General features: G+C 68.0%; 201 protein-coding genes, 1 tRNA gene, 3 rRNA genes and 2 pseudogenes (2 of these 207 only partly in view). 131 read left to right on the forward strand and 76 right to left on the reverse strand.

What is annotated here, in order from left to right; genetic code table 11:
- Positions 1–673, reverse strand: the start of a protein-coding gene (locus tag ACQ5DX_RS06035) for an FtsX-like permease family protein (RefSeq protein WP_430331763.1). Its footprint begins 1,838 nt before the window's first position; the window shows 673 of its 2,511 coding nt (coding positions 1–673); the start codon lies at positions 671–673; the stop codon falls past the left edge of the window.
- A gap of 2 nt (positions 674–675) precedes the next feature.
- Complete coding sequence (locus tag ACQ5DX_RS06040; RefSeq protein ID WP_430331764.1) at positions 676–1,446, reverse strand: ABC transporter ATP-binding protein; 771 nt, start codon at positions 1,444–1,446, stop codon at positions 676–678.
- A 109-nt stretch (positions 1,447–1,555) separates the two neighbouring features.
- Here ACQ5DX_RS06040 and ACQ5DX_RS06045 point away from each other — a divergent pair, with 109 nt between their 5' ends.
- Positions 1,556–2,806, forward strand: a complete 1,251-nt coding sequence (locus tag ACQ5DX_RS06045) for a sensor histidine kinase (RefSeq protein ID WP_430331765.1) — start codon at positions 1,556–1,558, stop codon at positions 2,804–2,806.
- On the forward strand, positions 2,794–3,438 hold the full coding sequence (locus ACQ5DX_RS06050; protein ID WP_430331766.1) for a response regulator: 645 nt from the start codon (positions 2,794–2,796) through the stop codon (positions 3,436–3,438). The genes ACQ5DX_RS06045 and ACQ5DX_RS06050 overlap by 13 nt, the downstream gene beginning before the upstream one ends.
- 6 nt (positions 3,439–3,444) lie before the next feature.
- On the opposite strand, the gene ACQ5DX_RS06055 is transcribed toward ACQ5DX_RS06050, so the two are convergent.
- The 3 genes from ACQ5DX_RS06055 to ACQ5DX_RS06065 are packed head-to-tail and all read right to left on the reverse strand — an operon-like array spanning position 3,445 to position 8,464.
- On the reverse strand, positions 3,445–3,729 hold the full coding sequence (locus ACQ5DX_RS06055) for a hypothetical protein (RefSeq protein WP_430331767.1): 285 nt from the start codon (positions 3,727–3,729) through the stop codon (positions 3,445–3,447).
- Positions 3,726–8,003, reverse strand: a complete 4,278-nt coding sequence (locus tag ACQ5DX_RS06060; RefSeq protein WP_430331768.1) for a cation-translocating P-type ATPase — start codon at positions 8,001–8,003, stop codon at positions 3,726–3,728. Before ACQ5DX_RS06060 ends, ACQ5DX_RS06055 begins: the two co-directional genes overlap by 4 nt.
- Positions 8,000–8,464, reverse strand: coding sequence for a hypothetical protein (locus tag ACQ5DX_RS06065; protein WP_430331769.1), 465 nt, complete (start codon positions 8,462–8,464; stop codon positions 8,000–8,002). The genes ACQ5DX_RS06060 and ACQ5DX_RS06065 overlap by 4 nt, the downstream gene beginning before the upstream one ends.
- A gap of 378 nt (positions 8,465–8,842) precedes the next feature.
- Between ACQ5DX_RS06065 and ACQ5DX_RS06070 the strand changes: the two genes are divergently transcribed.
- The 11 genes from ACQ5DX_RS06070 to ACQ5DX_RS06120 all read left to right on the forward strand — a co-directional run bounded on the left by ACQ5DX_RS06070 (position 8,843) and on the right by ACQ5DX_RS06120 (position 18,195).
- The gene (locus ACQ5DX_RS06070; RefSeq protein ID WP_430331770.1) at positions 8,843–9,889 is read left to right on the forward strand and encodes an NrtA/SsuA/CpmA family ABC transporter substrate-binding protein; all 1,047 of its coding nucleotides are present in this window, start codon (positions 8,843–8,845) and stop codon (positions 9,887–9,889) included.
- A gap of 2 nt (positions 9,890–9,891) precedes the next feature.
- Entirely contained in the window at positions 9,892–10,746 is an 855-nt protein-coding gene (locus tag ACQ5DX_RS06075) for an ABC transporter permease (RefSeq protein ID WP_430331771.1), read from the forward strand.
- Positions 10,743–11,558, forward strand: coding sequence for an ABC transporter ATP-binding protein (locus ACQ5DX_RS06080; RefSeq protein ID WP_430331772.1), 816 nt, complete (start codon positions 10,743–10,745; stop codon positions 11,556–11,558). Before ACQ5DX_RS06075 ends, ACQ5DX_RS06080 begins: the two co-directional genes overlap by 4 nt.
- Positions 11,555–12,595, forward strand: a complete 1,041-nt coding sequence (locus tag ACQ5DX_RS06085; RefSeq protein ID WP_430331773.1) for an ABC transporter substrate-binding protein — start codon at positions 11,555–11,557, stop codon at positions 12,593–12,595. The genes ACQ5DX_RS06080 and ACQ5DX_RS06085 overlap by 4 nt, the downstream gene beginning before the upstream one ends.
- Positions 12,592–13,638: an LLM class flavin-dependent oxidoreductase gene (locus ACQ5DX_RS06090; RefSeq protein WP_430331774.1), complete on the forward strand. Its 1,047-nt coding sequence runs from the start codon at positions 12,592–12,594 to the stop codon at positions 13,636–13,638. The genes ACQ5DX_RS06085 and ACQ5DX_RS06090 overlap by 4 nt, the downstream gene beginning before the upstream one ends.
- A complete protein-coding gene (locus tag ACQ5DX_RS06095) occupies positions 13,635–14,792 on the forward strand; it encodes an LLM class flavin-dependent oxidoreductase (protein ID WP_430331775.1) in 1,158 nt (385 codons plus the stop codon). Before ACQ5DX_RS06090 ends, ACQ5DX_RS06095 begins: the two co-directional genes overlap by 4 nt.
- An 11-nt stretch (positions 14,793–14,803) precedes the next feature.
- Positions 14,804–15,511, forward strand: a complete 708-nt coding sequence (locus ACQ5DX_RS06100; RefSeq protein ID WP_430331776.1) for a class II aldolase/adducin family protein — start codon at positions 14,804–14,806, stop codon at positions 15,509–15,511.
- A gap of 25 nt (positions 15,512–15,536) precedes the next feature.
- Positions 15,537–16,481, forward strand: coding sequence for an ABC transporter substrate-binding protein (locus ACQ5DX_RS06105; RefSeq protein WP_430331777.1), 945 nt, complete (start codon positions 15,537–15,539; stop codon positions 16,479–16,481).
- Positions 16,482–16,576: 95 nt separating this feature from the next.
- Positions 16,577–17,446, forward strand: coding sequence for a spermidine synthase (locus ACQ5DX_RS06110; protein ID WP_430331778.1), 870 nt, complete (start codon positions 16,577–16,579; stop codon positions 17,444–17,446).
- A gap of 45 nt (positions 17,447–17,491) precedes the next feature.
- Positions 17,492–17,707, forward strand: coding sequence for a helix-turn-helix transcriptional regulator (locus tag ACQ5DX_RS06115; RefSeq protein WP_430331779.1), 216 nt, complete (start codon positions 17,492–17,494; stop codon positions 17,705–17,707).
- A 2-nt stretch (positions 17,708–17,709) separates the two neighbouring features.
- Positions 17,710–18,195 (forward strand): DUF2029 domain-containing protein, encoded by a 486-nt coding sequence (locus ACQ5DX_RS06120; protein WP_430331780.1) that lies wholly within the window; start codon positions 17,710–17,712, stop codon positions 18,193–18,195.
- Here ACQ5DX_RS06120 and ACQ5DX_RS06125 read toward each other — a convergent pair.
- The gene (locus ACQ5DX_RS06125; RefSeq protein ID WP_430331781.1) at positions 18,192–18,587 is read right to left on the reverse strand and encodes an SdpI family protein; all 396 of its coding nucleotides are present in this window, start codon (positions 18,585–18,587) and stop codon (positions 18,192–18,194) included. The genes ACQ5DX_RS06120 and ACQ5DX_RS06125 overlap by 4 nt on opposite strands.
- Before the next feature lie 157 nt (positions 18,588–18,744).
- Here ACQ5DX_RS06125 and ACQ5DX_RS06130 point away from each other — a divergent pair, with 157 nt between their 5' ends.
- Together ACQ5DX_RS06130 and ACQ5DX_RS06135 are read left to right on the forward strand one after the other, a co-directional pair.
- On the forward strand, positions 18,745–19,671 hold the full coding sequence (locus tag ACQ5DX_RS06130) for an SPFH domain-containing protein (RefSeq protein WP_430331782.1): 927 nt from the start codon (positions 18,745–18,747) through the stop codon (positions 19,669–19,671).
- A gap of 11 nt (positions 19,672–19,682) precedes the next feature.
- On the forward strand, positions 19,683–19,898 hold the full coding sequence (locus ACQ5DX_RS06135) for a hypothetical protein (protein WP_430331783.1): 216 nt from the start codon (positions 19,683–19,685) through the stop codon (positions 19,896–19,898).
- Positions 19,899–19,945: 47 nt separating this feature from the next.
- Here ACQ5DX_RS06135 and ACQ5DX_RS06140 read toward each other — a convergent pair whose 3' ends face one another.
- Both ACQ5DX_RS06140 and ACQ5DX_RS06145 read right to left on the reverse strand, forming a co-directional pair.
- On the reverse strand, positions 19,946–20,944 hold the full coding sequence (locus ACQ5DX_RS06140) for an MBL fold metallo-hydrolase (protein ID WP_430331784.1): 999 nt from the start codon (positions 20,942–20,944) through the stop codon (positions 19,946–19,948).
- A gap of 108 nt (positions 20,945–21,052) precedes the next feature.
- Positions 21,053–21,331 (reverse strand): GNAT family N-acetyltransferase, encoded by a 279-nt coding sequence (locus tag ACQ5DX_RS06145; RefSeq protein WP_430331785.1) that lies wholly within the window; start codon positions 21,329–21,331, stop codon positions 21,053–21,055.
- 198 nt (positions 21,332–21,529) lie between these two features.
- Between ACQ5DX_RS06145 and ACQ5DX_RS06150 the strand changes: the two genes are divergently transcribed.
- From ACQ5DX_RS06150 to ACQ5DX_RS06160, 3 genes are read left to right on the forward strand one after another with little or no spacing between them, the layout of a single operon-like run.
- A complete protein-coding gene (locus tag ACQ5DX_RS06150; RefSeq protein ID WP_430331786.1) occupies positions 21,530–21,979 on the forward strand; it encodes a DUF6325 family protein in 450 nt (149 codons plus the stop codon).
- 34 nt (positions 21,980–22,013) lie between these two features.
- Positions 22,014–22,301, forward strand: coding sequence for an SHOCT domain-containing protein (locus tag ACQ5DX_RS06155; RefSeq protein WP_430331787.1), 288 nt, complete (start codon positions 22,014–22,016; stop codon positions 22,299–22,301).
- 25 nt (positions 22,302–22,326) lie between these two features.
- Positions 22,327–22,704, forward strand: coding sequence for an SHOCT domain-containing protein (locus tag ACQ5DX_RS06160; protein ID WP_430331788.1), 378 nt, complete (start codon positions 22,327–22,329; stop codon positions 22,702–22,704).
- Between the two features lie 65 nt (positions 22,705–22,769).
- Here the strand turns inward: ACQ5DX_RS06160 and ACQ5DX_RS06165 are convergent, their stop codons facing one another.
- From ACQ5DX_RS06165 to ACQ5DX_RS06180, 4 genes are all read right to left on the reverse strand, one after another.
- Positions 22,770–24,224, reverse strand: a complete 1,455-nt coding sequence (locus ACQ5DX_RS06165; RefSeq protein WP_430331789.1) for a hypothetical protein — start codon at positions 24,222–24,224, stop codon at positions 22,770–22,772.
- A 16-nt stretch (positions 24,225–24,240) separates the two neighbouring features.
- Entirely contained in the window at positions 24,241–24,648 is a 408-nt protein-coding gene (locus ACQ5DX_RS06170; protein ID WP_430331790.1) for a DUF7144 family membrane protein, read from the reverse strand.
- A gap of 143 nt (positions 24,649–24,791) precedes the next feature.
- On the reverse strand, positions 24,792–26,207 hold the full coding sequence (locus ACQ5DX_RS06175) for a T3SS (YopN, CesT) and YbjN peptide-binding chaperone 1 (protein WP_430331791.1): 1,416 nt from the start codon (positions 26,205–26,207) through the stop codon (positions 24,792–24,794).
- 121 nt (positions 26,208–26,328) lie between these two features.
- Positions 26,329–27,027 (reverse strand): NUDIX hydrolase, encoded by a 699-nt coding sequence (locus ACQ5DX_RS06180; protein ID WP_430331792.1) that lies wholly within the window; start codon positions 27,025–27,027, stop codon positions 26,329–26,331.
- Between the two features lie 62 nt (positions 27,028–27,089).
- Here ACQ5DX_RS06180 and ACQ5DX_RS06185 point away from each other — a divergent pair, with 62 nt between their 5' ends.
- From ACQ5DX_RS06185 to ACQ5DX_RS06205, 5 genes are all read left to right on the forward strand, one after another.
- Positions 27,090–28,076 carry an ADP-ribosylglycohydrolase family protein gene (locus ACQ5DX_RS06185; RefSeq protein WP_430331793.1) on the forward strand — a complete coding sequence of 329 codons (987 nt, stop codon included), beginning with the start codon at positions 27,090–27,092 and terminating at the stop codon, positions 28,074–28,076.
- Positions 28,073–28,582 (forward strand): O-acetyl-ADP-ribose deacetylase, encoded by a 510-nt coding sequence (locus ACQ5DX_RS06190; protein WP_430331794.1) that lies wholly within the window; start codon positions 28,073–28,075, stop codon positions 28,580–28,582. Before ACQ5DX_RS06185 ends, ACQ5DX_RS06190 begins: the two co-directional genes overlap by 4 nt.
- 147 nt (positions 28,583–28,729) lie before the next feature.
- On the forward strand, positions 28,730–29,491 hold the full coding sequence (locus ACQ5DX_RS06195) for a (Fe-S)-binding protein (RefSeq protein WP_430331795.1): 762 nt from the start codon (positions 28,730–28,732) through the stop codon (positions 29,489–29,491).
- Entirely contained in the window at positions 29,488–31,002 is a 1,515-nt protein-coding gene (locus ACQ5DX_RS06200) for a lactate utilization protein B (RefSeq protein WP_430331796.1), read from the forward strand. The genes ACQ5DX_RS06195 and ACQ5DX_RS06200 overlap by 4 nt, the downstream gene beginning before the upstream one ends.
- Positions 30,999–31,622, forward strand: coding sequence for a LutC/YkgG family protein (locus ACQ5DX_RS06205; protein ID WP_430331797.1), 624 nt, complete (start codon positions 30,999–31,001; stop codon positions 31,620–31,622). The genes ACQ5DX_RS06200 and ACQ5DX_RS06205 overlap by 4 nt, the downstream gene beginning before the upstream one ends.
- A gap of 34 nt (positions 31,623–31,656) precedes the next feature.
- Here ACQ5DX_RS06205 and ACQ5DX_RS06210 read toward each other — a convergent pair whose 3' ends face one another.
- Entirely contained in the window at positions 31,657–32,037 is a 381-nt protein-coding gene (locus ACQ5DX_RS06210; protein WP_430331798.1) for a nuclear transport factor 2 family protein, read from the reverse strand.
- A 200-nt stretch (positions 32,038–32,237) separates the two neighbouring features.
- On the opposite strand from ACQ5DX_RS06210, the gene ACQ5DX_RS06215 reads away from it, so the two are divergent.
- The 5 genes from ACQ5DX_RS06215 (at position 32,238) to recD (ending at position 42,485) form a co-directional block, all read left to right on the forward strand.
- Entirely contained in the window at positions 32,238–32,981 is a 744-nt protein-coding gene (locus ACQ5DX_RS06215; protein ID WP_430331799.1) for an SDR family NAD(P)-dependent oxidoreductase, read from the forward strand.
- A 51-nt stretch (positions 32,982–33,032) separates the two neighbouring features.
- Positions 33,033–33,899: an ABC transporter substrate-binding protein gene (locus tag ACQ5DX_RS06220; protein WP_430331800.1), complete on the forward strand. Its 867-nt coding sequence runs from the start codon at positions 33,033–33,035 to the stop codon at positions 33,897–33,899.
- Positions 33,900–34,018: 119 nt separating this feature from the next.
- Complete coding sequence (gene recC, locus ACQ5DX_RS06225) at positions 34,019–37,297, forward strand: exodeoxyribonuclease V subunit gamma (RefSeq protein ID WP_430331801.1); 3,279 nt, start codon at positions 34,019–34,021, stop codon at positions 37,295–37,297.
- 8 nt (positions 37,298–37,305) lie between these two features.
- Positions 37,306–40,623: a UvrD-helicase domain-containing protein gene (locus ACQ5DX_RS06230; RefSeq protein ID WP_430335560.1), complete on the forward strand. Its 3,318-nt coding sequence runs from the start codon at positions 37,306–37,308 to the stop codon at positions 40,621–40,623.
- Positions 40,620–42,485 carry an exodeoxyribonuclease V subunit alpha gene (gene recD, locus ACQ5DX_RS06235; RefSeq protein ID WP_430331802.1) on the forward strand — a complete coding sequence of 622 codons (1,866 nt, stop codon included), beginning with the start codon at positions 40,620–40,622 and terminating at the stop codon, positions 42,483–42,485. The genes ACQ5DX_RS06230 and recD overlap by 4 nt, the downstream gene beginning before the upstream one ends.
- A 49-nt stretch (positions 42,486–42,534) precedes the next feature.
- Here recD and ACQ5DX_RS06240 read toward each other — a convergent pair whose 3' ends face one another.
- Positions 42,535–43,194 (reverse strand): TetR/AcrR family transcriptional regulator, encoded by a 660-nt coding sequence (locus ACQ5DX_RS06240; RefSeq protein ID WP_430331803.1) that lies wholly within the window; start codon positions 43,192–43,194, stop codon positions 42,535–42,537.
- 123 nt (positions 43,195–43,317) lie between these two features.
- On the opposite strand from ACQ5DX_RS06240, the gene ACQ5DX_RS06245 reads away from it, so the two are divergent.
- Together ACQ5DX_RS06245 and ACQ5DX_RS06250 are read left to right on the forward strand one after the other, a co-directional pair.
- Positions 43,318–45,780 (forward strand): beta-glucosidase, encoded by a 2,463-nt coding sequence (locus tag ACQ5DX_RS06245; protein WP_430331804.1) that lies wholly within the window; start codon positions 43,318–43,320, stop codon positions 45,778–45,780.
- A 46-nt stretch (positions 45,781–45,826) separates the two neighbouring features.
- Positions 45,827–46,648, forward strand: a complete 822-nt coding sequence (locus tag ACQ5DX_RS06250; protein ID WP_430331805.1) for an alpha/beta fold hydrolase — start codon at positions 45,827–45,829, stop codon at positions 46,646–46,648.
- A gap of 7 nt (positions 46,649–46,655) precedes the next feature.
- On the opposite strand, the gene ACQ5DX_RS06255 is transcribed toward ACQ5DX_RS06250, so the two are convergent.
- Positions 46,656–47,348: an SIMPL domain-containing protein gene (locus ACQ5DX_RS06255; protein WP_430331806.1), complete on the reverse strand. Its 693-nt coding sequence runs from the start codon at positions 47,346–47,348 to the stop codon at positions 46,656–46,658.
- Positions 47,349–47,383: 35 nt separating this feature from the next.
- Positions 47,384–48,148 (reverse strand): hypothetical protein, encoded by a 765-nt coding sequence (locus ACQ5DX_RS06260; protein ID WP_430331807.1) that lies wholly within the window; start codon positions 48,146–48,148, stop codon positions 47,384–47,386.
- Between the two features lie 142 nt (positions 48,149–48,290).
- On the opposite strand from ACQ5DX_RS06260, the gene ACQ5DX_RS06265 reads away from it, so the two are divergent.
- A complete protein-coding gene (locus ACQ5DX_RS06265; RefSeq protein ID WP_430331808.1) occupies positions 48,291–48,758 on the forward strand; it encodes an NfeD family protein in 468 nt (155 codons plus the stop codon).
- Positions 48,752–49,615 (forward strand): slipin family protein, encoded by an 864-nt coding sequence (locus tag ACQ5DX_RS06270; protein WP_430331809.1) that lies wholly within the window; start codon positions 48,752–48,754, stop codon positions 49,613–49,615. Before ACQ5DX_RS06265 ends, ACQ5DX_RS06270 begins: the two co-directional genes overlap by 7 nt.
- Positions 49,616–49,649: 34 nt before the next feature.
- Here ACQ5DX_RS06270 and ACQ5DX_RS06275 read toward each other — a convergent pair whose 3' ends face one another.
- Positions 49,650–50,234 carry a T3SS (YopN, CesT) and YbjN peptide-binding chaperone 1 gene (locus tag ACQ5DX_RS06275; RefSeq protein ID WP_430331810.1) on the reverse strand — a complete coding sequence of 195 codons (585 nt, stop codon included), beginning with the start codon at positions 50,232–50,234 and terminating at the stop codon, positions 49,650–49,652.
- 662 nt (positions 50,235–50,896) lie between these two features.
- Between ACQ5DX_RS06275 and ACQ5DX_RS06280 the strand changes: the two genes are divergently transcribed.
- The 14 genes from ACQ5DX_RS06280 to ACQ5DX_RS06345 all read left to right on the forward strand — a co-directional run bounded on the left by ACQ5DX_RS06280 (position 50,897) and on the right by ACQ5DX_RS06345 (position 77,597).
- Complete coding sequence (locus ACQ5DX_RS06280) at positions 50,897–53,947, forward strand: vWA domain-containing protein (protein WP_430331811.1); 3,051 nt, start codon at positions 50,897–50,899, stop codon at positions 53,945–53,947.
- 51 nt (positions 53,948–53,998) lie between these two features.
- Positions 53,999–57,574: a tubulin-like doman-containing protein gene (locus tag ACQ5DX_RS06285; protein WP_430331812.1), complete on the forward strand. Its 3,576-nt coding sequence runs from the start codon at positions 53,999–54,001 to the stop codon at positions 57,572–57,574.
- Between the two features lies 1 nt (position 57,575).
- Positions 57,576–60,347: a magnesium transporter gene (locus ACQ5DX_RS06290; RefSeq protein WP_430331813.1), complete on the forward strand. Its 2,772-nt coding sequence runs from the start codon at positions 57,576–57,578 to the stop codon at positions 60,345–60,347.
- Between the two features lie 14 nt (positions 60,348–60,361).
- A complete protein-coding gene (locus ACQ5DX_RS06295; protein ID WP_430331814.1) occupies positions 60,362–62,332 on the forward strand; it encodes a hypothetical protein in 1,971 nt (656 codons plus the stop codon).
- Complete coding sequence (locus ACQ5DX_RS06300) at positions 62,329–64,911, forward strand: hypothetical protein (RefSeq protein WP_430331815.1); 2,583 nt, start codon at positions 62,329–62,331, stop codon at positions 64,909–64,911. The genes ACQ5DX_RS06295 and ACQ5DX_RS06300 overlap by 4 nt, the downstream gene beginning before the upstream one ends.
- Positions 64,912–64,966: 55 nt before the next feature.
- Positions 64,967–66,001, forward strand: a complete 1,035-nt coding sequence (locus ACQ5DX_RS06305) for a hypothetical protein (protein ID WP_430331816.1) — start codon at positions 64,967–64,969, stop codon at positions 65,999–66,001.
- Positions 65,998–67,161, forward strand: a complete 1,164-nt coding sequence (locus tag ACQ5DX_RS06310; protein WP_430331817.1) for a TRAFAC clade GTPase domain-containing protein — start codon at positions 65,998–66,000, stop codon at positions 67,159–67,161. Before ACQ5DX_RS06305 ends, ACQ5DX_RS06310 begins: the two co-directional genes overlap by 4 nt.
- A 1,595-nt stretch (positions 67,162–68,756) precedes the next feature.
- Positions 68,757–69,857 carry a DNA cytosine methyltransferase gene (locus ACQ5DX_RS06315; RefSeq protein ID WP_430331818.1) on the forward strand — a complete coding sequence of 367 codons (1,101 nt, stop codon included), beginning with the start codon at positions 68,757–68,759 and terminating at the stop codon, positions 69,855–69,857.
- 118 nt (positions 69,858–69,975) lie between these two features.
- Positions 69,976–72,615: a Z1 domain-containing protein gene (locus ACQ5DX_RS06320; RefSeq protein ID WP_430331819.1), complete on the forward strand. Its 2,640-nt coding sequence runs from the start codon at positions 69,976–69,978 to the stop codon at positions 72,613–72,615.
- The gene (locus ACQ5DX_RS06325; RefSeq protein ID WP_430331820.1) at positions 72,612–73,601 is read left to right on the forward strand and encodes a PD-(D/E)XK motif protein; all 990 of its coding nucleotides are present in this window, start codon (positions 72,612–72,614) and stop codon (positions 73,599–73,601) included. The genes ACQ5DX_RS06320 and ACQ5DX_RS06325 overlap by 4 nt, the downstream gene beginning before the upstream one ends.
- Before the next feature lie 257 nt (positions 73,602–73,858).
- The gene (locus tag ACQ5DX_RS06330; RefSeq protein WP_430331821.1) at positions 73,859–75,469 is read left to right on the forward strand and encodes a hypothetical protein; all 1,611 of its coding nucleotides are present in this window, start codon (positions 73,859–73,861) and stop codon (positions 75,467–75,469) included.
- Positions 75,466–76,359, forward strand: a complete 894-nt coding sequence (locus ACQ5DX_RS06335; RefSeq protein WP_430331822.1) for a hypothetical protein — start codon at positions 75,466–75,468, stop codon at positions 76,357–76,359. The genes ACQ5DX_RS06330 and ACQ5DX_RS06335 overlap by 4 nt, the downstream gene beginning before the upstream one ends.
- Positions 76,356–77,150 carry a DUF6339 family protein gene (locus ACQ5DX_RS06340; protein WP_430331823.1) on the forward strand — a complete coding sequence of 265 codons (795 nt, stop codon included), beginning with the start codon at positions 76,356–76,358 and terminating at the stop codon, positions 77,148–77,150. Before ACQ5DX_RS06335 ends, ACQ5DX_RS06340 begins: the two co-directional genes overlap by 4 nt.
- A gap of 231 nt (positions 77,151–77,381) precedes the next feature.
- On the forward strand, positions 77,382–77,597 hold the full coding sequence (locus tag ACQ5DX_RS06345) for a hypothetical protein (RefSeq protein WP_430331824.1): 216 nt from the start codon (positions 77,382–77,384) through the stop codon (positions 77,595–77,597).
- Positions 77,598–78,152: 555 nt separating this feature from the next.
- Here the strand turns inward: ACQ5DX_RS06345 and ACQ5DX_RS06350 are convergent.
- Complete coding sequence (locus tag ACQ5DX_RS06350; protein WP_430331825.1) at positions 78,153–79,469, reverse strand: hypothetical protein; 1,317 nt, start codon at positions 79,467–79,469, stop codon at positions 78,153–78,155.
- 739 nt (positions 79,470–80,208) lie between these two features.
- Complete coding sequence (locus tag ACQ5DX_RS06355) at positions 80,209–80,562, reverse strand: hypothetical protein (RefSeq protein ID WP_430331826.1); 354 nt, start codon at positions 80,560–80,562, stop codon at positions 80,209–80,211.
- Positions 80,563–81,422: 860 nt separating this feature from the next.
- Here ACQ5DX_RS06355 and ACQ5DX_RS06360 point away from each other — a divergent pair.
- The 3 genes from ACQ5DX_RS06360 to ACQ5DX_RS06370 all read left to right on the forward strand — a co-directional run bounded on the left by ACQ5DX_RS06360 (position 81,423) and on the right by ACQ5DX_RS06370 (position 83,695).
- Positions 81,423–82,217 carry a hypothetical protein gene (locus tag ACQ5DX_RS06360; protein WP_430331827.1) on the forward strand — a complete coding sequence of 265 codons (795 nt, stop codon included), beginning with the start codon at positions 81,423–81,425 and terminating at the stop codon, positions 82,215–82,217.
- Between the two features lie 530 nt (positions 82,218–82,747).
- On the forward strand, positions 82,748–83,197 hold the full coding sequence (locus tag ACQ5DX_RS06365) for a hypothetical protein (protein ID WP_430331828.1): 450 nt from the start codon (positions 82,748–82,750) through the stop codon (positions 83,195–83,197).
- A 3-nt stretch (positions 83,198–83,200) separates the two neighbouring features.
- Positions 83,201–83,695: an AAA family ATPase gene (locus ACQ5DX_RS06370; RefSeq protein WP_430331829.1), complete on the forward strand. Its 495-nt coding sequence runs from the start codon at positions 83,201–83,203 to the stop codon at positions 83,693–83,695.
- A 9-nt stretch (positions 83,696–83,704) separates the two neighbouring features.
- Here ACQ5DX_RS06370 and ACQ5DX_RS06375 read toward each other — a convergent pair.
- The 5 genes and pseudogenes from ACQ5DX_RS06375 to ACQ5DX_RS06395 all read right to left on the reverse strand — a co-directional run.
- Positions 83,705–84,036: pseudogene (locus ACQ5DX_RS06375) on the reverse strand (FAD-linked oxidase C-terminal domain-containing protein); the annotation flags it as partial.
- A gap of 187 nt (positions 84,037–84,223) precedes the next feature.
- Entirely contained in the window at positions 84,224–85,348 is a 1,125-nt protein-coding gene (locus ACQ5DX_RS06380; protein ID WP_430331830.1) for a DUF4236 domain-containing protein, read from the reverse strand.
- 196 nt (positions 85,349–85,544) lie between these two features.
- A complete protein-coding gene (locus ACQ5DX_RS06385) occupies positions 85,545–85,937 on the reverse strand; it encodes a hypothetical protein (protein ID WP_430331831.1) in 393 nt (130 codons plus the stop codon).
- Positions 85,934–86,407, reverse strand: coding sequence for a hypothetical protein (locus ACQ5DX_RS06390; RefSeq protein ID WP_430331832.1), 474 nt, complete (start codon positions 86,405–86,407; stop codon positions 85,934–85,936). Before ACQ5DX_RS06390 ends, ACQ5DX_RS06385 begins: the two co-directional genes overlap by 4 nt.
- 250 nt (positions 86,408–86,657) lie before the next feature.
- Positions 86,658–87,107: a type VII secretion target gene (locus tag ACQ5DX_RS06395; protein ID WP_430331833.1), complete on the reverse strand. Its 450-nt coding sequence runs from the start codon at positions 87,105–87,107 to the stop codon at positions 86,658–86,660.
- Here ACQ5DX_RS06395 and ACQ5DX_RS06400 point away from each other — a divergent pair.
- Positions 87,094–87,678 (forward strand): hypothetical protein, encoded by a 585-nt coding sequence (locus ACQ5DX_RS06400; RefSeq protein WP_430331834.1) that lies wholly within the window; start codon positions 87,094–87,096, stop codon positions 87,676–87,678. The genes ACQ5DX_RS06395 and ACQ5DX_RS06400 overlap by 14 nt on opposite strands.
- 38 nt (positions 87,679–87,716) lie before the next feature.
- Here the strand turns inward: ACQ5DX_RS06400 and ACQ5DX_RS06405 are convergent, their stop codons facing one another.
- On the reverse strand, positions 87,717–89,096 hold the full coding sequence (locus ACQ5DX_RS06405) for an FAD-binding oxidoreductase (RefSeq protein ID WP_430331835.1): 1,380 nt from the start codon (positions 89,094–89,096) through the stop codon (positions 87,717–87,719).
- 92 nt (positions 89,097–89,188) lie between these two features.
- Here ACQ5DX_RS06405 and ACQ5DX_RS06410 point away from each other — a divergent pair, with 92 nt between their 5' ends.
- Positions 89,189–89,812 carry a maleylpyruvate isomerase N-terminal domain-containing protein gene (locus ACQ5DX_RS06410; protein ID WP_430331836.1) on the forward strand — a complete coding sequence of 208 codons (624 nt, stop codon included), beginning with the start codon at positions 89,189–89,191 and terminating at the stop codon, positions 89,810–89,812.
- A 32-nt stretch (positions 89,813–89,844) separates the two neighbouring features.
- Here the strand turns inward: ACQ5DX_RS06410 and ACQ5DX_RS06415 are convergent, their stop codons facing one another.
- Entirely contained in the window at positions 89,845–91,725 is a 1,881-nt protein-coding gene (locus ACQ5DX_RS06415) for a DNA/RNA helicase domain-containing protein (protein ID WP_430331837.1), read from the reverse strand.
- 274 nt (positions 91,726–91,999) lie between these two features.
- Between ACQ5DX_RS06415 and ACQ5DX_RS06420 the strand changes: the two genes are divergently transcribed.
- The 4 genes from ACQ5DX_RS06420 (at position 92,000) to ACQ5DX_RS06435 (ending at position 95,408) form a co-directional block, all read left to right on the forward strand.
- Entirely contained in the window at positions 92,000–92,740 is a 741-nt protein-coding gene (locus ACQ5DX_RS06420; protein ID WP_430331838.1) for a DUF429 domain-containing protein, read from the forward strand.
- A gap of 116 nt (positions 92,741–92,856) precedes the next feature.
- A complete protein-coding gene (locus ACQ5DX_RS06425) occupies positions 92,857–93,381 on the forward strand; it encodes a DUF3558 domain-containing protein (protein WP_430331839.1) in 525 nt (174 codons plus the stop codon).
- Between the two features lie 20 nt (positions 93,382–93,401).
- Positions 93,402–93,797 (forward strand): hypothetical protein, encoded by a 396-nt coding sequence (locus ACQ5DX_RS06430; RefSeq protein WP_430331840.1) that lies wholly within the window; start codon positions 93,402–93,404, stop codon positions 93,795–93,797.
- 93 nt (positions 93,798–93,890) lie between these two features.
- A complete protein-coding gene (locus ACQ5DX_RS06435; protein ID WP_430331841.1) occupies positions 93,891–95,408 on the forward strand; it encodes a hypothetical protein in 1,518 nt (505 codons plus the stop codon).
- Between the two features lie 7 nt (positions 95,409–95,415).
- On the opposite strand, the gene ACQ5DX_RS06440 is transcribed toward ACQ5DX_RS06435, so the two are convergent.
- Genes ACQ5DX_RS06440 through ACQ5DX_RS06450 form a run of 3 tightly spaced genes read right to left on the reverse strand, consistent with a single transcriptional unit; the run spans position 95,416 to position 100,642 of the window.
- Entirely contained in the window at positions 95,416–96,855 is a 1,440-nt protein-coding gene (locus ACQ5DX_RS06440; RefSeq protein ID WP_430331842.1) for an HAD-IB family hydrolase, read from the reverse strand.
- Positions 96,852–99,155: a glycerol-3-phosphate 1-O-acyltransferase gene (locus ACQ5DX_RS06445; RefSeq protein ID WP_430331843.1), complete on the reverse strand. Its 2,304-nt coding sequence runs from the start codon at positions 99,153–99,155 to the stop codon at positions 96,852–96,854. The genes ACQ5DX_RS06440 and ACQ5DX_RS06445 overlap by 4 nt, the downstream gene beginning before the upstream one ends.
- Positions 99,152–100,642 carry a wax ester/triacylglycerol synthase domain-containing protein gene (locus ACQ5DX_RS06450; protein ID WP_430331844.1) on the reverse strand — a complete coding sequence of 497 codons (1,491 nt, stop codon included), beginning with the start codon at positions 100,640–100,642 and terminating at the stop codon, positions 99,152–99,154. Before ACQ5DX_RS06450 ends, ACQ5DX_RS06445 begins: the two co-directional genes overlap by 4 nt.
- Before the next feature lie 176 nt (positions 100,643–100,818).
- On the opposite strand from ACQ5DX_RS06450, the gene ACQ5DX_RS06455 reads away from it, so the two are divergent.
- From ACQ5DX_RS06455 to ACQ5DX_RS06465, 3 genes are all read left to right on the forward strand, one after another.
- On the forward strand, positions 100,819–101,130 hold the full coding sequence (locus ACQ5DX_RS06455; RefSeq protein WP_430331845.1) for an FmdB family zinc ribbon protein: 312 nt from the start codon (positions 100,819–100,821) through the stop codon (positions 101,128–101,130).
- Between the two features lie 36 nt (positions 101,131–101,166).
- The gene (gene fmdA / locus ACQ5DX_RS06460) at positions 101,167–102,420 is read left to right on the forward strand and encodes a formamidase (protein ID WP_430331846.1); all 1,254 of its coding nucleotides are present in this window, start codon (positions 101,167–101,169) and stop codon (positions 102,418–102,420) included.
- Positions 102,421–102,798: 378 nt separating this feature from the next.
- Positions 102,799–103,164: a hypothetical protein gene (locus ACQ5DX_RS06465; protein WP_430331847.1), complete on the forward strand. Its 366-nt coding sequence runs from the start codon at positions 102,799–102,801 to the stop codon at positions 103,162–103,164.
- Here the strand turns inward: ACQ5DX_RS06465 and ACQ5DX_RS06470 are convergent.
- From ACQ5DX_RS06470 to ACQ5DX_RS06480, 3 genes are read right to left on the reverse strand one after another with little or no spacing between them, the layout of a single operon-like run.
- A complete protein-coding gene (locus tag ACQ5DX_RS06470) occupies positions 103,122–103,793 on the reverse strand; it encodes a Type 1 glutamine amidotransferase-like domain-containing protein (RefSeq protein WP_430331848.1) in 672 nt (223 codons plus the stop codon). The genes ACQ5DX_RS06465 and ACQ5DX_RS06470 overlap by 43 nt on opposite strands.
- Positions 103,794–103,799: 6 nt before the next feature.
- A complete protein-coding gene (locus ACQ5DX_RS06475; RefSeq protein WP_430331849.1) occupies positions 103,800–104,621 on the reverse strand; it encodes a maleylpyruvate isomerase family mycothiol-dependent enzyme in 822 nt (273 codons plus the stop codon).
- On the reverse strand, positions 104,618–105,316 hold the full coding sequence (locus tag ACQ5DX_RS06480) for a DsbA family protein (RefSeq protein ID WP_430335561.1): 699 nt from the start codon (positions 105,314–105,316) through the stop codon (positions 104,618–104,620). The genes ACQ5DX_RS06475 and ACQ5DX_RS06480 overlap by 4 nt, the downstream gene beginning before the upstream one ends.
- Positions 105,317–105,510: 194 nt before the next feature.
- Between ACQ5DX_RS06480 and ACQ5DX_RS06485 the strand changes: the two genes are divergently transcribed.
- Positions 105,511–107,049: an AMP-binding protein gene (locus ACQ5DX_RS06485; protein ID WP_430331850.1), complete on the forward strand. Its 1,539-nt coding sequence runs from the start codon at positions 105,511–105,513 to the stop codon at positions 107,047–107,049.
- 3 nt (positions 107,050–107,052) lie between these two features.
- On the opposite strand, the gene ACQ5DX_RS06490 is transcribed toward ACQ5DX_RS06485, so the two are convergent.
- Positions 107,053–107,427 (reverse strand): DUF488 domain-containing protein, encoded by a 375-nt coding sequence (locus ACQ5DX_RS06490; protein WP_430331851.1) that lies wholly within the window; start codon positions 107,425–107,427, stop codon positions 107,053–107,055.
- Between the two features lie 296 nt (positions 107,428–107,723).
- On the opposite strand from ACQ5DX_RS06490, the gene ACQ5DX_RS06495 reads away from it, so the two are divergent.
- From ACQ5DX_RS06495 to ACQ5DX_RS06505, 3 genes are read left to right on the forward strand one after another with little or no spacing between them, the layout of a single operon-like run.
- A complete protein-coding gene (locus ACQ5DX_RS06495) occupies positions 107,724–108,812 on the forward strand; it encodes a Re/Si-specific NAD(P)(+) transhydrogenase subunit alpha (protein ID WP_430335562.1) in 1,089 nt (362 codons plus the stop codon).
- Positions 108,812–109,144 (forward strand): NAD(P) transhydrogenase subunit alpha, encoded by a 333-nt coding sequence (locus tag ACQ5DX_RS06500; protein ID WP_430331852.1) that lies wholly within the window; start codon positions 108,812–108,814, stop codon positions 109,142–109,144. Before ACQ5DX_RS06495 ends, ACQ5DX_RS06500 begins: the two co-directional genes overlap by 1 nt.
- Positions 109,144–110,568 carry an NAD(P)(+) transhydrogenase (Re/Si-specific) subunit beta gene (locus tag ACQ5DX_RS06505; protein ID WP_430331853.1) on the forward strand — a complete coding sequence of 475 codons (1,425 nt, stop codon included), beginning with the start codon at positions 109,144–109,146 and terminating at the stop codon, positions 110,566–110,568. The genes ACQ5DX_RS06500 and ACQ5DX_RS06505 overlap by 1 nt, the downstream gene beginning before the upstream one ends.
- A gap of 85 nt (positions 110,569–110,653) precedes the next feature.
- Here ACQ5DX_RS06505 and ACQ5DX_RS06510 read toward each other — a convergent pair whose 3' ends face one another.
- The 4 genes from ACQ5DX_RS06510 to pdhA (ACQ5DX_RS06525) form a co-directional block, all read right to left on the reverse strand.
- Positions 110,654–111,772 carry an MFS transporter gene (locus ACQ5DX_RS06510; RefSeq protein ID WP_430335563.1) on the reverse strand — a complete coding sequence of 373 codons (1,119 nt, stop codon included), beginning with the start codon at positions 111,770–111,772 and terminating at the stop codon, positions 110,654–110,656.
- Between the two features lie 176 nt (positions 111,773–111,948).
- Positions 111,949–113,181, reverse strand: coding sequence for a dihydrolipoamide acetyltransferase family protein (locus ACQ5DX_RS06515; RefSeq protein WP_430331854.1), 1,233 nt, complete (start codon positions 113,179–113,181; stop codon positions 111,949–111,951).
- A complete protein-coding gene (locus tag ACQ5DX_RS06520) occupies positions 113,178–114,176 on the reverse strand; it encodes an alpha-ketoacid dehydrogenase subunit beta (protein WP_430331855.1) in 999 nt (332 codons plus the stop codon). Before ACQ5DX_RS06520 ends, ACQ5DX_RS06515 begins: the two co-directional genes overlap by 4 nt.
- Positions 114,173–115,270 (reverse strand): pyruvate dehydrogenase (acetyl-transferring) E1 component subunit alpha, encoded by a 1,098-nt coding sequence (gene pdhA, locus ACQ5DX_RS06525; protein WP_430331856.1) that lies wholly within the window; start codon positions 115,268–115,270, stop codon positions 114,173–114,175. The genes ACQ5DX_RS06520 and pdhA (ACQ5DX_RS06525) overlap by 4 nt, the downstream gene beginning before the upstream one ends.
- A 167-nt stretch (positions 115,271–115,437) precedes the next feature.
- Between pdhA (ACQ5DX_RS06525) and ACQ5DX_RS06530 the strand changes: the two genes are divergently transcribed.
- Positions 115,438–115,908, forward strand: a complete 471-nt coding sequence (locus ACQ5DX_RS06530) for an Lrp/AsnC family transcriptional regulator (RefSeq protein ID WP_430331857.1) — start codon at positions 115,438–115,440, stop codon at positions 115,906–115,908.
- A gap of 141 nt (positions 115,909–116,049) precedes the next feature.
- Entirely contained in the window at positions 116,050–117,078 is a 1,029-nt protein-coding gene (locus tag ACQ5DX_RS06535) for a phosphotransferase family protein (protein ID WP_430331858.1), read from the forward strand.
- A 10-nt stretch (positions 117,079–117,088) separates the two neighbouring features.
- On the opposite strand, the gene ACQ5DX_RS06540 is transcribed toward ACQ5DX_RS06535, so the two are convergent.
- The 5 genes from ACQ5DX_RS06540 to ACQ5DX_RS06560 all read right to left on the reverse strand — a co-directional run bounded on the left by ACQ5DX_RS06540 (position 117,089) and on the right by ACQ5DX_RS06560 (position 120,513).
- Entirely contained in the window at positions 117,089–117,547 is a 459-nt protein-coding gene (locus ACQ5DX_RS06540) for an acyl-CoA thioesterase (RefSeq protein WP_430331859.1), read from the reverse strand.
- Positions 117,548–117,576: 29 nt separating this feature from the next.
- Complete coding sequence (locus tag ACQ5DX_RS06545; protein WP_430331860.1) at positions 117,577–118,059, reverse strand: DUF6328 family protein; 483 nt, start codon at positions 118,057–118,059, stop codon at positions 117,577–117,579.
- Positions 118,060–118,890, reverse strand: a complete 831-nt coding sequence (locus tag ACQ5DX_RS06550; protein ID WP_430331861.1) for a shikimate 5-dehydrogenase — start codon at positions 118,888–118,890, stop codon at positions 118,060–118,062. It lies immediately after the preceding gene.
- A gap of 125 nt (positions 118,891–119,015) precedes the next feature.
- A complete protein-coding gene (locus ACQ5DX_RS06555; protein ID WP_430331862.1) occupies positions 119,016–120,062 on the reverse strand; it encodes an ABC transporter substrate-binding protein in 1,047 nt (348 codons plus the stop codon).
- A gap of 64 nt (positions 120,063–120,126) precedes the next feature.
- On the reverse strand, positions 120,127–120,513 hold the full coding sequence (locus ACQ5DX_RS06560) for a carboxymuconolactone decarboxylase family protein (protein WP_430331863.1): 387 nt from the start codon (positions 120,511–120,513) through the stop codon (positions 120,127–120,129).
- 208 nt (positions 120,514–120,721) lie between these two features.
- On the opposite strand from ACQ5DX_RS06560, the gene ACQ5DX_RS06565 reads away from it, so the two are divergent.
- From ACQ5DX_RS06565 to ACQ5DX_RS06590, 6 genes and pseudogenes are all read left to right on the forward strand, one after another.
- Positions 120,722–121,813 (forward strand): AraC family transcriptional regulator, encoded by a 1,092-nt coding sequence (locus ACQ5DX_RS06565; protein ID WP_430335564.1) that lies wholly within the window; start codon positions 120,722–120,724, stop codon positions 121,811–121,813.
- 218 nt (positions 121,814–122,031) lie between these two features.
- The gene (locus ACQ5DX_RS06570) at positions 122,032–123,087 is read left to right on the forward strand and encodes a 3-keto-5-aminohexanoate cleavage protein (protein ID WP_430331864.1); all 1,056 of its coding nucleotides are present in this window, start codon (positions 122,032–122,034) and stop codon (positions 123,085–123,087) included.
- Positions 123,088–123,173: 86 nt separating this feature from the next.
- Positions 123,174–124,199 carry an ABC transporter substrate-binding protein gene (locus ACQ5DX_RS06575; protein WP_430331865.1) on the forward strand — a complete coding sequence of 342 codons (1,026 nt, stop codon included), beginning with the start codon at positions 123,174–123,176 and terminating at the stop codon, positions 124,197–124,199.
- Positions 124,196–125,110 carry an ABC transporter permease gene (locus ACQ5DX_RS06580; protein ID WP_430331866.1) on the forward strand — a complete coding sequence of 305 codons (915 nt, stop codon included), beginning with the start codon at positions 124,196–124,198 and terminating at the stop codon, positions 125,108–125,110. Before ACQ5DX_RS06575 ends, ACQ5DX_RS06580 begins: the two co-directional genes overlap by 4 nt.
- 14 nt (positions 125,111–125,124) lie before the next feature.
- Positions 125,125–125,919, forward strand: a complete 795-nt coding sequence (locus tag ACQ5DX_RS06585) for an ABC transporter ATP-binding protein (RefSeq protein ID WP_430331867.1) — start codon at positions 125,125–125,127, stop codon at positions 125,917–125,919.
- Positions 125,920–126,013: 94 nt separating this feature from the next.
- Positions 126,014–126,729, forward strand: a pseudogene (locus ACQ5DX_RS06590) (DUF2199 domain-containing protein).
- 550 nt (positions 126,730–127,279) lie between these two features.
- On the opposite strand, the gene ACQ5DX_RS06595 reads toward ACQ5DX_RS06590, so the two are convergent.
- The 5 genes from ACQ5DX_RS06595 to ACQ5DX_RS06615 are packed head-to-tail and all read right to left on the reverse strand — an operon-like array spanning position 127,280 to position 130,422.
- Entirely contained in the window at positions 127,280–127,504 is a 225-nt protein-coding gene (locus ACQ5DX_RS06595) for a hypothetical protein (protein WP_430331868.1), read from the reverse strand.
- On the reverse strand, positions 127,504–128,148 hold the full coding sequence (locus ACQ5DX_RS06600) for an NAD(P)-dependent oxidoreductase (protein ID WP_430331869.1): 645 nt from the start codon (positions 128,146–128,148) through the stop codon (positions 127,504–127,506). The genes ACQ5DX_RS06595 and ACQ5DX_RS06600 overlap by 1 nt, the downstream gene beginning before the upstream one ends.
- Positions 128,145–128,966, reverse strand: a complete 822-nt coding sequence (locus ACQ5DX_RS06605; protein WP_430331870.1) for an SGNH/GDSL hydrolase family protein — start codon at positions 128,964–128,966, stop codon at positions 128,145–128,147. Before ACQ5DX_RS06605 ends, ACQ5DX_RS06600 begins: the two co-directional genes overlap by 4 nt.
- Complete coding sequence (locus ACQ5DX_RS06610) at positions 128,963–129,667, reverse strand: hypothetical protein (protein WP_430331871.1); 705 nt, start codon at positions 129,665–129,667, stop codon at positions 128,963–128,965. Before ACQ5DX_RS06610 ends, ACQ5DX_RS06605 begins: the two co-directional genes overlap by 4 nt.
- On the reverse strand, positions 129,664–130,422 hold the full coding sequence (locus tag ACQ5DX_RS06615) for an SDR family NAD(P)-dependent oxidoreductase (protein ID WP_430331872.1): 759 nt from the start codon (positions 130,420–130,422) through the stop codon (positions 129,664–129,666). Before ACQ5DX_RS06615 ends, ACQ5DX_RS06610 begins: the two co-directional genes overlap by 4 nt.
- A gap of 46 nt (positions 130,423–130,468) precedes the next feature.
- Here ACQ5DX_RS06615 and ACQ5DX_RS06620 point away from each other — a divergent pair, with 46 nt between their 5' ends.
- Entirely contained in the window at positions 130,469–130,948 is a 480-nt protein-coding gene (locus ACQ5DX_RS06620) for a MarR family winged helix-turn-helix transcriptional regulator (protein ID WP_430331873.1), read from the forward strand.
- 46 nt (positions 130,949–130,994) lie between these two features.
- Here the strand turns inward: ACQ5DX_RS06620 and ACQ5DX_RS06625 are convergent, their stop codons facing one another.
- The gene (locus tag ACQ5DX_RS06625; RefSeq protein ID WP_430331874.1) at positions 130,995–131,312 is read right to left on the reverse strand and encodes a hypothetical protein; all 318 of its coding nucleotides are present in this window, start codon (positions 131,310–131,312) and stop codon (positions 130,995–130,997) included.
- 91 nt (positions 131,313–131,403) lie between these two features.
- On the opposite strand from ACQ5DX_RS06625, the gene ACQ5DX_RS06630 reads away from it, so the two are divergent.
- The 3 genes from ACQ5DX_RS06630 to ACQ5DX_RS06640 all read left to right on the forward strand — a co-directional run bounded on the left by ACQ5DX_RS06630 (position 131,404) and on the right by ACQ5DX_RS06640 (position 135,627).
- Complete coding sequence (locus ACQ5DX_RS06630; protein ID WP_430331875.1) at positions 131,404–134,217, forward strand: DEAD/DEAH box helicase; 2,814 nt, start codon at positions 131,404–131,406, stop codon at positions 134,215–134,217.
- Positions 134,214–135,017, forward strand: a complete 804-nt coding sequence (locus tag ACQ5DX_RS06635) for an SWIM zinc finger family protein (protein WP_430331876.1) — start codon at positions 134,214–134,216, stop codon at positions 135,015–135,017. The genes ACQ5DX_RS06630 and ACQ5DX_RS06635 overlap by 4 nt, the downstream gene beginning before the upstream one ends.
- Before the next feature lie 112 nt (positions 135,018–135,129).
- Entirely contained in the window at positions 135,130–135,627 is a 498-nt protein-coding gene (locus ACQ5DX_RS06640; protein WP_430331877.1) for an SRPBCC family protein, read from the forward strand.
- Positions 135,628–135,632: 5 nt separating this feature from the next.
- Here the strand turns inward: ACQ5DX_RS06640 and ACQ5DX_RS06645 are convergent, their stop codons facing one another.
- Both ACQ5DX_RS06645 and ACQ5DX_RS06650 read right to left on the reverse strand, forming a co-directional pair.
- Complete coding sequence (locus tag ACQ5DX_RS06645) at positions 135,633–135,962, reverse strand: DUF1330 domain-containing protein (protein WP_430331878.1); 330 nt, start codon at positions 135,960–135,962, stop codon at positions 135,633–135,635.
- A 31-nt stretch (positions 135,963–135,993) separates the two neighbouring features.
- Entirely contained in the window at positions 135,994–136,359 is a 366-nt protein-coding gene (locus ACQ5DX_RS06650; RefSeq protein WP_430331879.1) for a nuclear transport factor 2 family protein, read from the reverse strand.
- Positions 136,360–136,486: 127 nt separating this feature from the next.
- Here ACQ5DX_RS06650 and ACQ5DX_RS06655 point away from each other — a divergent pair, with 127 nt between their 5' ends.
- On the forward strand, positions 136,487–137,278 hold the full coding sequence (locus ACQ5DX_RS06655; RefSeq protein WP_430331880.1) for a helix-turn-helix domain-containing protein: 792 nt from the start codon (positions 136,487–136,489) through the stop codon (positions 137,276–137,278).
- 27 nt (positions 137,279–137,305) lie between these two features.
- On the opposite strand, the gene ACQ5DX_RS06660 is transcribed toward ACQ5DX_RS06655, so the two are convergent.
- Genes ACQ5DX_RS06660 through pdhA (ACQ5DX_RS06670) form a run of 3 tightly spaced genes read right to left on the reverse strand, consistent with a single transcriptional unit; the run spans position 137,306 to position 140,733 of the window.
- Positions 137,306–138,613, reverse strand: coding sequence for a dihydrolipoamide acetyltransferase family protein (locus ACQ5DX_RS06660; RefSeq protein ID WP_430331881.1), 1,308 nt, complete (start codon positions 138,611–138,613; stop codon positions 137,306–137,308).
- A gap of 12 nt (positions 138,614–138,625) precedes the next feature.
- Positions 138,626–139,618 carry an alpha-ketoacid dehydrogenase subunit beta gene (locus ACQ5DX_RS06665; protein WP_430331882.1) on the reverse strand — a complete coding sequence of 331 codons (993 nt, stop codon included), beginning with the start codon at positions 139,616–139,618 and terminating at the stop codon, positions 138,626–138,628.
- On the reverse strand, positions 139,615–140,733 hold the full coding sequence (pdhA, locus tag ACQ5DX_RS06670; protein WP_430331883.1) for a pyruvate dehydrogenase (acetyl-transferring) E1 component subunit alpha: 1,119 nt from the start codon (positions 140,731–140,733) through the stop codon (positions 139,615–139,617). Before pdhA (ACQ5DX_RS06670) ends, ACQ5DX_RS06665 begins: the two co-directional genes overlap by 4 nt.
- Before the next feature lie 156 nt (positions 140,734–140,889).
- Here pdhA (ACQ5DX_RS06670) and ACQ5DX_RS06675 point away from each other — a divergent pair, with 156 nt between their 5' ends.
- Entirely contained in the window at positions 140,890–141,516 is a 627-nt protein-coding gene (locus ACQ5DX_RS06675; protein ID WP_430331884.1) for a TetR/AcrR family transcriptional regulator, read from the forward strand.
- Between the two features lie 59 nt (positions 141,517–141,575).
- On the opposite strand, the gene ACQ5DX_RS06680 is transcribed toward ACQ5DX_RS06675, so the two are convergent.
- Positions 141,576–142,346, reverse strand: a complete 771-nt coding sequence (locus ACQ5DX_RS06680; RefSeq protein ID WP_430331885.1) for an IclR family transcriptional regulator — start codon at positions 142,344–142,346, stop codon at positions 141,576–141,578.
- A gap of 205 nt (positions 142,347–142,551) precedes the next feature.
- Entirely contained in the window at positions 142,552–143,343 is a 792-nt protein-coding gene (locus ACQ5DX_RS06685) for an SDR family NAD(P)-dependent oxidoreductase (RefSeq protein ID WP_430331886.1), read from the reverse strand.
- A gap of 654 nt (positions 143,344–143,997) precedes the next feature.
- On the opposite strand from ACQ5DX_RS06685, the gene ACQ5DX_RS06690 reads away from it, so the two are divergent.
- The 4 genes from ACQ5DX_RS06690 to ACQ5DX_RS06705 all read left to right on the forward strand — a co-directional run bounded on the left by ACQ5DX_RS06690 (position 143,998) and on the right by ACQ5DX_RS06705 (position 149,105).
- Complete coding sequence (locus ACQ5DX_RS06690; protein WP_430331887.1) at positions 143,998–145,473, forward strand: MFS transporter; 1,476 nt, start codon at positions 143,998–144,000, stop codon at positions 145,471–145,473.
- A 161-nt stretch (positions 145,474–145,634) separates the two neighbouring features.
- Complete coding sequence (locus ACQ5DX_RS06695; RefSeq protein WP_430331888.1) at positions 145,635–146,963, forward strand: alpha/beta fold hydrolase; 1,329 nt, start codon at positions 145,635–145,637, stop codon at positions 146,961–146,963.
- Between the two features lie 373 nt (positions 146,964–147,336).
- Positions 147,337–147,861, forward strand: coding sequence for a WxL domain-containing protein (locus tag ACQ5DX_RS06700; RefSeq protein WP_430331889.1), 525 nt, complete (start codon positions 147,337–147,339; stop codon positions 147,859–147,861).
- A 209-nt stretch (positions 147,862–148,070) separates the two neighbouring features.
- A complete protein-coding gene (locus ACQ5DX_RS06705) occupies positions 148,071–149,105 on the forward strand; it encodes a peptidase (protein WP_430331890.1) in 1,035 nt (344 codons plus the stop codon).
- Between the two features lie 38 nt (positions 149,106–149,143).
- Here the strand turns inward: ACQ5DX_RS06705 and ACQ5DX_RS06710 are convergent, their stop codons facing one another.
- Positions 149,144–150,820 carry a sulfatase-like hydrolase/transferase gene (locus ACQ5DX_RS06710; RefSeq protein ID WP_430331891.1) on the reverse strand — a complete coding sequence of 559 codons (1,677 nt, stop codon included), beginning with the start codon at positions 150,818–150,820 and terminating at the stop codon, positions 149,144–149,146.
- A gap of 214 nt (positions 150,821–151,034) precedes the next feature.
- Here ACQ5DX_RS06710 and ACQ5DX_RS06715 point away from each other — a divergent pair, with 214 nt between their 5' ends.
- From ACQ5DX_RS06715 to ACQ5DX_RS06740, 6 genes are read left to right on the forward strand one after another with little or no spacing between them, the layout of a single operon-like run.
- Positions 151,035–152,540, forward strand: a complete 1,506-nt coding sequence (locus tag ACQ5DX_RS06715; RefSeq protein WP_430331892.1) for a CoA-acylating methylmalonate-semialdehyde dehydrogenase — start codon at positions 151,035–151,037, stop codon at positions 152,538–152,540.
- 4 nt (positions 152,541–152,544) lie between these two features.
- Complete coding sequence (locus ACQ5DX_RS06720) at positions 152,545–153,690, forward strand: acyl-CoA dehydrogenase family protein (protein ID WP_430331893.1); 1,146 nt, start codon at positions 152,545–152,547, stop codon at positions 153,688–153,690.
- 48 nt (positions 153,691–153,738) lie between these two features.
- Positions 153,739–154,887, forward strand: coding sequence for an isobutyryl-CoA dehydrogenase (locus ACQ5DX_RS06725; protein WP_430331894.1), 1,149 nt, complete (start codon positions 153,739–153,741; stop codon positions 154,885–154,887).
- Between the two features lie 32 nt (positions 154,888–154,919).
- Entirely contained in the window at positions 154,920–155,981 is a 1,062-nt protein-coding gene (locus ACQ5DX_RS06730) for an enoyl-CoA hydratase/isomerase family protein (RefSeq protein WP_430331895.1), read from the forward strand.
- Between the two features lie 17 nt (positions 155,982–155,998).
- Positions 155,999–156,910, forward strand: coding sequence for a 3-hydroxyisobutyrate dehydrogenase (gene mmsB / locus ACQ5DX_RS06735; protein WP_430331896.1), 912 nt, complete (start codon positions 155,999–156,001; stop codon positions 156,908–156,910).
- A complete protein-coding gene (locus ACQ5DX_RS06740; protein ID WP_430331897.1) occupies positions 156,907–157,683 on the forward strand; it encodes an enoyl-CoA hydratase in 777 nt (258 codons plus the stop codon). Before mmsB ends, ACQ5DX_RS06740 begins: the two co-directional genes overlap by 4 nt.
- Before the next feature lie 66 nt (positions 157,684–157,749).
- Here ACQ5DX_RS06740 and ACQ5DX_RS06745 read toward each other — a convergent pair whose 3' ends face one another.
- Complete coding sequence (locus ACQ5DX_RS06745) at positions 157,750–158,286, reverse strand: MarR family winged helix-turn-helix transcriptional regulator (protein ID WP_430331898.1); 537 nt, start codon at positions 158,284–158,286, stop codon at positions 157,750–157,752.
- A gap of 132 nt (positions 158,287–158,418) precedes the next feature.
- Here ACQ5DX_RS06745 and ACQ5DX_RS06750 point away from each other — a divergent pair, with 132 nt between their 5' ends.
- Positions 158,419–159,642, forward strand: a complete 1,224-nt coding sequence (locus tag ACQ5DX_RS06750; RefSeq protein ID WP_430331899.1) for an MFS transporter — start codon at positions 158,419–158,421, stop codon at positions 159,640–159,642.
- A 6-nt stretch (positions 159,643–159,648) separates the two neighbouring features.
- Here the strand turns inward: ACQ5DX_RS06750 and ACQ5DX_RS06755 are convergent, their stop codons facing one another.
- Positions 159,649–160,890 carry a multidrug effflux MFS transporter gene (locus ACQ5DX_RS06755; RefSeq protein ID WP_430331900.1) on the reverse strand — a complete coding sequence of 414 codons (1,242 nt, stop codon included), beginning with the start codon at positions 160,888–160,890 and terminating at the stop codon, positions 159,649–159,651.
- A gap of 468 nt (positions 160,891–161,358) precedes the next feature.
- Between ACQ5DX_RS06755 and ACQ5DX_RS06760 the strand changes: the two genes are divergently transcribed.
- From ACQ5DX_RS06760 to ACQ5DX_RS06780, 5 genes are all read left to right on the forward strand, one after another.
- Positions 161,359–162,366, forward strand: coding sequence for a 3-oxoacyl-ACP synthase III family protein (locus tag ACQ5DX_RS06760; RefSeq protein WP_430331901.1), 1,008 nt, complete (start codon positions 161,359–161,361; stop codon positions 162,364–162,366).
- Between the two features lies 1 nt (position 162,367).
- The gene (locus ACQ5DX_RS06765) at positions 162,368–163,117 is read left to right on the forward strand and encodes an SDR family oxidoreductase (RefSeq protein WP_430331902.1); all 750 of its coding nucleotides are present in this window, start codon (positions 162,368–162,370) and stop codon (positions 163,115–163,117) included.
- Entirely contained in the window at positions 163,117–164,178 is a 1,062-nt protein-coding gene (locus tag ACQ5DX_RS06770) for a phosphotransferase family protein (RefSeq protein ID WP_430331903.1), read from the forward strand. Before ACQ5DX_RS06765 ends, ACQ5DX_RS06770 begins: the two co-directional genes overlap by 1 nt.
- Positions 164,171–165,334, forward strand: coding sequence for a CaiB/BaiF CoA transferase family protein (locus ACQ5DX_RS06775; protein WP_430331904.1), 1,164 nt, complete (start codon positions 164,171–164,173; stop codon positions 165,332–165,334). The genes ACQ5DX_RS06770 and ACQ5DX_RS06775 overlap by 8 nt, the downstream gene beginning before the upstream one ends.
- 139 nt (positions 165,335–165,473) lie before the next feature.
- A complete protein-coding gene (locus ACQ5DX_RS06780) occupies positions 165,474–165,596 on the forward strand; it encodes a hypothetical protein (RefSeq protein ID WP_430331905.1) in 123 nt (40 codons plus the stop codon).
- Between the two features lie 67 nt (positions 165,597–165,663).
- On the opposite strand, the gene ACQ5DX_RS06785 is transcribed toward ACQ5DX_RS06780, so the two are convergent.
- The 4 genes from ACQ5DX_RS06785 to ACQ5DX_RS06800 all read right to left on the reverse strand — a co-directional run bounded on the left by ACQ5DX_RS06785 (position 165,664) and on the right by ACQ5DX_RS06800 (position 170,318).
- Positions 165,664–167,064: an alpha/beta hydrolase domain-containing protein gene (locus ACQ5DX_RS06785; RefSeq protein WP_430331906.1), complete on the reverse strand. Its 1,401-nt coding sequence runs from the start codon at positions 167,062–167,064 to the stop codon at positions 165,664–165,666.
- Between the two features lie 117 nt (positions 167,065–167,181).
- Entirely contained in the window at positions 167,182–168,345 is a 1,164-nt protein-coding gene (locus tag ACQ5DX_RS06790; RefSeq protein ID WP_430331907.1) for a sulfotransferase family protein, read from the reverse strand.
- Positions 168,346–168,366: 21 nt separating this feature from the next.
- The gene (locus ACQ5DX_RS06795) at positions 168,367–169,149 is read right to left on the reverse strand and encodes an SDR family oxidoreductase (protein ID WP_430331908.1); all 783 of its coding nucleotides are present in this window, start codon (positions 169,147–169,149) and stop codon (positions 168,367–168,369) included.
- Between the two features lie 2 nt (positions 169,150–169,151).
- Entirely contained in the window at positions 169,152–170,318 is a 1,167-nt protein-coding gene (locus ACQ5DX_RS06800) for a hypothetical protein (RefSeq protein ID WP_430331909.1), read from the reverse strand.
- A 92-nt stretch (positions 170,319–170,410) separates the two neighbouring features.
- Between ACQ5DX_RS06800 and ACQ5DX_RS06805 the strand changes: the two genes are divergently transcribed.
- The 5 genes from ACQ5DX_RS06805 (at position 170,411) to ACQ5DX_RS06825 (ending at position 175,615) form a co-directional block, all read left to right on the forward strand.
- Positions 170,411–171,340 carry an IclR family transcriptional regulator gene (locus ACQ5DX_RS06805; RefSeq protein WP_430331910.1) on the forward strand — a complete coding sequence of 310 codons (930 nt, stop codon included), beginning with the start codon at positions 170,411–170,413 and terminating at the stop codon, positions 171,338–171,340.
- 104 nt (positions 171,341–171,444) lie between these two features.
- Entirely contained in the window at positions 171,445–172,362 is a 918-nt protein-coding gene (cysD, locus tag ACQ5DX_RS06810) for a sulfate adenylyltransferase subunit CysD (RefSeq protein WP_430335565.1), read from the forward strand.
- Entirely contained in the window at positions 172,362–174,215 is a 1,854-nt protein-coding gene (gene cysC / locus ACQ5DX_RS06815; protein WP_430331911.1) for an adenylyl-sulfate kinase, read from the forward strand. The genes cysD and cysC overlap by 1 nt, the downstream gene beginning before the upstream one ends.
- Entirely contained in the window at positions 174,212–175,330 is a 1,119-nt protein-coding gene (locus ACQ5DX_RS06820; protein WP_430331912.1) for a 3'(2'),5'-bisphosphate nucleotidase CysQ, read from the forward strand. The genes cysC and ACQ5DX_RS06820 overlap by 4 nt, the downstream gene beginning before the upstream one ends.
- Positions 175,331–175,360: 30 nt before the next feature.
- Positions 175,361–175,615 (forward strand): helix-hairpin-helix domain-containing protein, encoded by a 255-nt coding sequence (locus ACQ5DX_RS06825; protein WP_430331913.1) that lies wholly within the window; start codon positions 175,361–175,363, stop codon positions 175,613–175,615.
- A 20-nt stretch (positions 175,616–175,635) separates the two neighbouring features.
- Here the strand turns inward: ACQ5DX_RS06825 and ACQ5DX_RS06830 are convergent, their stop codons facing one another.
- The 3 genes from ACQ5DX_RS06830 to ACQ5DX_RS06840 form a co-directional block, all read right to left on the reverse strand.
- The gene (locus tag ACQ5DX_RS06830; protein WP_430331914.1) at positions 175,636–176,109 is read right to left on the reverse strand and encodes an SRPBCC family protein; all 474 of its coding nucleotides are present in this window, start codon (positions 176,107–176,109) and stop codon (positions 175,636–175,638) included.
- Positions 176,106–176,459, reverse strand: coding sequence for an ArsR/SmtB family transcription factor (locus tag ACQ5DX_RS06835; RefSeq protein WP_430331915.1), 354 nt, complete (start codon positions 176,457–176,459; stop codon positions 176,106–176,108). Before ACQ5DX_RS06835 ends, ACQ5DX_RS06830 begins: the two co-directional genes overlap by 4 nt.
- Positions 176,460–176,525: 66 nt before the next feature.
- Positions 176,526–179,819, reverse strand: coding sequence for an arabinosyltransferase domain-containing protein (locus ACQ5DX_RS06840; RefSeq protein ID WP_430335566.1), 3,294 nt, complete (start codon positions 179,817–179,819; stop codon positions 176,526–176,528).
- 102 nt (positions 179,820–179,921) lie between these two features.
- Between ACQ5DX_RS06840 and ACQ5DX_RS06845 the strand changes: the two genes are divergently transcribed.
- Complete coding sequence (locus tag ACQ5DX_RS06845) at positions 179,922–180,959, forward strand: TIGR03617 family F420-dependent LLM class oxidoreductase (protein ID WP_430331916.1); 1,038 nt, start codon at positions 179,922–179,924, stop codon at positions 180,957–180,959.
- A gap of 22 nt (positions 180,960–180,981) precedes the next feature.
- Positions 180,982–182,241: a hypothetical protein gene (locus ACQ5DX_RS06850; RefSeq protein ID WP_430331917.1), complete on the forward strand. Its 1,260-nt coding sequence runs from the start codon at positions 180,982–180,984 to the stop codon at positions 182,239–182,241.
- Between the two features lie 62 nt (positions 182,242–182,303).
- On the opposite strand, the gene ACQ5DX_RS06855 is transcribed toward ACQ5DX_RS06850, so the two are convergent.
- From ACQ5DX_RS06855 to ACQ5DX_RS06865, 3 genes are all read right to left on the reverse strand, one after another.
- Positions 182,304–182,376, reverse strand: a tRNA-Arg gene (locus tag ACQ5DX_RS06855).
- Between the two features lie 171 nt (positions 182,377–182,547).
- Positions 182,548–183,273, reverse strand: coding sequence for a DUF305 domain-containing protein (locus ACQ5DX_RS06860; protein WP_430331918.1), 726 nt, complete (start codon positions 183,271–183,273; stop codon positions 182,548–182,550).
- Between the two features lie 9 nt (positions 183,274–183,282).
- Positions 183,283–184,215: a DUF3105 domain-containing protein gene (locus ACQ5DX_RS06865; protein ID WP_430331919.1), complete on the reverse strand. Its 933-nt coding sequence runs from the start codon at positions 184,213–184,215 to the stop codon at positions 183,283–183,285.
- A gap of 167 nt (positions 184,216–184,382) precedes the next feature.
- Between ACQ5DX_RS06865 and argS the strand changes: the two genes are divergently transcribed.
- From argS to ACQ5DX_RS06970, 21 genes are all read left to right on the forward strand, one after another.
- Positions 184,383–186,035 (forward strand): arginine--tRNA ligase, encoded by a 1,653-nt coding sequence (argS, locus tag ACQ5DX_RS06870; RefSeq protein ID WP_430331920.1) that lies wholly within the window; start codon positions 184,383–184,385, stop codon positions 186,033–186,035.
- Positions 186,032–187,453, forward strand: coding sequence for a diaminopimelate decarboxylase (gene lysA / locus ACQ5DX_RS06875; protein WP_430331921.1), 1,422 nt, complete (start codon positions 186,032–186,034; stop codon positions 187,451–187,453). The genes argS and lysA overlap by 4 nt, the downstream gene beginning before the upstream one ends.
- Entirely contained in the window at positions 187,450–188,763 is a 1,314-nt protein-coding gene (locus ACQ5DX_RS06880) for a homoserine dehydrogenase (protein ID WP_430331922.1), read from the forward strand. Before lysA ends, ACQ5DX_RS06880 begins: the two co-directional genes overlap by 4 nt.
- Positions 188,760–189,863: a threonine synthase gene (thrC, locus tag ACQ5DX_RS06885; protein WP_430331923.1), complete on the forward strand. Its 1,104-nt coding sequence runs from the start codon at positions 188,760–188,762 to the stop codon at positions 189,861–189,863. Before ACQ5DX_RS06880 ends, thrC begins: the two co-directional genes overlap by 4 nt.
- Positions 189,864–189,898: 35 nt before the next feature.
- Positions 189,899–190,831: a homoserine kinase gene (thrB, locus tag ACQ5DX_RS06890; protein WP_430331924.1), complete on the forward strand. Its 933-nt coding sequence runs from the start codon at positions 189,899–189,901 to the stop codon at positions 190,829–190,831.
- Positions 190,832–191,156: 325 nt separating this feature from the next.
- Complete coding sequence (gene rho / locus ACQ5DX_RS06895; protein ID WP_430331925.1) at positions 191,157–193,217, forward strand: transcription termination factor Rho; 2,061 nt, start codon at positions 191,157–191,159, stop codon at positions 193,215–193,217.
- Positions 193,218–193,377: 160 nt separating this feature from the next.
- Entirely contained in the window at positions 193,378–193,611 is a 234-nt protein-coding gene (gene rpmE / locus ACQ5DX_RS06900; RefSeq protein WP_430331926.1) for a 50S ribosomal protein L31, read from the forward strand.
- A gap of 147 nt (positions 193,612–193,758) precedes the next feature.
- Positions 193,759–194,838, forward strand: a complete 1,080-nt coding sequence (prfA, locus tag ACQ5DX_RS06905) for a peptide chain release factor 1 (protein WP_430331927.1) — start codon at positions 193,759–193,761, stop codon at positions 194,836–194,838.
- Positions 194,839–194,958: 120 nt separating this feature from the next.
- Positions 194,959–195,852 (forward strand): peptide chain release factor N(5)-glutamine methyltransferase, encoded by an 894-nt coding sequence (gene prmC, locus ACQ5DX_RS06910; protein WP_430331928.1) that lies wholly within the window; start codon positions 194,959–194,961, stop codon positions 195,850–195,852.
- A 33-nt stretch (positions 195,853–195,885) separates the two neighbouring features.
- Complete coding sequence (locus tag ACQ5DX_RS06915) at positions 195,886–196,548, forward strand: L-threonylcarbamoyladenylate synthase (protein ID WP_430331929.1); 663 nt, start codon at positions 195,886–195,888, stop codon at positions 196,546–196,548.
- 64 nt (positions 196,549–196,612) lie between these two features.
- Positions 196,613–197,791, forward strand: coding sequence for a glycosyltransferase family 4 protein (locus ACQ5DX_RS06920; RefSeq protein WP_430331930.1), 1,179 nt, complete (start codon positions 196,613–196,615; stop codon positions 197,789–197,791).
- 51 nt (positions 197,792–197,842) lie between these two features.
- Positions 197,843–198,307, forward strand: a complete 465-nt coding sequence (locus ACQ5DX_RS06925; protein ID WP_430335567.1) for a hypothetical protein — start codon at positions 197,843–197,845, stop codon at positions 198,305–198,307.
- Between the two features lie 390 nt (positions 198,308–198,697).
- Positions 198,698–199,477, forward strand: coding sequence for a F0F1 ATP synthase subunit A (gene atpB, locus ACQ5DX_RS06930; RefSeq protein WP_430331931.1), 780 nt, complete (start codon positions 198,698–198,700; stop codon positions 199,475–199,477).
- Positions 199,478–199,547: 70 nt separating this feature from the next.
- On the forward strand, positions 199,548–199,799 hold the full coding sequence (locus ACQ5DX_RS06935; protein ID WP_430331932.1) for an ATP synthase F0 subunit C: 252 nt from the start codon (positions 199,548–199,550) through the stop codon (positions 199,797–199,799).
- Between the two features lie 9 nt (positions 199,800–199,808).
- Positions 199,809–200,369, forward strand: a complete 561-nt coding sequence (locus tag ACQ5DX_RS06940; RefSeq protein ID WP_430331933.1) for a F0F1 ATP synthase subunit B — start codon at positions 199,809–199,811, stop codon at positions 200,367–200,369.
- 5 nt (positions 200,370–200,374) lie between these two features.
- The gene (locus ACQ5DX_RS06945) at positions 200,375–201,199 is read left to right on the forward strand and encodes a F0F1 ATP synthase subunit delta (RefSeq protein ID WP_430331934.1); all 825 of its coding nucleotides are present in this window, start codon (positions 200,375–200,377) and stop codon (positions 201,197–201,199) included.
- Positions 201,200–201,260: 61 nt separating this feature from the next.
- The gene (atpA, locus tag ACQ5DX_RS06950) at positions 201,261–202,904 is read left to right on the forward strand and encodes a F0F1 ATP synthase subunit alpha (protein WP_430331935.1); all 1,644 of its coding nucleotides are present in this window, start codon (positions 201,261–201,263) and stop codon (positions 202,902–202,904) included.
- Between the two features lie 48 nt (positions 202,905–202,952).
- Entirely contained in the window at positions 202,953–203,933 is a 981-nt protein-coding gene (locus tag ACQ5DX_RS06955; protein ID WP_430331936.1) for a F0F1 ATP synthase subunit gamma, read from the forward strand.
- 3 nt (positions 203,934–203,936) lie between these two features.
- Entirely contained in the window at positions 203,937–205,385 is a 1,449-nt protein-coding gene (gene atpD, locus ACQ5DX_RS06960; protein WP_430331937.1) for a F0F1 ATP synthase subunit beta, read from the forward strand.
- A gap of 6 nt (positions 205,386–205,391) precedes the next feature.
- Positions 205,392–205,760: a F0F1 ATP synthase subunit epsilon gene (locus ACQ5DX_RS06965; RefSeq protein WP_430331938.1), complete on the forward strand. Its 369-nt coding sequence runs from the start codon at positions 205,392–205,394 to the stop codon at positions 205,758–205,760.
- 48 nt (positions 205,761–205,808) lie between these two features.
- Positions 205,809–206,231 (forward strand): DUF2550 domain-containing protein, encoded by a 423-nt coding sequence (locus tag ACQ5DX_RS06970; protein WP_430335568.1) that lies wholly within the window; start codon positions 205,809–205,811, stop codon positions 206,229–206,231.
- Between the two features lie 81 nt (positions 206,232–206,312).
- Here ACQ5DX_RS06970 and ACQ5DX_RS06975 read toward each other — a convergent pair whose 3' ends face one another.
- Positions 206,313–206,891: a cob(I)yrinic acid a,c-diamide adenosyltransferase gene (locus tag ACQ5DX_RS06975; RefSeq protein ID WP_430331939.1), complete on the reverse strand. Its 579-nt coding sequence runs from the start codon at positions 206,889–206,891 to the stop codon at positions 206,313–206,315.
- 55 nt (positions 206,892–206,946) lie between these two features.
- Here ACQ5DX_RS06975 and murA point away from each other — a divergent pair, with 55 nt between their 5' ends.
- The 4 genes from murA (at position 206,947) to rrf (ending at position 213,983) form a co-directional block, all read left to right on the forward strand.
- A complete protein-coding gene (gene murA / locus ACQ5DX_RS06980) occupies positions 206,947–208,203 on the forward strand; it encodes a UDP-N-acetylglucosamine 1-carboxyvinyltransferase (protein WP_430331940.1) in 1,257 nt (418 codons plus the stop codon).
- A gap of 558 nt (positions 208,204–208,761) precedes the next feature.
- Positions 208,762–210,280: ribosomal RNA gene (locus ACQ5DX_RS06985) — 16S ribosomal RNA — on the forward strand.
- Between the two features lie 325 nt (positions 210,281–210,605).
- Positions 210,606–213,735 (forward strand): 23S ribosomal RNA (locus ACQ5DX_RS06990).
- Between the two features lie 131 nt (positions 213,736–213,866).
- Positions 213,867–213,983 (forward strand): 5S ribosomal RNA (gene rrf, locus ACQ5DX_RS06995).
- Together the 16S, 23S and 5S rRNA genes form the textbook arrangement of a ribosomal RNA operon.
- A 225-nt stretch (positions 213,984–214,208) precedes the next feature.
- Here the strand turns inward: rrf and ACQ5DX_RS07000 are convergent.
- The gene (locus tag ACQ5DX_RS07000; RefSeq protein WP_430331941.1) at positions 214,209–215,771 is read right to left on the reverse strand and encodes an adenylate/guanylate cyclase domain-containing protein; all 1,563 of its coding nucleotides are present in this window, start codon (positions 215,769–215,771) and stop codon (positions 214,209–214,211) included.
- A 43-nt stretch (positions 215,772–215,814) separates the two neighbouring features.
- Between ACQ5DX_RS07000 and nucS the strand changes: the two genes are divergently transcribed.
- Positions 215,815–216,504 carry an endonuclease NucS gene (gene nucS / locus ACQ5DX_RS07005; RefSeq protein WP_430331942.1) on the forward strand — a complete coding sequence of 230 codons (690 nt, stop codon included), beginning with the start codon at positions 215,815–215,817 and terminating at the stop codon, positions 216,502–216,504.
- Between the two features lie 53 nt (positions 216,505–216,557).
- Positions 216,558–216,878 carry an ATP/GTP-binding protein gene (locus tag ACQ5DX_RS07010; RefSeq protein ID WP_430331943.1) on the forward strand — a complete coding sequence of 107 codons (321 nt, stop codon included), beginning with the start codon at positions 216,558–216,560 and terminating at the stop codon, positions 216,876–216,878.
- Here ACQ5DX_RS07010 and ACQ5DX_RS07015 read toward each other — a convergent pair.
- Both ACQ5DX_RS07015 and mce read right to left on the reverse strand, forming a co-directional pair.
- Entirely contained in the window at positions 216,875–217,804 is a 930-nt protein-coding gene (locus ACQ5DX_RS07015; protein WP_430331944.1) for a hypothetical protein, read from the reverse strand. The two genes, ACQ5DX_RS07010 and ACQ5DX_RS07015, sit on opposite strands and share 4 nt — an antisense overlap.
- Positions 217,805–217,902: 98 nt before the next feature.
- Positions 217,903–218,382 (reverse strand): methylmalonyl-CoA epimerase, encoded by a 480-nt coding sequence (gene mce, locus ACQ5DX_RS07020; RefSeq protein ID WP_430331945.1) that lies wholly within the window; start codon positions 218,380–218,382, stop codon positions 217,903–217,905.
- A gap of 91 nt (positions 218,383–218,473) precedes the next feature.
- On the opposite strand from mce, the gene ACQ5DX_RS07025 reads away from it, so the two are divergent.
- From ACQ5DX_RS07025 to ACQ5DX_RS07035, 3 genes are all read left to right on the forward strand, one after another.
- The gene (locus tag ACQ5DX_RS07025; protein WP_430331946.1) at positions 218,474–219,667 is read left to right on the forward strand and encodes an acetyl-CoA C-acetyltransferase; all 1,194 of its coding nucleotides are present in this window, start codon (positions 218,474–218,476) and stop codon (positions 219,665–219,667) included.
- 109 nt (positions 219,668–219,776) lie between these two features.
- Positions 219,777–220,148 carry a DUF3817 domain-containing protein gene (locus tag ACQ5DX_RS07030; RefSeq protein WP_430331947.1) on the forward strand — a complete coding sequence of 124 codons (372 nt, stop codon included), beginning with the start codon at positions 219,777–219,779 and terminating at the stop codon, positions 220,146–220,148.
- Between the two features lie 107 nt (positions 220,149–220,255).
- On the forward strand, positions 220,256–221,164 hold the full coding sequence (locus ACQ5DX_RS07035) for a tetratricopeptide repeat protein (protein WP_430331948.1): 909 nt from the start codon (positions 220,256–220,258) through the stop codon (positions 221,162–221,164).
- Positions 221,165–221,196: 32 nt separating this feature from the next.
- On the opposite strand, the gene ACQ5DX_RS07040 is transcribed toward ACQ5DX_RS07035, so the two are convergent.
- From ACQ5DX_RS07040 to ACQ5DX_RS07050, 3 genes are read right to left on the reverse strand one after another with little or no spacing between them, the layout of a single operon-like run.
- Entirely contained in the window at positions 221,197–222,651 is a 1,455-nt protein-coding gene (locus ACQ5DX_RS07040; RefSeq protein WP_430331949.1) for a neutral zinc metallopeptidase, read from the reverse strand.
- 28 nt (positions 222,652–222,679) lie between these two features.
- Positions 222,680–224,902, reverse strand: coding sequence for a 1,4-alpha-glucan branching protein GlgB (gene glgB, locus ACQ5DX_RS07045; protein WP_430331950.1), 2,223 nt, complete (start codon positions 224,900–224,902; stop codon positions 222,680–222,682).
- A complete protein-coding gene (locus ACQ5DX_RS07050; protein WP_430331951.1) occupies positions 224,872–226,881 on the reverse strand; it encodes a maltotransferase domain-containing protein in 2,010 nt (669 codons plus the stop codon). Before ACQ5DX_RS07050 ends, glgB begins: the two co-directional genes overlap by 31 nt.
- A gap of 215 nt (positions 226,882–227,096) precedes the next feature.
- Here ACQ5DX_RS07050 and glgP point away from each other — a divergent pair, with 215 nt between their 5' ends.
- Together glgP and ACQ5DX_RS07060 are read left to right on the forward strand one after the other, a co-directional pair.
- Positions 227,097–229,697 carry an alpha-glucan family phosphorylase gene (glgP, locus tag ACQ5DX_RS07055; RefSeq protein WP_430331952.1) on the forward strand — a complete coding sequence of 867 codons (2,601 nt, stop codon included), beginning with the start codon at positions 227,097–227,099 and terminating at the stop codon, positions 229,695–229,697.
- A gap of 120 nt (positions 229,698–229,817) precedes the next feature.
- Positions 229,818–230,468 (forward strand): double zinc ribbon domain-containing protein, encoded by a 651-nt coding sequence (locus ACQ5DX_RS07060; RefSeq protein ID WP_430331953.1) that lies wholly within the window; start codon positions 229,818–229,820, stop codon positions 230,466–230,468.
- Between the two features lie 16 nt (positions 230,469–230,484).
- On the opposite strand, the gene ACQ5DX_RS07065 is transcribed toward ACQ5DX_RS07060, so the two are convergent.
- Positions 230,485–230,686, reverse strand: partial view of an ABC transporter permease gene (locus ACQ5DX_RS07065; protein WP_430331954.1) — the 3' portion only. It continues 1,448 nt past the right edge of the window; the window shows 202 of its 1,650 coding nt (coding positions 1,449–1,650); its start codon lies off the right edge, out of view — the gene reads right to left on this strand; it ends in the stop codon at positions 230,485–230,487.

Genomic DNA, 230,686 nt, shown 5'->3' on the forward strand with positions numbered 1-230,686 from the left:
GGGCCCGGTCGGCCAGCGTCGGCGCGTCGGATCCGGTGTCGGCGAGCAACCCCACCGTCGCCACCTGATCGCCGTGCGGCCACAACTCGCGGGCGCGAGCATCGGACAGGAATATCGCGGCCGGACGATCGGTCGGTTCGTCCGTGGGCGCGGCGGCCACGCCCACGACCGTGTAGTCGTCGCCGATACCGCCGTGCCGCAACATGATCCGGTCGCCGAGGGATTCGGCGCCCGTCACGACCACCTCGTCGGGGGCGGACGGCGCGCGGCCTGCGCTGAGTTCGTACGGTGCAAGCACGGCCGATGCCCACCCGTGCCCGTCCAGCAGTCGACCGTCGTCCGTGGTCAACGGCACGCTGATGTCACCCACCGCCGCTCGGACCCCCGGCACCGCGGACAGTTCGTCCACGGCCGACGACGGCAACAGCGCGCGTTCGAGGTAGGGCTGGTCGATGTCCTCGCGGACGTCGAGAGTCTGCGGAGCACCGACGACGACGTCGGCCCCGGCATAGCGGTGCGGGCTGACGCCGCCGCGGATCCCGGATTCGAACAGCACTCCGAGTGCGCACGTGAGCAGCGCGGCGCAGAACACCGCCACGAACACCGCGGCGAACCCGCCGCGTCGCTGCCGGATGTTGGCGCGCGCGAGCGTGCGCAGACGAGACCGGCGCATGCTCACCACTCCCCGAGGTGGGTCATGTGGTCGGCGACCGCGGCGGCGGTGGGGGAGTCCATCCGGCCGACGAGCCGTCCGTCCGCGAGGAAAAGCACCCGGTCGGCGTGGGCCGCCGCCACCGGATCGTGGGTGACCATGACGATCGTCTGCCCCAGCTCGGTGGTGGTGCGGCGCAACAGGTCGAGCACCTGCCGGCCGGTGCGGCTGTCGAGCGCGCCGGTGGGTTCGTCGGCGAACACCGCGTGGGGTTGCGTGATCAGCGCCCGCGCGATCGCGACCCGCTGCTGCTGGCCGCCGGACATCTCCGCCGGGCGGCGGTCGCGCTTGTCGCCGAGCCCGACGGCGTCGAGGACCTGATCGAGGTGGGCCCGGTCGGCGGCACGGCCGGCGAGCAGAAGCGGCAGTGTCACGTTCTGCTCCACCGTCAGCGCCGCCATGAGGTTGTACGCCTGGAAGACGAACCCGATGTGGTCGCGCCGGAACACCGTGCGGGCCTTCGGCTTCAACGCGCTGATCTCGGTGTCGCCGAGCCACACGGACCCGCGCGAAGGCTGGTCCAGGCCGGCGGCGCAGTGTAGGAACGTGCTCTTGCCGGAGCCCGACGGACCCATGATCGCGGTGAAACTGCCGGGCGCGAGGGCGAGGCTGACGTCGTCGAGGGCGGTGACCCGGGCCCGTCCGGAACCGTAGGTCTTGCTGACGTCGGCGAGCCGGACCGCGGCGCGTGGAGGGCTCTCGAGGAGCGGGGGCGTGGGGGCGAAGGAGGACATGGAAAGAACGCTATGGAGCGCGGACGGTATGGAACATCCCATGAGGTACCCGATCGATGGTGTAGCCAGCTGTACCGACACGGGTGCGACGGTGCGGCATGCTGGAGCGATGGATTGGAACCAACGGCTCGCGGTGCGGTGGCGTGCTGTCCGCTTCCTGGCGGTCGAGGCGGCGGCCGCGGTCGTGTCTCTGGCGCTGCTGGTGGCGGGGCTCGTCGTGGGCGCGCTGCTCATCCTGATCGTGGGGTGGCTGGCCCTGCCCGCGTACCTGCGGGCGCTGCGGTGGTGGGCGGGGCGGGAGCGAGGCCGCGCGGGCCGGTTCAGCGGTGTCGAGATCGCCCAGCGGTATCCGCCCATCCCGGAGCACGCCGGCTTCGACGACCTGCGCGGGCTGCTGCGCGCCCCGTCCACCCGACGGGACTTCGCGTGGGTGGCGATCCACTCGATCACGGCTCTCACTGCGGGCCTGCTGGCGGTAGGACTGCCGATGGCGGCGCTCAACTCGCTCGCGATCCCGTTCTACTGGTGGGCATTGCCGGCGGACGAACCGGTGAGCAGCATCTACCCTGTCACGTCGTGGTGGGGTGCCGCACCGATGCCGCTCGTCGCGGTCGGTTACGTCGCACTGGGGTGGTGGCTGATTCCGGTGATGGCGCGCGGCGTGGCGGCCCTCGCGTCACGACTTCTCGCCCCGCCTCGGGAAACCGAACTGTCCGAACGGGTCTCGGCGTTGACGGCGAGCCGCGCCGCAGCCCTCGATGCGCACGCGGCCGAGCTGCGCCGCATCGAGCGCGATCTGCACGACGGTGCCCAGAACCGACTGGTGGCGGTCGTGATGATGCTGGGGCTGGCCGAGCGCTCACTGCGGGTCGCGCCCGAACAGGCGCTGCCGCAACTGCTTCGGGCCCAGGACGCGGCGTCGGATGCGCTGTCCGAGCTGCGGACGCTCGTCCACGACATCTACCCGCCCGTGCTCGACGAACTCGGTCTCGGGGGCGCGGTCTCGGCGCTCGCCGGCCGCAGCGCGGTGCCGTGTGTGCTCGACGTCGACCGGCTGCGCCGCGCGCCGGCGGCGGTCGAGGCCGCGGCGTACTTCGTCGTCGCCGAGGCGTTGACCAACGTGGCCAAGCACAGTGGCGCGGCGCGGGTGCAGGTGACCATCGCGACGCGCGACGACGAGCGCGGGGCGACCATGGTGATCGACGTGGCGGACGACGGAGCGGGCAGGGCCGTCGAGTCGGCGGGCAGCGGATTGGCGGGGATCCGGCGTCGCGTGGCAGCGTTCGAGGGGACGATGACCATCGACAGCCCGCTGGGCGGGCCGACACGACTCGAGGTGCAACTGCCGTGCGGATTCTGATCGCCGAGGACGACGCCCTGCTGCGGGAGGGGCTCGTGCTGCTGCTGGGCAGCGTGGGGATCGAGGTGACCGCGGCGGTCGACGACGCCGAGAAGTTCCTGGAGTCGTTCGAGGCGGACCCACCGGACGGCGCCGTCCTGGACGTGCGGATGCCGCCGACCTTCACCAACGAGGGCCTCAAGGCGGCGATCGAGGCCCGTCGGCGACGTCCCGGCTTTCCCGTTCTGGTGCTGTCGGCGTACGTCGAGGACCGGTACGCGGGGGAGTTGCTCTCCGGCGGCGCCGGTGGGGTCGGCTACCTGCTCAAGGAACGGGTGGGCAGGGTCGAGGAGTTCGTGGACGCGCTGCGTCGGGTGGTCGACGGTGGCACGGTCATGGATCCCGAGGTGATCTCCCAGTTGATGAGCCGCCGCCGCGCCGACGACCCGATCCGGACGCTGACCCCGCGCGAATCGGAGGTGCTGGGGCTGATGGCCGAGGGGCTCGGCAACGCCGACATCGCCCGCAAGCTGGTGGTCAGCGACACCGCGGTGAGCAAGCACATCGGCAACATCTTCGCCAAGCTCGGGTTGTCGGCGTCCGACAGCGGGCACCGGCGCGTGCTGGCGGTGCTCGCGCACCTGCGTTCCTGACCGGGATCACACGCTCTCGAGGGCCTCGCCGACCTGGTGCAGCGCGCGATGGCGCTGATCCGCGGCCAGCGCGTGCCCGGCGGCGATGGCGAGGGCGACGGGCCAGTCGATCACCTCGAAAGCCGCGAGCAGCCCGAGCGCGGCGTAGTAGGCCAGCTGGTCGGGGCGGGGAACGGCGACGTCCCCCACGAGCGGCAGCCGGATCGCGAAGCGTGAGCCTTCGGTGATCCGTTCGAGCGCGGCCCGGTGCGATTGCCACGAGGCGCGGCTGTCCAGGGTTGCTTCCGTCATAGTTCGCCTTGCCCATCCGCACTGTTCACCTGATGTACACCTACGGGCGTCATCGTTAACACCGTGATCTTTTCGTTACCTGTGCTCTCCGCGTTCGCGTCGGCCGTCCGACCGTCGGGGCCGGACCCGTTGACCGGTGCTGTCACGGCCGTCCTGACACCGCCGTTGCGGCACACGTACGCGATGCTGCTGCGGGCCGGTGTCCTCGTCGTCGACTGAGCGGTCAGTGCGCGACGGTCCGACCACCACGTGAGGACGCGAGGCGCGATCGCAGCTACGGCCGTCGCACCCGCCGCAGACCCGATGGCCTGCGTCCAGGCGAGGGGGCCGAGCGGCGTACATCCGAGGAATTGGCTCAGCCCGGGCACACTGATCACACCCGCCAGCGCGGCCATGGATCCGGCCGCCGTCGCGACCACGAGCGGGCTCCGGGAGTCGATGAGGGTCTGACCCAGCTGGGATCCGACCAATGCGACCAGGCCCACCGTCGACGCCCGCCGCGGGCGCCCGGTGACCGACGCCATGCCCCACGCTGCGCTGGCCCCGACAGCGGTCGTGGCGCCGCGGACCGCGACTGTCCGCCACAGCGCCGCGCGGTCCGGCCCACGACCTTCGTACGCGTGCTCCCGGTTGGGCGGACTCACGGCGAGTGCCGCCGCGGGTAGCGCGTCGGTGAACAGGTTCACCAGCAACAATTGGCGGGCGTTGAGCGGTGCCCGGCCGCCGATCGCGGTGCCGATCAGTGCGAACGCGACCTCACCCGCGTTGCCGCCCAAAAGCACTGCGACCGCCGACTGCACCCGCTGCCACAGTTGCCGCCCCTCGTCGATCGCGTCGAGGATCGCGTCGACGTGGCCTCCGATCAGGAGGATATCGGCCGCGCTGCGCGCCGGATGGCTGCCGTGGGAGGTGACGCCGATGCCGATGCTCGCCGCCCGGATGGCGGCGGCGTCGTTGGCGCCGTCGCCGACCATCGCGCACACATGCCCGGTGCGCTCGAGGGTCTGCACGATCTGGACCTTCTGCTCCGGTGACATACGGGCGAACACGCGCCGCTCGCGGACCGCGGCCTCCTGGTGCCGATGTGACAGCGCTTCCCATTCGCTTCCACTCATCACGTCGTCGGTGTCCACGTCCAGTCCGAGGTCGCGCGCGACGGCCGCCGCGGTGACGGGATGGTCGCCGGTGATCAACCGCACCGAGACGCCACGATCCTCGAGTTCGGGCAGCAGCTTCGCGGCCTCGGGACGGGTGGTGTCCGACAGGCCGAGCAGCCCGATCGGCTCGAGCCCGTGGCCGCACAGCGTTTCGACCGCGTCCGGATCCTGTGCCGCCGCCTCGGCCTCGGCGCGGGTCACCGTGCGGCGGGCGACTGCGATCACCCGCAGCCCGTTCTCGGCCATCGACTGCACGTCGTCGACGATCGATTCGAGCCGGTTCGGCGCGGACTCGGTACAGGCGGCGAGCACCACCTCGGGAGCGCCCTTCACGACCAGTTCCGTGCCTTCGAGTGCTGCCGCGTACGGGCGCCCCGCGCGGAAGGGCAGCAGCACGTCCGAGGCCTTTGTGCCGTCGGGTCTGTCCGCGGCCTCGACGACGGCGCGGTCGGTCGCGTGGGCGGCGGCGCGACCGTCCGATGTCACGGACGTGCATGCCGCGGCATTGACGACCCGGTCGCGGTCGTACCGACCGATCGTGTGCACCTCGGAAACGCGCAAGCGGTCCTCGCTGAGGGTGCCGGTCTTGTCGAAGCAGGCGACGTCCACGCGGCCGAGGGCCTCGACGGATCGTGGGGCGCGCACGAGTACCGATGCGTGCGTCAGGCGCCGGGCGGCCGCCTGCTGGGCCAGCGTCGCGACGAGGGGCAGGCCTTCCGGAACCGCGGCGACCGCAACGGCGACGCCGCTCGTGACGGCCGAACGGAGGCCGCCACCGCGAAGCATCGACGTGAGGGTGACCAGTCCACCGCCCCCGATGCTCACCGGCAGCACCTGGTCGGTGAGGGCGCGCAGTTGCGCCTGCAGGCCGATCTTCCCGACCGGCACCGGGGTCAGTGCGGCGGCCCGTCCGGTCTCGGTATCGTCGCCCACCGCGGTGACCAGGGCGGTGGCGGTACCGGTCAGGACCGTGGTGCCGGCGTAGAGCATGCAGCTGCGCTCGGCGATGGGGACGCCCGGGGTCGCTTCGGTCTGCTTGTCGACCGGCAGGGACTCGCCGGTGAGCGAGGACTCGTCCACTTCGACACCGTCGGCTCGAACGAGCCGACCATCGGCGGGCGCCACCTCGCCGCAGCGGACCTCGATCACGTCCCCCGGCCGCAGGAGCCGAGCGTCGATCGACCGGTACTCGCCACCGGTTTCCGCGGGAGTCAACCGGGCCGGCGCATCCTGGACGGCGAGCAGCCGGGTGAGGAGGCGTTCGGCGTGCAGTCGCTGTGCAGCCGAGAGCGCGGCGTTCCCGACCAGCACCGTTCCGACGAGGATCGCGTCGACCGGGGAGCCGAGCACGGCGCTGGCCGCGGAGCCGATCGCGAGGATCGGGGTCAGGGGGTCGGACAGCTCGGTGCGCAGCGATGCACCGAAGTCCCACAGCCCGGTGATCGGACGTCGAACCCGCCCGACGGTGGCGCGTACACGCCCGGATTCGGGTTCCTCACGGGAACGAAGGTCGGGCGGTGGACCGAGCATCAGTCGGACGCGGCCGATCGACATGGCGTGCCAGTCGTGCTGCGGGCTCGGGTGCGGCGGATCGGCGCGGAGCACGTTGCCCCCGAGTCGGTGCCCCGTCCACAGTGCCGCGCCGGATCCCACGCTGATCGGACCGGGGCCTCGGCCGTGGGTTCCGGGAATCATCAGCAGTGCGCCCAGGAGCGAGGCACCGGACGCTATCTCGATGCCCCGTCGGCTCGCGTTGCGGGCGGCGGGAAGCGCGCGCACGATGCGCCACGCGGCGGCCAGATCCGGCACGGCGAGGTCGCAGTTCGGCAGCGCGGTGTGCGGTGCGCGTGGCGTCAGGCACACGCTCACATCGGCCGCGGCGACGGCGTTCGGACAGTCCATCGCGAGTATCGCTACCGTCTCGCCCGCCTCCCTCAGGTCCGCGACGACACTCGTCAGATCGGCATCCACGGTGTCGCCGGGCATACGGAGGTCGTCGAAAGCGGAGCGCAATGTCCCCAGCGCGTCGTCGTCGACCGAGTGGACCGTGACACCGGCCTGTCGTGCCTGCTCCAGCACGGCGCCGGCGAGGGGATCTCGCACCGGGGAGATCAGGACCGCCGCATCGGGGTCGTCCTCGGCCTCCATGGAGACCGTGAACCGCGCCAGGGAGTGCCACCCCGCCTTCAGCTCACCGGCGTCGATGGCGGTTCGTGCCGCCTCCCACACCGCGCCGCGGCGATCCTCACCGACACCCCGGATCCGGCTGACGCGCAAGTCCGCGGTCAGGAGAGCTCGGGGGTCGATCACGAGCGACGTGACGCTGTCGAGACGCCGCAGGACGTCGGGACCCCGGGACAGGACGTCGTGTTCGTCGGCCAGGCCGCGGCCGAGCGCGCTGGCGAACGACTCCCGCGCGATGCGGGCCGCCTTGGGTGCGGCGACGAGCGCGGCCGTACCGGCCGTCCGGGCGCTGCCGGTGGCGACACCCACCGCGGCGGCACCGCCGATCTGGACCCACGCTGCGCGGCGGATGTGGCGTTCGACGGGCCCCTCCGAGGCGAGGGGCGGTGCGTCGTCCGCGGGCGGACGGTGAGGGCTGCGTTGCCACGCGCGTCGGTTCGCGAGTACTTCGCCGACGACCGAGGAGCGCAAGAGCGCCTCGATGGCGAGCGGCGGCGGAGCCTGCACCAGCGTGAAGCTCGCCGCGGTCAGGCTCGACAGAACCAGGTCCGTGGGGGCGCGTCCGATGCTCGATTCGAGGACGCGGCGCAGTGCAGGCTGGTAGTCCACGAGGGTCACCGGCGCGGCGACCGCCAATGGGAGGCGGGGTACCCGCAGCAGGCGGCCGGTTGCCGCGAGGCCGAAGCCGATCGAGTGTGCGGCCAGCGCCGCAACCCGCGCCGAGAGCATCGCGTCGCCCCAGCTCGGTGGTAGCTGCGGAGATTCTGCGGTGTGCGTCCGGGTGGCCAACCGGCCCGAAGTGGTGACCAGCCCCGTCAGCACCCCCGCGGCAGAGGCGGTACCGACGGTGACGGAGGTCACCGCGGCATGCGCGGACCGGCCGGGCAGGTGACGGACCTGCCCGACTATGGCCCCGACCCCCGCAATCCTCACCGAGCGGTACGCCCCTGCGGATCGGATGTCGTGTTCTTCCCGGCGGTGCCCTTCTTGGCCGGAGGTTGCTTCCCCGTGCTCGCGCCCGGGGTCCGCTTCCTCGTGGCCGCGTCGGCGGTGTCCTTGCCCGGACCCCCGTCCGTGGTGGCGTTCGCCCCGGCCTTCATCGCCGGCGCGCGGTCGGGTTGCGCGCCGCGCTCGTGGAGTTGTCTCAGCACGAGCGCGGCGCCCCCGACAGTGAGGATCACCGGCCATTCGACGAGTCCGACGGCGCCGGCGGCCGCCATCGTCAGAACTGCGGCCGATGTGGAGTGGCTTCCGCGCTCGATGCCCTGACGGGTTCCGTGCGCGACTCCGCTGACTGCTCCCCGGAAGCCCCCGACCACGCTGCCGACCGCTGCGCCACCCAGCGCTCCGATCGACGATGTGGTGACCTCGGCGATGCCGGAAACGGTCCGCACAGCACCGTCGGCGAACGACATTCGGCCGTTGCCGGATCTGTGACCGTTGTGCGAGGTGTTCCCTGCCTGTTCCATCGAATGCCCATCGCTCGGAATTCGCGGGTCGGATCGGCGGTGGATCTGCTCCGCCTCACCGGATCGGGTTGCCACTCTGAGCCGAGTCTAAACCCGACCACTTGTGATGTGAACCTTTCCGCGGAACCGCCGACACGAAATCCCTTCTGTGTCAAGAGTTGTGTTCACAAAAACGACAAGGGGTGGATTCTCGACCGTCCGGTCCTAATGTTGTCTTCCGTCGAGCCGCGCACCTCCGATTCGATCGATGTCGTTGTGACGCAGCCACTTTTGTTCACATCCCATTCCTGCAAGGAGACCCCGATGTCCCGTCTTCGCCGACTGCCCCGAGCCGTTCTCGCGCTCGCGCTCGTTCCCGTGGCAGGCCTGGCGGTCGCGTGCGGTGGTGGCGCCACTGCGGATGCCGGCGCCGACGCGACCGGCACCGGGACGTTCACGCTCAAGGTCTTCGACCCGGGCAATTCGGGGGCGATCGCGGTGGGCAAGCGTGAGGGCGACTACGACCGAGCTCTTGCACCCCTCGGCGCGAAAATCGAATGGGTCAAGACCACACCGGGATTCAGTTCGAACCTCAAGCTGTTCAACACCGGCGAACTCGACATTCAGACCGGTGCGTACAGCCCGGTGGTCGGCGCGCTGTCCAAGGACGTCGGAGTGCGGATCTTCGCGACGTCGGACCCGTACAACAAGGATCAGAGCGGCATCATCGCCACGCCCGGCTCGGGGATCTCCACGCTCGAGGACCTGAAGGGCAAGCGGGTCGCGGTGAACCCGGCCGCCAAGGGTGAGTACATCGTCCTGAAGGCGCTCACCGAGGCGAACATCCCGATCGACTCGGTCGAACGGGTCCCGCTGCAGCAGACCGATGCCGCATCGGCGTTCTCGACCGGCCAGGTCGACGCGTGGGCCTCGTTCCTGGCGCCGTATCAGGAGGCGAAGGTCAAGGGTGCCAAGGAGATCGTGACCGAGGGCGACATCAAATCGGTCGACAACACGATCATCGCCGGCCGCACCGTGGTGCTGCAGGAGCACCCGGAGGTGGTGCAGAAGTTCCTCGAGGTCACCCAGGACCTCACCCGCCGCCAGCGGCAGGATCCGGCCGCGTTCGAGAACGTCTTCGAGCAGGCCGGGCCGCGCGCCCTGAGCGGCCAGCGGCTCGCCGACGCCGTCGCCCTCGGCGGCCAGGTCACCGACTTCCGGTACCCGACCGCGGCCGACGAAGCCGACCTGCAGTCCGTGGTCGACCTGTTCTACCGAAACGGTGTGATCCCGCGGCAGATCACCGCCGCTGATCTGACGTTCGACCTGCAGGCTGCCCGGGCCGATGCGGCCGCGAAGCCGGGGGCGTGACCGTGACCGCGACTTTGCGTGACGCTCACCGGAGCGGCACGCCGGAGCGTCTGGACCTCGAGGAACCCGCGTACCGCCGACAGCGCAGCCGGCCCGCGTGGCTGTCGCTGCCGCTGCGCCTGCTGGTGCCGGTGGCGCTGCTCGCGGGCTGGTGGATCGGATCGGCCACCGGCCTGATCTCCGAGGCCGTGCTGGCCTCGCCCACCAAGGTGTGGGACGCGTTCGCCGAGCTGTACTCGACCGGCCAACTCGTCGACTTCTCGCTCGCGTCGCTGCAGCGGGCCGCGATCGGTGTCTTCTTCGGCACCGTCGTCGGGCTGGTGCTCGGCGTGCTGTCGGGACTGTCGAGGCTCGGTGAGGAGCTCATCGACTCGACGATGCAGATCAACCGGGCGGTCCCGTTCCTGGCGCTGGTGCCGCTGTTCATCGCGTGGTTCGGGATCGACGAGACGTTCAAGGTCGTGCTCATCGCCGTCGCAACCGTGGCCCCGATGTACGCGTACACGTATCTCGGTGTCCGCAACGTCGATCGGAAGATGGTCGAGGCGGCGCGCGGTTTCGGGCTCACCGGCTGGCGGCTGGTCGCCGAGGCGATCCTGCCCGCCGCGTTGCCGGGCGTGCTGATGGGACTGCGAATCTGCTTGTCTCTCAGTATTACCGGACTCATCGCCGCCGAGCAGGTCGGTACCCGCGAGGGCATCGGCTATCTGGTGACACTGGCGCAGGAGTACAACCGCACCGACTACATGGTGCTGTGCGTGGTGCTGTACGCCGTGCTCGGCCTCGTGTTCGACGCCGTCGTGCGCCTCATCGAGCGGTTCGCGATGCCGTGGCGACGTCTGGCGGTGGTCCGATGAGCGCCGCGCAGGCCCCGCTGCCATCGTTGGCGCAGCGGGAGCGCACGGCGATCACGGCCGCGGCGCGTCGCGTCGGCGAGCCGGTCGCGGTCCGGTTGCGCGGCGTCCGGAAGAGCTTCGGCGACAAGACGATTCTCGGTGGCGTCGACCTCACGATCCACCGTGGCGAGTTCGTCGTACTGCTCGGCCCGAGCGGCACCGGCAAGACCACGCTGCTCCGGCTGCTCACCGGGCTCGAGCGGCCCGACGCGGGCGAGATCCAGGTCCCGCACCAGCGAACCGTCGTCTACCAGGAGCCGCGCCTGATCCCGTCCAAGCGGGTGCTCGGCAACGTCGTCGTCGGGCAGCGCAGGAACGCGTCGGTGCGCGCCGCCGGCGCCAAGGCGCTCGACGAGGTGGGCCTGGCCGGCAAGCAGCGGGACTGGCCCGCGACGCTGTCGGGCGGCGAGGCGCAGCGCGTGGCCCTGGCCCGCGCACTGGTCCGCGAGCCACAGCTGCTGCTGCTCGACGAGCCGTTCGCTGCGCTGGACGCGCTCACCCGCCTGCAGATGCAGGACCTGGTCGGCGACCTCGTGGCCCGGCATCGACCCGCCGTCCTGCTCGTCACCCACGACGTCGACGAGGCCGTCCGGCTCGCCGACCGGGTGCTGATCCTCAACGAAGGGTCGTTCGCGGTCGATGTCGACATCGACCTGGCGCGTCCCCGCGACCGCAACGATCCCGAGGCGCTGCGCTACCGCGCGGCGTTCCTCGCAGAACTCGGTGTCGGCAGATCCGCCGACACCCACCGCACCGAAAGGAGTACCCCGTGACCGCCACGACATCACCACTCGACACCCTTTGGTACACGCGGTGCCCCGTCCCCACCGCGAGTGGACTCGCGAATTCGCTGGGCTGGCTGTCCGAGACCGCCGACGACGCCGGACTCCGGTTCGGGATCCTCCAGGACGCGGACGTCGAGTTGGCCGGGCGTCACTTCGATCACGGGCTGTCGGGCCTGATCCGCGAGGGCGGCAACGTCCCTGCGCTCGCGGCCCGCGCCGAGGGTGCCCCGACCCGGCTCATCGGGTTGACGTGGATCGACGAGTCGCAGGCGATCCTCGTCGGGCCCGCCGCGGCGATCGAATCGCCGACCGAACTGGCCGGCCTGCGGATCGGCATCCCGGCCTGGGCGGACGACCGTGCCCGGAGCTTCCCTCGCGCGATGGCGCTGCACGGCTTCGCGTCGGCGCTGCGGCTGGGTGGGCTCACGTTCGCCGATGTCGTGACTATCGAGGTGCCCGTCGAGTCGAACCCGCTGGTGCGCAGCGCATCCCGGGATCGCAGCACCACGTGGGGAGTGGAGGCGCTGCTGCGCGGCGACGTCGACGCGATCTACGTCAAGGGCGCCCGGGCGCAGGAGGCAGCCCGCGAGCACGGCCTGCAGGTCGCGGTCGATCTCGACGCCACCGAATCGAAGCGGTTGCGCGTCAACAACGGCACTCCGCGTCCGATCACCGTGCACGCCGACCTGCTCGACTCCCGACCCGAACTCGTCGCGGCTTTCCTGGCGCAGACGCTGCGGGCTGCGGACTGGGCCGCGGGCAACCTCGAAAAGGTCCGTGCGGTCCTCGCCCGCGAGACCTATTCGGGCGCATCCGGTGTCGCTGCCGCGTACGGCGACACCTTCCATCGCGGCCTGCACCCGACGCTCTCGGTGGAGCGGCTCGAGCTGCTCGACATCCAGAAGCAGTTCCTCTACACGCACGGCTTCCTGGCCGCCGAATTCGACCTGGCCTCGTGGGTGGCGCCGGAACCGCTGCAGCAGGCACGCGAGCTGCTCGCGTCCGAGCGAAAGGTGGCATCGTGACCGAGTTCCTCTGGGAGCTGCCGGTACGCGGCGACGGACGGCACGTCGGTGCGGTCTCGGGCCGCCGCGGCGGCTTCGCCTTCCTCGACCAGGCGATCCTCGCCGCCGAGCTGTCCGGGCTCGACGGCATCGCGATCCCGTACGACCCTGACGGAGACGACTCGTGGGTGGTGGCCGGCTCCGCTCTGCGGCAGACCCGGCACGCCCGCGTCACCGTCGAATTCCACCCCGCCTTCGGCACCCCGGTGTACGCGGCCAAGTTGTCGGCGACGCTGCAGCGGCTCTCCGCGGGACGCCTGGACTGGCGGGTGCGGGTCGACACGGACACAGCTGCCGCCGGCGCCGTCGGCGACCGGGTCGTCGGCGCCGATCGCTACCGCCGGGCCGCGGAGTTCCTGACCGTCGCCCGCGGGGTGTGGAACGAGCGGCAGGTGCTGCCCGGTCGATTCGGCGGCACCGGTTTCGAATTCGCCGGCGAGTTCTACGACGTGATCGACGGCGGCTTCCGCGGGATCCTGTCCGGGCTGCCGTTCCCCACGGTGTACCTGTCGGGAACGTCACCCGAGGCCATCGCGTTGTCGGCCGAGCACGCCGACGTGCACCTGCTCGACGACCGACCGCACGGTGTCTCGGGGACGGTTGACGAACTCCGCACCGCGGCCGCCGGTTTCGGGCGCAACGTCCGCGTCGGGCTCGAGCTGCCGATCGTCGCGCGCGAGGACGAGGACGAGGCGTGGGCACGCGTGCTGCGGCAGTGGCGGGAGGTGCACCCGAACGCCACCGCGGCGGACGTCCGCGCGCTCGCCCTCGACGACGCGCGCTGGGCCGGCTTCGATCGCATCGGCTACCGGCAGCAGATCGGGCTCGTCGGCAGCTACGAACAAGTGGCGCAGGCGCTGTCGCGGTATCGCGAGCAGGGTGTCGACACCTTTGTCCTCACCGGGCACCCGCACCTCGAGGAGCTGCACCGTGCCGGTGAGCACCTGCTGCACCTCGTCGACCCCACCGGCCGAACGCTCGCTGGACAGGAGATCCCCACATGAGCACCGACTTCTACTGGCGCATCGGCATGGAGGGCGATCACGCCTCGCTGCGCACCCCGCGTCGCTACAACCGCGGTCACGCCGGCGGGCACGGCCCGGGCAACATCGCGCCCGCGATCCGCGGCGGCGAACTCGACGGCTACAGCTACATCGACCACATGACCGCGGTCGTGAAGGCGTCGGAGTCCGCCGGATTCGTGGGCGGGTTGCTGCCGTCCTTCCCGATCACCGAGGACCCGTGGGCGGCGGCGTCGGCGCTCGCCCGCGAGAGCGACACCTACCGGTTCATGGTGGCGTTCCAGCCCGGATTCCTGCATCCGGTCCAGGCGGCCCGGATGTCGGCGAGCCTGCAGCGGGCGACCGGCGGGCGACTCGTCTACAACATCATCAGCGGCGGCGGGGGAGCGCCGCAGCTGTGGTGGGGCGACAAGGTCGCGCACGACGACCGTTACGCGCGCACCACCGAATTCCTCGACGTGCTGCGCGGGGTGTGGGACGGTGCGCCGTTCGACTACGACGGGCGATTCTTCCGCACCGACGGTGCCGCGTTGCCGCCGCTGCTGGCCGGCCAGCCGTTCCCGGAGGTGTTCTTCTCCGGCTCGTCCGGCGCCGCCGTCGCCGCGGCGGGACGTCACGCGGACTACTACCTGTCGTGGCTCGAGCCGTTCGCGGACCTGCGGGCCAAGTTCGACGGTGTCCGTCAGCATTCCGCGAAGCTGGGGCGCACGCCGAAGTTCGCCGTCCGCATCGACATCGTGGCCCGGCACACCGAGGAGGCCGCGTGGGCGGAGATCGAGAAGGGCTGGGCGTTCGTCGACCGCGACGCCGCCAACCGGGCCGCACAGGGTGACTCCGTCGGCGCCGCCCGTATCGCCGGCTGGGTACCCGAGACCATCACCGGTTACCGCGATCTCGAGGTCCAGCCCAACGTGTGGTGCGGCTTCAGCCTCATCCGCGGCGGACCCGCGTTCGGGCTCGTCGGCAGCTACGAGCAGGTTGCCGAGCGGCTCGACCAGTTGATCGAACTCGGCGTGGACGCCTTCATCCTCGCCGGCAACCCCCACCTCGAAGAGGCCTACCGCGTGGGCGAGGAGGTGCTGCCGCTGCTGCGCCGCACCACACCCACCCAGGTCCGCAGTCTTTCCGTTCGATAGGAGCATTCCCCATGACCAGCACCGAGATTCGTATCACCCCTCAGGTCGAGGCGTTCGTCGACGACGCCCGCCGCGCCGCCGACACCGCCTTCCGCGTGTTCCGCGAGACCGGCACCGTCTCGGCCAACGGCACCGTCAACTTCGTCGAGCGGGTTCCCGGCGAGGAACTCGCGGTCGCCCTCAACGAGCCCGGTCCGTGGGCCGACGATCGGAGCGCGAAGCCGATTCTCGCGACGTTCGACGGCGAGGTGCTCGCGGGCGACGGGTCCGCCGGCTTCGTCACCGGCTACGCCAAGGTGTTCCGCACGCACCCGGAGATCACGTCGATCGTGCACGTGCACACCCCGTGGTTGGGCGGCTGGGCGCAGACCCACCGCACGCTGCGCATCAAGTACGCGGCCTCGCAGCGCTTGACGCTCTCGCGCGACATTCCGCCGCACATCGACCGCAGCCAGGCTCCCGGTGATTTCATCCTCGACCGGCTCGTCGACGATCCGGATCTGGTCGCGATCTTCGAGGCCAACGGCGGCGTCAACGTCATCGGCCGGGCCGGCCTGCTCGAGCTGGCCAAGTTCGTCGTGCTGCTCGAGGAGGGTGCGCAGTACCAGGCGCTCGGTGAACTAGTCGGCGGCACAGTCGACTTCGACAAGACCAACCTCGTCGCACAGTGGGGCCGAAGCGGCCTGCTCGACGAGGCCCGCCGCCGCGGACTCGTGTGAGTCCCGGGCAGTCAGGAGGACTCCCATGACAATTCGTGTCGGGTACTTCCCGAACAACAACTCCCTGTTCGCGCTGCGCCACAACGGTCTGCTCGAACTTCGCCTGCCCGACGTCGAGTGGGTCGACCTGCGGGAGCTGCCCGCGACCCCGCGCGTCGATCCTCGTCGCGGTCTGCCGACTCTGCATTCGGACTGGCTGTTCGAGGACGGCGGCTACGACTTCATCGGCACCGGTTTCACCCCGCCGATCACCGCGCTCGGTCAGGGCCGCGACCTGGCGTACGTCGGCATCTCGGGTCCCCGCGTCGAGAACGGGCGGCTCGTCGTCCTCCCGGAATCCGGGATCCGGACGGTCGCCGACCTGCGCGGCAAGCGGGTCGGTGTCGCGCACGGCTCGTGGCAGACCACGCTCGCGCTCCTCGCGTTGGACCGCGACGGGCTCAGCTGGTCGGACATCGTGCCGGTGGATGTCGACGTCGACCGGGGCGGCTCCGCGCTGCTCGCCGGCGAGATCGACGCCTGGGTCGGCGCGTACCCGGGCCTGGCCGAGGTGGAGGCGACCGCGAAGGTCCGGACGATCGTCGACACCGACGGTCTGTTCAGCCATCCGTCGCTGTGGTTCGTGCGCCGCGAGTTCGCCGAGAACCACCGCGCGGAACTCGCGGCGATCGTCGCGGCACTGCAGGAGTCCGACGCCTGGATCGTGGCCAACCCCCGCGAGGCCGCCCGCTTCTTCGGCGAGGACGCCGAAAGAAACGGCGGCACTGCCGATCTCGACCGCTGGGAGGAGGCGCTGCGCGGTCGGCCGTTCGGGATCGGTCCCGTGACCGACGAGTTCCTGGACGAGCAACAGCGCGCGGCCGACCTGCTGCACGCCAACGGTCTGCTGCCCCGGGTCGTCACCGTGCGGGATGCGGTGCTGCCGTGGATCGGGGAGATCGTGGAGGAGACTCGACGAGCGGCCGTCTGACGACGAAATCCGGCGGCCGTCTCGTTGCCGCCGACCGCTACCCTTGGGCGTGTGCGCCGCGGATGCGGTGCAGGTGAGTAACAGGGATGGCGTCGATGGGTAGGCAGCGGGGCGGCCGCAGGGCAGAGGGCCGCAGTCCTCGCGGTGACGGAGGCCCCGTCGCGGGCACCTACGAGATCGACACCGGGACGTGCGAACTCGAGGAGGATCCGTTCGACCAGCAGAGCTGGATCGTGCGGATCAACGGCGAGCCCAGCTCACACATCGACCTCGGTGACCCGCAGGCGCTGGCGTTCGACTACATGCGATGGATCTCGGAACTGGTCCGTTCCCAATGGGATTCGTCGTCGAAACTGCGGATTCTCCACCTCGGTGGTGGTGCCTGCACGCTGGCGCGGGCCTTCGCCTCGATGTACCCGGAGGCGCGGCAGGTGGTCGTCGAACTCGACGGCCGCCTGGCCGTGCTGGTGCGGGAGTGGTTCGACCTGCCCCGCGCTCCGCTCGTGCGGGTCAGGGTGGGGGAGGCCCGTGCGGTCACCGAGACCCTCACCGAGAACAGTCGTGACCTGATCATCCGTGACGTGTTCGCGGGCAACAGCACCCCGCGGCCGCTGACCACGCTCGAGTTCACCGAGCACGCGCGACGGGTCCTGTCTCCGGGCGGGATCTACGTCGTCAACTGCGGTGGCACCCCGGACCTGCGCGGTGCCCGCGCGGAGGCCGCGACGATCGGTGCGGTCTTCGAGCACACCGCGATCATCGCGGACCCGGCGATGCTCAAGGGCAAGCGCGACGGCAACATCGTCATCGCCGGTAGTGACGTGCCGATCGGGACGTCGTCGGCGCTCGCGAGCCGGCTCCTCGGCGGTGGCACCCAGGCGCACGTGTGGCAGGACCAGCAGGTGCGCCGGTTCGCGGAGTCGACGACGGTGCTGCGCGACGACGTGTCCTCCACCGCCGAATGACAAGGATCCTTGACTTTTGATGTCAAGGATCCTTTACTTCTTCTCGTGTCCGACAACCCGCGAGAGAACCGTGTGCGTGAGCACCGCAAGGCGGCTGGGATCACCCAGGCCGAACTCGCGCGGGCTGGTGGCGTGAGCCGGCAGAGCATCGTGTCGGTCGAGGGCGGTGACTACGCGCCGAGCGTCTACCTGGCACTGCGACTGGCTGCAGCGCTGGGGACCACGGTCGAGACGTTGTTCCCGTTGAACGAGGAGGGGTGACCGTGAGTGTCTTCATGAATGCCATGCGCGTCGTCGGGGATCTCGACGACGAGTTCTACCGGGACGAGCGTCAGCGCGACGTGTGGAACGAGGCCGCGGCCGTCGGCTTCCAGCTGTTCGTTTGGGCCGGTCTGCTTGCCGGCGCGGTCCTGCCATGGGCGGCGGGCATCGCGGGGGCGTACGCGGCCCTCGGTGTCCTCGTGGTGGTGCTGGTGATTTCCAGCGCGACAATCGGATTCGCACGTCAGCGCGACGTCGATCTCCATGCGACGGTGACCTACGCGAAGCCGCGGTCGGCAGTGGCGCTGGTTCTCTACGCCCTGGGGGCCGTGGGTATCGTCGCCCGGCTGGTCACGCCGACGAGCGACGGTCCGGCATCCATGTGGTCGGGGATCGCGGTCGGCGCCGTGGTCGGGGTCGCGGTTGCTGCGATCGCGATCCGGGGCAAGCGTCGCCGTCGCGCCCGGTTCGAAGCGGAGGACGACTAGCGTTCGCCCGGTTCCGGTTCCGGGTCCGGTTCGGGTTCGGGTTCGGTGGCGCGGGCCGCCCGTACCCCGATCCAGGCGCCGGTGAGCGCGAACCCCAGCAGGCAGGCGGCGCCGACGCCGACGAGCGTGGTGAGCATCGATTCCGGCATCGGGGCCAGTGCGCCGAGTCCGGCGACGATCGACAGCCATCCGGCGATTTCGGTCAGTGGCCGGCTTGCGCGATGTGCGGCCGTCCAGGTCGCGTCGCTCGCCATCGTGGTGGGGGTGCGAACGCCCACGTACGGGTTCCGGCGTAGGCGCCCACTCGCCGCTGCGCGGGCCGTCCAGACGATCAGTGCTCCCACGATCGTGAACGTCAGGCACAGGGCAACCCGCAGTCCGATCGAGTCCATGCCCCCACGCTAGGCCATGAACGCCCCGAATCGGTCGATCCCGGCACCGGGTGAGTCGGCCGCGACGCCGGCTCCCGGTTGTGCAAAAACTGATATCACTTTAATATCCCTTTCGGCGGCTCGCGCTGGACCGAGTCGCGCCGACCAGGAGGGCACGATGACATCGGTAACCGAATTCGCACCCGATGACGCGATCGAATCGACGGGCGTCGAGGAGCGCCCCGGCTGGTCCGCGAACGGCTGGCCGGTCGCGATCGCCGGGCTGGTGGCGATCCTCGTCGGCGCCGCACTGATCGCTTCGGGAATCCTGGTGGGGTCGGGCCCGAACGTCCCGCTCATCGTCGTCGGGGGCGTCGTCGCGGTGGTCGCCCTCGCGTCGCTGGTGGGGCTCGTACTCGTCGAGCCCGGCCAGGCCCGGGTCCTGCAGTTGCTGCAGGGGTCCTACGCGGGCACGTTGCGGCAGGACGGCCTGCGCTGGATCAACCCTTTGAACACCCGACGGGCGATCTCCACCCGAATCCGCAACCACGACACCGGCAAGGCGAAGGTCAACGACGCCGACGGCAATCCGATCGAGATCTCCGCGGTGATCGTGTGGCAGGTGCGCGACACCGCACGCGCCATGTTCGACGTCGACGACTTCGAGGAGTTCGTCGCCGTGCAGACCGAGGCGGCGGTGCGGCACATCGCCGGCAGCTACCCCTACGACGGCGACAGTGCGTCGATCTCGTTGCGGCAGAACGCCGACGAGATCACGTCACGGCTCTCGGCGGAAGTCGGCGAGCGGGTCCGGTCGGCGGGTGTGCAGGTCATCGAGTCGCGCATCAACCAGCTCGCCTACGCCCCGGAGATCGCGCAGGCGATGCTGCGCCGACAGCAGGCCGGCGCCGTCATCGCCGCGCGCGAGCAGATCGTGCACGGCGCGGTCGGCATGGTCGCGTCGGCGTTGGATCGGCTCGAGCGCGAGCACACCGTCGAACTCGACGAGGAGCGCAAGGCGGCGATGGTCTCGAATCTGTTGGTGGTGTTGTGTGGCGATCAGAGCGCGCAACCGATCGTCAACACCGGCACCCTCTACCAGTAAGCTGCCGCGTCATGGTCGAACGCAAGAAGGTGCTGTTGCGCCTCGACCCCGCGGTGCACGACGCGCTCGCGCGCTGGGCTGCGGACGATCTACGCAGCACCAACGCGCAGATCGAGTTCCTGCTGAGACGCGCGCTCGACGAGGCGGGACGGGCCCCGTCGAACGCGGCCCGGATGCGGGGGCCGGGGCGTCCGCGCAAGGACGAGGGCAACGAAGTACACGAATAGCGGAGGGGCCCGGCGGTGTAACCGCCGGGCCCCTCCGTGATCCTGGACTAGCTGCGGGCGAACCGCGCCGGTTCGCTGCCGGGCACCTCGGCGACCTGGCCGCGGGCGACCAGGTGCCGCAGATGGGCGGCGGCCTCGGACAGCGCCATGCCCTTCGCCATCGGGTGGAACTTCTCCCACGGCCGGTACCACTTCATCCGCTCGGCCACCTGCCACACGGTGATCTCGTCGTCGGCGAATGCCTCGTAGAGGTGGTCGAGCCGTTCCTCGTGGTGATCGATCAGCTCGCCGGCGCGTCCCGCCACGTCGACGATCGGGATGCCGTGTGCGCCGAGTCCGCGGGTGATGTCCATCTTCTGCACCCGGCGCAGCGAGTCCATGAACTCGGCGAGGGCGTCGCGCTCCTCGAGTGGGTACACGAAGTTGCCGACGTGCGGCGTGGTCTTCTGCAGCACGTGGTCGCCGGTGAACATCACGTCGGCGTCCTCGAGGTAGAAGCACACGTGCCCCGGGGTGTGGCCCGGCGTGTACACCGCCCGCAGATCGCGCCCGCTGAGCGCGATCAGTTCGTCGTCGACGAGAATCCGGTCCGGCGCCGACTCCGGACCCACGGGCGCGTCGCCCTCAGCGGCCTTCTCGAAGGCTTCCCGGTCGGCGAGCGGCGCGCCCGCGCGCTCGAGGTTGGACAACTGATAGTCCATCCATTCCTGATCCCGGCCGGACGACATCTTCTCGAACATGTCGTGGTCGGCCTCGTGCATCGCGATCCACGCGCCCGACGCCTCCCGCACGCGCCCGCACAGGCCCGTGTGGTCGGGGTGGAAGTGCGTGAGCACGACGCCCTCGATCTCGGACACCGAGTGGCCGATCGACTCGAGGCCGGCGGTCAGGCCGTCCCAACCCTCGTCACCGTCCCATCCGGCGTCGACGAGGATCAGACCGCCGGGCGACTCCATCGCGTACACGAGGGTGCTGCCCAGCGGATTGTGGGACATGGGGACCGTGATCTGGAAAATGCCATCACCGATGGCCGAAGCGCCACTCATTTCGAAACCTCGTTGGCTAGATGAAGAACCCGTTCTACCTATGACGTCATAGTTACCCGGCGGCGCGAGTACGCGCGTGGACGGGTCCCACTAAACGGAATTGGGCGGCTATGCGACCAGGTCACCGTACTCGGGATGGTCTGCGACGTACTTCGCCACGTAGGAGCACGACGGCACGATCTTGAACCCCTGGTCGCGGGTGGTGTCGAGGGCTACCTTGACCACCTGCCCGGCCAGACCCTGGCCGCGAAAGTCCGGGTTGGTGACGGTGTGCCCGAAGTCCCGCACGCCGTTCGCCTCGACGTAGTCGGCGTAGCCGGCGAGGGCGTCGTCGACGTAGATCTCGAACCGATTCTCGTCCGCGTTGTGCTCGACCCTGTTTGCCATGACCGGACTCCTTTCTTTTGCTTACGATCGCACGTTACCTGGGTACAGCGACGCGGCAGGGACGGAATATTCCCTCAGACGGCCCACACCGGTGCGATACTGAGGCCCCTACGACGAACGGCTGCGGAGCTCACCGGATCCGGTTCGAAAGGGCCACTTCGGCTTAGGCTCCGCTGCCTCGGAGAGAAGAGGTCGCGCGTGAACGACACGGAACTCGACGAACTCGGCCCCATCGACTACCTCGTGGTGGAGTTTCCGGCAGACCGGAAACCTGACGGTTCGGCGCTGCCACACTTGAGAGATCTCGTCGAGCGGGGGATCATCCGCGTGCTCGACCTGGTATTCGTTTCCAAGGACGCCGACGGTGCGCTCGCCGGGATCGCGATCGAGGATCTCGGCTTCGAGGGCAGCATCGACGTGACACTGTTCGCGGAGGCGGCGTCGGGCCTGCTCGACCGCTCTGATCTCGAGGAGGCCGCCGCCGTCCTCGAACCGGGCTGCTCCGGTGCAGTTCTGGTCTACGAGAACTGTTGGGCCGCACCGTTTGCTGCGGCACTGCGGCGCGAGGGCGCCCAGCTCGTGGCCTCGGGGAGGATTCCCGTCCAAGGTGTGCTGTCGGCGCTCGACGCGCTCGACGCCGCCAGCTGACAGACACGCCAACCGACAGACAAAGGAGGACAACATGCCAGGACTACTCCGGGGTGTGGCCCGGACCGCGGTGGTTGCGGGAACCGCGACCGCCGTCTCCAACCGAGTATCGCGTCGCCAGGGGCAGCGCTGGGCGGAGCAGGAGCCGGCCCAGCAGTACGAGGCTCCGCCGCCGCCGCGACCCGCGCCGGCCCCTGCCGCGCCGACCGCCGCTCCCGAGGACCGCATCGAGGCCCTGAAACAACTCGGCGAACTCAAGGCCCAGGGCGTCCTGACCGAGGCGGAGTTCGCGGCGGAGAAGGCCAGAATCCTGGCCTCGTGACGGTGGCGACGAACGGAGCCGAGTGATGGACAGTTTCTGGGAGTTCTTCTGGGTGGTCCTTGCCTGCTTCGCATTCGGTGCCTACCTGATCGTGCTCCTCGCGATCTTCGCCGACTTGTTCAGGGACCACGAGACGCGCGGATGGGCGAAGGCCGCCTGGGTTCTTTTCCTCTTCGTGGTGCCGTTCTTCTCCGCTCTGATCTACCTGATCGTCAAGGGCGAAGGCATGGCGCATCGATCGCGGGCCGCATCCGAACGGATCGCGGAGCGTCAGGACGAGTACGTCCAGCGGGTCGTGGGCAAATCACGGGCCGAACAGATCGCCGATGCCGAGAGGCTGCGGAGCGCCGGGGTGATCAGCGACGAGGATTTCCAGGCGCGCAAGGCCAAGGCCCTCTCATGAGGATCCAGGCCTGACCTACCCGGCATGAGCCGGACCGTGAACGATTCACGGTCCGGCTCATGCGTTTACGGCGACGACGACTCGGACTCGGTGGCCGTGTCGGCCTCGGCTCCCTCGTTCTTACCGGCTTCGGATCCCTCGTCCGTGTCGGTGTCGGGCGGTCCGCTTATCCGCGTCGGCCGGATCAGTAGTTCCAGTACGACCAGTGCGAGCACGCCGATGAGTGCGATCCAGAACACGACCAGTCCGGTCGGGTAGTGCCAGAAGACCAGCAGCAGCGCCGCCACTCCGATGATCAGGCATCGCAGCGGAACTCGTGCCCGGGCAGCCCACATCTCCACGGCGGTCGGTGTCCGGCCGGCCAACGGACGTCGCGCGAAGTCGAGACCTCGACCGAATCCGCCGCGCAGCGTGTTCGCCGACGACGAGCCGCCGACCAGATAGGCGCCGACCGCGACCACGATCCCGAACACCGCGACGGCGCGCAGCGTCGTCCGCAGCGGTACCAGGACGGCGTCGATCACGGCCGTTGCCGCATCGGGCGACAGGACGTCGGGCGGCATCTCGTTCAGGTAGATCGCGCGTCCGACAAGGACTCCGATCGCCAGGACGAGCATTCCCAACGCGATCGACAGCCCGGCCAAGGACAGGGTATGCAGGCGCCGCCCGCGGGGAGCGACCGCGACGGCCGCGGCCGCACACGCGATGGTCAACCACGGCAATACGGCCGAGATCTTGTCGAGTGCGTTGACAGCGCGCTGTGCCTTCACCAGGTCGGGCGATTGGAACAGCACGAATTGTTTGTCGACACTGGGGATCTTCTCGGCGAACGTGAAGCCACGATCGGTCAGCTCCGTTTTGACGTTGTCGATGATCGTCCCGAGCGAGATGCTGACGGTGCCGCTCTGGTCGACCTCGACGGAGCTCACCCCGTAGTTGCCCGTCACCACCGCCACGAGAGCGTCGTGCGCTCTGCGGTTCGCCTGAATCCACAGGTCCTCGAATTGTTGAGACTCGACGAACGTGTTGACGGTGTCGTGGATGAAGCTCTTTGCCTGCCCGGCGATCACGGGCCCCAGGCCCGCCAGGATCTGGTTGACGCGGGGAGCGTTCTCGGCCAGGTTCGAGGCATTCGTCAGTGCTGTCAGCGCCTCGGTCGTGAGTGCCTCGATGTCGACCCGGTCGAAGATCTCGTTGGTGATCTGGTCCGAGATCTCGGCTTGCATCGCCGGATCCTCGCCCAGCGGCGCAACGGTGCTGACGTATCGATCGGTGTCGAGGATCTGGCTGCGGGTGAACCGTGACGTCACGGATACGATCGACAGCGCCGCAACGAGCACGAGCAAAATTGTGACACCGATCCACCGCATCGTGTGTCGCGGAGCGCGTGCGACCGCCGCGGGGGCGCCACCGGTGGCTTCCACGACCTGTGTGCGTAGCGCCGTAACCTCGTTGCGTAACCGGAGCAGTTCGGCGCGTTCATCTTGGTCCAGCGGCTTGTCATCGGTGCCGTTGTCCATTGTGTTCCCGTACAGGTCACACCTCCTTGGGATTCCAGGTGGTTACCGCCCAGATCACGACGGTGTTCAACGCGACGATCAAGATCGCCCACAGTGGGTAATACGGCAACCAGAGGAAGTTGACGATGATCGACACGGCACAGATCACCACCGCTCCGACCCGAGCCCAGGTTGCGCCGGTGAACAATGTGGCTCCGACGAGCACGACGATGACACCGAGGACGAGGTGGATCCATCCCCACGCGGTGATGTCGAACTTGTACGCGTACTGGAGGCCGACGACGAACACGTCATCCTTGGCCACCGCGGAGATACCTTGCAGGAACTCGAGCACGCCAACGGTGACGAGGAGGACGGCGGCGCCCATCGAGGTCCCCTTGGCAACGCTCTGTTGAACGATCGATTCTCCCGATTGCTCGGACATGGCCCGTCCTTCCCTCGAGGTCCGAAACGGCATGGCGAGGTTCATTGTCCCCCGGCAGGGCTGATCGGGGACCGTGTTCGGGGTAACGGATTTCGGACGAACTTCGTCAGCGCGGCACGGGATCCGGGCCTACACCGATGCCCTCATTCGGTACCCCGCACGGTGTGGTCCGGGGGTTCGATCGGGTTCGCGTCGAACAAGGTCTGCTCGGTGGGATCGCCGAACAGTTCCATCTGGTGGGGCTTCGTGGTCGGCGGCATTCCTCGCGAGTGGTCCGGAAGCGCGATCTCCCGCAGCGCCGACCGCAGGGATTCGTGCGTCTGCGACCACGCCCGGGCCTCGACGTCGCATACCTCGGCCTCGATCGAATCATTCTCGGCACGAGCGGTTTCCGCGGACTCGCGCCAGCTGATCTCCTGCTCCTTGGTGATCCTCAGGAAGTCGATGACCGCGTCGCGGTCCTGGCCGCAGATCGCCGCGACTTCCTGTGCGCTCAGCGCCCCCGACCCGTTCGGGTCGAGGTGGAGCAGGGTCATCAACGCGGGAGGCAGATCGCTCGCGGCTTCCTCGACGCACGCGGCGCCCGGATCCGGCGCGTCGTGCTCGCCCGGCGCCATGCTGTCGGCAAACCGCGAGCCGTCGAATCGGGTTGCGAAGTGGTTGTCGATCGTGGGCACGAACCTGCCGATCCGGTCGAGCGCGTCGACGAGATGGCGCGGAACGAACGGATTGCCGGAGACATCGATCGACGCGTTGAGTCGGTCCTCGTCGAGGCTGAAGCGGATTCCGGGCCACTGTCCGGTCAGGTGGCAGATGTTCTCGGCGGCGCGGGTGCGCCCGGCAACCGCGTAGAGCAGCGGCACCCAGACTCGCACCAGCGGCCTGTCGGGATGAGCGATCACGAACACCGGCTGGTCGTCCAGCTTCAGGATGACGTCCCCGTCCTCGTCGCGCTCAGGCGGAAAGCCGAGAGCCTGTTCGACTGTGCGGGCGACGAGGTCTCGGAGTTCTGCCGGATCGTGGGGAACGATGGCCGCCCCGTCGTCGAGAGGGATGGGCTCGGGCGCCGGATCGGTGTCGGGCGCGTCGGCCCCGATCAGATCGGTTCCCTCGAGGGTGCCGATCATCTCGGCGCGCAGGAAGCTCGGGTGCGGGACGTTCCAGATCTGCCGCAGAGTGGTGACGGTCATCGCCGCGATCTGGTCGGCCCAGCGCTGCTCCTTGTCGACGAAGAAGGCGGGCGACCCGTCGTCGGGTTCCTCGTTCGGCAGGTGTGTCGGGTGCCCCCACCCCAGTGCGCACAGTCGATCCTCGTCCTCCGGTGCGAGGGTGTACAGCGGCGCGAGATACGCGTTGGACGACACCTCGGCGCGCACGAACTCGTTGTCCCACACCAGGAACTGGATCCACGGCGAGAATCCGTCCACGGTGGTCTCCTCGATCCAGTCGAGGATCAGGATGTCGTCGTTCCGCATCGCGGAGAGATGGTCGGCGAGGTTGTGCTGGAAGACGATCCACGACCGGTCCATCGCCTCGTCGAAGCTGGTGATCTCGAACATGTGCCCCCCTGTCTGCCGGGCCCGAGTGCCACACGAGTGCTGCGTTGTCGCTCGTCCCGTGTCGAGTTCAACGTAGCGCGGCGGACCGACAAGTCCGGCGCGGCAGGCCGATCGGTTTCCGTCAATCCGCGAGGAGCCCGGCGGCGCCGGCCGGCAACTCGGCGTCGCCGTTGCGCCGGAACAGCTCGGCCGGGCGTCCGGCGCCGCTGCTCGACATCCGTCCGGTCGGCTCGACGGCGTCGATCACGAGTCGCCGGAACGAATCCTTCGGCAGCGAGCGGTCGAACACCGTCTCGTACAGGCGGCGCAGTTCGAGCACCGTGAACTCGTCGGGGAGGAGGCCTGACGGGTCGATCCGGCGGGCGTAACGAGCGCGGAGATCGTCGACGGCGCGCGACACCATGTCGGCATGGTCGAAGGCCAGCGGCGCGCTCACGCTACGCCCGTCGATGCGGACCAGTTCGGCGTCGCGCGGCAGCCTGTCGCGGGGCAGTGTCGCGCCGTGCGCCATCGACAGCACCCACCCACGGTCGTCGCGGTCCGGGGCGTCGAGCATCGCGAGTTGGTGGAAATCGGCGCCGACCAGCCCGGCCTTGGTGCTCAGGGCCCGCTCGGCGGCGTCCGCCAGGCGCTCGCCGGGCCGCAGAAAGGACCCGGGCAGCGCGAGCCCGCCGCGCGGACGGCCGACCACCAGGACGTGGAGCCGACCCGTCTGCACCGTGAGGACCGCGACGTCGACGGCCACCGACGGCCGCGGGTAGTCGGTGAGTGCCTTGCCGTCGATGTCGCGCCACTCGGTGTTCGCTGCGTGCCCAGTCACCCTTGCAGATTAGCGCAACAGTGATCTAATCTTTGGCGCGGAATCGATCTAAAGGGGGTCCGATGAGGTTGACCGACGACGGCACCGACCGCGCCGCGGGCGTGCTGGTGGCGAGCGCCGCCGGCGACGCGTTGGGGGCCGGGTACGAGTTCACGACGCCGGCACCCGGTGCGGTGATCGACATGATCGGCGGCGGCATCGGTGCGTTCGCGCCGGGCGAGTGGACCGACGACACGTCGATGGCCGTCGCGATTGCCGAGATCGCCGCGACCGGCGTCGACATCTCGGCCGGCTCGGGTCTGGATGCCGTTGCGGCACAGTTCGTCCGGTGGTACGACTCGGGTCCCGCCGACATCGGGAACCAGACGTCGGCGGTCCTGTCGAGGCGGCCCGCGTCGGCCGGGGAGATGCGGGAGATTGCGTGGTCGCTGCCGGGGCGCAAGGGCGGGAACGGATCGTTGATGCGCACGGCCCCGGTCGCGCTGGCCTACCTCGACGACGCAGAGGGGTGCGTGCGGGCGGCCCGGTCGATCGGCCTGCTCACCCACCACGACGACCGCGCCGTCGAGGCGTGCGAGATGTGGACCTACGCGATCCGGCACGCCGTCCTGCACGGCACGTTCGACGGGGTCCGCGCGTACCTGGAGGGCGCGCCGGTGGGAGTGCGCGGCTACTGGGGGCCGCTGCTCGACACCGCCGAACGCGGCACGCCGGACGATTTCCCGAACAACGGCTGGGTGGTAGACGCGCTGCTCACCGCCTGGTGGGCAATCACCACCACAATGGATACAGGTACCGCGTCGGACCTCGGGCACCTGCGACGCGCGCTGGAGCAGGCGGTGCGCGCCGGCCACGACACCGACACCACCGCGGCCATCGCGGGCGGGCTGCTGGGGGCGCGCTGGGGCGCATCCGCCGTCCCGGACCGCTGGCGTCGGCTGCTGCACGGCTGGCCCGGCTACCGGGCGGACGACCTGGTGCGGCTGGCCATCCGTACGGTGCGCGGAGGCCGTGACGTCATGGCCACCACACCGGAGGAGGAGGCATGACCGTGATCGACATCGTCCAGGGCGACATCACCATGCAGCGGGTGGACGCCGTCGTCAACGCCGCGAACTCGTCACTGCTCGGCGGCGGAGGGGTGGACGGCGCGATCCACCGCCGCGGCGGTCCGGCGATCCTCGCGGCCTGCCGCACGCTGCGCGCGACGACGCTGCCCGACGGCTTGCCCGAGGGAGCGGCCGTCGCGACGACCGCGGGGGAGCTGCCCGCGAACTGGGTGATCCACACCGTCGGGCCGCGCTACTCGAGCCACGAGGACCGCAGCGACGTGCTGCAGTCCTGCTACCGGCGCAGCCTCGCGGTGGCCGACGACCTCGGCGCCGCGACGGTCGCGTTCCCGCTCATCTCGGCGGGCGCGTTCGGCTGGCCCACCGCGGACGCCGTGCAGCAGGCCGTCGACACCGTCCGGTCCACCCGGACGAACGTCGGGATCGTCACACTCGTCGCGTTCGATCCGGTGGTCGCCGACCTGATGCGCCGTGCGCTCGGCTGACCGCCACAGCTGAAGGGAACCTTCATGCGTTCGCAGCGCGCGGCGGGTCCCTTCAGCTGACGGGCCGGAGCCGACTTCCGCAGTACTGGGGCGCCGCCGTCGGATCGGCGATAGCGTGAGCGCTACAGACCGACTGCGGGAGGTCCCATGCGAATTGCCCTGTTCGCGACGTGTATCGGCGACACACTCTTTCCCGAGGCATCGAAGTCGACCGCGATCCTGCTGACCCGCCTCGGGCACGAGGTCGTGTTCCCGCCGGGCCAGACGTGCTGCGGTCAGATGCACGTGAACACCGGCTACCAGCCCGACGCCCTGCCGCTCGTGGAGAACTATGTCGAGAGCTTCGGCGACGCCTCGATCGACGTCGTCGTCGCGCCGTCGGGATCGTGCGTCGGCGCGGTTCGCCATCAACACGAGATCGTGGCCGGCCGGTACGGGACCACAGCGCTGTGCGAGCGCGTCGAGACGGTGCAGGCCAAGACGTACGAGCTGTCGGAGTTGCTCGTCGACGTGCTCGGCGTGACCGATGTCGGCGCCTACTTTCCGCACCGGGTCACCTACCATCCGACGTGCCATTCGCTGCGGATGCTGCGCGTCGGCGACAAGCCGCTGCAGTTGCTGCGCGCGGTGCGCGAGATCGACCTGGTCGATCTGCCCGCGGCCGACTCGTGTTGCGGATTCGGCGGCACGTTCGCGATCAAGAATGCGGAGACATCCACCGCGATGTTGGCGGACAAGGTGCGCAACATCGGCGATACCGGGGCCGAATTCTGTTGTGCGAGCGACTCGTCGTGCCTGATGCACATCGGTGGCGGCATGTCCCGGCTGCGGGCGGGTACCCGGACGATCCACCTCGCCGAGATCCTCGCGTCGGTCGAATCCCGCGTTCCCACCGGGGCGTCGACGTGACCGCCGTCGGCCTGGGGATTCCGGAGTTCCCGCCGCGGGCACCCGACGACATCGGCTTCCTCCGCGGCGACGAGACGTTCCCCCGCGCGGCCCACCACGAGCTCGCGAATCCGCAGCTGCGCCGCAACATCGGCAAGGCCACCCACGCGATTCGTGCCAAGCGACTCGCGGTCACCGGCGAATTGCCGGACTGGGAGGCCCTCCGCGCCGCCGGTTCGGCGATCAAGGCCGACGCGTTGAATCGGCTGCCGGAACTGCTCGAACAGTTCGAGGCCGCGGTGATCGCGCGCGGCGGCGTGGTGCACTGGGCGGCGGACGCGATCGAGGCGAATGCGATCGTGACCGAGCTGGTGCAGGAGACCGGCTCGGACGAGGTCATCAAGGTCAAATCCATGGCCACACAGGAGATCGGACTCAACGAGCACCTTGAGCAGCACGGCATCCACGCCTACGAGACCGACCTGGCGGAGCTGATCGTGCAACTGGGGCACGATCGGCCGTCGCACATCCTGGTGCCGGCGATCCACCGCAACCGTGCGGAGATCCGGGAGATCTTCCTGCGCGAGATGGACGGCGTGGACCCGGATCTCGACGACGACCCCCAGCACCTTGCGGCGGCGTCCCGAAAATTCCTGCGGCACAAGTTCATGACCGTCCCGGTGGCGATCTCCGGCACCAACTTCGGCATCGCCGACACCGGCACGGTGGGCGTCGTGGAGTCGGAGGGCAACGGGCGGATGTGCATCACGCTGCCGCAGACCCTCATCACCGTGATGGGGATCGAGAAGATCATCCCGAAGTACGCCGATCTCGAGGTGTTTCTGCAGTTGCTGCCGCGCTCGTCCACCGGCGAGCGCATGAATCCGTACACCTCGATGTGGACGGGCGTCACCCCGGGCGACGGGCCGCAGAACTTCCACGTGGTGCTGCTCGACAACGGCCGCACCGCCGCGCTGGCCGACGCGATCGGACGGCAGGCGCTCAAGTGCATCCGCTGCTCGGCGTGCCTGAACGTGTGTCCCGTCTACGAGCACACCGGCGGGCACGCCTACGGGTCCACGTATCCGGGGCCGATCGGCGCGGTGCTCACCCCGCAACTCACCGGCATGGAGGGCGCCGACGACCCCAATTCGACACTGCCGTTCGCGTCGAGTCTGTGCGGCGCGTGCTTCGATGCCTGCCCCGTCGAGATCGACATCCCCTCGCTGCTGATCGAACTGCGGCACCAGAAGGTGGAGCACAGCGGCTTCGGCGCCGAGGCCGCGGCGATGCGGGCGGCGTCGGTCGCGATGTCGTCGGCGAAGCGGTTCACGTTGGCGCAGAAGGCCGCCGGGCTCGGTCGGCTGATGGCTGGGAAGAAGGGCGCCATCTCGACGCTGCCGCCGCCGCTGAACGGGTGGACGTCGGCGCGCGACATCCCCGCGCCGCCGAAGCAGACGTTCCGGCAGTGGTGGAATTCGCCGGAGGGGCGAGCGGCGATCGACGCGGCCCGGAAGGAGGCCGGGCGGTGAGTTCACGCGACGAGGTCCTGCGGCGGATCCGGGGCGCCCAGACCCTGGCCCCGCCGGCGCCGGTCGAGGTGCCGCGCGAGTACCGCGTCGGACGGACGATGCCCGACGCCGAGCGGATCGGCCTGCTCGTCGATCGGCTCGAGGACTACGACGCCCACGTGTACCGTTGCGCCGCAGCCGAACTGCCGGTCACCCTCGCGCGGGTGCTCGACGGCGTCGGGGCGAGGCGGGTCGGAGTTCCTGCAGGACTCGACGATTCGTGGCTGACCCGATTCGACGGCGAGGTCGTGGTCGACGCGGCCGACATCCCCGCACCCGATCTGGGGGATCTGGACGCCGTGGTGACCGCGTCCACGGTGACGTGCGCCGAGACCGGCACGATCTTCCTCGACGGCAGCCCCGACCAGGGCCGACGGGCGCTGACGCTGGTCCCGGACCTGCACGTGTGCGTCGTCCCCGTCGACAGCGTCGAGGTGGGGGTGCCCGAGGCCATGGCCCGCCTCGTGCCGGAGCGGCCCACCACGATGATCAGCGGGCCGTCGGCGACCGTCGACATCGAGTTGGAGCGCGTCCAGGGCGTCCACGGGCCGCGGCACGTGCATGTGGTGATCGTGGGCTGACTGTCACAACGTCCGCCAGTGCCGTCGATACCTTTCATTCCATTCGTTCGACCCATTGGGCCCGAGACGGCCCCGGCTCGAACGCTTCGCCGAAGTACTGCGTCTCGCGGACTACCTCGCCACCCTCGAATTCCATAACGCTGACCACGTAGAACGGTTGCTCGTCATACGTCAGGACGAGTTCGCTGATCCAAAGATCGCCGCCACCGATCATGCGTCGCACGGTGAAGCGTTTCGTGCTCGGCTGGGCGACGCGCGCCGCCTCGATGTCGGCTCGACCGCGGATGCGCTCGCCGGATTGCGGATACTCGAGAACTGCATCAGCCCGGTAGATTTGGTGTTCCGCCACAAAGTCATTGGCGTCGGAGGCTGCCCAGTGGCGCCGCAAAGCAGCCCGAATATCGTCATCACCCATGGTCATCTTCCCTCCCGGTGGATGCAACGCTCCGCCATTGGGGGCGGGACGCCCGACGTAGGGTTCGACCCAGCATATTCCAATGTGCCGCCACCTACGGCGCGCCCGGCATTGCAAGCATCGAGGGGAAGAGGTGACAATCGAAGTCATCAGAGACACCGAGTTCGTGATGTCGCCCGGCCCAGACGGAGGGACAACTGATGAGTCGTGTTGCAGTGATCACTGGAGCCAGTCGGGGAATCGGTGCAGCGTCAGCACTGGTCCTCGCGGAGCAGGGGTTTCGGGTGGTCGTCAACTATCGATCCAGCGCCGAGCAGGCAGATGAGGTGGTCCAGGCCGCGACCGTGGCCGGCGGTGAGGCGGTGGCGATTCGCGCCGATGTCACCGCGTCCGACGATGTCGCCGCAATGGTCCAGGAAACCGAAGGGCGGTGGGGCCGGGTCGACGTGCTCGTGCACAACGCATTGATCCCATTCGATGTCACCTCGTTCGCCGATCTGAGCTGGGAACAGCTCGGCGGCAAGCTGGACCGCGAGCTGCGTGCCGCATTCCTTGTCACCAAAGCTGTTGTGCCGGGGATGCTCTCCCGCGGGTACGGCCGGCTGGTGTATCTCAGCACGGGGTTGTCCCGCCGGCCCCGCCCAGGCATGATTACGCTGGGTACGGCCAAGGCGGCACTGGATCAGTTCGTCCGGTTCGTCGCACTCGAGATGGCGCCGCATGGGATCACCGCCAACCTCGTCGCGCCCGCCACGGTGGCCGAAACCGAGGCGAACGAGCTGTTGATGGCCCGAGAGGTGGATCAACTCGGCGCAACCAACCCCATGGGGCGCCTGGTGCGCCCCAACGAGGTGGCCAAGACGGTGGCCTTCTTGGCGAGTGAGGATTCCGGTTTCACCACCGGCCACTATTTGCCGGTCAACGGCGGGCTTGCCATGGATTGAAACAGGCCCCGCCGCTGGGGAAGTCGGCGGATCAGGAGAGGGGTTGTGGCGATGCGGAGCATCGACCTGGCCTATGCGGGGCGTGGTGTCCACGAGGAACTGGTCGCCTATGTTGCCGACCAGGAGGGCTACTACGAGGACGCGGGTGTCCACGTCGCCATCCGCGACGGGGTCAGCTGGGCAACCGAGCGTCTGCGCCGCGGTGCCCAGATCGGTCTGGGCAGGACCCTGTTGTCGCGGCTGACCGACGGCATCGGTTGGACGGTGCTCAGCGTCAACACCCATCGTCCGCTGTTCTGGTTCCTCGGCAGCGCCGAGGTGACATCCATGGCTGATCTTCGTGGGCGCCGATTGGCGGTCCACGCCGCCCACACGGCCCCCGGCTGTTTCGCTCGGATCGTCCTGCGCAAGCACGGCCTGGACCCCGACCGCGATCTCGAGTGTCTGGTGAGGCATCCGGGCGACTACCAGATGGACCTGCGACGCCTTCGGGACGGCACGATCGACGCCGCCTACGTAGGTAGCACGCTCTCACCTGAACAGGTCGCCGAGGAAGAAGGGCTCCACCTGCTGGCGTGGGTCGGCGATCACTTCCAGATCCCCACCGTGGGCATCTCCGTGGACCCGGTGCACGTCCCGCTGGACAGCCCCGCGCTGCAGGCCCTGGTGCGTGCCAATCAACGGGCGCTGCGGACTCTCGACGAACATCCCGCCCTGGCGGTCGACTACATCGCTTCGTTTCTGGACCGGCTGACGCGTGAGGAGGCGCAGCAGTTCTACGAGCGCTACATCGCCCCGTACTTCACACCGGACGGCCATGCGGACCTCGACATCGCGCAGCAGGCGATCGACGCGGTTGCGGCCGAACTCGGCGTCGCGGCAGTTGCTGCCGACGCCGTTTACGGGCTGTCCGTGTGAACGTCGGCACTTGGCCTCGACAGCTCGAGTCGAGAACCGGATCTCGGTGCCACGTCGGACTGATGTGATACTCCTAGGCCGATGCAAGCACAGTCGACGACACCGGTAGGGGGTGTGCTTTGCTGACGCTGCACCGCGCCGAGAGCGCCGGCACGCTCGCGTCTGCGCTCGCTGAGGTGCTGGTCAGGCCCCTCGTGGATCCATTTCAGCGCGAGGTGATCGCGGTCCCGGCGAAGGGCGTCGAACGGTGGCTGACCCAACGCCTGTCACACATCCTGGGGGCGGGTGACGTCGGCCACTGTGACGGTGTCGCCGCCAACATCGACTTCCCGTCCCCGACCCGACTGATCGACCAGGCCCTCGCGGTTGCCACCGGATACAACGTCGACGACGATCCGTGGCACCAGTCGCGGGTGCTGTGGACCCTGCTGCAAGTCATCGACGACTGTGTGTCCGAGCCGTGGTGCGCGGTGCTGGCCCGGCACCTCGGCTGCGGCGCTGACGGACGTGGCGCCGACGACCACCGCGCCGGCCGCCGCTACGGCACGGCCGCGCACCTGGCCGAACTGTTCCGCTCGTACGGCTCGCAGCGGCCGGCGATGCTCGCCGACTGGGCCGGCGGCCGCGACACCGACGGCACCGCACCGCTCGACGACGACCTGCTGTGGCAGGCGCAGTTGTGGCGCCGGCTGCGGGAACGGATCGGCACACCCAGCCCGGCCGAGCGACTCGCGGACGCCTGCGCGCGCCTGCGCACCGAACCTGCGGTGCTCGACCTGCCGGAACGGCTGTCGCTGTTCGGCCCCACCCGGCTGGGCACGGACCAGATCGAGGTCCTCTCGGCGATCGGTGCCAATCGGGATGTGCACCTGTGGATTCCGCACCCGAGCATCGAGATGTGGGGAGCGCTCGCGGATACCGTGCCGCCGCGACGCCGCGCCGACGACACGCGTGCGCTCGACGTCGCGCATCCGCTGCTCGCCAGCCTCGCGCGGGACGTGCGCGAGTTGCAGTCGCGGCTCGGCGCCGTCGACAAGGTCGACGTGCACCATCCGGGGCCGGCGCGGCCGACGACACTGCTGGGGCGCCTGCAGTCGGACGTCGCCGCCGACCGGGTCCCGACCGCATGGACGGCCGACGACACCGTGGAGATCCACGCCTGCCACGGCCCGGCCCGCCAGGTGGAGGCCCTCCGTGAGCGGCTGCTGCGCCTGTTCCAGGACGATCCCGCACTCGAACCCCGCGACGTGGTCGTGATGTGCCCCGACGTCGAGACCTACGCGCCGCTGGTGCGCGCCGCATTCGGTCAGGGCGTCCAGGGCCCGCTCAGCCACCCCGGACACCGGCTGCGGGTGCGGCTCGCGGATCGTGCTCTGCACCAGACCAATCCGGTCCTCGGGGTGGTGTCGACGCTGCTCGACCTCGCCGACTCCCGCGTCACCGTCAGCCAGGTCCTCGACCTCGCGGCCACCGGGCCGGTGCGGCGCCGGTTCCGGTTCGACGACGACGCCCTCGAACGGGTCCGCGAATGGACCACCTCGGCCGGGGCGCGGTGGGGGATCGGGCGCCGGGAGCGCGGTGCGTTCGGCCTCGGCGACTACGAACAGAACACGCTCAAGGCCGCCCTCGACCGCGTCCTGCTGGGCGCGGCCGCCGACGACGCCGACGGTGAATGGCTCTCGCTCGCACTGCCTCTCGACCACGTCGAGAGCAACGACATCGACCTGACGGGGCGTGTCGCCGAGTACGTCGACCGGCTCGACGTGTCGCTGCGCGGACTGACCGGACCGCAGCCCGCCGAGCAGTGGTCGGCGGCGCTGTCCCGCGCCCTCGACCTGCTGGTCGACGTCGCCGAGGCCGATGCCTGGCAGCTCGGTCAGGCTCGCCGCGAGTTGGCCGCCGCCGTCGAGCACGCCGGCGACTCCCTGCTGCGTCTGGCCGACGTCCGCGCCATGCTCCGGTCACGCCTCGCCGGGCGGCCCACCCGCGCCAACTTCCGCACCGGTGAACTCACCGTCTGCACGATGGTGCCGATGCGGTCGGTCCCGCACCGTGTGGTGGTGCTCCTCGGGCTCGACGACGACGTGTTCCCGCGCGGCACCAACATCGACGGCGACGACGTCCTCGCCCGCGATCCGCTGCTCGGGGACCGCGATCCGCGCAGCGAGGACCGGCAGCTGCTGCTCGACGCGATCATGTCCGCGACCGAACGGCTGCTGCTGTTCTACACCGGTGCCGACCCGGTGAACGGCACCCCGCGCCCGCCGGCGGTGCCGCTCAGCGAACTCCGCGACGTGCTCGAGACGATGACGGGCAGCAACCCCGTCGTCCGACATCCGTTGCAGCCCTTCGATGCCCGCAACTTCGATCCGCATGCCCCGCGGAGCTTCGATCGCGCGGCGCTGGCCGGTGCCCGGGCCGCGCAGCAGTCGTCGGCGCCCGAGCCGGGATTCCTGGTCGAGTCGCTCCCGCCGGCGCCGGCGGGCGACGTCGATCTAGCCGACCTGATCGCCTTCCTCGAGCACCCCATCCAGGGGTTCCTGCGGCAACGCCTCGGGTTCCGGGTGCCCGAGATGGACGAGGACGTCGCCGACGCGCTCGACCTCGAACTCGACCCGCTCGCGCGGTGGGGGATCGGTGACCGCATGCTCGCCGCCCGCCTCGCCGGCACCGACCCCGCCGCGTTCCGTGCCGCCGAATGGCGCCGCGGCACCCTGCCACCCGCGCGGCTGGGCGAGACCGCGCTCGCCGACATCGAGTGGACCGTCGAATCGCTCGTGCGCGCCGCCGCACCGGTGCACGAGGGGCGCTCCGAGGCCATCGACATCGACGTCGACCTCGGCGAGGGACGACGGCTCGTCGGCACCGTCGACGGGGTGCACGGTGACGTCGTCGCACGCACCACGTTCTCGCGACTCGCCGCGAAGCATCGGATCGGCGCCTGGGTGCGCCTGCTCGCGGTCGCGGCCACCCGGCGATTCGAGAACCCGACCGCCGTCACCACCGGACGCGGCCGTGGACGCTCCCCGGTCGCACGGTCGACGCTGGCCGCGCCGGAGAATGCGCCCGAGATCCTGCGCCGGCTGGTCGACATGCGCGATCGAGGTCTCCAGCGCCCGCTCCCGGTTGCGCCCGGCGCCTCGGCCGCCTACGCGGACCAGCGGTTCCGTGGTCGATCCATCGAACTGGCGTTGGTAGCCGCCGACCGCGAGTGGGGCGGCGACTTCGGCGACGGCACCGACCGCCACGTCCAGTACGTGCACGGGGCCGGGGCGAGTCTGTCGGTCCTCACCGCCGAGCAGGCACCCCCGGGCGCCTACGAACCCACCACCTTCGGCACCGAGGCCGCCGTGCTGTGGGGTCCGCTGCTGGCCGCCGAGACGCTGGGGGAGCCGTGACGACCGGGATGACCACGCACACCGACACCGGCTTCGACCTGTTCGCGCCGCTCCCGACGGGCACGACGGTCCTCGAGGCGAGCGCGGGCACCGGCAAGACCTATGCGATCGTCGGGTTGGCGGCGCGCTTCGTCGCGGAGCAGGGCATCGACCTGTCCCAGCTGCTGCTGGTGACGTTCAGCCGCGCCGCGACGAAGGAACTCCGGGAGCGCACCCGGGAGCGATTCGCCTCGGCCGCAGCCGGATTGGCGGATCCGTCCGCCGCGCGGGAGAGTGCCGATCCATTGGTCGCGCACCTGGCCGACGTCCCCGATACCGAGGTCGCCGAGCGGCGACGGCGCCTGCTGCAGGCGCTGTCGGACTTCGACGCCGGCACCATCGTTACCACGCACAGCTTCTGCCAGCGCATGCTCGACGGGCTCGGTATCGCCGGCGAGCGAGACCCCGACGCGGTCCTCGTGGAGGAGGCGGACGAGCTGGTCGAGGACGTCATCGCCGACCTGTACGTCCGGCAGTTCGGGCGCAACGACACCCGCACCCTCCGTCCCGCCGAGGCGCGCGCCGCCGCCCGGGCCGCGATCTTCGATCCCCAGGCGGTGCTCGCCCCGGAGGAGGCCGACGGCACGCGTGCCGGTGACGCCGTCGCCTTCGCGAGCGCGGTGCGGGAGGAGACCCGGCGCCGCAAGCGGCTGGCCGGGATCCGCGACTTCGACGACCTGCCCGCCCTGCTGCACGGCGTCCTCACCGATCCGGAACACGGCGCGGCGGCCAGCCGGCGGGTGCGCGAGCGCTACCGCGTGGTGCTGGTCGACGAGTTCCAGGACACCGACCCCCAGCAGTGGGGCATCCTGCGCGCCGCGTTCCACGGGCACTCGACGCTGGTGCTCGTCGGCGACCCCAAGCAGGCCATCTACGCGTTCCGCGGCGCCGAGGTGCTCAGCTACCTCGACGCCGTCGCTGCCGCGGACCGGCGCCGCGAGCTCACCTGCAACTGGCGCAGCGACGCGGATCTGGTTGCGGCACTGCACTACCTGCACGGGGGCGCCGCGCTGGGGCACCGCGACATCGTCGTCCATGCCGTCGACGCCGCCAAGCCCGGATCGCGGTTGCACGGAGCGCCGCCGCTGCGGGTGCGCTACCTGCCGCGGGCCGGGGCGGGGCGGCTCAACAACTCCGGCTTCCCTGTCGTCGGACGGGTCCGGGAACGCGTCGCCGACGACGTGGCCGCCGACATCGTCCGGCTGCTCGAGAGCGGCGCGACGCTCGAACTGAACGGCACCCGCCGCCCGGTCGAGCCCGGCGACATCGCCATTCTCGCGGGCACCAACGCGCAGATCACGCTGGCCCGCGAGGCACTCGACCACGCCGGTGTCCCGTCGGTGCTGGCCGGCGGCAGCAGCGTGTTCGAGACGCCCGCCGCGCAGCACTGGCTGCGGGTGCTGCAGGCGCTCGAGCAGCCGCACCGGCCCGACCGGGTGCGGCTGGCCGCGCTCACCCCGCTGTTCGGCTGGACCGCGGAGGAGATCGACTCCCGCAGCGACCAACTGGTCGCCGCGGTGGGCGGGCGGTTGCGGGAGCTGTCGGCGCTGTTCGCGCAGTCCGGATTCGCGGCGCTGTTCGAGCGGCTCGCCGCCGACACCGGTCTCGAGGCCCGCCTGCTCGCCATCACGTCCGGCGAGCGCAGCCTCACCGACCTGCGGCACATCGCGCAGCTGCTCGGCGCCGTCGCGGTGGACGAGTCCCTCGGGCTCACCGCGCTCACCGGCTGGCTCACCGACCGCATCAAGGACCCCAAATCCGGTGGCGGCGACCGCAGCCGACGCCTCGACAGCGACGCCGCCGCCGTCCAGCTGGCCACCGTGCACGCCAGCAAGGGCCTTGAATACCCGATCGTCTACGTGCCGTTCGCGTGGAGCACCGGCCGCTACTCCGACCCCAACCGGCTGCTGCTGCACGACGAGCACGGCCGCCGCATCCTCGACATCGGCGGCGAGGGCAGCCCCGGCTACGGCGACCGCCGACGCCGCCGCGACGCCGAGGCCGCGGGCGAGGACCTGCGGCTGCTGTACGTCGCGCTCACCCGCGCCCAGTGCCAGCTGGTGCTGTGGTGGGCGCCCGCCTACGGCACCAGCGAGGGCCCGCTGCACCGGATCCTGTTCGGGCGCGACCCCGGCGAGGGCGAGGTGCCGCAGAAGGTGGGCGTCCCGGAGGACCCCGCTGTCGCGCAGCACCTCACGCGCTGGGCCGACACCGCGCCGGTGTCGATCGCGGTCGAGGCCGTCGGCGCCGACCCGATCCCGCGGCTGTCGTGGACGCCGCCGCAGGAGCAGACCGGCGCGCTCGCCGCGGCCGTGTTCGACCGGGAGCTCGACGCCGGGTGGCGGCGCACGTCGTACACGGCGCTCACCGCGTCGGCGCACGAGCATCCCGGGGTGACCAGCGAGGCCGAGGAACCCGAGACCGACGACGAGCCCGAGGAACCGTCGCTCGTCACGGCCGCCGCAGGGTCCTCTCCCGGGATCCCGTCGACGATGAACGACATGCCGTACGGCGCGGTGTTCGGCACTCTGGTCCACGAGATCCTCGAGCACGTCGACACCGCCGCCGACGACCTCGAGACCGAACTGGTGCGGCACTGCCGCGAGGCGGTCGCCGCGCGGATGTCGCAGGTCGATCCGGTCGCGCTGGCCGGCGCGCTGCTCCCGGTGCTGCGGACCCCGCTCGCCGGCGGCGGCACGCTCGCCGACATCATGCCGCGGGACCGGCTGCCGGAGTTGGACTTCGAGCTGCCGCTCGGTGGGGGTGACGATCCGGTCGCGCTCGCGGCGACACTGCACCGGATCGCCGACTCGTTGCGCCGGCACCTGCCCGCCGACGACGTCCTCGCGTCGTACGCGGACCGGATCGACATGCTCGAGCCGACCCCGCTGCGCGGCTACCTCACCGGCAGCATCGACGCGGTGCTGCGCCTTCCCGGGGTCGATGGCCCGCGCTTCGTGATCGTCGACTACAAGACCAACCGGATCGTCCCCGGCGAGGTCACCACCGCCGACTTCACCCGCGACGCCATGGCGGGCGAGATGATGCGCTCGCACTATCCGCTGCAGGCGCTGCTGTATGCCGTTGCGCTGCACCGGTATCTGCGTTGGCGTCTGCCGGGCTACGATCCGGCGACGCATCTCGGTGGGGTGCAGTACCTGTTCGTGCGCGGCATGGTGGGGCCCGAGACCCCGGACGGCGCGGGGGTGTTCGACTGGTATCCGCCGGCCGCGCTGGTGGTGGAGCTGTCGGATCTGCTGGCAGCATCGAGCGGGGTGATCGCATGACGGAGGCGCGCGTCGCGCAGCGCGGCAAGGGTGTGCTGCGCGAGTTCAACGAGACCGGGGTGCTCGAGGCCGCCGACGTGCACGTCGCGCTGCGGCTCGCGGCACTCGGCGGCGAGACCCGCGAGCCGGTGCACCTCGCGACGGCGCTTGCGGTGCGGGCGGTCCGGTCGGGGTCGGTGTGCCTGGACCTGAGCCGGATGCGGGATGTGACGGTCGACGCGCTGCCCGACGGCACGCCGGTGGACGTGTCCGGACTGCCGTGGCCGGACGACGCCCTGGTCGCCGAGGGGTTGCGGTCGAGCCCGCTCGTGGTCGGCGGCGACGCCGGTCCGTTGCGGCCCTTGCGGCTCGTCGAAGATCCGAACGGCGACCTGCTGTATCTGGACCGGTACTACCGGCAGGAGCAGACGGTGCGCCGGATCCTCGACGAACGCGCGCACGGGCATCCCGCCGTCGACGAGGACCTGCTGCGCGCCGGGCTGGACGAGTTGTTCCGCGACCAGCGGCATCCGACGCGGCCGTCGGACGTCCCGGATCGGCAGCGCATCGCCGCCGCGGTGGCGGCCACGCACTGGACGTCGGTGATCGCCGGCGGCCCGGGCACCGGCAAGACCCACACCGTCGCGCGGGTCCTCGCGCTGCTCGACCGGCAACAGCCGGGGCTCCGCATCGGCCTGGCCGCCCCGACCGGCAAGGCCGCCGCGCGCCTCGAGGAGTCGGTGAACGAGCAGGTCGAGGCGGTCGGCCTGCGGTCCCAGTTGTCGGCGATGACGGTGCACCGGGTGCTCGGCTGGCAGCGCGGGACCAGCCGGTTCCGCTTCAACGAGACCAACCACCTGCCGTACGACGTGATCGTGGTCGACGAGACGTCGATGGTGTCGCTGACCATGATGTGCCGGCTGCTCGAGGCCGTGCGCCCCGAGGCGCGGCTGGTGCTCGTCGGCGACCCCGATCAGCTGACGTCGGTGGACGCCGGCGCGGTGCTCGCCGACCTCGTCGCCCGGCCGGTGACCGGTGTCGAGAACCCGGTGCTGGCGCGGGTGATCGGCGCGGACATGGCGGCGTCGGACGATCCGGCCGAGGCGGCGCTGAGCCCGACCGAGCGGGACCGGTTGCGGGGCGGTGTGATTCGGCTCAGCCGCGGCCGAAGATTCGGCGGCGCGATCGCGCAGTTGGCGGTCGCGGTGCGCGACGGTAAAGAGGAGCGGGTGCTCGAGATTCTCCGCAGCGGCGCCGAGGACGTCGAGTTCGTCGAGCCCGACGATCTGGGTGCGCTGCGCGGGGATGTGGTGTCGACGTCGGCGGAGGTGACGGCGGCGGCGCTCGCCGGTGACGCGGGCGGTGCGCTGCGGGCGTCGGAGCAGCATCGGCTGCTGTGCGCGCACCGCGAGGGCCCGTTCGGGGCGGGGTGGTGGGCCCGCAACGCGATGCAGTGGATCGGCGAGGCGACGGGGTCGCGGTTGGACCCGGACCGCTGGTACGCGGGGCAGCCGCTGATGGTGACCGCGAACGACCACGAGACGCGGATCTACAACGGCGACACCGGAGTTGTCGTGGCCGACGGTGACGACGGGCTGGTCGCCGCGTTCGCCCGCGGCAAGGATCCGTATCTGCTGCACCTGAGCCACCTGGCGTCGGTGCAGACGGTGTACGCCATGACGATTCACCGCAGCCAGGGCAGCCAGTACGACGTGGTCTCGGTGATCCTGCCGGGGGAGGAGTCGTCGCTGCTCACCCGCGAGCTGCTCTACACCGCCATCACCCGGGCGCGGAAGCGCGTGCGGATCGTCGGCACCGAGGACGCCGTGCGTGAGGGCGTCCGGCGGCAGGTGCTGCGCGCGAGCGGGCTGCGGCGGGGATGACGACTCGGCGGCGGGGTCGCTGATCGGACTCGGCCGCGGGGCCGGGTCGCTAGGCCGTCGGACGCGCCCGGATGGCGTCCAGCATCTCGCGTAGATACACCCCGAACACCGCCGCCATGTCGACCGCCGCGTCGTCCACCAGCCACTGCTGCTGGAGGCCGTCCATCATGGCGACCAGCCGGAACGCGTGCGCCTCGGGGTCGACGTCGGACCGGAACTCGCCGGCCGAGATCCCGCCGCGGATGCCGTCCGCGATGTACTGCCGAACGCGCCGGTAGCGGCTTCGGGCCCAGTCGTGGGCGGGGTGATCCGCGGTGACGGATTCGGCGCTGAGAACGGTGAACAGCTGGACCAGCTCGGGGAGTCGCTGATTGCGCTCGACCAGGTCGCCGAGGGTCTCGATGGCCGCGAGGCCGGTCAGCGGCCGGCCGGCGGTATCGGTGAACAGCTCGAGGTCCATCTCGTCGCGCAGATCCAGCGTGGCGGCCAGCAGCTCCTCCTTGGTGTGGAAGTGGTGCAGCAGGCCCGCCTGGGAGAGCTCGGCCCGCTCGGCGATCCGCGCGAGCGAAGCGCCGCGGTACCCGTTCTCGGCGAACTCCTCCATCGCGATGTGCAGGATCCGGGTCCGTCGCGCACGGCCGACGGCGTAACTCCCGACCCGCCGACGCGTTCGGACAGGGGCGTTTGTGCCCTTCTCACCGGTGCTCACGTGCTCACTGTAGGGGAGTCGGAAGGTAACGTGGAGATAACAAACCTAGTACCGACTCGGTATTTAGGGTTAGCCTCGACCGAGGCGGCCCGATCCGGGTGCAGACACGAAGGAGTGCTGGTTGTGAAGAGCCCCCGAGGGAATGCGGTTGTGGTGGACGAGCGGAAGTTGGGAAGCCTCCTCGCGGAACTGACGCTCGAGGAGAAGGTTGGTCTGCTGACCGGCGCGGACTTCTGGTCGCTCGACGCGATCGAGAAGATCGGTCTGCGGAAGATCCTGCTCTCGGACGGTCCCAACGGCGTCCGCGGCACGACCTGGGACGAACGCGACACCAGTCTCCTGTTCCCGAACCCGTCGGCGCTGTCCGCCACCTGGGATCCGGAGCAGGTGGAGCGGGCGGGAGCGCTGATGGGCGCCCAGGCCCGGGACAAGGGGATCGCATGGTTCCTGGCCCCGAACATCAACATCCATCGCTCGCCGCTCGGCGGGCGGCACTTCGAGTGCTATTCGGAGGACCCGCTGCTCACGGCCTCGATCGTCGAGGGTTTCGTCGCGGGTGTTCAGGGCAACGGCGTCGCCGTGACGATCAAGCACTACATCGGAAACGAGTCCGAGACCGACCGGATGACCTACGACGCGCGGATCTCGGAGAAGGCGCTGCGCGAGGTGTACCTGGTGCCGTTCGAGGCCGGGGTCCGCGCGGGCGCCTGGTCGGTGATGGCGTCCTACAACTCGGTCAACGGCACCAGCCTGACCGACAACCGGCGGCTGCTCACCGAGATCCTCAAGGACGAGCTGGGCTTCGACGGCGCGGTGGTGTCGGACTGGTTCGCCACGCGCTCCACCGCCGCGTCCGCGAACGCGGGCCTCGACGTCGCAATGCCCGGTCCGTACAGCCCGTGGAACGAGGCGCTCGTCGCCGCGGCCCGCGCCGGCGAGGTCGCCGAGAGCGTCATCGACGACAAGGTGCTGAGGGTGCTCCGGCTCGCCGCCCGCACCGGGTACCTCGACGGCTTCGACGGGCCCGCGCCGGCGACGACCCCGGCCGACGCGTGTGAGCAGATGCGCGACATCGCGGCGCGCGCCATGGTCGTATTGCGCAACGACGACGACGTCCTGCCGCTGGATCCGGCGTCGCTGAACCGCGTCGCGGTCCTCGGCCCGAATGCGGCGCTGCTGACCGCGCAGGGTGGCGGATCCGCGCACGTCAATCCCGCACACGTGATCAGCCCGCTGGCCGGGCTGCGCGAGGCTTTCGGAGACTCCGTCGAGATCGAGCATCAGGAGGGGGTGTCGACGCAGCGCCTCCTTCCCCCGATTGCGCCGGACATCGCCCGCGACCCCGAGACCGGCGAGCCGGGCTTCCGCGTCGACTTCGTCGCGGCGGACGGCGCCGTTCTCGGCAGCGAGCGGCGTCATGCGTCCCGTCTGGTGTTCATGGGCAACCTCCCAGCGGGCACCGCCGAGGTGCGGCTCCGGACCGACCTGACCGTCGACCAGGCCGGGGCGCACCAGTTCTCGGTGTCGGGCGCCGGGGACTACTCCCTGCAGATCGGCGCGGCCAAGCCGCAGGAGATCTCGCTGTCCAACGTCGACAACGACCTGGTCGCGAACCTGGTCAAGCCGCCGGAGCACCGCGTCTCGGCGGAGCTCGGCGCCGGGACGGTCGGTGTGGAGTTGCGCACGGTCGTACCGGAATTCCCGATGGTGATGTTCGGCCTGAACCACGAGGCGCCGCGCGCGGGCGCGGACGACGCGTTCGCCGCCGCCGTCGAGGCCGCGAGGAACGCCGACGTGGTGCTGGTCTTCGTCGGCACCACGGACGAGGTGGAGAGCGAGGGCTTCGACCGCGCCGACCTGCTGCTTCCGGGCCGGCAGGACGAGCTGGTGTCGGCGGTGGCCGCGGTGAATCCGCGGACGGTGGTGATCGTCAACGCGGGCGCGCCGGTCGAGATGCCGTGGCGCGACGAGGTGGCGGCGGTGCTGTGGGCGTGGCTGCCGGGCCAGGAGGGTGGCTACGCGATCGCCGACGCGCTGACCGGTGTGGTCGAGCCCGGAGGTCGGCTGCCCACGACCTTCCCCGCGGTCGGTGCCGACGCGCCGGTGTTGTCGACGCAGCCCGTCGACGGCGTCATCGACTACGCCGAGGGCTCGACGTTCGGGTACCGCGCGTACGAGCAGTCGTCGATCCGCCCGGCCTATCCGTTCGGGCACGGTCTCGGCTACACCACCTGGGCCTACGAGGACATCGCCGCCGCGGAGACCGATTCGGGGGCGGTGACGGTCGAGGTGACCGTCCGCAACGACGGCCCGCGCGTCGGGCGTGAGGTCGTCCAGCTCTACCTCGGCGGCGAGGGCACCGACGCGAACGACCCGCTGCGGCTCGTCGGATTCGCGTCGGTGGTCGCCGGCGCGGGTGAAACGGTGACCGCCCGGATCACCGTGGACCGCCAGACGCTCGCTCGCTGGGACGAGTCGTCGGCGGTGTGGCGTGTGGCCGGTGGGTCCCGGACGCTGGTCGCGGCGCGCTCGGTCGCCGACCGTCGGCTGACGACCCAGATCGAACTGAAGGACTCGGCGGCGTGAGTCGGCCGCACCCCATTCCTGTGAACCTCGACGAGGAGAGCGCAACATGACCGTCAATCTGTCCCGCCTCGAGATCTCGCGCGGCGAGCTGTCCTACTTCGAGGCGACGCCCGACGCCGAGGTCAAGGGCACCGTCGTCATGGTCCCGGGCTTCACCGGCTCGCGGGAGGACTTCCTCCCGATGGCGCCGTTCGTGACCGCCGCCGGCTACCGCCTGATCTCCTACTCGCAGCTCGGTCAGTACGACTCGGACGGTCCGGACGGCCGGGATGCCGTCGGCGAGTACACGATTGCCAAGTTCGCCCTCGACCTCGCCGAGGTGCTCGACAAGGTTGCGCCCGGCGAGAAGGTCCACCTCGTCGGCCACAGCTTCGGCGGACTCGTCACCCGCGCCGCCGTACTGAACGACCCGTCGCGCTTCCTCGACTACGTGATCCTCGACTCGCCGCCGAGCGGTCAGACCGTGGGCACGGCCGTGGACATCACCCAGATCCCGGAGCTGTTGTGGGCGGGTGGCAACGAGGCGCTGTGGACGGCGATGTTCGGAACCCTCGAGGAGATGTTCCCGGCGCCGGTCAAGGAGTTCCTGCGTAACCGCATCATGGTCACCAAGACCGCGAACATCGCCGGCATCGCCCTCACCATGGGCGCCGAGCCGGACCGCGTCGACGAGCTGGCCGCAACCGGCGTGCCGATCCTGGTCGCCGCGGGCGCGGACGACTTCGTGCCGGTGGACGTCCAGATCGAGGTCGCGGCGCGCCTCGGCGTGAAGTTCGAGATCATCGAGGGTGCCGCGCACACGCCGAACGAGGAGAAGCCCGAGGAGCTCACGAAGGTCCTCGTCGACTTCTGGGGCGAGGTGGTCTGACGGTCGGTCAGCTCGCCTCGAAGCGCGCCTCGACGTCCGCCTGGAGCCGAATACGCTCCGGTGTCAGCTCGATCACCGGGCGGTCGGCGTCGGAACCGACTGGGGCAGAGGCGGATGCGGCCAACATCCGTACCGCGGGCGCACCTGCGTCGGGCCCGGTGCCCGGGTTGAGCATGCCCGGATCGGCCAGCGCGACCGTGTCGATGCGGGTGCAGCCCAGGCTCTTCGTGTAGCCGCGTGCCTTCCCCAGCGCATCGCGGACCGCGAGGTCGCGCACCAGTGCAAGCGCCTTCCTGTGCGCCTTGCGGGTCAGCTTCCACTCGAGGTGCGCGATGTTGACCCCCTCGATCCCGGCCGCCTCGTCGACGAACGCCGCGACCGCGTCGAGGTCGCGGAACGTCACCGATCCGGTGGCCGTCGACCGGTAGTTCCACGGCAGCTTCTTGCCCTGCGGGTGGAACGGGCGGTAGCGGGAGTGCTGGACCTGGTCCAGTGACCAGCGGCGGAGCGGGCGTGCCCGATTCTGTTCGAGCGTGCGAATCAGCTTGGTGAGCGCCGCTGCGGACTCGGTCGCGGCGTCGGATGCTTCGGCGCGGGTGGTGCCGTCGAACTCGATGTTCAGTTGCACCACACAACGATTGGGTGAGAAGGCGCGCTCGGCGTGGCCGGTGACGGTGATCGTGACGGGATTGGTCGGCATGGGGCCAGTGTCCCCGACAACGTCGGCGCGGCGGTTCAGAACAGCGTCGGCTCGGCCCGGGCGCCGCTGCGGGCCTCGTGCACCCGCGCGTTCCAGCGCTGCACCAGCCACATCTCGATCAGCTCCGGCTCGGTGCCCACCTGCATGGCCCAGCCGCTGAGCAGTTGCAGGTAGCGGTCGTAGCGGCGGAGGGTGAAGCCGCTGACCGACGGCTCCTCGAGCCAGCCCTCGTGGATCAGTGTGGAGACGCCGTGCTGGTCGATCAGCTGGGCGCGGACCCCGTGCCGCCGGACACGGGCCGCCCACATGAACAGCGCCATGAGCGGCACGCCGACGCCCGGCATGTCCGGCCAGCCCGACCACGCGTCGCCCGACGGTTCGGGGACCCGCTTGTCCTTGGCACACCGGTCCAGGACCTGCTTGATTCTGCCGAGCGGGTCCTGGTCCGCGTGCGGGTGGAAGACATCGGGCAGGCGCCGGGTGGCGCGGCGGCTCCGGTGGGCGCTGCGCCAGGCCGCGCACAGGAACAGCAGACCAAGCGCGTCGTGGGCGGATTCGACCAGTTCGCTGCCGAGTTGCAGGTCGTTGCGCTGCACGACAGCGATGCCGCGATCCACCACGTGGCCGTCGAGATCCCGCCCGTGCAGGACGATCTCGTGCTTGTGCTCGCGCAGGTGGTGGTTCCACCAGTCGAGGTCGACGTGGGCGCTGTCATCCAGTACGTGCAGCGGGTAGACCCGCGCACGGCACCACTGCACGCAGGCCTCCGGTGGCGCGAACCCGTCGTCGAGCAGATGCATGCGGCGATGATCGCACCAATCGCCGACAGCGTCGGTGCACGACACGGTGGCACCCCGGCGCACGCGGGCATACCTTTGACGGTGAGGGCTCGATCGCGGGTGGCTACGCGAGCGACCGGGCCCTCGCCGCAGGTGAGTGCAGATGACCGGGTTGGGCGCGTTGGCGCTGGTAGTGGGCGTGCTGCTGATCGTGATCGAGGCGCACGTGCCGACCTTTGGTGCCCTCGGCGTGGTCGGGACCCTGCTGGCCGGGACCGGGGCGTGGCTGCTGTTCACGTCGGGTGGGCTGGGGATGGAGATCGCGCTGCCCGTCACGCTCGGTATCGGCGTCGTCGGCTTGGGCGCCGCAGCGGTGACCGGCAGGAAGGTGTTGTCGGCGCGTCGGACGCCCGTGCAGACCGGGGTGCAGTCGCTGGTCGGATCCCCGGCCACCGTCCGCAGCTGGGACGGGCAGCAGGGGCAGGTCGAGGCCGACGGCGGATTATGGCGCGCGCAAATGGAATTCGGCTACACCGAGACGCCGCAGGTGGGGGAGTCGGTCGTCGTCGAGGGCGTGCGCGGGCTCACCCTGAGCGTGCGGCGTCGTGAACCGTGGGAGCTGCCATGTTGACCACCATCGTTCTTGCCGCCATCGTTGTCGCGCTGCTGGTGGTGATCGTCGCGTCGGCCGCCGTCCGGGTACTGCGTGAGTACGAGCGGGGCGTGCTGTTCCGGCTCGGCCGGCTCGTCGAGTTGCGGGGCCCCGGTCTTGTTCTGTTGATCCCCGCCGTCGACCGGATGGTGCGGGTGAGCCTGCGAACCGTCACGCTGAACGTCCCCATGCAGGAGGTGATCACCCGGGACAACGTGCCCGTCAAGGTCACCGCCGTCGCGTACTTCCGGGTGGTGGACGCGGACCGCGCGATCGTCGGTGTCGAGGACTACTACGCGGCGACATCGCAGATCGCGCAGACGACGCTGCGGTCGGTGCTCGGCAAGGCCGAACTGGACGCCCTGCTCGCCGAGCGGGAGCGGCTGAACGAGGACCTGCAGAAGGTGATCGATCAGCAGACCGAGCCGTGGGGCGTGAAGGTCACCACCGTCGAGATCAAGGACGTGGAGATTCCGCGGGACATGCAGCGGGCCATTGCACGGCAGGCGGAGGCCGAGCGCGAGCGGCGCGCCAAGATCATCAATGCGGAGGCCGAGTATCAGGCGTCCACGAAACTCGCCGACGCCGCGGACGTGATCAGCCGCAACCCGACCACGCTCCAGCTGCGCTACCTGCAAACGCTGGGGGAGATGGGCGGGGAGAACAATTCGACCGTCGTCTTCCCACTGCCGCTCGATCTGGTCCGGCCGTTCCTGACGGAAGGCCCGAAGCCTGAGCCGGAGCGCGCGGCGTTGCCCGCCGGCAAGACCGACATGGATGCGCTGATCTCGGCGTGGATGTCGCTGCAGCCAGACGCACAACGCGCGGGCAAGTAGCCCGAGGGCCACTCACCCGCGCGTTGGCGGTTGATCAGTTGTTCGGCTGGCCGACCGGGATGGTGTCGCCCAGCTCGCCGGCGTCGTGTCCGTCGCCGCACGCGCAGTCGTCACCGCAGCCGCCGCACCCGCCGGCGTAGGAGTCGTCGTCGGCGTCGCAGTCGAGGACCCCACCGAACTTGGCGGCGAAGTCGTCGTCGAGGTCGTGGGTGAGCTCGTGGATCTCGTCGACCAGGTTGATCAGGTGCTGCGGCGCGAACGGGTCGGCGTCGAGGACCGTCGAGACCAGCAGGTGCTCGTCCTCGAGGGTGAAACGCAGGCGCGGCCACTCGGCGGACAGCTCGACGAGCTGCTCGACGGCCTTCGCGCGGTCAGCGATGTCGGTGACGATCGACGACCATACGTGCAGCTGCGGGCCGTCCTCCGCGACGGTGACGTAGACGCCGAAGCCGTGGACCGGGATCGCGATGTCGCCGTCCTCGTCAGTCTCGGGGGCGCCGCCGAGCAGCTCGGTCAGAGTCTGCACCGACAGGGCGTGCAGCTGGGCATGCTCCTCAGTCGCGATCGCGAGGGCGCCGTCGATCTGGAGCGGCTGTTCGGTCGTGTCGTGCTCGGTCATTATTTCCCCTATCCGGCGCCTGCCGGATCGAACGGTTGACGCTGCGAAGTTAGTGATTTGTGGCGCTTCACGGTAGCGAACCGGATTTCCTTGTGCCTGACCGGCTACACCACCACCCGCGTTCGGTGCTGCCGGCCAGTCTCGGAGCGCGCCGATCAGTAATGGCCCCTCGAAATCTGGCGGCGACCTAAACCGCGAGTGTCAGGGGCATCGGAGCGGAGGTGCCTCAACTGACCGGTTGACAGCGACCAGGATGGGCAACGCTTCGGCTGTCAGACCGAGCTGATATATCTATCCGCGAACTAGCCAAGTGACCGTTTGGTTCGATGTACGATCTCCGATCGTTGACCATTGAACTTTCTTTCGCTTTCCCTCTCCGCGGCCCCGTGAGGTGGACACGCACGAGCCGACCCAGATAGGAACTGCATGTCCTCAGCGCGTGACCCGTTCGACTTCAGCGAGTACGCGAGTAGTCGCAGTGGCGGGGACAAGCAGTGGCCCTCCGGTTCGGCTGCCGCTGGACCGTTGTTCAGCCCGTTCACGGCGCCGCCGCAACCGGCCGCCGCGGCATCCTCCCCCGAGACGGCGACTCCCGGGGACCCCTTCGCTGCGCCTGCGCCGCGCTCGACCGTCGTACTCGCGCAGGGTAAGCCGCCGGTGCGGTGGCTGGCCTTCGCAGGGCTTGCTGCAGTCGCCGGAATCGCGTTCGCGGTATTTTCCCTGGGTGGCGCGTCGGTGCTGTTCGCGTTCGTCGGCTGGGTCCTCGCCGGACTGTTGGCCTTCGGGCTACTGGCCATGTTCTCGGTTTCCGACACGCGGAGGCGTGCGATGTCAGCGTATGCAGAATCCAGGTCGGTGGTGAACGTCTACCGGGTGGTCGTCGCCGTGGCAATCGTGGGCGTCGGTCTTGGTGCATGGTCGATCGCGGATTGGGCCGGACGACTGTGAAACGGACACTTGCGCTTGCGGCGACAACACTGACTGCACTCGTTTCCAGCCTGCTCGTCGTCACTTCAACAGCAGCAGCCCAGCCTGTGCCGTCCGCCGTCGGTGATTTCGGCGCTTGCTTGGCCGCTGAGCGTGAGGGCGATGTGCTGCTGATGATCGATGAATCGGGCAGCCTGCAGTCGTCCGACCCGGACGCGGCGCGTGTATCCGCAGCGAATTATCTGTTGGACCAGTTGAGTTCCTTCGGCGACTCTGCGGGCGTCCGTCTCGAGGTGTCCTTGGCCGGATTCTCGGACGGCTTCGTCGTCCATTCCGGATGGAAGGGCCTCGACAGGGCGTCGCTGCCGGGGTTGCAACGCTCCGTCGATGAATTCCGGAGTAGGACGAACGGTATCGATACGGACTATCGGATCGCCCTCGACGGCGCTCGTGACGCGCTGGCCGAGCGCGGCAGGGCCGCCGACGGAGGCAACCGATGCCAGGCGCTGGCGTGGTTCTCTGACGGGAAGCTGGATTTCACCGAGCGTGACGCTGAAAAGCCCTACGCCCCCGGCATCTCCCTGCATAACGAGGATGGAGTGCGGAGGGTTGTGGAGTCCGCTCAGGGATCGATCTGCCGTCCCGGCGGGGTGGCGGATCAGCTGCGGTCCTCGGGCATCGTGACGTTCGGTGTCGGTCTGGCTGCCGGCACGGCCGAGGCTGCCGATTTCGATCTGATGCGGGCCATCGCGACCGGAGATTCCGGAGCGGCCGGGCCGTGCGGGACGATCACATCGCCGCGCCCCGGAGACTTCTACGTCACGGAGAACATCGACGACCTGCTGTTCGCATTCGACGCCTTCAGCACACCGGGCCAGGCGCCGCTCGAACGCGAGGCGGGGGTGTGCGCCTTCGTGATGTGCGAGGACGCCCAGCACCGGTTTGTTCTGGACGATTCCATCAACTCTGTGACCGTTCTCGGGTTCGCCGATGCCGAGGGGCTCGTCCCGACTCTGGTCTCTCCGCGCGGTGAAGAGGTCGCGCTACCCCGCAAGGGCGTCGGCGCACCGACGACGGTGCGCGTCGGCGACGTGCAGGTTGAGTACGAATGGTTATCGCCTCGGTCGGTGTCGTTCACGATGCGCCACGACAATGCAGCGGGGTGGCAGGGCATGTGGGCGCTGGCGTTCGTCGACCCCGCCGGAAAGGTGCCCACCGCCCGCTCCAAGTCGAATATTCACATCTCCGGCAACCTCTTCCCCGCGTCGATGGGGCAGGAGACCATGGCCATCCACAGTGGTGAGAAGACGTCAGCTGTGCGACTGGGCATCGTTGACGCCGACCGGCGCGAAGTGGATCCGTCGAAGCTCCTGGGCAGTGCGCAACTATCGGTGTCGTTGACTGATAGCGCGCACATCACGCACGAGTTGGCGACGAAGATCCCGAAGGACCGCCTCAGCGAACCGCTGGAACTGGATCTGAACGAAGTCGCACCGGGTGCGGGCAGAATGCGATTGACCCTCGACGTTACCACCGCCGATGCGAAGTCCCCGTCGGGCGCGATCATTGCGCCGGGCACCGTCCTGGCTCCGCAGTCGGTCGACGTTCCGCTCACGGTCGCGCCGCCGATCGGCTACCCGACCCTGCCGTCACGCCTCGATTTCGGGACCTTGGAGGGCTCCGGCACCTTCACGACCGATCTCGGCGTCGGCGGGCCGGGCTGCATCTGGATTGAGCGCTCTGCGCATGCCCGGATCGACACCGTCCCGGATGGCGCAGGTCAGGTAGGTGCCACAGGCCAGGGTGCATCCTCCGCCGATGGCTGTCTGCAGATCGGCGAGGACGCACAGGCCGCCCTGCCGGTAGAACTCCAGATCGAGAACGCGGTCAACGGTCCGGTCAACGGTTCGATCCGGGTGATGGTCGCCCCGACCGGTGAGCTGGACCGAGCCATGCCCATCGACGTGCAGTTCTCGGCTGACCTGCAAAAGCCCCTGGACAGCAACCGGTTCTGGCTGGTCTTCCTCGCGGTACTGGTGGCCAGCATCGTCCTCCCGCTGGTTCTGCTCTACGCCGTCAAGCGGTGGACCTGCCGGATACCAGCGGAAAGCCTGAAGGGGCAACAGATTCCGATCGCGGTCGTCGGCGACAAGGTGCTGCGGGACGACGAGCCTTTCGCGCTCCGGGACACCGACCTGATCGATCTGGTGCGCGGTTTGAACAAGCCGGCCCGCCGGCTGACCGTCGACGGCGTGGACCTCGACGTGCAGGTGGGGCTGTCCCCGTTCGGCGCCGGGTATGTGGCGGCGCACACCGCCGGCAAGCGTGCAGCGTCGAACGCGACGCCCGCCACCGACCGCAAGGGGAACGCGCGACTGCCGCTGGCAGTGCACAACTCGTGGGTCGTCCTACACGATCCGACCGGTCCCGCAGACCGGGCCAGCGTGCTCCTGCTCGTCGGGGGCAATTCCAGTTCGGAAAGCCGTGCACGGCTGGTCGAGGACATGACCCGGCGCGTGCCAGCCCTCGTGCGCTCCCTCCGGGACAGCGCAACGGCCGAGTCCGACGCCCCGACCGGAGTAGACCCGGCCGCGTCGACCAGCGCATTGCAGTCCGGCTTCGGAACCACGGCGGCCTACGACCCGTTCGGAGCGTCTGCCGCTTCGGACGTCGGCAAGGCAAGCAGATCTGACCCTGGGGCCACGCCAGAGTTCCCACCCGCCGGCTCGCCAGGCAGTACTTCGGGAGCGGATCCGTTCGATCCGTTCCGGCCGCCGAGTCGCTAGGCCGCGGCCACTTAATTCAGCTTCAAGCCCTCTCGATGTGGAAGGACCGTGATGAGGCGGTTTCTCGTTGTTGGTTGCGGTGGCTCCGGTGCCGTGACGCTGTCGTACATGATGGATCAGCTGCGGTCCGATCTGGCCGCGGTCGGCGTGGACAAGATCCCCGGCGGCTGGCAGTTCGTCAGCATCGATGTGCCGACGGCGCCCGAGGCAGGCCCGGACGGGCTCGACAACGTGCGCGATCAGGGCGGCCTCTACTTCGGCAGCGGACCGCAGGGTGACTCGTATGCCGTGCTCGACAACGCGCTGACCAATCAGCTGGCCGCCAAGCAGCGGCTCGGCACCATCGGGACGTGGGCGCCCCAGGATCCGGCGGGCGTGACCGTGCCGATCGGCTCCGGCGCCGGGCAGTACCGCGCGCTGGGCCGGATGATCACGCTGAGCAAGGCCAGCGGCATTCGCGACACGCTGCAGCGCGCGTGGGAGCAGCTGTCCACGGTGGAGGCTGCCAGCGAGATGGCCGCACTGAACATCCCCGGTGGCGGCTCGTTCGAACCCGGGGAGTCGCCCGTCGTACTGGTGGTCTCGTCGATGGCCGGCGGTGCCGGCGCGTCGATGGCGCTGGACGTGTGCCGGCTGCTGACGCTGGTCCACGGGCTCGACCCGCGCCTGATGGGCGTGTTCATGGTGACGCCGGACATCTTCGATGGACTCGGCAAGAGCGCGATCACCGGTGTGCGGGCCAACGCGCTGGCAATGCTCGGTGAGATCGTGGCCAGCCAGCTGGGCTCGGCACGCCAGCACGACGTCGACGTGCTCGGCGCCCTGGGCCAGCAGCACGGCAAGGGCGAGAAGGTGCCGTTCGCGCGCGTCTTCCCGGTCGGCCGCCGGGTCGGTGTCGAGGGCGCGCCGTTCGGCGACGGCTCGCAGAAGGCAATCTACCGCGGACTGGCCCGCGGCCTCGCCGGGATGATGATGAGTGGCTCGGCGACCCGCCAGTTCGTCCAGTACGACCTCACCAACGGCGCCGGCCTGCCCGGCCAGCGGGAGAACATCGGCTGGGGCGGACAGTGGGACAACCTGCCGTGGGGCACCTACGGCTTCTCGAGCCTGAGCATGGGCCGGGACCGTTACGCCGAGTACTCGGCGCAGCGCCTGGCTCGCAGTGCCGTGGATCGGCTGCTCGACGGGCACAGCGTTCCCGGCAGCCCGGTCTCCGATGAAGATCAGGTCAACTCGATCCTCGACAGCCAGTGGGCCACCCTGCTGGCTGCGATGGGACTGCCTGTCGTGCAGTCGGATCCGCGGAGCGGGCCGGGCGGTGTCGCGCCGTGGCTGATGAACGTGGTGCTGCCGTCGGAGGCGGCCAACCGGATGGCGGGGCACCTTGTGGAATCCGAGCTCCGGGATTATATCCCGGCCGGCACCGGTCTGGCCGCCAACCAGTGGGTGCCGGAGATCGAGCGCGTGCTCGTCCTGCGGCGCCCGTCGCTGCTGGCGGCGGCGGAGCACCAAGCGGTGGCCCACGCGTTCCAGTGGCATCGCCAGCTCGTCGAGCGGATCGAGCAGGAAGTCGCCAAGGCGGTCGCAGACGTGGGTTTGCCATACGCGACCGCCCTGGTGACGCGACTGCGCACGTACCTGAAGGACGCCGTGCGGTCCGGTGCCGAGGAGCTGACACGCGGCGCACCGCCGGACCTCACTGCGCGGACCGCGGAAACCGCGCAGGTTCTCGCCTCGCTCAACGGCCTGATCGGCGCGGACGGAGACTACATCGACATGGTGCTCGCCAGCTGCCGCGGCAACGTGTACCGCCAGCTGTACGCCTCGTTGTCGGGCAAGGTCGCCGAGGTGGCGTCCGCGTTGGTCCCGGAGGTCATGCAACCTCTTCTCGATCGACTCAACGAAGAACAGACAGGGCTGCGCCGGGCCCGGAGCAAGCCTGCCAGCGACGTTGGTCTGGCCCGGCTCGCCACCGACCAGTACGGGGCCTGGCCGACCGATCACGCCGACCGAGTGCCGGCGCGCTTCGCGGAAGCCAACAACGAGGTGATGCTGACGCCGTCGGCGGACTTCATGGACCAGTACAAGAGCGATCTGCCGCTCGCAGTCGTTGGAGACGATTTCGGCACGCCCGCGTTCGACGAGGCGGTGAAGCGCGCGGTCGCACACGTCGTGACCGGGCAGTGGAGCACTGTCGACGGCAGCACTGCCCCGAGCGAGGAGCGCCCAGTCGTGGAGCGCACCGCCGCGTGGCGCTCGCGTGCCTTCCCGATCGATCCCACGACCAAGGAGGCTCTGGTTCCCTCCGCGGCCCGGTACGACGTGCATGTGCGTCCGACCGAATTGCTCGATCGGGCAAGGCGTTTCGTCGCTCGCCGCGGCGAGTCGTTCGACCGGTTCTGTCGCGTGTCGTTGCGGGAGTACATCGAGGACGTGACGGCCCCCGAGTACGCTCTCGACGAGCGGCGCGAACGGCTCCGGGCGAAGTTCACCGAGGCGCTGTCGCTCGCGCGGCCGCTGGCCAGCGTGAACCAGCAGGCGCTCGAGGCGCTGCACCCGGGTCAGCAGGTCGAGTACCGCTACAAGTTCACCTCGGTGCCGTTCCGCAATCTCGCGGTGGCCGACACCCTTGCGCAGGTGCTGCAGAAGAATCCGATGGTCGACCACGAGACCGAGTCGGAGTTCCGCCGGTTGCTCACCGACGAGGACAAGCTCACCCGGGTGGACATCTTCGGCTCGTACCCGAACTACTCGCCGCTGGCGTACGACTCGGTGTTGGTGCCGGCCGCCAAGCAGTGGGCGGATTCGACGCCGACGCAGCAGGAGGCGTTCTGGAAGTGGCGTCGGGCGCGGCCCCTGGCGGCGGCGCTGCCGATGCATGAAGAGGAACGACACGCAATGACGGCCGGCTGGTTCCTCGGGCTGATCCTGGGGCAGCTGCGGCTGCCGGCAGCCCCATACGACGAGCCGGTCCGGGTGTGGGACTCCGGACTCGCCGACTGGGTGGATTTCCCGAACCCGCTGCTCACCCCGCCGGCCCGGTTCCGTGGTCAGTACGACTGGCTGCCCGCCGTGCTCGAGTCGGTGCTGCTGGCGATGTCCCGCACGCACGAGCCGCCGGTGATGAGCTCGATGTTTCCGTACCGGGCCCTGCGCGCGGTCTACGACGCCTCGCCGCAGGATCCTGCCAGCGGCATCCACGAGGTGTCGGGCAAGGCGCAACTCGTGTGCTGGCTGCGCAGCGGCGAGACCGGCACCGGGTGGCAGTCCCAAATCGACGGGTCCGGACCGGGAGCGTCCATCGACGCCCGTGCAGACGGGGCCATCGCCTGGCTCACCCAGATTCGGGACGTCGCGGGGACGCACTTCATGGCGCCCGGGGAGGACGGAGCACCCGGCGGCGGCACCTTCTCGACCATCTCGACCCGCGATCAGGCGTCGGCGACGCACCTGTTCCGCGACGTCGCGCCGGACGTCTACTGGGCGACCGGCGAGCTGATCCGGCTGATCGACGAGGGCAAAGCGCTTGCGGCGCAGCCGGAACCGACCGCACAGCCGTCGCTGACGACCGTCATCCCGGCGGCGCCGAGCCAGACCTTCATTGTCCCCGACCTGGGTCAGTTCTGACATGAGCACTTTTGACATGGGCAGTTCGGACATGAGTGAGTCCGACATGCATGCACTGACGGTCATTCTCGGGTCTCCCGGAGTGTCAGAGGGCGTCCTCGACGTGCTGACCGATCTCTCCGCGGCCGGGCTGGTCTCACCGTTCCTGTGGGTGGAGCAGACCGGTGACGCGTCGGCCGAACGCGTCGCGGCCGTCGAAGTGGCCGGCGGCGTGGAGTCCGCGGTCCTGTTGCAGGACGTGCTGGCCTCCCGCGTCGTCCACCGTGTCCGGGTGTGCGTCGTGGTGCCGTCCGCGGCCGGTTCGGTATCGGTGGACCCGGGATTCGAGCGCTCGGTCGCGGAACTGGTGGCGTCGAATTCCGGTGGTGCCCAGGTCGTTCGGATGCGTCTACTGCTGCACCGGCCAGGTGCGGACGTGTCCGACGCCGCGGAGTTGGCGCCGGCCGGATGGCACAATCTGGTGGTGGCCCCGGAGGACTCGCGTGGTCCCAGCATGGGCCATCGGACGTTGCAGGCGACCACCGATCCGATCGACGTGGGCCGGCACGCGGCCCCCGTGCTGGCCGGCGTGGCAGGACTGTGGGCCGATGTCGACCACGCGCCGCTCGACGAGTTGCCCGTACTCCCCGGCAACGCGCTGCGCGTGGTGCGGTCGTTCTACCGTCGGCTCGACACGACGGCCGCCGAAGAGTCGTTGCGGCGCCGGGTGCTCAACTTTGGCGGCCAGTTGCCACTGCCGAGCGACAGGGGCGCCTCCGTCGTGTACGCGAACGATGTGGCGTCGGCCGGCCAGCAGATGGCGCATCGGGTGTGGGAGCGGCATAAGCACCTACTGGAGAGCGGCCGGGTGAAGGCGCCGTCGGTGCCGCCGCAGCGGGAGGTCGGCCTGGGCGAAGCCCTCATGATGTTCCTGTCGTTTCTCGGTGCGGTGCTGCGGAACGCGCCGGCAGCGCTGTTCGCCCGGGTCGTGAACAAGGTCTCGTCGGCGGTGGCGTCGCGCACGCAGAACGCCCTGTTCGGCGCGGAGCCGGCCTACAAGCTCGTCGTCAACGGCGTGAACGCCGACGGCCGGCCGGCGGGCTGGTCGGAATACGAGGCGGCGTCCAAACGCATCGCCGCGCAGCTGGATGCAACCGCGGGACGTGCCCCGGCGGCTCAGTCCGCGGCCGCCGACCTCTCGGACCTGTGGAGCGACTACCGGCGCGGGGCGTTGACGCTGGCCGACGCCGGTGAGCGGTCGCCGAACCTGCCGCCCGTGCAGGTGGGCGCGAACCGGGCCGTGCTGCGATCGGCTACCAACGTGGTGCCGGGTCCGGACGACCGGTTCACCGAGATTCCGGGAATCGTGTCCGCCACCCTGGACGTACATGCCGTGGACGGCGCGGACGTGCTCGGCATCACCGAGCTCAGCGACAAACTGCGCGCGCTGGAACCGGATCCAGCCCTCGGGCTCGAAGCACGGCGCACCAACGCGGCGCTGCGCACCTGGGCGAACCGCCTCGGACAGAGCTATGCCGTCGCGTTCGGAAACATCCTGGCGCAACGACTTTCCGCGACACTGGGCGAGGTCCGCAGCCTCGTCGCGCGGATCGAGGCGGCGACGGCCCTGGACGACCTTGCCGAGGTGACCGCACAGCGGCACCGGCAGCTGGTGCGCAAGGTGCGGACGCTGACCGTAGTGTTCGCGGTGGTGGCCGTGATCGCCGGCGTCCTGGCGTACGGGGACGTCATCTCCTGGTGGGTCGGCGGGCCGGTGGTCGCGCTGAGCGTGCTGGGATGGTTCGGCTTGGTGGGGCGGGCGTTCATGTCCGAACAGCAGCAACTGCTCCGGCTGCTGGCGGAGCGGGAGGCGGCCGAGGCCGCCCGGGCAACCGACCAGGCCAATCTGCGTGCCGCGCTGCGCGATGTGGAATCCCAGTCCGCGGCCTACCGCCAGTACCTGTCGTGGAGCCGAGCCCTCGGCGCCTTCCTGGCGAAGCCGCTGGGGACGAGCGCCGACGCCCGCCCGCCGGGCCGGACCGTCGAATGGGGACTGCCACTCAGCGCCGTGATCGCGTCGGGCAGCCCCGAGCCGGATCAGCTGGGGCGGCTGGCGGAACAGCTGCGGCACGACCTGCTCGGCGTCGGCTGGCTGTCGGACCAGTGGGACGCCCTGCTGGGCGACGCGGCCGACGAACTGGGTCCGTCCGGGCGCGACCTGCGTCGTAATCCGGCATTGCTGGCGGCGCAGCCGGGTGTCGGTTCCGGCTCTGCGCTGGACGAGTGGGCGACGCTGCTGCACGAGGGACGGGTCGAAGCCCACGGATCGGCGGTGCTGTGGGACCGCGCGCGGTCCGAGCTGGCGGTCTCCGGTAGCGAGCTGCCCCGCCAGCTCGCCAGCGTCGTCGAGTTCTACGACGATGGCGTTGTCCGCCGCAGCAGCCTCGCGGAGTTCCTGGCGGGCGTCGGCGTGGAGACGGCGACCGAGGAGCGCAGCTTCTTCGACCGGTCGCTCTTCACCGACCTCGCGTCGACCCAGGGACTGACGGCCGTCGAATGGACGGTGCCCACCACCGCCCCGGTGGGGTTGGGACTGGTGGCCGTCAGCACTCAGTTCACGGAGGGCATCGCCGAGGAGGATCTGCGGCTGCGGGGTGCCGGTGTGCAGGCTGAGCCGGTCGAGATTCCGCAGTCCTTCGACTTCCCGCTGCGTCCGGCGCAGCGCAGCGCCGGACAGCCCGCCACTGCCCCCGCGACCTACGCGGTGCCGGTCGCGGACGGCCTCAACTTCTGAGAGGGAGTGGACCTATGACTCAGGACGCATTCGCGGCGCTCCGCGCGCTACGGCAGCAATTCATCGACGCGGGCATCCTCGAGGCCGGCGTGCTCAAGGATGCGCATCTGCACCAGATCATCCGCGCGGACCGTAGCGCCGCCGCAGACATCGAACGGATGCTGCCGCGCAAGGCTCGGGATTTGGCCGGCGACGTCGCGACAGTGTTGGCGACACACCCGTCGGCCGGCGGGGACGCCGACGCCGCTCCGACGACACGCGACACCACCGCGGCGGCGCGGCCGGACACGGCAGCGGACGATCTGCTCGACCTGGGGTCGGACGACTTCTGCGAGTACGAGCACCGCGAGAGCGACGTGGTGCCCGGACCGCTGACGATCACCCGGCAGCCGGGCGGCGGCCACCGGATCGAATGGGAGCCGGTGACGGACTCCGCGGGACCGACGGTGATCTATCGCGTGGTCGCCAACGAGCAGCACCGCGCCTACAAGCCCGAGGCCGGCCGGCTGGTCGGGGTCACTAGCGGACAGCGGGTGGTCGACACCGCGCCGCCCGCGTCGGCGGTGCGCTACGTGCAGGTCTGGTGCCATGCGGGCACCGACCTCCGCGACGCCGCGGAGCGCCAGCCGGTGCTGATCGCCGAGGGCCAGATCCTCAGCCCCGTTGTCGACGTGCTGGTCCAGGAGGACGAGGGCACGGTGATCGGTCAGTGGGCGGCGTGGCCGGGCACGGCCCGGGTTCGGGTGTTGCGGATCCCGCTCGACGGACTCACCCCGCCCGACACCGCCGACAACCGCCACCGGATCTTGGCCACCGAGGCCAACCTCGGCGGCTTCGTCGACCCTGACGCCGAACGGGGCCGTCGCTACCACTACCGCGCCGTCGGTGAGATCGAGGTGGACGGTCGCACGCTGCTGTCCCCGCCGGCCGAGGCCGAAGTGACGGTGTCCGTGGTGCTCGAGTCGGTGACCGACCTGTCTGTCCAAACCCACGGCGCCGGCACCGAGACCCGCTTCGACCTCGCATGGACGTCGCCGATGGCGGGCACTGTCCGGATGTACCGGACCGAGACCGCCCCCAAGGCCGGACTCGGACACGAGGCGCTGGCGGAGGCCGCGCTGGAAGTGTCGGGCGGACTGCCGGCCGCGGCGCGTCTGGTGCACCCGGTGGTACCGGGGGACGCCGGCGTCCGGCAGATGACGAACGTCTCGTGGCCCCGCGACTGGGTGCGCGCCTACTTCACCCCGGTCACCGTGCTCGACGAGAAGGTTCAGGTGGGGACCACCGTCGCCGCGACCCGGCCGCTGCCGGCGGTCCACGACGTGCGGATCATCGAACGCAACACCGAGCAGGTGCTGACGTTCCCGTGGCCGGCGGGGGCGGCGTCGGTGTCGGTGCACCTGAGCCAGCGCGACGTGCCCGCCGACCATGTGGTGGAGCAGCGCCCGGAGGCGGAGATCTCCCGGTCGCTCTACGACCGGGACGGCGGCCTGCATCTGCCGAAACCGCTTCCGGCACACGGTTGTTCGGTACATGTGGTGCCCGTCGCGTACACGGCCGGTGAACGCATCGTCGGGGTGCCGACCACCGTCGACTATCCGGGGCTGGTCCGCATCTGGTACGACGTGACCGCCCAGTCCGACGGATCGGCCGTGGCGATCCGGCTCGCCGCGGAGCTGGAGACCGACAGTGCCCCGCCGTTCATGCTGGTGCACAACGCGACTCGGTTGCCACTCAGCAAGCGGGACGGGCATCCGCTCGAGGTGCGCGCGAGCCACGTCCCCCAGGAGTCGGCGGCGCGCAGCTTCCATCCGCAGCGGCTCGGCGGCGTGGGCGGAGAGTCCTGGGTGGCCGACGTGTCGAACCTGACCGGGTACATCCGAGTCTTCGCCGACGTCGATCCGGACAAGGGCAAGCTCATCGCGTTGATCGACCCGCCGATCGACCGGATCCGCCTCGACCTCCTCGGCGGCCAGGAGCAATGACGCGTACGCCGGAGACTGATCCGGATCGGTTCGGTCAGCTCACCTACACCTCGTTCGATGCGCCGGCCTCCGGACGCATCAGTGGGGGCGGCTGGCAGGTCAAGGAGATCAGCGGCGGCCTGCGCGACGACGAGCAGGCGTTGCTGCGGGCCGGGGTGGTCACGCGGCTCGAACCGGTCGCACCGCTGCCGGCTTTCCCGACGCCCGTGGATCTCGACGCGCGCCCGCGCCGCCTGGCGTACGTCCCCGTGCCCGACGGCGGTGGCTGCTACTGGCACACGGCGGCCGCTGGAGCCGACGCCTCGGGCCGGCCGGGGAACGTGTTCGCCCATGCCGTGCTGGACCGTGCCGACGGCGGTGCTGAGCAGCCGGTCGCGGAGCGGCCCATCGCGTTGTGGCGGTCGGCGGACTGGCTGGCGCCGTACGGAGCCGACGCCGTTGCGCAGGCGACGCTGCCCGGGGCCGCACCCCGCCCGGGTGCGGTGGTGGACCGGTCGTCGGTCCTCGGCTTCCTGCTCGACCCCGGCACTTGGCGAATCGGGGTGCTGTCCTTGTCGCTCGACGCGGTGGCGCGGGCGATGGCGGGCGGGCCCGCCGTGGTGCTGGGCACCGACAGCCCCGAGTCCGCCGCGTTGTGGATCGGTGCGATCAGCGAGTTCATGTCGCCGGGAGCGTCCCGGAGGTTCGGGTGGTGCACGTTCGACCGCCGGCAGGACATCGACGCGACCGTCGCCCGCGGCGTCCACCTCGTCGCCGTGCCACTCCAGGACATCGAAGGACGTCCGGATCTCGGTAGCCACGTGCTGATCGGCGAGGACGAGACACCGGAACTCGGCGAGCTGGGCGTCGAACCGCACCGCACCGCGCGCGGCGCGTCGATCCCGGTCACCGCGTGGTCGGTGCTGGCACAGACGGTGCTGGCCGACCGGACGGTCGCCGAACAGGCGCTGGCGCGGCAGGACTCGATCGCGAGTTTCGTGGACGACCGAGAGCTGTCGCCGATGTGGCCGCTGGCGATGGCCGTCGTCCTCGAGCCCGAGCTGCACGACGCGCTCGAGGAGGCCGGCCAGGTGGTGCTCGAACAGTCACCCGACGCCATCCTCGATGTACCGGTATTGGCTGAGGTTCCGTTGGCGCTGGTGGACGCGAGGTTCGGAGACAGCACCGAGCAAGCGTGGCGGGCATTGACGGATCTGCTCGACGACGACCCGGTCGCGCCCGTGGTGCGGGAGCTTGCAGGCCGAATGTTTATGTTCCGCGCCCTCGCCGACGGCGACTGGATCCGCGGCTGCACCCACGAACACCTTGAACGCCTCGATCCCGCGTGGGTCTCGGAGGAGGTGCGCGCGGATGCCGAGCGGGTGGTGGCTGCGTTGCGGCACCGAGCCCGGATGGCCACCACGCATGCGCAGCTACGCGAGGTCGCGCTGGACGCGGTGGCGACGCTCGATCTGCTCGTCGAGGTCTCGCTCGGCGGTGACCCGATCGACGCGGCGATATTCGAGGTGCTCGAGCGTGCGGTGGTGCCGGTCTTGTGCGATCCGGTCGAGGGGCCGGCGTTCGTCGAGGAGGTCGGGCCCGTCGGTACCTCGACTCGCATCGACTACATCCAGATCGCGCTCGCCACGCATCCTGCGGTCACCGGTGTGCGGCTCGGGGCTCGAGTTCCGCATCCGGTACTCAGGTGGGTGGTGGGGGAGACGGGGACGCTCGCGCTGGGCGCACTCAAACGCGATCCCGGCCGCATTGCCGACCCGCTGAGCATGCTTGTGGCGGAAGGTCTGCTTCAGTCGTTCGAGGCGGGCTCTTTGGCAACGGACAGTCCGCTGCGGCTGATTGTTCTGCGGCGCATAATGTTCGAGCTGCTCGACGGTGGCCGGGTGACGGACGGACTCGACCAGATCGTGCGCGGATTCGACTGGACCTCGAGCGAGGTGAGGACCCTTGTCGAAGAATTCGCCGGCATCGTTCCAGCCCGGCTGCTGCGACCCGCGATCGTCCGGGAAGAGTGGGGCGCGGACGTCGAGGCGCTCGTGTCGTGGGTGGCGGAATCGGAGTGCCAGGATGTGCCACACGTGGTGTCGGTCGCGTCCGCCGCGGATGAGCTGGCCATTTCGTGGGCGCTCATCCGGGACTGGGGCAGTCAGGCCGGTCTCGCCACTGGTGATTTCCGGCCGCTCCTCGAGTGGCACCTGCGGCCGGTCCTGCGCGATTTCGCCCAGTGCCACGAAGCGAACCTGCCCCACGATTTGCTCGTGCGCCTCGCGCTCCTCGCTTTCGGCTATCGTGCGCACGTGCCGGCCGGGTCGAGACGAAGCCTGCCGTCCCTGCCGGATGAGCACGACGCGGCGCTCGTGCGTGCACTCCGTGCGGATCGGCGGCTCGTGGTTGATGTGGTGTCCACGTGGGTCCGATCCGGGGTGGTTGGCGCGAGCGCGATGGACACGGTTCGTCGGCTCGTGGGGTCCGCCCGCCCCAGCGTCGCAGAGGAAGCGGCCTACGAGCCTCGTACCGCGCTGGATCAAGAGTTCTTCGCGGAACGCCGATCGGTCGGCGTGTGGTCGGTGAGATGGAAGTGAGTGGATCTGTGACTGTGCAGGAATGTGAGCGGCGTCCTCGAAGGGAAGTGCGCTGATGCCGGGGTACGTGCTCGACGGTGCTGGACGGGTGGAATTGCCGCGCAGGCCGCTAGCGGTGACGGTGGACGCCACGAGTACGGCGGTCGACGTGTGGGCGTTCGGCCCGGATGGCACTGAAAGCCGTCACGTTCTCAACCCGCGTCCGGGCCTGATGATCCTGCCGCGGGTGGATGCCGAGACTGTGGTGGTGGCGCGGCCGACCCAGCAGGAGGAATTTCCGCTGGGCACGATTCTGTACGTCACCATCGGTGTGGACAGCGAGCGTGACCCGGATCCGGAACGCGCCGAACTGACGCCGATCGATGTCTCGGGGTTGTACAGCATCGAATTGGCGTCTGTGGCGCCCGCCGGAGAGCGCGTGGCGGTGACGGCCCGTAAGACGGCTGTGGACGTGGCGCTCAGCGAGCCTGCGGCGCGGGCGCGTTCGGCGGCACGCGGAGTCCTTCGCGTAGACCGGTTGCCGGAGGCACGTCGGCTGCGGGTCGAGCTCGACATCGACACCACGATGTCGATGCTGCCCCGGATCGAGGACCGCAGCATTCGTGCGGTGGCGGACGTGGTCGCGGGTATCGCTACTGTCGTCGGGGTACGAGACGCAGTTCAGGTCAACCTGATTGGTCGGTCCGTCACAACACTGCCGACTGGGGAGCTGCGCGACCTCGGCGACCGTGTGCAGGCCGCGCTCGACTCGGCAAGTTTGGGGGTCGGCTTCCGGTCGGCGGCGCTCGACCGGTCTTCGGAGACCGAACGCACGCTGGTCGTGTCGGTGTCGGACGCCGCGCCCGCGGACCGGATCTGCGACCTCGGCGAGGCGTCAGTTGTTCGTCGCCATCACCTGGTGCTGTCCACGACACCGACCGAGCCGGGCGCGGGAATCACTGTGGTTTCACCGCCCAACAGCGGAGTCGCGGCCGGCGATTCGTTGTTGACCGAGTCGTTGCTGGCCGACCCCGCGTACCTACGTCGGATCGTAGAATCGATGCTGAGCGACATTGCGGCAGTTCGGGATTCGGAAGGTGCATTGAAATGACGAAATGTCCCCGTTGCTTCGTGACGCTGACACCGGACCAATACGCGTGGACCAGAACCGTGCCAGATGCGATGGAAGTCGACGAGATCGCCTCGACGTATCACGGCAGTGCGGTGCGTTCCGGCCCGGTGATCGAGTTGAAGCGGCCCAACGACGCGGAGGAGGACTGGGCGCCGCCGTCCGGGCACGCCGAGAAGGAGGCCGGCGGCGACGTCGCCGAGGTCTGCCCGGAATGTCATTACCGGCTGCCGGCGGGTTGGCGGGACGCACAGGCGACGTGTGTGGCGATGGCCGGTGCCCGCGCCACCGGTAAGACGGTGTACGTCGCGGTGCTGGTCAAGTCGCTGCATTTGCTGGGCGAGCGGATGAGTCAGATGGTGGAGCCGGCGACCGCGGAGACGGAGGACAGCTACCGCGAGAACTACGAGCGTCCGCTGTACGAGGAGCGAGGCATCCTCGAACCCACACCGGCCGCGCACACCGGCAACCCGTACCAGCGGGAGCCGTTGATCTTCAGCATCGGAATCTGGAACGGTGTTCGACAGTATCTGGTCATCCGGGACGTCGCGGGCGAGGATCTCGAGGATCCCAAGAACGTGGGTGCGACGTCGATGCAGTTCTTCTCGCGGGCCGACGGCGTGGTGTTCATGTTCGATCCCCTCCGTGTCGATTCGGTGCGGGACCAGCTGCACGATCTGGTGCCCGCGCAGGAGCGCGTGGGCGGCGATCCCAAGTCGGTGCTGCGCACCGTCTTGTCGATCATCGGCACCGGTACCCCAAATCTCGCTGTGGTGCTGTCGAAGTTCGACGCACTGCAGGCGTTGGCACACGTCGACGGCAGCGAGTGGAGCGAGATCATGTCGCAGCGCGGAGCTGCGTACTCGCGTGACCCCAGCCTGCAGAACGAGCCGTACAACGAGCAGGACGGACGGCTGCTGCACGAGGAGGTGCGCAGCCTGCTCGACAAGCTGGAGGCCAAGGCGATGGCGATGGCCGTAGAGCAGCCTCACACCGGGGTAGCGCTGGGCAGCCGGTACTTCGCCGTCTCCGCGCTGGGGGAATCGCCGGTGGGGGATCGGTTGCACGAGAGTGGAATCTCGCCGTTTCGGTGCCTCGACCCGGTTCGGTGGGTGTTGGCGCAGCAGGGGGTGTGGGTCTAAGTCCACACCACAAGCGGACAGCGCGCGGGTCAGTAGCTGGAAGTTACCGGTCCGAGAACCGCTGTGTGGTCTTCGGCAGTGGGATGGGGCGGGCGTGCCAACGTCGCCTGATTCGGGCCGCCGCACGTGCAGCTGTAGGTACAGCTCGCATGTGTCGGCGTCGAAGTCGTGGGATCTTATCGACCAGGCTGATCAGGTACTGCGGCACGACGGGTCGGCGCCGGCCAGCATAGAGACCAACAGGTGCCCGTCTTCGATGGTGAAGTGCAGGCGCGGCCATTCGGCGGAGAGCTCCGGCAGATGCTGCGTGGCAGCGGTGCCGTCACCGAGCTCGCTCAGGATCGACCACCAGACGTGGAGCTGCGGGTGTCCTTCGAGACGGTGACTCAGAGCCCGAAGCCGTGGACCGGGATCGCGATGTCGCCGTCCTCGTCGACCTCAGACGGGTCGACCTCAGGCGCGCTGCCGAGGAGTTCGATCAGCGTGCGGGGACGTACGGGGCGTGCAGCTGGTCGCGGCTGTGGGTGGCAATCGCGAACGTGCCGTCAATCTGCAGCGGCTGGTCGGTGGTGTCGTCGTCGGTCATTGCCCCCGATCCGGCGCTGGCCGGGTGGTGAGGCGGGCGCTGCTTTGTAGGAGTTTCGAGAGTGCGCACGATATTGCGGTACCCGTAAGGCCAGTTGCACGGTGCGCGTCGCCCCGCAGGAGCGCGTCTCTCGGGTAGCATAAACCGACAAAATTGCCATTTTGGCATCATATGAGTGTGTTAACTGCCTCGGATTTGACAAAAGTAACCCCGCAATCCGGCGTAGCGTTGAACGTGATGCGCCGACGGCGGTGATCCTGATAGGAGAGGCTTCTTTCAGGAGAGGGGTTGCTGGACAACGCGGTGACAATGTCACTTCACTTTCGTGGCGAGTTGCCCTGCATAGTGCAATCTCGAACTTTAGTGGAGACGTCCAATTGACCAAGTTCAAAGAATTGTCGCAGATTCACTGATCAACTCGCTCGGTGGCATCGAACTGCTGTCCTAAGGATCCATCCTGCGTAGCGGAATGTGGCTATGGCGCTAGCGGCTCGGTGTGGACTGGTAGGCATCCCGGCAGAGCTAGGCGAAATCGTTGATCGGGCGTGAGCTGATGTCGGTGACCACGCGGGTGAACTAGGCGGTGCTGTGCACGGCGAAGGACGTCTGGACAAGGTCGATGAGACCGATCGCTTCGGCTAACGACCTGTGATCAAGCCTGTTTTTTCACGGTTCGATAGAAGCACTTCGATAACGCGTCGGCGACGTCACGATCTGGCACAGTGGGAACGAGGGCGGATAGCGTAGTCGTCCCTCCATGAGCAGTATGGGCCGATCGAACAGAATTGCCGCTGTCGAACGCTGTTCGTCGTAGACGAGGAAAAGGAATTCTACCGACCCTGATTAGGCGCAGGGTGCTCGTAGTCCGCGTAGATAAGACGTTTGCCAAGGAGCCGACACTTCCGCCGCAGCCCTCCTGATTGGACGCCTGACCTCACCTCTTCGATCTGGGTGCTCTACCGGATGTGATCGCGGAGTCTGTCAGGCTGCAACGATAGAATCCGCGACCATGAGCTCAGATGCGTCCCGTCCGTCGGCTATCGATGCTCCCAGTATCGTTGATCTCTTTGCCGGTCCGGGGGGACTGGATGTCGCTGCGCACTGGCTCGATGTGCCAGTTGCCGGTGTCGAATGGGACGACAACGCCGTAGCGACTCGGAAGAAGGCTTCCCTTAACACCTGGCACAGCGATGTACGGGATCTAGGGCCGTGGAACTTCCCGGACGCTAACGTGCTGGCCGGTGGTCCCCCCTGTCAGACCTTCACGGTCGCTGGAGCGGGAGCCGGCCGGCGGGCCCTCGATGTAGTCCTCGCACTGGTAGCTATGTTGGACAACGGACGAGCTGCAGAGGTTAAGGAAGCCCTCTCACAGATGGAGGACGAGCGGACCGGGCTCGTGCTGGAGCCACTGCGATGGGCGCTGTCTGCACTCGACGACGAGCGGCCTTTCGAGGCGATCGTCCTCGAGCAGGTTCCTGCAGTGAAGCCAGTCTGGGACGCGTACGCAGCGGTGCTGCGCAACCGTGGCTACGGTGTGGACGTCGGGATCCTTCGCACCGAAGAGTTCGGGGTGCCGCAGACCCGTCGCCGGGCGATCCTGATTGCCAGGCTGGGCGCCGAGGTCTCACTGCCCGCCGCCACCCACCGCCCGTATCGAAAGGGAGTCCTCCGGAATATGGGAGCCGCGTCACTGCGTCCTTGGGTGCCTATGGCGGAGGCATTGAGCGGCCGGGGCGACTTCGACGTCATCTCGAACTACGGGTCTGGTGGGATATCCACTGCCCGCGGTCGTCGGAGTTCCGACCAACCTGCGTTCACCGTGACTGGGAAGATTTCGCGCAACAAAGTCGTGTGCCGGGTGACCGGTGAGGTCGGTCGATTCAGTCCGTCAGAGGCAGGGCAGTTGCAGACGTTTCCGGCGGATTACCCATGGTCGGGTGGTGACATCGCGCAACAGATCGGCAATGCTGTACCGCCACGCCTTGCGGCCCACGTGCTCTCCGCAGCCCTAGGAATGGATCAGCCCAGCGAGACTTTCCTGGCGGATGCGGTCAGGAGCAGCTGGCGCGACCAGGTGCGGGGTACCACTGAACTCGTGCCGGTCGCCTGATCGTCCGGTCTAACGCGCGAACCCGCTGACCGAGCCGGTTTGCTGTTCCTGTATCCCTTTAAAGTGAACCGACAGCAGACGCGCGAATCAGCGGTCGATGCAACGACTTGGGGGAGAGATGTCCGGCAACGAGATTTCTGACGAGGAGGTTGCGCACCTCTACTCGGTGTTCCTCAAGTTTACCGAGGCCATGACGCCGCACGATGCGGTCAAGAACCTGAAGCTATTCGGGGCAAATGACGCGGTTATCGCGGCCGTCCGTGCCAAGCATGACGCTGAGAGCCTGCGGATCCGTGAGCTCGACGAGCCGCCATCGATTTTCCTCAACGGCCGTCCAACTTGGTATACGGGCCCCGACATGGCGAAGGACAAGAACTGGCCGGCGCTGGCGACGTCGATGGAGCGGGTTTTCGGCAAAGAGAGCCTGAAGTCGGTCGACGAGTCGTCGACGAAGATAGTCGCCCTGCTTGATCATCCCAAGCAGGACACCTTCCGAGCCCGAGGCCTCGTAGTCGGTTTCGTTCAATCTGGCAAGACCACCAATTTCACTGCAGTGATGGCGAAGGCTGCGGATCGTGGCTACAAGCTGTTCATTGTGCTCTCCGGAATTCACAACGCGCTGCGCCGGCAAACCCAGATCCGGCTGGTCAACGACCTCGTTGCTGCGAACCCGGGGCATTGGCATCAGGTGACCAGCGAGGTCCACGATTTCACGCCCCCACCCAACCCGAAGGCGTTCTTCGCCGTGACGGGCCAGTGCCTGCTTCTCGTGGTGAAGAAGAATGCAACAGTGCTGCGGAAGCTCAACAAGTGGCTCGGGTCGGCCGGGGAGTACCTCAACGATTGCCCCACGCTAATTATCGATGACGAAGCGGACCAGTCGACTGTCGCTACCGAGAAGATCAATCCGCTGCTCTCCAGTATCTTGGGAAAGTTCCCGAGAGTTGCCTATATCGGTTACACGGCAACGCCTTTCGCCAATCTCCTCATTGACCCGTCGGTGGAGGAGGACTTCTATCCGCGCGATTTCGTTGTAAACCTTCCTCAGCCAGTTGGGTATCACGGCCCCGAGGTTCTCTTTGGAAGGGCACTTCTCGACGGTGAGGATCCGGCGGACTTGCCCGGTGGTTACGACATGATCCGCGAAGTCCCGAACGACGAAGTGGACGATCTCAAACCGAAGAGTAGGAAGGATGCTGCCTACTTCGAGCCGGCGATGACGCACTCTCTCCGTGCCGCCGTGGAGTGGTTCTGGCTTTCAACTGCCGCGCGTAGGGTTCGCGGCGGCGGCAATCCGCATTCCACCATGCTCGTGCATACAACGACCGAGACGCGGGTACACGAGGCATTCATGGAGCCATTAATGGCTCTTCGCGCCAGGACCCTGCAACGATTGGATTCCGGTGATGGCACCCTTGTGGAGCGTCTTCGAGCCACTTGGGACGACGAGACTGCCAGGGTTCCCGCAAGCGAATTCGGCGAGGTCAAGGTGCCCTTTGAGGACGTCCTGGTCGAGCTTCGAGGAGCAGTTCGGGATACCCGAGTCATCATCGACAACTACCGCAGCAATGACCGGCTCAACTATGAGTCCGGACCGGTCACTGCTATCGCGGTCGGGGGCAGCACCCTCTCCCGAGGCCTCACGCTCGAAGGTCTCGTCTCCAGCTTCTTTGTACGTGCAGTATCCGCTTACGACACCCTGCTGCAGATGGGCCGTTGGTTCGGCTACCGGAACCATTACGCCGACCTGCCGCGAATCTGGATGACCGAAGAACTCGCGGACTGGTTCAATCACCTGGCGACGGTTGAGGCTGATATGCGCCAGGACATCAATCGATACATGGCGTCGAATGAGACACCGCTGACCTTCGCTGTCCGTCTTCGCTCGCACCCGAAGCTGAGCATTACGTCGAAGGCAAAGATGACGAGCGCGGTTCTCGCGCACGCGGCTTACGGCGGGCAGCTCGTAGAGTCTCGGTACTTCGATGTTTCCGAATCGGGCCGAGCGCAGCTAGCGTCCAACGCCGCGGCCGCTCGAGCTCTTGTGGCAGCTGCGGCGGAGGAAGGGGTTCGTGATCCGCTAGCCCGGGAAGCCGCGCTTTTCACCGACGTGCCGTACGGAAATATCATCGATTTTCTGAATAGCTACGAGTTCCATGAAGATTCGGCGGATGGGGATCGTGCTCGCCTGGTTGGTTACATCACCAAGCGGGTTCGCGCTGGGGCACTGGGGCGCTGGAGTGTAGGGGTGATTGGTAATGGTAAGGCCAATACGAAGCCTTGTTCATTAGGTTCCGGCGTTGAGGTTCGTATGGTGAAGCGTGCCAGGCTCGGGCACTCCAAGAGCAGTGGTGAGGAGCGGGATTCCATTACAACGGAACCGGATTCGGGAATTGACGATAGGAAGGCGGATATCAAGACGCTGAGTAGCCGCCGCGATGAAACCATTGACCTCATCCTGGATGGTCCCGTTCCTACGTCACATCCGGGGATCCTTGAGTTGCGTCAGCAGCAACGGCCCAATCAGGGCCTTCTGTTGGTCTATCCGATTGAGCCGGAATCTGACACAGGTACCGAGGGGCGCGTTCCTCTTGCTGCACCGACCGAGGACGTGGTCATTGGCGTGACGCTGCTGTTCCCGGAACCTCAGCAGGGCGACAAGGACTCCGACGTTGAGTACTGGAGTGCAGACTTGTCGAACGTCGTGGTCGAGGTGGAGGACGGCGCTGTCCTTGAGCAAGACGACGAGGTCGCGTGACCGTCGACGGAGATCATCTCGAACGGCTTTGGCGGGCAGCTGCCGAACAGCCTGCGACAACCCTGTTCCGCACGATTGAGGTGGGTGTTGAATCCTCGCGCGGCCCACTGCTTGCTGCTGTCGACCGTTCCGGCCGGCGAGCCCTGCTCGTCCCGATCCAGCCAACGCAAACGCTGAAAGAAGACCTTGACGGCCAGGCGGTCACGGTCCGGCGCCGCGCGCTGGAGGACGAGACTAGCTACAACGTGTATGCCTGCCTGGAGCTGATCGACGAGCAGAACGGGCTGTTCACGCTGCTCTGTGTCGAGGTGATCGAGCGTGTAGCTGCCTGCCCGGAAAGGGCAGTCGCCATGCTCAAGAAGGCGCTTTCCGACTGGCGGGCCCTACTGGCGGGTGCCCGCGAATCACTGTCCGAGTCGGCCCTGCTCGGACTGTTTGGTGAGTTGTGCGTATTGCGTGAACTGCTCGAGAGTGACCCTGGTGCGGTGACGTTCTGGACCGGCCCGCAGGGTGCGGCGCAGGACTTCCATCGGGGTAGGGACGCCATCGAGGTCAAGACAACCTCGCAGCCCGAAGGGCGCCGCGTACGCATCAATGGCGTAACTCAACTCGACCTCCAGACGCCGGGTCGGCTGGTCCTCAGATGGTTCCGGATCGAAAAGGGAAGAGGGATCTCGGTGCCCGCTCTTGTCGATCAGATCAATGACCTCACCGATGACCCGATCGAGTTTCGGAAGCTCCTTGGGGAAGTCGGCTACCGTGAGTCCGGCGTAGAGGGCTATGCAGGGCAACTGTTCGAGATCGTCGAGCAGCGTGCATATGAGGTTGGCTCAGGCTTCCCGCGTGTTGTCGCCGGAAAGTTCCTCGGAGGTGCCGTGCCTGCCGGTGTTGACGACATCGACTACATCGTCGATTTGGACAGCGCTTCGGCGGTTGCCGACCGCCTCGACGAAGAATCACTAATTGCATTCATGGGGAATTCATGACAACGCCGAAGTGGTGGTCGCAACCTTTCCCTCCGACCGGTGCAATCACCTCGGAAGGCATTCGGAACCAGCTCGGTAGGCCGCCGGTCGATCCGTTGACTGTATTCGTCCGTGAAACTGCCCAGAACTCCTGGGACGCACGACTTCCCGGATTACCGACTACGTATCGTCTCGAGCTGTCCACGGTGTCGCCGACACACCGTCCGGCGTGGGAACGTCTGCTGACTCCGCCCCCACAGACTCAGCCATTCCTGGACGTGGGCAAAGTCGTGCGCACCCCGAACCTGCGGCTGTTGTCCGTCGTCGATCGAGGAACAAAGGGTCTCGGTGGGCCTACCCGCGCGGACAAGCTGGCGGACGACCGCAAGGACTGGGTTTCGTTCGTGCTCAACGTGGGCGAGAAGCGGGATACCTTCCAGGGAGGTGGCACCTACGGCTACGGCAAGGCCGTCCTCTATCGCCTGTCGAAGGTCGGGACGATCCTGGTATACACGCGCACCGAAACTCCTGGCAGTGGGCTGACCTCCCGGTTGATCGGAATCGCACTAGGCAGCTCGTTCGACAGCAGAGAACGCATCGACGCCATCGCTCGCCCGTTCACGGGCCGTCATTGGTGGGGTGACATCCAAGGCGAGCACGTCGAGCCGCTGCTTGGAGAGGAAGCGGACAACGTGGCACGGATGCTCGGATTACGTCCTTTCGAGGTGCATGAGTCGGGCACGACTTTGACCGTCATCGACCCCGATCTGGACGATTTCGAAGACACCGAGGCGGCAGCGCGACACCTGGCCAACACCATCGCCTGGCAGATGTGGCCGATCATGCTTCCTGATCGGGGAGACCGTCGTCTGATCCCCGAGGTCGTTGCAGCTGGTCGAGTGTTCGAAGTGCCGGATCCCGCCAAAACGTATCCGCTGCGGTTGTTCGTCTCTGCATACAAGCGGCTTCCGACTGATCGGGCGATGACGCTCGAGTGTAAGAACCCAAAACGAGATCTCGGCCGATTTGCGCTGGAGAAGGCCGTCGTTGTTCCGATGTCGGAGAACGATGTACCAATGGCCGCCAGTTACGCTGGTGTGGACGGCGATCCGCACCATGTGTGTCTGATGCGGTCACCCGAGCTCGTGGTCAAGTACTACGAGGGGCCAAAACCCGGATCTGTCAACAAGGCGTACGCGGGTGTCTTCCGTGCCAGCGACGATCTGGACGAAACATACGCCGCGTCCGAGCCTCCGACTCACGACAGCTGGGTTCACGAGCAGTTGACGGGCCGTGACAAGACTTTCGTGAAGGTAACGTTTACAAGAATCCGAGAACAGCTGTCGGCCTTTCGGACTCCCGCCGCGATCACCACGTCCAGCTCGAAGGGGTTTGCGTTGGGCGCCGCAAGCAATTTCCTGGGCGGCCTGGTTGCTGCCGCGCTCGCCGATCCGCACGACGCGCAGGCGAATGGTGGCTCGACGTCGAATGGTGTCGGAGGCGCTCGACGGGGTTCCTCCGGTGGCGGCCAGAAGGGCCGGTCGTCGAGTTCTCGTGATCGGGTGCGGGTGTCGGCTGCGAATGAACCCCGGGTTGAGGAACGCGCAGGTGATGTCGTCGTCATCCAGCAGTTCACCGTGACGGGACCTGGCCCAGTGCGCCTCGACGCACGTCTCACTGTCGCCACGTGGGAGGGCCGTGAGGATGAGGCGCCAGCCGGTGCTCGACAGCCCACAGTGCGATGTTGGGTCACTGCTGACGGCGAACGGCAAAGCGAGACATGCATTGTCGACTCCCCAGTAGAAGTAGACCTGGTCATCGATCCAGTGCCCGACACCGTGACGGATATTGCGGTGACCGGAACTACGATCGTGGAGGAAGTCTCGTGAGTCGTGCGTATCCTTTCATGCGTCCGCCGAAGAGCACGATTGTGGCTGGGCCGTGGTCGCGGGTTACTGCGGACGGCACAGAGGAACTTCCGCAGGAACTGCCGGACTGGGACTATGACACGGTCCTCTCGATCTGCCGGCCTGTACACATCGACGGTCTCCGTGCCCGCCGGCTCGGCGGACTCGCCGACGACGCAGAAATCGATCTGTCCGTTCGGTGGGCGTCGAGCAGCTCATCACTACGCGGAAGGGCCTGGCGTGCAGCAGTTCCGGCACAAGACGGGATCGACATGAACATTGAGTTGGAACTCGCAGGGGACGAACTCGGTGGAGTGCTGGAACTCGATACGATCCTGACCTTGCGTCGGTCGACGGAGGGCAGTTCACCGGCAGCAGCACACCGTCCGGGGAGCGTGCTCTGGAGCGACAAGTTCTCCATTCTCTTGCAGGGCGATGCGGTGCTGTTTCCGCTCGCGGTCGCGGACTTCCACGATCTGCCTTATCCGACGAAGGCCAGCTGGTATCTCGAACTCGGAGATGATCTCGAGGCGGCGGCACTCGGTTCGATCCTTCTCCTCGCGAACGAGAGGCGGGAAGTGGTCGTCAATGCGTTGGCTGGCGCAGCTTCGCCATCAGATGCTGATCGTCGGGTCCTGTCGACGCTGCGCACTGATGTCCAACGTGCGCTGATCGAGCGGGCACTGACGCACGAGGATTTCGAGGAGGACGCCCAGTACCCGGCCGGGTCGCTCGGGGCCCTGCTTGCAGCCATGCTGCGGTTCTCATTCCCGGCTTTCAGTCTGGAAGCATTGCGGCGCGAACGGCTTTTGGAGCCTGCACTGTTCACCAGCCGTGTCCAGGATGCGACCAATCTCTTGGCGGCCCCATGACGAGTGTTCTCTACCCGAGGCTTCTCGACCGTGCAGCACGAGAGCTGCACGAGCAGTACTCGCAACTGACCGTGGACGAGTTGCAGGACCGGGCCGCGTTCCGGCACAGGTCCGCAGTCTTCGCCGCTACCGGTGGGCGGCGGGTCGCCGATGAAGAACTCCAGGAACTGCGAGATCGGATCGTCAAAGCTGCGGAGAACGCGGGCTTTCCCGGCGAAGGGCGGCGTGCTGACCGAGCCACGTTCGACCTCGAGGTGGCCCAACTCCTCCATGAGCGATCTGGGTTGGTGGCTGCGGAGGCTTCGGTCCGGTCGATCTGGGCGTTCCTCGCACTCGTCGTACTGCCTGACATTTCCTACTGGCGGTACCCGAATCCGCCTGTGGATCGGGTAATGGGCACCGACATCACCCGCCACGTCTGGGGACGCTTGTGGTGGCGTGCCCACCTGCTTGCGCTGCCACAGCGTGTCGAACCGTATCGTCTCCTCGACGCGTTTGGGGAGGCCGCGTTCGATCAGATTTTCGCCCGAAGGAGGTCCCTCGGTGGCAGCCGTGCACTGGTTCGTGCGCTGGCCGAGACGTGGCCAGCCGTCGAGCGTGGTGGAGTCAATGACCGCCAACTTCTTCGAGATGTGCTCAAGCGGTTGCTCCGGACCAGCGCGATTGTGGAGTTCGAGGCGTTGGACGGCGACGAGTTGCTCCGTCAGGTGTCAGAAGCGGTGGCCGAGTCGGTGGTCGTTCTCAGCGTAGATGTTCCGTCAGCTGGCCATCGTCATCTGATCGAGGACTAACAAGTCCGACGTAGCGTCTTCCATCGAGTGAGTATTGGTCGGAGAACGCGCCGATAGAGTCGGCCGCGGCAAAGCGGGGGATCGGCTCGGTGCAGACTAGGTTCATCTAGGTTCGCCGCGACCACCTCCGCCGCTGAACCGCGTCCAGCGGCGAGTCGATAGATGGCCAGTGAACTACGGAACGACTGACTTGCATTGCAGGCAAAGTGATTCCATGCCGACGTCGACCCGGTGGTCATTGCGGTGGGCGGCGTCGATCCACCTGTGGAGGATGGCAACTTCACTGGGGTGGTTCTTCTGCTTGCGGTAGATGATCGCGTCCTGCTCGGTGTACCAGGGGGCTGGCTCCCGGCCGTCGCAGTTCTCTGGCAGCTCGACGACGGCGATGACCTCGAGCAGCAGGGTGAGGGCCTCGCCGATTCGGTTGCCCCGCTTGAGTTTGCTTGACCGGTTCCACCCACACGGGTAGTGCCGGCCGCGGACCTGCTGTAGAGGGTCGTGTCGGTTCTGCGGTGCGATGTCACGGTCGTCGGCGAGGCGTAGGCGTCGACTGCCGGCGTGGAGATCCCCGACAAAGAGCTGCTGACGGGCCTCGACCGCGAGGACCGAGAGCTGCTGACTCGGCGGCCGATCGGACGCCGAGTCCTGTACCGGGCTCTCGGCGCCACCCGGATCAACAGGAACCCGCTATCTTCTCGCCGGACCTGTCGATTCCGTTCAATACCAAGAAGGGCATCGACCGTCGACTTGGCCGAGTCCATGTGTACGCCGCGGGTGTCTCGTTCCAGCTGTTCGCCCGTACCGGACCAACGCCCCGACCAGGACAGACCTCCCACCGGTTCCGAGACGATGAACCTCAGTTCCAGAAAAAGACCGGGCCAACCCCACCGAATTCGACAGATCGGCACTGTCGATCCGCAGCACGGCCATTACGGCATCTACGGTGGTGCGATCCTCTCGAACTCCTCGAGACTCGGTTCGTGCCAACTTACGACTCTTGGGTCAGGAGGCACGGGCCGGGAGCACCAGGAGCGTGCCGTCGCTGTGCTTCTCGATTTCGATCACAACATCAGCGCTCGGGGAGGTTGTGCTGTGAGCGGGGGCGAGCGCACGGAGCCGGTACGACGTGTCCAGCAGGCTGTCGACCTGCTTCCGGGTCATCACCTTGTCGATGAGCCGTTTGGGAGAGCGCAATTCGAGCGCCGACAGCCGCCGCAGGACGTTCTCCACACGGCTTTCCAGGTCGGCGATCCGCCGCTGGTCGTCTCGGAGGCTCCGTACGAAGTTCTCGAAAGGGTTGTCCTCATTGCTCTGGCCGACCTCGACGCCCTGCAGGACGACCACCCGGCGCTTGAGCGCGATCGCGAGCGCCGCCAGCTCGAGATGGGTGCGAAACTCGCCGCCGCCGTCGTCGGTGACTCCAGGGAATGCCACTTCCAGTTCGGCAACGTCGACGTGGTTGCCGACGACTGCGTCGAGCGCGGCCTCCCACTTCTTCACGCGGTGTTCCGCTTTCTGTGTCGCAGTACTGATCGCGTGAACAGCGGAGTCGAGGCCGAGGGATGCTCCGACCTTGCCGCGATCCAGGAGGAGCGTCGTGGCCTTGTCGATCGCGTCGCGGCAGCCGTCGAGCTCACTTCGCTCGGACTCCAGTTTATCGGCGTGGAGCTTCTCCAGGAGCGCAGTGATGTTCTCGATGGCCTTTTGGCGCTCGTGGTCGGCGTACGCGCTGGCGCCAACCGCGACGGCCATGAGCACAAGCGGAACGGCCACGGTCAGTGCGCCTCCCGCGGCCGCTGCGCCTGTTGCGGCACCGATGACAGTTCCCTTTGCCCCGGCAGATGCTGCTTCGACCGGCACAAAGGCGGCCTTAGCTCTAATGACGTTCTTGCCGGCGCCAGCGACCAGGTCCCCGTAGACGCCGCCGTCGACCGTTTTTGCTGCCATCGGCTTCACAAGGCCCTTGCCGAACTGCGAAGCCACCTTCGCTGGCACGTGCATTCGGTAAAGCACTTCGCGGGATTGGGCGACCTGGGCGACAGCAGGCATCTTCGATGAGTTGGTCACGAGTCGCGAGAGCTCCTGCGCTAGCGGACTCATGGCATCGAGCGGCAGTCCGTTCGATCGCTCGCGCTTGGCCGGGAGTGGATGCGCTTCCAACGTAACCAACGGTGCCGACGTAAATGCGGCCAGCGCCGACCGGAGCTCGGACAGGCGCTCGGGGCTGAGGGCCCCCTCGTCCGCGAACGCGGGAACGGTCGCGCCCTCGATGGTGGACAGAGTCCAAACGGGCACGATCGTGCCAGCTTCGTCGCTCATCAATCTCCTTGGTCAGAACCCACACGATATCCGCCAGAGCCGACAGATTCGGTCTCCTTCAGGAGACTGACGGGCGAGGGGGAGGACTTCGGAGCCGGAGGCATCCTTCGCTGGCCCCAAACGGCTATTCTTCACGATCTCCTTGGTGCGGGCGGGAAGGTCGACGGGCGGTTCGTATTCGTCGCGGCGATCAAAGACGTCTTCGCGGAGCATCTGGTCGGCAGCTTCGACGTGACCCTGAACCTCCAACGCTTTGGCGAGATTCGCATTTGATTTGATCCGGCCGCTAGCGGGGTAAAACCGCAAACGGTAGTGGGGATTTGGAGAAGACCGGGCGAGGACAAGCCTCACCCAAAAGGATCCACCCGATGATCGGCCGTCTGGCCGACGCCGGGGTTCCCGTCGACAGTTGCTGCCGGGTCTTTTGGGGGCGTCTCGACAGGGCTACTAGAGACAGACCCGTTGACCGTCTCGTCCCACAACATTGGAAGTGAGACGGTCGTCCGCGGACGAGCGCAGGAGCGGATACCCCCAGCTCGCGCCGTCTCATAAGTTGATTCCGGAATTCGTGTCGAAACCGCGTTACAGAAATAACTTTCGATACGCGCGGCGGCGTGGACCGAGCTGCGTATCGGTGGCTCGAGGAGCACGGCTGGTTGACGGACCCGAATCTGCTGTGCGGCAGCGGAGTGTGTGCGACGAGACCGGAGCGGTAACGAACCCTCACCTGAATAGAGGGTCAGGATACGTTCGCCCAGTAGGCGTAGAGCAGTTCGCGTTCTTGGGCAGGATCGCCGTCGAACGAGTCGCCGACTTCGCCTGTCGCCTGGGAGATAACGAGCGCAGCCAGCGACGGTTCTTCTCCTGGCCGACGGAAGCGGTTTTCGGAGAGCAGGTCGAGGATCCGGCCCAGCCCGTTTGGTACGCACGGCAGGTCGAGAGCGGCAATGAGGTCGCCGTAGGTGATCGTCGTGCCGGCGACCGCGATGTCGATTAGGTACGGCCGCATCTTCTCGAGCGTGGTGAGATCGAGGTCGGTGACGGTCAGTACCCGCCCCTTGGAGGTGAGCTTCTCACCCACCTGCAGTGTCATGCCGGCATTCTCGTCATGCTGGCATTCTCATTGAACGAGGCTGTCCAGGTCCACCCGCAATCCGGGCAACGGCGGTCGAAGCCGGGATGGCAGCAACCCACCCAGTCGACCCACTCGGGAGTCTTGTCCATCGCATCCGGTCCCGTCGGCATTCCGATGGCCAGGTGACGGACCTCCGGACTGCTGCGGCGTGGACAGGTTCCGCGTCGGATCGGATAGTTCACGAGTTCGTACGCATCGACATCAGGCGGAATCGTCACACCGACAAGCTTCCTCGACCGCCTGACGTTGCACACCCCCTTTTCCTGCGGCCTTCACACCACATGTCCGGACGGCCAGCAGCAACATCAGACGGCGGACACTGCGGAACAACTCACGGGTGTTCGCGCCCTGGCGGTGGGGCGCGCCGAGAGGCATGCCGTCCATGCCGTCCTGTTCGGGGATTTTCCCGGTGAAGTCGGCCTGGGCGGAGAGCGTGCCGCATCTCGACGATCTTGACGCTGTCTGGCCGCATCTCGACGGCGAGGTGGGGTGTCTGAATCTGTTCATCTCGAGCGGCAGCAACCGTTGTCGGTCGGTGGTGCTACAACGATTGCTGCAACGACGGTCACGCTGATCCGGGCGTGCGCCGAGGGCCGGGAGAGGACGTATGGGGTCGGTGGGGGCGGCGCAGCTGTGGGCCGACAAGCAGGGGTTCGGGGTCGAGACGCTATGGGATCCGGCGTGGGTATCGCAGCCGCACGGGGTGGGCGGTCCGAAGGGCTGCGGGGGCTGTATCTGGTGCAGTTCGCCAACGTTGCCGTGTATGTGGGTAATTCGACGGTCGACTGCGCGAGCCGACTGCGGGCCCACGGTGACCGGTGGGACGACATCGTATCGGTACGGTTGCTGCCGTTTCCCGGGGTGACTCCGCGCTGCGGCGTCGCGAGCGGGAGCTGATCCACGCCGCGGAGACCGCGGGGATCGTGGTACGCAACCGGGAACATGCGCTACGGTTCGAGGGCACCTCGCTCCTCGAACAGCTCGTCGATATCGATCTGCAGACCGAATGGCTCGACAATCCGGCCGCGGTCAACGCTGCCGATACCGCTACCCCGGTGATGCTGCCGGCATCCCAGATCGAGGCGTACGCCGACCGCTACCGGCGGTTCGAAGGACGCCGCCAGGTGCTCGACGCGGTGGGCAGCTACCTACGGCACACGATGCCGCTGCCAGCACGCACTGAGGCGTCGTTCTGGGCGGTCAGTTGCCACCCCACCTCGAACAAGCAACGGGTCCTGTGCGTGAACGTCAACCAGATGGAGACCTTCGTCGTATTCCACCCCGATACCGGCTCTGGCCTCCACGCCTTCGTGAACGTGGACCGGACCGAGCTTCCGGCCAACGACCTCAAACGTCGCTGGTTCCTGCTCCGTCGTGGCATCAGGATCGGCTCCAGCCGATACGTCTCCGGTGGGGCCGACCAGATCCAGCTCCGGGTTACCGGACATGCGGCGTTGGCCCGGATGCTCGACGACCCCGTCATGCGGCGGGCCGCCGCCTCGTTCAACCTTCATCTGATGCGAAAGGGGCCGTGCCGCCACACCAAGGCGCACAGCGCACAACTGGCCGACGCCGCGTTGTCGCGCACCCGAGTACCGGACACGCAGTCTTGAGACAACCACAGGTTGTGCGCCGCAGCGCATACCGAAAGTCCGCCCGCTCAGCAAGCACGGGGTGCGGGCGGGGCACCCAGAATCGGCAGCGATCCCGGAACCCCGCCGGCGACAAGTTTGGAGAGGAACCGATGCTCGAGGTCGAGGCCACCCACGTCACGACAAAGCGGAACCCTTCGGCATGGGGTGTGAGCTGCACCCCGGGATTTTCGTTGTTGACGGAGACGGCGTCCACACGGTCCGGGAGTCGGCAGAAGCCTTTACCCCGCCGCCCGCGGCGGGCGAAGCAACCTTCCGCATCGCCGATATCGCCCTGGAGTTTGCAGACATGTATGACAGGAATCTGCGGCAGGCCGATGAACACGAAGCATCGTCTGTCGAGCGTCGTGCTCGCCGTTCCTCCTCACGACCTCATGAATGATCCGATCTCCGGTAGAAGCCCAGTATCCGATGCGGGACAACAGAAGTGAACGATCCGACACCATCAACCTCAACCACCATCACCTGGTCCGGTCGGCCGCGCGGACCGCGTGACCGTCGTGGTCATGGCGTCGGCGGCGGAGTCGATCCCACTCGCCGACCGAGTGTCCTGGATGCGACAGACTCATGCACCCGACGTTGCGGTGCGCGTTACCGGATTCGCCTGCGACGCACCGATGGACCTCGAGTCGACCGCCGTGTGGGCGGCGCAGGTCGCGTGCATGCGCGCGGCTGTCCGACAGAAGTACGGCGACGAGCTGGCGCGGTGGTTCGGGGCCACCCACGTCTGCGTCGACCCCGACCGGGTCACGCATCCCGTGTCGGGGACCGGGTGCCGCGCCGACCTCGCCGGCCACTGGGCCCAGCTCGACGAGCCCGAGCGCTCCGGGCTCGCGACCCACATCGTGGTGCTCGGAGCCGAGTCGACCGGAACCATGACGGTCAGTTGCGCTCTGGCGCAACGCTATCGGGACCGCGGCGGTGTGTGGGCGCGGACCTGATGGGTGCCCGAGTACGGTCGCCAGGCCACCCACGACAAGCTGAACCGACTGCGGGCGGTGCGCCCCGACGCCGCGATGGAGGAGCTGACCTGGACCGGTGACGACTTCGCGGACATCGCCGCGGAACAGACCCGGGTCGAGGAGGTCGCCGCCCGAACAGGCTCGCCGGTGCTGATCTGCGACACCAATGCCTTCGCCACCACCGTCTGGGAGCGCCGCTACCTCGGAACCGGTAGCGAGCGCGCCTGGGAGGGCGTCGTCGACCGGCACGCGCTCTACCTGCTCACCGATCACACCGGCGTCCCGTTCGTTCAGGACGGCATCCGCGACGGAGAGCACATCAGGGCCGAGATGACGCGGTGGTTCGAGGACGCGCTGACGGCGACCGGACGGTCGTGGGTGCTGCTCACCGGTTCGCTGCCCGAGCTGGTGGATCTCGCGGAGCGGGTGGTAGATCTTGCCTTGGCGCAACGGTCGTCGTTCGGGGCACCGCTGTAGTACCAAGGGTCAGGACAGCACGGCACCGGGATTCAGGATCCCCAGCGGATCGAGCGCGCTCTTGATCCGCCGGTTCAGCTCCATGACGTCCTCGCCGAGCTGGCCGGGCAGCCAGTCCCGCTTGAGCCGTCCGACGCCGTGCTCGCCGGAGATGGTGCCGTCCAGGGCGATTGCGAGATCCATGACGTGCTGAACGCGGTGCGGGCGCGTTCGGTCATGTCGGGGTCGGTGGGGTCGAACACGATCAGCGGGTGGGTGTTGCCGTCGCCAGCGTGGGCGACGGTGCAGATGAGGACGTCGCAGTCCTCGGCAATCGCCTCGACACCGGTGATGAGCGCGGCGGTTTGGTCGAGGCGGGAACCGATGGAGCTGCTGGCAATGGCAAAGGCGACCGACCGATGCCGAGGTCTTCGAGCTATTGGAATCGCCGAGAAGCTTGATCAGCTCGCACGTGCGGTGTTCGTCGGTGGAGCCTTCGAGCCAAGCGATCACGGCTGCGGCAAGCCCCTCAGTTCGGGCCGGCCGCGCTCACAGCTGCGCCCGCATGAGCTCCAGCAGTTCGCTGATGCCTGGCTCGTTGCTCAGGTCGAGACCGACGATATTGCGGGCGGCACCCCGGCGGGTGAGCTGTGCGTCGGGGGCGCGCAGCAGGGTTTCGGCCGGGTTGAGGGTGGCCCACTGCAGGGCTGCTGTCCACGCGCGTGGGAAGCGGGCCGCGTAGATCACCTCGAGGTACCGGTCGGCGCTGGCCTGCGGGTCCTTGCGGACCACGACCACCCGAACCTCGTCGAGCCCCGGCGCGACGGCGAGCCCCTCCTTGACGGTGGCCAGCACTGTGGAGCCGAGCGCGGCGGCATACAGTTCGTTCCGTTCGGTCTTGGTGCGCTTGTGCAGTGTCGGCTTGCCGCTCGGTGTCAGGGCCGGTTTGCGTTCCGGAACCAGGTCGGCGGTACCGAAAAGCACTGCCACACTGGCGTATGCGACTCCATCCTCGTTGCCGTTACCAACACACGCGGCCGGCCACTGGTTGTCCTCGAACGCGGCCTCCATCGCGTCGTGGACGGTGTCCGGGTCGTTGGTGGTCAATGCCCGCCAGTACTCGTCGGCCTGATGCTGATGTCCTGCGTGCTCGGCGCAGGCCTGCTGCCACAGCGCATCGGCGTCCGCGCGGCCGGCCTGCTGTGCCCACGCCTTGGCTTCCCGGCGGCGGGAGCGCGCGAAGAACGACACCCCGCGCAGCGCCTCGGTGGTGCGGGCCGCGATCAGCGTGTCGAGATTCGGTGGCGTCGGCGGTGCCAAGGTCGGCGGTTGCGCGGGCGCGAACTCTTCCCGATGTAGGGTGCGCAACGCGTCCTCGATGCGCTGGACCTCGGTGATCTGCTCGGCCCGCTGCGCCGCCGCCGACTGCCGTTGGTAGGCAGCCAGGCTCGTGTTCCGACCTCGCGCCGGGGTACTGGTGCGACCGCCCCGATGACGAGCGCTGCCTCCGAGACCTGTCCATACTGTGATCGGACCCGCGCCGGAAGAGACGGTCGTTCGGCCGCCGCCGACGTGGATGCGTGCCGCGCGGGGACCAACGCTGGTGCGGAGCCCGCGACTCGACGCGCGGATCCGTACACCCGGTGCAACCCGGAAGCTCATGCCGATGCCCATGCGGTCATAGTGGCACGCACGTCCGATATTCCGGGGCGGTTGTTCAAAACCCACTGACCTGCCGCCGCGCGGCCGACACCCACGGCCGCGGGATATGCTCCGGGCCGACCGTAGGATCGCCTCTCTCACGAGCACCAGTGGTTGACGGGCGCCGTCGATGTGGGTTGTCCGTGGACCTTGTCGGTCTCCCGCTGGGTCACCAGTCGGAAGACAGGATTCCCTTTCTACCCGGCCATTCGTCGTCTATCGGCGGGAGATCTGAAGTTGGATGTGGGCGAAGAGAACCAGGGCGATCGGTAGGGGCGGATAGGTCTGCCTCGGCGTCAGCTGCCATCCGAGCGATCTGCTCGTCCGACAGTGCGTTGAACTCTTCGAGTCCGCGCGGCAACAACCGATCGAGCATCGCGGTGAACGAGTCATTGCTCGTCAGCTCGCGGACACTTGCTTGACCGGACAGGCACTCGACGATCGATGTTCTCGCGGCGGGGTCGGATGTGCGCGAGGCGAGGATCGCGAGCGACCTGCGTAGCTGCTCGGAGACGGCGCGGTCGTTGCCAGCGATGTCCAGCAGCGGTGTCGGCTCGCTCATCCGGCCTCCTGGTAGCTGTACGGCGATTGCGGAAGGGCGGGCAGTTCGACGAACTCGGCTCCGCCGAGCGTGCCGACGATCCCACTCATGAGCGCTTGAACCGTCGTCCAGGTTCTCGTCCACACATCGAGGACGGACCCCCAGGTATTGATGATGCGCGTGACCTGTAGTGCGGCCGCCCCGGCGGACGAGAGTGACGCGAATGCGCCCAAACCTGTCACGGCCAGCGCTTCGGCGGCCGCGATCTCGACGAGGGCGATGATCGCCATGTCACTGATCGCGGACAGCGCATCTCCGACCGCTTTGGATAGCTCGTACATGGCGAGGGCCAGTTGTTCCATTTGATCCGCGATGGATCTGAGTGGGCCTACCTGGTTGGTCAACGCGCGGTCGAAACCGTGAAAGTAGTTGCGGGCGTTGTCTGCCGCAGCGCCCTGCCAGAAGGCCATACTCTCGACGCCGTCACGCACCGCTCGTGAAAAGTCGTCGTTGTAGTTCGCGAGTGCACGAACGCTGTTGGCGGCCTTTGTAACCGCTGCCCAATCCCCGGCGAGCTTCTCGCCCGCCCAACCCCAGGGATCGAATCCTTGACGGTTGTGCAGAACTGTTGGACGTAGAACGATGGGCTCAGATAGGACAGGCCGAGCAAGTTCTCGAGTGCATCGGGTACAGGATCCGATCCGTCCGGCTCGACCAGCGAGTCGACTGGCTGATTGGCCATCATCGGCCACCGGGAACTGTGCGCTCGAGGGAGGTGGCCGTCGATCGATCGGTCGCGCGGTACATCTCCGCAGCTGAAGCGAGTTCCCGGGCCGAACCCTCTGCAAGTCGACCGAGGTGCACGTAGTTGGCGGCGAGTCGATCCCGTGTCTCGACGACGGCTCGAACCACCTCGGCGAATACCCCGCCAGTTGTCGCGGACAGCCCCAACCAGTGATCCACATAGGTGCCTGCGGTGCTGGTTTGCTCCGCGAGGCTTCGTAAAGTGCGCGCGAACGATTCAAGCTCCGCCGGTTCGACTTGCACGGCCCCCGTCATCCAATCCCCCCTTGCCCAGGATCGCCATTGAAGCACAAGTACCTTTTGGTCGTGCGCGTGCGGCGCTGGATTTGGGGTCGATGCCATACTCCACCGCGTGAATACGGGGAGGAAAGACATGCGGCTCGCCATCAGGTACAGGGATCTCGATCCTGATGACGCGACCTGGATCGACGACAAGATGGCCGACCAGATGTTCGTGCTGGCAGAGCCGGCACCAGCGGTGTGTGCGCGACATGGTGAGCCGGAGATCCGGCGTCGTTCCACCACGATTGCCTCGGAGCCGCCTAGTCCGATTTCGAATCTGCCCTGGTGGAAGCAGAATGCGATCTTCGCGCCCGAGGCGATCACCGCGTTCCGCGAGAATCCGCCCACGCTCTACTTCGTCACCATGGAGTGGCCGGTGTGTGTCCGATGCGCGCGAGTGGATCGGCGGTGGAACATTGCCCCCGTCATTGCGTTCCTGCTGTTCGTTGGCGTCGCGGCAGCGTGCTACCTCTCGTCGCAGGCATCGGAGCGCAGTGACGACGTCGTCGCGCTGACCTTCTTTGGTGCCTTCGCTCTGTTGTTCGCAGCCCTGAAGATTAGGAGCCTCGCGTCGATGTTCACCGGTGCAACGGTTCTCGACAACGGATCGGCGGTTTTAGTGCCGGGAGCGCATCCGGAGTTCGTGCGGCGCGTCGAGGAGATGGCCGGACAGTAATCGAGGTTCATTCGGAAGCCCTCGCTCGCCTGGTGATATCAGGAGAGGACCGCCCCCGGATTCAGGATCCCCAGCGGATCGAGCGCGCTCTTGATCCGCCGATTCAGCTCCATGACGTCCTCCCCGAGCTGACCGGGCAGCCAGTCTCGCTTGAGCCGCCCGACACCGTGTTCGCCGGAGATGGTGCCGCCCAGGGCGATTGCGAGATCCATGACGCGACTGAATGCGGTGCGGGCGCGGTCGGTCATGTCGGGGTCGGTGGGGTCGAAGACGATCAGCGGATGGGTGTTGCCGTCTCCGGCGTGCGCGACGGTGCAGATCAGGACGTCGCAGTCCTCGGCGATCGCTTCGACACCCGTGATGAGCGCCGGCAGTTGTTGCATCGGCACGCCGACGTCCTCGAGCAGCAGGCTGCCCATGGCCTGCACGGCGGGGAATACGGATCGTCGTGCGGCGGTGAAAGCTTCGCCTTCGGCGGGGTCGTCGGTCGCGAACACCTCGGTCGCGCCGTTCTTTTCGCACGCCGCGACGATGGTTTCGATCTCCTGTGCTCCGGCGGCGCCGGGGGCGTCGGACTGGGCGAGAAGTAACGCGCGGGCGTTGCGGTCCAGGCCCATGCGGACCGCGTCCTCGACGGCGTTGATGCTCGCGTGGTCCATGAACTCGAGCATCGCCGGACGGATCTCCCGCGTGATCGTCAGGACGGCGTCGGCCGCGGCCTCCACCGATTCGAACGACGCGACCACCGTCGAGGCCGGCGGCTGCGCCGGGATCAGCCGCAGCGTCAGTTCGGTGATGATGCCGAGCGTGCCCTCGCTACCGACGAACAGCTTGGTCAGCGACAGTCCGGCGACGTCCTTGAGTAGCGGGCCGCCCAACCGGACGGCGGTGCCGTCGGCGAGGACCACCTGCATGCCGAGCACGTAGTCGGTGGTCACGCCGTACTTGACGCAGCACAGCCCGCCGGCGTTGGTGGCGGCGTTGCCGCCGATCGAGCAGATCTCGTACGACGACGGATCCGGCGGATACCACAGCCCGTGTTCGGCAGCGGCCTTCTTGACCTCGGCGTTGAGCAGACCAGGCTGGGTGACGGCGACCCGGGTGACCGGGTCGACGGTGATCTCCCGCATCCGTTCGGTGCTCAGCACGATCCCGCCGTCGACCGCACTCGACCCGCCCGACAGCCCCGAGCCCGCGCCGCGGGGCACCACCCCGACTCGATGCTCGGACGCCCACCGCATCACCGCCTGCACGTCCTCGGTGCAGGTAGCGCGGATCACCGCCGCCGGGGTGCCGGCGTCCGGGTCGGCGGCCCAATCCTGGCGGTAGCTCGCGACGAGGTCGGGGTCGGTGAGCACAGCTCCGTCGGGCAACGCGCCGATCAATTCGTCCAGTGCAGCCGGGTCCACCGTCGTCATGCGTCCATCATCCCCCGGATGCCCGAATTTCGGACGGAGGCCGAACCGGGCCGATAGCCTCGGGGCAACAGACGTTGACGAAGGGGGAAGTAGTGGCGGACTTCGAGCGGGACCGGGATCTGCTGATCCGGCTGTGGCGGGCGTGGGCCAAGCGCGCCGGTGAACTGTCGGACGCGCAGTGGATGACCGAGACGCGGCTGCCCGGCTGGACGGTCCGCGACCTCTACGTTCATGTCACGCCCGACGTCCTGATCGCGATGCTCGCCGCGCCCGCATCCGACGACGACGCGAAGGTCACCAGCGCCGCCGAGATGCTCCGGATCTTCAATGCCGAGACGGTCGCCGCAGAATCGCTGCACGCGCAGCTCGCGGAGATGGTCCGCCAGGCAGCCACCGACATCGATCGGGAGACCCTCGTCGCGCGGTTCGACGGCGAGCTGCCCGAGGCGTTCGAGCGACTGACCGGACTGAGCCGCGAGACGGTGATTCCGCATCCGATGCTGGGGTCGGTGTCGCTCGGCGCCTTCCTCGACATGGCGATCCTCGAGGCCACCGTCCACCTGCTCGACGTGATCGACGCCGTCGGCGGTCCCGAACCGGAACAGGCGGCGCTCGAACGCGTCCGCGACGTCCTCGCTGCGGTGCCGGATCCGCTGGCGTTCGTCGAGGCGGCGTCGGGGCGGTCGAGCCGGACGGTCCTGCCGGTGATGCGGTGAGAACCTCTTGATGTCGAGGGCGGCACCTGCCCTTAGCTGAGGTCGGAAACCAGTTCCCGCAGGGCCGTTCGGGTTTCCTCGTCCGTGGAATAGACGATGGTGCCGACCATTCCGCGGGTCAGGAGGACCTTGTAAACGTTGCGGACGAGAGCGTCGAAGCGCAGGTCGCTGACTTTCGCGGTGTTTTTCATGTCGGGATCTCGGTTGGCGGAGCGGACGGTTGTGAACCGACCGTTTCGCCAGACGAGATCGGGTCCGAGAATGACACCGTTCCAGTCGTATTCGAACCCCTGTGCGGTGTACACGCAGCCGACCTGACCGAATCCGCCGTCCTCTGTCGCCCACAGCGGTGCGGGTGGAGCATCGCCGATTCTTCGGTCGCTCTTACTGTTCCACGGTCGAGCCCAAGTATCGATGGTGACGTCGGAAACGAGGCTGCCGTCGTCCTTGGCGTTACTCCACGGCCAGCAGTAGCCGGCTGTCATGCGCGCCGTGTAGCCGCGGTCGATCTGCTGAGAGAGCAGGTGTTCCATTTCCTCGGGAGTGTCGGCGACACGGAGGCGGAACTGTGGATCGCCCTTCCACGGATAAGGCTCGCCCTCGGTGAGGCTCAGGAGGTGTTTGACCCAGAGCACGTACTCTTCGCTGCCACCGCATCGGAACTGTTCGCCCAGATGCACGTGCTGGGTTTCGAGGCCCAGCGACGCGGCGTGCCGCTGGATCTGTTCGAGCGAGCCCATCTCGCCGGGTCGCACGATCTGGTGCTCGTCGAGAAGGAGCACGGGGACACGAGCGGCCGCGATCAGTTCGTCGATCTGCGGCCGGTCGGTGCGAAGCTCGGCCCGGGTGTAGCGGTCGACGGACGTATCCCGGATACGGTGCGCCTCGTCGAGGATAAGCACGTCCAAGCCGTTCTTCTCGGCGGCCATGAACTGATTGAAGTATTTGAACATCTTCTGCACACGAGGCGCTCGATGCCCGGCGACCTTGCGGAGAGTCTGGGTGAAGGATCTCGAGCCGGTGGCATGTAGAACAGTTCGGCCGCGTCGGGCGAGTTCGCCGACCAACGAAAGTGCGATGACGCTCTTGCCGCTGCCCGGGCCGCCCGTGACGACGATGACGCGTTTGTTGTCCGCGGATCGGGCATGCTCGACCGCGTGCAGCACCAGATCGACCGCAAGCTGTTGGTTACCGAGAAGATGAAACTGCGGGCGGTCCCGGACCTCGGCTGCGGCCACTTTGAGGAGCTGCTGTGACGGGGCGACAGCACTGCGGATGAGAGTGTCGCCCGGCGAATGGCCCGTCGCCGAAGGGCCCAAGCGGCTGCGTAGGAAGGAGAGCATCTCGCCGCGGTCGGCGCCAGTGAACAGACGCCCGGTCACCCCCATCGGATAGGAACGCAGATCCGCGACCTCCGCATTATCGGTTGCGTTGTGCAGGTACGCCATTCCGGCGAGGGCATCGGGCTGGTCGGCGATGGCTCTCGCGAAGTCGGCAAGGTAGTCGCAGTACCCCTTCACCTGCGCGACGGGATGCAGCTTCGGTCCGCCCGGCATCCCGGGCACCTCGACGAGTTCCGGGTTGCCCTCGTACCGGTAGGCGGCAGACCATTGTTTGAGTTCGACCACCACGTAAGACGGGGCGCCCGTGCTGGGGTGCGTGCCCGCGAGCACGACGTCGGCGCGCTGGGAGGTGAGCGGCAGATGGTACTCGACCAGCATCTCGACTTCGCCGAGACCCGCATCGACCAGGTCGCGGGCGAGTACGGGCAGGCTTCGGCTCCACGACTTCTGCTCCGCCGGGCTGGCCCGCCGGCCAGTCTTGAACAACATCTGTTCCAGCAGCTGCTCCGCAAGCGAATCGGGACGGGCAATGTCAGCAATACGGTTTGCCGACATACGAAGCAGAGTCACAGTGGGGTCCCCCGGGCAGCACGAATCCAGTCGTGCGGGTGGGGGCATGTCCGTGGCTGTGAATCACAGCGGAAGTCCGTCGGGCCGCGCCAGAAAGGATATCCGACACGGTTCTATCGAGGGGTGGCCGAGGGGGCTTCTCCGGACGGCGGCGGACAGCGGCAAATTGGTTGCGGAAGTCACGCACACCCCTCCACCCTCGGTGCCTTCGGGCGGCGGCACGGCGTGTCGCACCTGTCTACGCTGCTCTTGTTTGTCCGGCTAGCGTGACGTTATGAGAACGGTCGGCATCTATCTGGCGGCGGAGCCCACGAAAACCGCTGTCGCGACGGTGGATTGGGCAGGGGAGTCGGCTCGGGTGGTCGATCTGCGGCTCGGCGCCGTCGACGATCATGTGGTGGAGGCGGTGCGCGGCGCCGACAAGTGCGGGATCGACGCGCCGTTCGGGTGGCCGGACGCCTTTGTCGACTTCGTCGTCGCGAACCGTTCCCGGCGACCGCAGCGCGAGCTCGAGCTGGGTAGCCGTGCCGGGCGCCTGCCGCTGGTCCGGCGGCGCACCGATCGCGTCATCCACGAGTCGACCGGAATCGTGCCGCTGAGTGTCTCGGCGGATCTGATTGCGCATGTCGCGCTGCGGTGCGCGGGGCTGTTGGCGCGACTGGAGGTGGCCGGTGTCGACGTGGATCGCGTCGACGGCACCGTGGTCGAGGTGTATCCGGCGGCGGCGCTGCAGCGCTGGGGGTTGCCGTTCCGGGGCTACAAGGGCTCCGGAAACCGCTCGAATCTCGTGAACCTGGTCGCAGGATTCGCGACAGCGATCGCGGCATTGGACTTCAGGGACTTCCGCGAGTCGTGTGAGTCGTCGGACGACGCGTTCGACGCGGTTGTGGCGGCCGTCATCGCGCGGGCGGCAGCCCTCGGGCGGACGCGGCTGCCCGACACTGCGGATGAGGACGTAGCGAGGCGAGAGGGCTGGATTCACCTGCCCGATGTGGGGCTCGGAACGCTCCTGTGAGGCTCTGAGCTGCGCCGGTCTATCGCGATGACGATGTTCGAACCGGCATGGAACCGAACCGGCCGGTCTTGCGTCTGATTAGGTGGAGCGGTCTGGAACGAGGGGAGGAGTGCCGGATGCGGGTTGCTGCCGTGGTCGGGTTTATCGGCGCTGGGCTGCTACTGGCCGGGTGTGGCTCGGGGGACGTGAGTGGTGAGGCTGCTCCGGAGGGGAGCACGGCGGGGGAGCCAGTGTTCAGTCCGTGTGACGACATTCCGGACGAGGCCCTCCGCTCAGCCGGTGTGGATCCGGCGACGGCATCACGCGACATTATGGGTGTCGAACAGCCTGGATGGAAGATTTGCAAGTGGAGGGGGAACGGTCCATTCTTGACCGTTTTCGCCACGACCTACACCCTCGATGACGTTCGAGCGAACCAGAAGAACACCGAATTCACGCCAGTTGACCTAGGCGGGCGAGATGCGTTCCAGTACCGAGAGGTGACTGATCGGGAACGTAAGTCGTGTGACGTCGCGGTTGCGTCTGGTCAAGGTGCTGTCTTGGTGTCGATCTCTGACCTCGGGGGTGGGCCGCGAGTGGAGGACCCATGTGCTCTCGCGGCCCAGACCACCCGTGTCCTCGCGCCATACATTCCGGTGTAGAGGGATCAGGAGGGGGCAGGATGGAGGGAACGGCTGACATGGAAGGGCCATTGAGCTGGGGGAAGTTGGCTGACTATGCCGCGAGCGGCGAGCTTTTCGTCGATCGAGATGTAGCTAAGCAGTGTGCCATGCGATGTGACGAGATGGCCGACAAATTGAGGTGGATCCGGTCCGATGCAGAGAGCCTCACGAAGGTCCTTGGATTTGGCGATCGGCTTCCGTCGGGTGTCGCTCTGACCGCCAAATTCGAGCGCAAAGCATCTGGTGGCGAGTACTCGCTCGATCAAGCCATTGCAGATCACATTTCGACGGTCGAGCAGATGCGCGACGTCTTCCTCGAGATCGAAGCCCGCTACGCCGCAGCTGAGGAAGCGAACACCGCAGCCACGACAGCCGTCGGGTCGCGGATCAACTGAGACTTCCGGGTCCGCGTCATGCAGGGGGTGACGCGGACCCGGATCCTGCATTGGGTCGCCTGAACGACACGCACGACAAGTGGGGGATGTGACATGGATTTGCCAAGTTTCGTCGGGGCCGCGGCTTCGAAGATTGCTCAGGGCGCGGTGGAGGTGGGTCGCGGGGCCGTCGAGTTCGCCCGCGACCCGGCGAACACCATCGTCGAGGTTGTCACCGGCACCGACTACAACGAGCGTGACCGTGTCCGCGACGAGCAGGCCGCCGGCAACGCCGAGCGTGACCAGATCTACCGAGACCAGAGCCCGCTGTACAGCCAGGTGGGCAACGACTTCGACGACCCGGTCCTCGCCTCCCCAGAAGCGTTCGAAGCCATGTCGCACCAGGAGATCAAGGCGGCCGTCGACGCCATGAACGGGCAGGCGCTCCGTGCCAGCGCAGAAGGCTGGAAGAAGATCGGCGAGTCGCTCGAGCAGTCCCTCAACGACTTTCGCGACTTCATGTCGTCGACGATCAAAGACGACACCTGGAAGGGGATCGCCGCGGACAAGGCGACCGAAGCGACCTCGAACTACGCGCAGGACTCGGCGCGACTCGCCGCCGCCGGCAAGCTCGTCGGCAGCAAGATCGGGGAAGCCGCCACCGCGATCGACCAGGTGAAAGCCACCCTGCCGCCCGTCGGCGAACGCTCGATCGTCGGGACCCTCATCGACCGGGCCCTGCCATCGGTCGGGTTGCTCAAGAGCCTGCTCCACGAGCAGGACGAGGCCCACCAAGAAGCCGTCCAGATCATGCGGACCGTCTACACCCCGGTGATGCAGCAGGCCGACACCAAGGTCCCGAAACTGCCTGCGCCGCCGCAGGTCGTCAACGCCCCCCCGGTGGTCAACCCCGCCACGACAGGTGCTCCTACAGGAGGCGCACCGAACGGCTACACGCCCTTCCACGCGCCGAACTCCGGATCGCCCGCACCGAACAGCGGGCTGCCGGGCGGCGCGCCAGGCGCCGGAAACAACCCCGGCGCAGACACGTTCGGCCCCGGAACCTTCATCGCTCCCGAAACAGGCGTCGGACCGAACGCCCTCGGTGGACCGAACGCAGGCGCCGACCCGAACGTTGTTGATGCGCAGACGAACCCGGCGTCGGCGTGGACGGTCCCGGCCGGAATGACCGCCGTCGACGGTTCGCGCCTCGGGCAGTCCGGCATCGGCCCGCTCGGCTCGGGTGGAGCCGGCTACAACTCGGGCACGCACGGACCGGGCGCCGGATACACGGGAACCTCGGGAGGCTCGGCCGGCGGCGGCCTCACCCCCGGTGGAGTCGGCAGCGGCAGTCTCGGTGGCGGGCTCGGCAGCCGCGGGGGACTGAGCGGCGGGGGCGGCACGTCGCTGTCGGCCGCGTCGGGACCGGGTGCCGGAGCCGGTGGGGTTTCGGCGGGATCCGGCCGACCCGGCGCACCCGGCGGCTCGGGCATGATGCCCGGAGCGGGAGCCCGCGGCCGCGGCGAGGACGACGACGAACACAAGACGCCCGGCTACCTCGTCAACGTCGACAACGGCAACGAACTCATCGGCAAACTGCCGCTCGCGGCGCCGCCCGTCATCGGAAGCTGAACGGGGCCTACGCCTTCACCGGCCCCGCCCGCAGCACGTCGTCGAACCGCTCCCGCACCTCCGCGATGTGCTTATCGAGGTCGTCGACCGTCCAGCCCTCGGTGCTGATCGGCTCGAGCACGTCGACGTAGACGGTGCCGGGATGGGCGACGAACGAGTTGCGCCACATCAGGTCCCCGGCGTTGTGGATGACGATCGGCACGATCGGCACCTGCGCCTGCATCGCCATGTGGAATCCGCCCTTCTTGAACCGCCCCAACCGGGGTGTGGGGGAGCGGGTTCCCTCCGGGGCGATCGCGATCGATGTTCCGCTCTTCAGCTTCTCGATCGCCGGCGCCAATGCCGCCCGGGCCTGCGCACTGTCCGACCGGTCCACGTACGCCACGTCCAGCAGCGCCCCGACGGCCGCGAACCGCGGATCGTGCGCCGCCTCCTTCTTCGCGACACCGGTCACATCGCGTCGAATCACCTTGCCCACCACCAGCATGTCCAGCGAACTCTGGTGGTTGAACATGAACACCGCCGGACGGTCGCTCCACGCGTTGTCCTCGCCGGTGATCTGCACGTCGATCCCGCAGATCGTCAACGCCAGATCGGGGCCGAACGACCCCACCATGTTGGCCGCCGTCCTCCGATTCCCCGACAGCACACCGGCCGTCACGGCCGCACCCGTCGTGGCGATCAGCGCACTCAACGCCGCCCCGGTCCGCGCGGTCGCGATCGGTGTCGCCCCGCGCTCGGGCTTGCGCAGATTCACCGACAGCCAACCCTCGTCGTGCGCGATCTGCGCCAGCCGCCGATCCGGATTGAGCGCCACCGGGCGACCGACCGACTCCAGCATCGGCACATCCTCGACACCATTGGAATACGCGAACGCCTCCGACAGCGGAACATCCACCTCATCGGCGAACGCCCGCAGCGCCTTCGCCTTCGCCGGGCCCCACAGCGCCGGTCCGGTCAGCTCGCCGGTCAGCAGCCCGTCGACCACCTTCGGCCGGCTGCACAGGATGTCGTCGATGCCGAGATCATCGGCCACGTACTGCGCCTGATACGTCGTCGCCGAGGTCGCCATCACGATCCGATGCCCGGCGCGGCGGTGCGCGTCGAGCAGCCGGCGCACGTCCGGGTAGATCATCGACGCGACCTCCTGGCGGAACAGTCGCTGACTCCACTCCCACAACTCGTCCTCGCTCCGGCCGGCCAGCCCGGTGACCGCGATCTCCATCAACCGTCCGACGTCGGCGCCCCGGAACTGGGTGTCGAACGCGGCCCCGGTGGTGCGCAACAGCTCGGCGAGGCTGATATCGAAGCGGCGCAGCCGATCCCGGTACACGACGGTTGCGGTGTATCCGGTGATGAGGGTGCCGTCCAGGTCGAACGCGGCCAGCGTCGTCGGGCCCGGCGGGGCGGCGGCGATCGCGGCGTGCAGATCCCTCAATCGGTTCATCGGCCCGGCCCCGTGGTCCCCTTCGGCGGCTCGGCGACCGAGTCGGGGCCCTTCACCTCGTCGAGCTTGGCGTGCGCCAGGCTGCGGATCTTCCGCACGCGCCGGACCAGCGTCCGGATCTCGTCGGCGAACTCGCGGCGTCGATCGAGAACCGACAGGTCGTCGGACTCGACAAGATCGCGGTTGCGCGCCAATCGCAGTGCGGTGCTGAACAGTTCCGACGAGATCGACTCGCTGCTGGCGACCTGCTGCCGCAGCCGCCGTTGCTGGGCCAGCGCGAGGCACTCCGAGACGAAGGTCTTCTCGTCGAAATCCCTGCCCGCCGGGACGTCGAGCAGGTGATCGGCCATCACCTCGTACGCCTCCAGGTACGGTTGGAACACGCGGTGCGCGAAGTAGGGGCGGACCTGGACCAGGATCTTCTGCACGTCCTCCGGATTGCTCAGATCCTCCTCCCACGTCGGGTCGACCAGGCTCAGCTCGGCACGCAACTCCCCGCGGAAGGTGTTCTTGTCGCTGAAGAAGAACTCGAACTTGAGCAGATCCCGGATGCGCAGCGCCTCCCGCCAACCGTCGCTGAGCGGGTCGGCGAACTTCTCGTCGATCGCCGCCACCATCACCATCTCGGCGATCGCGCGGACCAACAGGAAATGAATCATGTTGTTGCGGTAGAACGCTGCCACCAGGCCCTGATCCTTGGCCAGGTAGTAGACGCGCTCGTTGCCCTCGTCGAACCTGCGCAACACCCCGGCGTCGACGTGGGTGAGCAGGGCCTTGCGAATCACCTGGGGGTTCGTCAGGTCCACGTCCCCGGCGGTCGGCAGCTTACGCGCCGTGATGTAGTCGACCATCGGCCCGAGGATGAAGCTGAGTTCGGGCACCGTGAGCGCGCGGTCCTCGATCCCGAGGAACGCGAGCATCACGAGCGACGACGCCGTGATCGGTGTGACCTCGTTGATGCGGTGGCTGACCTCGATGCCGGTTTTCTGGATCGCCAGCCGCAGATCGTCCTCCTGCGTCAGTGAATTCCGCAGAGACAGAGGACGTCCGACCGAGACGTGCGCGACGCCGCGGCGCTGCCCCTGCGCCCGGACGTATCCGACGAGCCACCGGAGGCTCTCCTTGCGCTTCGGCGCGCCGTGGGCCTCGGCGGCCATCGCGTTGACCTCGTACAGCTGGTCGTACACCAGCGAGACCGGAACGAGGTAGACGTCGGAGGCGTCGCTCTCCTGGAACGCCTGCGCGAGATAGGTCAGCAGCCCGTACCGCGGCGGGCGCAGCTTGCCGGTGCGCGACCGCCCGCCTTCGATGTACCACTCGAGGTTGAACCGCTTGTTCAGCAGGAACCGCATGTATTCGCGCAGCGTCCACTTGTAGATCTCGTCGCTGCCGAACTTGCGGCGGATGAACACCATGCCGGACCGTTTGCTGATCGGGCCGATCGGCCAGAAGTCGACGTTGATCCCGCCCATCACGTGGTTGAGCGGTAGGTCGTTCGCGAGCAGAGCCGGACGCAGGACCAACGGATCGAGATAGGACCGGTGACTGGGCAGGAACACGAGCGAGTGCTCACGGTTGAGTTCGCGCAACTCCTCGAAGCGGGTGGTGTCCACGTCGAGCCGGTAGGCGCGGGAGAAATAGCGGCCCAGCTGATCCCACAGCGCGATCGCCCGCCGGCTCTGCGCGGCCACCATCTCGTCGAGGTCGGCGCGGGCCCGCCGCTCGACGTCGGCCACGGTCAGGTTGAGCTGGGCGGCGAGCTTCCTGACCCCGGCCGTGAACCGGCCGGTGTCGGTGATCTCCTCGACCACGAACCGCGACACCTTGTACTGGGTGCCCAACAGCCGGCGTTCGGCCCGTTCCAGGGTCAGCGCGGCCTGGCGGCGGATGAAGTCGGGAAGCGACCCGCCGCCCCGCTCCGCCAAGCGGTCCCGCAACTCGTTGAGCGTCGCCCCGTCGCCCTCGATGACCCGGCACCGGATGGGATCGTCCCGCAACACCCGGCGTTGCGCATTGGCCCCGAGGTGCAGCGGATCACGCGCCGACAGGGCGTCACGCAGCTGATGGCCCCGATGGCCGTTGCCGGTGTCGGGCATCCACACCACCCGCACCGGCGTCAGCTCGGGATCGTCGTCGCGCTGCGACAGCGAGGTCAGCCCCTGATCGGTGGTCGCGACCGTGACGGTGCGCTCCCCGGATTCGGCCTCGCGCCGCTTCAGCCACGTCCGCAGCACCCGGTCCTCGGTGTCGGTCATCGGCTCGGTGAGATAGATCTGTGTGTGGTGGTCCGCATCGGTCATCGCTGGACTCCTTCCGAACCTGCCGTCCCGTCCTGGGCGCCGCCGAGCGCCACCACCTCGTCGAGCCCCTCCTGCAGGCAGCGCATGAACAGCGCCGGCTCGGTGACCGCTGCGGTGTCGAGGTTGACGCCGATGCAGCACGTCCCCACATGCGAGACCATCGTCGCCATCACCGCGCACCCGGGCGCCGGCGCGAACGGGAACACCCGCTCGATCCGCGCGCCGGCCAGGTACACCGGGACGGGGACACCGGCCACGTTCGACGCCTGCAGGTCCAGGCCCTTCGACTGGGTCAGATACCACTCGGCCAGCAGCCGTGTCGGCAGCCGCACCAGCAGCGGCGACGCCGCCTCGACGATGTCGACCGCCGGCTCCTCGCGCAGCGCCAGGACGATCGCCCGCACCTTCCGGACGCGGATCGCCGGATTCGCCTCGGTGGCCGGGCCGGCGAACCGCACCGCGGCGAACCGGTTGCCGCCCGTCTTGTCCGACGGCGCCCGCATGTTGATCGGCATGCCCATCGGGACCTTGTCGATCGGCACACCCATCTGCTCGTGGTACCGCCGATACCCGCCGAGCAGCGCGGCGACGTACGCGTCGTTGACCGACCCGCCGGCGGCGTGCGCCGCGATCCGCAGCTCGTGCAGGCCCACCTCGAGCACTCCGAACCAGCGGCCGAGGCCGCGGTTTCGGAGCAGGGGAGACCCGGTCGCCGGGGGCGGCTGGATCACCCGGCGCAGTGAGTTCGCGTAGTCGAGGACCTCGCCGGTCGCCTCCAGCGGCCGCCGGACCACGTCGAGCGCCAACCGCACCGACCCCGACACCAAGCCCGCGATCCGGTTCGGGGTCCGCCGCGCCTCGGTGATCACCTCGCGGCCTAGCGCCGAGAGGTCGTTCAGGTGCTCGGGCGGTGCGGGCTCGCGATCGGGCTTGTCGGGGGTCGGCTCGGGGCGGCGGCTGTGTAGCAGCGTCATCAACTGGATGCCGCCCATCCCGTCGGCCATGCTGTGGTGCGTCTTGACCACGTACACCGCGCGGCCGTCGTCGAGGCCCTCGATGAGCATCGCCATCCACGGCGGGCGGGCCTTGTCGAACGGCTCGGTGGCCAGGTGACGGCACAGGCGCAGCGCGTGATCGAGATCGGCCGGCTCAGGCAGGCGCACCCGCCGCAGGTGGTAGTCCAGATCGAACTCGGGGTCCACCGACCAGATCGGGTTGCCCAGGCCGAACGCCGGTTCCACCGCGCGCATCCGGATGCGGGGCACGATGTGCGACGCCCACTCGTGGGCGCGCACCAGCCGATCCCAGTCGGGAGCCTGATCGAGGACGTCGACGGCGACGATCGGCGTGCGCAGCTCCGGCCGGACCTCCTCCATCCGCCACATGCCGGTCTCGAAGTCCGACATGGTCCGGCTCAGGCCCCACCCGACCGCGGACAGGTCGACATCCACTGCGCTCGGAGGGATGAAGGGTTGCCCGTCGGTCATACGCACGCTCCTCGGATCCGCGGTGACGAGATCGCTCTGGGGTGTTGCCTCAAGTGTGGACCCGTACGCGTGGACGCGTCACAGAATTCAGCGCTTCACGGGTTCGGACGTTGCGGACAACTCGTGTCGCGCGCGGTGCGGCCGGGTCTCGGATACCGTCTGAGGGACTTCGATCCTTGCCCCGGCGAAAGGACGTGGTCATTCCCCTCTACCAGTTCCGGTGCGATCGGTGCGGTGCCTTCGACCGCACGTACTCGATGGCGACCGTCCCCGACACCGTCGACTGCCCCGAGTGCGCGTCCGAGTCGCGGCGACAGATCACCGCACCGCGCCTCGGCCACGGTTCGTCGACGCCGATGCGCCTGCTCGACGCGACCGCGCGGTCGGCGAGCGAGCCGGCGGTCGTGACCGGCACCCGGCCGGGCGCGCCGCGCACCGCCCAGACGGTCACCACCAACCCGCTGCACCGAAAGTTGCCCCGCCCCTGAGTAAATCGCCCCGCCCGTGAAAGTGAGGAGCCCCGCATGCCCGAGTTGCTGTTCCCGTTGGATTCCCGCAAGAAGTTCACCGAGCAGGAGAAGATCGGCCACAACCGGTGGCACCCCGACATCCCGGCCGCGGTGACCGTCAAGCCCGGCGACTCGTTCCGGGTGCACTGCCGCGAATGGTTCGACGGCGCGATCCACAACGACGACTCGGCCGACGACATCCTGAACGCGCCGCTCACGACCGTGCACACCCTGTCCGGGCCGTTCGCGGTCGAGGGCGCCCGGCCCGGCGACCTGCTGATCGTCGACATCCTCGACATCGGGCCGATCCCGCAGGAGGACTCCGGCCCGCTCGCCGGCCAGGGCTGGGGCTACACCGGCATCTTCCCGCGCGACAACGGCGGCGGATTCCTCACCGAACAGTTCCCCGACGCGTACAAGGCGGTCTGGGACTTCTCCGGGCAGACCGCGACGTCGCGGCACGTGCCGCACGTGAAGTTCACCGGCATCGTGCATCCGGGACTGATGGGGACGGCGCCCTCGCACGCGCTGCTCGGCAGGTGGAACACCCGCGAGGCCGCGCTGATCGCGACCGACCCCGATCGCGTCCCGCCGCTCGCGCTGCCGCCGGAACCACGCGACGCGATCCTCGGCACGCTCGCCGGCGCCGACTTCGACCGCGTTGCCGCAGAGGCCGCGCGCACCGCGCCGCCGCGGGAGAACGGCGGCAACCAGGACATCAAGAACCTCACCAAGGGCAGTCGCGTCTTCTACCCGGTGTTCGTCGACGGCGCGAACCTGTCGGTGGGCGACCTGCACTTCTCCCAGGGCGACGGCGAGATCACCTTCTGCGGCGCCATCGAGATGGGCGGATTCATCGACCTGCGCGTCGACCTGATCAAGGGCGGCATGGAGACCTACGGCGTTGCCGAGAACGCGATCTTCATGCCCGGCAACACCGATCCGCAGTACTCGGAGTGGCTCGCCTTCTCGGGAACCTCGGTGACCCTCGACGGCGAACAGCGCTACCTGGACTCGCATCTCGCGTACCAGCGCGCGTGCCTGCACGCGATCGAGTACCTCACGAAGTTCGGCTACAGCCCGGAGCAGGCGTACCTGCTGCTCGGCGCCGCGCCGATCGAGGGTCGACTGTCCGGCGTCGTGGACATCCCGAACTCGTGCGCGACGGTGTACCTGCCGACCGCGATCTTCGACTTCCCGCTCGCACCGTCCGCGGCAGGCCCCGTGCAGATCGATCCGGGCATCGGGGCGCCGCACTCGGCGCGCTGATCGGGCGACCTTCTCGGCTGGGCGGCACCGACTGATCGTTTCCTCCGCGCGGAGGTGCGAGGCCCTCGGTGCCGTCCGCCGCGCGCGCGGATATTAGCAGCGCAGTGCAGCTTTCTGTCGTCTTCCGAATGGACTCGAGTCGAATTGTTTTGTCGCAGGTTTCCTGGGATCGGACATTAAGCGAACGCCAGGTTTCGTTATCTAATCGTGATGATCAAACAGTAACGCGCCCATGTTTCGTCGCGTTAGCGTCGATCCCAATCGCTCAACGCAATCGAAGCGTTACGCGATGCCACCACCATCAACATCCTTGTCGCCCGGAACGTGATGTCCGTCAGAACGAGGTAAGGGCCGTCGGGGAGAAAGGGGCGCGGAGTCGTGAGCGCTTCGTCGAGCTGCATCGAGGACTACGTGGCGGCTATGTTCGCCTACGAATTCATGGACGGTGGGGTCGACTACGACTCGCTCGACCGCATTCACAGCGGTGACGTGGGCGAGTGGGTGTCGGCCGTCGCCGGCTCGGGACTCTTCACGAACTCACAGGTCGAGCGCATCGATGCCGCGTGGCATCGCGACCCCAGGTCGCTGCTCGCCACCCTGCTGTCCGAGGCCGACGAGATGACGGTCAAGCGTTGCGAGATGACGTGGGCGGCACTCGACCGGACCGAGCCGCTCGAGCGCGTCGAGGTTGCGGTCGGCGGTTACAGCAACGTGGTCGCGTCGGCGTCCACCACGATCGCCTGATCATCGGTCAAACATCTGTAGGGAACCCCGGCGCCGCGGCAGGCCTCGATCATTCGGGCCGATTCGTCGCCGGGGTTCGCCATGTCCGGCCCCGGATCGCGCATGTCCGCGTCGGTAGTCGGGCAGTGCGGCACGATCGCGAAGTCGACCAGACCGAGTCCGTCCCATCGTGGCCGGATCCCACACACCGGTGTCACTTCCCCCGGGTCGTCGGCGCTGTCGATGCCGACCAGCGACGGCGCCATGACGCACGCGCCGGCGCTGTAGCCGGCGTACGCCAACTCGTCCGTGCCGAGCAACCGGCGCAGCACCTCGTCGCCGCCGCAGCGGGCCAGCTGCGCTCGCAGCACGAACGTGTTGCCTCCCCGCACCCACACCGAACGGAACCCCGACAGCGCGTCGGTCAACCGGTCGGGACGGCCGACGAAGTTGCGCAGGTCCACCTCCGTCGGTGAGAACCCGAGCCGACGCAGCGGCACCACGTCGCTGACCACTGCCGACTCCCGGGCCCGGGGCGGCCACGCGTCCGCGGCGTTCGCGATCACCGAAATCGGGCCGGGTCCACCGACCAGATCCACGAATCGGTCGACGTGCGCGCCGAAGCGGTACGACGCCAGGAAGAGTCGCACGTGCGGTCAGATGGTGTACGCGAGGTTGTCGACGATTCGGCGTCCCACTTCGGTGTCCCCGCCGAGCTCGAACTCCGCTTCGTGCTCGGCCGCCGTCGTGCGCCCGCAGGCCAGCCGCGTGAACAGGCGAGAGTCCATCGCGATGGTCGACGTGGCCGGTCCGGATAGCTGCGGGACCACCGCGGCTCGGCCGTCCACCTCGACGTGGAGGGTGCGGGCCAGCGGGCCGGACAGCTCGAAGGTCACCCGGGCGCCGTCGGGCGCGTGCCCGAGCTTGCCGACGATGAAACCGAGTGCGCCCTCGATCTCCGCGAACGCGAGGTTTCCACGACTGCCGCCCTCGTCGCCGGCGGGGGCGTCGAGCGCATCGCGGATGTCGTGCTCGTGGATCCAGCAGTCGAACAGGCGGATGCGCATGAAGCGGCCGTACGTCGCCGGTCCGGCCGGGGTGACGGCGGTGGCGTCGAAGTCTGCCTGGGTCATCGCCGTGAGCACCTCGAGTCGGGTGGAGGTGATCTCGCGGAACATCGTGAGTGTCTGCTGCCCGGTGTGGGCTCGCAGACCCTCGACCCAGCGCTCGTTGAAGGCGCCGATCTCGTTGCGCACGTGGAGGAGTCCGTGGACGTCGATCGCGGTCTTCGGCGGTTTGAGGCCCGACAGCATCGACTCGGTCCCGATGATGTGCGAGACGATGTCGCGCACGGTCCAGCCGGGCAGCGCCGTCGGCGTGAGCCACGCATCGCCCTCGACGGTGGACAGCACGTCGTCGAGCGCCGCCCACTGCTCGGACAGGGCGTCGACCAGCATGCCCTGGGGGAACTCGCTCATGAATCGCTCTCCGTTTCCGCTACCGGGAGGTCGACGACCTCGCCTCGGTCGATGCTCTGCCAATCACGGCCTCGCACATACGGTTCGAGTGCCGTCCCGATCGCTTCCGCGTCCGCCGGTCCCTTGACCCGCTGGATCTCGTACACGCGGGGAAACTCGAGCATCTCGGTCACCAGGTTCCACAACCGCACCGCCGACTCGCCTTCCGGCGGGTCGACCAGCACCGGACCGAAGAAGGCCGTGCCGGCGACGAACAGCGTGGGGACGCCGAACCCGCCCGCCGCGACCACACGGTCGTGGTCCGCGCGGACGTCGTCGTGGGTGGTGGGGTCCGCGAGTGCGGCGTCGAGCAGCGCGGGGTCGAGGCCGAGGCGCTCGAGCAACCCGCGGGCGACGTCCGGGTCGTGCGGTTTGCCGCCGTCGACGTGCAACAGGTGACCGGTCGCGAAGTACCAGCGGTCCAGCAGATCCATGCTCTCGCGGCGCAGCAGCGCGCCGATCCGCATCAGCGACCACCCGTACGACCACTCGCGCTCCCACGGGTGCTTCTGGTCGTCGCGCCGGTTGATCTCCTCGAGGCTGAAGAATCGCCACGCGATGTCGATGGACGTCTCGGCCCGCACGTGCCGGATCCACCGCGACGCGTGGAACGCGAACGGACACATCGGGTCGAAATGGAAATCGACCGACGTGATCGGCTCGGCGCTCGCGTCCGTGGTCACCTTGTCACTCTATGACCGATCGTGCTCCGGAGCGACGACTCGGCGCGGAAACGTCGCGGCGAGTCGGATTCCGAGCGATTCGGTCGAAACCACCCCGAATCGTGCCGGCGAGGTGGACCATCGACGCAGACCGATCGTGCGAATCGCCGTTCACATGAGGAGCCGCTGTGTTTCCCGGAAACTTCGTCGCGTCCACACCCGACAAGCCCGCGGTCATCCGACCCGCCACGGGCGAGCAGCTCACCTATCGGCAGCTGGACGACCGCTCACTCCGGCTGGCCCGCTACCTGCACTCGGTGGGACTGCGACCTGGCGACCACGTGGCCGTCGTCGCCGGCAACGACCTGCGGGTGCTGGAGGTGTACTGGGCGGCGCTGCGATCCGGCCTTTACATCACGGCCGTCAACTGGCATCTCACTCCGGCCGAGGCTGCGTACGTCGTCGACGACTGCGAGGCGTCCGTGCTCGTCGTGTCTGCGGATGCGGCCGGTGCGCTCCCGGTCGCACGCGACGAACTCCCGAAGGTGCGTCACCGGCTGGTGTTCGGTGGAGCGGTCGACGGATACGACGACTACGACGCCGCGCTCGCGGCACAGTCGGGTGATCCGCTCGAGTCCCAGCCCCGCGGGCAGGACATGCTGTACTCGTCGGGCACCACCGGCCGGCCCAAGGGGATCAAACCGCGACTCCCGGAGGGGCAGGTCCAGGAGACCGTGGACCCCTACACCGCGGTCTTCGCGCCGATGTACGGCTTCGATGCCGGCACCGTCTACCTGTGCCCGGCACCGCTGTATCACGCTGCGCCGCTTCGCTTCTGCGGCACGATCAACTCGGTCGGCGGAACGGTGATCGTGATGGACCGGTTCGAACCGGCCGAGGCGCTCGAGCTGATCCAGCGCTACCGGGTCACCCACAGTCAGTGGGTGCCCACGATGTTCGTGCGAATGCTCAAGCTGCCCACGGAGGTTCGCGACCGCTACGACGTGTCGAGCATGCGGGTGGCCATCCACGCTGCGGCCCCGTGCCCGGTCGAGGTCAAGCGCGCGATGATCGACTGGTGGGGGCCGGTGATCCACGAGTACTACGCCTCGACCGAGGGCTCGGGGGCGACGTTCATCGACAGCCCGCAGGCGCTGGCGCATCCCGGTTCGGTCGGCCGTGACGGCGTACTCGGGGTGGTCCGCATCTGCGACGAGGCGGGGCGCGAACGGCCGATCGGCGAGATCGGCACCGTGTACTGGGAGCGGGACGAGGTGCCGTTCGAGTATCACAACGATCCGGTCAAGACTGCGGCCGCGCAGCATCCCGATCACCCGACCTGGACGACGAGCGGCGACATCGGCTACATCGACGGCGACCGCTTCCTCTATCTCACCGATCGGGCGGCGTTCACGATCATCTCCGGCGGCGTCAACATCTATCCCCAGGAATCGGAGAACGTCCTCACGGTGCATCCCAAGGTGTACGACGTCGCGGTCATCGGGATTCCGCACGACGAGATGGGGGAGGAGGTCAAGGCCGTCGTCCAGCTGGTGGACGGTGTGACGGGGAACGCCGACGTGGAACGGGAACTGCTCGACTACGTCCGGGACCGGGTCGCCCACTACAAGGCGCCGCGGTCGATCGACTTCGTCGACGAACTTCCGCGCACCCCCACCGGCAAGTTGGTCAAGCACGCGCTGCGTGCGCGTTACGTCGTCGCGTGATGATCAGTCGGACTTCTCGAGCTCCAGCAGGAACTCCCGCAGCACCGCCGCCTGGCTGTGCTCGACGTCCTTGGTGGCGGTCAGCAGGACCAGCGGGCGGTCCTGCGCGAGCGTCAGTACACGTTCGACAGCGCTGCGACCGTCCGGAGATTCCAACTCAGCGAGATAGCGGGAGCGAAACTCGGCGAATTCTGCTACGTCGTGGCTGTACCACTTACGCAATTCGGTCGACGGCGCGAGATCCTTCGCCCAGTCGTCGTAGTGGAACGAATCCTTGCGCAATCCGCGCGGCCACAGCCTGTCGACGAAGACCCGGAAACCCGGTTCTGCGCTCGGATGGTCGTACACGCGTTCGATTTCGATGGCCTTCGCGGGCATCTCCCGCCTCCTTGTCTTGGGCCGATCGCGGCGCCAGGTTACTTCTATGTGAAATCGTGACCTACCTCACAAAAATTGCCTCGCGAGGTGGTATACCTCTGTTCGGATTCGATTCAGACAGCTTCCACGACTTGCGTCTGTTCCCTTGCTCACGGTAGTTCTGGCTACCATCGTGGACCACTTGCATCGGCCGGGTCATCGTCCGTCGATCGCTCGATAGTTGCCGCCCGTCGCGGCAGGCACTTCATCTACCGCAGGAAGTCGAGACATTGGATACATCGAAGAGCGTGGCACAGGTGCGCCCGTCGGTCGGTGTCGTTCGGGAAACGAGCGACGGCGAGCGACGGGTGGCTCTGGTGCCCAAGGTCGTGGCGTCACTGGCCGCCAAGGGGGTCGACGTCGTCGTCGAGCCCGGTGCCGGGCTGGGTGCGTTGATTCCGGACGAGCTGTACAAGGAGGCCGGTGCCACGATCGGCGACGCCTGGGCGGCCGATGCGGTCGTCAAGGTCGCGCCGCCGTCGGACGACGAGGTCGCCAAGCTCCGCTCGGGGCAGACGTTGATCGGCTTCCTGGCGCCGCGCAACGCCGACAACCAGATCGGTGCCCTCACCGCCGCAGGAGTGAGCGCGTTCGCCGTCGAGGCGATCCCGCGTATCTCGCGTGCCCAGGTGATGGACGCGCTGTCGTCGCAGGCGAACGTCGCCGGCTACAAGGCCGTCCTGGTGGCCGCGTCGGAGTCCACGCGCTTCTTCCCGATGCTGACCACCGCGGCCGGCACCGTGAAGCCCGCGACCGTGCTCGTGCTCGGTGTGGGTGTCGCCGGCCTGCAGGCCCTGGCCACGGCCAAGCGCCTCGGTGGCCGCACCACCGGCTACGACGTCCGTCCGGAGGTGGCCGACCAGGTCCGCTCGGTCGGCGCCCAGTGGCTCGACCTCGGCATCGACGCCGCCGGTGAGGGCGGTTACGCCCGCGAGCTGACCGACGCCGAGCGCGCCCAGCAGCAGCAGGCCCTCGAGAACGCCATCAAGGGCTTCGACATCGTCATCACCACCGCGCTGGTGCCGGGCCGTCCCGCGCCGCGTCTGGTGACCGCCGCCGCCGTGGAGGGCATGAAGCCCGGCAGCGTGATCGTCGACCTCGCCGGTGAGACCGGTGGCAACTGCGAGCTCACCGAACCCGGTCAGACCGCCGTCAAGCACGGCGTGACGATCTGCAGCCCGCTGAACCTGCCGGCCACCATGCCCGAGCACGCGTCCGAGCTGTACTCCAAGAACGTCGCTGCCCTGCTCGAGTTGATGCTCGACGAGAACGGTGCCCTGGCCCCGGACTTCTCCGACGAGATCCTCGACGGCGCGTGCGTGACCCGCTCGAAGGAGAACTCCTGATGTACACCGAACTGTTGGCGAACATCGCGATCCTGGTCCTGGCCGGGTTCGTGGGCTTCGCCGTGATCTCCAAGGTGCCGAACACGCTGCACACGCCGCTGATGTCGGGCACCAACGCCATCCACGGCATCGTGGTGCTCGGCGCGCTGGTCGTCCTCGGGCACCTGCCCGGCGACGCGCCGTGGTCGATCAAGGTCATTCTGTTCGTCGCGCTGGTGTTCGGCACCCTGAACGTCGTCGGTGGTTTCGTGGTCACCGACCGCATGCTCGCGATGTTCAAGCCTAAGAAGGACGCCCCCAAGGCTGTCGAGAAGAAGGGGGCTGACGCCTGATGAGTTACCTCGTCACGATCCTCTACATCGTCGCGTTCGCGATGTTCATCTACGGTCTGTCGGGTCTGACCGGCCCGAAGACCGCGGTGCGCGGTAACTACATCGCCGCCGTCGGCATGTTCGTCGCCGTCGTCGCCGTGCTGATCGATGTCCGCGACACCGACAACTGGCTGTTGATCATCGGCGGTCTCGCCGTCGGCATCATCCTCGGCGTCCCGCCGGCGCTGCGCACCAAGATGACCGCGATGCCGCAGCTGGTTGCACTGTTCAACGGTGTCGGCGGCGGCACCGTCGCGCTCATCGCGTGGGCGGAGTTCCTGAACTCGGACGGCTTCACCGCCGTCGACGCGGTCCCCTCGGCACCGTTCATCGTCGGCTCGCTGTTCGCGGCGATCATCGGTTCGGTCTCGTTCTGGGGCTCGCTGGTGGCGTTCGCGAAGCTGCAGGAGCTGCTGAACAAGAACTTCGAGAAGAAGGTCGTCGCCTCGGCCAAGCTGTTCCAGTTCGCGAACATGATCCTCGCCGTCGTGTCGGTCGGCCTGGCCGTCTACATCGGTCTCGGCGCCGACGGCGACCCGCAGTCGCCGTGGCTGATCGTCGGCCTCCTCATCGCCGCCGGTGTCATGGGTCTGTTCGTCGTGCTGCCGATCGGCGGCGCCGACATGCCCGTCGTCATCTCGCTGCTCAACGCGCTCACCGGTCTGTCGGCCGCGGCCGCGGGTCTGGCGCTCAACAACCAGGCGATGATCGTCGCAGGCATGATCGTCGGCGCGTCGGGCTCGATCCTGACCAACCTGATGGCCAAGGCCATGAACCGCTCGATCCCCGCGATCATCTTCGGCTCGTTCGGCGGCGGCGACGCCGGCGGCGCGGGCGCCAGCGCAGCGGGTGGCACCGTCAAGGCCACGTCGGCGTCGGATGCGGCGATCCAGATGGCGTACGCCAACCAGGTCATCGTCGTCCCCGGCTACGGTCTCGCCGTCGCGCAGGCCCAGCACGCGGTCAAGGAGATGGCGGCCCTGCTCGAGGAGAAGGGCGTCGAGGTCAAGTACGCGATCCACCCGGTCGCCGGCCGCATGCCCGGCCACATGAACGTCCTGCTCGCCGAGGCCGACGTCGCGTACGACGCGATGAAGGAGATGGACGACATCAACGGCGAGTTCTCGCGCACCGATGTCACCGTCGTCATCGGCGCCAACGACGTCACCAACCCGGCCGCCCGTGAGGACTCGAGCTCGCCGATCTACGGCATGCCGATCCTCAACGTCGATCAGTCCAAGTCGGTCATCGTGCTCAAGCGCTCGATGTCGTCGGGCTACGCCGGCATCGACAACCCGCTGTTCACCGCGGACCAGACCTCGATGCTGTTCGGCGACGCCAAGAAGATGGTTTCCGAGGTCACCGAGGAGCTCAAGGCCCTGTAGGCCCCCCGGCGCATCCCGGAACACGAGAACGGCACCCGACGGGCGACCCCCCTCCACCCGCCGGACGAAGGGACCCTTCCCACGCTCACCGCGTGGGAAGGGTCCCTTCCGCCGTCACAGCCACCGTTCTGTGGGGCGGGTGCACCACACCGGCGAACCGGGCCGCGACGAGAACGCAGACGAGCGGCACGACCATCGCGACGGTGAGCGGCACCAGGTGCGTCAGCCACCCGATGGTGGCGGGGCCGACGAGAAACCCGATGTACCCCATTCCCACCACGCGGGACATGTTGGCGCCCGCCGCGCCGGTGCCGAGGTTGCCCGCGGCGGTGAAGATCTGCGGCACACACCCCGACAGCCCGAGCCCGAACAGCGCCCAACCCAGCAGCGTCGTCGGCAGCCACCCCGAGACGACGACCAGACCGATGCCGACCGCCGCGATCAGCGCCCCGTAACGCACCACGGCGACGGGGCCCAGCGTGGAACTGACGCGGTCCGCGGTGAACCGGCCCACGGTCATCGTCAGCGAGAACGCCCCGAACGCGAGGGCCGCGATCGAACCCGAGACGTCCAGGTGCTCCTTGACCTGCAGCGTCGTCCAGTCGTTCGCGACACCCTCGGCGAGCATCAACGCGAACGCGACCGCGCCCATCGCCAGCACCCGCGGCGCGTACCGAGCCCGGGGTCGTCGCTCGTGTTGCTCGGGGCGGGCGTGCGCCGCCGGCGGCAGCAGTCGTGTCGTGCACACCGCGATCACCACGACCCCGAGCACGGACGCCGCGGCAAGCGTCGTGGTCGGTGACCAGCCCGCCCGGATCGTCACCGCCCCGACGACGGAGCCGACGACACCGCCGATCGAGAACATGCCGTGGAACGCCGACATGATCGGTCGGCGGTACGCCTGCTCGACGAGGACGGCCTGCGAGTTCATCGACACGTCGAGGGCGCCGTTGCCGAACCCGAAGATCATCAGCGCCAGGCCCAGCTGCCACGCGGTCGAGGCCAGGCCCGGGCCGATCGTCGCGACCGCGAGCAGGGTCCCGCTCAGCGCGACGAGGAGTCGACTGCCGTACCGGTCGGCGAGGGGCCCCGACAGCTGCATGCCCGCGATGGCGCCGATCGCCAGGAGCAGCAGCAGCGATCCGAGGGTCGAGTGGGCGATGGCCGTCCGGTCCTCGATCGCGGGGATGTGGACCACCCACATCGCGAGCAGGAACCCGTTGATACCGAAAACGCCGAAGATGGCGGCCCGCGCGGAGCGGAGATGCGTCGGCTGCTCGGTTCGGGTCTGCACGTCCCCCTTTGTACCGAACTCTCGGACGAGCTGAAGGGTCCCTTCGCGCGGGGAGCGTCCGGCGGGACCCTTCAGTTGGGTACGCGTCAGAGTCGGGCGAGCAGCGCCGGCACCGGGTCGGTGAGCATCGCCCCGAGATCGGCGAGGAACTTCGACGCCTGTTCACCGTCGACCAGGCGGTGGTCGACGGTCACGCTCAGCGTCGTCACGTCCCGGGCCACGATGTCTACGCCCACCACCCAGGGCCGCCGGTTGATTGCGCCGAGCGCAACGATCGCCGCCTCGCCGGGGTTGAGGATCGGGGTGCCGGTGTCGATGCCGTACACCCCGACGTTCGTGATGGTGATCGTCCCGCCGGTCAGATCCTCGGGCGTCGCGCGGCCGGATCGGGCGGTGTCGGTGAGGTCGCCGATCGCGCGACACAGGTCGGGGAGCGGCAGCGTCTCGGCGTCCCTGACGTTCGGCACCACCAGACCGCGGTCGGTCGCGGTCGCGATTCCCAGGTTGACGTAGTGCTTCGTGACGATCTCCTGCGTGTCTTCCGACCACGACGAGTTCAGCGCGGGATACGCACGCAGCGTCAGCAGCAGCGCTTTCGCGACCAGCGTCAGCGGCGTCAGGTGCAGGTTCGCGAACGCCGTCGCGGCGCGCAGGCGTGCCAGCAGCTGCACGGTCTCGGTGACGTCGACGGTCAGGAACTCCGTGACGTGCGGGGCGGTGAAGGCGCTGGACACCATCGCCGCCGCGGTCTGTCGGCGCACGCTGCGGATCGGTGCACGGGACTCGCGCCCATCCTCGGACGCCGCGGCCGCGGGGGTGGGCGCCGGTTGCGCGCGCCGGACGTCGTCGACGGTGATCGCGCCGCCCCGTCCGGTACCGGTGAGAGTGGCCAGCTCGATCCCGAGTTCCCGTGCGGCGCGTCGGGCGGCGGGGACGGCGTCGACGCCGGCTTCCGGCGATCGGGCCCGATCGGCGACCGCACGCCGGCGCCGGCTCGGGGTCGGGGTCGAAGGCCCGTAGCCGACGAGGACCGAGTCGGCCGTCGGCCCGCCGTGCGACTCGGCGCCACCGGCCCGCGTCGACTCGATCCGGATCAGTGCGGTACCGACGGGCACGGTGTCGCCCGGCCGCGCCAGCAGCTCCCGCACCACACCCGCGAACGGCGACGGCAACTCCACCAGTGCCTTCGCGGTCTCGACCTCCGCGATCACCTGGTTGAGCGCGACGGTGTCGCCGACGGCCACCGCCCACGACACCAGCTCGGCCTCGGTCAGCCCCTCGCCGAGATCGGGCAGCCGGAACTCCTCGACGTCGCTCACGCCGCCAGCACCTCGTCGACAGCGCCGAGGATCCGGTCGGCGTCGGGGACGTGGTACTTCTCGAGCTTCGCCGGCGGGTACGGGACGTCGAATCCGCCGACCCGCTGGACGGGGGCCTCCAGCCGGTAGAAGCAGCGCTGCGAGATACGCGCCGCGATCTCCGCGCCGAGACCGGCGAACACCGGGGCCTCGTGCGCGACGACGAGCCGTCCGGTGCGACGGACCGACTCCTCGACGGTGTCGAAGTCGATGGGGGACAGCGACCGCAGGTCGACCACCTCGAGCGACGTGCCCTCGGTGCCGGCGATCTCGGCGGCCTGCAGCGCGGTCGGCACCATCGATCCGTACGCGACGACGGTGGCGTCGGTCCCGGTACGGGCGATCCGCGCCCGGTCGAGCGGCAGTTCGGGCGGTGCGTCGACGTCCACCGCGCCGCGGTCCCAGTAGCGCCGCTTGGGTTCGAGGAAGACGACCGGATCGTCGAGGGCGATCGCCTGCCGGATCATCGCGAACGCGTCGGCCGGAGTGCTCGGGGCGACCACCCGCAGACCGGCGGTGTGCGCGAAGTAGGCCTCCGGCGACTCCGAGTGGTGCTCGACCGCGCCGATCCCACCGCCGTACGGGATGCGAATCGTCAACGGTGCCGTCACGTGCCCGCGGGTCCGGTAGTGGATCTTCGCGACCTGCGAGACGATCTGATCGAACGCGGGGTAGACGAACCCGTCGAACTGGATCTCGCACACCGGCCGGTAGCCGCGCAACGCCAACCCGAAGGCGGTACCGACGATCCCGGATTCGGCGAGCGGGGTGTCGATCACGCGGGCCGGACCGAAGTCCTTCTGCAGCGTGTCGGTGATGCGGAAGACGCCGCCGAGCTTGCCGATGTCCTCGCCCATCAGCACCACCTTGGGGTCGTCCTCGAGGGCTCGTCGCAGCCCCGCGTTGAGGGCGGCGCCGAGCGTCATCGTGGTCCCGGCACCGGCGGAAGCGGTCATGACAGGGCCTCCTCACCGGCGGTCAGGTTGTCGAGGTATGCCCGGTAGGCGGCGCGTTCCTCGTCGATCAGGGGATGAGCGGTGGCGTAGACGTGCTCGAACAGCTCGTCCGGGCCCGGGTCGGCGGCCTCGAGGGCGCCCGCCCGCAGCCGGGAGCCGACGTCGTCGGCGCGGTCCGCGACCCGCTGGGCGAAGGCGTCGTCGAACAGTCCCTCGCGGACCAGGAGTCGGCGCATCCGGTCGATGGGGTCGCGCGCCAGCCACACCTCGTTCTCGGCCGCCGTCCGGTACCGGGTCGGGTCGTCGGCGGTGGTGTGCGGGCCCATCCGGTACGTGATCGCCTCCACGAACGACGGGCCGGCGCCCTCGCGGACGTGTCGGGCGGCCTGGCGGGTCACCGCCAGCACCGCGAGGACGTCGTTGCCGTCGACCTGGACGGCCGGCATGCCGAATCCGGCGGCGCGTCGGGCGATCGGGCTGGGGCTCTGCAGGTGCACGGGTTCGCTGATGGCCCACTGGTTGTTCTGGCAGAAGAAGACGACGGGGGCGTTGAAACTCATTGCGAACCCGAGCGCCTCGGACATGTCGCCCTGGCTGGTCGCGCCGTCGCCGAAATAGACGAGCGTGGCGATCTCGGCGCCGTCGAGATGCACGCCGAGGGCGTATCCGGTCGCGTGCAGCCCCTGCGACCCGACGACGATCGCCGGGTTGGTCATGTTGACCGCCGCCGGATCCCAGCCCGAGTACGCGCATCCGCGCCACATGCGGGTCATCACGGCGGGATCGACGCCGCGGCAGTACGCGACGGCGTGCTCGCGGTAGCTGGTGAAGATGTAGTCGTCCGGGTTCAGTGCTCGCACCGAACCCACCTGCGCGGCCTCCTGCCCGAGCAGCGGGGCCCAGATGCCCAGCTGGCCCTGCCGCTGCAGTGCCGTCGCTTCGGTGTCGATGCGCCGCGCCACCACCATGTCCTCGTAGAGGTCCCGGAGTTCGGCGGGGCCCACGTCGGACACCAGCGTGGCGTAGTCGGGTCGGTGTACGCGTCGTCCGTCGGGTTGGACGAGCTGCACCGGAAAGTCGATCTTGTCGGCCATCGGGTCACCTCGCTGGCTTCGGATCCGGCGCCTGCCTCGTGAGCGATCGCCGGATCATTGTGCTTCACCTCACAGGATCCGCCGTTTCGCGATCTGCGCAAGCATCATCGTCACGATTCAGCAGCATGCACAGTTTTGGGGGTGCCGGTGCGGGCATACTGCGGATTATGACCACTCTCGACGGCACCGACGCCCGCCTCTTGCTCGAACTGTCGCGCAACCCGCGAGCGACTGGGGTGGACCTCGCCCAGCGACTCGGCCTGTCGCGCAACACGGTCCAGGCCCGCCTGTCCCGATGGGAGGGATCCGGTGCCCTCGGCGGCTTCGACCGTCTGGTCGACCCGCGGGCGCTCGGCTACCCGCTCGCGGCCTTCGTCGCCACCCAGGTGGACCAGCACCGACTCGACGACGTCGTCGACGCGCTCGCCGACATCCCGGAGGTCGTCGAGGTCTACGGAATGACCGGGCTGACCGACCTGTCGGTGAAGGTCGTCGCGACCGATGCGGACGATCTGTACCGGCTGGCCGGGCAGATCCTCAAGATCCCCGGTGTGGAACGCACCAACATGGCGCTGGTGATGCGGGAGCTGGTGGGGCCGCGAACCGCCCCATTGCTCGAGCGGACGGCCGGACAGTGAGCATTCCGTAATCCCGGCGTGAGAAGCTGCGGGAGGCTAGCATCTGCGGACGGGTGTCGAGGGGGCGTCGAATCCGAACATGCAGAGCAGTCGTTCTTTACCGTTCGAAACTACGCGAGATACGGCAGGGGAGTGAGCGCAATGGGCATTGTGGGCCTGAACGAGGATGCCGTCTCGACGTGGATCACCGGACTCGGCGTCGGTGCCCTGGCGCCGCTGTCGTACGAGCGGATCGGCACCGGTCAGTCGAATCTGACGTTTGCAGTGCGTGATTCGGGCGGCGGTCGGTGGGTGCTGCGCCGACCACCGTTGGGCAAGCTGCTCGCGTCCGCCCACGACGTGGAGCGCGAGTATCGAATCCTCTCCGCGCTGCAGGGAACTGGTGTTCCGGTCCCGAAGATGCTCGGTCTCACAAAGGATCCGGAGATCACGGATGCCCCGCTGGCCTTCATGAGCTACGTCGACGGCCTGGTGATCGACGACGAGGCGGCGGCGGAGCCGCTCACGCCCGAGCGGCGCCGTGCGATCGGACTGGCACTGCCCAAGGCACTTGCGAGCATCCATCGAGTCGACCTCGAGAGCGCCGGTCTGCTCGACCTGGCCAGCGCCAAGCCCTACGCCGGGCGTCAGCTCAAGCGGTGGACCACGCAGTGGGAGCAGTCCAAGGTTCACGATCTGCCCGACGTCGACGCTCTCGCCGAGCGCCTGTCGCGCAACATTCCGCTGCAGCGGGAAACGACGCTGGTGCACGGCGACTTCCATCTGAGCAACGTCATCACCGCACCCGACGACGGGCGGGTCGTCGCGGTGCTCGACTGGGAGTTGTGCACGCTCGGCGACCCGCTGGCCGACCTCGGTGGGCTGCTCGCGTACTGGCCGCAGCGCAGCGACGGCGTGCGCGGGCCGTTCATGGCGTCGACGCTCGAGGGCTTCCCCACCCGGGACGAGTTGGTCGACGTCTATGTCCACGAGACCAAGCGCGATGTGTCCGCCGTCGGCTTCTGGCATGTCCTGGCGCTGTGGAAGCTCGCGATCATCGCCGAGGGAGTGCTGCGGCGCACCATCGACGACCCACGCAACCGGGCCGAACGGGGCGGTCCGACAGCCGAACTCATCGACGGCATCGTGCGGCGCGCGGTCGCCACCGCCGACGAGGTCGGGCTGCGCTGAGCGCGTCCGCCTAGTCGTCGGAGGTCACCAACAGGTTTGCGGCGCTACGGATCTCGGGTGGGATCGGGACCGGCCTCCGGGTGTCGGCGTCGACGTACACGTGGACGAACCGCCCGGTTGCGGCCAGTTCCAGGATTCCGTCCGGGTCCTCCCGGAAGATGGCGAGCGCGTACACGATGCTGCTGGTCCCGAGGTGTTCGACCGACAGTCCCACGTGCAGTTGGTCCGGGAACGACAGCTCGCGCAGGAACCGGCACGACGATTCCGCGACGATCCCGATCGCGGGCAGCTCGCGGATGTCGATTCCGGTGCTGGCCATGAGCCATCCGTTGACCGCGGTGTCGAAGTACGAGTAGTACGCGACACCGTCGACGATCCCGTAGTGGTCGTTGTCGGACCAGCGGGTCGGCACGGGCCACAGCGCCGGGAACGCCTCGGCGCGCGGCTCGGGCTCGTCGCGGGCTGCCATGGGATCAGACGATAACGCCTCGCGTTCGACTAGCGCAGCTCGTCGTCGCGTCGCAGCAGGAACGGAACGACGAACCACAGCCCGACGAACACCAGCGCGGTGAGTGCGCCGATGAGCTTGGCGCCCCAGCCGCCGACCGCGACCTCGGCGACGATCAGCACGGTCCCGACCATCGTGGCGGCGAGGAACGCCGAGCCCGCGAGCGCGCACCGGTTGGCCTGGCGGATGATGTCCTCGCGACGTCGGTGCCGGAACAGGATCCGGTGCCACACCGCAGGAGCGATCAGCAGCGCCGACGACGCTGCCGCACACAGCACCGTGCCCAGGTGCAGTGCGCGCACGTAGGTGGACTGTTCCGCGTAGACGTTGGTGAAGACGACCGCGAGCAGGAACGCGAACAGGATCTGCACGCCGGCCTGCTGCACGCGGAGCTCCTGCAGCAGCTCGCTGAAGTTTCGGGCGAGTCGCGCGTTCGGCGTCTCGTCCGAGATCGGCGGCGGCAGGTCCTCCATCTACGACCTCGAGAACTCCGACGCCCGCCGGATCTGGTCGTCGCTGGGCCGCACGCCCGTGTACAGCGCAAACTGTTCGGCCGCCTGCAACGCGATCACCTCGGCGCCGGTGACGACGGTCTTGCCCCGGGCGGTCGCGGCGCGGACCAGCGGGGTGTCCGGCGGCATCGCGACGACGTCGAACACGGCCTCCGCCGCGGCGATCGTCGCCTCGGGAAACGGAGACGCGTCGGCGTCGGGTCCGCCGGCCATGCCGATCGGGGTGGCGTTGACGAGGAGTTGGGGGTGCGCCTCGCCGAGGTCCGGTTGCCACTCGAAGCCGTAGGTCTGAGCCAGTGCCGGTCCGGTCTCCGAGTTACGTGCCACGACGGTGACGGTGTGGAATCCGCTGTCGCGCAGCGCGGCGACGACGGCCTTCGCCATGCCGCCGCTGCCGGCGACGGCGACCGTGAGGTCGGGACTGAGACGGGCGCGCTGAAGGAGGTCGGCGACGGCCTGGTAATCGGTGTTGTAGGCGTGCAACTCGCCGTCCTCGTTGACGATCGTGTTCACCGAGTCGATGGCGGACGCCGACGGGTGCACCACGTCGACGTGCTCGATGCACGCTTCCTTGAACGGCATCGACACCCCGCAGCCGCGGATGCCGAGGGCGCGGATTCCCGCGATCGCCGCCGGCAGGTCGGTGGTGGTGAACGCCTTGTAGACGAAGTCGAGGCCGAGCTCGTCGTACAGGTAGTTGTGGAAGCGGGTGCCGATGTTGCTGGGCCGACCCGACAGTGACATGCACAGTCGGGTGTCCCTGGTGACGGTGTCGGTGATCGTGCGGCTCACCCGTCCACGCTAACCGCCGTCCCGCGCTCGTGTCGGCGACTCGTCATCGACACCCACCGACGACGCCCCGCCCGATCGCGAGGGCGGTCGGGCGGGGGAATCGGGCCGGGCAACCCGCGGAGACGTCACGCCCCTCGGGGGTCGCCGCCTGCGCACGGTGCGTACGTCGAGCTGGCGAAGTCCGGCACATCGGGAGCGGGCGAGGCGACCAGGGGTGCCTGTGCCGTCCACGCGTCCGGCTGAATCGTCGGCTTGATGAAGGCGTTCTTGAGCGTGGCCCAGGCCTTCGCGCCACCGGCGGGCGTCTCACCGATCAGCTCGGCGAGCCACTTGCCCATCGCCTCGTCGTTCTTCGCGTCTTGCGAGTAGTCGTAGGCGTCCCAGATTGCCTTGCAGTAGCTCATGATGTCGTTGGGTCGCTGCTCGGCCGCGGCACACGAGGTGGTGTAGTAGGCCTGGACCAGCGGTGAGAGGGCATTGCCGTCCCGACCGACGATGTCGGTGACGCGGACGACCTCCGACGGGGGCAGCGCCTCCTCCATCGTCGGGCCGTAGTAGAGGGCGTCGACCTGCTTGGCCTTGAACGCCTGGACGGCGGTCGCGGGCGCGCCGACGGCCACGAACGTGACATCCTTCGCAGGGTCCATGCCCGCCGCGCTGAGCAGCGCGGAGATCCACAGCTCGGTGCCGGACCCACGAGCGATCACACCGATGGTCTTGCCCTTCAGGTTCTTCACAGTTGTGTTGGGATCGGTGGGGTCGCCCTTGATCTCCGTGCCCGGCTGCGCGATGACCTCCATCGAGTTGCCGACGGTGCCGCCCATGGCTTTCACGCAGGCGCCCTTGTCGATCGCCGGCCACATCAGGGCGGGCACCATGGTGTCCACCGCGATGTCATTGGAGATCAGCGCGGTCGCGAGGCTGTTGGCGTTGTCCATCGTGACCAGCTCGACATTGACCCCACGCTGGTCGAAGAATCCTTCGTTCTTCGCGACGTATGTCATCAGGTCGGCGGGCACACCGCGCGACAAGCCGACCTTGAGGACGGCGCCCTCGCCGTCGGCCCCGGAGCTGGCCCCAGCGCTGCTGCTGCACGCTCCCAGTGAGAGCGCGGTGCCCGCTGCGGCGAGGAGGGCAATCGCGTTGCGCGTCCAATTACGTTGACGACTCATCTGGTTCCTCATGTCTGTGTACGGCTTTTCGGGGTCTCGCGCAGGGCGGTTCTTCGGCTTGGGATCAGTCTTCGGACGGGCGCTGCCGGCGTGCGGCCATCTCCTCGACGAGGATGGGGACACCGAGGTTGCAGGAGTGGATGCCGACGATCGTCGCGAGCTTGAGCACCTCGAGGATCTCCTCGGGGGTCACGCCCATGTCCAACGCGGCCTGAATATGACGCCTCGTGCCGGGCGCATACATGTGGGTCGCCGACGCATCGACGGCGATGCACAGCAACTGCACCACCTTCGGCGGGATGAGGCCGCTCTGGAACGGCTGCATCGCCATCTTCATGTACAGCTCGGTCCACTCGGGATCCATCTCGTACAGGCCGTCCCAGAGCTCGTTCCAGCCACCGCCAGCCTTCATGCCCTCGACAACCGGGTATTCGCTGTTCGTTCGACTCATCGTGTCGTCTCCTGTCGGCCGGGATCCTGTCGGCGGGTTTCTCTGTGCCGGGATCGGCGAAGTGAAATCAGATGGGGGCGCCTGCGCGAGTCCGCGCTCGAACGGCGTGCCCTGGGTGACGCAGATCACGGTAGCGCGACGCTCGGGTCGAAACTTGACGGTTCGGGTCGCCAAACTTGACGATTGGGGCTAGTTTTCTCGCGTGCTGATGCTCCGAAGTGCCGTTCTCAACGGCTATGTCGAGGTGGCGGAGTCGGTGGGCCTGAACCCACATCCGCTGATGCGAGTCGTGGGGATCGACCCGGGTGCCTTCGCCGCCACCACCGGGTGGATCTCGGCGCACTCGGTGGACCGCCTGCTGGAAATCTCGGCGGCTCAGTCCGGCTGCGCGGACTTCGGCATCCGGATGTCCGGCGACCGCGGTCTGTCCAGTCTCGGCCCGGTCGGACTCGTCGCCCGGGAGGAACCCGACGTCCGCAGCGCGTTGGGCATCGTCCTACGTCACCTGAACCTGCACAACGAGGCCATCGGTCTGACTCTGACCGAGTCCCGAGGCCTGGCCACGTTCCACGTGCAGTCCGCCTCCGGGATCACCCTGGGCCGCCAGTCGATCGAGTTGGTGGTCGCGTCCGTCTTTCGAATCCTTGCCGATCTGCTCCCCGCGGACTGGCGCCCGGTGGCCGTCTATTTCGCGCACGAGGCCCCACCGGACACCGAGATGCACCACCGGATGCTCGGCGAGACCGTGATCTTCGGGCACGAGATCGACGGGATCATCATTCCGTCCAGCGACCTGGACACACCGAACCCACTGTCCAACCCGCTGCTGCGCCCCTTCGCGCAGGAGTACCTCGGGCTGCTGGCCCCGGCCACCGGCACCTCGATGTCGTTCCAGGTTCGCGATCTCATCGCCGCGCTCCTGCCCACCGAAAGTTGCTCCGCCTCACGGATCGCCCGCAGCTTGGGAATGGACCGACGCACTCTGCATCGCCATCTGGCCGACTCGGGCGAGTCGTATTCGTCGATCCTCGACGCCGTGCGCAGAGAGCACGCCCAGCTGGCGATCGAGCACGGCAATTGCTCCTTCACCGAGCTGGCCGCCGAGCTGGGGTTCTCGGAGCTGAGCGCCTTCTCTCGGTGGTTCCGGCAGCGATTCGGCGTAAGCCCACGGGCGTGGGCGAAGAAGTTCGCAGCCGATGGTTCGACGGGGCGGGGCGGATGGAGGCCGCCGCCGAAACCTCCAGTTCCGCTTGGAAGTTCGGCTGCGAAGCCGGCGTCCGGCGCGAGGCCGTCCGGGTGAACCGAGCCGTGGCAACGGCTCCGTGAAGATCCTCCCAATTCGTCAAGTTTCGCGACCCAAACCGTCAAGTTTGAGTCCGAGGCCCGCGCTACCGTGATCTGCGTCACCCCGGTAGCCGCGTGTGGTGTCGTCCCCATCGTCGATGACGTGTGACGGCATACCGCGTTGGCCCAGTCTGTGTTTCCGGCTGGCGCCTCTTCCACGAATGGAGATCTGCAATGCATTTCCAAGACGATGCGTTCTTCCCGGAGAACCAGGACAAGCTGGTCATCACCGTCGCGCCGTACGGCCCGGAGTGGGCGGTGGAGGACTTCCCCGAGGATCTGCCGCTGACGATGGACGAGCACGTCCAGCAGGCGGTGGACTGCTTCGAGGCGGGCGCGACCGTGCTGCACATCCACGTGCGCGAGGAGGACGGCAAGGGCTCCAAGCGCCTGTCGAAGTTCAACGAGCTCCTCGGCCGCCTGCGTGAGGCGGTGCCGGAGATGATCCTGCAGGTCGGTGGCTCGATCTCGTTCGCGCCGGAGGGTGATGGGGCGGACGCGAAGTGGCTGCCGGACAACGTTCGTCACATGCTCGCGGAGCTGGATCCGAAGCCGGACCAGGTGACGATCGCGATCAACACCAGCCAGATGAACATCATGGAGTTGATGACGCCGGGCGACATCAAGGGCACCTCGCTGGAGAACGCCGAGCTTGCCCACACCTACCGCGAGATGACGGTGCCGGCCGGCCCGGAGTGGGTCGAGGAGCACCTGCGTCGGTTGCAGGCCGCCGGGATCCAGCCGCACTTCCAGCTGTCGAGCATTCCGCAGCTCGAGACGGTGGAGCGGCTGATCCGTCGCGGCGTGTACACCGGTCCGTTGAACCTGACGTGGGTGGCGATCGGTGGCGGCTTCGACGGCCCGAACCCGTACAACATGATGCAGTTCATCAACCGGGTCCCGGACGGCGCCTGCCTGACCCTCGAGACTCTCATGCGGTCGGTGCTGCCGGTCAACACGATGGCGATCGCGATGGGCCTGCACCCGCGCTGCGGCAACGAGGACAACCTGTGGGCGCCGAGCGGCGAGGTCAAGATCACCTCCGCCGAGCAGGTCCGTCAACTGGTCCGCGTCGCCCAGGAACTCGGCCGCGAGGTCGCCACGGCGAAGGAAGCCCGCGACATCTACAAGATCGGCACCACCTACAAGGACGCCGACGAGACCCTCGAAAAGCTCGGCTACGCGCCGAACCGCCGCCCCGGCCAGGTCGGCTTCACCCAGCACGCCTGACGATCCGCCGGCGCAAGCCTTGCCGAGGCAGGACAGGGCGTGCACCCGCCTGCCTCCACCAAACTTCAGTAACCAGAGGACTTTTCATGAGCACAATCCGCACGCGCGCGGTCAAGACGGTAGCGATTGCCGCAACGACCGTCGGCGCGATCACCCTGGGGGCATGCGGTGGGGACACCTCCGCTGCAGACGGCGGTGTGATGAAGGTCGGCATCACCCAGGGCGTGCCCGGCGATCTGATGGCGGTCGTCGCCGAGAACGAGGGGTTCTTCGACAAGCGTGGGGTCGACGTCGAGTTGATGCCGCCGTCATTGACCACCGCCCAGTCCGCCGCGGTGATCTCCAACGACCTCACGGTCGGCACCATGGTCCCCGGCACGCTGTGGCCGGCAACCGACAAGGGCGCCTGCGTGAAGGCGCTCGGCTCCACGCTCGGCAACACGCTGGAGGTCATCGCGCAGCCGGGCACCGAGATCAAGGGCGACCCCACCGATCCGAACACCACCATGCAGAGCCTGAAGGGCAAGACCATCGGTGTCACGTCCCGTGGGTCCGGCATGGAGCTGTGGATCACCGAGTTGCTGAACGAGGCGGGCCTCGACCCGGCGAAGGACGTCACGTTCGTGGCCGTCGGCGCCCCCGCGACCGCCATCCAGGCGTTCAAGGCCAAGCAGGTCGACGCCATGTACTACGGCCCCACGATGGAGGAACAGCTGCCCCCGTCGGGCGTCGTCCGCGTGACCGACATCGTCGGCCGGGACGGCAACGCGCTCTCCCCGCTGGTCCAGGGCTACCCGTCCGCGTCGTGCAACACGATCGAACAGCGCCCCAACGACGTGCTCAACTACTGCAAGGCCATGTGGGATGCCTACGACTTCTCCCAGGATCCGCAGAACGCCGCGACGATGGCGAAGTGGCTCGGTGAGCTCGTCGGCGTCTCGCCCGAGGGCGCGCCGGCACTGTGGGACTCCATCAAGCACGTGTACATGCCCCTGACCATCACCGAGGAGTCCTGGAAGGCGCAGGCCCCGCTGGCCGGTTCGCCCGCTCCCGAGGCGCCGGACTTCGCCGATACCGTTTACGCGCCCTGCGCAGGAGGTGATCCCCGATGAGCGTGACACCCGCCCGGGTTGCCCGACCCGAAACCCCCGCGACGTCCACTGGCGCGGACGTCGCGCGCGGCGGTAAGCCTGCCGCCGCCGTCAAGGCGAAGAACAAGAAGAAGGTCGTCGTCGGTGCGACCGGTGTGAAGGCGAAGCTGTCGGGTGCGCCGCTGCTGGCGGTGCAGCTCCTGCTACTGGTCGCATTGCTGGGACTGTGGCAGTTGACCTACAACTTCGCCGGCAGCAACAAGCTGGTGGTCTCGAACCCGCAGCTGGTGTGGAAGGCGTTCGTGGCCTGGCAGGACAAGGGCACCTTCTGGCCGGATCTGTGGTCGACGGTGTCGGCGGCATTGATCGCGCTGGTCGCCAGCGCGGTGATCGGTGTCGCGCTGGGCATCGGTCTGGCGCTGGCCCCGAGTGTGGAGGCAGTGGTCTCCCCGTTCCTGGACGCGATCAACGCCATGCCCCGCATCGCGTTGGCCCCGGTGTTCGTGATCTATTTCGGCATCGGCTCGACCTCGAAGATCGTGCTGGCCTTCACCCTGGTGGTCTTCATCATCACCATCAACACCCGCGCGGGTGTCTCGAGCGCGGACCCGGAGCTGCTGCGACTGTCGGTGGTGATGGGCGCGAACAAGTGGCAGCGCTTCTACAAGGTGCTGCTGCCGGTAGCGGTGCCCTCGATCTTCGCGGGCCTGCGGCTGGGCCTGATCTACTCGCTGCTCGGCGTGGTCGGCGCGGAGTTGATCGCGTCGACTGCCGGTCTGGGCCAACAGATCTCCGCGTCCTCGGCCGCGTTCGACCTCGGCACCGTGTACGCGGCGTTGATCGTGTTGGCGATCATCGCGGCGGCGTTCAACGCGGCTTCGGGCCGCATCGAGAAGGCAATTCTCCGTTGGCAACCCCCTCAGGACTCATGATGACGCATTCGACCGTGACCACAACGGGCGCCGCCGGCGCCGACACCATCGAGGATCCGGCCTTCGAGATCCGCTCCGCGACATTGGATTACACCCCGCCGGGAGCCACCACGTACTCGGGTGTGCGGGATCTGTCGATCACCGGCAAGCGCGGCGAGCTGCTGGTGCTCGTCGGGCACAGCGGCTGCGGCAAGACCACCGCGCTGAACCTGATGGGCGGGCTGATCCAGCCGACCACCGGTTCGGTGTCCGTGCTGGGCACCAGCCCCGCCCAGGCTCGCTCGCAGATGGGCTACATGTTCGCCCGCGACGCCCTCTACCCGTGGCGGACCGCACTACGCAACGTCGAGTTGGGCATGGAGATCGCCCACGTCGACAAGGCCGAGCGGCGCGAGCGGGCGATGGACATGCTGCGCAGGGTCGGCCTCGAGTCGGCGGCGGACCGCTACCCCTGGCAGCTGTCCCAGGGCATGCGCCAACGCGTCGCCCTGGCCCGGACGTGGGTGATGAAACCCGCCCTGATCCTCATGGACGAGCCGTTCTCCGCCCTCGACGCGCAGACCCGCGACGTCGTGCGCGACGAATTCCTCAACGTGTGGAGCCAGGAACGGCAGACGGTCGTGTTCGTCACCCACGACCTCAACGAGGCGCTGCTGATCGCCGACCGTGTCGTCGCGATGCGCGAAGGCCGGATCGTGATCGACATGAAAGTCGAACTCGACCGGCCCCGCGACAACATCGACACCGAGAGCTCCGCCGAGTACCGGGACATGCTCGCCGAACTCCGCGAAACACTCAACAAGCACTGACCTCGCAGCACTTCCGAGACATCGAGCAGGGGCCGGCCCAGTCGATGGGCCGGCCCCCTGCCGCGTTCCCGGCCACCCCGGTCGAACGTCAGGAATGCGGGAACTTCGCGGCGTGGAGCGTTCCGGCATTTCCGAACGGCTCCTTCGTCATAGCCGTAGGTTTGCGCCCTATGACCAGCGACACTGGATTCGCCTGCTCGTGCTGCGGCGAGCATCACGCCGAGCTGCCGATGAGCTACTCGATGACGGCTCCCGCTATCTGGGACCCGGGCCTCGCGGGGCCCCTGGCTACCTACTCTCGGAGGACCAGTGCGTCATCGGCGATCAGTACTTCTTTATCAAACGCCTGATCGAGCTCCTGGTCGCCGGGAGCGACGACGTGTTCGCCTGGGGTGTTTGGGTGTCGCTGAGCGGCGGCAACTTCGCCGGGTCACCGACCTCTGGGATACACCGGGCCGCGAGTCCGAACAGCCCTACTTCGGCTGGATGACCACCGAGCTCACCATCTATTCGCCAACCACCCTCAACTTGAAGACCAGGGCTCACACTCGCCCGATCGGCGAGCGGCCGTTCGTCGAGCCGGAACCCACGGACCACCCCCTCGCCGTGGAACAATGCGCCGGCATCACCCTGGACCGCATCCGCGAAATCACCGAAATCATGATGTACCCAAGCTCTGAGGCCCGACGACCCTCGGATGGTCAGCTACCGTTTGCTGTACCGCGGCAGGGACTGTCGGCCACGCCCACCGGCCCGAAACACCGAATCCGAAGCCGCGCAGGCCGGCCCGTCGGTAGGTCGAGAGGTTGAGGCCAGCCCGATATAGCGGAAAATCGAGAAGAGCCAGTCGGTACACGATATGTTCTGACCGTTCCAAACAGGCAGGTTTCTCGTCCAGTGCTGCACTCACTCCAGGTGCGTCTACCTGCGTGCCTACTGGGACATGGAGATCAGATATTTCGCAGACCGCAAACAGCGGACTGTAACTACGAAGAGAACGAGGTGTACGGAAAGTGACCGAACTGAGCATCAGCTTGGGGCCTATAGTCAGCGGCCTCTTCGGCTTCCCTCCGCCGTTTCCGATTGGTTCTTTGTGGGGCGCGTTCTCGGTTCAGGGAGCGTAAAGACTGATACCGCCCAGTCTGGAATGCAGTGAGGTTTCCTCACCGGAGTGGCGGGTGCGACCGAAGGCAACCCGCGTGACCGTAGTGGGTCGATCATCGGCCGCGACGTTCTGGCCGGGAGGGGTTGGGTTTGCGACAAATCGACCTCTCCTGGCAGATCCCACGCGATCTGAAGGAAGCTCTGGGTTGAGAACCGAGAACTCGAGTAGTGCGTCGGACGGCACCGGCAGGACTGGTCAGGAGTGGAACTTCGCGGCGTGGATCGAACCGGCGTCGACGCCGTCGTGGCCGACGAGCCACGAACGGCCGTTCTGCCGGCACTCGGCGATCTTGCCGAAGATGCTCAGGAGGAAGTAGATCGCCTGCTCCGGCGACGAAGTGGTGGCCAGCCGGTGCGACTCGCCGTGTTTGGTAATGCAGGGCCCGCGCCGGTGTGGTCCCGACCATGCCGGCGGGTGCATCAGCGACCTCCGGAGATTTCCACAGTCGCTTTCCATGTCGAGCGATCATCGATTGCAGACAGCATGTAGTGAGCTAGGTCGGCGCGGGAGATGGTTCCGGCGTTTGGCAGCCGGGCGTCGACAGCGGTGCGGTAACTGCCCGTGGGGGGCCTGTCCGTGAGCATCGGCGCTCGAATTACCGTCCACTCGGCCTCTTGGGTACGCAACGACGCCTCCATTCGTCTCATGTCCTCATACCCGTGCCGGTACATCCGCTGGACGACGAGACGAGTGACGATCTTCTGCAGGACGGGCGTGTCCGGGGAGATGTCGAGTCCGGCGGAAGATAGGCAGACGAGTCGGCGGGATGGACTCGGACCCATCGCGGCGAGCACGTTGAGGGTCCCTTCGGAATAGACCGTCGTGGGGCGTCTTCGGTCGGTGCTTCCCAAGCGGGACAGCACCGTATCGTGTTCGGCGGCAGCGTGTTTCCAGTGGCCGGCTTCGAGGACATCGCCCGAGACGATCCTCAGCGACGAACTCTCTCGATGCACGATTCTCTCCGGGTGGCGGGCGATCACAGTGACGTCGTGTCCAGCGGAGACTGCCTGGGCAAGCACCGCGGCTCCGGTTCCACCGGTTGCGCCGAGCAGGAGGACTTTCATCGCAACTCACCCTCGGAGAGTGCTTGCAGGACACGGGCGGCAAGCGCTTCTTGAGTCGCGATGCTGAGGTGCAGGCCGTCCTCGGTGAAGGCGTGAACGTCGGCAACAGCCGGCGTGCTGTCGACCGCGAGGTCGGTCATGTCGAGGATCGCGGCGGCGAGAGATGAGAGGTCGGCGTTCGTCCACACTATTCCGGCGTCGCGGAAGAACGGGAACGCTGCGACAAGTGGCTCGTCGACCGGTGTCGGGGTCACCCATACCCAGTGCGAGTCGTCACCCGGGATCGCCTGGGCGCGAAGCTCGGTGAGATTTCGTAGCGTCTCCTGTCGGGTCACCAACTGGGGTCCGTCGGGAGAGCCCAAGCGTTGGGAGTCGTTCCCGCCGAGCATGCAGAATGTCCAGTCCGCTGTCTGTCTCCGGATCGCTGGTACCGCCGCGAGCATCTGCGTGCTGGTGGCGCCGGCGACTGCGAGGTTGGCGAAACTCAGCTCGAGATCGGGACGCTGTGTTTCGAGCGTTGCACGCAGTATCTCGAACCATGAAAGCCGGTCGGCGGTGGTGCTCTCGCCGATGGCCACCAGGCGAGCGCCCCGTTCGAACGGCAGTTTCTCGAGATGTGCGCTGACCTGTGGGTCGGCAGTGAGCCGGGCTGCCACCGCCGTGCGCTGGACGTCGAAAGCGTTGAGGACGGAGCGATAGTGGTCCTCGTCGGTGCCGAAAATACCGGACAGTGTCTCGACGCTCAGATTTCGAGCGTAGGGCAGCGTGTGCTCGGGGCGCTGGAATCGGATGAGCTTCTCGAGCATCGGGTTGGTCATTTCTGGTCCTTCCTGTCGATGACATGGGCCTCGGTCGGAATGACGAACGCGGCCAAGACGATCCAGGCCAGCGATGAAAACCGCACGATCGGGAGCAGGATCGACAACGCGGGAAGCGCGACGGTCAGCGTTGCCACCATCGCGAGGCCGGCGATGACGAGACCTGCCCGGGCATGCCAGCGCGGCAGAATTCGAGCGATCAAACCGGGCACGGCGATTCCTGCGATGAGCAGGCCGTTGGGCACGATGAATCCGGGGCCGCCGGTGATGAACGCAAGGTCGTGCACAAACCGCACGAGTTCGGTGTGCCCCAAGATCTCCGGCCGGGTGAGAGTCCAGGTGACAAGTGCCGACGACGCCATGGACGCCGACGCGAGAACCCCGCCCACGAGACCGATCGTGGGTCCGGGTGCACGGACTCCGAGGCGGTTCAGTCGCACCGACACTGTGGCGGCGAAGATCGCCAGCGGGAGCGCGGCGGCGAACTGCAGTAGTGCCATGACGAGGACCGGGGTCGTATCGGTGTGGAAGTACTCGACGATGGCGGTCTCGTCCGAGTAGGGGGACGGGTAGGTCGCACCGCCGGCAAGGACGATCGGAAGTACCAGTGAGGCCATGAAAAGTGCGACGGTCGCGATTGCGATGGGCGGCAACGGCGGCCCTGTCCGGGCGCGGCGCGGACTGGTGAGTGTGGCGGTCATAACGTCATTCCTCCTGTGACGTCGAGAGTCGTCCCGGTGATCCATGAGGCGCGGTCGCTGACGAGGAAGGCGATCGCTTCGGCGACGTCGACCGGCTGTCCGATTCGGCCGAGGGGCACTCGGGAGGCAATCGCGTCGCGCTGGGGCGCAGGTATGCGCTTGTTCAGTGCGGCGGTCTGGATGATGGACGGCGCCACGCAGTTGGCCCGGACGGCCGACTCTGCGTACTCCTTCGCGATGTGCTCGGTGAGCATGACTACGCCTGCCTTCGCAGCGGCGTAGGCCGCGTTCGCCTGGGACGGTCGACGGCCGGCACTCGAAGCGACGGTCACAATCCGCCCTCCACCCCGCTCCAGCATTCCGGGGAGTACCGCATGGATGGTGAGGAACACCGACGTCAGGTCGGTGTCGATCACACTTCTCCACCGATCGGGACCGAGGGTCGCGGTCGGAGCGGGCGCACCGGCGCCGCCGGCAAGCGTGACGAGCACGTCGATCGGCCCGAGCCTCTGCGTCGCATCGGCTGCGACCTCGGCGAGATGATCGGCGTCGCTCACATCTCCGACGTAGCCGGCGCCGGCGCCGCCCCCTTGCCGCACCTCGGAGACGAGCGCGTCGAGGACCGCTGGGGTACGTCCGTGAACAGCAACGTCGGCACCTAGGCGTGCCAGCGTCCGGGTGACCTCGGCGCCGATGGAGCCCGATGCGCCGGTGATCAGAGCAACGTGACCGGACAGCGATTCAGTAATAGTCATGAATCATTCATAGCAGTGAATGATTCTGTTGCGCTAGCATTGCGTGGTGTCAGACCCTCAACACCCCCTCGCCACGTCTCGTGTCAGCTTCCTGCTCGCCCAGGTGGGGGCCTTCGCTGCGGCACGCTTCGCCGAGCGACTCGAAGCTCTTGCCCTGCAGCCCAGCGATATCGGGATCCTGAGACTCATCGCTACCGAGCCGGGTCTCAGTCAGCAGGCTCTCGCGGACAGGCTCAGCGTCGCCCCGAGTCGCGTCGTCGTTCTGATCGACGGTCTGGAGAAGAAGGGCCTGGTTGCTCGTGAGCGGAGCGTGCGCGACCGGCGAATCTACGAACTTCGGCTCACGGACGAAGGTCGCGCCGTCATGGGTCGGATGCGCCATATCGGCGCGGCGCACGAAGCCGACATGGCGAAGGCGCTCACCGAAGAGGAGCGGGACACCCTCGCGACCTTGCTGAACAAGATCGCAGCGAGCCACGAACTCACACCCAATGTGCATCCCGGGTACCGCGCAGCCCGCGGATGAGACGGGCGTGTCCGGATCGGTTCGCCCAGCGGCCTTTCGTATCGCGTCAGGAGTGCGGGAACTGCGCGGCGTGGATCGTGCCGGCGTCGACGCCGTCGTGACCGATGAGCCACGAGCCGCCGTTGCGTCGGCATTCGGCGATCTTGCCGAAGACGCTCAGCAGGAAGTAGATCGCCTGCTCGGGGGATCGGGTGGTGGCCAGCCGGTGGGATTCGCCGTGCTTGGTGACGTCGAGCCACACCCCGGCCTGGCCGTCGAGGCGCATCGCGACGATGTGATCGGCGTCGACGAAGGCGACCTTGCGCTGCTGCCACGGCGTATTGGGCGAGTACACCTGTTCGAAGACTTGAACCATGATCGACATGACCGTGCTCCCGATTTTCGTCTGCGCCCAGTATGGCCTGGTGACAGGGTGAACTCCAGGGATGTCGGCCGGGGCTGGTTGGATGGATCGCATGCTGCACGGGCTCTGGTCGCCGGGGGCGGGCCTCATGCTGTGGCGAGGCCCGGAGTCCGAGCTGCCCGATCTGCCGGAGCCGCTGGCCCGGATACTGCGTCGTCGTTTCCGTCGCCACCACACCGTGCAGGTACCCGGTCCGGTCGGCGTGCAGCCGCTGCGGGTTCCGGTCCTGGCGTTCGCGCCGGCCGAGGCAGCCGACGTCCTGCTCGCCGTCCCGGACGACGCCCCGCAGGTCTCGGGCGATCTTCGGTACCTCGCGCACGTGGCGCGCGGTGTCGAACGCTGGGCGCGGGCGGGCCGTGTCGTGCCCGAGTTGTATCGGGCGGAGGGGCACTGGTGGCCGCGGTGGCGGCTCGTCGGCGGGGAACGTCAGCGCGCGTGGCTCGCCGAACTGTCGGCGGCGATGCCCCCGGTGCAGCGGTTCGAGGGCAGCCCCCGCGAGATCCTCGACGACTTTGTCGCCGAGATCACCGACGCGGTGGTTCGGGAATTGCTCGGCGACCGGGACGCGGAGCATCCGCTCTTGCGGGCGCTGCTGCGCGGCGAGCCGTACGACGGCGGCAATCATCGGATGGCGAGCGGTCTCGACGCGTGGCGTGAGAGCCTCACGGTCGACGAGCCGGAACTGGTGCTGCGGCTGCTCGAACCGGACGAGGAACTGGTGGACGGGAACGAACCCGAGGTCGTCGCCGACGCGTTGTGGCGTCTGCAGGTGTGCCTGCGTCCCGAGGGGGAAGCGCCGTCGCCGATCCTACTGCACCGCACAGACTCTCGACTCCTCGAGATCGCCGTCCGCAAGCTGGGTGCGGCCGTGGCCGCCTACCCGCGGTTGCGGGACCTGCCCACCGACCCGGACAGTCTCGACCTGCTGCTGCCGACGCCGGTCGTCACCGACCTGGTGCTGCACGGCGCGCGGGCGTTGCACCACGCCGGCATCACGCTGCTGCTGCCGCGCGCGTGGGCGGTGGTAACGCCGTCGCTGCGGGTGCGCGTGTCGTCGCCGCCGGTGCCCGCCGCGGCCGAGGATCGCGCCGTCGGCATGAACGAGATCGTCGGCTACGACTGGGAACTCGCGGTCGGCGACATCGTCCTCACCCCCGACGAGCTGACGCGTCTGGCGAACGCGCAGGGCGACCTGGTGCGGTTGCGGGGGCAGTGGGTGCAGGCCGACACCGCGGTGCTGGCGCAGGCCGCCCGCTATGTGACGCAACGCAATTCCGCAGACCAGGGCACCCTGGGCGGGTTGCTGGGGCAGCTGACGGAGGCGGAACGACCGCCGGTGCCGGTCGAGGAGGTGCAGGCCACCGGGTGGGTGGGCACGCTGCTCGACGGCACCCTCCAGCCGACGCCGGTACCGAAGCCCTCCGGGCTGCAGGCCGAACTGCGGCACTACCAGCAGCGGGGTCTGGACTGGCTGGCGTTCATGAGCGAGACGGGGCTCGGCGCCGTCCTGGCCGACGACATGGGCCTGGGTAAGACGCTGCAGTTGCTGGCGCTGCTCGCACACGAACGCTCCGACACGCCGACGCTGCTGGTGTGCCCGATGTCGGTGGTCGGCAACTGGCAGCGCGAGGCGGCCCGGTTCGTCCCCGACCTGCGGGTCCACGTCCATCACGGCGCCGGGCGCAGCCGCGGCGAGGACCTGGCCGACGCGGTCCGCTCGAGCGACCTGTTCATCACGACGTACTCGCTGCTCGCGCGTGACGTCGAGGCATTGGGGGAGCAGGTGTGGCGTCGTGTGGTGCTCGACGAGGCGCAGCACGTCAAGAACTCCGCGACGGCGCAGGCCCGCGCCGCGCGCGCCATTCCCGCCGCACATCGCATCGCCCTGACCGGTACGCCGGTGGAGAACCGGCTCGACGAGTTGCGGTCGATCCTCGACTTCGTCAACCGCGGAATGCTCGGCAGCCCGCAGGCCTTCCGCGCCCGATTCGCGGTACCGATCGAGCGGGAGCAGGACGAGGCCGCGGTCACCCGGCTGCGGGCCGTCACGTCGCCGTTCATCCTGCGCCGCGTCAAGACCGATCCCACCGTCATCTCCGACCTGCCGGAGAAGCAGGAGATGACGATGCGGGCGAACCTGACCGTCGAGCAGGCCGCGCTGTACCGGGCGGTGGTCGACGACATGCTGAAGAAGATCAAGGACACCGAGGGGATGCAGCGCAAGGGTGCGGTACTCTCGGCGCTCACGCGGCTCAAGCAGGTGTGCAACCATCCCGCCCACTTCCTCGGCGACGGATCCGGGGTGCTGCGCCGCGGACGCCACCGGTCCGGCAAGCTCGGTCTGGTCGAGGACATCCTCGACTCGGTGACCGCCGACGGTGAACGGGCGCTGCTGTTCACGCAGTTCCGGGAGTTCGGCGACCTGGTGGTGCCGTACCTGTCGGAGCGGTTCGGCGTGGACGTGCCGTTCCTGCACGGCGGGGTCCCCAAGGCGCGCCGGGACCGGATGGTGGAGCGGTTCCAGGACGACGGCGGACCGCCGATCATGCTGTTGTCCCTCAAGGCCGGCGGCACCGGACTCAACCTGACGGCCGCCAATCACGTTGTGCACCTGGACCGCTGGTGGAACCCGGCGGTGGAGAACCAGGCCACCGATCGGGCGTTCCGGATCGGGCAGCGCCGCGACGTCCAGGTGCGCAAGCTGGTGTGCGTCGGCACGCTCGAGGAGCGGATCGACTCGATGATCACGAACAAGCAGGAACTCGCGGATCTTGCGATCGGGACCGGCGAGAAGTGGATCACGGAGATGAGCACCGATCAGCTCCACGACCTGCTGATCCTCGGTGAGGAGGCGGTGGGCGAATGAGTCCGGAACGCGGTCGCCCCGACTTCAGTGCTTTCGGGAAGCGTCGGCCCGTGGTCGGCGGTGTCGAATCCGTATCCAAGCGGGGTGCGTTCGCACGCGGCTGGTGGGGGCGCGCATTGATCGACGCGCTCGAGCGGGTCGGCGATACCGGCCGGCTCAGCCGCGGCCGCACCTACGCCCGCGGCGGCCAGGTCGTCGCGCTCGACATCGCCGCCGGCCGGGTCACCGGCGAGGTGCAGGGCAGCCAGATCGCGCCGTTCACCGCGGTATTGACGCTGCGCACACTGGACGACGAGCACACCGCCGAACTGGTCGAGACGATCCGCTCCACGCCGGGCACGCTCGCGGCGCTCGCGGCCGGATCGGTGCCGCAGGAACTGGCACCGATGCTGCTGCCGGACGGTGGGCGCGAACTCGACTTCGACTGCACGTGTCCCGATCCCGGGTGGCCGTGCAAGCACGTCGCCGCCGTCGCGTACCTGCTGGCGGAGCGCGTCGACCGCGAACCGATCACGATGCTCACGGTGCGGGGACTCGACCTCGACACGCTCATGCGGGCCGTCGGCGGCGAGGACGAGGAGCCCGATCCCAGCGCTGGTGGTGACCACTTCGGCGACAACGTGCGGTACACGCATCTGCCCGAGATCGAATTCGCCGCCGCCCCGGACGATCTCGACGCGACGTTGCTGCGCAAGGTGCTCCGGGCAGGGGTGGAGGACGAGGCGGACGTGGCTGCGGCCCTGCGTGACCTCGACGAGTGCTACCGGGCGTTGGGGAGCGGGTTCCGGCGGCGGCGCTGATCCGACGCGCGCACCTCCGACGCGCGCACCTTCGACGCGCGGTGACGGGGCGTCCCCTAGCATCGACGTAGCGTCACCTTCGAATCTCGAGCCCGAAACCTGAAGGAGCCCCATGCGTCTGCGCGACACCCCCACCATCGAGGTTTTCGAACGCCTGTCCTGCAGCCCGGAGCAGGCTTGGGCGCTCGTCACCGACATCGAACTGCCCACTCGCACCGACGGCGAGCTGCAGCGCGTCGAGTGGCTGGACGGGGCGACCGGAGTCGCGGTCGGTGCCCGATTCCGCGGTCACAACGCCAACCCTCAGATGGGGGAATGGCACACCGAGCCGGAGATCGTCGAGGTCGAGGACGGTCGCCGTTGGGTGTGGTGCGTGGGTCCGGTCGAGGCGCCGATTGCTGTGTGGGGCTTCGAGGTCGAATCCGACGGCGACGGCGCCATCGTCCGGCAGTGGGCCAAGGCCGGCACCGGACGGTCACCCCTCTCCGATTTCATCGCCCAGCATCCGGACAAGGAAGGCGCGATCATCGCCCACCGGATGTCCGTGTGGCGCGACGGGATAGTGGCCAACCTCGCGATGCTCGCGCAGTTGGCCACCGCCCCTGCCTGACGAAGCTACGACGCCGGCACGATCACGTCCGTGGCGCGGTGCGGGTGCGCGACCTCGTCGACGACGATGGCCGTGCCGTCGGAGTTCTCGGTGCGCAGACCGACGATGTCCTGATAGGCGGGGGAGTGGTACCACTCCAAGGCCTGGCCCCGACTGGGGAACTCGATGATGACGAGGTCGCCCACCCAGTCTCCTTCCAGGACGGTCTTCTCGGATCCGTGGACGACGAACCGGCCGTCGAACGGCGCGAGGGTGGCGTCGATCCGCTCGAGATACTCGACGACGTCGGCGCCGAAATCGACGGACCGCAGGTGGGCTATTGCGAAAGCGGACATGATTCCTCCGGGTTGTCGTAGGTGGTCGCGGTCAGGCAGTGGGGACCTTGTCGAGGAATCCGAGCACCAGGCGCACCTTGCCGGCCGGGTCACGCTCGAGGACGTCGAACCCGATCACGAGGGGTTCGGCGCCGACGGGACCGAGCGCCCACGTGAACCGGGCCTGGTCGTGGTGGGCGTCGACGTCGCCGGCGAGCTCGAACCGCATGCCGTCGAACTGCTGCTGCACGGACCCGATGAGGGCGCTCACCGCGGCAGGACCCTCGGCGCTGCCGATCGGGTCGACGTAGCGGCCGTCCGCGGCCCACAGGTCCGCGACGAGGGCCGAGCGCTTGTCCGAATCCGTCTCGTTCCAGGTGTCGAGGTAGCGCTGGACCAGTGCGTCGAAGTCGTTCATCTCGAATCCCTTTCGTGAGTGGCCGGTGGGTCCGGCCTCTGCGAACGAGCCTGCGCCGTGGACGCCCGCCGGTCGATTACCTCGGAGGTAATGGGGAGCATTCACCGCACCGCCTAGGGTCGAGAGCATGACGCGGGTACAGGAGTCGGCAGGGGAACTTCTGCGGCGATGGCGTGGACACCGCCGCATGACACAACTCGACCTGGCCAACCGAGCCGAGGTGTCGACGCGGCACGTCAGCTTCCTCGAGACGGGGCGCGCCAAGCCGACCCGGGCGATGCTGCTGCGCCTCGGTGAGCATCTCGACATCCCCCTGCGGGACCGCAACGCCCTGCTGCTTGCGGCGGGCTTCGCTCCGGCCTTCCCGGAACACACGCTCTCCGACGTGCCGATGGCGGTGGTCGCCGACGCGATCCGGACGATCCTCGATGCGCACGCGCCGATGCCGGCACTGGTGGTCGATCGGCACTGGAACCTCGTGGACGCGAACGACACCGTGGCGCTGCTGACGGACGGCGCCGCGCACTGGCTGCTCGAGCCGCCCGTCAACGTGCTGCGGCTGAGCCTGCACCCCGACGGGATGGCCCCGCGGATCACGAACCTCGGGCAGTGGCGGGCACACGTGCTGCACCGGCTCGACCACCAGATCGACGCGACCGGCGACGCGGAGCTGCGTCGTCTTCGCGCCGAGCTCGCGGACTATCCGGGCGGAATCGACGCGGCCGGGCCGGGGCCGGCGCTCGTCGTGCCCCTGCGGGTCCGCGTCGGGGAACACGACCTGGCGTTCCTGAGCACGACGACGGTGTTCGGGACGCCTCTCGACGTGTCGGTGTCCGAACTCGCGATCGAGACGTTCTTCCCGGCGGACGGCGCGACGGCGGAGTATCTGGCGGCGCAGCACCCCCGCTCCGATCACTGAAGCGGGGGCGCTCGTCGTTCCGGCTACTCACACCACGATTCGCAACGGATTTTCGAGCAGCCCGGACAACGTGGCGAGGAACTGGGCCGCCAGCGCGCCGTCGATGATGCGATGGTCGGCGGTGATCGTGTAGCGCAATCGCTTGTGGGCCACCACCGTGCCTCCGTCCAAGGCAAGTTCTTCGCGCACGGCGCCGACCGCGAGGATCGCACCTTGGGGCGGGTTGATGATCGCGGTGAACTGTTCGATTCCGTACATGCCGAGGTTGCTGATCGTGAACGTGCCGTCGCTCATGTCCGCAGTCGTCAACTTCCGGTCCGCGGCCCTGCCGACCAGGTCCCGCGTCGTGGCGGCGATCGTGGTGACCGCGGCGCGGTCGGCGTCCCGGACAACCGGCACGACGAGCCCGGAGGGGGAGGCCACAGCGACGCCGACGTGGATCCGCTGGTGGATGAGGGTCCGGCCGCGCTCCTCGGGATCGTAGGAGGCGTTCATCCCGGGATGGGCGCGCAGCGCGAGAGCGACGGCGCGGACCACGATGTCGTTGACGCTCACCTTCACGCCGGTGTCGGCGTTCGCGTGGTTGATCCGGGCGCGGAGTTCGAGGAGCTCGCCGACGTCCGCGGACGCGGTCGCGGTGAAGGTCGGGACGGTGGTGCCGCTCAAGGTCAATCGGGTGGCGATCGCCTGGCGGACGGCGTCGAACGGCACCGGCCGCGGTTCACGCTGGTCCGACACCGCGGGCGGAGGTACCGGCGCTGCACCGGATTCGATCGACGGTGAGATCGCAGAATCTGTGGGTCGAGCATCGAGGTCGGCGCGGACGATGCGTCCGCCCGGGCCGGTCCCCGAAACCGTCGCGAGGTCGATGCCGCGTTCCCGAGCGAGCTTGCGCACCAACGGTGTTGCGATGCGACGCTCCGGATGCCCGTTGGACACCGGCACCGTCGGCAGTGTCGCACCGCGCTCCTGAGGCTCCCGCGTGGCACTGGACCTGTCGGCTTCCGATTGTTGGGTCCCGTTGAGCTCGGATGTCGGCACGGCGGCCGGAGACGAATCGACCCGGACGGGTGCGGGGGCAGTTCCTGCCGGTGTGTCGGTTCCGTTGTCGAGCCGGGCGATCGGTGCACCGATCGGGACGTTCTCGCCCTCGGCGACGAGGATCTCGACGAGGGTGCCGGCTTCGTAGGCCTCCTGTTCCATGATGGCTTTGTCGGTCTCGATCTCGACGAGGAGGTCTCCCGGGGAGACCGGGTCACCGGGCTGCTTGTGCCAGGCGGAGATGGCGCCTTCGGTCATGGTGTCGGACAGGCGTGGCATGAGGATGTCGATCATGTTGGTGTCCTCTCAGCGGCGTCGGGCGACGGCGTCGAGCGTTTCGCGGATTGCGGTGATCGCGTCGTCTGCCGAGGGCAGCGCGGCGGTCTCCAGGGGCTTGGAGTAGGGAAGGGGGACTTCGGCCATGGCGACTCGTCGGACAGGGGCGTCGAGCCAGTCGAACGCACCGTCGGAGATGGTCGCGGCGATCTCGGCGCCGATCCCGTAGGTGAGCCAGTCGTCTTCGAGCACGACCGCGCAGTTCGTCTTCTTTACGGACGTGACGATCGTGTCCCGGTCGAGCGGGCGGAGGCTGCGCAGATCGACGACCTCGACGTCGATGCCCTCGTCGGCGAGTTGCTCGGCGACCTCGAGTGCGACGGCGGCCATCCGGGAGTAGGCGACGACGGTGATGTCGGTGCCCTTGCGGGTGACGGCGGCCTTGCCGATCTGTGCCGGCTCATCGTGGTCGGGGACCTCGCCGGTCGTGTTGTAGAGGGCGAGGTTCTCGAGCACGAGCACCGGATCGTCGTCGCGTATCGCGGCGAGCATCAGTGCCTTCGCGTCCGCAGGGTTGGAGGGGGCCACAACCTTCATGCCCGGCACGAACGCGTAGTAGAGCTCGATGTTCTGTGAGTGCGTGGCGCCGAGCTGCTGCCCTCCGCCGCCGGGTGTTCGGATCACCAGGGGCACGCGGGCCTGGCCGCCGAACATGCCGTAGATCTTTGCGGCGTGGTTGACGATCTGATCGAGTGCGAGCAGGGAGAAGTTGATCGTCATGATCTCCACGACCGGCCGCAGTCCCAGCATGGCGGCGCCGATCGCGGCGCCGGTGAAGCCTTCTTCGGCAATCGGGGTGTCGCGTACCCGTTCGGGTCCGAATTCCGCGAGCATTCCGGCAGTGATCTTGTATGACCCCTCGAACAGGCCGATCTCCTCACCGATGAGGAACACGTCCCGGTCGCGCAGCATCTCGCTGCGCAACGCGTCGTGCAGCGCCTGCCGGTAGCTGATCACGCTCATGCGGACACCCCCGCACGCTCGTCGGCCGACGCTCTCGGCGGGGCTGGGAACAAGGCACTTCCGGGCAGTCGGCGGGAATCGTTCGGCACCGGGGTGGCATAGGTGTAGTCGAAGAGCGTCGAGACGTCCGGAAACGGGCTTGCGTCGGCGAACTCGACCGCTGCCGCGACGGCTCCGACGGCGTCGGCGTCGATCTGCGCGATGAGCTCGTCGGTCAGCAACCCCTTCTCGTACAGCCGCACTGCGTACGCGGCGACCGGATCGGCGGCCTTCAGCGCCTCGGCCTCCTCGCGGCTGCGGTAGCGGGCCGGATCGACCACCGAATGCCCCTTCAGCCTGCCCGACACGGTTTCCAGCAGGTACGGCTTACCCTTCCGCGCGCTGGCGAGTGCGACCTGGGCCGCCGCGTGCACCGCGACAGGATCGTTGCCGTCCACCCTGGCCGAGGCCATCCGGTAGGACGCGGCGCGCTTGTGCAGCTCCGGTTCGGCCGACGACTGTTCCACGGTGGTGCCCATGCCGAGGCCGTTGTTGACGACGGTGTAGACGATCGGAAGTCCCCACAGCGCCGCGATGTTCAACGACTCGTGGAACGCCCCGATGTTCGTCGTCCCATCACCCATCAGGCACACCACCGCCTCGGAGCCGCCGCGGTAATCGATCGCCAGCGCCGCACCCGTCGCCAGCGGCACCTGGCCGCCGACGATCCCGTACCCGCCCATGAACCGGGAGGCGATGTCGAACATGTGCATCGACCCGCCCCACCCGCGGGACACACCGTCGGAGCGGCCGTACAGCTCCGCCATCACTCGCGCAGGATCGATGCCGCGGGCGATTGCGTACCCGTGCTCCCGGTAGTTCGTGAACATGTAGTCGTCGGGTTGCACGGCCGCCATGAGACCGGCGACCGTGGCCTCCTCGCCGAGATTCAAATGGCAGTAGCCGCCGACCTTCGCCTCGGTGTAGGCGCGGGCGGCGCGTTCCTCGAAGCGACGGATCAACACCATCTGCCGGTAGAAGCCCAGCAGTTGCCGATCCGTGAGCGCACCGGCACAGGGTGGGGTGGCCGTCGAGCGTCGAGTCGACGCGCGCGGGGACTTGGTATTCGAGGGCATGTGGGTTCTCCTTTTCGCCCGGACACACCGCATCCACGAGCCGATCTGTCCGGAACGACCCGCGGATGCGGGGTCGCCGCTCTGGCCTCGGCAGTGTGCGAGCAGCGGCAACCATTAATGAAACGAAGTACGGTTCATTATAGGACGGGTGCGAACATGACGGTGAGTCGTGAGGAGTTGCTATTGGCTACCGAAGGCGCGGCGGCGCCCCGCAAGAAGGGGCGTCCAACGGCCGCGGAGCGGGCGCAGCGGCGCGACGACATCCTCGATGCGGCGGTCGGGCTGTTCGTGGCCCGCGGGTTCGCCCAGGTCACACTCGACGACATCGTCGCCGAAGCGCACGTGACCAAACGGACGATCTACGGCTACTTCGGGGATCGCACCGAGGTCTTCCTGGCCGCTGTCGAACGGCTCCGACACCGCACGCTGCGGCAGCCGTCCAGCGGGCAGAGTCTGGAGGAGCTCGCGACCGACATCGTCCTCGCTCTGCACTCCGACGAAGCGATCGGACTTCACCGGTTGATGATCACCGAAGCTCACAGCTTCCCCGACCTCGCGACAGGGTTCTACCGCGACGGACCACAGGCATACATCGCCGCACTGAACGATCGGCTACCCGAACCGGACCTCGAGCTGGCGCAGTCGGTGTTCGCCCTACTTCTCGGCGAGCCTCACCGGCAACGCCTGCTCGGGTTACGCGCGGCCCCCGACCCGACGGAGGCTGCCACTCACGCAGCGAGTGTCCTGCGCCGCTTGTGGATCACGCCGGAACCGGCGGGGTGATCACGCGTATCTCCGGCCGGGTCGGCGGTCGGACTGCCGACCCGCCTGTTCGACAGCTGCTAGGCGAAGTGGAATCGACGGCGTGAGCCTGTGGGAGCGCGGTTCTCGGGCCGGTTGCCTCGATCCTCCGACGACGGGCCGCGGAGTCGATCTCGCTGGACGGTTCGGAAGATGGCATTCGCCGCCATTCGAACGGGTGCTGCATGCCGGTGGTCGAGCTTCATGTCGCGGATGCGGCCACATACCGACAGCGCCCCGACCGTCTCGCCTGCAGGTCCGATGGGTACGGCGATGCTGGCGATGCCTCCGCCGGCCTGACTGATCTCATAGGCCACGCCGTTCTCGCGGATCTTCCGGAGTTCCGGTGTGAGCCCGCGACAGTCGTCATCGGACTGGGACGAGGCCATCAGCGCCTTGCCCATCGCTGTGCGGTGTGCCGGATACCGAAGCCCGATCCGCGTCGGCATCGATCCGGCCAGTCGCCCGCCGACCGTGTCGAGATACAGGAGGTGGGTACCCTCGAGAATCCCGAGGTGGACCACGTACCCGGTGGCACGATGCAAGTCGCGGATGATCGGTGCGGCAGACCTGCGTAGGGAATGCTGATGGATGGCAAGGGATCCGAGGTGTATCAGTAGGCTGCCGAGCTCGTACTCGTTGCCTTCGCGTCGTACCCAGTTCGCTTCGGCGAGTCGCTCGAGCATCCTGTGAGCGGATGAGCGGGGGAGGCCGGTGTATCTGACGACGTTCGCGAGGTTGAGTCGTCCACGACCGTCGAAAGCGCTCAGTACCAATGCAAGGCGATCGAGAACCGCACTGGGGGTGGTCATTGCGGCATCCTGTGGTGCTCCGGGATCGGACAACGGTAATTCCCTTAATTCTTGAAGACCTACGACGCGCACTCCCGATACCCTCGCTCGCGGAATATCGATTGCGATGGAAAGATTTTGGTTCGGTCGATCGCCCGCCGCGGGCGTCGGCCGTGAACCGCGGCCCGCCCGCGTGCGGGAGGGCCGCGGCGATCCACCGGCGGGGTCAGGCGTGAGTGCCTCCGTCGATCCGGATCTCGGTACCTGTGATGAACGAGCCGTCTTCCGACGCCAGCATCGCGATGGCACCCGCAACCTTCTCCGGACCGGCCATGGGGGCGCCGTCCGATTCGAGATCGGTCTTCAGTATCGGCGACAGCTTGCGGAACAGAGTCCAATCGGTATCTGCCGGAAGGTAGTCGGCGGTCGTGTCGGTAATCCCACTCTTGATGCTTCCCGGGGCGACCGCGACGGCGCGCAGACCTTGCTTTCCGTACTCGAGCGCCAGCGCGTGTGTGAAGGACTGGATACCGCCCTTGCTGGCGGCGTAGGCCGCCATGTAGGGATGCGCGAAGGTGGCCGACGTGGAACTGAAGTTCACCACGACGCCCTTGCCGGAGGCGAGAAGTGCCGGCAGCGCCTCCCGTGTCACGAGGAACGTTCCGGTCAGGTTCACGCCGATCGTTCGATTCCACATCGCGAGGCTCGTCTGGTGAGTGTGAGCACCGCGCAGGATACCTGCGGCGTTGACGAGAACGTCGAGGCCTCCGAGTGTCTCGACAGCTTGTCGCACAACCGATGTCACGGATTCTTCGTCCGCGACATCGAGTTCGAAGCTGCACAGGTCACCATCGAGATCGGCCTGTTGCGCTCGAAGTCGGGTCTCGGCGAGGCCTTCCTCGGAGATGTCTGCGACAGCAACCCGTCCTCCTTCGGACAGGAGCCGGAGTGCGGTGGCCTGCCCGATGCCCGATGCTGCGCCGGTGACGAGGATACGTGCGTGGGTGAAGCGCTTCATGGCGGCGTTCGCCTTTCGTTGTGCAAGAAAGCATTTCAAGGGAATCGAATCGGACGCGGGTGCACGGACGCGCGTGACCCGAGGGCGACGCACTGTGACGTCTCGGAGCACGCGGACGAAGGCGTCTATCATCCACCCGACCGCACACCGCGATCGGCCGCAGTGCGCAGGGGTGTGGACAAGACGGGGATCAACCCGCCGACTCGACGATGAAGCCGACCCGTGAAGGGGAGGATGTAACTCGGTTGGGGCCGGCCGTCAGGCCGTGGCTCTCTGGACCCAGACCAGGCCGGAGGGACGCCTGTCCCTAGCCCGGCGTCCGCGTCGGAATGTGGCCACGCCGAACCGGACTGCGTGCACAGCACGGTCCGTTCGAGGGGAGAAGAGGCGGGCCGACATGGCGTCGACAATAGCGGGAGGGCTCCCCCTTCACAAGGGATCTCGCGTTGCGCCGGCTCGCCGCCACGGATCCCGCTGAGTGGAACGAATCGTGGCGCCGCGCCGCGGCGCCGGACTGTGATGTGGGCTATTCGTCGACGAAAACTGTTCTCTATCAGCATGATCCAAACCCACACGCGACGAGCTCTCGGTTCACCGGGTGTGATCCTGCCCTGGTGGGCAGATGTGCTCGCGGATCTCGAAAGGGCTGTTCGGATGGTCTTGAACACACACAGCGAAGAATGTTCCGCTTCGTCCCCGAGTGGGCGGCGCGCTCAGGGATGGACTCCGAGACTGGTCGTCGCGCTGGTATCACTCGTTCTCCTTCTCGAGGCCCTCACCATGAGCTACCTGATGGTCTCGATGTCCATTCCGCTGGTCGCGGCGCACTACGGCACGGCGCAAGGTGCGTGGCTTCTGACGGCGTTCCTGCTCGTGGGCGGTGTCACGGCGCCATTGATCGGCAAGCTTGCCGACATGTACGGGAAGCGGAGACTGCTCCTGGTGTGCGCGGCGGCGGGGTCGCTCGGCGCCGTCATCAGCGCGACGGCAGGAAGCTACGGCGTCATGCTCCTCGGTCGAGCTGTGTCCGGGCTTCTCGTGGCAACGCTGTTCCTGAGCTACTCGCTCATCCGGGATGTATTTCCGCGCAACAAAATTGCTTTGTCGGTGAGCATCGCGACGAGTGGGATGGGACTGGTATCCATACCGGCGCCGTTCGTGACGGGATGGTTGCTCGACACGTACGGTTTCCGCAGCCTGTTCTGGTTCCTTGCGACGCTGCTTGCCCTGCTGGTGTGCCTGATCGCAGTATCCACCGATGAATCTCCGGTCCGCCTCCGATCCGGTCTCGACCTCCTGGGTGCGGTGTTGCTGGGCGGTGGGATCGCGGGTGTGCTGATCGCGGTGAGTGTCGGGCCGACAGGTGGGTGGCTCGGCGCCCCCGTCGTCACTTCGGCGATCGCGGGCGTGGGCATGCTATGCGCCTGGTTGGTCTCTGCCCGCCGCGTTCGCGCCCCACTCGTCGACCTCGGTGTGCTCGGACGGCGGCCGGTATTCCTGACAGTGCTCGGTGCGGGACTCGCGTACGGGAGCGCCGGCGTGATCGCAATCCTCCTACCGCTGCTGGCGACGGCCCCGCGGAGTTCGGGGCTGGGATACGGATTCGGAAGTTCCACAAAGCAGTTGGCGTTGCTCCAGGCTCCGATGGGAACCATGGTGGTGGTCGGCGGCCTTGCAGTAGGGCTGTTGGTCGGCCGTGGGGCCCGCCCTCGGGCAATGCTGGCGGTAGGAATGGCGACAATGGCCTCGGGGTACCTCCTGGTGACCTGGCATCACAACACCGAGGCGTCGGTATTCGTCGCCTGCGGGATCATCGGCGTCGGGATGGGTTTCGCCTACGCGGCCATCCCGAACCTACTCATCGAAGCCGTCGCGCCGGAATTGCAGGCAAGTACTGCAAGCTTCGTGGGTGTTTCGCAGAACATGTTTCCGGCGATAATGCCGGTACTCATCTTCAGTGTCTTGAATGCCCGCTTCGTCGCCCAACCTGCCTCCATGGAAACTCTGAGCGGAGCGTTGTACAGCGATACCGGCTTCCGGATCGCGTTCCTCATCGGGGCCGCCGCGACTGCGATCGGTGCCGTCGTCGCCCTGATGATTCCGCGTTCCATCGTGCAGGCAACCGCGTGACGTAGCCCGGCACGACTGAAGAGGTCTGTGTGACGACGATGTCAAGATCAGACGTCGCCCCGGAGTGTCGGGGCACGCTGCACCGCCGCAGGGCGCGGACCAGGCCACTTTCCCGCCACCTCTACCGTGGAAGCCTGCGTTGTCGGGACGAGAGGAAACGCGTGAGGGTTCGACGGACAGCGGTGCTGCTCGGCGCCGCGGCGCTGGGTGCCGGGGTGTTGTCCGGGTGCGGCACGACGGACTCGGACGATTCGGGCGCCGTCGTGTGGCGGCCGTGCGCGGATCTGGCCGCCTACGTTACCGATCTCGGGGTCGACCCGGGCGTCGTCGAGCGCCTGCAGTGCGCATCGGTCGACGTCCCGCTGGACTACGCGGACCCCGGCGGACGCACCGTCGAACTCGCGCTCAGCCGGGTCGTCGGAACCGATCCGGCCGCGCCGACGTTGTTCGTCAACCCTGGTGGCCCCGGCGTCGAGGGGCGCAGCATGGCGGCCACCGTCGCCTCGGAGCTGGGGCTCGGCGGCACCGTCGTCGGGATCGACCTGCGGGGGCTCGGATACTCGTCGAGCCTCGACTGCAACGCGCCGGACGCCCCGGACGGCCGCGACGACGCGAGCCTCGCCGCCTATGCAGACGCGATCACCGCGGCGAACCAAGCCTGCACCGACGCCGATCCCGCGTTCGTCGGCAGCCTGACCACGGCGAATGCGGCCCGCGACCTCGACACGGTGCGGCGGGACCTCGGGCTGGACACGGTCGACTTCCTCGGCGTCTCGTGGGGCACCGTGCTCGGGGCCGAGTTGCAATCTCGATTCCCCCAGCACCTGCACCGGGTGGTCCTCGACAGCATGGACTACACCGGCACGTCGGCGGTCGACGCGCTGCGGACGCTCGCGGCGGCCGATCCCGACGTGCTACCGGAACTGGCGCCCGAGCCCACCGACCTCGGCGTCGACGACGACGGCGGAGTCACCCCCGACGAGCCTGACGTTCCGCCCGGCGATGCCCCGGCACCCGACGACAACGACGCTCCGCTCGACCCCGCCACCACCGACTTCCTCGAGCACTCGTTCGACGCCACGGCGGGCACCGCATACATCTGCAACAGCCTCGACCCCGTCGGCGACAGCGCGGTCCAGCTCGCCGAGAACCGGACGCTGAATGCCGACCTCGGGCGAGACCCGCAGCGCCGCATCGAGTTCCCCGCCGATTCCGATGTCCCCGGCGTGAGCCTGTGCAGCGGTTGGCCGCTGTCGGCGGAGGCGACGTCCGTCGCGGACACCGGAACCGATCTGCTGATCATCGGTCACCGCGACGAGAACGTCACCCCGTACGGGTGGGCGCTCGACGCACAGGCGGCGATGGGCGGCCGACTCCTGACGATCGAGGACGGCGTCCACGGGTCGACGGTCGGATCGACCTGCGGCGGGTTGGTCACCGACTTCCTCGGCGAGGGCCGGCTAGCGCAGGACACGTGTGACCCGCAATGACCGGCCGACATCTACAGCGACGAGACAATGGTCTCTGTATGCATCGGGGCAACCGGCCGTGCTCCCGTGAGTGACGCAGTTTGACGAGAATATCGAAATCGTCAGCGGGCCTGGGGCGCTCATGCCCCAGTGGGTCTCGGTCGCCGATGGCGTGGCAGTCGCTGAGCAGAATTTGGCACGTGCAAGCCACTGCGCACCGTGTTGAATCATGTTGAGGTGCAGCAATCTTACTTATTCACTCGATCGACATATCTGAAATGATCTCTCCAGCAATTGGTTTCAGATTCAATCAACTAGTTGTTCAATATCTTCCGTGTTATGGTGCCGCTATCCGCGTCGCTGTCGGGGCGCATCTCTCTACGAAGGAGTGATCATGCGGAAGAAGTTGGCAAGTGTTGGGGTGGTAGGGATGGCGGTCGCGGCCGCGCTGGTCGGTCCGGCCACCGCGAATGCGGAGGACACCACCACCACTTTCGAAATTGTGGCCGGAGGATTGACAATCGCGCCCCAAAGTTCCGCGGCGCTCAATACCGCGCAGACCGGCGCGTCCGATGTCCTCGGTTCGCTGGGTGCGGTCACGGTCACCGACAGTCGCGGTAGCGACGCGGGATGGACGGTCACGGTGTCCTCGTCGGAATTCGCCTTGGCTGCTGCGAGCGGCGACACCACCATCGCCGCGACGAACGTCCAGTACAACCCGGGCGACGTCGAACATACGGGAACGGTGACCACGACTCCGTCGGCCGTCGCGGGCCTGGACAGCGCCAAGACCGTGGTCGAAGGCACGGCCTCGCGGGGCAACAACACGGCCAGGTGGAACCCGACATTGACCGTTGGCCTGCCGTCCGACGCTCTCGCCGGCGTCTACACCGGCACAGTTTCGACGTCCGTCGCCTGATCCGGGGAGCCGGACTCCGTCGGCCCGGATGTACACGCTTCGAATCTCCATCAGCGTGGGAGCTGGATCGTTGAACAGCCCGCTCCCATGCTGATGGTGAATCTCGGTGCCGTGCCGAACTGGTCGTCATGGTTTCTTGCCGTTGGCATTGCCGGGCGGAACCTACATCGCATCGATCACCCATTCGGTCTTCTGGGGGAACCAACACAGTGCGAATCTCGCAACACATCAAAACTCCCTTCGTGCGGCGGGTTGCGGCTGTCGCGGCCCTGATCTGCGGGTTCGCGCTGGTTTCGTCAGTCTCGGCGATATCTGTGGCACAGTCGTCGCCGGCGGAGAACGAGGGCATCGGTGTGCGCTTGCTCGAGGCGCCCTCGAACAACGGAAGTGACCCTCGCGCCCGGGTGTACATAGTCGATCACCTCAAGCCTGGGACGACCATCAACCGACGATTCGAGATCACCAACACCACAGACGAAAACGCCGAGGTACGTCTCTATCCGTCGGCGGCGGCGATCGACCGCGGCCAGTTCACGGGAGCCGCAGGCCAGGTCGCCAACGAATTGACGACCTGGACCACGATCAGCCCCTCGCACGTGAGCGTGGACGCGCATTCTGCGGCCGAAGCCGTCGCCACCATCGCAGTGCCGCCCGACGCGCCTCCAGGAGAGCAATATGCGGTTCTGTGGGCTGAAGTTCGCTCGGCAGCGACGCAGCAAACGCCGATCACACAGATCAGTCGAGTCGGAATACGGTTGTATCTCTCGGTGGGACCGGGCAATCCACCGGCGGCGGACTTCGCCATCGAATCACTTACTGCCGCGCGGTCCGACGATGGCACCCCGATCCTCCAAGCCAATGTCCGCAACACCGGGGGCCGAGCCCTCGACCTGAGGGGCAGTCTCTCCCTGAACGACGGGCCAGGCGGTCTGAATGCGGGGCCCTTTGCCGTCGTAGGAATCACCACACTGGCTCCCGGAACTGCTGGAGCAGTCGCCGCCACTCTCAGCAAGGACATCCCGTTGGGGCCCTGGGCGGCGTCGGTGACGCTCAAGAGCGGGCTGGTCGAACGCAGCGCCGAAACGCAAGTCACCTTCCCCGAGTCCGGAACCTCCGAATTTGCGGTGCCAGGACCGCGCTACCTCACCATCGCGCTCACCTGGCTCGGCGCACTCGCACTGCTCGGAGCCGTTATCGCGATCGCAATGCGCCGCCGGTCGAAACGCAACCGCGACCGCACCTGACAAGACGATGCGGGCTTCGGGGAGTTCTGTTCTCGCCTCTAACGCGTACCCATCGCCATCGGCGTGAGCCCGCGCGCAGGTGTCGTCCCGCACCTGTCCATGACCTCGAACAGCTTCTCGTGCATCCGGGCCGCCTGGGACGGGTCGAAGTAGCCGACGTTCAACGGATTCGCGCGGTTGTGCAGTTCGAGCGGGTCGGCCTGCAGGTCGTACATCTCGAACTGCGGTGGCGTGCCACCGGACGGGTCGAAATAGGCCGAGTACTTCCACCGGCGGTCGCGGATGGTCCGCATGTGGTTGGGCTGGGTGACGATGTTCTGCCCGTCCGGCGTGGCGCAGTTCTGGTCGTCGTACGTGAAGTGCAGGACGTCCTGCACCTCCGTGCCGGGTGATCCGGGGTTCGCAGCGGCGTCGTTCACGATCGGCATGAGGTCCACGCCCTTGAAGTCCCACGCGGACCGGTCCGGGACGTCCGCGAGCGTGGCGAGCGTCGGCACGACGTCGATCAGCGAAGCGAGCGCTCCCGTGTGCACAGGCTGGGGGAACAGCACCGGATTGCTGATCACCAGCGGCACCCGCAGCGTCTCCTCGTACGCGTTGAACACCTTCTGCCGCAGCCCGCCGTGCGACATGCCCATCTCGCCGTGGTCGGACATTCGGACCACCACCGTCGAATCCCGCATTCCCGGACGGGCTTCCAGGGCGTCGAGCACCGCGCCGATGTGCTCGTCGACCACCTTGTGCATGTACGCGTAGAAGTTGACGTAGTTGCGGGCCGCGTCGAGGCCGGGCAGCGGCCCCAGTCCGGCGGCGAGCAGCACCTGCGACTGGACCTGTGCGGTGGGCTTGAAGTTCAGGGCCAGGGACTCGTCGTACGTCGGCGGTAGGTCGATACCCTGCTCGAAGATTCCGGGCGCGTCGGAACCGTAGTTGTCGCAGGTGCCGTTGATGGCATCCCACGTCTGCGGGTAGGCGAGGACGTCGTGCGGATTGACGAAGGACACGACGAGCGCGAACGGTCGTTCGTCGTTCGGATCGAGACCGCGCAGGAAGTCGACGGCCTCTCCGGCGTAGCGGCTGTCGAGATCGGCGCAGCCGCCGCCGAAATGGTCGGGGTTGGTGTCCTGTCCACCCTCCGGCGGGGTCCAGCCCTGGAAGCCGTAGGCGGCGACGTCCGCGCCGGACGGGTCGCCGCCGTCGGCGCCCTTGCTCATGTGCCACTTGCCGCGGTAGTGCACGTTGTAGCCGGCGGATCCGAGGAGCCGGGCCATGTTCTGGATGTCCAGTGGCAGTGTCGGTTCGGTGGGGGAGACCGTCCCGCCCTCGGTGAGCGTGGCGGTGACGCCGTGCTGCGCGGGGTAGAGGCCGGTGAAGAACGTGCTGCGACTGGGCGAGCACATCGCGGCGTTGCAGAACGCGTTGTCGAACGACAGTCCGGTGTCGGCGAGGCGCTTGCGGTTGGGCAGGTTCTGCTCGGCCCATCCCGGCGGCCAGAGCATCGGTGCGCGCTCCTGATCGGTGATCATCACGACGATGTTGGGGCGGTGCGGGAGGCTTCCGGGCTGCGCCGCATGAGCCGGTCGGGGTGCCGCCGTGGCGTGTGTGGTCGCGCCGGCCATGCCTGCGACGAGGAGAGCGCCCGCGCCGCCGAGGAAACTCCGACGGGAGAACGGGTGGTCGAGGGTGTCGTGAGTCGGTTCGCTCAGGGAGTCCATGGCTGATCTCCGTCCAGGAAGCGATCGCTGAATCCAGGCGCTCGGGTCGCCATTCTGTCCTAGGATTACGCCCTCTACCTGCGGTTCGGGCAATTGTCGGGATCGAACCCTGGACTTACATGGACTTCCAACTATAGGATGAACGACGAATGGTGGAGGTGACGCACGTCTCCTTCACGGCTCCGTGACGACCAGCAAAGGACGGGTTCGGACAATGAGCGTTCGAGAGCTCTCCCATTTCATCGGCGGCAAGCGCATCCCCGGCGCGTCCGGCAGATTCGCCGACGTCTTCGACCCCAACACCGGGCAGGTGCAGGCGCGGGTTCCACTCGCCGACCAGTCCGAGACCGAGGCGGCGATCGCGAACGCGGCCGACGCTCAGAAGGAATGGGCGGCGTGGAATCCGCAGCGACGGGCCCGTGTCCTCATGCGGTTCCTGCAGCTGATCCAGGACGAGATGGACCCGCTCGCCCGGCTGCTGTCGTCCGAGCACGGCAAGACCATTCCGGATGCGAAGGGTGACATCCAGCGCGGCCTCGAGGTGGTCGAGTTCGCCACCGGTATCCCGCACCTGCTCAAGGGCGAGTACACCGAGGGTGCCGGTTCGGGCATCGACGTCTACTCGATGCGTCAGCCGCTCGGCGTCGTCGCCGGCATCACGCCGTTCAACTTCCCGGCGATGATCCCGCTGTGGAAGGCCGCGCCGGCTCTCGCGTGCGGAAACGCGTTCATCCTCAAGCCGTCCGAGCGGGACCCGTCGGTGCCGCTGCGTCTGGCCGAGCTGTTCCTCGAGGCCGGCCTGCCGCCGGGTGTGTTCAACGTCGTCAACGGCGACAAGGGTGCCGTCGACGTCCTGCTGACCGACCCGCGGGTCAAGGCCGTCGGCTTCGTCGGCTCCACGCCGATCGCGCAGTACATCTACGAGACCGCCGCCGCGCACGGCAAGCGCGCGCAGTGCTTCGGCGGCGCCAAGAACCACGCGATCGTCATGCCCGACGCCGACCTCGACCAGGTCGCCGACGCCCTCGTCGGTGCCGGCTACGGCTCGGCGGGTGAGCGTTGCATGGCGATCTCGGTCGCGGTGCCCGTTGGTGAGGAGACCGCGGACGCGCTCGTCGCGAAGCTCACCGAGCGGGTCGGCAAGCTGAAGATCGGTCGCTCGGACGACGAGACCGCCGACTTCGGTCCGCTCGTCGGCTCGGACGCCCTGGCCCGTGTCAACGGCTACGTGCAGATCGGTGTCGACGAGGGCGCCGAGCTCGTCGTCGACGGGCGCGGCTTCGCCCTCGACGGGCACGAGGGCGGATTCTTCGCCGGCGCAACGCTGTTCGACCGCGTCACCCCGGAGATGCGGATCTACAAGGAGGAGATCTTCGGTCCGGTCATGCAGGTGGTGCGCGCCCACGACTACGAGGAGGCGCTGCGCCTGCCGTCGGAGCACGAGTACGGCAACGGCGTCGCGATCTTCACCCGCGACGGCGACACCGCCCGCGACTTCTGCTCGCGCGTCGAGACCGGCATGGTCGGCGTCAACGTGCCGATTCCGGTGCCGATCGCATACCACACGTTCGGCGGCTGGAAGCGCTCCGGCTTCGGCGACCTCAACCAGCACGGCCCGGACTCGATCCGCTTCTACACCAAGACCAAGACGGTGACCCAGCGCTGGCCCTCCGGCGTCAAGGAGAACGCCGACCACTTCGTCATCCCCACGATGGACTGACGCGGTGAAGAAGTACGTGCCGAGCTGGCATGACGACGAGGTCAGGGCGCTCTCCGAACTTGCGGCCGGATTCTTCGAACGTGAGGTCGTCGCCAACAACGAGAAGTGGGAGGCGCAGCGGCACATCGATCGCGATGTGTGGCTGACGGCAGGCGAGCTGGGGCTGCTCTGCTGCTCGATTCCCGAGGAATACGGTGGCGGCGGTGGAACGTTCGCACACGATCTCGCGGTGTTCGAGGCACAGGGCTACTCGGGTGATCTGGCGTTCGGGATCTCCGTGCACAGCGGAATCGTCGCGCACTACATCAACGAGTACGGCACCGAGGAGCAGAAGAAGACCTGGCTTTCCGGAATGGCATCCGGGGAGATCCTGGGCGCCATCGGGATGACCGAACCGGGTGCCGGGTCCGACCTCAAGGCCATCCGGACGACCGCCCTCAGGGACGGCGACCACTACGTCGTCAACGGTTCGAAGACGTTCATCACCAACGGTTCCTCCGCCGACGTGATCGTCCTGGCCGTCAAGACCGATCCGAAGGCCGGCGCCAAGGGCGTGTCCTTGCTGATCGTCGACCTGCGGGACTGCCCCGGATTCGCGGTGGGACGGGTGCTCGACAAGGTCGGTCAGCACGGCGCGGACACCTCCGAGCTGTCCTTCTCCGATGTCCGGGTTCCCGTGTCGAACCTGTTGGGGGAGGAGGGGCAAGGGTTCGGTCAGCTCATCGCCCAGCTCGTCCAGGAGCGATTGATCATCGCCGCTCAGGCGTCGGGGGCGATGAAGCGGGCCGTGGAGGAAACGGTCGCGTACGCCAAATCGCGGCAGGCCTTCGGACACAGCCTCTTCGAATTCCAGAACACTGCCTTCGAACTCGCCGAGTGCCAGACGATTGCACGAACGTGCGAGGTATTCCTCGACCACTGCATCCAGGAACACCTGAGGGGCGACCTCGACGCCGCGGAGGCAGCCATGGCGAAGTACTGGCTCACCGAGCAGCAGTGCGAGGTCGTCGACCGTTGTGTGCAGCTGCACGGAGGCTACGGGTACATGCGGGAGTACCTCATCGCCCGCATGTACGAAGACGCGCGGGTGCAGAAGATCTACGCGGGTGCCAACGAGGTCATGAAGGGGATCATTGCGAAATCTCTCTGACGACGGCGGACACAGCGTCAACCCGACGACGAACTAGGAGCGAAGGCAATGTTCAGACTTTCCGACGACGAGCGCGCGATCAGTGACACCGCGCGCGACTTCGCCGCGGAATACCTGGCGCCCAACGCGATCGAGTGGGACCAGAACAAACACTTCCCGGTCGACGTGCTGCGCAAGGCCGGGACCCTCGGCATGGGTGGCATCTACATCCGCGAGGACGTGGGCGGCTCGGGTCTCACCCGTCTCGACGGCGTCCGGATCTTCGAGCAACTCGCCACCGGTTGCCCGTCGATCGCGGCGTACATCTCGATCCACAACATGGTCACGTGGATGATCGACGAGTTCGGCGACGACGAGCAGCGTCGACGCTGGGTGCCGGGGCTGGCCTCGATGGAACAGCTCGGCAGCTACTGCCTCACCGAACCCGGCGCGGGATCGGATGCCGCGGCCTTGTCCACCAAGGCCGTTCGTGACGGCGACGACTACCTGCTCACCGGCGTCAAGCAGTTCATCTCCGGCGCGGGCACCTCGGACGTGTACGTCGTCATGGCACGGACGGGCGACGCAGGCGCTCGGGGCATCTCGGCGTTCATCGTGCCGAAGGATGCGCCCGGACTGTCGTTCGGCGCCAACGAGAAGAAGATGGGCTGGAACGCCCAGCCCACCCGGCAGGTGATCCTCGACGAGGTCCGGGTGCCGGCGGCCAACCTGCTCGGCGGCGAGGGCGAAGGCTTCCGCATCGCGATGAAGGGCCTCAACGGCGGACGGCTCAACATCGCCGCCTGCTCGGTGGGCGGCGCGCAGGCCGCGCTCGACAAGGCCGTCGCCTACCTCGCCGAGCGGAAGGCGTTCGGCTCGGCGCTGATCGAGTCGCAAGCACTGCAGTTCCGGCTCGCCGACATGCGAATCGAACTCGAGGCCGCCCGCACCCTGCTGTGGCGGGCCGCGGATGCCCTCGACGCGGACACCGCCGACAAGGTGGAGTTGTGCGCGATGGCGAAGCGGTTCGCCACCGATACCGGGTTCACCGTCGCGAACGACGCGCTGCAGTTGCACGGCGGTTACGGCTATCTGGCGGAATACGGATTGGAGAAGATCGTGCGAGATCTGCGGGTGCACCAGATCCTGGAGGGCACCAACGAGATCATGCGGGTCGTCGTGGCCCGCTCGGTGGTCGGATCGGCGGGCGCAGCGTGAGCGAAGCGAACGGAGCAATCCCGAGCAGCGGCGTGAGCGAGCCGGAAGTCGTGGTCGAGCGCGTCGACGGGCTCGGTCGGATCACCCTGAACCGGCCCAAGGCGATCAACGCCCTCAACCACGCGATGGTGCGGGCGATGGCGTCCGCGCTGCTCGAGTGGGCGGACGACGACTCCGTCCGAGCGGTGCTGCTCAGCGGTGCCGGCGAGCGCGGGCTGTGCGCGGGCGGCGACATCGTCAGCATCTACCACGACGCCCGCGAGGGCGGCAGCGGGTCGAAGGACTTCTGGCGCGACGAGTACGTGCTCAACGCGGCGATCGCCCGCTACGGCAAGCCGTACATCGCGATCATGGACGGCATCGTCATGGGCGGCGGCGTCGGCGTCTCGGCGCACGGCAGCGTCCGGATCGTCACCGAACGGTCGACGGTCGGCATGCCCGAGGTGGGCATCGGATTCGTCCCCGACGTCGGTGGCACGTACCTGCTGTCGCGGGCGCCCGGCGAGCTCGGCACCCACGTCGCGTTGACGACGGCCCGACTCGACGCGGGCGACGCGATCGCCTGTGGCTTCGCCGACCACTTCGTCCCGTCCGACCGGCTCGCGGAGTTCGAGCGGGCCCTCGCCACCGGAACGGTGGAGGACGCGATCGCGCAGTGCGCACAGCAGTCGCCGGAGTCGACACTGGCGGCGCAGCGCAGCTGGATCGATGCCGCATACGCGGCCGACACCGTCGAGGAGATCGTCGCCAACCTGCAGAGCAGCGGCATTCCGGAGGCCACGGCCGCCGCCGACCAGATCCTCGCGAAGTCGCCGACCGCCGCGAAGGTGACGTTGCGGGCGCTGCGGCAGGCGCGCGAGCTCGACAGCCTCGAGGCCGTGCTCGATCAGGAGTATCGGGTGTCGTTGGCGTGCCTGGGATCCCACGATCTCGTGGAGGGCATCCGTGCGCAGGTGGTAGAGAAGGACCGTAACCCTGCATGGTCGCCGTCGAGCCTCGAGGCGGTCACCGATGAACACGTGGATCGATTCTTCGAGCCGCTCGGCGAGGCCGAACTCGGCCTGGCGGCGACGATCACGAGCGAGCGCTCGTGAGTGGGGAGGAAGCAGCGATGAGTACAAGCGACATCACCGTCGGATTCGTCGGACTCGGGCACATGGGTGGTCCGATGGCCGCGAACCTGGCGAAGGCCGGCTACATCGTGCGGGGCTTCGACCTCGCGCCGGCCGCGCTCGAACAGGCCGAGCGCGACGGCATCACGGTCGTCGGATCCGCTGTCGAGGCCGCCACCGACGCCGACGTCGTGATCACGATGCTGCCCAGCGGCAAGCATGTGCTCGGCCTCTACGAGGGTGGGCTGCTGGCCGCGGCGCGCCAGGGCACGCTGTTCGTCGACTGCTCGACGATCGACGTCGCCGACGCCCGCGCCGCCCACGAGTTGCTCGAACAGGCCGGGCACCGCGGAATCGACGCGCCGGTCTCCGGCGGTGTCATGGGCGCGGCGGCCGGCACGCTCGCGTTCATGGTCGGCGGCGACGACGAGGACTTCGAGGCGGCCCGACCGCTCCTCGAGGTGATGGGCCGCAAGGTCGTGCACTGCGGCGGCCCCGGCGTCGGCCAGGCCGCGAAGATCTGCAACAACATGATCCTCGGCGTCTCGATGATCGCGATCAGCGAGGCGTTCGTGCTCGGCGAGAAGCTGGGGCTGAGCAACCAGGCGCTGTTCGACGTAGCGTCCAACGCGTCGGGCCAGTGCTGGGCGCTCACCACCAACTGTCCGGTGCCCGGTCCCGTCCCGGCGAGCCCCGCCAACAACGACTACCAGCCGGGCTTCGCGGCTGCGCTCATGGACAAGGACCTCGGACTGGCGGCGAACGCATTGCGCGCCAACGGTGTCGATGCCGAACTCGGGATGCGGGCCGCCGAGCTGTACCGGCGGTTCCACGAGACCGGTCACGGCGACGAGGACTTCTCGGCGATCATCAGGGACATCAGGGACAGGTCGAACGGAGACACTCGATGACGGACTACCAGACCATCCAGGTCGGCCGCACCGGCCGCGTGGGCATGATCACGCTCAACCGCCCGGAGGCGCTCAACGCGCTCAACGCGCAGCTGATGTCGGAGGTCGTCGCGGCCGTCGACGGCTTCGAGAAGGATCGCGGCATCGGCGCGATCCTGATCACCGGTTCGGAGCGCGCGTTCGCCGCCGGCGCCGACATCAAGGAGATGCAGAGCAAGTCCTTCATGGACATGTACCTGGACGACTGGTTCTCGGCATGGGACCGCCTGGCGGCGGCACGCAAGCCGATCGTCGCGGCCGTGGCCGGCTACGCGCTCGGCGGCGGGTGTGAGCTGGCGATGATGTGCGACGTGCTGATCGCCGCCGACTCGGCCAAGTTCGGCCAGCCGGAGATCAAGCTCGGCGTGCTGCCCGGTATCGGTGGCTCGCAGCGCCTCACCCGCGCGATCGGCAAGGCCAAAGCGATGGACCTGTGCCTGACCGGCCGCACGATGGACGCCGAGGAGGCCGAGCGTGCCGGTCTGGTCGCCCGCATCGTCCCGGCGATCGACCTGCTCGACGAGGCCATCGCGACCGCGTCGAAGATCGCCGACATGTCGCTGCCGATCGCCATGATGGTCAAGGAATCGGTCAACCGGGCGTTCGAGTCGACGTTGTCCGAGGGCGTGCGGTTCGAACGCCGAGTGTTCCACTCGGCGTTCGCAACCCAGGACCAGAAGGAAGGCATGGCGGCGTTCACCGAGAAGCGCGACCCCAACTTCGGTCACCACTAGCGTTTCACGAGACCGGCCCCGTATCGCGAGTCGATACGGGGCCGGTGGTCGTTCAGGGGCAATGCGTCAGTGCCACTTGCTCGGCCGGTCCCCGGTGTCGAAATCGCCTGCCTGGTGGCGCAGTTCGGTGAGGATCCGGATGAGCGAATCCAGCTTGTCGGGTGACAGTCCCGGCTCGGCGAATACCTTGGCGTTCAGTTCCTCGGTGGCGCGCACCGCCAGGTCCCGCCCCTCGTCGGTGATCTCGACGAGCGTCGCACGGCGATCGGTCGGATGCGGAACGCGGCGCACCAGCCCCGCGGCCTCGAGACGGTCGACGGCGTTGGTCACGCTCGTCGGATGCACCTGCAATCGGGCGCTGGCCTTCGCCATCGGGAGCGCGCCGCTGCGCGTGAAGGTCAACAGCGTGAGAAGTTCGTACCGCGAGAAGGTCAGCCCGAACGGTTTGAGGGTCTCCTCCACGCGCGCCATCATGATCTGCTGCGCGCGCACCAGCGACGTCACGGCGGCCATCCCGTCCGCCACCGCGCCCCAGCCGTGTTCGGTCCACTGACGGTGCGCTTCCTCGATCGGATCCAGTGGCAGCGGTGACGATGACGGCATGTCCCGATCATCCCACGCGGATCGGGGCGGATCGCGCACCCGTCGTCGTCTCTCGGTGTCCGGTTGTCCGGATATCCGGTGACCGGTTGTCGATGCCGGACTCGGTTGTGACCGACGCTAACGTCTGACGTCATGGCGAAGACGAGGGCTCCCGGCTCGGCTGCACCCGAGATGGCTGTCCCCAGCCGCACCCCGTGGGGGCAGCACGCGCTGTTGCAAGCCGTGTTCTTCCTGATGGGCGGCGAGCTTTTCCTCATCTCGCCGCTGCTGCCCACGATCGCAGCCGGATTTGGTACGAGCATCCCCGCGACCGCCTTGGTGGTCACGGCGTACGGGTTGACGTACGCGGCGGTCAGTCCCTTGCTCGGGGCGCTCGCCGAGCACCTGCCGCGCCGCCGCGTGATCCTCGCCGGTGTCGCGGTGATGGCGCTCGGCGAGGTGCTGTGCGCGCTGGCCCCGAACCTGCCGCTCATGGTGGCGGCGCGGATGATCGGTGGCGTCGGCGGTGCGCTCATGGGCCCGGCGATCTGGGCCTTCCTCGCCGAGACGGCGGTCCCGGCCGAGCGGGGGCGCGCGATCTCCCGCGGGGCGGCCGCCTATGCGGCCGGTCAGATCGTCGGTGTGCCGCTCGGTACCCTCGTCGCGGCCGGACTGGACTGGCGCTGGGCGTTCGCCGGTGTCGCGGTCGCGATGTCCGCGGTCGGGGTGGTGATCGCCCTGCGTCTGCGCGAGCCCGGTCGGGTCGTGGTCCGCCCGGACCGCGCCGCCACCGCGCTGGCGGCGTCCTTCGCGCTGTGGGCCGACCGTACGTTCCGGCTCGTGATGTTCGGAAACCTGTGCGCCCAGGCCGCGAGACTGGGGACCTACGCCTTCGCGGGCGCGCTGTTCGCGACGCGGTTCGGCTACCGCACCGAAACCCTCGGACTGATCGGCGCACTCGTCGGAATCGGCTCGTTCATCGGGTCGTTGGTGGCCGGCCCGCTCGTGGACAGGTGGCGCGCCGCGGGTCGCCGCGAACCCGTCCTGTGCGTCGGTTGGGGTCTGCTGCTCGCGGCCGCACTCGCGCTCGCGGTGCTCGCGCCGACGGGCTGGGCGAGCATCGCCGGGTTCATGGTCGCTTTCGCTGCGGGCTCGGCGTTCTTCAGCACCGGCCAGGTCTTCCTCACCTCGGAACTGGCCGAACGCCGAGCCGGCGCCGTGTCGTGGAACAACTCGGCGATGTACATCGGGACGGCAACCGGGACAGCGGTGCTCGGTGCCACCGGATTCGGCAGCACCGCGTTCGCGATCGGTTCCGTCGTGTTCGCGTTCGCGGCCACCGCGTGCAGTGCGCTGCTCGCGGCCCGGCGCGACTGACGTCGCTCACACCTCCAGGCGGGTGAACGCGACCATCATCGCCAGCGCGACCGCCAGGCACGCAGTCATGCTCGCCACGAGTGCCGTGCTGGTGTTGCCGAGCAGCCCGACAAACGGTGCGACGACGGCGCCGATCGCGTACTGCATCGATCCCAGGAGGGCCGCGGCGGTCCCAGCGGCCTCGCCGTGCCGGGACAGCGCGAGCGCCGGGGCGTTGGGCAGGACGAAGCAGACCGCGCCGAGCATGACCCACAACGCGGCGACGAATCCGGGAAGCCCACCGATCTCGAACCGGGCCACGACCACCGCGACCAGGCCGAGCGCGACCGCCGCGGTCAGTGACACCTGCACGATCTGCTGCGGCGACCAACGCCGGAGCAGGCGCACGTTGAGTTGGGTTGCCCCGATCATCGAGAACGCACCGGCGCTGAACACCAGCGCGAACTGCTGTTGGTCGAGCCCGAACTGGTCCTGGTACACGAACGGGGCACCGGAGACGTACGCGAAGAGCGCGGCCATCACGACGCTCGCGACGAGCGTGAGTGCGACGAAGGCGCGGTCGCGCAGCAGCATGCCGTAGGTGCGGAGCACCGGGCCGAGGCCACCGGGCCGGCGCCGCTCGCGCGGAAGCGTCTCCGGCAACGCGAACACGGCGACCGCCGCGATGGCTACACCGATCAGCGCGAGCACCACGAAGATGCCCCGCCAGTCCAGGGCCACCAGCAACGCGCCGCCGACGCTCGGTGCGATCACCGGCGCGACGCCGAGGACGAACATCAGACGCGAGATGACCTCCGCAACCCTGCTTCCGGAGAAGAGGTCTCGCACCATCGCCATCGTCACCACCGCGGCCGCGGCGGCACCGACACCCTGGAAGACGCGGAGGACACCGAGCATCGCGATGCTGCCGGCGAAGACCGTGAGCACCGCGGCGACGATGTGCAGCGCGATTCCGGCGACCAGAGGTCGCTTGCGGCCCAGCGTGTCCGACAGCGGACCCACCACCAACTGCCCGAGCGCCAGCCCGATCAGCGTGCCGGTGATCGTCAACTGGGCGCCCGACGACGAGGACTGCAGGGCCGACGCGATGTCCGGCAGGGCCGGCAGGTACATGTCGATCGTGAAGGGCCCCAGCGCCGTCATGGTTCCGAGCGCCACGATCGTGCCGAGACGTGGCTTCTCGCCCCCGTCGGTGGTGGAGTCCGGGGCGGACGGCGTCGGTGGTCGCAGCGTGTCGTCGGCAGTCATGCGCAGACGATGTCGAATGTCTTCTCGGTCATGCCAGTTTCATCCCACAGGACGGAATCCGGGTGCAGTCGATCCGGTACTGGTCCCGGAACACGAAACGGGCCGGACTTGTTCAGCCCGGCCCGTTCCGTGTGCGGAAGATGTCAGCTCAGGGAGCTGAGCTGCTCGATGAGCGGCATGATGGTCTTGACGAGGTCGATGACGGCGCTGATTGTGCTGAAGGAACCCATGTTTCAGTCCTCTGAGGTGATCTGGTGGATGTGGCCCGACGCCACTGGCGGTAAAACTAGCACTTGATCGGGAGATTTGGGCGAACAACACGAAAATACTTGGACGTTTGTTCAATCCAATGTCGTTTTCCGCGTGGGGAACCGGACGAATGCCGGAATTCCCTGCCAGGGCTCCGTCGCGTGGTGTAGAACAGGGCTTCGGCGCCCGTCCGGCGTCCACGTACGAGGGGGATCGGTGATGCTGTCCGCACGGGGACGAGGCGAGGAGTCGGCCGGATACGGCGTTCTCGGAATGGGGATGTACATCCCGCAGCGGGTGTCGACCAACGCCGAGATCGCCGCCGCCGCGGACGTCACCGAAGAGTGGATCGTCGCGAAGACCGGCGTGCTCGAGCGTCGACGGGCCGCGGTGGGGGAGAACACCGCGGACATGGCAGCAGAGGCCGGGCGACTCGCGCTGAAGGATGCCCGCGAGACGGATTTGACCCCGGATGCCGCGGAGGAACCCGGGATGCTGATCGTGGCGACGTCCACGCCCGATCGTCAGGTGCCGGCGCCGGTTTCGGACGTACACGCCAGGATCGGGTTGGGCCCCATGCCGGCACTGAGTCTGGACGGAGGCTGTGCCGGCTTCGCGCAGGCGATGGTGACCGCCGAGGCGTTTCATCGGACGGGGCAGGCGCAGACCGCGCTGGTGGTCGGAGCCCACCGCATCGAGAACTTCGTGGTGCCCGCCGACCGGAAGACCACACCGTTGTTCGGCGACGGGGCGGGCGCCTACCTGATGGGCCCCGTCCCGCCCGGCTACGGCATCCTCACCAGTCACCTCGTCACCGACAGCACGTTCGTCGAGGCATTACGAACCCCATATCGCACACCGGATTCGGCGGGTGTCGAACCACTGCACATGGACGGTTACGTGCTGGTGGACGTGTTCGTGCGGGAGATCCCGGTACTGCTCCGGCAGTCGCTCGACGAGGTGGGGCTCGCGATCTCGGACATCGACCACCTCTTCGTGCACCAGGCCAACGTCCAGATGGTGCGGACCCTCGGGCAGGTGCTCGGACTCGAGGCGGAGAAGGTGCCGACCAACGGTCGGTGGGTGGCGAACACGGCCTCGGCGTCGTTGCCGATCACGACCGTCATGTCCGCGCGAGAGCGAAGGATCGAACGCGGGGACATCGTCGTGATGGTCACCGCGGGTGCAGGCGTCAGCGGCGCCGTGATCGTGATGAGGTGGTACTGACATGACGGACGGGAAGCGGACCGCGGTGGTCACCGGTGGCGCCGGCGGGATCGGGTCGGTGATCTGCGAGCGCCTGGCGACCGACGGCTTCGACGTGGTGATCGCTTACTGCGCCAACGAGTCCGGTGCGCAGGAGACCGCACGCAGGTGCCGCGACGCGGGTGTGGACACGGTGATCGTGCAGGCCGACCTGTCCGAGCCCGTCGGCGTGCGGACGGTGGTGGGCGCGGCCGTCGACCGGTTCGGGCGCCTGGACGCGTTCGTGCACAACGCCGCGACCGCGGTGTTCGGTTCGCTCCCCAAGCTGGCGTCCGAACGGCACGACGAGTACTTGCGAGCCTTCGCGCTCAACACGCACGCGTTGCTGGTCGCGGCGGCCGAGTGTGCGCAGCGGATGGAGGACGGTGGCCGAATCGTGAACATCTCGTCGGTCTCCACGGTGCAGGGACTGTTCGGCGGGGCGGCGTACGCGGCAAGCAAGGCGGCGGCCGAATCGATCACCCGCACCGCCGCCACCGAACTCGGCGGACGCGGGATCACCTGCAACACAATTCAACTGGGTCTGGTCGACACCCCGACGGCGCGGGAGGTCACCAATCAGCAGGTGCTCGACTTCTACGCCATGCAGGCGCCGGTCCGCCGCGTCGGCGAGCCCTCGGACGTGGCCGCCATGGTGAGTCATCTGGTCGGTGCCGAATCCGCCTGGCTCACCGGGCAGACCATCGGCCTCAACGGGGGATATCGGTTCTGATGTCGCAGAGCACGATCAGCAGAACGCTCGGGGAGGCCGAGTCCGAGGGCCTCGCACACTGGCTCGCGGACCGCCTGCCCGGTGCGGGCGCGGTGACGATCGCACCGCTCGCGCAGACCGCGGGCCGCAGTCACGCGGTCTACCTGCTGACCCGCGGCGACCTGCGTTGGGTGCTGCGCGTCGCGCCGAACCATCGTGAGGCGTCGGTCGGCGGCGCCTTCGATCTGAGCCGGGAAGGACGGATCCTCGACGCGCTCACCGGCACCGGCGTCCCGCACCCGGCCGCGGTCGTCGTCCGTGACGATTCGGCGCCGACCCGCCGGGATTTCCTCGTCAGCGAGTTCGTCGACGGAATCACCCTCGACCGGTCGTTGCCGCAGCACTACGCCAACGAGCGCGATGCCCGGGCGATCACCGACTCGATCGTCGACACCCTGGCCCGGGTGAACGCGGTCGACTGGCGCTCGACGACGCTCGTCGACACCACGCGGCCCGACGGCTACCTCGCGCGGCAGTTCGACAAGGCGGCATCGATGCTCGAGAAGTTCCGCACGCGTGACATCCCGATGTTGGAAAGGCTCCTCAGCGGGCTCCGCCGGGATCAGCCCGCGGACTACCGACTCGGTCTGATCCACGGCGACTACAGTGCGATGAACATCATGGTGGACCGCGAGCGGGCGGCGGTGAAGGCCGTCCTGGACTGGGAGACCGCGACCGTCGGCGATGCGATGGTCGACATCGGGTACCTCACCGCACGCTGGGCCAGACCCGAGGAGGATCCGCTGATGGCGGCGTTCGCGCTCGGTGGCGGCGACCCGGCTGCGCACGACCTGCTGCCCTCGCGCGGATACGTCGCCGAGCGGTACGCCGAGGCCAGCGGTCGGCCGATGGACCTGCTGCCGTTCTATCAGGGGCTGGCAATGGCGCGACTGGCCGTGGTGCTCGAGGGCCGGGTGGCCGCCGGTCGGCGTCGGGGGCGGACCGAGATGGCCGATATGTTCGCGACAATGGCCGACGGCTGCGCCGCGCACGGTCTGCGACTGGCGGGTGTCGATGCCTGAGCCGCTGCTCGCCGGGGTGCGGGTGGTCGAGAGCGCGAGCCTGCTCACGGGCGCGACGGTCGGGATGTTGCTGGCCGACCTGGGCGCCGACGTCGTGAAGGTCGAACCGCCACACGGTGATCTGATCCGCTGGGCGCTGGGGCAGGTGACCCCCGGCTACAGTCCCGCGCACCTGCAGCTGAACCGCAACAAGCGATCGGTCACCCTCGACATGCGTGCGCCGGAGGGCGCGGACCTGTTCCGGCGGCTGGTCGAGGGTGCGGAGGTGCTCGTCGACGGCAACGCACCCGGCACGCTCGTCAAGCTCGGGCTGTCCGATCGGGTTCTGGCGCAGATGAATCCGGGACTCGTACACTGTTCGGTCAGCGGCTACGGCGCGAGCGGGCCGTATTCGGCGATACCGACGCACGGTCTGATGATGAGTGCGCTGGTGGGGGCCAACCCGACGACGGTGACGCCCGACGGCGGACTGGTTCAGGCCGAGCCGGAGGGGGCGTCGATCAGCGGGCGTGGCGGCGACGCCGCCAGCGCGGCCGGCAGCGCTGCCGCGATGCAGATCTGCGCCGCACTGGTCCGCCGGGGACGTCGAGGCGTCGGCTGCCGGATCGACGTCTCCGGCGCCGACGCACTGCTGGCGCAGTCGATGATCCCGGTTGTCTACCAGGCGAACCGGGACCGCATCGCCGACACCACGACACTGCCGTTGCTCAGTGACGGCACGAGCGGCCCCCGATACCGGTTGTACGCGACCGCCGATCGTCGTGCGGTGGCCTTCACGGCACTGGAGCCGAAGTTCTGGGCCAGGTTCTGTCGCGCCGTCGGCCGGGAGGATCTGATCGACGCGCGGCCGGACGACGCCGCCCTGGAACCGCCACTCACGGAGGTCTTCTCGACGCGGACGCAGCAGCAGTGGCTGGACCTCGCGATCGCGTCCGGTATCGCGATCGGTCCTGTCCGCAGCACGCTCGACGAGATCTCGGGCGACGAGCACCTGCGGCGCCGAGGTGTCTTCGTCGACGGTGACCATCCCGTCGCGGGGCCGTTCACCTACGTGGGCCTGCCGGGCCTGATCGACGACGCGTCGCTCGCTGTCCGACTGCCCGCTCCGGGCCTGGGGGAGCACAACGACGTATTCGCCTCGGGCTGGCCCGACTGACCGGGACACCCGCGGTGTCGGGCGGGTGTACCGCCCGGGAAAAGACGTAGAGGCCGGCCCCTCGTGGGACCGGCCTCTACGCGTCGTGCGGGGTCAGCTCAGCACGCTGACCGCGTCGATCAACTTCAGGAGGGTGCTGATGACGCTGATGACGGCGCTGGCGGTGGTGATGATGTCCATGAATGAGTCCTCGAGAAGTGATGCTGAATGTGGCCCGTCGCCACTGGCGGTAAAGCTAGCAGGCCTGTGCGCGCAGCGGTGAACTACCCAAAAGCGATTGGGTGTTTGTTAGATTGAGCGGTTCGACGGTGATCCGGGCGGGGAAACGCTCAGCCGCCGACGGCTGCGGCGCGGGCCGCAGCGACGAGGGCCCGACCGTCCTCGAATCGCAGGAAGCCGCCCGCCACCGCCCGATCCGCCGCGTCCGCGAAGCGGCTCAGGTACGCGCCCTGATCCGGGTACAGCGACGCCAGGGTGTCCGCGTCGAGCGGGATGGTGGCACCGTTGTGCGGAACGTGCGTGCTCTCCCCGGTCAGGGTGGCGACCGGAACATCGACCTGCGGCGTGCGCACGCCGCCGCGGGCATTGCCGAAATCGTCGCGGACGATGGCCGTTTCGGTGGTCTCGATCGGATCGGCCGACGGGGGAGCGGTGCCGTCCGCAATCCACGAGTTGAGCGAACGCAGGGCCGCGGCCACCACCGGGGCCTGCGGGCCGTCGTTGACGACCGGAATGGCGGTGCTCAGATCCCGGATGGTTCCGAACTGGGCCGTGTACTGCGGGTACAGGATTCGGAGGGCGTGGGCGTCGGAGTGCGCGGTCCCGGCGATCTCCCACGTCCGGATCCGGTCGGTGTCCGGCTGGCGGGCGGCGACGAACGAGCCCGGGCCGGGGCCGCCGCCGAGTTCGAAGAGTTCGGTCTCGGTGACCACCTGGAACGTCGGCGTGTCGAGATCGGTGCGGACCCGCGCCGGAGACACCACCTTCGGCCCGTCCGGTCCGTCGAGCTTGGGCAGCCCCGTGCCCGATCCGATCGGTGCGCCGAAGCCGGCCCTGCTGTGGATGAACAGTCCGTCGAACACGCGGGCCAGCGGATGGATCGCGTTGGCGTACGTCAGCATGCGCATCGCGGACTGGGACTGGCCCACTGCGAGCAGACGTTCCACGACGAGGCCCGCGAGCGGGTCCGCGCCCCGCGGTGCGCGGAGCGCGGCACCCGCCTGCGAGAAGATGTCGTACGAGTACGCGTCACCGGGGTGGTGCAGGGGTCCGTACCGCTGCGGATCCCACGCTTTGAGCCCTACCACGCTGGGGCCCAGCGGGCTGCCGCCGGTGCTGTTGACGCCCGCCGCCTGCGCGGAGACTCCCACCCAGGCGTATCCCTGCAGCAGTTCGGAGTGCATGTAGCCGAAGTCGACGTCGACGTCGACGTTCCCGCTGACGTTGAGCCACTCGACCACGACGGTGCCGTTGAATCTGCTGCGGTCCTGCGGCGCCCGCACCAGTAGGCGGGTCCGGTACGGGGCCTGCCCTGCCTCGGCGACCGACCAGCGGCCGTCCGAATCCCACTGCCCGTCCTCCCGGTACGCGGTGGCGGTGCCGCTCAGGAAGAACTCCTGCTCGGTGTAACCCGCCGCCGCGAGATCGAGGGAGGTGGCCGTTCCCGGAGAGCCGTGCACACCCTCCGGGAGCTGGTCTCGGTTGTCGAATAGTCTTGCGTGCAGGAACATTCGGATCGAGCCTCTCTGACAGGGGTCTGCGCCGTTGCAGTCCCCATACGAAGAAAACTAGCCCGAAATGTGGCGGTGGTCACAGTAGGGTCTCGCTAGGTGAGACTCTTTCTCGGTTCAGCCGCCCGCGTAGTCGCCGAAGCGCTCATCCACTTCCTCGGCCGTCAGCCCGTACTCCTCGAGCGTGTACTTGTGCGCCGGCTTGCGGCTGCCCGAACGGCTCTCCGCGTGCATGTCCTCCATCGCCCGGTGCGCCTGCTCGGTCATCGGAATCGAGAAGTGCGAATAGACCTTTTCGACGGTGCCGAGCGGGTCGCCCACGAAGTCGTTGTAGTCGACGTCGATGAACTGGGCCGGGTCGTACTTCGCCCGCGCCGCGGTGAAGTCCTCGAGACCGCGGGCCCACAGATCGAGCTGGCTGCGGCCGATCACCTCGCCGCGGAACTTGTTCGACCAGCCCTCGGTGGCCTGCTCGGCCAGGCTACACACCGACGGCACGATGGTCCGCGGCGGGCGATGGGTCTGGATCACCAGCGCGTCCGGGTACACGGTCATCAACTCGTCGAGCGCGAACAGGTGGCTCGGGTTCTTGAGCACCCAGCGCCGGTCCTGGTCGTGCAGGCCGATCAACTGCAGGTTCTTGCGGTGTCGCGCATACGCGTTGGTCCAGTCCTGGCCCTCGAGCCACGCCGAGTAGGTCGGCAGGTTCGCCAGGCACTCGTACGACACCGACTTGAAGGTCTGCCGCAGCAGCTGCCAGCACTCCTCGACCTCGCCCGCCGACATGAAGTGCACGCCCATGAACTCGGGATGGTCGATGTGATGCTGACTGAACTGCTGCTCGATCGCCTGGAACACCGGGTTGGACTCCCAGGTGTCCCGGGGTGGGCGCGGCTGCGGCATCTCGGTCAGCCACATCTCGAGGCCCTGGTGCGCCGGATCCACGGTGAGCAGGCGGTGCAGCGCGGTGGTGCCGGTGCGCGGCAGTCCGGTGACGAAGATGGGGCGTTCGATCGGCACGTCGGCGTGGCCGGGGAACTGCTTCCACGCGGCCTCGCTCAGCAGGCGGGCAACGAGCGCGCCGCGCAGGAAGACGCGGGAGATCTTGCTGCCGAACGGCGTCAGGTCCTCGTCCCGGGCATACGAGTCGAGCAGGACGCCGAGGGCCTCGGTGTAGTCGTCGTCGCCGAAGTCGTCGAGGCCGGTCATCCGGGTCGCGGACGCGTGCAGGTCCTCGATCGTGCCGACCGATGTGCGATCGGAACTACTGCGGTCAGTCATGGTGCTCCTCTGATTCGCGCTCTAGTGGTGGAACTCGCCGCAGTTGACGTCGAGGCACTGCCCGGTGATGGCGCTGGCCATCGGCGATGCCAGGAAGATCACCGCGTCGGCGACCTCCTCGGTGGTCGGCAGGCGCTTGAGGTCGCTGTTGGCGGCGGTGTGCTCGTAGATCTGGTCGACCGTGATGCCGAACTTCTCGGCCTGGTGCTCGAAGTACTTCTTCAGCGTGTCGCCCCAGATATATCCGGGGGCAACGGAGTTCACTCGGACGCCCTGCGGGCCCAGTTCGGTGGCGAGGGACTGCGACATCGCCAGCAACGCCGACTTGGCGAGCTTGTAGCTGCCGTACCGTTCCTGCGAATGCCGCAACACCATCGAGTTGACGTTGACGACTGCGCCCTTGGACTCCGCCAGGGTGGGGGTGAACAGCTGGGTCAGCCGCAGCGCGCCGAGGACGGTCAGCTCGATCGCGTCCCGGATGTGCTGGAAGTCGGTGCGCGCGAACGGCTTCATCGATGGCACCGTGAACGCGTTGTTGATCAGGCAGTCGACGCGCCCGTACGCGTCCGTAGTGGCGGCCAGCAGGTGGGCGGCCGAAGCGTCGTCGGTGATGTCGGTCGACACCGTCACCGCGCGGCGACCGAGGTCGGTGACCTCCTTGGCGACCTCGTCGAGACGGGCCTGGGTGCGGGCGGCCAGCACCAGATCGGCGCCGGCCGCGGCGCAGCGCAGCGCGAGAGTGCGGCCGAGTGCGGGACCCACACCCGAGATGACGATTACCTTGTCCTGCAACAGATTTGTCATGTCTACCCCAGCATCCGGTCGGCGACGGCGGCCTGGCGCTCCGCGATGCGGGCGGCGAAGTCCTCCGGCGTGATCTTGTTGTGTTCGTGGAACGGCAGTTTCGCGGCGATCTCGTCGAGCTTGACCACCTCGACGGTCGGCCCGTCCTCGGGCGTGAACTCGCGTGACGTGCGCTGCCACCGGAACTGCAGGTAGCCGCGCGGGTGGCCGAGCGCCTCGAGCCAGTTCGTCACGCCCGGGTTCCGCTCGCTGAGCACCATGCGGATCATCCCGTCCGGATCGACCTGCGCCTGCGCGTTGTTCAGCGACGTCTGGTGGTTGATGTAGTCGAGCGAGATGTACCAGAGGCTCCCGAGCTGGAAGCCCTGGTACGGCGCATCCGACTGCGGGACGGTGATGATCATCGCCTCGTCGTCCGCGAGTTCGTAGTGGCCCACCGACGAGTACTGCGTCGCCAGGCCGCCCGGCGTCAGGCGCGGCGCGGTGATCGTGTTGACCGGCAGGTTGTCGTAGAACCACTGCGGGAACTGTAGCCACGTCTTGACCCGGCTCACCAGCGCCTTGCCTGCGCGGGCGAAGCGCTTCTCGGTCTCCTCGCGCGTCAGCGGCGGAATGGGGACCCCGATCCGATCGGCGCGTTCGATCCGGATGGTGCCGCGCTTCTGGCTCCAGTCGCTGTAGACCTCGCGGACCACCAGTTGGGTCGAACCGGAGGCGAGCGTGAAGTGGTTCCGGCGTCCGTCCGCCGGTCCCGGCCCGAAGGTGGCGACGAACGTGCCGTCGTCCTCGATGTGCAGTTCGCGGTCGTCGAAGGCGATCTCGCTGCCAGGAACGTTCGCGTTCGTGTAGTTGCCGCTGAGAACCTGGAAGCTCAGATCGGCCGTAGTACCCCGGGTGCCGGTCACGATGTACTCGGCGTCGTCGTTGATGCGCGCGCCCCAGTACAGGGTGTCGGGGTTGTCGAGTCCCATCTTCGTGAACGGGCCCGTGCCCTGGATGAAGCTCGGATGCGTCTTCTCGGTGGCCCAGGCCGCGTGGACGGTCGCGAGGATGCCACCTGCGAGGTACTGCATTCCCTCGAGAAGGTCCTGCTCCGACCGGATGTGGGGGGCGCTCTCGACGAGCTTCTCGGCCTCGGCGATGGCCTCGGCCAACGGATCCGTCAGCACACCTTGCTCCTTCGATCCATTGGTACAAATATGTACCTAGCTGGTAGAACTTGTGATGACCAGACGATAGAACGTGTTTCAAGGAGTGGTCAATGGTTGCCGAAACTGTCGAGCCGAGCGGGCGTCGTTCCCCGCCGACCGAGCGGGTGGTGCAGGTGCTCGACTTCCTCGTCGCTCGCGAGGAGCAGCGGTTCGGGTTGTCGGAACTGGCGCGCGCGCTGTCCATCAGCAAGCCGACGTGCCTCGGGATCCTCTCCGAATTGGTCGCGGCCGGATACCTCACTCGCGATCCCGTCGCGAAGACCTACGGGCTCGGACCGGCGCTCATCGCGGCGGGACGCGCCGCGCAGCGAGGGTTCGCCGTCGGGCCGATCGCTCGCGCCCAGCTCGACGAGCTCGCCACCGAGTTCGGCGCCGTGTGCACGGCATCTGCGGTGGTCGGCGACCGGGTGATGATCCTCGAGACCGTCACCCCGGCCGGGATGACGCTCGGACGCACGGCCGCCCGGGCCGGGCAGGCATACCCGTTCGCGCCGCCTGTCGGACTGATGTACGTGATCTGGGACGGCGACGACGACCTGGAGGCGTGGCTGCGGCGCGAACCGGCGCTGCCGGTGGTGCTCGATCGCGATCTGCTGCGGCAGGTCGTCGACGACTGCCGGAGCGTCGGATACCTCGTCGAACGCCTGACACCCGTCGGACGCAAGCTCTTCTCGCTGATGGCCGGCGTCGCCGGGAGGGACCTGCCGACGGAACTGCGCGAGCTCATCGGCGAAATGGTCTCGAGCCTCGGTGAGCGCGTCTACCTCCACAGCGAGACCGAGGACGACGTCGAGTATCCGGTGAGTCTGATCGCGGCGCCCTGCTACGACGCCGACGGGCATCAGTCGCTGGTGCTCACGCTCGACGTGGGCGGGTCGATCAGCGGCGCGGAGATCGCCCGACGTGGCGAGGCGCTCGCCGCCGCCGCTGACGCGGTGACGGCCGAGGTCGGCGGGCGCCGCCCGGTTCGAACCCGTTGACCGTCGGGTGGAACGCGTTCTATTCTCGGCGCACAGGCACATTGTGAACCGACCCGGTTCAATATTGGACCGATGTTTCCGTCGAGGAGCTGCGCGTGACACCCCTGACATCCCCGCCGGCGTACGAGCTCTCGCACCTGCAGGCGCTCGAGGCCGAGGCGGTCCACATCTTCCGTGAGGTCGCCGCGACGTTCGAGCGCCCCGTCCTGCTGTTCTCGGGCGGCAAGGACTCGGTGGTGATGCTGCACGTCGCGGCCAAGGCGTTCTGGCCCGCGCCGCTGCCGTTCCCGGTGATGCACGTCGACACCGGCCACAACTTCGACGAGGTGATCGAATTCCGGGACCGGACCGTGGAGCGGCTCGGGCTGCGACTCGTCGTCGCGAGCGTCGAGGACGACATCGCGGCCGGACGCGTCGTCGACGAGACCGGCCCGCGCGCCAGCCGTAATCGCCTGCAGACGCATTCGCTGGTGCGCGGCATCCGGGAGAACCGGTTCGACGCGGTGTTCGGCGGCGCCCGCCGCGACGAGGAGAAGGCCCGCGCCAAGGAGCGGGTGTTCAGCTTCCGCGACGAGTTCGGCCAGTGGGATCCCAAGGCGCAGCGCCCCGAACTGTGGAACCTGTACAACGGTCGGCACCGCCGCGGTGAGCACATCCGGGTGTTCCCGCTGTCGAACTGGACCGAGCTCGACATCTGGCAGTACATCCTCGAGGAGGAAATCGCGCTGCCGTCGATCTACTACGCGCACCGCCGCCCGGTCGTGGAGCGCGATGGAATGCTGTTGGCGCACACCCGATTTCTCACGCTCTTGCCGGGGGAGGAGCCGCGCGAGGAACTCGTCCGGTTCCGCACCGTCGGCGATGCGACGTGCACGGGCTGTGTCGAGTCGTCGGCCGCCGACGCCGCGGAGGTCGTGACCGAGGTCGCCGCGAGCCGGGTCACCGAGCGCGGCGCGACCCGCGCCGACGACCGGATCTCGGAGGCGGGCATGGAAGATCGTAAGAAGGAGGGGTACTTCTGATGGTGCACACGCGAGAGCTCCTCCGCGTCGCGACCGCCGGCAGCGTCGACGACGGGAAGTCCACGCTCATCGGACGTCTTCTCTACGACTCGAAGTCGATCTTCGAGGACCAGCTCGAGGCGGTCGAGCGCAGCAGTCGCGAACGCGGCACCGAGTACACCGATCTGGCACTGCTCACCGACGGACTCCGGGCCGAGCGCGAGCAGGGCATCACGATCGACGTCGCGCACCGCTATTTCGCGACGCCGCAGCGCAAGTTCATCATCGCCGACACTCCCGGTCACGAGCAGTACACCCGCAACATGGTCACCGGCGCCTCGACCGCGGACCTGGCGCTGATCCTGGTCGATGCCCGAAAGGGTGTGCTCGAGCAGACCCGCCGGCACGCGTTCCTGTCGACGCTGCTCGGGATTCCGCACCTGGTGCTGTGCGTCAACAAGATGGATCTCGTCGACTGGTCGCAGGAGCGGTTCGAGGAGATCAAGGACGAGTTCGGACAGTTCGCCACCAAGCTCGACGTCCACGACCTCACGTTCATCCCGGTGTCGGCGCTCAAGGGCGACAACATCGTCACCCGCACCGAGAACATGCCGTGGTACGAGGGCTCGTCGCTGCTGCATCACCTCGAGGACGTGCACATCGCCTCCGATCGCAACCTCATCGACGCGCGCCTGCCCGTCCAGTACGTGATCCGCCCGCAGCGGCAGACGGACGCAGACCTGCACGACTTCCGCGGGTACGCGGGCACCGTCGCGAGCGGGGTGTTCAAGCCAGGTGACGAGGTGGTCGCGCTCCCGTCGGGATTTACGTCGACGATCTCCGCGATATGGGGGCCGGGCGGCGAGGAGATCAAGGAGGCGTTCGCGCCGTCCGCGGTGTGCGTGCAGCTGGCCGACGACCTGGACGTCAGCCGCGGCGACACCCTGTGTCGACCGAACAACCGGCCGCTCGTTGGTCAGGAGCTCGACGCGATGATCTGCTGGTTCACCGAGCAGTCGTCGCTGAGTCCCGATGCGCGGTACACGGTCCTGCACACCACCCGGTCCACCAAGGCGCAGGTGGTGCGGCTCGACTACCGGCTCGACGTCAACACCCTCCACCGGGACGAGACCGCACAGTCGTTGACGCTCAACGAGATCGGACGCGTCCAGCTGCGTACGCAACAGCCGCTGCTGTTCGACCCGTACAGGCGCAACCGCGTCACCGGCAGCTTCATCCTCGTCGACGACACAACCGGCAACACCGTCGCCGCGGGCATGATCACCGGGCCCACCCTCAAGGAATCGAAGGTGGTGTGGCATGCAGCCGCGGTGACCCGGGACGAGCGCGCGACGCGGGGCGCCACGGTGTGGCTCACCGGGCTGTCCGCGTCCGGGAAGTCCACGGTCGCGGTCGAACTCGAACGACGCCTGGTGGCGGCCGGGGTGCCGGCCTACCGGCTCGACGGCGACAACCTCCGGCACGGCCTCAACGCCGACCTCGGTTTCAGCGCGGAGGACCGCGCCGAGAACGTCCGGCGGGTCGGCGCCGTCGCGCAGTTGGTCGCCGACGCCGGCCTGGTGGCGGTCGCGTCGCTCATCAGCCCGTACCACGCCGACCGGGACCGGGTACGCCGACAGCACGAGGAGGCCGGGCTCCGGTTCGTCGAGGTGTTCGTCGACACCCCGATCGAGCAGTGCGAGGCCCGCGACCCCAAGGGCATGTATGCGAAGGCGCGCGCGGGAGAGATCACCGGGTTCACCGGCGTCGACGACCCGTACGAGGCCCCCGAGAACGCCGAACTGGTGCTGCGGCCCGAGGACGGCGACCCCGTCGCGCAGGCCGCCCGAATCATGGAGTATCTGAACCTGTGACGACCGACGCCGACCTCGCCGCCGACCTCGCCGCCCGCGCGGGCGACCTCCTGCTGAACCTGCGCGCCCGCGAACTGGGGGAGACCCCGCTGGACAAGACGGCCGCGGAGGAACTGGGCCGACGGGGCGACAAGGCGGCCAACAGCCTTCTACTCGAAGGGCTGGCCGCCGCCCGTCCCGGCGACGCCGTGCTGTCCGAGGAATCCGCCGACGACCCCGCCCGCCTCGACAATCCGCGCGTGTGGATCATCGACCCCCTCGACGGCTCCCGCGAGTACGGCCTGGCCGGACGCACCGACTGGGCCGTGCACGTCGCACTGTGGGAACGCGGCAAGGGGATCACCGCCGCCGCGGTCGCGCAGCCGGCGCTCGGCGAGGTCTACGTCAGCGGCGCGACGCGGGCGGCGTCGTCGGGCAGGCACCGGCCCCGAATTCTGGTGAGCGACAGCCGTCCTCCGCAGTTCGTCGACACGCTCGCGCAGCGGGTCGGCGGCGACGTCGCGCCGATGGGGTCGGCCGGAGCGAAGGCCATGGCGGTGCTCCGCGGCGACGCCGACGCCTACGTGCACGCCGGTGGGCAGTGGGAGTGGGACTCGGCCGCGCCGGTCGGAGTCGCGCTCGCCGCCGGCCTGCACTGCTCCCGCATCGACGGCGCCCCACTCGAGTACAACGAATCGCACCCCTACCTGCCGGACCTGTTGATCTGCCGGCGCGACCTCGCGGTGCCGTTGCTCGCGGGTATCGCCGAACTGGCCGCGGCGTCGTCGCAGGACAGCCCGCGTGTCGCGATGGCCCGCGAGTACATCGACTCGCTCGTCACACACGACGCGAGCAAGGTGCGTCTCGCCCGGCACTGCCACCGCTACGAGAACGGTCAGCGCACAGGCGATTCCGGCGACGAGATCCGGTCGATGCTCGAAACGGGCGGCCAGTACCGGCCGATCAGCGCCGTTCGCGACCTCGAGTTCCGCGAGTGGGGCACCGACGTCGTGGCCCGGTTCCTGCTCGACATGAATGCCGGGCGCGACACCCTGACCGTCGCGATCACCGAACACTTCTCGATCCCCAGTGCGGAGATCGACGCGATCACGGCGATCATCGAGCCGGGGCGCTAGTGTCGCCGCCTATCGGTAGGCTGCGTCTCCGTGGCATTCGGTGACGACGAACGGGCAGCACTGTTGGCGCTGAAGGGTGTCGGACCCACCGTGGTGCTTCGACTCGAAGAGATGGGCCACGACAGCTTCGCCGCGCTGCGGTCGGTCCACGCCGACGACATTCTCGACGCCGGCGCCGCAGTCACCGGGTCGACCTGTTGGCGTAACAGCCCGCAGGCCCGGGCGGCGATCGACGCCGTCCTCGAGCGGGCGTGCCGGGAGGAGTCGGAGCCCGGGACCTACTAGGCGGCCCGGGACCGCCGCGATCACGCCGATGCGGCCTCCGCAGCGAGCGCGGCGCCGAGCGCGTCGAGCAGGAGCTTGGTGCCCGCCTCGCGGGATCCCGCGTCGTCGAAGTCGTCGAGGAAGGCGCCCTGCTCGGTCATCACCAGGCGGGTGCCGTCGCCCGCCGGGAAGAGCTCGATCGTGGCCAACGACACCGAAATCCGCGCGTCGTCCATGTGCATGTCGTAGGAGTACACGATTCGCTCGTTCGGAACGATGTCCTGGTAGATCGACGAGAACGAGTGCACGGGGCCGCCTTTCGGGCCACCGCTGACGGTCTCGCGTCCACCGACCCGGAAGTCCATCGTGCCCTCGTCCGACACCCAGTCGTCGGGGTGGCTGAACCAGCGTGCCTTCGCGTCGCGATCGGCGAACGCGTGGAACACGCGGGCAGGGCTTGCGTCGTAGACGCGCTCGACGACGAATGTGGAATGGGTGACGGATCGGGTGCTCATGGCGACTCCTTGGCTTGTGCTGCTTCGTCGGTCTCGGCGAGGTACTCGCCGAGTCGGTCGAGGCGGCGCTCGGTACTTGTGCGCCGCTGGGCAATCCACTGCCCGGCACCGTCGAGGGCGTCGGGCACCAGGTGGCACGTTCGGGTGCGGCCGATCTTCTCGGACCGCACCAGTCCGCTGGCCTCGAGCACCTGGAGGTGCTGCACGACGGCGGGCAGTGACATGTCGAGCGGGGCCGCGAGCTCGCTGACCGAGGCGGGGCCGCGGCTGAGCCGCTCGACCATCCCGCGCCGACTCGGATCCGACAGTGCGTGGAACACCTGGTCGAGTGGCGCGGAATACTTAAGCACGTCCTTAAGTATCGCTGCGTGGGCGCCGAAGTCAAGACCGAATCGACGAAAACCGCGGTCGAACCGTCAGAAGTGCAGCGCCATCGGGCCCGGATTCCACAGCCCCGAACGCCGTTCGGTGACGGTCGTGACGTCGGCCGGGGCGGCCGAGTCGTCGCGGGGCTCGAACTGTTCGATCTCGCCCCAGTCACGGCGCCAGTCGTGGTTCAGGTACGACGGGATAGTGCGGGCCGTGAGCAGTTGATCCGTCCAGCCCAGCGGTCCGCCGCCGAAGTGGTCCTGCCACAGATTCGTCGAGACCGCACCACCGCGGTCCGGCAGGATTCGGTACTGCGGCACCTCCGCGACACCCTCGTGATGGGTGAACGGCTGCTGGCACGGGAACTGGAGCCCCACCGCCCAATCCGCGAGCACCGGGGTGTTCGAGCCGACGACGTCGTTCAGCGTCCGGGTCTGCGGCACGCGCGGGGGAGTGACCGCCAGCCACTGGTCCGGGTCGCGGTCCTCGTCGGATGCGACGAGTCGGACCGTGTCGGCGTCGATGGGCAACTGGTCGAGCGGGACCCGCAGATTCCGCCACGACGGCGCCGGCCCGATGTCGAGCGGGGCGGCGCGTCCGAGCACCGTCACCGATCCGTCGGGATGCCGGGTGCCGTACTCGACGTCGAGGTGCTGCCCCGGGGTGACGATGCCGTCCGGATCGACCGTGCGGATGCGGCCTGCGACGGCGATCGAGACGATGTCCCCGCGGGTGCCGTCGTCGCCGATGGCGGGCAGCCCGTACCACCCGCTGACCAGCTTGGCCGGCAGCTGTTCGCCACGGCTGTAACTGCCCAGCACCGGGGTGGTCGCCGGGTCGAGGCCGTACGGCAACGCCACGGTGCTGCCGTTGACGCCGATCGTGCCCTCTCCGCCGCCGGTACCGGCCGAGGCATCGGTCGAGGTGGGCTTGGTGTCGGAATCGACGAGATTGGCCGCGCCGGATGCGGCCGTGCCCTCGTCGGCGCTCAAATCGGACGCGACGCCGTTCGGGGTGAAGCCCGTCGATTGTTCTCCGGCGAGCGCATGCGCTGCGTCGCCCGAAATCGGCTGCAGCATGGACGCATTGGGATCCATCTCGAGCAGGACGTCGTTCGCCAGTCCGCAGTTCTGGCCGCGCAGTGCATCGAAGTTCGAGCGTGCCAGCGAGTACGCCGGGTACTGCGTGACCGCACCCTTCGCGAGCGAGAGCACCTCGAACAGCACCATGGCGGCGACCGCGATCGTCAGCGGCGGCAGGGCCCAGACCCGGCGAGTGGGTGAACCCGGTCGGGGAACACCGGAGTCGCGGAGGTGGCACCACAGGGCGATCGCCAGCATCAGGATCGTCCCGACGAGCAGAATCTTGGCCGCGCTGACACCGCTGATCGACGGTGGCTTGTCCCACCATGGCACGCCGTAATACGACACGTACCACCAGCCGTTGGGTCCGTTGAAGGTGATGGCCAGGACGAACAGGACCGCTGCAGCGAACAGTGCGCGGTTGCGGGGTGAACGGAGCACCGCGGTGCCGACGGCCACTGATGCGACCACCGCGAGCGCGCCCGCCAGGCCGGCGTAGATGCCGAGGTGGTGCGTCCACTTGGTGGGGGTGAACATCATCAGGGCCATCGCACCGAGGGTGATACCGATGATGCGCCGAGACGGGCCCGCCGCCGTTCCGGGGATACGTCCACCCTTGCGCAGCATCGTGAGGACGCCGACGCCGATCGCCAGGAACATCGCGAAGATGCCGAAGCGTCGGGCGAGCGAGCCGTCCGGTGCGATGTTCAGCAGCCACTGGTACCGGAGGAACTCGGTGGTCCAGTGCTCGTTCGGTCCGGCGGCGACGTGGGCGTCCTGCATCACCGGCACCGCCGCGATGGTCTGGTCGGCGAAGATCGCGACCAGGATCGCCGTGCCGGACGCGACGAGCGGCAACAACAGCGCGGCGTATCCGGCGGTCTTCGCGCGAGCGATGACGATCCGGAGCAGCGGTCGCAGCCCGGCGATCAACGCTGCGAAGCAGATGACTCCGGACGGGCCGACAGAGAGCGTCGCGGCCGCGACGAGGATCGCGACCGCGGCAGGCAACAGACGTCGGGTCGCGATGGCGCGCTCGATGGAGCACCACGTGAGCAGTACACCGGCCGCGACGATCGGCTCCGGCCGCAGGCCGTTGTTGTACGGCAGCCACACCGCGAGGAAGGCCAGGGCCCCGGTCCACAGCGCGATCCTGCTCGTGCGTGCCGCGACACCGAGTCTCGGCACCACCTCGCGGCTGAGCACCATCCATGTGACGAAGCCTGCGATCAGTGCGGGTAGACGCACCCAGATGCTCGCGCTCCAGATGTCGTCGAGCAGGCCGAAGATGTAGTAGTACGGCGTGCCGAACGGGGTCTCGGGTACCCCGAAGTAGCGGAAGTAGTTCGACATGTATCCGGACGACTGTGCCGAGCGGGCCATCGTGTACTGGTAGCCGTCGTCGGCGGTGGTCGCACCGATGAAGTGCCACAGCACGAGTGTGCCCAGCACCACGACGTCGGCGAACCCGAAGCGCCACCAGCGGGCGGGCAGGAACCGGCGGGCCCGGCGGCCGTCCGAGCAGTCGAGGCGGTGCAGCGCAACCAGACTCACGAGCGTCGCGAGGATCGTCACGATCATGGCGACGACCTTGATCGGAGTCGGCGACGACGAGAAGCGCGAGTCGATCTCGGCGTTCACCTGCAGGCCGGACGGGGCCGGACCGTCGAGATCGCTGAAGACACCCACCATCTGGGGCCGGAAGTCACCGTCGAGGGTCTTGGACGGAATCGCGTCGGCTGCCGGAGATCCGGTGACCGACATGACCGTGCGGGTGGCGTCCGACGAGATCGTGACCGCGCAGTCGGGGCCGGTGAGGTCCGTCAGCGGCGCGGAGAGCAGCGCCGTGTCGCGCAGGATCACCTCGAAGCGCGCGGGCGCATCCCCGGACGCCGCCACCGTCTTCGCGATCAACCCGTAGCGCTCTGCGCCCGGCGCACCCGCCGGCATCGTGGCGGCGACGAATCCGCCCTTTTCGAGACGTTGCGCCGCCGCGCAGGGGATCCGGGCGTCGAACGTCAGCGGCGCGTACGACACCAGTGGCGCCTCGACGCTGGTCGTCACGCCGTTCTGCGGCCACGACAGCGAAGCCTGCTGCTGATCGACCGGGAGCAGCGGAATGGCCACCGCCGACAGCACGCCGATCGCGGCGGCAACGATCGCGATCAGACGCGCACGTCGAACCCCCGACCGCGGCGTTCCCCCTCGTCCAGGTTGCTTCGACTGTTCCTTTGCGGCTGCGTGCTCCGCCCCCACCATGCTCTCGACCACGAGAAGGGATGGTAACGGTAATCACATCTGTCGCGGGCGTACTCACCGTGCCGCCGCGAAATCCGGCAATTCGCCGGGTAGAACGGACGGATGAAGGTGTACACGGGAACCGACGCCGCCATCGATCCGACGGCGGTCGCCGAGTTCGCCCGACGCGCCGAGGCAGCCGGCTACGACGGCCTGCACGTCTCGGAGACCGTCCACGACCCGTTCCTGTTGGCGCTCCTCGCCCTGCGGGCCACCGAGCGGATCGTCGTCCGGACGTCGGTGGCGCTGGCGTTCGTGCGCAGTCCGCTGCTGACCGCGTACACGGCGTGGGACCTGTCGAAGCTGTCGGGCGGGCGGTTCCACGTCGGGCTCGGCAGTCAGATCCGGCAGAACATCGAGGAGCGGTACGCGATGGAGTGGTCCGCGCCCGCACCCCGCATGCGCGAGTACGTCGGCGTGGTGCGTGCCGCCTTCGACACCTTCCGCACCGGCGAACTCGTTGCGTACGAGGGGGATCACTATCGGTTCACCCGGATGCAGCCGTACTTCAACCCCGGACCGGACGCCGACACCACCGTGCCGCCGATCTACCTCGGCGGCGTCGGCAGGCGGATGTGCCACGTCGCGGGTGAGGTGGCCGACGGGATGGTCACCCATCCCACCAACTCCGATCCGCGGTATCTCGCCGACGAGTGCCTGCCGGCGGTGGCTGCGGGCGCATCCTCGGTGGGGCGGTCGCTGGACGACTTCGAGATCGTCGCGGGACTGCAGGTCATCACGGGAGCGACCGACCAAGATGTGGCCGACGAGCGGGAACGACGACGTCGGCTGTTCGCTTTCCTGTACTCGACCCCGGCGTACCGAGGCGCCCTCGAGCGCCACGGATTCCCGGACCTGCAGGAGCAGTTGGCCGCTCTGGTGCGGCGGGACGAGTGGGAGCGCCTGCGCGCGGTCGTCACCGACGACGTTCTCGGTGAGATCGTGCCCACCGCCCGCTACGACGAACTGGCCGAGGTGATTCGGCGACGACTCGACGGCGTGGCGGCCGGCAGCTGCGCGGGCGTCACCCTCGCGTTGCCGGAAAATCCCGAACACGACGGACTGATGTCCGACGTGGTCGCCGAGCTGCGGGCGGGATAGCCGAGCAGGGGAGGAGGGCAGGGTGAATCGTCTCGCTTGGGTGGTGGGGGTCGCGGCCGCGCTCCTCGGGGGTGCGCTCGCCGGTCGAGTCCTGTGGTCGCCGTTGCCGGACGACTACGTCAGTGTCGAGAGCGCGCTGCCTGCGGTCCTCTCCGCATACGGGGCAGGGGTCGCTGCGGCGGCGGTCGTGGCTGTGCTGGTCACGGTGGCGCTGACCCGACGCCGTTCGGTGGCCCTGGCCACGACGGCGGCGTTGGTGGGACTGCTGCTGCTCGCGCTGCCCGAGATGGTGCGGTATCCGGGCGAGCCGGTGGTGCTGCTGTACTCGAATGCCCTTGCCGCAGGGCTGGTCCTGGGCGGGGCGTCACCGCTCGCGGCCCGGAGCGCGGCCACCCAGGGAGCTCTGGCGACGGGTACGATCGGCGCCTTCCTGCTGTCGGACGCCGTCGGGGACCTGCGCCGGTTCGGTGCGGAGGACGCCGGCTGGACCGCCTACAGGCCGCTGGGCGCGGTGGAATCGGAAGGCGTGGTCGGCCTGTGGCCCGCCGTCGTGGCTGCCGTGCTCGTGGTCCTGACCGCGCTGCTCGACCGTCGGCCGCCGTGGTCCGTGCGCATCGACACCCGGTGGCTCGCAGTCGCTCTCGCGCTGCCGGTCGGGGCCTTCGTCGCCAACTGGATCCTCATCCAATCCGGCGCCCGGCCGGAATGGTGGTACCCGTACGTGGGGCTGGTCGTGGCGCTCGTCGCCTGGATCGCGTGGCGCCTGCCCGGGTCCGACGGGCGGGTCGTGTTCGCGGGAACGGCGATACTCGCAGCGGCTACCGGCGGCGTGCCCGCGTCGGGCGCGGACTGGTGGTCCGTGGCGGTTCCCGGTGCGCTGATCGTGGCCGGCGTGGTGGCGGGCCTCCGGTGGCCGGTTCCGGTCGTCGGGTTCGTGGTTCTCGCCGGGACGGCCGCTGCCGCTCTGGTAGGCCCCGACCAGTGGGACCTGCCGGCAATCGCGTATCTACTCGTGCTGCCGACGGCCGCCGGCTACACCGTCGGATCCTGCCTGCCCGCGTCGGCTCCCGCGACGAGCGTGGGCCTCTCGCTCCCGTTCGCCGTCGCGATCCCGGGTGCCGCGGCCGCGGCCTGGACGATCAGTGAGCGGTATCTGGACGCTGAATCGGCCTTCGCGCGGCAGGCTTCGGTCTCGCTGCCCGCGGCCGTCGTCTCGATCGCCGTGATCGTCGTGTGCGGGGTGGGTGCATGGGGACTCGATCTACGGTCCGGGTCGGACTGAACGCGAACCAGGCCGGAAAAGGCCGAAGGCCCCACTCTCGAACGAGAGTGGGGCCTTTCCGGTGCCCCCGGCAGGATTCGAACCTGCGGCCTTTCGCTCCGGAGGCGAACGCTCTATCCCCTGAGCTACGGGGGCTCACCGGAATTCTCCGGTGTGCCAGTGGGCGGAGTTAGCGTAGCGCATTGTCGGCGATCATCCACATCGCCTGGTAGATGGGCGTTTCTCGCGCGCCGAGGCGAGGGTGAACGGGGTCGGGCGGCGCTCCCGGTGGGGAGCGCCGCCCGACCCCGAGCCGTATTCGCGGGGTCAGTTCATCGGCAGCGGTGCGGCGTTCCGCTCCGTGAGCATGCCCGTCATGAGAGTCGACTCACCCTGCTGCGTCTCGACCATCGTCCGCGCCAGGTTGCGCACCGCGGGAATGTCCGCGTACTGCTCGCCGTACTCCATCATCGGCAGCCCGCCCTGATGGTGCCGCAGCATCAACTGGAGGAACATCACGTCGAGATCGCGTCCCGACGCCTGCCCCAGCGCCGCCATCTCCTCCGGTGTCGCCATTCCCGGCATCTTGCTCGTGTCGTGCGCCGCAGGTGCCGCGGTTCCGGCCGCCATGTGACCCGCATGGCCACTGTGACCGTCGCCCTCGGTCATCCACGTCATGTACCCGCCGGTCGGCAGCGGTGCACGATCCCACAACGCCAGCCAGCCCTGCATCTGGCCCACCTGGTTCTGCTGCGACGTGAGGATGTCGTACGCGAGGTTCTTCACGGCCGGATCGCCCGACTTCGTGAGCGCGAGCGTGGCCATGTCGATGGCCTGGTTGTGGTGCACCGTCATGTCCTGCGAGAACCCGACATCGACCGAATCTGCACTGGGAGTGGAGGATTCGCGATCGGTGATCGGTAGCCGTGCGAAGAACCCGAGCGCGAAACCGAGGGCCAGGACTCCGATGAGTCCGACGACCGCGAGCGCTGTGCGCTGGCTCCGCTTGCTCGGAACGACCTCACTGGAGGACTGTGTCTCGATCTGCGTCATGGTCGTTCGTCAGCCGTTTCCGCCGGGCTGCGGTGCGTCGGCCGGGAGCTGCGTGTCCGTCGGCAGACCGGCCGCGCCGGCCGGGAGCTGCATGTCCGTCGGCAGACCGGCCGCGCCGCCCACCTCGCTGTTGTCCGGCGTGATGCCGCCACCGTCCATCGGCACGGCATCGGGGCCCGGGGCGCTCGGATCGAACGGCGGCGGGTTCTTCGGATCGAACGAGTCGGGGATCGTCGAGCAGCTTGCACCGACCTCCGGGTACGCGTAGCGGTTCAGACGCAGCGCGGTGATGAACTGGTCGATCCGCTTGTCGTCGGCGCTGTCGAGCTTGAGCTGGTGGCCCCACGACTGCAGCGAGATCGGGGTGTCGAGGCCCGGGTACGGCGACATCAGCATGTAGCCGGAGTTGTCCTCCACCCGGTTGGCCAGCTGCTGACGCTGGTCGTCGTCGATCTTGTCGGGGTTGTAGGTGATCCAGATCGCGCCGTGCTCGAGCGAGTGGACGGCGTTCTCGCTGCGGATCGCGTTGGCGTAGACGGTGCTGGTGCACGTGGCCCAGATCGCGTCGTGCGGTCCGCCGAAGGGTGGCGACTGGTCGTACGCGACGCGCTGCGTCGGCTGGATGTGCATGCCCGCGGGGTAGTCGACCTTGACCACGCCGTCGATCCCGGTCGACGGATCCTGGTTGGACGTCGACGGCGCGTACTTGTCGGCCTCTTCCTTCGCCTGGTACTTCGGGACCAGGTTGACGGCGAGGACGGCGATCAGGGCGACAAGCGCCACGACGGCGCCGATGGTCAGCCAGGGCAGCTGCCGCGGCGCGCCACCGCCGCGCTTCGCCGCGGGCACACCGCCCTTCTTCTTCGCTGCCTTGATGGCCTTGGCTGACTTGGCCCCCGTGTTCTTGCTGCCGGGACCGCGATTTTCCGAACCGCTTGGCATCGGTGAGTGCTCTTTCGGTGATTGGACAAGGGCGTCCCCGAGGGGTAATGAGTCTCGTGGGCCCAACCACTGTACGTTCCCACCCTGAGGGAAACCTGGGAGAGGGCGATCCTGGTAATCGGCACTGGTTATCCGGCCCGGAGCTTCACGCAATAAGATGGACTCCTGTGACTCCAGCCGACCTTGCCGAACTGCTCCGAGGAACCGCCGCGAAGGTGCTCGCCGAGCACGGACTCGACGTTTCCGTACTGCCCGCGACGCTCACGGTCGAGCGTCCCCGCAACCCCGAGCACGGTGACTACGCCACCAACGTGGCGATGCAGGTCGCCAAGAAGGCCGGCGCCAATCCGCGCGATCTCGCCACCTGGCTGGCCCAGGCCCTGACCGCGGCCGACGGCATCGATTCGGCCGAGGTCGCGGGGCCGGGCTTCCTCAACATTCGCCTTGCCGCCGACGCGCAGGGCGCGATCGTCGCAAAGGCGCTCGCAGACGGCGCGGCCTACGGTTCGGGGGACTCGCTCGCAGGTAAGCGCATCAATCTCGAGTTCGTGTCGGCGAACCCCACCGGTCCCATCCATCTCGGTGGCACCCGCTGGGCGGCGGTCGGCGACGCCCTGGGGCGGATCCTGACCACGCAGGGCGGGGACGTGACCCGCGAGTACTACTTCAACGACCACGGCGCGCAGATCGACCGCTTCACGCGTTCGCTCATCGCGGCGGCCAAGGGTGAGCCCGCCCCCGAGGACGGCTACGCCGGCGCCTACATCGTCGACATCGCCGCCGAGGTGCAGAAGCAGGCGCCCGGTGCGCTCGATCTGCCCGAGGCCGAGCAGCACGAGACCTTCCGGTCCATCGGCGTCGAGCTGATGTTCGCGCACATCAAGCGCACCCTGCACGAGTTCGGTGTCGACTTCGACGTCTACTTCCACGAGAACTCGCTGTTCGAGTCGGGCGCGGTGGAGAAGGCCGTCGAGACCCTCAAGGGCTCGGGCAACCTGTACCACGAGGACGGCGCGTGGTGGCTCAAGAGCACCGACTACGGTGACGACAAGGATCGTGTCGTCATCAAGTCCGACGGCAACGCCGCGTACATCGCCGGCGACATCGCCTACTTCCAGGACAAGCGCGCCCGCGGCTTCGACCTGTGCATCTACATGCTCGGCGCGGACCACCACGGCTACATCGGCCGCCTCAAGGCCGCCGCAGCGGCGTTCGGTGACGACCCGGACACGGTCGAGGTCATGATCGGTCAGATGGTCAATCTGGTGCGCAGTGGCGTCGCGGTGAAGATGAGCAAGCGCGCCGGCACCGTCATCACCCTCGACGACCTCGTCGAGTCGATCGGCGTCGACGCCGCCCGCTACTCGCTGGTGCGTTCGTCGGTGGACCAGAGCATCGACATCGATCTCGAGCTGTGGGCGAGCACCACCAACGAGAACCCGGTGTACTACGTCCAGTACGCCCACGCGCGGCTGTGCTCGATCGCGCGCAACGCGGCCGACCTGGGGCTCAGCTCGCAGAACCCGAACCTGGGCCTGCTCACGCACGACCGCGAGGGCGATCTGATCCGCACCATCGGCGAGTACCCGCGCGTCGTCGCGAAGGCCGCCGAGCTGCGTGAGCCGCACCGCATCGCGCGCTACCTCGAGGAACTCGCCGGTACCTACCACCGCTTCTACGACGCCTGCCGCATCCTGCCGCAGGGTGACGAGGAGGCCACCGACCTGCACACCGCGCGCCTGGCGCTGTGCGACGCGTCGCGTCAGGTCCTGGCGAACGGTCTCGAGCTCCTCGGCGTCAGCGCCCCGGAGCGGATGTGAACGCGCACCCCGCCGGTCCCCGGCACGCCGAGATCCAGCACGCCCCGGGACTGCCCCCGCGCCCGGCATCGTCGTCCGAGATGACGACGCTGCCCGCGCAGGTGTGGCCGCGCGGAGCGAAGCGCGGCGACGACGGCGTCGTCCGCCTCGCCGGCGTTTCGGTCACCGAGCTGGCCGAGAAGTACGGGACCCCGCTGTTCGTCGTCGACGAGGACGACTTCCGCTCCCGCTGTCGCGAGATGGCCGCCGCGTTCGGTGGCGCCGAGCGCGTGCACTACGCGTCCAAGGCGTTCCTGTCCGCGGAGATCGCCCGGTGGGTGCGCGACGAGGGCCTGTCGATGGACGTCGCGTCCGGCGGTGAGCTGGCAATCGCGCTGCACGCCGGCTTCCCTGCCGAGCGAATCACGATGCACGGCAACAACAAGTCCGTCGCGGAGCTCGAGACCGCGGTCGCGGCCGGCGTCGGGCACATCGTGCTCGACTCGATGGTCGAGATCGACCGGCTCGACGAGGTCGCGGCCCGCCACGGTGTCGTGCAGGACGTGCTCATCCGCATCACCGTCGGCGTCGAGGCCCACACCCACGAGTTCATCGCGACCGCGCACGAGGACCAGAAGTTCGGCTTCTCCCTCTCCGGCGGCAAGGCGATGGACGCCGTCGCCCGGGTCTTCGGGAGCGACAACCTGCGGCTGGTGGGCCTGCACAGCCACATCGGATCGCAGATCTTCGAGGTCGACGGCTTCGAACTGGCCGCGCACCGCGTCATCGGCCTGATGCGCGAGATCGTGGACCGCTTCGGCGCCGACAAGACGGCTCAGCTCTCGATCGTCGACCTCGGCGGCGGTCTCGGCATCTCGTACCTGTCGAGTGACAATCCGCCCCCGGTCGACGAACTCGCGGCCAAGCTCGCGCACATCGTGGCCAGCGAGTCCGAGGCAGCCGGCCTGCCGGTCCCGACGCTCATGGTCGAGCCCGGCCGCGCCATCGCGGGCCCTGGCACCGTCACGCTGTACGAGGTCGGCACCATCAAGGACGTCACGCTCGACGCCGGTGCGACCCGCCGCTACATCAGCGTCGACGGCGGAATGAGCGACAACATCCGCACGTCGCTGTACCAGGCGGAATACGATGCCCGTCTGGTCTCGCGCGACAGCGAGGGCGAACCGGTGGTCGCTCGGGTCGTCGGCAAGCACTGTGAGAGCGGTGACATCGTCATCCGCGACGCGTGGATGCCCGACGATCTCGGTCCCGGAGATCTGCTCGCCGTCGCCGCGACCGGCGCATACTGCTATTCGATGTCGAGCCGGTACAACCTGCTCACGCGACCCGCCGTGGTGGCGGTGCGGGACGGTGCTTCGCGCCTAATCTTGCGTAGGGAAACTGTGGAAGATCTGCTCAGCTTGGAGGTTACGGAGTGACCAGCGAATCGGCGCAGCGCGCCATCGGGGTGGCTGTTCTCGGCCTCGGGACCGTGGGCAGCGAGGTGGCCCGGATCATCCGGGAGCACTCGTCGGACCTCGAGGCCCGAGTCGGTGCACGCCTGGAACTGCGCGGTGTGGCGGTCCGCCGCATCGAAGGCGATCGTGGCGTGCCGCAGGAACTGCTGACGACCGACGCCGAGGCGTTGGTGACACGCGACGACGTCGACGTCGTCGTCGAGGTGATCGGCGGCATCGAGTTGCCGCGCAAGTTGGTGCTCGCCGCGCTCAACGCGGGCAAGTCGGTCGTCACCGCGAACAAGGCGCTGCTCGCCGAGTACACCGGTGAACTGGCCGAGGCCGCCGAGCGCGAGAGCGTCGACCTGTACTTCGAGGCGGCGGTGGCCGGCGCGATCCCCGTGATCCGCCCGCTGACGCAGTCGCTCGCCGGCGACCGGGTCGACCGCGTGCTCGGCATCGTGAACGGCACCACCAACTTCATCCTGTCTGCCATGGACGAGACCGGCGCCGACTACGCCGAGACGCTCGCCGAGGCCGGGCGTCTGGGATACGCCGAGGCCGACCCCACGGCCGACGTCGAGGGCTTCGACGCCGCGTCCAAGGCCGCGATCCTCGCGTCGATCGCCTTCCACACCCGCGTCACCGCCGGCGACGTCTACCGCGAGGGCATCTCGAAGATCACCTCCGCGGACCTCGACGCCGCCAAGTCGCTCGACTGCACCATCAAGCTGCTGTCGATCTGCGAGCGGATCGTCGACGGAGACGGCAGCGAGCGTGTCTCGGCGCGCGTGTACCCGGCCCTCGTCCCGCGTGAGCACCCGCTGGCCGGTGTCAACGGCGCGTACAACGCCGTCGTCGTCGAGTCGGCCAACGCCGGTCGGCTGATGTTCTACGGCCAGGGCGCCGGCGGTGCCCCCACCGCGTCCGCGGTCATGGGCGACGTCGTGATGGCCGCGCGTAACAAGGTGCACGGCGGACGTGGTCCGCGCGAGTCCAAGTACGCGGACCTCGCGATTGCGCCGATGGGGGACATCCCGACCCGCTACTACGTCAACATGCAGGTGGCCGACCGCGCCGGCGTGCTCTCGGCGGTCTCCGCCGAGTTCGCCAAGCGTGGCGTCAGCATCTCCACGGTCCGCCAGGAAGGCGCCGGCGACGGTGCGCGCCTCGTGGTCGTCACCCACCTCGCGAACGATGCGGCGCTGGCGGAAACGGTTGCCGCTCTTGCCGAACTCGAATCTGTAACCGCTGTGACCAGCGTGCTCCGACTGGAAGGTACCTCCGAATGACCGGCGCCAACTCCAAGGCCGAAACCAAGACGACCCCCGTCCACACCCCGTGGCCGGGACTGATCGAGGCCTACCGCGACCGGCTTGCGATCGGACCGAACTGGAAGACCGTCACGCTGCGTGAGGGCGGCACGCCGCTGCTGCCGGCCGCGCACCTGTCGGAGCTGACCGGGTGCGACGTCTACCTGAAGGTGGAGGGCCTCAACCCGACCGGCTCGTTCAAGGACCGTGGCATGACCATGGCCGTCACCGACGCCCTGGCCCGCGGCCAGCAGGCGGTGCTGTGCGCCTCCACCGGCAACACGTCGGCCTCCGCCGCCGCGTACGCCGCAAAGGCCGGCATGGGCTGCGCGGTGCTGGTCCCGCAGGGCAAGATCGCGATGGGCAAGCTCGCCCAAGCCGTCATGCACGGTGCGCGAATCATCCAGGTGCAGGGCAACTTCGACGACTGCCTCGAGCTGGCGCGCAAGACCACCGCCGAGTTCCCGACGATCGGTCTGGTCAACTCGGTGAACCCGGTCCGCATCGAGGGCCAGAAGACCGCCGCGTTCGAGATCTGCGACGCCCTCGGCAAGGCCCCCGACGTGCACGCGCTGCCCGTCGGCAACGCCGGCAACATCACCGCCTACTGGCGCGGCTACTCCGAGTACTTCGCCGACGGCATCACCTCGGTGCGCCCGCGGATGCTCGGTGTCCAGGCCGCCGGCGCGGCGCCCCTGGTGCACGGTGCCCCGGTCAAGGATCCGGAGACCATCGCAACCGCGATCCGCATCGGCGCGCCCGCGTCGTGGGACGGCGCCGTGGCCGCCAAGGAGGAATCGAACGGCGCGTTCCGTGCGGCGACCGACGAGGAGATCCTCGAGGCGTACCGCCTGATCGCCGCGACCGAAGGCGTCTTCGTCGAGCCGGCGTCCGCCGCAAGCGTCGCGGGCCTGCTCGCCGCCCGCAAGGAAGGCTGGCTGGACTCCGGGCTCACCGTCGTGTGCACCGTCACCGGCAACGGCCTCAAGGACCCGGACACCGCCCTCGCGGGTATGCCTGCGGTGCAGCCGATTCCGGTCGATCCCGTCGCCGTGGCGTCGGCACTCGAGCTGGCATAGTGACCGCGGCTCCGGACACGGCAGTGAATCAGGCGATGACTCAGACCCTCCCCACCGGACTCACGGTGACCGCGCGTGTGCCCGCATCGAGTGCCAATCTCGGTCCGGGTTTCGACACGCTGGGCCTCGCGCTCGGTCTGTACGACGAGATCACTGTCACGACCACTGATTCGGGACTGACCATCCGAGTCGAGGGTGAGGGTGCGGACGACGTGCCGTGGGGCCCGTCCCACCTCGTCGTCCGCGCCATCGAGCGGGGCCTCGAGGCGGCCGGCCTGTGGGCCGACGGTCTGGACGTGGTGTGCCGGAACGCCATTCCCCACTCGCGCGGACTCGGTTCGTCGGCGTCGGCGGCAGTCGGCGGCCTGGCCGCCGCCAACGGTCTGGCTCGCAAGGCGGCGCCGGAGCTGGCGCTGACCGACGCCCAGTTGGTGCAGCTGTCGTCCGAGTTCGAGGGACACCCGGACAACGCCGCCGCCAGCGTCCTCGGCGGCGTGGTCGTGTCGTGGAGCGAGAGCGAGGTCGACGACGAGTCGCAGCGGCTCTACAACGCGGTGCGGCTCGCGGTCCACCCGGACGTCCGGGTGGTGGCGCTGGTGCCGTCGGAGCGGTCCTCGACCGCGCTCACGCGGGGGCTGCTGCCCGAGACCGTGCCGCACCGCGACGCGGCGTTCAACGTCAGCCGCGGCGCGCTCGCGGTGGTCGCGCTCACGCAGCGTCCCGACTTGCTGATGACCGCCACCGAGGACAAGCTGCACCAGGCGCAGCGTGCGCCGGCGCTTCCGCTGACGACCCGGTGGATCGCGAAGCTGCGCGAGGCCGGAATCGCGGCGACCGTCTCGGGCGCGGGCCCGACGGTGCTGGCCCTGTCGGGCCAGCCATTCCCGAACTCCCTCCGGGACGAAGCCGAGCAGGACGGCCTCCGGGTCCTTGAGCTCGAGATCGCCGACGGCGTCCAGGTGAACTGATCGGACGCGCTCAGGATGGGTTACTACTCGGTTCTTGCCGAGTAGGGCATTCGCCGCTATCCTGAGCGTGTCCGTACATCGTGCGCTTCAGACGCCGGTGCTTCACCAGGGCGTTCACTCCATTTTCTCGGGGTATACCTGGCATGATCCTCACGCGTTTCTCTGCGTTGATCGATCGACAGCACTCGCCTTCTCGGGTGATGTGATGGGGGACAAGCCGAAATTCCATCCAGCGGATACGGCACATCCGAGTTCAGTTGTCGACTGAACTGCGGGACGAACCCTCGGCTTTGCGCAGCGCGAGCGAGGGAAGGAAAGGACCTCCGTGACCGATACGGACCTGATTGCCACGCCTGTTCAAGATTCCCCGGCACAGGCCGCGGGTGCCCGGGCGGGTAATCCTCCACAGACTTCCGACGCTGCACCGCGCGAGGGCGCGGTCGCCGCGTCGACCAAGCGTGCTGAGGCCCGACGTGGCGCCGGGCTCTCCGGAATGGTGCTCGCAGAGCTTCGTTCGCTCGCGGGTGAACTCGGTATCAAGGGCACCTCGGGGATGCGCAAGGGCGACCTGATCGCCGCGATCAAGGAGCGGCAGGGCGGCGGCGCCGCCAAGTCCGCGAACGGCACCGCCCCCGCGGCCGCCGAGAAGCCGGCCGCTGAGAAGCCGGCCGCGGAAAAACCTGCCGCCCGCGAGGAACAGGCAGCATCCGCTCCGTCCGACGCGCAGGACGCCGACGCCGAGCAGGCGCCGCGCCGCGCACGTCAGCGCCGTGGCTCGACCCGCCGCGCGGGTGCTCCCGAGCAGTCCGGTGCCGCGGACGTCGACACCGCGTCGACGAGCGCCGCGACCGAGACCGCGCCGGCCGAGAACCGGACCGCCGAGGTCAAGGACGGCGAAGCCAAGCAGGGCGAGGCGCGCGAGCAGGGCAAGGACCAGCAGACCGACGAGCGCGGCGAGCGTGGTGGCCGACGTGAGCGCGGTGACCGTGGCGACCGTGGTGACCGTGGCGAGCGTGGCGAGCGTGGTGACCGCGGTGAGCGTGGTGACCGCGGCCAGGGTGGCGAGCGTGGCGACCGCGGCCAGGGTGGCAGCGGTCCGCGCGGTGAGGGTCGCGGCGAACGCCGTGACGCCGACGACGAAGAGGGCCGCGGCCGTCGTGGACGCCGCTTCCGCGAGCGTCGTCGTGGACGCGACCGTGGTGAGGCGGGCGAGGGCCGCGAGCCCGAGATCCGCGAGGACGACGTCCTGCAGCCCGTCGCCGGCATCCTCGATGTCCTCGACAACTACGCGTTCGTGCGGACCTCCGGCTACCTCGCCGGCCCCAACGACGTGTACGTCTCGATGAACCTCGTTCGTAAGAACGGCCTGCGCCGCGGCGACGCGATCACCGGCGCGGTGCGCGTTCCCCGCGAGGGCGAGCAGAGCAACCAGCGCCAGAAGTTCAACCCGCTGGTCCGCCTCGACACCGTCAACGGCCACGACCCCGAGGCCGCGCGCAAGCGTCCGGAGTTCAACAAGCTCACGCCGCTGTACCCGAACCAGCGCCTGCGCCTCGAGACGACGCCGAACATCCTGACGACCCGCGTGATCGACCTGGTCATGCCGATCGGTAAGGGCCAGCGAGCCCTCATCGTGTCGCCGCCGAAGGCCGGTAAGACCACCGTCCTGCAGGACATCGCGAACGCGATCTCGGTCAACAACCCCGAGTGCTACCTGATGGTCGTCCTCGTCGACGAGCGTCCGGAAGAGGTCACCGACATGCAGCGGTCGGTGAACGGCGAGGTCATCGCCTCGACGTTCGACCGTCCGCCGTCAGACCACACCTCGGTCGCCGAGCTCGCAATCGAGCGCGCGAAGCGTCTCGTCGAGCAGGGACGCGACGTCGTCGTGCTGCTCGACTCGATCACCCGTCTGGGTCGCGCGTACAACAACTCGTCGCCGGCCTCCGGACGCATCCTGTCCGGTGGTGTCGACTCGACGGCGCTGTACCCGCCGAAGCGTTTCCTGGGTGCCGCCCGCAACATCGAGAACGGCGGCTCGCTGACCATCATCGCCTCCGCCCTGGTGGAGACCGGTTCCACCGGCGACACCGTGATCTTCGAGGAGTTCAAGGGCACCGGTAACGCCGAGCTCAAGCTCGATCGCAAGATCGCCGAGCGGCGGGTGTTCCCGGCCGTCGACGTCAACTTGTCGAGCACCCGCAAGGACGAGCTCCTGATGAGCCCCGACGAGTTCGCCGTCGTGCACAAGCTGCGGCGCGTGCTGTCGGGTCTGGACACGCACCAGTCGATCGACCTGCTCGTCGACCGACTCAAGAAGAGCAAGAGCAACGTCGAGTTCCTGATGACGGTCTCGAAGACCGCTCCGGGCTCGCTCGCGGACTGACGTCCACGCACCACCGGGCGGGAATCATCCCGCCCGGTGGTGTGTTTAGGAGAAAGCACCGGCGATCTGGCAGAATGATCGACCGCGTGACAACTATGTCCGGTTCCGGTTCACGTCCTCGAACGGCGAGGTCGACCCGGCGGCCATTGAAAGGGACACCATGAAGGCTGGAATTCACCCCGAGTACGTTGCGACCACCGTCGTGTGCGGTTGCGGCAACACGTTCGAGACCCACAGCACCGCGCAGAGCGGACGGATCACCGTCGAAGTTTGCTCGCAGTGCCACCCGTTCTACACCGGCAAGCAGAAGATCCTCGATACGGGCGGACGCGTCGCTCGCTTCGAGGCTCGCTACGGCAAGCGTGCCCCGAAGACGGCCGCTGCCGACCAGTAGCTGCCCCGCCGACGCCCGTCCTGCGAACCTGCAGGCCGGGCGTCGGCTTTTTTTGTGCAGTCCCCGTTCCGCGTTTTGCGCACTTGTTGCGGTTCGGAGGTCTCGACAACACCGACAAGTGCGCAAATCGCGAAACAGGAGCCAACCATGGCAGGGACGACGAAGCCGTCGGCGATCGACGACATCCTGGCCGAGCACGCGGGCCTGGAGCAGCAGCTCGCGGATCCGGCGTTGCACAACGATCCGGCAGCGGCACGCAAGGCGGGTAAGCGCTTCGCCGAACTCGCGCCTGTCATGGCCACCTACACCAAGCTCAAGTCCGCGCAGGACGACCTCGACGCGGCGCGTGAGCTGGCCGCCGACGACGCGGCGTTCGCCGCTGAGGTTCCCGCCCTCGAGGCGGCGGTGGCCGAACTCGACAAGATGCTCACCGATCTGCTCGCCCCGCGCGACCCGCACGACGCCGACGACGTCGTGCTCGAGCTCAAGTCGGGGGAGGGCGGCGAGGAGTCCGCGCTGTTCGCTTCCGACCTCGCCCGCATGTACGTCCGGTACGCCGAGCGCGCCGGATGGCGCGTCGAGATCCTCGACGCCACCGTGTCCGACCTCGGCGGCTACAAGGACGCCACGATCTCGATCAAGTCGAAGGGCGACGTCCGCGACGGCGTCTGGTCGCGCCTGAAGTTCGAGGGCGGCGTGCACCGCGTGCAGCGCGTGCCAGTCACCGAGTCGCAGGGCCGAGTGCACACGTCCGCGGCCGGCGTCCTCATCTACCCCGAGCCCGAAGAGGTCGAGGAGGTGCAGATCGACGAGTCCGACCTGCGCATCGACGTCTACCGGTCGTCGGGCAAGGGCGGCCAGGGCGTCAACACCACCGACTCCGCGGTTCGCATCACCCACCTGCCGACGGGCATCGTCGTGACGTGTCAGAACGAGCGCTCGCAGCTGCAGAACAAGGCTCGCGCGATGCAGGTTCTCGCGGCGCGCCTGCAGGCAGCCGCCGAAGAGGCCGCCGACGCCGAGGCGTCCGCCGGTCGGCAGAGCCAGATCCGCACGGTCGACCGCTCCGAGCGGATTCGCACCTACAACTTCCCCGAGAACCGCATCACCGATCACCGCATCGGGTTCAAGGCGCACAACCTCGACGCCGTGCTCGACGGCGAGATGGGCGCGCTGCTCGACGCGCTCGGCCAGGCCGACCGTGAGGCCCGCCTCGCCGCGGAGTGAGACGTCAGGGCGGCCGTCGTCGGTGAGCGTGCCGATGCCGGCAGCTCTCGTCCCGGCGCCGGTCCACCGGACCGGCACCTGTCCGCGCTGTGTCGGTGACCGACGTGGCAGTCTGTACCCGTGAGTCGACAACCCCTCCGCCTGGCCATCATCGAGGCAGCCGCCGAGTTGGAGCGGGCAGGCGTTCCCTCGGCCCGCGTGGACGCCGAACTTCTCGCCGCCCACCTACTGGGTGTGGAACGAACCCGCCTGGGCCTGGTGCCGCTCGTCGATCCGTCGGTGATCGAGGAGTACCGCACGTTGGTGGCCCGCCGAGCCGAGCGAATCCCGCTGCAGTACATCGTCGGTTCGACCGCGATGGGCAACGTGTCGCTCGAGGTGGGGCCCGGCGTGTTCGTGCCCCGGCCCGAGACCGAACTGCTCCTGGCGTGGGCGCTCGCGCACCTCGAGGCGAGCGGTCTGCGCGCACCCGTCGTGATGGACCTGTGCACCGGGTCCGGCGCGCTCGCGCTGGCAATCGCGCATGCCCGCCCCGACGCGGTCGTGCACGCGGTGGAACTCGAGCCGCGCGCGCTCGCCTGGGCGCGACGCAACGCGGATCGGCGCGCGGCGGCCGGGGACACCCCGATCAATCTCGTGCAGGGTGACGTCACCGACCGCAGCCTGCTGACCGCGCTCGAGGGTGGCGTCGACCTGATCGTGTCGAACCCCCCGTACATTCCGGAAGGCGCGGTTCTCGATCCCGAGGTGGCCGACCACGATCCGTACTCGGCGCTCTTCGGCGGGGTCGACGGCCTGTCCGTGATCAAGCCGATGGTCAACAACATCGCACGGTGGCTGCGGATCGGCGGAGCCGTGGGCGTCGAGCACGACGACACCAACGGGTCCGAGACCGCAGAGCTGTTCCGGGCACGTCGAGTTTTCGGTCACGTCGTCGAACATCCGGACCTCGCCGGCCGTCCCCGATTCGTCGTCGCGCACCGCGTCGCGACCGACGTCGAGGCGGCGCGATGACGGCCGCTCGAACGTGAGTGAAAGGATGGGGGAGTGAGCACTGTCTACGACTGCAAGGATCCCGACAACCGCGAAGCCGGACTGACCGCGGCCAAGAACGCGCTCAAGGCCGGTCGGCTCGTCGTCCTCCCGACCGACACCGTCTACGGGTTGGGTGCCGACGCGTTCGACGGCGACGCCGTCGCGAGCCTGCTGCGGGCGAAGGGCCGCGGTCGCGACATGCCGGTGCCGGTCCTGGTCGGCTCGTGGAACACGATCGACGGTCTGGTCTACTCGGTACGCCCGCAGGCCCGCGAGCTGATCAAGGCGTTCTGGCCCGGTGGACTGAGTGTCGTTGTGCAGCAAGCTCCTTCGCTCGCCTGGGATCTCGGCGACAGTCGCGGCACGGTCATGCTCCGGATGCCGTTGCATCCGGTCGCGCTCGAACTGCTGCGTGAAGTCGGACCGATGGCGGTCTCCAGCGCGAACATCTCCGGCCGCCCTGCGGCCACGACCGTCGACGAGGCGCGTGACCAGTTGGGCGGCGCGGCGAGCGTCTACCTCGACGGCGGACCGGCCACCCACGCCGTCGCGTCGACGATCGTCGACCTCACCGCGGACGAGCCGCGCATCCTGCGCGAGGGCGCGGTCGCGACCGCCGACGTCGCCGAGGTGCTCGGGGTCACCGCCGAGAGCCTTCTCCCGGAAGGAAAGTGACCGTGATCGGACGCGTCGCCCGTAGGTCCCGTCCGCGGGCAGGTGTGCCGGTAGCGTCGTCGAGGTGAGTTCTGCGGATACGGCGGTGCTGGCGCTCGCCCAGGGCGGAAACGGGGCGGGTGTCCCGCTGCGTGAACTACTGCTGGTGCTGTTCACGGCGGCCGTCGTGACGTTCCTCGGGACCGGTGCCGTCCGCCTGGTCGCCCTCCGCTTCGGGGCTGTTGCGGTGCCGCGCGACCGTGACGTGCACGTCCAGCCCACGCCGCGACTGGGCGGTGTCGGGATGTATGTCGGCATGCTCGTCGCGCTGCTCTTCGCTCAGCAACTTCCTGCGCTGACCCGAGGGTTCGAGTTCACCTCCGACATCAGCGCGGTGCTGGTGGCCGGATTCGTGATCGTGCTCGTGGGTGTGATCGACGATCGCTGGGGCCTGGACGCGCTCACCAAGTTCGTCGGCCAGGTAACCGCGGCCGGCATCCTCGCGGTCATGGGGGTCAGTTGGTACATCATCTACCAACCCTTCGGCGACACGACGGTGATCCTCGACCAACTCCAGGCCGGGCTCGTCACGGTCGCGGTGGCGGTCGTGATGATCAACGCGATGAACTTCGTCGACGGCCTCGACGGACTGGCGGCGGGGCTCGGGCTCATCGCGTCCCTCGCGATCTGCGCATTCTCGGTGGGGCTGCTGCACGACCAGGGTGGCGACGTGAGCGCGTACCCGCCGGCGATGATCGCCGCGGCGCTCGCCGGCGCGTGTCTGGGCTTCCTCCCGCACAACTTCCAGCCTGCCCGGATCTTCATGGGCGACTCGGGTTCGATGCTGATCGGGCTGACCCTGGCCGCGGTGTCGACGAGTGCTTCCGGCCGGATCAGCTTGAACGCGTACGGGTCCCGCGATCTGGTCGGTCTGCTTACCCCGCTCCTGCTGGTCGGGGCGGTCATGTTCATCCCGATCCTCGATCTGTTGCTCGCGATCGTCCGGCGGACTCGGGCCGGCGTGAGTCCGTTCAGTCCCGACAAGATGCACCTGCATCACCGGCTGATGCAGATCGGTCACTCGCACCGGCGCGTGGTCCTGTTGATCTACTTGTGGGTCGGGGTGCTCGCATTCGGCGCCGTCGGCTCGTCGCTCATCGACCGGCGCGTGGTGGTGCTGCTGGTCGCGGCGGGGTTGGTGTTCGCACTCGTGGTGACGGCCGTGCCGTCGTGGCGGGGACTGCAGCAGGATCGCCGCCGGTAGAAAGCGTGCGCGCGGGCACGGGCGGATGTCCTCTATCGGAGTTCCTCTAACCTGGGTTCCGTGACTTCGACGCCAGAGCCGTATTCCTCCGATCCCACCGCCGCACTCCGTCGTGGACTCCGCTACGGAGCCCTCGCATTGCTCGCCCTCGCCGTTGTCGGTGCGATCGTCGCGAGCCTGTTCGCCGGTGTCTCCGGACTGTGGGGTGCGCTGCTCGGCGCCGCGGTCGGCGGCGGATTCATCCTGTGCACGGTATTGGCCGTGCTGCTGACCGCCAAGCTGCCGGCAGTCACCGCGGGCGCGGTTCTGCTCGGCAGTTGGCTGCTCAAGATGATCCTCGCCATCGCGGTCCTGGCGATCCTCGACCCGATGGACTTCTACAACCGCCAGGCGATGGTGATCGTGATCGTCCTGTCGCTCGTCATCGTGTTGGGCGCGGAGACCTACGGCGTGCTGCAGACGCGGGTGCCGTACGTGACGCCGAACGACTCGGACGGGAAGCCGGACGCCGCCTGACAGGGTCCGCCCGGAGGTTTTTTGAAACGTGTTCCAGAGTTCAAGGGGACCCCATCTACACAACGTCGTAGATGTCTTGATAGTCTCTGGTCCAAGCAAGTGCGCTGACGACGGGAAAGTCCAGAAAACCCGGCGCGTGGCTAGCGCTTGCAGGCAGCCCAGGTTGTCGGAGTTGCCCGGATTTCGGATTCGGGTGATACCGCCCTCGAGTTGCCGAGTCGACGACAGTCGCCGACACCGACAGACGCCAGGACCGGTTCGCCCGAGTCTCCAGCTGCTGACGAATACGCGAGCCGACCTGGTCGACTTGTTAGATCGTCAATGTCCGATCGAACCGCAGACAGCGATGCCTGCGGCCGACTACGGGAGAGACCGCTGAGCGTCACCTTCATGGCCGCGGGTGAATATCATCCGCCGTCACTCGATGATTTCTACCCCCCCGCAGTGCTGTTCGAGGGCACCCCCTTCGAGCTCGACCGCCTGATGCTGATCCGTCTGCTGATGTCGGGTCTGGTGGCACTGTTCTTCATCATCGCGATGCGTAGCCCGAAGATCGTTCCGCGCGGTGTCCAGAATGTCGCCGAGTACGCGCTCGATTTCGTTCGCATCCACATCGCCGAGGACATCCTCGGCAAGGAGCAGGGCAAGCGCTTCCTGCCGGTCATCACGACGATCTTCTTCATCGTGCTGGCCAGCAACATCGCTTCCGTGACGCCGTTCCTGAACATCTCGCCGAACGCGAAGATCGGCATGCCTCTCGTGCTGGCCGCCCTGGCCTACATCACGTTCAACTACGTGGGCATCAAGAAGCACGGATTCTTCAAGTACGTGAGGTCGAGCATCGTCGTCCCGGGCGTCCCGCCGGCGCTGCATGTGCTGCTGATCCCGATCGAGTTCCTCTCGACCTTCGTGCTCCGGCCGTTCACCCTGATGGTCCGACTCATGGCCAACATGCTGGCCGGACACATCCTGCTCGTGCTGTTCTTCGGCGCCACGCAGTACTTCTTCTTCACCTCCGGAGGGTTCCAGGCGATCTTCGGTGTGCCGTCGATCCTCGCCGGTGTCGCCATGACCTTCTTCGAACTGCTGGTGATCGGCTTGCAGGCATACGTGTTCGCACTGCTCACCGCGGTGTACATCGACCTGGCTCTTCACGCCGACTCGCACTGACCACTCACATCGTTAGACCTGCCCCATCCGCCGACCGGCGATGGGCAACAGAAAGGGAACGGAACACCAAATGAGCGTTGCGCTTCAGGCAGTTGAGGTCCTCGCGCAGGAAGAGACCAAGTTCAAGGGTCTCGGCGCAGTCGGCTACGGCCTCGCAGCCATCGGCCCCGGTGTCGGCATCGGTATCGTCGTCGGTAAGGCGATCGAGGGCATGGTCCGTCAGCCCGAGATGGCCGGCCAGGTGCGTACTACGATGTTCCTCGGTATCGCGTTCACCGAGGCCCTGGCGCTGATCGGTCTCGTCGCCGGCTTCATCTTCTAAGAACACGCCATGTCAACCACCATCGCATTGCTCGCGGCCGAGGGGGAGGAACACAACCCCCTCCTGCCCGCGACGTATGACATCGTGTGGTCGATCGTTGCCCTGGTGGTCGTCGGGTTCGTCTTCTGGAAGCTTGTTCTTCCGATGTTCCAGAAGGTTCTCGCCGAGCGCACCGAGCAGATCGACGGCGGCATCAAGCGTGCCGAAGAGGCTCAGGCCGAGGCCAAGGCCGCGCTGGAGCAGTACCACGCCCAGCTCGCGGAGGCCCGGACGGAGGCCGCCCAGATTCGCGAGGAAGCTCGTACTCAGGGGCAGCAGATCATCGCTGAGATGAAGGCGCAGGCCCAGGAGGAGAGCGACCGCATCGTCGCCGCAGGTCACAGCCAGCTGGTCGCACAGCGTCAGCAGATCGTGACCGAACTGCGGGCCGACCTCGGCAAGACCGCGGTCGACCTGGCCGAGAAGGTCATCGGAGAGTCGCTCGCCGACGACGTCAAGCGCGCCGGAACGGTCGATCGCTTCCTCAACGAGCTGGACGCAGTCAGCGCCGATTCCGCAGCAGGAAAGTGAGCACCATGTACGCAGCGAGCCGTGAAGCCCTGACGCAGACCCGTGCTGCGCTCACCGCGGCGTTGGATTCCGTTTCCCCCGGCGCGGCCACCGCGGCCGCGGCGCAGGCTGGATCCGAGCTGTTCTCGGTGGTCGAGGTTCTCGACGGCCAGCGCACTCTCCGGAGTGCTCTGGCCGACGCGTCCACGCCTGCTGCTGGTCGCCAGGCCCTGGCCCGCCAGGTGTTCTCGGGGAAGGTCGGCGCCGAGGCGCTGGCAGCCCTCGAGGCCGCCGGGGGCCAGGACTGGTCGTCCGCTGCAGACCTGCTGAACTCCCTGGTCACGCTCGGACGTGAGTCCCTGCTTCGGGCCGCGGCCGACCAGAACCAGAGCGACGCGGTCGAGGACGAGCTGTTCCGCCTTGGTCGCGTCGTTGCCGGAAATCCGCAGCTGGAGCAGGTCCTTTCGGATCGTTCGACGCCCGTCGCCGGCAAGCGCGAGCTGCTGTCGAAGCTGCTGTACGGCAAGGTCACCGCGATCACGGAAGCCCTCGCCATCCAGGCCGTGGGTCGCCTGCGCACCGCTCCCGCGGACGCGTTCGACGAGCTTTCGGCCCTGGCCGCGGCTCAGCGCGACAAGGCCGTTGCGCACGTGCGCAGCGCCTCCGCATTGTCGAGCGAGCAGGTCGAGCGGCTCGCGGCGACGCTGACCCGCACCTACGGCAAGCCCGTCACCGTGCACGTGGAGGTCGAACCGGCCCTCCTCAGCGGCATGGTCGTCCGGGTGGGCCACGAGGTCATCGACGGGAGCGCGGCCGGTCGCCTCGCTGCCCTGCGGAAGACCTTCAAGTAGCCGACGACCGAACACATACTCCCGATCTTTTCGAAGACCAGATACCGAGAGCAGGAAAAACATGGCGGAGCTGACGATCTCCTCCGACGAGATCCGTAGCGCGATCGAGAACTACACCGCGAGCTACTCACCGGAGGCCTCCCGCGAGGAGGTCGGCGTGGTGTCCGACACCAGCGACGGCATCGCTCACATCACCGGCCTGCCGTCGGCGATGGCCAACGAGCTGCTGGAGTTCCCGGGCGGCGTGCTCGGTGTGGCCCTGAACCTGGACGCGACCGAGATCGGTGCCGTCGTCCTGGGTGACTACGAGCACATCGAAGAGGGCCAGGAAGTCAAGCGGACCGGCGACGTTCTGTCGGTGCCGGTCGGTGACGGCTACCTGGGTCGCGTCGTCGACCCGCTGGGTCGTCCGATCGACGGCCTCGGCGACATCGAGACCACCGAGACCCGCGCGCTCGAGCTGCAGGCCGCCACGGTGCTGGAGCGTCAGCCCGTCGAGGAGCCGCTGCAGACCGGTATCAAGGCCATCGACGCCATGACCCCGATCGGTCGCGGTCAGCGTCAGCTCGTCATCGGCGACCGTAAGACCGGCAAGACCGCGGTCTGCGTCGACGCCATCCTGAACCAGAAGGCGAACTGGGCGACCGGCGACCCGAAGCAGCAGGTCCGCTGCATCTACGTCGCGATCGGCCAGAAGGGCTCCACCATCGCCGGCGTCAAGCAGGCGCTCGAGGAGCAGGGCGCGATGGAGTACACCACCATCGTCGCCGCCCCGGCTTCGGACTCCGCCGGCTTCAAGTGGCTCGCCCCGTACACCGGTTCGGCCATCGGCCAGCACTGGATGTACCAGGGCAAGCACGTCCTCATCGTGTTCGACGACCTGACCAAGCAGGCCGAGGCGTACCGCGCCATCTCGCTGCTGCTGCGTCGTCCGCCGGGACGTGAGGCCTACCCGGGTGACGTCTTCTACCTGCACTCGCGTCTGCTGGAGCGTTCGGCCAAGCTGTCCGACGAGCTCGGTGGCGGTTCGCTGACGGCCCTGCCGATCATCGAGACCAAGGCCAACGACGTCTCGGCGTACATCCCGACCAACGTCATCTCCATCACCGACGGCCAGGTCTTCCTCGAGTCCGACCTGTTCAACAAGGGCATCCGCCCGGCGATCAACGTCGGTATCTCGGTTTCCCGAGTCGGTGGCGCCGCGCAGACCAAGGGCATGAAGAAGGTCTCCGGTTCGCTGCGTCTGGAGCTGGCTCAGTTCCGTGAGCTCGAGGCCTTCTCGGCCTTCGCCTCGGACCTGGACGCCGCTTCGAAGGCTCAGCTCGAGCGCGGCCAGCGCCTGGTCGAGCTGCTCAAGCAGGACCAGTACTCGCCGATCGCGGTCGAGGACCAGATCGTCTCGATCTACCTCGCCGGCGAAGGCGTGTTCGACTCGGTTCCCGTCGGCGATGTCCGTCGCTTCGAGGCCGAGCTGCTCGAGGACCTGCACCGCAACGCGGGCAGCGTGTACGAGGCGATCAAGGGCGGCAAGGCCCTGGACGACGCTTCGATCGCGACCCTGACCGCCGCCACCGAGAAGTTCAAGGCTGGCTTCCTGGCTTCGGACGGCAGCCGTGTCGTGAACGAGGCCGAGGCGGAAGCCCTCGACGCTTCCGAGGTCGGCCAGGAGAAGGTCACCGTCAAGCGCACCACTGTCAGCAAGTGAGCGTGGTTCCCATGACTCAGCGTCACCCGAAGGGAGAGTGATCGATCGATGGCAAGCATCCGCGAACTGCGTTCTCGCATCAAGTCGGTCAACTCGACCAAGAAGATCACGAAGGCGCAGGAACTGATCGCGACCTCGCGCATCACCAAGGCGCAGGCCCGTGTGGCGGCTTCCAAGCCGTACGCCGAAGAGATCACCAAGGTGCTCACCGAGCTGGCCAGTGCCTCGGCGTCGCTCGACCACCCGCTGCTCAACGAGCGCGCGAACCCGAAGCGTGCCGCTGTCCTGGTCGTCACCAGTGACCGCGGTATGTGCGGTGGTTACAACTCCAACGCTCTCAAGGAGGCGGAGGAGCTGTTCCAGCTGCTGCGCTCCGAGGGCAAGGAGCCTGTGATCTACGTGCTCGGTTCCAAGGGCCTCGGCTACTACACGTTCCGTGGGCGCAACATCGGCGGAGCGTGGACCGGCTTCTCTCAGGAGCCCGGCTACGCGGATGCCGCGAAGGCGAGCCGCCACCTGGTCGAGCTGTTCATGGCCGGGTCCGGTGCGGAGGTCGAGGCCCCGAACGGGGAAGGCACGATCGAAGGCGTCGACGAGCTTCACATCGTCTACACGCGTTTCGTCTCGATGCTGACCCAGAAGCCGGAAGTCCGGCGGATGGCCCCGCTCGAGGTGGACTACACCGACGATCACATCGAGCTGGGCGAGGACATGCTGTCCAACGGCCAGCACGACGGCAACTCGGGTCCGACCGCTGTCTACAACTTCGAGCCGGAGGCCGGCACGCTGCTGTCGGCGCTGCTCCCGAAGTACGTCAGCACGCGTATCTACTCCGCTCTGCTGGACTCCGCCGCCTCGGAGTCTGCCGCCCGTCGTACCGCCATGAAGGCCGCGACGGATAATGCGAACGAACTGGTGAACACCCTGAGCCGTCAGGCAAACCAGGCTCGCCAGGCCCAGATCACCCAGGAAATCAGCGAGATCGTCGGTGGCGCGAATGCGCTGGCCTCGAGCGCAGGAAGTGACTAGCACATGACCGCAGCAGTAACCCAAACCAACGCGAACGGCGCGGGCACCACGTCCGGCCGGGTCGTGCGGGTCATCGGTCCCGTTGTGGACGTTGAGTTCCCGCGCGGCCATGTTCCCGACCTGTTCAACGCCCTGCACTCGGAGGTCACCCTCCCGTCCGTGGCGAAGACGCTGACCCTCGAGGTTGCGCAGCACCTGGGTGACAACCTGGTGCGCACCATCTCGATGCAGCCGACCGACGGCCTGGTCCGCGGCGCTGCGGTGTCCGACACGGGCAAGCCGATCTCGGTTCCCGTCGGTGACGTCGTGAAGGGCCACGTGTTCAACGCCCTCGGTGACTGCCTCGACGCTCCGGGTACCGGTCGCGACGGCGAGCAGTGGGGCATCCACCGCAAGCCCCCGGCCTTCGATCAGCTCGAGGGCAAGACCGAGATCCTCGAGACCGGCATCAAGGTCATCGACCTGCTGACCCCGTACGTCAAGGGCGGCAAGATCGGTCTGTTCGGTGGCGCCGGCGTCGGCAAGACCGTTCTGATCCAGGAGATGATCACCCGTATCGCCCGCGAGTTCTCCGGAACCTCGGTGTTCGCAGGCGTCGGTGAGCGCACCCGTGAGGGCACCGACCTCCACCTCGAAATGGAAGAGATGGGCGTCCTCCAGGACACCGCCCTTGTCTTCGGCCAGATGGACGAGCCGCCGGGAACGCGTATGCGCGTCGCCCTGTCCGCGCTGACCATGGCGGAGTACTTCCGCGATGTCCAGGGCCAGGACGTCCTGCTGTTCATCGACAACATCTTCCGGTTCACCCAGGCCGGTTCCGAGGTTTCGACCCTGCTGGGTCGTATGCCTTCGGCCGTGGGTTACCAGCCGACGCTGGCCGACGAGATGGGTGAGCTCCAGGAGCGCATCACCTCGACCCGTGGCCGTTCGATCACCTCGCTGCAGGCGATCTACGTCCCCGCCGACGACTACACCGACCCGGCGCCGGCCACCACCTTCGCGCACCTCGATGCGACCACCGAGCTCTCGCGTCCGATTTCGCAGATGGGTATCTACCCGGCTGTGGACCCGCTGACGTCGACCTCGCGCATCCTGGAGCCCGGCATCGTCGGTGCCGAGCACTTCCGCGTCGCGAACGAGGTCAAGCGGATCCTGCAGAAGTACAAGGAGCTGCAGGACATCATCGCCATCCTCGGTATGGACGAGCTGCAGGAAGAGGACAAGGTCCTCGTCGGCCGCGCCCGTCGTCTGCAGAAGTTCCTCGGCCAGAACTTCATCGTCGCCGAGAAGTTCACGGGTGAGCCCGGCTCGGTCGTGCCGCTGCGCGACACCATCGAGGCGTTCGACCGCGTCTGCAAGGGCGAGTTCGACCACCTGCCGGAGCAGGCGTTCAACAGCTGCGGTGGACTCGACGACGTCGAGGCCGCTGCCAAGAAGATCGCCGGGAAGTAGACCGACATGGCTGAGATGACCGTTGAACTCGTTGCCGTCGAGCAGCGACTCTGGTCGGGATCGGCGAAGCTGGTCAGCGCCCAGACAACCGAGGGCGAGATCGGTGTCATGCCCGGACACGAGCCGGTCCTCGGCCAGCTCGTCGAGGGCGGCGTGGTTTCGATCACGACCGTCGACGGTGAGCGTGTGGTCGCGGCCGTGCACGGTGGTTTCCTCTCGGTGACCGCCACCACGGTGACGATCCTCGCCGAGTCGGCCGACATGGCGCAGGACATCGACGTGGAAGCGGCCCGGGCCGTCCTCGCCGAGACCACGGATGACCTCGAGGCGATTGCGGTCGCCAAGGGGCAGCTGCGTGCGGTCGAGCGCGCCTAGTCAAGTCACGACGAGCCGCGACGGAGCCGACGAGCAGTGACGATCGGGATGGTAGCTCTCATCATTCTGGTCGTCCTGCTCGCCGCCTTCGTCGCGGCTTTCGTCTATCGACTGACGGTTCTGCGTCGCGGTGGAACAGCCGCGATCCTGCGGATCACGCCCGCGCCCGGTGGCAGCGGATGGCGGCACGGCGTCGTGCGGTACGGCGAGGAATCCCTCGTCTTCTACAAGTTGTCGAGCCTGCGTCCGGGTCCGGATACTCGGATGAGCCGGCAGGGCATCGAGATCGGTGCCCGGCGCGGTCCGGTCGGCAACGAGTACGACATCATGACGGACGAGATCGTGATCCTCGAGGTCGCCGACGGTGATCGCACGTACGAGATCGCACTCGACCGGGGCGCGCTGACCGCATTCCTGTCGTGGGTGGAGTCCAGGCCGTCGGGACGTTCGATGCGTGGACGTCCGGCCTGAATCAGCGCCGACGGGTCGGAGACGACGACCCGATGTGAAAAAGGGAGGCCATCAGGCCTCCCTTTCGTCGTTTGTCGGGTTCTAGGCGTCGCCGCCGGCGCCGGGCTTCCAGAGCACGTCGCCGCCCGGGTTCGCGAGACGGCTGACGATGAACAGCAGGTCGGAGAGTCGGTTGAGGTACTTGGCCGGAAGGACGCTCGTGTCGTCCGGGCTGGCCTCGACCGCAGCCCAGGCCGACCGCTCGGCACGACGCGCGACGGTGCGGGCGGAGTGCAGCAGGGCACCCAGGGGAGTGCCGCCCGGAAGGATGAACGAGTGCAGCGGCTCGAGGCGCTCGTTGAACGTGTCGCACCATCCCTCGACCCGGTCGATGTAGGTCTGGGTGACACGAAGCGGCGGGTACTTGGGCTCGGCGACGATCGGCGTGGACAGGTCGGCGCCGGCATCGAAAAGGTCGTTCTGGATCTGGCGCAGCACCTCGACGATCTCCTCTGGCGGCGCGCCCAATGCCAGCGCCACACCGATGCTCGCGTTCGTTTCGTCGCAGTCCGCGTAGGCCACGAGCCGGGGATCGTTCTTGGACACTCGGGAGAAATCGCTCAGCCCGGTGGTTCCGTCGTCGCCGGTCCGGGTATAGATCCGCGTCAAATGCACAGCCATGGGGTAACGGTACCGCTCAGCGGACGGGCGGTAGCCCTGGCTAGGCTGTGCGACTGTGAGTGAACGCTTTCTTGTCACTGGTGGAAACCGACTCGTCGGTGAGGTGCCAGTGGGTGGGGCGAAGAACAGCGTCCTGAAGCTTATGGCCGCGACATTGCTGGCCGAGGGCACGACCGTCATCAGCAATTGCCCGGACATCCTCGACGTGCCGCTGATGGCCGACGTCCTGCGCGGTCTCGGGTGCGAGGTGGTCCTCGAAGGTGACGTCGCGACGATCACGACGCCGGCGCAACCGAAGTACCACGCCGACTTCGCAGCGGTTCGGCAGTTCCGCGCGTCGGTCTGTGTTCTCGGCCCGCTCGTGGCGCGTTGCCGGAAGGCGGTCGTCGCGCTCCCCGGCGGCGATGCGATCGGGTCGAGGCCGCTGGACATGCACCAGTCGGGTCTGCGGCTCTTGGGTGCGCACAGCGAGATCGAGCACGGTTGTGTCGTCGCCGAGGCGGACGACCTGCACGGCGCCAACATCCGGTTGGCCTTCCCGTCGGTGGGTGCGACCGAGAACATCCTGATGGCTGCGGTTCTCGCCAAGGGGGAGACGGTCATCGACAACGCGGCGCGGGAGCCGGAGATCGTCGATCTCTGCAACATGCTGACGCGGATGGGCGCGAAGATCAGTGGCGCCGGCTCGACGACGCTCACCATTCGGGGCGTCGATCGACTGCAGCCGACGGCGCACCGCGTGATCGGCGATCGGATCGTGGCCGCGACGTGGGGCATCGCTGCCGCCATGACCCGCGGCGATGTGTTCGTGCGCGGCGTCAACCCCAAGCACCTGACGCTCGTCCTCGACAAGCTCCGCGCAGCGGGATCCCAGATCAGCCTGGAGGCGGATGGCTTCCGTGTCGTGCAGGCCGATCGTCCGCAAGCAGTCAACTTCGCGACGCTTCCTTTTCCCGGGTTCCCCACGGACCTGCAGCCGATGGCGATCGGCCTCGCCGCGATTGCGGAAGGCACGTCGATGATCACCGAGAACGTCTTCGAGGCACGCTTCCGGTTCGTCGAGGAGATGATTCGACTCGGCGCGGACGCCCGTACCGATGGTCACCACGCGGTTGTGCGCGGGGTGCCTCAACTGTCGAGCGCACCTGTGTGGTCCTCCGACATCCGCGCAGGCGCGGGACTCGTGCTTGCCGGCCTGGTCGCCGACGGCGTCACCGAGGTTCACGACGTCTACCACATCGATCGGGGATACCCGCGGTTCGTCGAAGACCTCTCGGATCTGGGTGGCGACATCCGTCGTGTCACGGGGTAGAAGGCGCAGCGAAATGCGCTGTGCTCGGCGTCACAAATCGTGAAATTCCCGAATCTGCGATGTACCGAGCCGCCCGACCTGCGGAAACAAACCCGGACGAACGTCCGACCAGGCAGTTTGACGCCCCGTAAACACTCGCGTAACTTATTCCAGGTCAGAGCGACACGGACACCGACCCGGACGCGATCTTCACAGGTCAGCGAGGGAAAACGAGGTTGTACGGGGAGCGCCTGGCGAATCTGCTGAAACTCCCTCCGGGGTTCGGATTTGCATCCGATGCCGGTGAGGGTTAAGCTGGAACGGTTGCCCCGGAACGAGGAACTGCAAAGTTTCGAGTGATGGTGTGCGCGTGTTCTTTGAGAACTCAACAGTGTGTCGATGAATGTCAGTGCCAAATTATTTGGTACTCCACGCCATCATTTTCGATGGGGTGGGTATTTGCTGATCGTCTCATTCTTCCGTCTGGGGCGGTCAGTGCAAGCTAGTTTGAGTTTTTACGCTAGTGATTTGACTCGATGTCTATGGCTGATTGCCGGTTCGCCGGCCAATCTAGAGTCTTCAACGGAGAGTTTGATCCTGGCTCAGGACGAACGCTGGCGGCGTGCTTAACACATGCAAGTCGAGCGGTAAGGCCCTTTCGGGGGTACACGAGCGGCGAACGGGTGAGTAACACGTGGGTGATCTGCCCTGCACTCTGGGATAAGCCTGGGAAACTGGGTCTAATACCGGATATGACCTCCGATCGCATGGTTGGGGGTGGAAAGGTTTACTGGTGCAGGATGGGCCCGCGGCCTATCAGCTTGTTGGTGGGGTAATGGCCTACCAAGGCGACGACGGGTAGCCGGCCTGAGAGGGCGACCGGCCACACTGGGACTGAGACACGGCCCAGACTCCTACGGGAGGCAGCAGTGGGGAATATTGCACAATGGGCGAAAGCCTGATGCAGCGACGCCGCGTGAGGGATGACGGCCTTCGGGTTGTAAACCTCTTTCAGCAGGGACGAAGCGAAAGTGACGGTACCTGCAGAAGAAGCACCGGCCAACTACGTGCCAGCAGCCGCGGTAATACGTAGGGTGCGAGCGTTGTCCGGAATTACTGGGCGTAAAGAGCTCGTAGGCGGTTTGTCGCGTCGTCTGTGAAAACCCGCAGCTCAACTGCGGGCTTGCAGGCGATACGGGCAGACTTGAGTACTGCAGGGGAGACTGGAATTCCTGGTGTAGCGGTGAAATGCGCAGATATCAGGAGGAACACCGGTGGCGAAGGCGGGTCTCTGGGCAGTAACTGACGCTGAGGAGCGAAAGCGTGGGTAGCGAACAGGATTAGATACCCTGGTAGTCCACGCCGTAAACGGTGGGCGCTAGGTGTGGGTTTCCTTCCACGGGATCCGTGCCGTAGCTAACGCATTAAGCGCCCCGCCTGGGGAGTACGGCCGCAAGGCTAAAACTCAAAGGAATTGACGGGGGCCCGCACAAGCGGCGGAGCATGTGGATTAATTCGATGCAACGCGAAGAACCTTACCTGGGTTTGACATATACCGGAAAGCCGTAGAGATACGGCCCCCCTTGTGGTCGGTATACAGGTGGTGCATGGCTGTCGTCAGCTCGTGTCGTGAGATGTTGGGTTAAGTCCCGCAACGAGCGCAACCCTTGTCCTGTGTTGCCAGCGCGTAATGGCGGGGACTCGCAGGAGACTGCCGGGGTCAACTCGGAGGAAGGTGGGGACGACGTCAAGTCATCATGCCCCTTATGTCCAGGGCTTCACACATGCTACAATGGCCGGTACAGAGGGCTGCGATACCGTGAGGTGGAGCGAATCCCTTAAAGCCGGTCTCAGTTCGGATCGGGGTCTGCAACTCGACCCCGTGAAGTCGGAGTCGCTAGTAATCGCAGATCAGCAACGCTGCGGTGAATACGTTCCCGGGCCTTGTACACACCGCCCGTCACGTCATGAAAGTCGGTAACACCCGAAGCCGGTGGCCTAACCCTTGTGGAGGGAGCCGTCGAAGGTGGGATCGGCGATTGGGACGAAGTCGTAACAAGGTAGCCGTACCGGAAGGTGCGGCTGGATCACCTCCTTTCTAAGGAGCATCTCCCCACACACCCCGAACAGTCGGGGAGCGTGTGAGGGCAGAGCCACTTCGGATTCACACGTAATCCGGTGGTGCTCATGGGTGGAACACTGACAAGCTCATCCACGGATCAGCGGGCCCGAGTGCCGGCTGGTGGGTGATATATCGGCATACTGTTGGGTCCTGAGAGAACACGCGAGTGATCTTTCAAGGAAGAAACGACAAGCGGGAAACGCAGGTCATACCGCGGGGCTGAGGCTCTGGTTTGGTGTCTGCATCATGTTTCCTGGTTGTGTGTTGTTTGAGAACTGCACAGTGGACGCGAGCATCTTTGTTGTAAGTGTTTAAGAGCGTACGGTGGATGTCTTGGCACCAGGAGCCGATGAAGGACGTAGGAGGCTGCGATAAGCCTCGGGGAGCTGTCAACCGAGCTGAGATCCGAGGATTTCCGAATGGGGAAACCCAGCCACAGTGATGTGTGGTTACCCGCGCCTGAATATATAGGGCGTGTGGAGGGAACGTGGGGAAGTGAAACATCTCAGTACCCACAGGAAGAGAAAACAACATGTGATTCCGTGAGTAGTGGCGAGCGAAAGCGGAAGAGGCTAAACCATGGGTGTGTGATAGCCGGCGGGCGTTGCATTCGTGGGGTTGTGGGATCCGTCTTGTCAATTCTGCCGGATTGGCCGACAGTAAGAAATCATCGTGTTAGTCGAAGTGGTCTGGAACGGCCTGTCGTAGAGGGTGAGAGTCCCGTAGACGAAAACATGGTGACTGTCGTGACGGACACCCGAGTAGCAGCGGGCCCGTGAAATCTGCTGTGAATCTGTCGGGACCACCCGATAAGCCTGAATACTCCCTGGTGACCGATAGCGGACTAGTACCGTGAGGGAAAGATGAAAAGTACCCCGGGAGGGGAGTGAAATAGTACCTGAAACCGTGCGCTTACAATCCGTCAGAGCCTTCGCACCTTCGGGTGGGGGGTGATGGCGTGCCTTTTGAAGAATGAGCCTGCGAGTTAGCGGCATGTCGCGAGGTTAACCCGTGTGGGGTAGCCGTAGCGAAAGCGAGTCCGAATAGGGCGTTTTCAGTGGCATGTTCTAGACCCGAAGCGGAGTGATCTACCCATGGCCAGGGTGAAGCGACGGTAAGACGTCGTGGAGGCCCGAACCCACTTAGGTTGAAAACTGAGGGGATGAGCTGTGGGTAGGGGTGAAAGGCCAATCAAACTCCGTGATAGCTGGTTCTCCCCGAAATGCATTTAGGTGCAGCGTCGCGTGTTTCACTCTGGAGGTAGAGCTACTGGATGGCCGATGGGCCCCACAAGGTTACTGACGTCAGCCAAACTCCGAATGCCAGAGTGTGAGAGCGCGGCAGTGAGACTGCGGGGGATAAGCTTCGTAGTCGAGAGGGAAACAGCCCAGATCGCCGGCTAAGGCCCCTAAGCGTGTACTAAGTGGAAAAGGATGTGGGGTCGCGAAGACAACCAGGAGGTTGGCTTAGAAGCAGCCACCCTTGAAAGAGTGCGTAATAGCTCACTGGTCAAGTGATCCTGCGCCGACAATGTAGCGGGGCTCAAGTACACCGCCGAAGCCGCGGCATTCACATAACACCCCGGATGGTTTACGGATCGTCCGGCAGTGGTGTGGATGGGTAGGGGAGCGTCGTGCAGCCATGGAAGCGCCGGAGTGATCCAGGTGTGGAGGCTGCACGAGTGAGAATGCAGGCATGAGTAGCGAAAGACGAGTGAGAAACTCGTCCGCCGAATGACCAAGGGTTCCTGGGCCAGGTTAATCCGCCCAGGGTGAGTCGGGACCTAAGGCGAGGCCGACAGGCGTAGTCGATGGACAACGGGTTGATATTCCCGTACCCGTGTGAACGCGCCCCTGGTGAATCAGTGATGCTAAGCGCCCTGAAGCCATCTTCGAACCTTCGGGTTCTCCGGTGGTGGATGCGCGTGAACCGATCTGGTAGTAGCCAAGCGATGGGGTGACGCAGGAAGGTAGCTGAGCCAGTCAGTGGTAATACTGGTGTAAGCGTGTAGGGCGTGACCTAGGCAAATCCGGGTCACATGTAGCCTGAGACGTGATGCGTAGCCGATTGAGGCGAATTCAGTGATCCTATGCTGCCGAGAAAAGCCTCTAGCGAGCTTTCACACGGCCCGTACCCCAAACCGACACAGGTGGTCAGGTAGAGAATACTAAGGCGATCGAGATAACTGTGGTTAAGGAACTCGGCAAAATGCCCCCGTAACTTCGGGAGAAGGGGGGCCTCTGCTGGTGATCGGACTTGCTCCGTGAGCTGGTGGGGGCCGCAGAGACCAGAGAGAAGCGACTGTTTACTAAAAACACAGGTCCGTGCGAAGTCGTAAGACGATGTATACGGACTGACGCCTGCCCGGTGCTGGAAGGTTAAGAGGACCGGTTAGCCAGTAATGGCGAAGCTGAGAATTTAAGCCCCAGTAAACGGCGGTGGTAACTATAACCATCCTAAGGTAGCGAAATTCCTTGTCGGGTAAGTTCCGACCTGCACGAATGGCGTAACGACTTCTCTGCTGTCTCAACCACAGACTCGGCGAAATTGCATTACGAGTAAAGATGCTCGTTACGCGCGGCAGGACGAAAAGACCCCGGGACCTTCACTATAGCTTGGTATTGGTGTTCGGTTCGGTTTGTGTAGGATAGGTGGGAGACTGTGAAGCATGCACGCCAGTGTGTGTGGAGTCGTTGTTGAAATACCACTCTGATCGTATTGGACATCTAACCTCGGACCATGATCTGGTTCAGGGACAGTGCCTGGTGGGTAGTTTAACTGGGGCGGTTGCCTCCCAAAATGTAACGGAGGCGCCCAAAGGTTCCCTCAGCCTGGTTGGCAATCAGGTGTCGAGTGCAAGTGCACAAGGGAGCTTGACTGTGAGACTGACAGGTCGAGCAGGGACGAAAGTCGGGACTAGTGATCCGGCACCGGCAAGTGGAAGCGGTGTCGCTCAACGGATAAAAGGTACCCCGGGGATAACAGGCTGATCTTCCCCAAGAGTCCATATCGACGGGATGGTTTGGCACCTCGATGTCGGCTCGTCGCATCCTGGGGCTGGAGTAGGTCCCAAGGGTTGGGCTGTTCGCCCATTAAAGCGGCACGCGAGCTGGGTTTAGAACGTCGTGAGACAGTTCGGTCTCTATCCGCCGCGCGCGTTAGAAACTTGAGGAAGGCTGTCCCTAGTACGAGAGGACCGGGACGGACGAACCTCTGGTGTGCCAGTTGTTCCGCCAGGAGCACTGCTGGTTAGCTACGTTCGGAAGGGATAACCGCTGAAAGCATCTAAGCGGGAAGCCTGTTCCAAGATGAGGTTTCTCACCCCCTCGAGGGGGTAAGGCCCCCGGCAGACCACCGGGTTGATAGGCCAGAACTGGAAGTCCGGTAACGGATGGAGGTGACTGGTACTAATAGGCCGAGGACTTACCACAAAGAAGCTACGCGTCCACTGTGCGGTATCTGAAACAACACACAGATACCATTCACCCCCAACACCCCGAAGCCTTCGTGGCCGGCGGGTGGTTCGGGCGGGGGAATTGAATGTGTGACAGTTTCATAGAGTTACGGCGGCCATAGCGGAGGGGAAACGCCCGGTCCCATTCCGAACCCGGAAGCTAAGCCCTCCAGCGCCGATGGTACTGCACTCGACAGGGTGTGGGAGAGTAGGACACCGCCGAACATCCTTTCCCGAAGGCCCCCACCAGCAATGGTGGGGGCCTTCGGCGTTTCCGCATATCCGCCGGCGAAAGATCGGCGTCGACCGAAATCCTCGGTGTTCCCCACGGGTGCGGTGAGCGTCTCTCGGCAGCGATAGGACGTGTGCCCGTCGACCGCGGCCACCTAGCAACCGCACACAGGTCGGAATCAGTCGATGGTCCGGCTTGCGGGGGAGCGCCCGGTGTTGTCAGGCGGGGAACGGTCCGTCGATTGCGTGTGCGAGCCGCGTCGGTGTGGGCCGGCCGCGCAAGACGACAAGACCGCCGGTGCTCCAGTTCTGCGCTTCGCACGGCTTGGCCAGCTCGACAGTGACCGACGACGCCAGCAGCGCGTCGGGATCGGACTTGGCGAGCTCGGACAGGCGCGCGGCCTCGTTCACCGGATCACCGATCACGGTGTACTCGAAGCGTTCTCGCGCGCCGACGTTGCCGGCGACAGCCGTCCCGGCGGCCACACCGATCGCGGCGCGGCATTCGGGTACCTCGATAGGCAGCCGTCGTCGGATCGCACGGGCGGCCGCCAATGCGCTGCCCGGTGCGTCGTCCAAATCGCGTGGCGCCCCGAAGATTGCGAGAGCGGCATCGCCCTCGAACTTGTTCACGAATCCGCCGTGGTGGTCGACCTCGTCGACGACCACCTCGAAGAATCGGTTGAGAAGGTGGACGACCTCCCCGGGAGGGCAGGTGGCGGCGAGTTCGGTGGATCCGACCAGATCGACGAAGAAGACGGCGACCTCGCGCTCCTCGCCGCCGAGAGTGGGCGGGGTGACGAGGGCGGCCTCGGCGACGTCGTGGCCGACATGTCGGCCGAAGAGGTCGCGGATGCGTTCGCGCTCGCGGAGTCCGTCGGCCATCCGGTTGAACCCGGACTGGAGTTCGCCGAGTTCAGTGCCGTCGTAGACGACGATCTCGGTGTCGAGATGCCCGTCCTCGATCCGGCTCATTCCCGCCTTGACGGATCGGATCGGCGCGACCGTGGCGCGTGCGTTGAGGAGGATCAGCAACAGCCCGAAAACGAGTGTGATGGCTCCCAGGCCGAAGATCGAGATCGTCAGCTGGGTGGGTGAGGTGTCCTTGCTGACGGAGCTGTACGCCGCGACGAGAATCAGGCCGGCCACCGGAACGCCGGTGCCGAGGATCCACGCGAGCAACGTGCGCCCGACGACGCCCCCCAGACGGACATCGGGGCGAATGCCCGTCTCCAGGGCGCGGGCGGCGGCCGGTCGTAGCGCGAACTCACTGAACACGTGGCTGAACGCGCAAACTGTGACGCCGCCGAATGCGATGGTGAATCCGACCTTCGGTAGCGTTTGCGGGTTGACGAGGCCGTAGGCAGTGGTCAGGATGACCAGCGCAATCGTCCACTGCCCGATCTGCATTCGGGTCAGCCGCCACGGCATGGTGAGCGCGGTGAGCCTTTCGCGCTCGGTGGGGGTGCGGTCCTGCACGATCCACTGCAGGCTGTGTAACGCACGCCTCGTCCCCTTGATCGTCCCGACGAGCAACGCGATCGCCAGATAGACAGGGACGAACACGAAGTTGAGGAACCGGAACTCGCTGTCGAGCATTTCCGGCCCGGGGACGACGTATGTCACCAGCACCGCGACGACCGCGGCACCGATCAGATTGGCGCCCACCAGTGAAGTGGTGAGCAGAGTCTGGACCCGGATCCGCCGGTGACGTGGTGTCTCCGTGGAGGTTCCGAGAAGGCGGGAACCGAGGGGGCGGTCGGCGGATCGGCGCGGGTCCATGGTCGTTCGAGACTAGTCCGAATCCATCCACTAGGGTGGGCGAGTGCGTCTTGTCATTGCTCGTTGCCGTGTCGACTACGTCGGTCGACTGACCTCCCACCTGCCGATGGCACGTCGACTCCTCCTGATCAAGGCGGACGGTTCGGTGAGCATTCATGCGGACGATCGGGCCTACAAGCCGCTGAACTGGATGAGTCCGCCGTGCTGGCTGTCGGAAACGACCGACGGCGAGGGTCCGGACGGCTCCGAACAGCAGCTGTGGGTCGTCACCAACAAGGCCGGCGAGGAACTGCGGATCACGATCGAGGAGATCGAGCACGACTCGAGTCACGAGCTCGGCATCGACCCGGGTCTGGTGAAGGACGGCGTCGAAGCACACCTGCAGGAGCTGCTGGCCGAGCACGTCGAAACGCTCGGCGACGGGTACACGCTCATCCGCCGGGAGTACATGACGGCGATCGGCCCGGTGGATCTGTTGTGCCGCAACGCGGACGGCGCGACGGTCGCGGTCGAGATCAAGCGACGTGGAGAGATCGACGGTGTCGAACAGCTCACGCGCTACCTGGAACTGCTCAACCGCGATCCTCTGCTCGCGCCGGTGACAGGTGTGTTTGCGGCCCAGCAGATCAAGCCGCAGGCGAAGACCCTCGCGACGGATCGCGGAATCCGGTGTCTGATCCTCGATTACGAGGCCCTGCGCGGCACCGAGAGCACCGAGTTCCGTCTCTTCTGAGCACAGATGCCGGCGACGCGGTCGTCGGAACGAACCCGCCCTAGACTGATGTGGTGCCGCGTCGTAACCAGTCCCGCAAGTCGCACCGTCGCACCGAGCCGGCGGTGGGCGGCAGTCTGTTCGGAAATGCCCTGGCCCGTGAGGAATCCGGGCCTGCCGGCTACGACGGGGAGCGGTACTTGGTTCGCCAGGTGCCGGGTGCCCGTGCGACCAAGACGTACCGTTGCCCGGGATGCGACCAGGACGTGCGTCCCGGCGTCGCACACGTGGTGGCCTGGCCGTCGGATCCCGGCGGCGCGGACGATCGTCGGCACTGGCACACCGGCTGCTGGTCGGGACGTCACACACGCGGCTTGACGCGCCGCTGGTCCTAGCTCTTCGCGGGAGCCTTTGCGTCGTTCGCGGGCGCGGGGGAGCCGCCGTTCTCGCTCGCCGATTCCGCAGGTTCGTTGTTGTCGAGAAGTTCTGCCTCCCGATTGACGGAGGCGAGCATGGCAGGCACGGAATCGAGCTGTCCGCGAATGCCGAGGAGCTGGGCCAGGATGCGGCTGCGCAGCACGCGCAGTTCCTCCGCGAGCTCCTTGGCGTGCGCGATCTTGCGCTCGGACTGTTCGGTAGCCGCCTGGAGCCGGCGCTGCGCTTCCTGGCTGGCCTCGGCGACCCGACGGTGGGCCTCGGCCGTACTGGCGGTCTCGCGGTCCTCGATCTCGGCGAGGCTCTTCGCCCGTCGGTCGGCCATCGTGATCTCGAAGTCCTGCTGGACCTGGCCGCGCTTGGCCTCGCCCTCGGCCGTCAGACGGTCACGTTCGGCCTTGGCAGCCTCGACGATCCGGGCAGCCTCGGCGCGCGCGCTCTCCATCGTCTGCTCGTGCTCGCGTTCGAGTGCGGCCCGGCGTTCCTCGATCGCGGTCACCTTCGACTCGTACTGGCTGCGGAGACGTTCACTCTCCTGCTCGGCCACCGAGACCATCTCTGCCGCATCGGCTTCGGCCTTCGCCCGGACCTCGGAAGCCTCGTCGGACGCGAGGCGGAGCATGCGGGAGATCCGTTCGCTCATGCCCTCCGCGGTGGTGGGAGGGACCGAGAGGCGGTCGACGTCGCGGCGCAGTTCGTCGACCTCGTCGCGCGCGTCCTCGAGCTGATTGGCCAGTTCGCGGGCCTGTGCGGCTGCCGCGTCACGATCGGTGGCGGTGAGGCGGAGTTCGGCGTCGAAACGCGCGAAGTAGCGCCGCACCTCGTCCTTGTCGTATCCCTTGCGGACGATGGTGAACGGCATGCCGCGGTCGTGATCGTAGGCCATGGCTGCCAATCTACCGGCGGCAAGAGACGGTGCGCCTGCCGAGTGGGGCCGATGTCGTCACATCGACCCCACTTCGTGCCGACGTCGAAAGATCGGGGTCAGTGACCGCCGTCGGCCGCGGGCTCGACGAGCTCGACGAGGACGCCGCCCGCGTCCTTCGGGTGGATGAAGTTGATGCGCGAGTTCGCGGTGCCACGACGCGGTGCGTCGTACAGGAGGCGGACGCCGTCGGCGCGGAGCTGGGTGCTGATCGCCTCGATGTCGGTCACGCGGTACGCGAGCTGCTGCAGGCCGGGGCCGCTGCGGTCGATGAACTTCGCGATCGTGGAGTTCTCGTTCAGCGGGGCGAGCAGCTGGATCGCGGGAGCGCCCGCGGGCGAGCCAACGACGGAGAGCATGGCTTCGCGGACACCCTGCTCCTCGTTGACCTCCTCGTGGGTGGAGACCATGCCGAGGTGCTGGGCGTACCACGCGATGGCGGCGTCGAGATCCGGCACAGCGATACCGACGTGGTCGATCGCGGTCACGAGCTGCGAGGACAGTCCGCTCGCGGCGGGGGTGGGGGACGAAGATGTCATGTATCAGACGGTAGCGCTACCGTTTGAAGTGTTCGCGCCGGGTCGCGGCACACAGCCGCTACCCGGACCTGGATCGACCGCTGGAGGAATCTTGACCACTTCTGTCATCGTTGCCGGGGCGCGGACCCCGGTGGGGCGACTGCTCGGAGCTTTGAAGGATCTTTCGGGTTCCGACCTCGGCGGTGTCGCGATCAAGGGTGCCCTCGCGAAGGCGGGCGTCGCGCCGGAGCAGGTCGAGTACGTGATCATGGGTCAGGTCCTCACGGCCGGTGCGGGGCAGATGCCGGCCCGTCAGGCCGCGGTCGCCGCGGGTATCCCGATGAGTGTGCCGGCGTTGACCGTGAACAAGGTGTGCCTGTCGGGTATCGACGCGATCGCGCTGGCGGACCAGTTGATCCGGGCGGGCGAGTTCGAGGTGGTCGTCGCGGGCGGTCAGGAGTCGATGTCGCGGGCACCGCATCTGCTCGAGCGCAGCCGTGAGGGTTTCAAGTACGGCGACGTCACGCTGCGCGATCACATGGCGTTCGACGGGCTGCACGACATCTTCACCGATCAGCCGATGGGCAACCTGACCGAGCAGCGCAACGCCGACGACGATCAGCGCATCTCCCGGGAGGCGCAGGACGCGTTCGCGGCGGCGTCGCACCAGAACGCGGCGCGTGCGTGGAAGGACGGCCTGTTCGCGGACGAGGTGGTGCCGGTGACGATCCCGCAGCGCCGCGGTGAGCCGATCGTGGTCGCCGCCGACGAGGGTGTGCGGGCGGACACGACCGTCGAGTCGCTGGGCAAGCTGCGTCCGGCGTTCGCGAAGGACGGTTCGATCACCGCCGGTACCGCGTCGCAGATTTCCGACGGTGCCGCGGCGGTCGTGGTGATGAGCAGGGCCAAGGCCGAGGCGTTGGGTCTCGAGTGGATCGCCGAGATCGGTGCGCACGGTGTGGTCGCGGGCCCGGACTCGACGCTGCAGTCGCAGCCGGCCCGTGCGATCGCCCGCGCGTGTGAGCGGGAGGGTATCGATCCCGCGGAGTTGGACGTGGTGGAGATCAACGAGGCGTTCGCCGCGGTCGGTATCGCCTCGACCCGGGAGCTGGGGATCGATCCGGCGAGGGTCAACGTCAACGGTGGTGCGATCGCGATCGGGCATCCGCTGGGCATGTCCGGTGCCCGCATCGCGCTGCACCTGGCGCTCGAGCTGCAGCGTCGCGGCGGCGGCGTCGGCGCGGCCGCGCTGTGCGGCGGCGGCGGACAGGGCGACGCGCTGATCGTGCGCGTGCCGAAGAAGTAGGACGGGCGTCGGTTCGGGCCGAACGCCACGACTGCACGACACCCCGTGGTCGAGACTGTGACGAGTCTCAACTACGGGGTGTCGTAATCGTTCGGGCACAATGGCGCCCATGGCTAACATTCTCGACGTGTCCACCGCTGCGAAGCGGTTCCGCCTCGTGGCCCTGTGGGAGGCCGTAACCTGGGCGGCCCTGCTGGTCGCGATGTTCTTCAAGTGGGTTCTCGGATACGAAGAGGCCGTCAAGATCCCCGGCATGGTCCACGGCATCGCCGGGTTCATGGTCTACATCGTGGTCGCGCTGCTGACCGCACGCTCGCTGAAGTGGGACTTCAAGACGCTCGTCCTCGCCCTCGTCTCCAGCGTCCCGCCGTTCATGACCGTCTGGTTCGAGCGCCGCGCCGCGCGCAACGGGCAGCTCGGCGAGCTGTCGGTGAATGCGGTTGGTCGGGCCGACGAGCGCACGCCTGCGTCGGCCCGCTAGACGACCGACCCGGTGGCGGGCCGGAATGGCTGCCCGCCCGCCACTCGTGACACACTGAATCCGTGACTCGACCTGGTTCTCGTCCGTCCCCGCAATTTGCTGCTGCCATGTCCGGAGCCGTGGATCTGTCCGGTCTGAAAGACCGCGCCACGCAGCCGCCGAGTGCCCCTGCCGGTCCTCCCGCGGACGGATCTGCGCCCGTGAGCAGCACCGGTCTGGCTCCGGTCATCGATGTCACCGAGGCCACCTTCCAGGCCGAGGTTCTCGAGCGGTCCATGCAGGTCCTCGTGGTCGTCGACCTGTGGGCCACGTGGTGTGGGCCGTGCAAGCAGCTGTCACCGGTGCTCGAGAAGCTCGCGCACGAGGGTGGCGGCAACTGGGTGTTGGCCAAGATCGACGTCGACGCCAATCCTGGTATCGCGCAGGCCTTCGGCGTCCAGTCGGTGCCGACGGTTGTTGCGATCGCCGCGGGCCGTCCGCTCGCCGACTTCGCCGGCGTCCAGCCCGAGCCGCAGCTGCGCGAGTGGATCGCCGCGCTGCAGGAGGCCGTGGCCGGCAAGCTCGCCGGTCCGCCCACCGCCGGCGGCGAGCCCGAGCCGGAACCGGAGGATCCGCGTTTCGTCGCCGCCGAGAACGCCCTCGAAGAGGGCGACTTCGAGGGCGCCGAGGCCGCCTACAACCTGATTCTCAACTCCGAGCCGGGGAACACGGAGGCGCAGGCCGCGCTCCGGCAGGTCAAGTTCCTCGCCCGGGTGCAGGCCCTGCCCGACGACGCGATCGAGAGCGCCGACGCCCAGCCCGAGGCGATCGACGCGCAGTTCGCCGCCGCCGACGCCGAGCTGTACACCCAGCGCGCCGAGGCGGCCTTCGATCGACTGGTCGCGCTCGTGCGTCGCACAGTCGGCGACGACCGGACCAACGTCCGCACGCGCATCCTGGAGCTCTTCGAGCTGTTCGACCCGGCCGATCCGATCGTGGTCGCGGCTCGTCGCAAGCTCGCGTCGGCCCTGTACTGATCTGCACTGATCTGTACTGACCTGCGCTCACCTCACCGGTAGCGGCCGTCGCACGCCTTCTGCCCGCCGAGCACACCGGTGCGGAAGGCGTCGACGCGCGCAAACCCACTGGGCACGGTGTTGCCGTCCACATCGCTCGCGGCCAGGCCGTCGGCCAGGAGCCCGGAGATGGCCTCGTCGAGATCGCCGGGGGACAACCACACCCGTCGGCTGCCGTCGGTCGTGCCGGCATTCTCCGGGCTCAGCGCTGCGGTGACCGCGCCCGACAGGCATGCCGCCCGCAGCGCGGCCTGCGGGCCGGACAGCGACATCCCGGCCTGCCGCTGCACCGCGAGGGTGTAGCGCGATGCCAGCAAGACGTAGGCGCTGTAGTCCCCGGTGACGTCGACGTTGACGATCTCCTCGCTGTTCCCGGCGCTCGGGCGTCCGCGCTCGGCGAGAGCGGGCAGGTCGACGCCGATCGTGTTGGTGGCCGGACAGAACGCGACGGGTTCCGTCGCGTCGGCGTCCGGGCATCCGGTGTCGATCCCGCCGAGGTCGAGGGTGGGCGGGTCCGCCAGGGCGAAGACGCTGCCGAACGAGTTGAATATCGCGGTCACCGTTTCCCCGGTCACGGGAAGTTCGCCGTCGTCGCTCCTGCCGTCGAACCGCTGCGGCAGGTCGGCGCGGCGAGAGGTGATCTCGTCCACGTCGATTCGCGTACACGCCGCCGGTCCGTCGGTGAATCCGATCTGCACCGCCGTGACCCGTTCGAATGCCGAACCGTGGATTGCTTCGGGATCGTTGGGATCGGTGTCGCGCACCGAGACCGTCGCCGCGAGGACCGAATTGAGGCCGTCCGACGTGTTGAGTGTGAAGTGCTCGGCGCGGTTCTCGGCGACGTGCCGGACGAACGCGCCCGCAAAGCAGTCCGCCTGCTGCTCGAACACGATCCCGGGATCGTCCTCGCCGACCAGACCGGCCTTCTGCTGAATGGCGTGGCCGTACTCGTGAGCGAGCACCATGACAACCGCCATCGGGCCGAACGCGTCGACCAGACTCGGCAACAGGTAGTGGCGATCCCAGCCGATCATGTCCTGCTTGGTGCAGTAGGCGGCGTTGACGAGGTCGTCGGTCTCGAGGCCGCAGAAGCGCGGCCCACCGGTGGCGTCGGGGTCCCAGGACACGAGTTCGCTCACCGGGTGGAAGGTGCCTTTGAAGATCGTCGGGTACTGCGCCGTCCAGTAGGACTCGATGTCGGCGATCGCGTTGGCGGCGAGGGTGTCGATCGCGCCGTGGTCGCCGCCGACAACGGCGCGCGCGGTGTCGGGGACCCCCTCCCGGGGGCCGCTCGGCCCGCCCTGCGCGGGGAGCCCGGCGACCGTGAACGGGTCGGCGTAGATCGACACGGCGCGGCCGGCGATCGTCGACGAGCATCCGGTGGCGGCAACCGTGATCAGCGCGAGGGTTGCAAGCACCGTGCGGGTGCGTGCCGTCCGCGTCCTCACCGGTCGAGCCCAGTCACCGAGTGCCGCCTCAATGCTCCAACCTCATCCAGATCGCTGCGCTCGCCGGCAGAGTCACCTCCGCCGAGGCTGGGCGCCCGTGCCAGGGATGTTCGGTGGCGGTCACCGCACCGAAATTGCCCATCCCGGACCCGCAGAAGTCCCGCGCGTCGGTATTGAGGATCTCAGACCATGTGCCCGGTTCGGGCAAACCGACCCGGTAGTTCGAGTGCGCGGATCCGGAGAAATTGAACAGGCACGCGACGATCGAACCGTCGCTGCCGTACCTGAGGAAGCTGAGGACGTTGTTCTCGGTGTCGTTCGCGTCGATCCACGAATAGCCGCCGGGGGAGGTGTCGAGCGTCCACAGCGCGGGTGTGGCGCGGTAGGCGGCGTTGAGGTCGCACACCAGCTGGTGGATGCCGTGGTGCAGGTCCCCGGCGACCGGGTCCTCCAGCTCGCGCCAGTCCAGGCCGTGTTCCTCCGACCACTCTCTGCTCTGGCCGAACTCCTGGCCCATGAAGAGCAGTTGCTTGCCGGGGTGCGCCCACATATAGGCGAGGAGCATGCGGACACCGGCCGCCTTCGCGTGGTCGTCGCCGGGCATACGGGACCAGAGCGTGCCCTTGCCGTGGACGACCTCGTCGTGGCTGATCGGGAGCAGATAGTTCTCGCTCCACGCGTACATGAGCGAGAAGGTGATCTCGTTGTGGTGGAAGCTGCGGTGGATCGGGTCGCGGTGCAGATACCCGAGGGTGTCGTGCATCCAGCCCATGTTCCATTTCATCGTGAAGCCGAGGCCGCCGACGCTCGTGTTGCGGGTGACCCCCGGCCAGGCCGTCGATTCCTCGGCGATCGTGACGACGCCACGGTGGAGTTTGTGCACCGTCGCGTTCATCTCCTGCAGGAACGCGACCGCCTCGAGGTTCTCCCGGCCCCCGTGGATGTTGGGCGTCCACTGGCCCGAGGGCCGCGAGTAGTCGAGGTAGAGCATCGAGGCGACGGCGTCGACGCGCAGGCCGTCGACGTGGAACTCGTCGAACCAGAACAGCGCGTTGGCCACGAGGAAGTTGCGTACCTCCCGTCGGCCGAAGTCGAATACGTAGGTGCCCCAGTCGAGTTGCTCGCCGCGCTGCGGATCGGCGTGCTCGTACAGGGGCGTCCCGTCGAACCGGGCGAGCGCCCACTCGTCCTTCGGGAAGTGCGCCGGCACCCAGTCGACGATGACGCCGATGCCGGCGCGGTGCAGACGATCGACGAACGCGCGGAAATCGTCGGGTGTGCCGAACCGTGCGGTGGGGGCGTAGTACGACGTCACCTGGTAGCCCCACGACCCGCCGTACGGGTGCTCGGCGACCGGTAGCAGTTCGACGTGCGTGAACCCAGCCTCGATGACGTACCGGCTCAGTTCGTCGGCCAGTTCGGTGTAGCTCAACCCGGGCCGCCACGAGCCGAGATGGACCTCGTACACGCTCATCGGTTCGCGGCTCGGTTCGAGACCGGTTCGGGCCGCCATCCACTCGTCGTCGGCCCAGCGGTGCGCCGACGTGGTGACGATCGACGCGGTGGCTGGTGGGACCTCGGTCGCGAACGCCATCGGATCGGCCTTGTCGCGGACGCTGCCGTCGCGGCCGTGGATGCGGAACTTGTACATCGCGCCGACGCCGACCTCCGGGACGAACACCTCCCACACGCCTGTGCTCCCGAGTACCCGCAGGGGATACGTTCGCCCGCCCCACAGGTCGAACTGGCCCAGCACGCTCACCCCGCGCGCGCCGGGCGCCCACACCGCGAAGGATGTTCCGTGCACGACACCGTCCGGGGTCTCGTACGTGCGCGGGTGCGCGCCGAGGACGTCCCAGAGCCGTTCGTGCCGGCCCTCACCGAACAGGTGGAGATCGAGTTCGCCGAGGGTGGGCAGGAAACGGTAGCCGTCGGCGGTGACGACGACGTGGTCGCCCGGATACACGACGACGAGGCGGTAGTCCGCAAGGTCGCGGATCGGGAGCAGGGCGCTGAAGACGTCGTGGGCGACGCGATGGAGCGGGTGGTCGCGGCCGCCGATCCGCACGGCCACCGATTCGGCGCCCGGACGGAGCGCACGCACGACGGTGCCGTCGGCGCGCGGGTGCGCTCCGAGCACCGAATGCGGGTCGTGGTGCGTGCCCTGCGCGATCAGCGTCAGATCGTGCGGGTCGGGCGGGCACACCACGTCCGGCGCCGTCACGGGTTGTGCTCCCGATCCGCGAGGCATCGTCGGGCCTCGAGCGGGATCGGCGGGAGCGCGAGGATGTGCGCGCAGGCCCGCCACGGCTCGAGTCGGACGAAGTTGTGCTGGCCCCACTCGTACTGCTCGCCGCTGACCCGGTCGTGGACGGACAGGTGGTCGTGCCAGTCGCGGCCGATTGCCGGCATGTCGAGGGAGATGAATCCTTGCTGCGCCCCGAAGGGGTCGAGGTTGACGACGATCAGCACGGCGTCACCGGTGACGGGATCGAACTTCGAGTACGCGATGAGCGCGTCGTTGTCGACGTGGTGGAAGTGCAGGTTGCGCAGTTGCTGCAGGGCCGGGTGGGCGCGGCGGATCCGGTTGAGCGTCGCGAGCCACGGCTCGAGCGACTCGCCGCGCGAGCGCGCGCCGAGGTAGTCGCGCGGACGAAGTTGGTACTTCTCCGAGTCCAGGTACTCCTCGCTGCCCGGCCGCACCGCGACGTGTTCGAACAGTTCGTACCCCGAGTACACGCCCCACGTGGGTGACAGCGTCGCGGCGAGCGCGGCCCGCAGCGCGAACATGCCGGGACCGCCGTGCTGGAGGCTCTCGTGCAGGATGTCCGGCGTGTTGACGAACAGGTTGGGCCGGGCCTCGTCGGCCTTGGCGGCGATCTCGTTGCCGAACTCGGTGAGCTCCCACTTGTTCACCCGCCACGTGAAGTACGTGTACGACTGTGCGAACCCACGCTTGGCGAGTCCGTAGAGCCTGGCCGGATGGGTGAACGCCTCGGACAGGAACAGCACGTCCGGGTCGGTCCGCTTGACCTCCGCGATCAGCCACTGCCACAGGTCCGGCGGCTTGGTGTGCGGATTGTCGACCCGGAAGATCTTGACGCCCAGCCGAATCCAGTGCCGCACGATCCGCAGCACCTCGGCGTGGACGCCGGTGGTGTCGTGGTCGAAGTCGATCGGGTAGATGTCCTGGTATTTCTTGGGCGGGTTCTCGGCGTACGCGATGGTCCCGTCGGGCAGTTGCGTGAACCACTCGGGATGCTCACGCGCCCAAGGATGGTCGGGCGCACACTGCAGCGCGAGGTCCAGCGCCACCTCGAGCCCGAGTCGGGCGGTGTCGGCGACGAATTCCTCGAAATCGGTCTCGGTCCCCAACGCGGGGTGGATCGCGTCGTGACCGCCGTCGGCGGAGCCGATCGCCCACGGCGAGCCGACGTCGTCGGGGCCGGCGGTCAGGGAGTTGTTGGGGCCCTTGCGGTTAACTTCGCCGATCGGATGGATCGGCGGCAGGTACACGACGTCGAAACCCATCGCGGCGATGCGGGGCAGGTCCTCGGCGGCGGTCGCGAACGTCCCGTGCCGCGGGGCGCCGTGCTCGTCCCGGCCGCCGGTGGAGCGGGGGAAGAACTCGTACCACGAACCGAACAGCGCACGTCGGCGGTCGACGACCACGTCGTGCGTGCCCGACGACGTCACCAGTTCGCGTAGCGGCCGGGTCCGCAGCGCCTCCGCCACCTCCGCCGAGAACGCCGGTGCGACGCGGACCGGCAGCTGCCGATCCGACCGCAGCGCCGCCGCTACGGCGAGCAGGCGGGTGCGGTCGGCGGTCTCGGCGCCGTCGGCGGCCCGCTCGAACAGGCGCGCGCCCACCTCGAGGTCGTTCGCGAGTTCCGCGGGGCCCTGGCCGACGCCCAGCTTCACCTCGACCGCGCTCCGCCACGTCTGGATGGGGTCGCCCCACGCCTCGATCCGGTAGGTCCAGTGGCCGACGCTGCCCGGTGTGAACGTCGCGTGGAACGTGTCGTGCAGGGGCCCGGGGTGCATCGGGATCCGCAGCGATTCGGTGGGGCCGGCGGGCCCATCGACGACGAGCGTCGCGGCCACCGCCTCGTGGCCCTCGCGCCACACGGTCGCGGACACGGGGAACACCTCGCCGACCACGGCCTTGGCCGGGAAGCGGCCCCCGTCGATCGAGGGCAGCACATCGTCGATGGCGAGGCGACCTGTCACACGTACTCCGTTCGGTCTCTGAACGTCCCGGTGTGGTTTTCCGTCCCGGGGGCGGCGCTGGATCAACCGTAGTTCAGCCGGTCGCGTGGTGCCGGGATCGCCGGGGTCGAAATCGGTGGGAGAGGACCGCGCCGTCTGTGCGCGCGGGGTGACGTGATGGGCCGTCCTCGCTGCTCGGCGGGTCGTCGGCGTCGAATGTGGGTAGTCTTCGCGGCGTGAAAGCCCTGCGTCGGTTCACCGTACGAGCCCACCTGCCCGAGCGTCTCGCGGCGCTGGGTCCGTTGTCGACCAATCTGCGTTGGTCGTGGCATCCGCCGACGCAGGACCTGTTCGCGTCGATCGACCCCGAGTTGTGGACGACGGTGCGGCACGACCCGGTCCGCATGCTCGGCGAGGTCGATCCGTACCGACTCGACGACCTCGCGGTCGATCCGGTCTTCCTCGCCGACCTGGACCGCGCGGCCGCGGACCTCGACGACTACCTCACCCGTCCGCGCTGGTACCAGGATCAGCTCGACAAGGGTGTCGAACTGGCGACCGGAATCGCGTACTTCTCGATGGAGTTCGGCGTCACCGAGGTGCTCCCGAACTACTCCGGCGGCCTCGGCATCCTCGCCGGCGACCACCTCAAGGCGGCATCGGATCTGGGCCTGCCGCTGATCGGCGTCGGGCTGCTGTACCGGTCGGGATACTTCCGGCAGTCGCTGACCGCGGACGGCTGGCAGGCCGAGCACTACCCGGCGCACGACCCGCAGGGCCTGCCGCTGCGGCTGCTCACCGAGACCTCCGGTGACGGCGGCCCCGGCGCGCCGGTCCTGATCCACGTCGCCATGCCGGGCGGCCGGGTGCTGCGGGCGCGGGTGTGGATCGCGCAGGTCGGGCGGGTGCCGCTGCTGCTGCTCGACTCCGACATCGCCGAGAACGATCCCGAGCTGCGCGCGGTGACCGACAGGCTCTACGGCGGCGATCAGGACCACCGCATCAAGCAGGAGATTCTCGCCGGCATCGGCGGCGTCCGCGCGGTTCGCGCCTATACCCGTGCGCACGGGCTCGCGGACCCCGAGGTGTTCCACATGAACGAGGGCCACGCGGGGTTCCTCGGTCTCGAGCGCATCCGGGAGCTGATCACCGGCGTCGGCCTCGACTTCGACGCCGCGCTCGCCGCGGTGCGCGCGGGCACCGTGTTCACCACCCACACCCCGGTGCCGGCGGGCATCGACCGCTTCCCGGCCGATCTCGTGCGCCGCTACTTCGGTGGCAACGAGGGCGAGCGCGAGTCGACGCTGCTGCCCGGTCTGGCCGTCGATCGCATCCTCGGACTCGGCGGCGAGAACGATCCCGGCGTGTTCAACATGGCGCACATGGGCTTGCGTCTCGGACAGCGCGCCAACGGCGTCTCGAAGCTGCACGGCGAGGTGAGCCGCGAGATGTTCGAGTCGCTGTGGCCGGGCTTCGACGCCGCCGAGGTGCCGATCGGCTCGGTCACCAACGGCGTCCACGCCCCGACGTGGGCGGCGCGCGAATGGATGGACCTCGCGCGGCGCCTGGTCGGTCCCGAGCTGCTCGAGGAGGCGCGCGGCTGGGAGCGGCTGCGGGAGATCGATCCGGCCGAGCTGTGGTCCACCCGCAACACCCTGCGCGCGCAACTGGTGGACGAGGTGCGCCGACGCGTCCGGGCGTCGTGGCTCGAGCGCGGTGCCACCGAGGCCGAACTCGGTTGGACCGCAGAGGTGTTCGACCCGAACGTGCTCACGGTCGGATTCGCGCGCCGCGTTCCGACCTACAAGCGGCTCACGCTGATGCTGCGCGACCCCGAGCGGTTGAAGGCGTTGCTGCTCGACGACCAACGCCCGGTGCAGTTGGTGGTCGCCGGCAAGAGCCATCCCGCCGACGAGGGCGGCAAGGCACTCATCCAGCAGGTGGTCCGGTTCGCCGACCAGCACGACGTGCGGCACCGGATCGTGTTCCTGCCCGACTACGACATGTCGATGGCCCGGTACCTGTACTGGGGCTGCGACGTGTGGCTCAACAACCCGCTGCGGCCGCTCGAAGCGTGCGGGACGTCGGGCATGAAGTCGGCGCTCAACGGCGGTCTCAACCTGTCCATCCGCGACGGCTGGTGGGACGAGATGTTCGACGGCGAGAACGGCTGGGCCATCCCGACCGCGGACGGCGTCGCCGACGAGGTCCGCCGCGACGACCTCGAGGCGACCGCACTGTACGAACTGCTCGAGCGGTCGGTGCTGCCGCGGTTCTACGACCGCGATGCCGCCGACCTGCCGACCCGCTGGATCGAGATGGTGCGGCACACGCTACAGACCCTCGGGCCGAAGGTGCTGGCGTCGCGGATGGTGCGCGATTACGCCGTCGAGTACTACGCTCCCGCAGCAGTCGCGACTCGGAACACGTTGCCCGACAACTTCTCCGGTGCCCGCGAGGTCGCCGAGTACCGGCGGCGGGTCGCGGCCGCGTGGCCGGGCGTGCAGGTGGCGCAGGTCGACAGCGCCGGACTGCCCGACAACCCCGAGATCGGTGCCGACCTGTCGCTGCGGGCGTTCGTCCGGCTCGGCGGGCTGGCGCCGGAGGACGTCGTGGTGGAGGCGGTGCTCGGCCGAGTCGGCCCCGACGAGGACCTCACCGACGTGACGACCGTGCCGATGGCGCACGCCGGCAGTGACGGACTGGGGGAGATGTTCGTCGCCACCACGCCGTTGCCCGTGTCAGGGTCCGTGGGCTACACCGTCCGTGTTCTGCCGCACCACCGACTGCTCGCGACCGACGCAGAGCTGAGACTCGTTGCGGCACCCTACGTCTAGCGCCGCGCCGTGGCGTTGCGGTTCGCACTCGATCTAGGGTAGGAATCTGGCGACAGGCGTCCGGCCTACCCCGGCTCAGGTCACAGTATTGCCCGCTGCAGCAAAGGAACTGATCGCGCCATGGCCGAACCGGTGGCCTTCACGAGTTACTACTCCGACGAGTCGAACGACGACGGGTTCCAGTGGAAGTTTCGTTGCGAGCGCTGCAGCACCGAGTACCGCTCCTCGTTCCAGCAGAACGTCTTCTCGCGCGGACGGGGCGCGCTGCGGGTGCTGCGCGACCTGTTCGGTGACAGCGTCGGAGTGCTCAACAAGGCGTCGTCCGCCGCGGAGAGCTACTCGAACAGCTGGGGCGGCTCGGCGTCGCGCTCGAAGGACAAGGCCTTCGCGGGGGCAGTCGAGGAGGTCGAGCGCGACTTCCGGCTGTGCGGCGGCTGTGGCTCGTGGGTGTGCGCACGCGTCTGTTGGAACGACCAGGTGGGCGAGTGCTCGCACTGTTCGCCGCTGGTCGCGCACCAGATCGCACGTGCGCAGGCGGATGCTCGCGGCGAGCAGATTCACGAAGCGGCCCGGCGGCAGGACTGGGCGCGGGAGTACGACGTCGCGACACCGGCCCGCGTGAGCTGTCCCACGTGCGGCGCCGATACGGCAGGCGGCCGATTCTGCTCTTCCTGCGGCACCTCGTTCGATCTGCGCACCGACTGCAGTGGCTGTGGCCACGCAGTGGAGGCCGGGGTGGCGTTTTGCTCGAATTGCGGTCAGCCCCAGTAGGTTCCGTGCGGGCGCGTCACGACTGGATGTCGCGGCGACGGAACCCGACCAGAGCCAGTCCGTAGAGCGCCGCCGCGATGACGAGCAGCACGATGAACGGCACGACGTCGAACGCGTCGGCCGGCATGTTCGACGTGAAGTGGAACGGTGACGCCCACCCGGTCCAGGCGGGGAGTACCTCGAGGAACATCCCGATCACGAGTGCGTAGCCGAGATAC

It is taken from the genome of Rhodococcus sp. ACT016 (genome assembly GCF_050477185.1).
GTDB lineage: Bacteria > Actinomycetota > Actinomycetes > Mycobacteriales > Mycobacteriaceae > Prescottella.

Excerpts from the sequence above, each read along its gene's own strand:
- ACQ5DX_RS06040 (WP_430331764.1), bottom strand. The coding sequence starts at position 1,446 with ATGTCCTCCTTCGCCCCCACGCCCCCGCTCCTCGAGAGCCCTCCACGC.
- ACQ5DX_RS06045 (WP_430331765.1), top strand. The coding sequence starts at position 1,556 with ATGGATTGGAACCAACGGCTCGCGGTGCGGTGGCGTGCTGTCCGCTTC.
- ACQ5DX_RS06055 (WP_430331767.1), bottom strand. The coding sequence starts at position 3,729 with ATGACGGAAGCAACCCTGGACAGCCGCGCCTCGTGGCAATCGCACCGG.
- ACQ5DX_RS06070 (WP_430331770.1), top strand. The coding sequence starts at position 8,843 with ATGTCCCGTCTTCGCCGACTGCCCCGAGCCGTTCTCGCGCTCGCGCTC.
- ACQ5DX_RS06080 (WP_430331772.1), top strand. The coding sequence starts at position 10,743 with ATGAGCGCCGCGCAGGCCCCGCTGCCATCGTTGGCGCAGCGGGAGCGC.
- ACQ5DX_RS06095 (WP_430331775.1), top strand. The coding sequence starts at position 13,635 with ATGAGCACCGACTTCTACTGGCGCATCGGCATGGAGGGCGATCACGCC.
- ACQ5DX_RS06100 (WP_430331776.1), top strand. The coding sequence starts at position 14,804 with ATGACCAGCACCGAGATTCGTATCACCCCTCAGGTCGAGGCGTTCGTC.
- ACQ5DX_RS06105 (WP_430331777.1), top strand. The coding sequence starts at position 15,537 with ATGACAATTCGTGTCGGGTACTTCCCGAACAACAACTCCCTGTTCGCG.
- ACQ5DX_RS06110 (WP_430331778.1), top strand. The coding sequence starts at position 16,577 with ATGGGTAGGCAGCGGGGCGGCCGCAGGGCAGAGGGCCGCAGTCCTCGC.
- ACQ5DX_RS06125 (WP_430331781.1), bottom strand. The coding sequence starts at position 18,587 with ATGGACTCGATCGGACTGCGGGTTGCCCTGTGCCTGACGTTCACGATC.
- ACQ5DX_RS06130 (WP_430331782.1), top strand. The coding sequence starts at position 18,745 with ATGACATCGGTAACCGAATTCGCACCCGATGACGCGATCGAATCGACG.
- ACQ5DX_RS06135 (WP_430331783.1), top strand. The coding sequence starts at position 19,683 with ATGGTCGAACGCAAGAAGGTGCTGTTGCGCCTCGACCCCGCGGTGCAC.
- ACQ5DX_RS06140 (WP_430331784.1), bottom strand. The coding sequence starts at position 20,944 with ATGAGTGGCGCTTCGGCCATCGGTGATGGCATTTTCCAGATCACGGTC.
- ACQ5DX_RS06145 (WP_430331785.1), bottom strand. The coding sequence starts at position 21,331 with ATGGCAAACAGGGTCGAGCACAACGCGGACGAGAATCGGTTCGAGATC.
- ACQ5DX_RS06155 (WP_430331787.1), top strand. The coding sequence starts at position 22,014 with ATGCCAGGACTACTCCGGGGTGTGGCCCGGACCGCGGTGGTTGCGGGA.
- ACQ5DX_RS06160 (WP_430331788.1), top strand. The coding sequence starts at position 22,327 with ATGGACAGTTTCTGGGAGTTCTTCTGGGTGGTCCTTGCCTGCTTCGCA.
- ACQ5DX_RS06165 (WP_430331789.1), bottom strand. The coding sequence starts at position 24,224 with ATGGACAACGGCACCGATGACAAGCCGCTGGACCAAGATGAACGCGCC.
- ACQ5DX_RS06170 (WP_430331790.1), bottom strand. The coding sequence starts at position 24,648 with ATGTCCGAGCAATCGGGAGAATCGATCGTTCAACAGAGCGTTGCCAAG.
- ACQ5DX_RS06175 (WP_430331791.1), bottom strand. The coding sequence starts at position 26,207 with ATGTTCGAGATCACCAGCTTCGACGAGGCGATGGACCGGTCGTGGATC.
- ACQ5DX_RS06185 (WP_430331793.1), top strand. The coding sequence starts at position 27,090 with ATGAGGTTGACCGACGACGGCACCGACCGCGCCGCGGGCGTGCTGGTG.
- ACQ5DX_RS06190 (WP_430331794.1), top strand. The coding sequence starts at position 28,073 with ATGACCGTGATCGACATCGTCCAGGGCGACATCACCATGCAGCGGGTG.
- ACQ5DX_RS06195 (WP_430331795.1), top strand. The coding sequence starts at position 28,730 with ATGCGAATTGCCCTGTTCGCGACGTGTATCGGCGACACACTCTTTCCC.
- ACQ5DX_RS06210 (WP_430331798.1), bottom strand. The coding sequence starts at position 32,037 with ATGGGTGATGACGATATTCGGGCTGCTTTGCGGCGCCACTGGGCAGCC.
- ACQ5DX_RS06215 (WP_430331799.1), top strand. The coding sequence starts at position 32,238 with ATGAGTCGTGTTGCAGTGATCACTGGAGCCAGTCGGGGAATCGGTGCA.
- ACQ5DX_RS06220 (WP_430331800.1), top strand. The coding sequence starts at position 33,033 with ATGCGGAGCATCGACCTGGCCTATGCGGGGCGTGGTGTCCACGAGGAA.
- ACQ5DX_RS06230 (WP_430335560.1), top strand. The coding sequence starts at position 37,306 with ATGACCACGCACACCGACACCGGCTTCGACCTGTTCGCGCCGCTCCCG.
- recD (WP_430331802.1), top strand. The coding sequence starts at position 40,620 with ATGACGGAGGCGCGCGTCGCGCAGCGCGGCAAGGGTGTGCTGCGCGAG.
- ACQ5DX_RS06250 (WP_430331805.1), top strand. The coding sequence starts at position 45,827 with ATGACCGTCAATCTGTCCCGCCTCGAGATCTCGCGCGGCGAGCTGTCC.
- ACQ5DX_RS06255 (WP_430331806.1), bottom strand. The coding sequence starts at position 47,348 with ATGCCGACCAATCCCGTCACGATCACCGTCACCGGCCACGCCGAGCGC.
- ACQ5DX_RS06260 (WP_430331807.1), bottom strand. The coding sequence starts at position 48,148 with ATGCATCTGCTCGACGACGGGTTCGCGCCACCGGAGGCCTGCGTGCAG.
- ACQ5DX_RS06265 (WP_430331808.1), top strand. The coding sequence starts at position 48,291 with ATGACCGGGTTGGGCGCGTTGGCGCTGGTAGTGGGCGTGCTGCTGATC.
- ACQ5DX_RS06270 (WP_430331809.1), top strand. The coding sequence starts at position 48,752 with ATGTTGACCACCATCGTTCTTGCCGCCATCGTTGTCGCGCTGCTGGTG.
- ACQ5DX_RS06275 (WP_430331810.1), bottom strand. The coding sequence starts at position 50,234 with ATGACCGAGCACGACACGACCGAACAGCCGCTCCAGATCGACGGCGCC.
- ACQ5DX_RS06285 (WP_430331812.1), top strand. The coding sequence starts at position 53,999 with ATGAGGCGGTTTCTCGTTGTTGGTTGCGGTGGCTCCGGTGCCGTGACG.
- ACQ5DX_RS06290 (WP_430331813.1), top strand. The coding sequence starts at position 57,576 with ATGAGCACTTTTGACATGGGCAGTTCGGACATGAGTGAGTCCGACATG.
- ACQ5DX_RS06295 (WP_430331814.1), top strand. The coding sequence starts at position 60,362 with ATGACTCAGGACGCATTCGCGGCGCTCCGCGCGCTACGGCAGCAATTC.
- ACQ5DX_RS06300 (WP_430331815.1), top strand. The coding sequence starts at position 62,329 with ATGACGCGTACGCCGGAGACTGATCCGGATCGGTTCGGTCAGCTCACC.
- ACQ5DX_RS06305 (WP_430331816.1), top strand. The coding sequence starts at position 64,967 with ATGCCGGGGTACGTGCTCGACGGTGCTGGACGGGTGGAATTGCCGCGC.
- ACQ5DX_RS06310 (WP_430331817.1), top strand. The coding sequence starts at position 65,998 with ATGACGAAATGTCCCCGTTGCTTCGTGACGCTGACACCGGACCAATAC.
- ACQ5DX_RS06315 (WP_430331818.1), top strand. The coding sequence starts at position 68,757 with ATGAGCTCAGATGCGTCCCGTCCGTCGGCTATCGATGCTCCCAGTATC.
- ACQ5DX_RS06320 (WP_430331819.1), top strand. The coding sequence starts at position 69,976 with ATGTCCGGCAACGAGATTTCTGACGAGGAGGTTGCGCACCTCTACTCG.
- ACQ5DX_RS06340 (WP_430331823.1), top strand. The coding sequence starts at position 76,356 with ATGACGAGTGTTCTCTACCCGAGGCTTCTCGACCGTGCAGCACGAGAG.
- ACQ5DX_RS06350 (WP_430331825.1), bottom strand. The coding sequence starts at position 79,469 with ATGAGCGACGAAGCTGGCACGATCGTGCCCGTTTGGACTCTGTCCACC.
- ACQ5DX_RS06355 (WP_430331826.1), bottom strand. The coding sequence starts at position 80,562 with ATGACACTGCAGGTGGGTGAGAAGCTCACCTCCAAGGGGCGGGTACTG.
- ACQ5DX_RS06380 (WP_430331830.1), bottom strand. The coding sequence starts at position 85,348 with ATGGGCATCGGCATGAGCTTCCGGGTTGCACCGGGTGTACGGATCCGC.
- ACQ5DX_RS06385 (WP_430331831.1), bottom strand. The coding sequence starts at position 85,937 with ATGAGCGAGCCGACACCGCTGCTGGACATCGCTGGCAACGACCGCGCC.
- ACQ5DX_RS06400 (WP_430331834.1), top strand. The coding sequence starts at position 87,094 with ATGCGGCTCGCCATCAGGTACAGGGATCTCGATCCTGATGACGCGACC.
- ACQ5DX_RS06395 (WP_430331833.1), bottom strand. The coding sequence starts at position 87,107 with ATGGCGAGCCGCATGTCTTTCCTCCCCGTATTCACGCGGTGGAGTATG.
- ACQ5DX_RS06405 (WP_430331835.1), bottom strand. The coding sequence starts at position 89,096 with ATGACGACGGTGGACCCGGCTGCACTGGACGAATTGATCGGCGCGTTG.
- ACQ5DX_RS06420 (WP_430331838.1), top strand. The coding sequence starts at position 92,000 with ATGAGAACGGTCGGCATCTATCTGGCGGCGGAGCCCACGAAAACCGCT.
- ACQ5DX_RS06425 (WP_430331839.1), top strand. The coding sequence starts at position 92,857 with ATGCGGGTTGCTGCCGTGGTCGGGTTTATCGGCGCTGGGCTGCTACTG.
- ACQ5DX_RS06430 (WP_430331840.1), top strand. The coding sequence starts at position 93,402 with ATGGAGGGAACGGCTGACATGGAAGGGCCATTGAGCTGGGGGAAGTTG.
- ACQ5DX_RS06435 (WP_430331841.1), top strand. The coding sequence starts at position 93,891 with ATGGATTTGCCAAGTTTCGTCGGGGCCGCGGCTTCGAAGATTGCTCAG.
- ACQ5DX_RS06440 (WP_430331842.1), bottom strand. The coding sequence starts at position 96,855 with ATGAACCGATTGAGGGATCTGCACGCCGCGATCGCCGCCGCCCCGCCG.
- ACQ5DX_RS06445 (WP_430331843.1), bottom strand. The coding sequence starts at position 99,155 with ATGACCGATGCGGACCACCACACACAGATCTATCTCACCGAGCCGATG.
- ACQ5DX_RS06450 (WP_430331844.1), bottom strand. The coding sequence starts at position 100,642 with ATGACCGACGGGCAACCCTTCATCCCTCCGAGCGCAGTGGATGTCGAC.
- fmdA (WP_430331846.1), top strand. The coding sequence starts at position 101,167 with ATGCCCGAGTTGCTGTTCCCGTTGGATTCCCGCAAGAAGTTCACCGAG.
- ACQ5DX_RS06475 (WP_430331849.1), bottom strand. The coding sequence starts at position 104,621 with ATGAGCGAGTTCCCCCAGGGCATGCTGGTCGACGCCCTGTCCGAGCAG.
- ACQ5DX_RS06490 (WP_430331851.1), bottom strand. The coding sequence starts at position 107,427 with ATGCCCGCGAAGGCCATCGAAATCGAACGCGTGTACGACCATCCGAGC.
- ACQ5DX_RS06500 (WP_430331852.1), top strand. The coding sequence starts at position 108,812 with ATGTACACCGAACTGTTGGCGAACATCGCGATCCTGGTCCTGGCCGGG.
- ACQ5DX_RS06505 (WP_430331853.1), top strand. The coding sequence starts at position 109,144 with ATGAGTTACCTCGTCACGATCCTCTACATCGTCGCGTTCGCGATGTTC.
- ACQ5DX_RS06510 (WP_430335563.1), bottom strand. The coding sequence starts at position 111,772 with ATGTGGGTGGTCCACATCCCCGCGATCGAGGACCGGACGGCCATCGCC.
- ACQ5DX_RS06520 (WP_430331855.1), bottom strand. The coding sequence starts at position 114,176 with ATGACCGCTTCCGCCGGTGCCGGGACCACGATGACGCTCGGCGCCGCC.
- pdhA (WP_430331856.1), bottom strand. The coding sequence starts at position 115,270 with ATGGCCGACAAGATCGACTTTCCGGTGCAGCTCGTCCAACCCGACGGA.
- ACQ5DX_RS06530 (WP_430331857.1), top strand. The coding sequence starts at position 115,438 with ATGACCACTCTCGACGGCACCGACGCCCGCCTCTTGCTCGAACTGTCG.
- ACQ5DX_RS06535 (WP_430331858.1), top strand. The coding sequence starts at position 116,050 with ATGGGCATTGTGGGCCTGAACGAGGATGCCGTCTCGACGTGGATCACC.
- ACQ5DX_RS06540 (WP_430331859.1), bottom strand. The coding sequence starts at position 117,547 with ATGGCAGCCCGCGACGAGCCCGAGCCGCGCGCCGAGGCGTTCCCGGCG.
- ACQ5DX_RS06545 (WP_430331860.1), bottom strand. The coding sequence starts at position 118,059 with ATGGAGGACCTGCCGCCGCCGATCTCGGACGAGACGCCGAACGCGCGA.
- ACQ5DX_RS06555 (WP_430331862.1), bottom strand. The coding sequence starts at position 120,062 with ATGAGTCGTCAACGTAATTGGACGCGCAACGCGATTGCCCTCCTCGCC.
- ACQ5DX_RS06560 (WP_430331863.1), bottom strand. The coding sequence starts at position 120,513 with ATGAGTCGAACGAACAGCGAATACCCGGTTGTCGAGGGCATGAAGGCT.
- ACQ5DX_RS06565 (WP_430335564.1), top strand. The coding sequence starts at position 120,722 with ATGCTCCGAAGTGCCGTTCTCAACGGCTATGTCGAGGTGGCGGAGTCG.
- ACQ5DX_RS06570 (WP_430331864.1), top strand. The coding sequence starts at position 122,032 with ATGCATTTCCAAGACGATGCGTTCTTCCCGGAGAACCAGGACAAGCTG.
- ACQ5DX_RS06575 (WP_430331865.1), top strand. The coding sequence starts at position 123,174 with ATGAGCACAATCCGCACGCGCGCGGTCAAGACGGTAGCGATTGCCGCA.
- ACQ5DX_RS06580 (WP_430331866.1), top strand. The coding sequence starts at position 124,196 with ATGAGCGTGACACCCGCCCGGGTTGCCCGACCCGAAACCCCCGCGACG.
- ACQ5DX_RS06595 (WP_430331868.1), bottom strand. The coding sequence starts at position 127,504 with ATGCACCCGCCGGCATGGTCGGGACCACACCGGCGCGGGCCCTGCATT.
- ACQ5DX_RS06600 (WP_430331869.1), bottom strand. The coding sequence starts at position 128,148 with ATGAAAGTCCTCCTGCTCGGCGCAACCGGTGGAACCGGAGCCGCGGTG.
- ACQ5DX_RS06605 (WP_430331870.1), bottom strand. The coding sequence starts at position 128,966 with ATGACCAACCCGATGCTCGAGAAGCTCATCCGATTCCAGCGCCCCGAG.
- ACQ5DX_RS06610 (WP_430331871.1), bottom strand. The coding sequence starts at position 129,667 with ATGACCGCCACACTCACCAGTCCGCGCCGCGCCCGGACAGGGCCGCCG.
- ACQ5DX_RS06615 (WP_430331872.1), bottom strand. The coding sequence starts at position 130,422 with ATGACTATTACTGAATCGCTGTCCGGTCACGTTGCTCTGATCACCGGC.
- ACQ5DX_RS06625 (WP_430331874.1), bottom strand. The coding sequence starts at position 131,312 with ATGTCGATCATGGTTCAAGTCTTCGAACAGGTGTACTCGCCCAATACG.
- ACQ5DX_RS06630 (WP_430331875.1), top strand. The coding sequence starts at position 131,404 with ATGCTGCACGGGCTCTGGTCGCCGGGGGCGGGCCTCATGCTGTGGCGA.
- ACQ5DX_RS06635 (WP_430331876.1), top strand. The coding sequence starts at position 134,214 with ATGAGTCCGGAACGCGGTCGCCCCGACTTCAGTGCTTTCGGGAAGCGT.
- ACQ5DX_RS06640 (WP_430331877.1), top strand. The coding sequence starts at position 135,130 with ATGCGTCTGCGCGACACCCCCACCATCGAGGTTTTCGAACGCCTGTCC.
- ACQ5DX_RS06645 (WP_430331878.1), bottom strand. The coding sequence starts at position 135,962 with ATGTCCGCTTTCGCAATAGCCCACCTGCGGTCCGTCGATTTCGGCGCC.
- ACQ5DX_RS06650 (WP_430331879.1), bottom strand. The coding sequence starts at position 136,359 with ATGAACGACTTCGACGCACTGGTCCAGCGCTACCTCGACACCTGGAAC.
- ACQ5DX_RS06655 (WP_430331880.1), top strand. The coding sequence starts at position 136,487 with ATGACGCGGGTACAGGAGTCGGCAGGGGAACTTCTGCGGCGATGGCGT.
- ACQ5DX_RS06660 (WP_430331881.1), bottom strand. The coding sequence starts at position 138,613 with ATGATCGACATCCTCATGCCACGCCTGTCCGACACCATGACCGAAGGC.
- ACQ5DX_RS06665 (WP_430331882.1), bottom strand. The coding sequence starts at position 139,618 with ATGAGCGTGATCAGCTACCGGCAGGCGCTGCACGACGCGTTGCGCAGC.
- pdhA (WP_430331883.1), bottom strand. The coding sequence starts at position 140,733 with ATGCCCTCGAATACCAAGTCCCCGCGCGCGTCGACTCGACGCTCGACG.
- ACQ5DX_RS06675 (WP_430331884.1), top strand. The coding sequence starts at position 140,890 with ATGACGGTGAGTCGTGAGGAGTTGCTATTGGCTACCGAAGGCGCGGCG.
- ACQ5DX_RS06680 (WP_430331885.1), bottom strand. The coding sequence starts at position 142,346 with ATGACCACCCCCAGTGCGGTTCTCGATCGCCTTGCATTGGTACTGAGC.
- ACQ5DX_RS06685 (WP_430331886.1), bottom strand. The coding sequence starts at position 143,343 with ATGAAGCGCTTCACCCACGCACGTATCCTCGTCACCGGCGCAGCATCG.
- ACQ5DX_RS06690 (WP_430331887.1), top strand. The coding sequence starts at position 143,998 with ATGGTCTTGAACACACACAGCGAAGAATGTTCCGCTTCGTCCCCGAGT.
- ACQ5DX_RS06700 (WP_430331889.1), top strand. The coding sequence starts at position 147,337 with ATGCGGAAGAAGTTGGCAAGTGTTGGGGTGGTAGGGATGGCGGTCGCG.
- ACQ5DX_RS06710 (WP_430331891.1), bottom strand. The coding sequence starts at position 150,820 with ATGGACTCCCTGAGCGAACCGACTCACGACACCCTCGACCACCCGTTC.
- ACQ5DX_RS06715 (WP_430331892.1), top strand. The coding sequence starts at position 151,035 with ATGAGCGTTCGAGAGCTCTCCCATTTCATCGGCGGCAAGCGCATCCCC.
- ACQ5DX_RS06725 (WP_430331894.1), top strand. The coding sequence starts at position 153,739 with ATGTTCAGACTTTCCGACGACGAGCGCGCGATCAGTGACACCGCGCGC.
- mmsB (WP_430331896.1), top strand. The coding sequence starts at position 155,999 with ATGAGTACAAGCGACATCACCGTCGGATTCGTCGGACTCGGGCACATG.
- ACQ5DX_RS06740 (WP_430331897.1), top strand. The coding sequence starts at position 156,907 with ATGACGGACTACCAGACCATCCAGGTCGGCCGCACCGGCCGCGTGGGC.
- ACQ5DX_RS06745 (WP_430331898.1), bottom strand. The coding sequence starts at position 158,286 with ATGCCGTCATCGTCACCGCTGCCACTGGATCCGATCGAGGAAGCGCAC.
- ACQ5DX_RS06750 (WP_430331899.1), top strand. The coding sequence starts at position 158,419 with ATGGCGAAGACGAGGGCTCCCGGCTCGGCTGCACCCGAGATGGCTGTC.
- ACQ5DX_RS06755 (WP_430331900.1), bottom strand. The coding sequence starts at position 160,890 with ATGACTGCCGACGACACGCTGCGACCACCGACGCCGTCCGCCCCGGAC.
- ACQ5DX_RS06760 (WP_430331901.1), top strand. The coding sequence starts at position 161,359 with ATGCTGTCCGCACGGGGACGAGGCGAGGAGTCGGCCGGATACGGCGTT.
- ACQ5DX_RS06765 (WP_430331902.1), top strand. The coding sequence starts at position 162,368 with ATGACGGACGGGAAGCGGACCGCGGTGGTCACCGGTGGCGCCGGCGGG.
- ACQ5DX_RS06770 (WP_430331903.1), top strand. The coding sequence starts at position 163,117 with ATGTCGCAGAGCACGATCAGCAGAACGCTCGGGGAGGCCGAGTCCGAG.
- ACQ5DX_RS06775 (WP_430331904.1), top strand. The coding sequence starts at position 164,171 with ATGCCTGAGCCGCTGCTCGCCGGGGTGCGGGTGGTCGAGAGCGCGAGC.
- ACQ5DX_RS06780 (WP_430331905.1), top strand. The coding sequence starts at position 165,474 with ATGACGCTGATGACGGCGCTGGCGGTGGTGATGATGTCCATGAATGAG.
- ACQ5DX_RS06785 (WP_430331906.1), bottom strand. The coding sequence starts at position 167,064 with ATGTTCCTGCACGCAAGACTATTCGACAACCGAGACCAGCTCCCGGAG.
- ACQ5DX_RS06790 (WP_430331907.1), bottom strand. The coding sequence starts at position 168,345 with ATGACTGACCGCAGTAGTTCCGATCGCACATCGGTCGGCACGATCGAG.
- ACQ5DX_RS06795 (WP_430331908.1), bottom strand. The coding sequence starts at position 169,149 with ATGACAAATCTGTTGCAGGACAAGGTAATCGTCATCTCGGGTGTGGGT.
- ACQ5DX_RS06805 (WP_430331910.1), top strand. The coding sequence starts at position 170,411 with ATGGTTGCCGAAACTGTCGAGCCGAGCGGGCGTCGTTCCCCGCCGACC.
- cysC (WP_430331911.1), top strand. The coding sequence starts at position 172,362 with ATGGTGCACACGCGAGAGCTCCTCCGCGTCGCGACCGCCGGCAGCGTC.
- ACQ5DX_RS06830 (WP_430331914.1), bottom strand. The coding sequence starts at position 176,109 with ATGAGCACCCGATCCGTCACCCATTCCACATTCGTCGTCGAGCGCGTC.
- ACQ5DX_RS06840 (WP_430335566.1), bottom strand. The coding sequence starts at position 179,819 with ATGGTGGGGGCGGAGCACGCAGCCGCAAAGGAACAGTCGAAGCAACCT.
- ACQ5DX_RS06845 (WP_430331916.1), top strand. The coding sequence starts at position 179,922 with ATGAAGGTGTACACGGGAACCGACGCCGCCATCGATCCGACGGCGGTC.
- ACQ5DX_RS06860 (WP_430331918.1), bottom strand. The coding sequence starts at position 183,273 with ATGACGCAGATCGAGACACAGTCCTCCAGTGAGGTCGTTCCGAGCAAG.
- ACQ5DX_RS06865 (WP_430331919.1), bottom strand. The coding sequence starts at position 184,215 with ATGCCAAGCGGTTCGGAAAATCGCGGTCCCGGCAGCAAGAACACGGGG.
- thrC (WP_430331923.1), top strand. The coding sequence starts at position 188,760 with ATGACCGGCGCCAACTCCAAGGCCGAAACCAAGACGACCCCCGTCCAC.
- thrB (WP_430331924.1), top strand. The coding sequence starts at position 189,899 with ATGACTCAGACCCTCCCCACCGGACTCACGGTGACCGCGCGTGTGCCC.
- rpmE (WP_430331926.1), top strand. The coding sequence starts at position 193,378 with ATGAAGGCTGGAATTCACCCCGAGTACGTTGCGACCACCGTCGTGTGC.
- prfA (WP_430331927.1), top strand. The coding sequence starts at position 193,759 with ATGGCAGGGACGACGAAGCCGTCGGCGATCGACGACATCCTGGCCGAG.
- atpB (WP_430331931.1), top strand. The coding sequence starts at position 198,698 with ATGGCCGCGGGTGAATATCATCCGCCGTCACTCGATGATTTCTACCCC.
- ACQ5DX_RS06935 (WP_430331932.1), top strand. The coding sequence starts at position 199,548 with ATGAGCGTTGCGCTTCAGGCAGTTGAGGTCCTCGCGCAGGAAGAGACC.
- ACQ5DX_RS06940 (WP_430331933.1), top strand. The coding sequence starts at position 199,809 with ATGTCAACCACCATCGCATTGCTCGCGGCCGAGGGGGAGGAACACAAC.
- ACQ5DX_RS06945 (WP_430331934.1), top strand. The coding sequence starts at position 200,375 with ATGTACGCAGCGAGCCGTGAAGCCCTGACGCAGACCCGTGCTGCGCTC.
- atpA (WP_430331935.1), top strand. The coding sequence starts at position 201,261 with ATGGCGGAGCTGACGATCTCCTCCGACGAGATCCGTAGCGCGATCGAG.
- ACQ5DX_RS06955 (WP_430331936.1), top strand. The coding sequence starts at position 202,953 with ATGGCAAGCATCCGCGAACTGCGTTCTCGCATCAAGTCGGTCAACTCG.
- atpD (WP_430331937.1), top strand. The coding sequence starts at position 203,937 with ATGACCGCAGCAGTAACCCAAACCAACGCGAACGGCGCGGGCACCACG.
- ACQ5DX_RS06965 (WP_430331938.1), top strand. The coding sequence starts at position 205,392 with ATGGCTGAGATGACCGTTGAACTCGTTGCCGTCGAGCAGCGACTCTGG.
- ACQ5DX_RS06970 (WP_430335568.1), top strand. The coding sequence starts at position 205,809 with ATGGTAGCTCTCATCATTCTGGTCGTCCTGCTCGCCGCCTTCGTCGCG.
- ACQ5DX_RS06975 (WP_430331939.1), bottom strand. The coding sequence starts at position 206,891 with ATGGCTGTGCATTTGACGCGGATCTATACCCGGACCGGCGACGACGGA.
- ACQ5DX_RS07000 (WP_430331941.1), bottom strand. The coding sequence starts at position 215,771 with ATGGACCCGCGCCGATCCGCCGACCGCCCCCTCGGTTCCCGCCTTCTC.
- ACQ5DX_RS07015 (WP_430331944.1), bottom strand. The coding sequence starts at position 217,804 with ATGGCCTACGATCACGACCGCGGCATGCCGTTCACCATCGTCCGCAAG.
- mce (WP_430331945.1), bottom strand. The coding sequence starts at position 218,382 with ATGACATCTTCGTCCCCCACCCCCGCCGCGAGCGGACTGTCCTCGCAG.
- ACQ5DX_RS07030 (WP_430331947.1), top strand. The coding sequence starts at position 219,777 with ATGGCTAACATTCTCGACGTGTCCACCGCTGCGAAGCGGTTCCGCCTC.
- ACQ5DX_RS07035 (WP_430331948.1), top strand. The coding sequence starts at position 220,256 with ATGTCCGGAGCCGTGGATCTGTCCGGTCTGAAAGACCGCGCCACGCAG.
- glgB (WP_430331950.1), bottom strand. The coding sequence starts at position 224,902 with ATGCCTCGCGGATCGGGAGCACAACCCGTGACGGCGCCGGACGTGGTG.
- ACQ5DX_RS07060 (WP_430331953.1), top strand. The coding sequence starts at position 229,818 with ATGGCCGAACCGGTGGCCTTCACGAGTTACTACTCCGACGAGTCGAAC.